This window comes from Micromonospora sp. LOL_015, assembly GCF_048060275.1.
Lineage (GTDB): Bacteria > Actinomycetota > Actinomycetes > Mycobacteriales > Micromonosporaceae > Micromonospora_E.
This window is the reverse complement of record NZ_JBHMIO010000001.1, coordinates 288,358-519,043: the sequence shown is the minus strand read 5'-3', so window position 1 is coordinate 519,043 and position 230,686 is coordinate 288,358. Positions and strand designations below refer to the sequence as shown.

Below are 230,686 nucleotides of genomic sequence, written 5' to 3'. Positions count from 1 at the left end.
CAGATCCGGCACCGCCCGCATCCAGTCGCTGACCGCGACCACCGACTGCGGTGCGTCGGCCAGCGCCGTGCGTACATGCGGAACCCGCGTCTCACCGCCCAGGTTGAGCAGGTTGTGCTCCTCGCAGGCCACCGCGTCCCGACGCAGCTCGGTCCAGGAGGTCACCGACCACACGTCGGCAGCCACCCCCCAGTCCTCGGCGAGCAGCTGCTGCGCCTTGAGCGCCCACTGCATACCGGTGCCGGAGGCGAGGATCGTCGCCCGGGGCGCTTCGCCGCCGTCGGCCCGGCTCACCTGCGGTGCCGCCGCGTACCGGTAGAGCCCCTTGAGCAGGCCCTCCACGTCGAGCCCGTCCGGCTGAGCCGGCTGCACGATCGGCTCGTTGTACACCGTCAGGTAGTAAAAGATGTTCTCCGGCGACTCTCCGTACATCCGGTGCAGGCCGTTCTCCACGATGTGGGCGATCTCGAACGCGAACGCCGGGTCGTAGGCGACCACCGCCGGGTTGCTTGCGGCGAGCAGCTGCGAATGACCGTCCTCGTGCTGCAGGCCCTCGCCGTTGAGCGTGGTCCGCCCGGCGGTGGCCCCGAGGACGAAGCCGCGGGACATCTGGTCGGCCGCCGCCCAGAACGCGTCACCGGTGCGCTGGAAGCCGAACATCGAGTAGAAGATGTACAGCGGGATCATCGGCTCGTCGTGGGTGGCGTACGACGTGCCGGCGGCGGTGAACGACGCCACCGACCCGGCCTCGTTGATCCCCTCGTGCAGGATCTGCCCGGCGGTCGACTCCTTGTACGACAGGAACAGCTCCCGGTCCACCGCGGTGTACTTCTGCCCGTGCGGTGAGTAGATCTTATGCGTCGGGAACAGCGAGTCCATGCCGAACGTCCGCGCCTCGTCCGGGATGATCGGCACCCACCGCTTGCCGAACTCGCGGTCCTTCATGATGTCCTTGAGTAGCCGGACGAAGGCCATCGTGGTGGCGACCTTCTGCTTGCCGGAGCCGCGTTTGACGTCACCGAACCGCTCACTGCCCGGCACCGCCAGCGGGCGGGCGGCGGTGCGCCGGGTCGGCACGTACCCGCCGAGGGCCTTGCGGCGCTCCTGCAGGTAGGTCATTTCCGGGGAATCGTCGGCCGGGCGCAGGTACGGCGGGAGGTACGGGTTGGCTTCCAACTGCTCGTCCGGCACGTCCAGGTAGAGCCGGTCCCGGAAGGTCTTCAGGTCGTCCAGGGTCAGCTTCTTCATCTGGTGGGTGGCGTTGCGGCCCTCGAAGTGCTCGCCGAGCGTCCAGCCCTTGATCGTCTTGGCCAGGATCACCGTCGGCTGGCCGGTGTGCTCGGTCGCTGCCTTGTACGCCGCGTACAGCTTGCGGTAGTCGTGTCCGCCGCGCTTGAGGTTCCAGATCTCGTCGTCGGACAGCCCTTCGACCATCTTGCGGGTACGCGGGTCGCGGCCGAAGAAGTGCTCCCGTACGTACGCGCCGGACTCGGCCTTGTAGGTCTGGTAGTCGCCGTCCGGCGTGGTGTTCATCAGGTTGACCAGCGCGCCGTCGGTGTCCGCGGCGAGCAGCGGATCCCACTCCCGACCCCAGACGACCTTGATCACATTCCAGCCGGCACCCCGGAAGAACGCCTCCAGCTCCTGCATCACCTTGCCGTTACCGCGCACCGGGCCGTCCAGCCGCTGCAGGTTGCAGTTGATCACGAAGGTGAGGTTGTCCAGCTCCTCGCGGGCGGCCACCCCGATCGCGCCGAGCGACTCCGGCTCGTCCATCTCACCGTCGCCGAGGAACGCCCACACATGCTGGTCGGAGGTGTCCTTGATGCCCCGGTGCTGCAGGTACCGGTTGAACCGGGCCTGGTAGATGGCGTTGATCGCGCCGAGGCCCATCGAGACGGTGGGGAACTCCCAGAAGTCCGGCATCAGTCGCGGGTGCGGGTACGACGGCAGGCCGCCGCCGAGCCCGGCGTGCGACAGCTCCTGCCGGAAGCCGTCGAGGCGCTGCTCCGACAGCCGGCCCTCGACGAAGGCGCGGGCGTACATGCCGGGAGAGGCGTGCCCCTGGAAGAAGATGTGGTCACCGCCGCCGGGGTGCTGCTTGCCACGGAAGAAGTGATTCATCCCCACCTCGTAGAGGGACGCCGCGCTGGCGTACGTGGAGATGTGGCCACCGACGCCTATCTCCGGCCGCTGCGCGCGGTGCACCAGCACCGCGGCGTTCCACCGGATGTACGCGCGGATCCGCCGCTCGATCATCTCGTCGCCGGGGAACCAGGGTTCGCGTTCCGGCGGAATCGTGTTGATGTAGTCGGTGGTGGTCAGTGGCGGCACCCCGACCTGACGCTCCCGAGCCCGTTCGAGCAGGCGCAGCATGACGTAGCGGGCGCGTTTGGCGCCGCGTTCGTCGATCACTCCGTCGAGTGACTCGACCCATTCGCTGGTTTCTTCAGGGTCGATGTCCGGAAGCTGGCTCGGCAGGCCGTCGCTGATCACCGGGCGCTTGCGTTCCGTGGCCACAGGCGTTCCCTCAGTTGTGTGTGGGATAGGTCTCTGCTGACCATCCTGCCCCCTGGAGGCCGGTTGCGTCACGTGCGGTCGCCATAGAGGCGATCTGGGACACAGGTACCAGACGGTAACTTCGACCGGCTCCGGGCAGCGCGGGTCAGCCGGCGAGGAAGGAGAACCGGACCTTGCGGTCGGCGTTGTCCCCGTTCGGGTCGACCAGACAGACCGACTGCCAGGTGCCGAGAGCGAGCCGGCCGTCGAGCACCGGCAACGTCGCGTACGGGGCGACGAACGCCGGCAGCACATGGTCCCGGCCGTGCCCGGGCGAGCCGTGCCGGTGCTGCCAGCGGTCGTCGGTGGGCAGCAGCTGGTCCAGGGCGGTGAGCAGATCGTCGTCGGAGCCAGCACCGGTCTCGATGATCGCGATGCCGGCGGTGGCGTGCGGTACGAACACGTGCAGCAGCCCGTCGCCGCGTCCGGCGACGAACCGCCCCGCCTCGGCGGTGATGTCGCGCACCACGGGCCGGGAGCCGGTCCGGATGGAGATCACGTCGGAGTCCATGCCTGCCAGTGTGGCAGCCGGGTCGGTCCGGCCGGGTGGGCACGGCAGGTGCCGCATCCACCCGACCGGCCAGCCGGCGGAATCCTCACACGGCGATGTCGCGGCGGGTGAAGCGCCAGGTGCCGACTGCGACGCAGACCGCGGCGAAGCCGGCGAGCAGCAGTACGCCGCCGACCTGCACCCCGTTCACCAGCGGATCGCCGGCGAGGTACCAGTGGAACGGGGAGACGTGGCGGGCCCACGCCAACGCGTCGACCTGGGGCAGGACGGCGTTGGCGAGGTAGCCGAGCACGGCGACCGCCGCGCCGCCGCCGAGCGCCGTCGCCCGGCTGCCGGTAGCGGCCCCCACGCCGTACGCCAGGGCGGCGAACGCGGTGCCGAACAGCACCAGATGCAGGGTCATCGCGGCCAGCGCAGCGACCCCGACGGCGGTGAACTCGGCCGGACCACGGATCGCCACCAGCGCCAGCCACAGCAGCGCCCCGGTGAGCACCAGTCCGACCACCAGCGCGGCGAACCGCTGGAGCGCGGCCCGCGCCCGGCTGACCGGGTGGGCGAGCAGCAGGTCCAGCGACCCGGCCTCCTCGTCACCGGCGATCGCCCGGGCCCCGGCGGCGATCCCGAACACTGCAACGAGCAGGGGGATGAGCAGCCCGTAGACGGCGCTGCCGAGATAGCCGGCAGGGCTGGTGACGTCGTCGAAGTTGAGTACCTCCAGCATCCCTTCCGGATACGCGGCCAGCGCATCCGCCATCTCCGGTGTCTGCATGGTCGGCCAGAACGCGGCGTACATGGTGCCGACCGCTGCGATCGACACCGCCCAGCCCAGCATGGACCGGCGGTTGTCGCGCAGCGCTTTGGTGAACGGGTTACGCAGCAACACCGTCGGTCTCCGTCCGCTCGTAGTAGGTGAAAAAGAGGTCCTCCAGGTCGGGCTCCTCGGCCAGGAAACTGACGACGGTGTGCCGGCTCGCCGCCTTGATCAGCGGATCGGCTCGCCCGTCGAGCCGGCAACTGAGCCGGTTGTCGCGCACCACGACGTCGCTGAGCCCGGGAACCATCGCGAACTCGTCGACCGGCGCCGGTGCGTCGAAGACGATCTCGATCCGGCGTACCGCTCGTTCCCGTAGGTCCTCGACCCGTTCGACGGTGATCAGCCGGCCGTCGCGGATGATGCCGACCCGGTCGGCGGTCTGCTGCACCTCGCTCATCACGTGCGATGACATGAAGACGGTCTGCCCGGCGGCCTTAGCCTCACGGACCATCGCGACGAACTCCTGCTGGAGGAAGGGGTCCAGACCGCTGGTCGGCTCGTCGAGGATGAGCAGCTCGGGGGAGTGCATGAAGGCCTGCACGACGCCGACCTTCTGCCGGTTGCCCTTGGACAACCCTTTGATCCGCCGACCGAGGTCGAGGTCGAGCCGGTCGGCCAGCTCTGCGATCCGGGCCTTCGGCACGCCGCCGCGCAGGTTACCCAGGTAGGTGAGGAGTTCGTGGCCGGTCTGCCGGCCGTCCACGATGAAGTCGCCGGCCAGGTAGCCGATCCGTCGGCGGAGCGGGACACCGTCGGCGTGCGGGTCGAGCCCCAGCACCCGCACGGTGCCGCTGGTCGGGCGGATCAGATCCAGCAGCAGCCGGATGGTGGTGGACTTGCCGGCCCCGTTGGGGCCGAGGAACCCGTACACCTCGGCGGTCTCGACCTGTAGGTCGAGACCGGTAAGGCCGCGGTTACGGCCGTAGGTCTTGATCAACTGCTCGGTACGGATGGCCGGGTCAGCCATCGGACCTCGCCTCCTTGACTCGGGTTGTCGACGCTGCGCCTCGAAGCGTTTGACGATCAACGGCTGTGACGATCAACGGTTGTTACGAACGTTCAGAACGTACTGAACCTTATGCTATCCGCCGCCCGCAAGTGACCCCCCTGGCGGCGCGGCTGCGCTGCCGTGTCCAAGCCGCGCCTGGCGGCGCGGCTGCGCTGCCGTTTGCCGGGCTGCCGCGTAGCATCGCGACCATGACCTCCCCGGCCACCAGCGGCGCTGCAGTCTGCCCCGACCCGGCCCAGTGGCGGCCCGTCCGCCGCCCGGTGGCCGCGCCTGGCGGGCGTCGGTAATGCTGTCCGACGTGACCACCCCGCAGGACCTCGACGAACGGTTCCGCACCGCGGTCGCCGCGATGGACACCGCACCGGACCGACGGGCACCCGAACAACCGGTACGCGACGGCACCCTGCTCACCGGGCAGTCCGCGCTGGCGCTGTTCGACGCCCAACTCACCAGCCGCCATCTCGACCTGGCCAAACGCTGGCTGCGCAGCTTCGGAGAAGGTTTTTACACGCTCGGCTCGTCCGGCCACGAGGGCAACGCGGCGCTGGCCGCTGCCGTCCGGGTGACCGACCCGGCGCTACTGCACTACCGGTCCGGTGGCTTCTACTGCGCCCGGCTCGCCCAGGCCGGCCTCGCCGCCGGCCACGAGCCCGGCGTCGAGCCGGGCCTTCGCTCCGACGCGGCCGACCCCGTGGCCGGCACCGACGCTTGCGCACCCGGCACCGACCCGGTCACCGACGCCGCCTGGGACGTGTTGCGCGGCGCCGTCGCCTCCGCCTCCGACCCGACCACCGGCGGCCGGGGCAAGGTGTTCGGCAACACCGCGATCAACGTCGTGCCCACCGCCGGCACCGCCGGCGGGCACCTGCCCCGGGCGGTCGGGACCGCGCTCGGCATCGACCAGATGCGCCGGATGGTGCCGACCGTCCGGCAACGTCAACCAGGGCTGGCCCGGTCAGCCGCAGTCGGCCGGCCGTACCTGGAACCCCGGCTGCCCTGGCCGGACGACGCCATCGTGGTCTGCAGCTTCGGCGACGCGGCGGTCAACCATGCCGCTGCTGCGGCGGCCTTCAACACCGCCGGCTGGGCCGACCACGCGGGGCTGTCCACGCCGGTGCTGTTCGTCTGCGAGGACAACGGACTGGGCGGCAGCGTACGGTCGCCGGACGGCTGGGTCGCCGAGACGCTGCGCTGCCGACCAGGACTGCGGTACTTCGCCGCCGACGGGTGCGACCTGGCGGCCACCTACGACGTCGCCGCCGAGGCTGCCGCCTGGGTCCGCGAGCACCGCCGGCCGGCGGTGCTGCACCTGTCGACCGTCCGGCTGATGGGGCACAGTGGCGTCGACGTCGAATCGGCGTACCGGTCGGCCGAGGAGATCGACCGCGACGTCGCCCGAGACCCGCTGGTCGGCAGCGCGCGGCTGCTGGTCGCCGCCGGCCTGGCCAGCCCCGACGAGATCATTTCCCGGTACGACGAAGTCGGCTGGCAGGTGCGCAAGGTCGCCGAGGAGGTCATCGGGGAGGCCAAGCTCGACACCGCCGGACAGGTCGTGGCCACTCTCGCCCCGCGCCGGCCGATCCGGGTCGCCCGGGTGGTCGCCGACACCGGTGCCCGCGCGGCCGGAGCGGCGGCCACCACCCGCGCCACCACCCTCGGCACCCGGCTGCCGGAGGAACGCGGGCCAATGACCCTGGCCCAGACGATCACCGCAGCGCTCGCCGACGGTTTACTGGCGTACCCGGCGATGACCGTGTTCGGTGCGGACGTCGCCGTCAAGGGCGGCGTGTACGGCGTCACCGCCGGGCTGCAGGACCGGTTCGGCGTCCACCGCGTCTTCGACACCACCGGCGACGGCACCACGATCCTCGGCATTGGACTCGGCGCCGGACTGGCCGGTCAGTTGCCGGTACCGGAGATCCAGTACCTGAGCCACCTGCACAGCGCCGAGGACCAGCTGCGCGGTGAGGCCGCCGCGCTGCAGTTCCTCTCCCGGGGCGGCTACCGCAACCCGATGGTGCTGCGGGTGCCCGGTCTGGCCTACCAGGCGAGCCTCGGCGGACATCTCTACAACGACAACTCGCTTGCGGTGCTGCGCGACATCCCCGGCCTGGTGCTGGCCGTGCCGGCCCGGGCCGACGACGCCGCCGGGCTGCTGCGGTCCTGCCTGGCCAGCGCGGCGGTCGACGGCAGTGTGTGCGTCTTCCTGGAGCCCGTCGCCCTCTACGACACCCGTGACCTGCACAGTCCGGATGACGGACTGTGGCTGGCGCCGTACACCCCGCCAGGGGAGTGGGGCGCCCGGCACATCCCGGTCGGCCGGGCCCGCAGCTACTCCGTCGGCAGCGGCGAGGACCTGACGGTGATCACCTTCGGCAACGGCGTACGGATGTCGTTGCGAGTCGCGGCCCGGCTGGCCGCCGAAGGGGCCGGCTGCCGGGTCGTCGACCTGCGCTGGCTCATGCCGCTGCCGGTAGCCGACATCATCCGCGAGGCGACGGCGACCGGCCGGGTGCTGGTGGTCGACGAGACCCGCCGCTCCGGCGGGGTCGGTGAGGGGGTGCTGGCAGCGCTGGTCGAAGCCGGGTACGTCGGAGCCGCTGCCCGGATAGCGGCATTGGACACCTACGTCCCCCTCGGCCCGGTCGCCAACCAGGTGCTGGTCGGCGAAGATGCCATCACCCAGGGTGCCCGGGCGCTGCTGGCACGGTAAATTCCGGTGAACTCGGTGCGCCACTTGCGCCGGGCGGCACAACTGTGTGAACTACCCGCTATCGGTGTCCGACGGATACCGGCAGCTCAAGACGAGGAGGCAAGTAACAGTGAGCGCGACCGCTGGTCAGGCCGCCGACGGCGTACGGAGCCTGGCGGACCGGTTCGGCATCGAGCCGGGCATGGTGGTCATGGAGATGGGTTACGACGACGACGTCGACCAGGATCTCCGCGACGCCCTGACCGACCGCTGCGGCGAGTTGGTTGACGAGGACACCGACGAGGTCGTCGACGCGGTGCTGCTGTGGTACCGCGACGGTGACGGAGACCTGTTCGAGTTGCTCGTCGACTCGCTCGGCCCGCTGGCCGACAACGGGGTGGTGTGGCTGCTGACGCCCAAGGCCGGGCGTGACGGCCACGTCGAGCCGAGTGACATCAGCGAGTCCGCGCCCAGCGCCGGACTGCAACAGACTTCCATGGTCAACGCCGGCAAGGACTGGAGTGCCGCACGGCTGGTACTGCGCCGTGGGGCCAAGGCCAAGAAGTGAGTGAAGGAGCGCACATGCCCGTCGAGGTCGGCACGCCGGCACCGGATTTCACCCTCAAGAACCAGAACAACCAGGAGGTGCGGCTGGCCGACTTCCGGGGTCGGCAGGCGGTCCTGCTGATCTTCTACCCGCTCGCGTTCACCGGCACCTGCCAGGGCGAGCTGCAGGAGGTCCGGGACAACATCGACGCCTACGTCAACGACGACGTGCAGACGCTCACCGTCAGCGTGGACTCCGTCTACACCCACAAGATCTGGGCGGAGCAGGAAGGTTTCCAGTTCCCGCTGCTCGCCGACTTCTGGCCGCACGGCGCGGTCGCCCAGGCGTACGGGGTGTTCAACGACGCCGCCGGGATCGCCAACCGGGGCACGTTCCTGATCGACAAGACCGGCGTGGTCCGCTTCGCCGAGATGAACGGGCCGGGTCAGGCCCGTGACCAGGCCGTGTGGCGCAAGGCGCTGGCCGACCTGGCCGACTGACCAGCGTCCGACCTTGCGGGACCCGCTACCGTCCGGCGGGCCCGCAGGGCGGGACGGTCCGCTCGCCGGTCACGCGGTCGAACGCCGGGAACACCGCCCCCGCGCGGGTCCGGCGGCAGCAGGGTAAACTGGCCGCCGCCGGGTCGGCGGTTCTGATAATGCCCGGGCGCGTAGCTCAGTGGGAGAGCACTCGCCTTACAAGCGAGGGGTCGCAGGTTCGAAACCTGCCGCGCCCACCCTCTGACCAGCACGCGAACAGGGCACCGGATGCCCGGTGCCCTGCGTCGTCTCCCTTCCTCGCCCGCGACGATGGTCGCTAGTGGACGCTTGTGCTCCTAAGTCGCAGAATGAGAGCGGCCGACTCAAGCTGCCTGCTGGCTTGAGCCAGTTTCGAGCGCATAGCGAACGGTCGCCAGCTACTGGCTTGAGCCAGCCGGGGGTAACGTGGAGCGTGCTGTTGACCCCCAGGAACAGGCGGGCAGTCATGGACGAGCCGACCAGCACAGACAAGCGACCGCCCAGCCGACGCATAGCCGATGACCTGCGCCTGAGCATCCAGGCGGGGGAGTTGGCACCCGGAGACAAGCTGCCATCTGAGCGGGATCTGGCCGCCCGGTACGGCACAGCACGCAACACCGCCAGGGAAGCGATCAGCATTCTGCAAGGGGAGGGCCTGGTCGTCGCGCAGCACGGGCGCGGCGTCTACGTCCGCTCCAACCCGCCCCTGATGCGCCTCGGAGCCAACCGCTACTCTCGCCAGCTCCGCAACGAAACGGGACTGTCGCCGTTCCGCATCGAGGTCACGAAACAGGGCCGCGTTCCCAGGACCGAATGCCGGTCGGTCACCCGCGACCAGCCACCGCCGGATGTCGCCGAACGCCTCGGCGTCGACGCGAACACCGCAACCGTCATCCGGCGCGAGAATTGGTACTTCGCCGATGACGAGCCGGTCCAGGTCGGCGTGACCTACATCCCCGTTGACGTCGCCGACGGGTCGCCACTGGCGACTGAGCGGACCCTCGGCGAGGGTAGCATCTACGCCAGGTTCGAAGAACTCGGTTACCAAGTCACTCGCATCCGGGAAGAGATTTCGGCCCGGATGCCGTACCACGACGAGTCGACGGAGTTGGGCATGCCGCCCGGCGTACCGGTCATCGAGGTGTTGCACACCAGCTTCGACGAGCAGCACAAGCCGTTCGAGGTCACCAGGTTCGTGATGCGCGGTGACCTGAACGGGCTGGACTACGACATGCCCGTAGAGGACTGACGGGCCGCCTGATGAGTCGAGGCAGTCTCGTTCGGCTGGCGATGCTCGCGTTGCTCTGGGGGTCAGGATTCCTCTGGATCAAGCTGGCGCTACGGGGCTTCACTCCGGTGCAGATCGTCCTTGTCCGCTTGGCCCTCGGTGCGCTGGTCCTCATCCCCGTGGCCCTGCACCGAGGGCTGCGGTTTCCGGTCGACCGGTCGACGTGGGGGCATCTGTTCGTCGCGGCGTTGGTCGCCAACGCGATCCCGTACACCCTGTTTGGGATCGGTGAGCAAACCGTTGACTCCGGTGTCGCCGGGGTCCTCAACGCCACCACGCCCCTGTGGACGGCACTGATCGCCTTCGCCGTCGGAACTGACCGCACGGCAACGTGGTCGCGGGGAGCGGGACTGACCCTCGGCTTCGTCGGCGCGATGGTCATCTTCACGCCGTGGGAGTCGGCAAGCGAATTGGCCAGTTGGGGAGGGCTGGCGATCCTGGCGGCGTCCGCCAGCTACGGGATCTCCTACGTCTACATGAGCAAGTTCCTCACCAACCGGGGAATCCCGCCGATCATGCTGTCCGCCGCGCAGCTCACTGCCGGAACGATCCTGATGATCCTGGCCCTGCCCCTCGGCAGACTGACCGTGCCAGATCTTCGCTTCGACGCGGTTGTCAGCCTGCTGATCCTGGGTGTCCTCGGCACCGGGGTCGCCTACGTGCTCAACTACCGGCTCATCACCGACGACGGCCCTACCCTGGCCTCCACGGTCACGTACCTGCTGCCGGTCGTCGCTGTGGTCCTCGGCTTCGTGGTCGTCAACGAGCAGGTGACAGCATCCATGGTCCTCGGCATGCTCCTGGTCCTGGCGGGCGTCGCGCTGGTGCAGCGCCGACCTCAACGGAGCAAGGTCTCTGATTCCCTGCCACTCGGAAGGAACCGGAATGGTCGTCGTTGACCCGGACTTCGTCCGACTGATGCGCAGACTTCGACAGGAACACGGGATGTCGTTCCGTGATCTGGCAAAGAAGGCGTACTTTTCGCGTTCGTACCTGTGTGAGGTCGAGAACGGCAAGAAACCGCCCAGCCTGCACCTCGCCAAAGCGCTGGACGCCTGCCTCAACGCCGAAGGTCAGCTCACGCGACTCGTGAACACCGGTCCCGACGACCAGGAACCCGAATCCCGGTCCCGATCCGCAGCGACCGTGGACTGCCCGGACCGCGACGTCGAAGCGTGGCGAATGCGCTCGACGTGGTCCGCGCAGGCGGGCCGAACAGCGCCCGTCAGCGCATCCCAATGGGCACAAGTCGCGACGATGCTCTACGACGTCTTCGTCCGTAGCCGACCACCGCTCATGCGCCTCGGACCAGTCCGATACGCGAACTCCTCCGTACGGCAACAGCACCTGACACCGTTCGCTGTCGAGGCAACCATGCAGGGACGCGCACCCCGTGTGGAATGCCGAGCCGTGTCACGACAGCAGCCACCAAGTGACGTAGCCGCCCTGCTCTCTCTGGACCTGGGCGACGCCGTCGTTCTTCGAGAGAACAGGTACCTTGCCGACGGCGAACCTGTCCAACTCGGCCACACCTACCTGCCGACGTGCGTAGTTGGAACGTCAACCCTCGCGACCGAGCTTGACTTAAGTTCAGGCGGGACCTTCGCTGCCCTCGAAAGACTCGGCTACCGGACAGCACGGATCAGAGAACAGGTCACCACCCGATTCCCGACCCGCGGCGAGGCAGAGACGCTGAACCTCCCGCCCGGCGTACCCGTCATCGTGCTGCTGCACGCCTCCTACGACTCCGACGGCTTCCCGTTCGAAGCGACCCGCTACATCATGCGTTCCGACGCCATGGCAGTTCAGTACGTAGCGAAGGTCGCTGCCTGACCGCCGGCGCGACAAGTCTCACATGCGTGGCTGACCTACCCGCAGTAGGCGGGGCTGCCCTCTACCCGAGTCCCGGTTGCGAGGCCGAAAGCGATGCTAACGAACAGGTTGCATATCATCGCTCCAACTCCTTCCGAGGCCGCAGCGACCACCAGCAGCGTCATGAACATCAGGGCGAGTGCCGTGGCCTTTGCGATCTTGAAAAGCTTCCCGCTACCGGTAGGCACCAGCCGTCCCAGAGGGTTCGGGAATCGAGTACAGGGCAGCCCTGCGTCCCACAGGATACGCCATCCTGTCACGGGCGGCTGCCTCCTCAAGGCGAGGCTGTGGTGATCAGCTTTGGGTACCAGATTCGAGTTTCTTCCTGTCGGCACCGCCGACGTCGGCAGGGCGGTCCGGAAGCCGGCGGGGTTGGCCGCCGTCGTGGTCGGGCTTCCGGCTGCCGCGCCAGTCCACAACCCGCACTGGCTTGCCACCGACACCGATCGCGCCGGGTCTGTACCCCGCGCTGGCTGCGTCCCGGCCACCGTCGGCACCCGCCCGGACCGTCCAAGATCAGGGCGTCTCCAGGGTGTCAGATGACAACCAAAGTTGACCATGAAGAACCGTCGACGACGGGAAGTCTGCGCAGCTCAGCGCCTTGATCAGCCTACTGATCTGGGTGGGACAGACGAGTCGACCTGGACGCCGGATGCAGCCTCAATGGGCCTGGTTCGACCGAACGCAAGTACTGCTCACAGTCATAGGGTCAAGTCCATGCCGAGTACGAACGGCGAGTCGGGTCGGTCCGGCTGCCAGCCGCGTACGAGCGCCTGGCGGATGGCTGCAGCGACCATCAAGGGGCGGACCGGCATCGCCTCGGCGTGGACCCAATTGCCGGGATGGGCGGACGCCACCCGTACGACGAGGACCGCGCACCCGGGCGGATTGATCCGTTCGACCGCGAACGTCAGCGGCGCCCATGCCAGGGCTTGGCTGTAGGTCGGCTTCCGGCGAACCGTCCAGCGGTACCGGCAACCGTCGACGATGATCGGCCGGCTCCCCCGCTTGACGGTCGCCACTGAACACCCTCCGGTCGCCGCAGCAGCGCCGCCACCGTACAGCCATTCGTACAGTCAAGGCATCCGGCCGGGGCGGGCGTGGGCCGACGGTCACGGACGGGCTGAACCGGGCGGAAGCTCCTGGCCAGCCATCCATGATCTTCTTGCGAGCTGGGGTCCGGGTTCGAAACCTGCCGCGCCCACCCATCCCGACCAGCGGCGGCGGAGCGGCCCTCTGTGCGCCGGACTGACTTGCGGCGTTGAGAGTGGCTGAATGATTGCCGGATGAGCCTGAGTGACGCCGACCCCCTGTTGGCGGCTGCCCGCTTGGTGATGACTGTCTATGGTCTCCTTCTGGTCGTACTCGGTGTCCATACCGCGGTGACGCGTCGATCGCCCCTGTCTAGGCTTCGCTTCGTTCGACCGACGGTGAGCCAACGGTCCCATCCGATCCGCAACGGTGGGTGCCAGGCGTTGATCGGCGCGGGTCTGCTCATCCAGCAGGTCCCGTTCCTTGTCCCGATGCCGCATTGGCTCGGAACCGCACTGTTCGTGGTGGCGCTGCTCGTCGTCTTCACCGCGTTGGGATGGTTCGCCCTGGTTCGGCGGTAGCGATCGTCGGATGGGTGTCGAGGCCAGGCTCCGGCCGTCTGCCGGACGCCGCCGCTGTGAAAGCGACACGTCTTCATCGTGATCCGCTTGCGCGATCAAAATCCCCTGGGGGATCGCGCTGGAACAGAAACCGGTGTCGCCCGGCGGCGGGGCTCAATAGCATCGCGGCCGTGGACGACAGACGTTGGCGCGACCCGGAGTGGCTGGACCAGGTGCGGGACTGGATCGACGGCCGGCTTGACGAGCTTGGTGTGCGGCGGACCGGTCCGGCCGTACAGCCGCATGTTTATCCATGGTCGACGGTGCTGCGCGTCCCGACGGACCGCGGCGATGTCTGGTTCAAGGCCAACGCCGATTCGCTGCGACACGAGGCCGGCGTCGTGCAGCGGATCGCCGCCCGCCGGCCCGACGCGGCGCCGCCGCTGCTGGCGACCGATACCGCCGCCGGTTGGATGCTGATGGCGGACGGGGGGGAGACGCTGCGGGTGGTGACGCAGCGCGAGCGGAGCCTGGACCGGTGGCGGGACGTCCTGCCGCGCTACGCCGGAGTGCAGCTCGACCTGGCCGACGACGTCGACGACCTGCTCGCGCTGGGGTTGCCCGACCGGCGGCTCGCCACCCTTCCGGAGGCGTACGCACGGATTGTCGACGAGGTCGGCGCGCCACGGCGTTTGCGCGACGCGGTGCCGATGGTGGCCGAGCTGTGTGCCGAGCTTGCGGAGTACGGACTGCCGGAGTTGCTGCACCCGGTCTCGACGGCGACCTCCTCCCAGGACGGATCACAGAGCGTGGCAGAGGCAGGATTGGTCGGTACGGTCGCTGCGGCCGAGTAGCAGGTCTCCGACAGTCGCGATGACCAGTCAAAGCACCGTGGAGTAGCGTGGTGTCTGTATGTCCTGATTGGCACCGGAGCCGGGGACCACGTGCGGCGACGAGGCGGCGAGCGGCGCCCGCGTCCGCGCCGCGCCGGCGGTGGCCGGCCGGGCCGTTGCGGTACGAAGGAGACACGTCGTGCAGGTGAGACTCTTTGACGATGTCTCGATCCTCCGGCGTGGCCAACCGCTCAGTGCGCCGCCGGGCAAGGCGCTCGAGCTGTTCGGCTACCTGCTGATTCATCGGAACCGGACACACGCCCGCGAATCCATCTCGGAACTGCTGTGGCCGGGGGCCGAGCCCGGCGTTGCCCGCAAGTACCTGCGCCAGGCACTGTGGCGGCTCAACACGAGCATGCAGGACCAGCCGAACGACCAGCGCCCGGCGAGCGAACTCGTCGTCATCGACCCCGGCTGGGTGCGGATCAACCCGGAGGCGTCCTGTTGGCTGGACGTGGACGCGTTCGAGGAGAGCTACGCGGCGGTCCGCGACGTGCCCGGCGAAGCGCTCTCCGACGACCAGGCGCATGCGGTCGAGCACGCGCTGGATCTCTACCGTGGAGACCTCCTCGCCACCTGGTACCACGACTGGTGTGGTTCCGAACGGGACCGGCTACGCGACACCTACCTGTCGATGCAGGAACAGCTCATGGGCTACTGCGAGGCCCGTGGTCTCTACGCCAAGGGCGTGGGCCTCGGCCAGACCGTGCTGCGCCACGACGCGGCGCGCGAGCGGACCCACCGGCAGCTGATGCGGCTGCACTACGCCGCCGGCGACCGGATCGCCGCGCTCCGGCAGTACGAGCTGTGTACGTCGGTGGTGGACCAGGAGTTCGGGGTGCGCCCGTCGGTGGACACCACGGTCCTCTACCAGCAGATCCGGGCCGACCGGGCGGCGGACATCCGACCGGGGAGCGGCCGACCGGTGCTGACTGTCGGCGTATCCACGATCGCGCCGGCCGCTTCCGGCGGCAATGATGTACCGGTCGGGGACAACCGGGACGAGGTGCTGGGATCCATGGACGGTGCGGGGTACGCCAACTCGACGGAACACCTGCTGGCCGAACTCTCCCGGCTCGACCTGGTGCTGGGTAGGCAGGTCAGGCGGGTCCGGAAGGCTCGGCCCCGGCCCGGCGGCGAGCTCTCCACCTTCTATGTCTCCGAGGCCGAAGCCGACGCGTTGCTGGACGGTGTACCCGACTGGGCGCCGCCGGGCGACGACGACCCGAGGACCGCCGCCGAGCTGGACAAGTTGTCCCACGAGATCGGCGAGCGGGTGGCACAGAGCCTGCGGGGCGGTGTGGGTCTGCGGCTGGTCACGCTGGCCGGAATGTTCGACCTCGCCCCGTTCGACGTCGAAGTGATCGTGGCCTGCCTCGCGCCCGAGATCGACCGGAGCTACGAGCGGCTGTACGGCTACCTGCACGACGATCTGACCCGCCGGCTGCCGACGGTCGATCTCGTTCTCACGATGTTGTGCGCGGACCGTCAGTCGCGGATGGCCGCGCGAGCCCGGTTCGCGCCGTCGGCACCGTTGCTCCGGCATCGGCTCGTCACGTCGACAGAGGACCCGACCGCACCGGTGCACTCACTGCTGGGTAACAACCTCCGGTTGGACCCACGGGTCGTCGGGTTCCTGCTGGAAGACGACGACCTCGCCGAGCAGCTTCAGCCGTACGCCCGGATCGTCGCGCCGACCCTGACCCTCGATGATCTGCACTTCCCGGCGGAGTTCGGGAAGACACTGGCCAGGCTGAGCGAGCACGCCGGCGACGACCTGGTGGTCTACTGCCAGGGGGACTACGGTGTCGGCCGGCGCAGCGTCGCGGCGGCGTGCGCGCGCCACTGGTACGCGCCGTTGCTGGTGGTGTCGGCCGATCTGCTGGCCGACCGCCCGTTCGACGAGTTCGCCACGCTGGTCGGCCTGGTCGAGCGGGAGGCCCGGCTGCAGGGCGCGGTGATGTGCTGGGCGGACGTCGACTCCCTGCTCGTCGAGCAGGCCCGACCGCGGTTGTCGCTGCTGCTGTCCGCCCTGGCAGCGTACCCTGCTCCGGCGTTTCTGGCCGGTGACACCTCGTGGGAGCCGGCCGACCTGCCGGCGGGCCTGACCTTCGCCCGGCTGGAGTTTCCCTCGCCCGGCTACCCCGAGCGGCTGCGCATCTGGGGCGGCGCGCTCGCCGAGGCGGACCAGGGCACGCTGGACCTGGCCGCCGTCGCCGGCAAGTTCCGGCTCACCGGTGGCCAGATCCGCGACGCCGCGGCGACCGCTCACAACCTGGCGTACGCCCGGACACCCGAGGCTCCCGGGATCACCCAGGACGACCTGTACGCGGCGTGCCGCCTGCAGTCAAACCGCAAGCTGGCCGACCTGGCGCAGCGGATCACGCCGCACTACGGCTGGTCGGACATCGTGCTGCCCGCCGACCGGATGGAACAGTTGTGGGAGATTGCCAACCAGCTCCGCTACCGGTCGCTGGTCTACGAGTCCTGGGAGTTCGAGCGCAAGCTGGCCAACGGGCGCGGCCTGGCGGTGCTGTTCGCAGGTCCGTCCGGCACCGGCAAGACGATGGCCGCCGACGTGCTGGCCCACGAACTCGGCCTGGATCTGTACCGGATCGACCTGTCGACGGTGGTGAGCAAGTACATCGGCGAGACCGAGAAGAACCTGTCCCGGATCTTCGCCGAGGCCGCCACCAGCAACGCGGTGCTTTTCTTCGACGAGGCCGACGCGATGTTCGGTAAGCGTTCCCAGGTCCGCGACGCGCACGACCGGTACGCCAACCTGGAGGTCAGCTACCTGCTGCAGCGGATGGAGCAGCACGAGGGAGTGGTGATCCTGGCGACGAACCTGCGGAAGAACCTCGACGACGCGTTCACCCGCCGGCTGCACGCCACCATCGACTTCCCGGTCCCCGATGAGGCGGACCGCCGCCGCATCTGGGCGCAGGTCTGGCCCGAGCAGGCACCGCTGGACCCGGCGGTCGATCTCGACCTGTTGGCGCGGCAGGTCGATCTGCCCGGCGGGAACATCCGCAACATCGCCCTCGCCGGCGCCTTCCTCGCCGCCGCCGACGGTGGCATGGTGACCATGGCGCATCTGCTTCACGCGACCAGACGTGAGTATCAAAAGATGGGCAAGATCCTGTCGGCGGGGGAATTCGGCGCCGACTCGGCGAGCGGGCAGGTCGCCGCTGATCGGCGCTCCTGACGAGACTGTGGAGGTTTCGACGTGCAATCGGCACAGCATGACAGCGGTGTGGCCCACCGGACCCCGGTGGTGGCATCCGGGTCCGCGCCGGCTCCGCGTCGAGCCGCCCTGCCTCGCGACACGTTGCAGCGGCGGTACGGCAATCGCGGTGCGCGGGCGATCCTTCAGACGAAACTGAACGTCGGGCCGGTGGACGACCCGTACGAGCGGGAGGCGGACCGGATCTCCGAGCTGGCGTTCGGGTCGTCCGTGCAGCGTGCCCCGGAGGCGATCCGTCGGGTGCCCGCGCCGACCGGTGGCGCGGCGAGTGCTGACCTCGCGCGGGCGGTGGACCGGGCCCGGGGCAGCGGTGGGCGGGCGGTGCCGGGCGGTGTGCGGGAGCGGATGGAGCGGGTGTCGGGGGCGGACTTCAGTGGGGTCCGGGTGCACGTCGGTGCCGAGTCGGACCGGCTGAACGATTCGCTCGGGTCGCGGGCCTTCACCGTCGGCGCCGACGTGTTCGTGCGCCGCAGCGAGTACCGGCCGGGCAGCGCGCGGGGTGATGCGCTGCTGGGGCACGAGTTGACGCACACCGTCCAGCAGGGAGCTGCCGGGCCGTGCGCCACCGGGGCGACGCCCACGGCGGGGCCGGCTGTCGCGCAGCGCAAGTTCGGGTTCGAGCTGGAGCTCCATCATGTGCCGTTGTTCAGCCGGCAGGGCGGGGTGGAGAGCACGCCCAGGGCGAACGCCACAGCGGTTGCTCGCGGCAGGCGTTTCGAGGCGCATGTCGACCATTCCGCGGGCCTGGACACCACCGTCGTGCCGGATGCGCTTCGTGGCGCCGGCCAGCCGGCTCCGATCCTTGAGCTCGTGACTGGACCGATGGATGAGTTCAAGGATTCCGAGAGCACGGTACGCGGCGTCATGAACCGGCTCGTGCAGGTGGCGACGCACATCGAGAACCGGGCGCTCACGCCGAACACGAACGTGCCGCTGGACGGTCTCCCCGGCATGACCGCAAACCCGGCCGGCGTGAACTTCGTCGGATACCCGAACGGATCCACCGCCCCGGCGGGCACACTGACGGGTGCGCACGCGCACGTGCAGGCGACCTACGGCCTGTCGATCACCCAGGTCGGCGACGAATTCGCCGACCGGAGTGCGCAGCCGACGGCCCCCGGGACGGCGCAGAGCAAGGTGAGGCATTCCAAGGTTGCCCTGGGTCTGGCCAACACCCGGGCTGGTGATATCGTTCAATGGATTCGAGACAACATCGATGAAGACTACAGCGACGCGGCGCTCGCCGAGGCGCGTGGACTGTTCGCCCTCATCATCAACTACTTGATCATCGGTAAAGTGCCCCATTGGGCCAGGTTGCACAAGAACCATGCCGGCATCTTCTTCTACAAGACGAGACTTTCCACGGTCAGAGATCAGATTGTCCATTCGCATCCCGAGCTTGAAGGGCTCTTTGGCAACGACGAGCTCGTCGACGAACTGCTGCGGCGTGCCGGGCGCGGATATGTGCAACCAGTCTTTCCAAACATGCAGGAGCCGTTGGCCGGTGTCGCCCTGGACTTGATGTGCGGCATGTGGGTCCAGGAGGTCCTCGCTGGAACGGGTGACAAAGTCTTCGACACCTCCGCCAACAGTGGTGCGAACGCTGTCGAGCTGGTCACTCCTCGCGTCGGTCGGGGTGCCAAGCGGGGGACCGGTGTGGTCGTCGAGAACCGGCGGTTCGCCCAGACCGAGGGGCACGCCTACTCGCACACTTACCAGCCCAACGAGTGGGCGGACATGGCGGTCCGGGTCCGCAACAGCCTGCGGGCCAGACAGGGGTACGCGCCGGGGGAGGTCACCAAGGCAGGAGAGATCTTCAGAGGGCTGTTCATCTCGTGACTGTGGCGGTCGGGACGGCCTGAAGTGCATGTGGTGCACATCACATTAGCGTGCGGATTGCCAGGCCAAGGCCTCTTGTCTCGTCGGCCAGGATCATCCAAGGCGGTTCGGTAGACGCCGGCGCAGACGCCCGTGGGACGCCCGTCCGGTAAACCTGTCGACCGGCGCGAAGGACGCAATTGGGGGCGGGACAGGGCTGTGTTTCATGATCTGGACGCGTCACTCGCCGCTCTCGTGCAGGGCGAGCTGGCGTTGCCCGGGATCACCGTCAGCTTCGCTACGCCGGACGACCAGTTCCCGCCCTCCGGCGTTACCCTGCCCGCGATCGCCTTCTTCCTCTACGACGTCCGGGAGAACCACGAGCTGCGGACCAACCAGTGGGAGAACACCCGGCAGGAGTCCGGGATGATCACCCGCCGGCGGGTGCCGGCCCGGGTCGACTGCTCCTATCTGGTCACCGCGTGGCCCAACGAGAGCGCGCCCAATCCGGCGCAGGACGAGCACCGATTGCTCGGCGACGTACTGCGGGTGCTGCTGCGTCACCGGGAGATTCCCGCCGACTACCTGCGGGGCGACCTGGCCGGCCAGCAGCCGCCATTGCGCGCGATGGTCACCGCCGAGAGCCAACTGCAGGGCATCGGCGAGTTCTGGCAGGCCATGGGCGGTCGGCCCAAGGCGGTTCTGCACTACAGCGTCACGCTCAGCGTCGACGTGTTCGAATCCACGCCGGTCGGGCCCGAGGTGACCGGGACGGTCGTCCGGGTCGGCCAGGGCGTGGGCCACGAGTCCTGACGAGGGGGAGTACCCACAGATGCCGCAGTATCTAGCGCCGGGCGTGTACGTCGAGGAGGTCCCCTCGGCGATCAAGCCGATCGCCGGTGTGGGAACCAGCACCGCCGGCTTCGTCGGCGTCGTCACCGACGACGTCACGATGCCGCTGCTGCCCGGTCGCGCCGGCGTGACGGCGGAAGGCGAACCCGTACCGGCGGACTTCCACGTGGTGGCGCCGGCCGGCGAGGCCCAGCTGGTCGACGGCTGGGAGACGTTCAAGAACCTCTTCGGCGACATCCAACCCGGCAACCACACCCTCGCCCACGCCGTGTACGGCTTCTTCAACAACGGTGGCGGCCGCTGCTGGATCACCCGGGTCGCCGCCGCCGACGACGACGCTGACGACGATGCCGCCACCGGATCCCCGGACAGCGACCTGATCGACGCGTTGGCGACGTTCGCTGCGATCGACGAGATCGCCCTGGTCGCGATTCCCGGCGCGGTGAGCGACGCGGTGCAGACCGCGCTGCTCGACCACTGCGAGAACCAGTACCTGCAGGACCGGTTCGCGATCCTCGACGGTCGGCAGACCACCACGTTGACCAAGGCAGCGATCCAGGGCGACGTCCGGGACAGCAGCTACGGCGCGATCTACTACCCGTGGATCGACGTGGGCGCCACCGACGCCGACGGCAACAAGGTGTACCAGCCGCCGAGCGGGCACATCGCCGGGGTGTACGCCCGGGTGGACGCCGAGCGCGGCGTGCACAAGGCACCGGCCAACGAGGTGATCCGGGGCGCGCTGGGCGTCGAGGCGCTGGTCAGCAAGCAGCAGCAGGCTGGGCTCAACCCGGACGACATCAACGTGATCCGCAAGTTCGGCGGCAACATCACGATCTGGGGTGCCCGTACCCTCGCCGGCAAGGAGCAGGCCGAGTGGCGCTACATCTCCTCCCGGCGGCTGTTCAACTTCCTGCGCGAGTCCATCGACGAGGGCACCCAGTGGGTGGTCTTCGAGCCGAACGCGCCGGAGCTGTGGTCGAAGATCCGGCGCAACGTCGGCGCCTTCCTGACCACGGTGTGGGCCTCCGGTGCGTTGCTGGGCAACACCCCGGAGCAGGCGTTCTACGTACGCTGTGACGAGACCGTCAACCCGGCCGCGGTCCGCGACGCCGGCCAGCTGGTGGTCGAGATCGGGGTGGCGATGGTGCGTCCGGCCGAGTTCGTGGTGTTCCGGATCAGCCAGTGGGCCGGCGGGGTCCAGTAGTGGACGGCCGGACGAGACCGTGACCCAGCAGCTGACACCCGGTGTGCACCGGCAGGATGTGTTCCCGCCGCCACCACCGACCCAGCTCACCGGGGTGCCCGCCTTCCTCGGTCGGGCCGCCGCCGGCCCGTACACCCCGCAGCGGCTGACCCTGTGGCCGCAGTTCGAGGCGATCTTCGGCACTGCGACCTCCGGTGACGCCCCGGAAGGTTTCCTGGCCGACGCGGTCCGCGGGTTCTTCGACAACGGCGGGACGCTGTGTCACGTGGTCCGACTGCCCAGGGCGCTGTCGTCCGTCGAGGCGGTGCAGGCGGGGCTGGCGATGTTGGACGACCTGGACGACGTCGACCTGGTCTGCGCCCCCGACATTGTCACCGCAGCACCGTGGCCGGTCGACAAGGATATCGACCCGGTCGTCAAGGCGCAGCAGGCGATGCTGCGGCACTGCCGGCAGCGCGGTGACCGGTTCGCGCTGCTCGACGGCGTCCCGGCCGTCGATCCGACGAAGGTCGCCGAGCAGTGCGCGGCGTTGACCGCGCCGGACGGTGCGTTCGGTGCGCTGTACTACCCCTGGCTTGGCGCGTCCGGTGCCGACGGACGGCTGCGTCACCTGCCCCCGTCCGGTCATGTCGCCGGCGTGTACTCCACCGCCGACCAGCGGGTCGGCGTCCACAAGGCGCCGGCCAACACCGTGGTCGAGGGCGTCGTCGACCTGCAGGTGCAGCTCACCGCGGCAGAGGTCGGCACGTTGTACGGGCAGCGGGTCAACTGTCTGCGGGCGTTGCCCGGCCGGGGCGTACGGGTCTGGGGCGCGCGTACCCTCGGTGCCGACCCCGCCTGGCGGGACGTGACCGCCCGTCGCCTGGTGAGCACGATCGGCCGGTGGATCGAACGGTTCATGACCGGTCTGGTCCACGAGCCGAACGACGTCCGGCTGTGGGTGCGGATCATGCGGGAACTCACCGCGTACCTTGACGGGCTGTTCCAGCGCGGTGCCCTGCAGGGCCGCACGCCCGCCGAGGCGTTCTACGTCAAGTGCGACCACGAGACGAACCCACCTGCGGTCATCGAGGCCGGGGTGGTAGTGACACACATCGGAGTGGCACCGACCGCGCCAGCCGAGTTCGTCACCGTCCGCGTTATCCACGGCGCGAGCGGGGTGACGGTCGGCGTGGCGTGACCGGTGCGGACAACAAGTTCGACGCGGACAACAGTCGGTGCGGACAACAAGTTCGGTGCGGACAGACAGTGAGGTGCGGTTGTGGACAGACTCGACCCCTACTTCGGGTACAACTTCGCGGTGGAGCTCGACGGCATTACCCGGGCCGGATTCCGGGAGGCTTCCGGGCTGGAGACCAGCCAGAACGCCGCCGAGTACCGGGAGGGTACGGACCGGAACCTGGCGCCACGCAAGATCCCCGGGCTGAACAGTTACGGTGACATCACGCTCAGCCGTGGCCTCACCAGCGACAGCAAGCTGTGGGAGTGGCGGCAGAAGGTGATGAAGGGCACCGTGGAACGGCACAACGTGTCGATCACCCTGCTCGACCAGCAGGGCAACCCGAAGGTGACCTGGAACCTGTTCGACTGCTGGCCCAGGTCGTGGAGCGGGCCCAGCCTCAGCGCTACCAGCGACGAGATCGCCGTGGAGCAGCTCATCCTCGCCTGTGAACGCATCGAGGTCGACCAGTGGAGCTGACCGGCGTCGCCGAGGCCCGCCGTACCGAGTTCCCGTTCACCCTGCCGCACGGGCTGGTCGCGCCGGACGGCACGGTGCACCGCGAGGGAACCATGCGGATGGCCACCGCGCTCGACGAGATCGAGCCGATCAAGGATCCCCGGGTACGGTCGAACCCGGGCTACCTGGTGATCATCCTGCTGGCCCGGGTGATCACCCGGCTGGGCGGGCTGGAGTACATCAACACCAACGTGGTCGAGAACCTCTACTCCGCCGATCTCGCCTACCTGCAGGACTTCTACCAGCGGATCAACCTCAACGGGCACGCCCGGCTGCAGGTCGACTGCCCACACTGCAGCGGATCGTTCGAAGTGGAGCCGCCCAGCCTGGGGGGATGACGCGCTACTCCCCGGACCGGCTGCACGAGGAAGTAGCGTACCTGGCCTATCACTTTCACTGGCCCTATCACGAGATCATGCAGCTGGACCACCGGGAACGGCAGCGCTGGGTCGCGGAGGTCGCGCGGATCAACGAGCGACTCAACGAACAGGGAGGGGCACGGAGATGATGTCGACCGGGATTCCGCTCGGGCTCAGCTGGGCACCTGCCGCCGTGGGCAACTGGACCGGCCTGCGGCTGCCGGACCCGTTCCAGACCTTCAACTTCGCGGTGGAGATCGAGGGCCTGCTGCTGGCCGGGTTCAACGAGGTCAGCGGCCTGGAGAGCCAGATCGAAATGGAGTCCTACCGGGAGGGCGGGGTCAACAGCTTCGTTCACCAGCTGCCCGGCGCGGCCACTCCCGCGCACCTGGTGCTGCGGCAGGGGCTGAGCCCGCTCAGCGGTCTGTGGGGCTGGTACGACAACACCACCCGGGGCGTCATCCAACGCCGCAGCGGCACGATCGTGCTGCTCGACCGCCGGCAGATCCCGGTGATGTGGTGGAACTTCCGCAACGCGTTGCCGGTGCGCTGGACCGGCCCGACGTTCAGCGCGAGTGGCGACGACGTCGGCTTCGAGTCGCTGGAGCTGGTGCACGAGGGTCTGACCAAGCCGCTGCTGGGCCAGGCCGCCGCGCTGGCGCACGGCGTGGCCGGCATGGTCGGCTGACCGGGAGCCTCGGATGAACGACGACGACACGACCTTCGACCCGGCGCTGGTCCACCGGCTGTCCCGGCCGGCCCGGCGACCCGGCCTGATCGACCTGGGCCAGGCCCGGTCCGCGCTCACCCGCCACCACACCATGCCGGCGGGTCTGCCGCTGGCCGAGGTCGCTTCGCGCTACGTCAACCTGGCCACCCAGCAGCACGCCGGGCCGACGACACCCATCGTGTACGCGCAACCGGTACCGCCACCGTCCGCCGGAAGCCCTGCCCCGGTCGGTGCTCTGCCGACCAGCCCGCCCGCCGCCCCGGCGAACGCCGGGCCACCTGCCCCGGCGCACCCCGGGCCGGTCGCGGCGGCCCGCCGCCCGGCGGCCGACCCGGCCGGCGGATCGCCGGCCGCCTCGTCCGGCCCGGTGGTGTCGGCGCGTCCGGCCCGCCCGGCCGCCGAGCTGAGCCCGGTGTGGACCGCCACCGGTCCCGGGATCGCCGGCCCGGCCGTGCCGCCGGTGACGCCCCGGCCGGGTGCCGGCCGACCGCTGACCATTCAACGCAAGGTGGCCGCACCCACCGATCAGGGTTCCGCGCCACTGCCGGCCCGCCCGGCCGAAGCGCCGGCGTCCGTTGGCCCGTCGTCCACCAGGCCGTCGTCCACCAGGCCGTCGTCCACCAGGCCGTCGTCCACCAGGCCGTCGCCCACCAGGCCGTCGCCCACCAGGCCGGCGGTGCCGACGGGTGCTCCCGGTGCCGCCGCCGGGTCGTGGACTCCCACTGCCGCGGGTCCGACGGTGGCCGGCTCCGCCGACTGGACCGGGCTGATCGGCGTCCCTGGCCGGATGGCCAGCGGATCCCACCTGACCTTCCGCACCCCACCGACGGCAGATCACGCCAGTCGGCCCGCCGCCGGTGTGCCGTCCGCCGTCGGGCAGCGCCCGCCCGCCGTACCGCCGGCCCAGGTGGTCACCGCGCGGCAGCCGGCGGCCCGACCGGCGCCGCAGCTTCCGCTGGCCGCACCGTCGGCGGCCGGCCCGCAGGTCCGGTCGGTACCCGGCGCCGTCGGCGTACCGTCGGCGGCCGGCGTGCCGTACCACCCGGCCGTCGCGGGCCCGGTGCCAGCGGCTTCCGGTGGCCCCGGGTACGGTGCGACCGGCCATGGCGGCCGTGGATTCGGCTCGCGCGACGGCGCCGGCACCCTGCCCGGCAGTTCAGGGTCCGTGCCGCCCCGGGCCGACCGGGGTGTGCCGCAGCCGCCCGTTCAGCCGGCCCCGCAGGTCGACGTCGGGCAGGTCACCGAGCAGGTACACGGCCGGATCATGCGCCGACTGTCGGTCGAGGCCGAGCGTCGGGGGGTGCGGCGGTGAGTCTCAACAAGGCGGGTCTGGCCAACGCCGCGCTCGGGTTCGGCCCGGGCGGTGGTGGGTTGCAGAAACTGACCATCGCCCACGACGGCACGGACTTCGATCGCAACGGCCCGATCGAGGCGCTGTTCAACCCGCACGAGATCATCCGGTCGCGGTCGGTCAACTGGCACGCGCACGAGAGCGCAGGCAAGGGCAGCGCCTGGACGTGGAGCGGGTTGCAGCAGGAGTTCGCGGCCATGCAGCCCGCGACGTTGTCGCTCGAGCTGTTCTTCGACACCTACGAGTCGAGGGCGGAGGCGTCCATGTGGGCCCGGGCCACCTCGCTGGTGACGCCTCCCAATCCGTTCCAGACCGGCGACGCGACCGACGTCACCGCGTTGACCAGCCGGGTGGCCCGGCTGGCCGAGTTCGACAAGGAACTGCACCGGCCACCGCTGTGCACCCTGTCCTGGGGGGCCTTCGCCGACATCTTCACCGGCGTGCTCACCCAGATCAGTGAACGGTTCACCATGTTCCTGCCCGACGGCACGCCGGTGCGGGCGACGGTTTCCTGCAGCTTCGTGGAGTCGCTCACCGACGCCCAGCTCAAGGAGCGTGAGCTGCACTCCTCCGACGTGCACAAGACGTGGGTGGTGCGGCGCAACGACACGCTGCACAGCATCGCCGCCGCCGAGTACCGGGATCCGCGGCTGTGGCGGCACATCGCCTCGGCCAACGGCATCGTCAACCCCCGTGACCTGCGTCCCGGCACGGTCCTGACCATACCGCGGCTGAGCTGAGCGGAGGGTCAGACGATGGAAACCGCCGAGTCGGGGCCGGACTTCGAGATCCGGTGTGGCGGCCGGCGCCTGCCGCCGAACGCCCACAAGGACGTGGAGTCGGTGACCGTGCTGGAGGACCTGAACGCGCTGAGCATGTTCTCCGTCACGTTGAAGAACTGGGACGCGGAGCGGCTCGCGGTCACCTGGTCGGACTCCACGCTGTTCGCGGTCGGCACCGAGGTGCGGATCTCGCTCGGGTACGTGAAGGACCTGCACCTGGTGATCACCGGGGAGATCACCAGCCTGGAGCCGTCGTTCGCGGAAGGCCGGCCGCCGACGCTGACCATCCGCGGCTACGACCTGCGACACCGGTTGGCCCGCCGGCAGCGGACCAGGACCTTCACCCGCACCAGGGACAGCACCATCGCTCGGCAGTTGGCCAAGGAAGCGGGTCTGCGCGCCGACGTACCCGACACCCGCACCGACCTCGACTACGTACTGCAGAACAACCAGACCGATCTGGAGTTCCTGCAGCGGCGGGCGGGGCTTCTCGGGTACGAGATTCACGTACGGGACAAGGTGCTGTCCTTCCGGCCGCCGCAGCACGGCCGGGTGCCGGCGGCGAAGCTGCGCGTCGGCGACGACATCTCCCAGTTCACCCCCCGGCTGCGGACCATGGGCCAGGCTGCCGAACACTCCGTACGGGGCTGGGACGTGGCCGCCAAGAAGGCCGTCGTCGCCACGTTCGGCTCCGGATCCGAGTCCACGGCGATGGGTGCTGTCACCGGACCCCGCGAGGTCGGCCGGGTCTTCGGCCGAACCAGATCGACCAGGGCGGACCTGCCGGTGCCGAACCAGGACCGTGCCGACCAGCTTGCCCGGGGACAGTTCAACGACCTGGCGTTGAGCTACATCACCGGCGAGGCCGAGTGCGGCGGGCAGCCTCGCCTGCACGCCGGCGAGGTGGTGCGGATCGAGGGAGCGGGTGAGACCTTCAGCGGTGAGTACTACGTCGTCTCCGTCGAACACTCGGTGACCGCAGCGGCCGGCTACCGGTCCAGCTTCGAAGTACGGAGGAACGCGGCGTGACGGACGTCTACCACCAGTTGGCGGGTGGCGAGCCGGCCCACCCGGACGGGCGGTACCACGGGGTGGTGATCGGCATCGTCACCAACAACAACGACCCGGACGGTCTGGCCCGGGTCAAGGTGGCGCTGCCCTGGCTGGCCGACGATGTCGAGACCGACTGGGCGCGGGTGGCCTCGCCGATGGCCGGCCCCGGCCGTGGCTGCTACTTCCTACCGGAGGTCGGCGACGAGGTGCTGGTCGCCTTCGAACACGGCAATCCGGAGGTCCCCTACGTCGTCGGTGCGTTGTGGAACGGCAAGGATGCCCCACCGGTCACCAACGCCGACGGCCGCAACGACGTACGGGTGATGGTCTCCCGCAGCAAGCACGTGATCCGGCTGATCGACACCAAGCAGGACGAGCGGATCGAGATCGTCGACGGCAGCGGCAGGAACAGCATCGTGATCAGTACGAAGGACAACCAGATCACCGTCACCGCGGACGCGGACGTGGTGATCTCCGCCGGCGGGCGGCTGCGGCTGGCCGGTGCCGGCGTCGAGATCACCTCCACGGCCGACGTCAAGGTCGAGGCGAAGTCCGCGCTCGCGGTCAAGTCCAGTGGACAGTTGGACATCAAGGGCAGTCAAGTCAACATCAACTGAATGGGGGGTGAGTTCTCATGGGGCAGTTCGCGGCGAAGCAGGGTGACCGGGTCAACGCGACCGACATCCACATCGTCATGGTGCCCGGGGCACCCGCGCCGACACCGACACCGTTGCCGCATCCCTTCACCGGGATCATCAACGGCGGGCTGAGCGCCGACGTCAAGATCATGGGTAAGCCGGCGGCGGTGGCCGGCTCCACCGCCGAGAACACCCCGGCACACGTACCCACCGCGCCCGGCACGTCGTTCCAGAAGCAGCCGTCGAACACGGCCACCCTCGAAGGCGGCAGCGCGACAGTGAAGATCAACGGAAAGCCGGCGATCAGGTCCGGTGACCTGGCCTCGACCTGCAACGATCCGAAGGACCTGCCGAGCGGCACGGTGCTGGCCACGGGCACGGTGACGATCGGGTGACCGGCACGGTGAAACACGGCTTCCTCGGCACCGGTTGGGCGTTCCCGGTCGGCCACGAGCCGGCGCAGGGCATCCGGCTCAGCGACGACGGCGCGGCACTGATCCGCCAATCGATCGGACTCATCCTCGGCACCGCACCCGGCGAGCGGGTGATGCGGCCGGAATTCGGCTGCGGCATCCACGACATCGTGTTCGACGTCAACGACATCGGCACCGCCGGTCGGGTCAGCCGGTCGGTGCGCGAGGCACTGGCCCGCTGGGAACCCCGGATCGACGTGCTGGACGTCTACGCCGCACCTGACCCCGCCGACCGGCGCCGCCTGCTCATCGAGATCAACTACCAGGTGCGCTCGACCAACAGCCGGTTCAACCTCGTCTACCCCTTCTACCTGACATGACCGGACAGCCCCCACCCATCGATCCCCGCGACCGGGCAGCGCTCGCCGCGCAGACCACCGCGCTGGTGACCCGGTACAGCGACTGGCGGCCACCCGCCGACGGGCGACCCGACGCCGGCCAGGCACTGATCGGCATCTTCGCCCGCTACGCCGAGTTGGTGGTGCAGCGGCTGAACCAGGTGCCCGAACGCGACTACCTCGCGTTCCTCAACCTGATCGGGACCCGGCCGGTGTCGCCGCGACCGGCCCGCGTACCGCTCACCTTCGCCCTGGCCCCGGGCGGCCGCACCGAAGCGGTGGTCCCGGCCGGCACCCAGGTCGCGGCCACCCCGCGCGACGGCGAGGACGACGAGGTCGTCTTCGAGACCGCGACCGACCTGGTGGTCACCCCGGCCCAGCTGCAGGCCGTGCTCGTGGACGACGCGCTGCGGGACAGTTACGCCGACCGCAGCGCCGCGGGTACCGGCCAGCGCGACGAGTCGTTCGCCGCCTTCACCGGTGACCAGCAGGTGCCGCACCGGTTCTACCTGGCCTGCGACCCGGTCCTCGTCACCGAGGGGACCAAGACCGTCGCCGTGCGGTTGACCACCACGGACGTCACGATGCTCGGCGGTTGGCCGATTTCCTGGGCGTACTGGGACGGCGCCCGGTGGCAGCCGGTCGATGCCGACACGGTGCTGACGGACACCGCGTTGGTGGTGACCCTCGCCGGCCTGCCGCCCCTGCCCGCGTACGACGTGAACGGCACCACCGCCGGATGGTTACGCGCACAGCTCGACATGCCGCTGCCCCACCCGGTCCCCGGGCTGGCCCTCGACGCCGTCGCGGCCGGTCAGCGCACCCCGCAGGTTGACGTCGCGGGGGTCTTCCCGTTCGGTGAGAGCAGCCAGGTCAGGCGGTGCTACCTCAGCGTCCCGACGGCGACGGCTCTTCCCGGTGCCGTCGTCCGACTGACCGTCACCCTCGCCCGACCGGCAACGGCCGTCCCGGACACCAGGGTGCAGGTGGTGTGGTCGTACAAGGTCGGCGACGAATGGCAGCCGCTGGGCCAGTCCAGCACGGCGCAGGTGGCGTCCGGATTCGACACTCCCGCCAGGCTGCGCGACGGTACGCAGGCGCTGACCCGCGCCGGCGACATCAGCTTCCGAATGCCGGCCGAGTGGCCGGCCGAGCTGTTCCAGGGACGGTCCGGCCACTGGCTGCGGGCCGAGATCGTCGACGACGGTGCGACGTACGCCACCCTGCCCCAGCTGGCGGCGGTGACCGTCGGCTATGACTGGGAGCTGCCCGTCATCACCGCCATCGACGTATCGATGCAGACGGAACCGGATCCGGTGGCGCTGCCGCGAGCCGTCAGCAACACCAGCCCGATCGACGTGACCAAGGACTTCCGTCCCTTCGGCGAGCAGCCCCGGTTCAACGACACCTGCTACCTGGCCTGCCCGGCGAACCTGGTCTGGCCGGGCGCGGAGCTCGTCGTCGAGGTGACGCTGACCAACGGGCCGGCCGACCCGCCGGGCCCGGACGACCCGGCCGGCCCTGCGGTGCCGCCGGTACGCACCGAGGGTCACCCACGGCTCGTCTGGGAGGCCTGGGACGGCGCGGCCTGGCGTTCGGTGACCGTCGACGATCCGGAGTACGCCTTCACCGACAGCGCCACCGTGACGCTCACCCCGCCGGTCGGCTTCGCGCCCACCGGGGTCAACGGGGTCGAGGAGTACTGGGTGCGGGTCCGGCTGATCGGTGGCGACTACGGGGCTGCGGCCCACTACACGCGCAACGACGACGGCGGCTACGAACTGGTCGACGCGACCTTCGCGCCGCCGGTCGTCACCACGTTGTCGTGGCGGTCCCGCGCTGGTCTCGCCGCCGCGGTCCCGGCACAGGCCTGCGTGACCGAGAACGACTTCCGCCTCGTCACCCACCACCGCGACGGCGACGAGCCGTGGGAGGTCACCCCGTTCGTCCCCAATCCGAGCCGCGAGCCCGCCCTCTACCTCGGCTTCGACCAGCCGTTCGGCAACCGCCCGGTCACGCTCTACCTCCAGGTCGAGCCACCGGCGCCGGAGGAGGTGGCCGCCGACCGGCTCGCCGGGGCCGACCTGACCGACCGGGCCGACCTGGTGTGGGAGTACAGCGGCGTCGACGGCTGGCGGCCATTGGCCGCGATCGACGAGACCGGGACGCTGGGCGACCGTGGCGTGGTCCGCTTCGTCGGTCCGCCGGACCTGACCGCCCGGGAACGTTTCGGTCAGCATCGGCGCTGGCTGCGCCTACGGCACCGGCGCGGCAGCTTCGCGACCCCGCCCCGGCTGCGCCGGGTCGCACCCAACACGACCTGGGCGACGCAGACGACGACCAGCACCGAGGAGATCCTCGGATCGGGCGTCGCCGAGGCCGGCCAACGGCTGACCACCGCGCAGACGCCGGTGCTGGCCGGCCAGCAGCTCGTCGTCCGCGAGCCGCAGCGGCCGTCGCCGGCAGAGGAGGCCGCGCTCGTCGCGGCCGACGGCCCAGGCGCGGTCACCGACGATGCTGAGCAGGCCTGGGTACGCTGGCACGAGGTCACGGACTTCCACCGTTCCGGGCCGGGCGACCGGCACTACACCATCGACGCCGCCACCGGTGAGATCGGATTCGGCGACGGCCAGGCGGGGCGGGTGGTGCCGCTCGGGCAGAACAACGTCCGGATCACCTACCGCACCGGCGGCGGTGAGCAGGGAAACCGTCCGGCGGGCACCGTCGTCACCCTGAAATCTGCGGTGCCCTACCTGGACTCGGTGACCAACCACGAGCCGGCTTCCGGCGGTGCCGGCTGGGAGCCGCTGGACCGGGTGCGGGCCCGGGGACCGAAGGCGCTGCGCCACCGTGACCGGGCGGTCACGGTCGACGACTTCGTGGACCTTGCGTTCGAGTCCTCGGCGGAGGTGGCCCGGGCCCAGGCGGTGCCGCCGAGCGGGTTCGACCCGTTCAACCTGTGGCTCGATCCGGGCGAGCAGCCGGGCGGTGAGCATCAGCAGGCCGACGTCGGCGGGGTCGGGGTCATCGTGGTTCCGGTCTCCACCGCCGCCCGACCGGCGCCCAGCCTGGGGTTGCTGCGCCAGGTGGATCAGCACCTGCGGGCCCGGTGCGCGCCGACCGTCGGCCTCTGGGTCGCCGGACCGGAGTGGATCGAGGTGACCGTCACCGCCACGGTGGTGGCCACCACGCCTGAGTCCGCCGGGCTGGTCCGGGCGCGGGTCGAGCAGACCCTGGACCGCTTCCTGCATCCGCTGACCGGCGGACCGGACGGCACCGGCTGGGCGTTCGGCCGCAAGCCGCACCGCTCGGACCTGTACGCGGCGGTCACCGCCGTCGACGGAGTCGACCATGTCCGCGAGCTCGCGGTGGCGCAGGTGGCCGAATCCGAAGCCCTCGGTGAGCGGCTGGCGGCGGTCCTGGACCGTTCGCTCGCGCAGGGTGCGGCAGAGCCGGTGGCCGCGGACCTGACCCGGTGGCTGGCGCGGGCGCTGGTCTACTCCGGGCGGCACCAGATCACCGTGACCCTTCCAGCGTGAGGACCGCCGTGCCGATTCCGTTGCCGAATCTCGACGACCGCGACTACGACGACCTCGTAGGCGAGGCGCGGTCGCTGATCCCGGCCCTGCTGCCGGAGTGGACCGACCACAACCCGAGCGACCCCGGCATCGTCCTGGTCGAGATGCTGGCCTGGCTGACCGAGATGCAGCTGTACCAGGTCAACCAGATCCCGCAGAGCCACACCCGCAACTTCCTGCAGCTGCTCAACGGCCCGGAGTGGACACCACCGGCCACCGGTGGGCTCGACGACGCCGTCCGGCAGACCGTGGCCGACCTGCACGAGCGCTACCGGGCCGCGACCGCCGACGACTACGAGTACCTGGTCCGTCGGACCTGGCCAACTCAGTCGCAGGCCGCCGGGCTGGCCCCGGTCCAACGGGTCCGGTGCGTCGCCGGCCGCAACCTCGCTGCCGCCGATCCAGCCGCGCCCGCCCCGGCGCACGTCAGCGTCATCGTCGTCCCTGAGCCGGGCGCGGCGACCGACACCCATCCGGTGCCCACCGACGCGCTGACCACCGAGCTGCACGACTTTCTCGAGCCGCGTCGGCTGCTGACCGTACGCCACCATGTCGTCGGCCCGCAGTACGTCGACATCGGCGTCTCGGCCGACCTGGCGCTGCGCGAGGACGCCCCGCCGGCCGACGCCCTCGCCGACGCACAGGCCCGGCTGCACCGGTTCTACGACCCGCTCACCGGCGGTGCCGCCGGCACCGGCTGGCCCTTCGGGCAGGGCATCCACCCGTCCGAGGTGTACGCCGTACTCGAGCAGTCACCGCTGCTCGACTACATCGAGAACGTTCGGCTCACCCCGGTCAACGCAAATGGTGCCGCCGCCGGAGTCGCCGCCGCCAGCGTCGACGGTGTGGCGGGCAGCATCGAGTTGGATGTGCACCAGCTGCCCCGGCTGGCCCGGCTGGCCCTGGTCGGTTACGACACGTACGGCCGCACCCACCTGCCGAGTGGGGAGGGCACGCCATGAGTCGGTACCTCGACCACCTGCCGGCGATGTTCCGGGAGGACCCGTTCGCCGGCCGTTTCCTGCTGGCCTTCGAAGCGATCCTGACCGGCCGCGACGACGTCGAGGGCCTGGAACAGACCATTGAGCGGTCCGCCGACTACATCGACCCGGTGCACACCGGTGAGGACTTCCTGCCGTGGCTGGCCGGGTGGGTGGCGCTGAGCCTACGCGCGGACTGGGACGCGGCCACCAAGCGTGGCTTCATCCGGGAGGTCGTGCCGCTGTACCGGCAGCGGGGGACCCTGGCCGGGCTGCGCCGCATGCTGGAGATCTACCTGCGGCCGTTGGCCGACCAGGTGACCCGGGAGGATGTGGTGATCCTCGACGATTACGACACTCCCGCCCACTACTTCCAGGTCCAGCTGACTCTGGGCGCCGCCGATCGCGACGAGCTGCGCAGGGTGCAGGAGACCGCGCGGGCGATCATCGACCGGGAGAAGCCGGCCCACACGTTCTATGCGCTCAAGGTCGTGGTGCCCACGATGCGGCTGGTATCCGAGGAGCTGAAGGAACGCGAGGGCGGCAAGCCGGAGCGGCTCGTCCTCAACCGCAACACGTTGCTCGGCACGCGCGACTCGACCTGAAACCGGAGGAGGTCCGATGGCGGACTACACCCAACCTGACGTCGTATCGAAGCGTGTCCGCTTCTTCGACGGGCAGTTCCTGGAGGACCAGGACTTCATCGACGAGCAGAAGTTCCACCTGGACCGCGAGCGCCGGCAGAGTCGGCTGCTGCGGCTCACCGGCGTCAGCGACGGCCTGACCCTGACCGCGGCGGACGAGCCGACCACGGTCACCGTCTCCGCCGGGATGGCGGTCGACGCCCTGGGCCGGCACCTCGTCCTGGCCGCCGGCACCGACCTGTCGCTGGGTCCGGGATTCGCCAACCAGCAGAACATCGAGGTGCATCTGGCCTACCAGGAGTCCCCGACGGACGTGGGGCAGACCGGGGACGGAGGGGTAGGCGCCCGACGCTGGGAGGAGCGGCCAAAGGTCGTGGCGGTCGCCCCGAACGGCGCGACGGCGGTCGCCCCCGCCGAGGCCCCGCCCGAGCTGGAGGGGCCGACGGTGCTGCTCGGCCGGCTCACGGTGGCCGACAACGGCGACGTCACGGTCGACCCGACCACCGCCCATCGGTCCAGCCTGTCGATGTCCGGCGGCATCGGGATCGGCACCGACGCCGTCGGCGGCGGTCTGGACGTGGGCGACTTCGACCCGCAGGACCGGCATCTGACGTTCCGGCTCGCCGCCGACGATCAGCGTCGCGGCGGGATAAGGTTCTGGGCCGGCGCGGCCAACCAGGGCTTCTCGGTGGAGTACGACGGACGGTCGGCCGCCGGGCGTGGCCTGCACGTGCGGACCCACAACTCGGATCCGGCCGGAACGACCCGGCTCTTCGTCGGCGCGGACGGCCACGTCGGCATCGGCACCACCGACCTGTCGGGTGCCGACGGCTGGGGGCGGGTGGTCGACGTGGTCGGCACGGCGACCACCAAGCTGTCGGTACGCACGGTGAAGGTGGACGGCCGGGTGATGGCGCACGACACCGGGATGTTCGGTGCGCCGGCCGGGATGATCGTGGGCACCGGGACGACGAGCCCGCTGACGCTGGTCACCAGTCAGGCCGCCCGGCTCACCATCAACCCGGCCGGCCAGGTCGGGGTCGGCATGAATGCCGTCGAGGGTCACCAGTTGGCCGTGCGGGCCGAGCACCGGCATCTGCTGTTGCGCCGCGACGCCCGCGACGTCGAGCCGGGACGCAAGCTCGTCTTCCTGGAGCTGCTACAGGCCGACGCGGCGCCGCCCACCGTGCCGCCCACGACGCTCGCCATCCGGTTCCAGCACGGTGGCCGGTACGCGTACCAGCTCGAAGTGGACCCGGACGGTTTCCATTTCAGAGCGGGCGATGGCGAGTATCGCGGTGTACATGCCGGGCAGGTGACCGCGAGGGCGGTGCGGATCGGTGACGTCGTCATCGGTGAGCGTGAGCTGAAGATCCTGAAGAAGCTGGCCGACAACGAGCTGGTCTGCAAGCTACGGAACACCTTCTACGACAGCTACATCTGGGACAGTGGCAGAAAGTATGACGGCGGCCCATACTTCCACGCCCTGACCTGGATTCCGGGGCAGCCTCCTGCTTCGCACACGAGGACCTTCTGGCAGTTCGAAATCTCCAACGAGTGACAAGCGACCTTCGACGGGACGGACGAACCTATGCGGGAACAACTGGAACAGCGGGTTGCCGAGCTGGAGGCCGAGTTGCGCGCCGGCCAGCAGATGCTCGCCGAGGTGGAGGCCAGGCGGGCCGACATCCAGCAGACCCTGCTGCGGATCACCGGTGCCATCCAGGTGCTCAACGAACTGCTGGCCGCCGAGCCACCCACCGGGCCGGCGGTCGCCGACGCCGACCGGTCAGCGGCCGACGACACCGGTCCGGCACCGACGGCGGTGCCGGACCAGTTGGTGCCCCAGTCGTTGTGATCAGCGGTGGTCGACCGGTGCGCTGGTCGGGCAGGTCCGTCCGGCCAGCCACATCCGGTGGGCGAACAGGCCCAGGTATCCGGCGAGCACCGCGCCGAGCAGGACGCCGAGCATCGCCGCGGTCGCCGAGGTTCATCACCATCATCCGAACGGTCTGCAGCAGCACTGCGACCATCGGCCACAGCCCGTTGAGGATCGCCGCGACGGTCACCTCACCCAAGCCTCGGTAGTTGAACCGGCCGGGCGGTGCGGTGTAGAACCAGGCCAGCACGACGGCGGCGGTGGCGGCCAATGGATGTAGGCCCTGGTAGATGTCCCAGGTCGCCGCCCGACGTGGCGGTCGGCGAGGTACGTTCGGCGCGACGGCCACTGTGGCTGACGAGCGGGCGGCGGCGACGTCGGTCCACGTCCCGATGCTGGAGACGGAGGTGCCGCTGGGTCGGGAGCAGTTCGAGACCGGGAGATCCACCTGCGTCAGCGTACGACGGTCAACTCGCGGTCCCTGTGCGTCGGCGCGGCGCAGTGGACCCTGATCCTGCAGGAGTCGGACCGGGCGGACATGCACTGGGTGGACGCGGGTTCGCCGAGCAACACCGGCACCGCGACGTTCGTTCGTTCCTGAGCCGACGGCGTCCGGCCTACGGCACCAGGTGGATGCGGACGCGACGGGCGGCGACTGCGGCGTCCTGCAGCACGGCGAGCCGTGGCTCGGGGCAGTCCAGCAGGTGCGGGTGGCGCACCGGCAGCAACGGTGCCAGCCGCCGGTCGGCGAGGACCGCGTCGACCATCAACCGGTCGCCGCCGCAGACCAGCGCGCGGATCGGCTCCTCAGCGTCGGCGGGACAGAATGGCAGCAGCACCCGGGCCACGATGTCGGCGGCCCGGCCGGCCGCCGCCGTCGCCTGGTTGTCGCGCCGCCGGGCGTACCGCTGCTGTGACTGCCCGCCGGCGGCGGTGCGTCCCTGCACGTAGTGGCGCTCCACCTTGGACACCGCAACATTGGTGCCGTCGACGACACCGACCGCCACCGCGCCCTTGCGGGCCAGCAGCAGGCCGATGCGCGGCGGCCGGATCAGTGCGGCGAGCAGACCGTCGACGTCGTTGATCCCGTCGACTCCGGGCGGCGGATGCAGGGTCGCCGTGTCGCCGTTGCTGGCCCCGGTCAGGGTCAGCCCGTCCTCGGTGGCGCCGTCGTGCCGGCCGTAGAAGCCGTCCAGCCAGCCCCGCAGACGCTCCGGGGAGATCTCCACCCACCGGCCACCGCCGGCCGCCGGCCGCGCGCCGCGCATCCGCTCAGCCCCCCGGTACGGCGGGGGAGCCAGCCAGCTCGCGGCCGCGTCCGATCAACTGCTCCAGCCGGGCGGTGAGCCGGTCGGCCCGGTCGGCGGCGACGATGTCGGCAAGCAGGTCGGTGTAGTCCATGGTGAGTCGACGGTACCGCCGGACGAAGTCACCTCGCTCCCCGGTGCCGCCGACCGTGTCGTGTTCGCCGCCGGCGTACCTCGTTCGCCCGCACGTACCGGCGGTCCAGGTCGATGATCTGCTGGCCGAGCGTGGCAGCGGCGGCCGACGCATCCGGTCGCGGCGCGTCGGCCAGGGTCGCGCCGTCGGCGACGTGCCGTCACCACCTCGGTGCCGACGGCGCGTCCCATGCCCGGTCCTGCGGTCCGGCTGCGGCACGCCACAGCTCGTCGGCGCGCCGGGCGTGCTGGTGCGCCCGACGTCGGGGCAGCGTCGCCGTGACATATCCGGCGGCCGTCAGCACGGCAGCCCCGACCGGCCACACCAGCCAGGACCATCCCAGGGTCGACCCACCCCGATGATCGAATCATCGGACTGCCGCCGATTCTGCCCGACCGGTGCCAGCTGCCCGGTCGCGGTGCGGCCCAGCTCGGCGGTGCCCGGTGACCGACGACACAGTCGGCCGACGGGGGAAAATGTGTCGGCGGTGTGAGTTGGGACGTTTTAGCCTGGGCCGGTGCCGCCGCTGATCCCGCACCCCGATCCGGGCAGTCCCGATATCCGGGGGCCGGTGCGCTACCTGTGGTGGCTGGTGTGTCGCCAACCGTGGCGGGTACTGCGCGGCGCGTTGCTCAGTACGGTGTGGATGGTCGGCCTGGCCGGTCGGCCGTACCTGGTGGCCCGGGCGATCGACGACGGACTGCGTCCCGGCCGGTGGGCCGTACTGGCGTGGTGGGTCGGCGCCGTCCTGGTCGCCGGGGTGCTGATCTCCGTGGTTGGTGTGCTGCGGCACCGCACGATGACCTACATCCGCGAGGACGCCACCGCCCGGTCCGCCGGGGTGCTGTCGCGGCAGCTGGCGCGCATCGGCGCGGTCCTACCGAGCCGGCTCGCCACCGGCGAGGTGGCCACCGTCGGCGGCACCGACATCACCCACACCTCGCACGTGCTCACCCTGACCGGGCCGGGCGTCGGCGCGGTGCTGGCGTACCTGGTGGTCGCGGTCCTGCTCTGGACGGTCTCGCCGGTGCTTGCTGCGGTCATCCTGATCGGCGTGCCGGTGGTCGCGGCGCTGCTCGGCCCGCTGCTGCGCCGGTTGGACCGGGCCGAGCAGACCTATCGGCGGGAACAGGGCCAGCTCACCGCCCGCGCCGGTGACATCGTCGCCGGGCTGCGGGTGCTGGCCGGGGTCGGCGGTCGGTCCCTGTTCGCCGACCGCTACGTCGAGCACTCTCAGCGGCTGCGTGGGCACGGCTACCGGGTCGCAGCGGTGAACAGCTGGATCGAGGCACTCACCGTCACCGTCCCCGGCCTGTTCCTCGCCGCCGTGGTGTGGATCTCCGCCCGGATGGCGGTCGCCGACGAGATCACCATCGGGGAGCTGGTCGCCGTCTACGGGTACGTGGCCGCGCTGACCGTCCCGGTCTGGTTCCTGCAGGAGGGCAGCTACCAGTTCATCCGGGGCCGGGTCGCGGCCCGCCGGATCGTGGCCCTGCTGCGGCTCACCCCTGACCCGGTGACGGAACTGGCGGTGCGGCGCACCGCCGCTCCACGGCAGCCGGCAGACCTGCACGACCCCGACAGTGGGTTGACCGTGCCGGCGGGACGGATGATCGGGGTGGCGGCCGACGACCCGGGCGACGGGCAGGCCCTGGCCGACCGGCTGGGCCGGTTCCGCCGGTCCGGGGTGACCTGGGGCGCGGTGCCGCTGGGCGCGGTCGCGCTCGACGAGGTGCGGGCCCGGATCCTGGTCGCTGACCACGACGCGTACCTGTTCGCCGGCACGCTGCGGCAGATCCTGCAGGGTGGGCGGGCGGACGAGCCGGACGCGGCCGGTGACCGACGGGTGCGGGCGGCGGTCCGGGTCGCGTCCGCCGACGACGTGCTGACGTCGCTGCCGGACGGCCTGGCTACCCCGATCGGCAGTCGCGCCCGTACCCTCTCCGGTGGCCAGCGCCAGCGGGTCCGGCTGGCCCGGGCGCTGCTGGTGGAGCCGGAGGTGCTGATCCTGATCGAGCCGACCTCGGCGGTCGACGCGCATACCGAGGCACGGGTCGCCGACCGGCTGCGGGTCGCGCGGGCAGACCGGACCACGGTGCTGGTAACCACGTCCCCGCTGCTGCTCGCGGTCACCGACACGGTGGCGTACCTGCGCGGCGGTCGGGTTGTCGGGATCGGCGGCCACCCGGAGCTGCTGGTCGGCGACCCGGACTACCGAGCGCTGGTCGCCCGGGGCGGCGAACTGACCGACGCGGCCGGACCGACCCTGGGGCCGACTGCGGGGCCGACTGCGGGGCCGGCCGCGGGGCCGACGCCCGGGGCGGGGCAACCGTGACCGCCTCCGGTCGGTTGCCGGTGGCCGATCCGCGTACCGTCCGGCGGGCGACCGGTGAACTACTCGGTCAGCAACGCTGGGTGGTCGCCGGCATCCTGGTGCTGCACGTCGGCGCGGCCCTGGCCGGCCTGGCCGGGCCGTGGCTGCTCGGCCGGATCGTCGACGTGGTCACCGTCGGTGCGTCGGTGGCGGCGGTCGATCGGCTGGCGGCGGCGCTGATCGGGTTCGTCCTGCTGGAAGGGCTGCTCACCCGCTTCGCCCGGTACGTCGGGCTGCGCTTCGGCGAACGGGCGGTTGCCCGGCTCCGCGAGGACTTCGTGCACCGCGTCCTCGGACTACCGGTGTCGGTGGTCGAACGAGCCGGCACCGGCGACCTCGCCACCCGCAGCTCCAGTGACGTCGCCACGGTCGGCACCATGGTCCGCGATGTGGTGCCGGTGGTGGTGATCGCCACCGCGCAGCTGGTCCTGCTGCTCGGCGCGGTGTTCTGGCTGCATCCGCTGCTGGGGCTGGCCGGCCTGATCGGCCTGCCGTCGATCGTGGCGGTGACCCGGTGGTACCTGCGTCGGGCGCGCCCGGCCTACCTGACCGAGGGCGCGGCGATGGCCGCGTTGACCGACACGTTGACCACCACCGCCGACGGTGCCCGTACGGTGGAGGCGCTGCGGCTGGGCGACGAACGGATCCGCGCCGGCCGGACCCGGATCGCCGACCTGTGGGCCGCCCGGCGGGCCACCCTCGCACTGCGTTCGGTGTACTTTCCGGTGGCCGAGGCCAGTGTCGCGTTGCCGATCGGTGCCGCGTTGCTGGTCGGCGGGCTGCTGCTGCACCGGGAGACCGTCACCCTCGGCGCGGTGGTCGCCGCCGCGCTCTACCTGCAGCAGGCCGTCGAGCCGTTGGACACCATCCTGCAGTGGATCGAACAGGCCCAGCGTGGGCTGGCGTCGTACGCCCGGGTGCTCGGCGTCGGGCAGGTGCCGCCGGAGCCGCGCGGCCGGAACGCCACGCCGACCGGCCGTGAGGTGCGGGTGACCGGTCTGACCTTCGGCTACGGCGGCGGCGTCGACGTGCTGCGCGGCATCGACCTGACGGTGGCCGCCGGGCAACGGCTGGCGATCGTCGGCCCGTCCGGGGCGGGCAAGTCCACCCTGGCCCGGCTGATCGCCGGCATCGAGGCGCCCCGCGACGGCGCGGTGCTCCTCGGCGGCTGCCCGGTCACCGAACTCGACCCGGCGCAGCGGCGCCGCCGGATCGCCCTGGTTACCCAGGAACACCACGTTTTCATCGGTACGCTGCGTGAGAACCTGCGGTTCGCCGCCCCCGAAGCGTCCGACCAGGCGTTGCGGTCCGCGTTGGTCACCGTCGGTGCCGACTGGTACGCCGACCTGTCCGCCGGCCTGGACACGTTGCTCGGCGACGGCGCGCTCGACCTGCCGGCCGCGCACGCCCAGCAGGTGGCGCTCGCCCGGCTGGTGCTCGCCGATCCGGACATCCTTATCCTGGACGAGGCGACCGCGGCACTGGACCCGACCACCGCTCGCCGGACCGAGCAGGCGTTGGCGGCGGTACTGGCCGGGCGGACCGTCATCGCCATCGCACACCGGTTGAACTCGGCCCACGACGCCGACCGGGTGGCGGTGCTGGACCAGGGTCGAATTACCGAGCAGGGCAGCCACGACGAGTTGATCGCCGCCGACGGCGCATACGCCGCCTTGTGGCGCTCCTGGCACGGCTGACCGCCCCCGGCGGTGGCGTCGGCCGTGCCAGCCGGACCACCCGTACCATCGGCGCAGGTGCGACGGCGAAGGAGTGAGTGTGCTGGTGGTGCAGGGGCTACTCGGCCCCGCCGGTCGGCTCGCCGTCTGGGCCGAGGACTCGACATTGCCGTCGGCGCCGCCCCGGCGGCCGGGGCGGCCGCCGCGCCGCCGGCCGCACCCGTTCGCCGCCGGCCACGAGACCCTGGTCGCCGCGCTGAGCCCACTGCTCGGGCCGGTGGCGGTGAAGGCGGTCACCGGCAGTACGGCGGTCCGGCTGCCGACCATCACCGGTGCTCCGGTCGAGTCACCGGAGCTGGTCCGTACCCAGTCCGACGCGCCGACCACCGGGCTGGCCCGCGACGGCGGCCGCGCCGACTGGCTGGTGTCCACCCTGGAGTTCGACGCCGACGAGGCGTTGCCGGTGCTCTGCACTCTGCACGAGGTCGATCCGGCAGCCGACATCGCGCCTGGCGACGGTCTGCCGGGCGACGATCTGCCGGGCGGGCTCGTGATCGGCGCCGGGGTGCGCCACCTGGCGCTGTTCGCCGGGTTCGCCGCCGAACTGGTCGCCCGGGGCCGGGTGCTACCCGCTGCCCGGCCCGGCGCGGCACCCGGGTCGGCCACCGCCTGCTGGCTGCCGCTGCTGACCGGTGTCGACCAACGGTGGGCCCGGTCGCTGGCGTTGGCCACCCCGGCGGCGGCGCTGGCCGCCGGGGCGTCCGGCACCGGACACCGGCGTGTCGCCGAGGCACTGGACGCGCTGACCGACGCCGCCGCCCGCGCCGCGCTGCACGGTGTACGGCTGGCCGAGGACCGTGCCCGGTCCGGGCCGTTGGCCGCCCGCGACGCCTGGCTGGCCGCGTTGACCGGGCCCCGGCGGGACTTCACCGCCCCGGTCGCGGCACTCGACGCGCTCGTCGCCGAGCTGGAGCACTGGCAGCGGGACGCGGCCGGCGGCCCGGTGCGGGCCCTGTTCCGGCTGCGCGAACCCGAACGCGACCCCGATCCCGCCATCGACGATTCCGGCACCGACGGTGACGCCACTGACGGTGCCGCCACCGTCGGCTGGCGGCTGGAGTTCGCGTTGCAGGCCACCGCCGAGCCGAGCCTGCTGGTCGACGCCGCTGCGATCTGGCGCGGCGGCCGGCAGCTTCAGCCGCTCACCCGGCACACCGCCGACCCGCAGGAGACGTTGCTGGCCGAGCTCGGCCGGGCCAGCCGCCTGTGGCCGGCGATCGACGACGCGCTGCGCACCGCCGCCCCCGACGGGATGGACCTGGACGTCGCCGCCGCCCACCGGTTCCTGCGCGACGGCGCGCCGGCCCTGCACGCCGCCGGGTTCGGCGTCCTGCTGCCGTCGTGGTGGCGGCGGCCCACCGCCCGACTCGGTGCCCGGCTGCGGGCGAGCAGCCGTACCGCCCCGGGTACCGTCGCCGTCGACCGCGACTTCGGCACGTCCGCCCTGGTCGACTACCGCTGGGAGGTCGCCCTCGGCGACCAGCCGCTGACCGAACAGGAGCTGCGGGACCTGGCCCGGGCCAAGAGCCCGCTGGTACGGCTACGCGGCGAATGGGTCGAGGTCGACCCGACCCGGCTCGCCGCCGGACTGAAACTGCTGCGCTCCGGGGGTGAGCTGGCCGTCACCGATCTGCTGCGGGTCGCTCTCGACGGCGACGGCGACGGTGTCGCGCTGCCGCTGCCGGTGCTCGGCATCGACGCCGACGGGGCGCTCGGTGACCTGCTCAGCGGAGAGGTGGAGCGCCGGCTCACCCCGGTGACCGAGCCGGCCGGTTTCCGGGGCCGGCTGCGCCCGTACCAGCAGCGGGGTCTGGCCTGGCTGCGGTTCCTGGACTCGTTGGGACTCGGCGGGGTACTCGCCGACGACATGGGACTCGGCAAGACCGTACAGCTGCTCGCCTTGCTCGCCGCCGACGAACCCGACGCCGGACCGACGCTGCTGATCTGTCCGATGTCGCTGGTCGGCAACTGGCAGCGGGAGGCTGCCCGGTTCGTGCCGGACCTGACGGTGCACGTGCACCACGGCGCCGACCGACCCCGCGGCCCGGAATTCGTCGCGGCGGTGACCGACGCCCGGCTGGTGGTCACCACCTACGCGGTGGCCGCCCGGGACGCCGCCGACCTGGCCGGCGTCGGCTGGCACCGGATCATGGTCGACGAGGCGCAGGCGATCAAGAACGCGGCGACCCGGCAGGCCGTCGCGATCCGGTCACTGCCCGCCCGGCACCGGGTCGCGATCACCGGTACGCCGGTGGAGAACCGCCTCGCCGACCTGTGGTCGATCATGGAGTTCGCGAATCCGGGCCTGCTCGGCGGCGCGGCCAGTTTCCGCCGCCGCTACGCCGAACCGGTGGAACGCCACGGCGACGCCGAGGCCGCCCAGCGGCTGCGCCGGATCACCAGCCCGTTCGTGCTGCGCCGGCTCAAGACCGACACCTCGATCATCTCCGACCTGCCGGCCAAGTTGGAGATGGAGGTGGTGTGCAACCTCACCGCCGAGCAGGCGTCGCTCTACCAGGCCGTGGTTGACGACATGATGGGGCGGATCGAGTCCAGCGACGGCGTCGAGCGTCGCGGCCTGGTGCTGGCCACCATGACCAAGCTCAAGCAGATCTGCAACCACCCGGCGCAGTTCCTGCGCGATGGCTCGCACCTGGCCGGACGCTCCGGCAAACTGGCCCGGCTCACCGGGATCCTCGACGAAGTGTTGGCGGCGGGGGAGAAGGCGCTGCTGTTCACCCAGTACGCCGAGTTCGGCGCGATGCTGCGCGGGTACCTGTCGTCGTACACCGGTCGGGAGGTGCTGTTCCTGCACGGCGGCCTGGGCAAGGCGGACCGCGACGACCTGGTGGCCCGGTTCCAGGCCGGCGGCGACGCCGACGGCGACGGGCGGGCCGGTCCGCCGCTGTTCGTTCTGTCGTTGAAGGCCGGCGGCACCGGGCTGACCCTGACCGCCGCCAACCATGTCGTGCATGTGGACCGGTGGTGGAACCCGGCGGTGGAGGACCAGGCCACCGACCGGGCGTTCCGGATCGGCCAGCGGCGGGCGGTGCAGGTCCGCAAGTTCGTTTGCGCCGGCACCGTGGAGGAGAAGATCGCGGCGATGGTGGCGGACAAGCGTGGCCTCGCCGCGACCGTGGTCGGCAGCGGTGAGCAGTGGCTGACCGAGCTGTCGACCGCGCAGCTGCGGGATCTGTTTACATTGGAGGCAGGGGCGGTGGTCGAATGAGCTCGTTCGCCGATTTCGGCCGGCCCCGGCGGGTCGACGGCGGGCTGCGGGCCCGCAGCACCCGGGGCGCGATCGGTCAGTCCTGGTGGTCGCGCCGCTTCGTCGACGTGCTGGAGTCGTTCGCGCTCGGCACCCGGCTGACCCGGGGCCGCTCCTACGCCCGAGCCGGGCAGGTGCTCGCCCTGACTGTGGCACCTGGCGTGGTGACCGCCCAGGTACAGGGTTCCCGGCCCCGGCCGTACCAGGCACGGATCGGGCTGCGGCGCTACGGCGACGCGGTGTGGCGGCGGATCGAAGGCACCCTGGCCGGTCAGGCGCTGTACAGCGCCCGGCTGCTCGCCGGTGACCTGCCGCCGGAGCTGGAGCAGGTGTTCGTCGCCGCCGGGGCACCCCTGTTCCCGGCCGGGGTCGACGAGCTGGCGATGAGCTGCAGCTGTCCCGACACGGCGGTGCCGTGCAAGCATCTGGCCGCTACCTGCTATCTGCTCGCCGAGGAGTTCGACACCGACCCGTTCCAGATCTTGCATTGGCGGGGGCGGGACCGGGCCACCCTACTGCGTCAGTTGCGGCTCGCCCGTGGCGGCGACGGGCCGTCTGCCCGTGGTGACGGCGGTGCGTCGTCCGCCGACGCTGCCCCGCCGTCCACCGACTCCAGTGCGCTGCCGGTGAGGTCCCCGGTCGGTGCCGGCCCCGCGCTGGCTGGCCTGTCCGAACCCGTCGCCACGTCGGACGCCGGATTCTGGCGTGCACCGGTGCCGCTGCCGGACCGTGAGCCGGTCCTGCCGGCCCGCGCCGACCTGCTGCTGCGCCAGCTTGGCGCGCCGTCACCGGCGATCGGCGGACCGGCCCTGGTGACGGTGCTGGGCCGGGCCTACCGGCGGTTCGCCGAACCCGCGCCGGCCGACGACTGACCCGGGCTGCCGGTGCGGCCGGCCGGCGACTGCTCCCGCCGGGCGGCCGACGGCGGACGCGGCTACCAGCGGCGGGCCCGCAGCGCGAGGAGCCCGGCGGCGGTGAGCGCCACCGTGCAGATCGACGCGGCGATCCAGCCGCCGAACAGGGCGAGCAGCGGCACCACCGCCCAGAGCAGCACACAGGCGATGATCGCCGCCCGATTCCGCCGGTTGGCGGCCTGATCGCCCAGGCGGGCGACGAAGTCCGGATCGGTCGTCCGCAGATGGCGGGCGATCTGGTCGAACCGGCGTTGATCCTCCCTGCTGAGCATGGCGTGCCTTCCCTCCGAACGTCCCGACGGCCGTGCCGTGGTGGCGAGGCCCGGTAACCCGGATCCGTACCGAACCGATGCGTACCGAACGGCCATCGGGGCATTACCCAATCGCCCGCCGCTCACGCAGCCCGGTCCTGCAGCTTGCGCCTCAACCGGCAAACAGGACGGCCGCCGGCCCGGGACCGTCAGGTCCCGGGCCGGCGGCAGCCGGGAAGATCCGCCTACCCGGGTGAGCACCCGGGCCGGTGGAGTCGCCCGCAGGTGACTGCTGGGAAGGTCACAACGCCCGGCGCAGGGTGGACGTCTGCCGGGGGACGAACACCGCGGCCGCCGGAGCGAGCGGTACGGTGCCCGGCAGCGGCCCGACCGGCGCGCTGCGGGGCTGCGGCAGCCGTGGTGGCGCGGCGGCGGCTTCCCGGGCGTCGACGATGATCCGCTGCACGGCGTACGAGTCAGGTAGCCGCCAGCCGACCTCGTCCGGATCGACCGCCCAGCGGACCGGCCCCTGTGGCAGTACCGTCGGTGGGGCGGGGATCCAGGAGCCCGGCCCGTGCTGGATGACGTCCAGGGAATCGGCCAGCTCCGGGCGCAGCGCGTCACCCGGGCGTACCAGGAACATCCACCGCCCGGTCGGGGTGACCGCGACCGGCCCGCGCAGCTGGCCCCGGCCGGGCGCCGCGGCACCGCCGCGCAGCCGCAGCGTGCACAGCGTCCGCAGGCCGAGCCGGGCCGGCACGTCGAGTACGTCGAACGCCTGTCCGGTGGTCAGCAGGACGGTATGCGGCTGCTGGCGCCACCACGAGCCGACCTGGTGGCGCTGGTCGCTGGCGTCCCGTTCCCAGTGCTGCAACGCTGGATGACAGCCTGTGGTGGGGCAGCCGGGGCGGTCGCACCGGAAGCGCCCCTGGTGCAGGTACGCCCCTGGCGTCACCGGCCAGCCGTGCCTGGCGTAGCGCAGCGCGCCGCGGCGTAGCCGCAGGCGGACGAAAGGCGGTTGGACCGTCCACCGCATGATCGAGATTCCTCCAAGACATCTGGGTGCCGGCCGGACCACTGCCGGGTCCGGCCGGTCGGATCAGGGCAGCCGGATCCGGCGTGGCCGGGGCGGGTACGCCCCCGGCGACACGCCGGAACTTTCGCCTGCCAACCCTTTGCAAGTTGCATCGAAAACTACGACCATCTGTGATGGACCTAACGCACTGCCTGTGCGATGAGCACGGTCAGTGGTCCCGGCGTCCGGGGGGATGCCGCATCGACCAGCACGTTTGCCGGCTCCTAGGTGCCCGGCACCGCGAGGGGGAACATGAGCGTGGAAGAGTTACCCATCGGTCGACGGGTCGCCTACTGGCGTGGCCGACGCAAAATGTCCCAACAGGTGTTCGCCGACCGGCTCGGCAAATCCAAGAGTTGGGTGGACAAGGTCGAACGGGGGGTGCGCCGACTGGACAAGTTCTCGGTAATCCACGAGATCGCCGACGTGCTACAGCTCGACGCGCAACTGCTGCTCGGCAAGGACCCGGAGCGGCGGCCGGAGAGCGTCACCTGCATAGACCAGGTGGAGGTGGAGGAGATTCGAGCCGCACTGGAACGCTACGACTCGATCAGTACGTTCTTCCGACCCACGAACAGCCTGCCGCCGCTCGCCGAGATGCACAAGGCGACCAACCACGCCTGGCTGACCTTCCAGCACGCCAAGTACGGGGTGCTGGCCCGGGCCCTGCCCCGGCTGCTGCGTGACGCGCAGGCCGCCGACGCCCACTACACCGGTGACGACGATGCGCAGCAGGCGGCGAGTCTGCTCGGCCAGCTCTACCAGATTGCCTCGTCCACGCTGCGCAAGCTCGGTGAGCACGATCTCGCCTGGCTGGCCGCCGACCGTTCGATCGCGGTGTCGCACCGGGCCGGCGACCGGCTGCTGACCGGGGTGGCGACCTGCCGGGTCGGCAACGCGCTCCTGGCCCTCGGCCGGTCCCGTGCAGCCCTCGAGGTAAACGTGAACATCGCCAACCGACTCGCCCCGACGGACAGCCGCAGCAGCACCCCGGAGCAGCTGTCCGTCTACGGCCTGCTGCTGCTGCAGGGTGCGATGGCCGCTGCCCGGCTCGGCGACAGCGCAACTGTCCGGGAACTGGTCAACGGTGCCGACGATGCGGCCCGGGCGCTCGGCGAGAACCGCAACCACTACTGGACCTGCTTCGGCCCGACCAACGTGCAACTGCACCGGGCTGCGGCCGCCGTGGAGCTCGGCGAGGGACGGGCGGCGGTCGAGACCCACCGGGTGGTCATGGAGGATCCGGGCTTCAGCGCCCTGCTGCCCGAACGGCGGGCGCACCACCTGCTCGACATCGCCCGCGGCTACGCCCAGTTCGGCGAGCTGGAGAAGGCCACCGAGATGCTGCTGGAGGGCGACCGGCTCGCCCCGGCGGAGATCCGTTGCCGACCGGTGGCCCATGCCGTCATGTCCGACGTGCTGCGCCGTACCCGGGGTACGCCGTCGGCGCCAGTCGCCGAACTCGCCGAACAGATGGGGGTCGGCGTGTGACCCGTCACCTCGCAACAGCCACGTACCCATCGATGGAGAGGTGAGGGTGTGACCCCGGCCGGTGCCCGGATTCTTTACGTGATCGCTTGCGGCAGCCCAGCCTCCCGCCACGTCGGGAGGCTGGTCACGCTCGCCCGACAACGCGGCTGGTCGGTCTGCGTGGTGGTGACCCCGGACGGACGCAAGTTCGTCGACCTGCCGGCGCTGGCCGCACAGACCGGTCACCCGGTCCGGGTCGACTACAAGAACCCCGGCGACCCGGACGTACTACCCCCCGCCGACGCGATGATCGTTGCACCGGCCACCGCCAACACGATCAACAAGTGGGCCGCCGGGATCACCGACACCCTCGCCCTCGGACTGGTCGTCGAAGCACAGGGCAAAGGCCTGCCGATCGTCACACTGCCGTTCACCAACACCGCGCTCGCCCGGCATCCGGCGTTCCAGGCGAGCGTCGCACGGCTGCGTGGCTGGGGGGTGCGGGTGCTGCTCGGTGACGACGTGCTGCCGTTGCGGCCGCCCGGTGAGGGGGACCAGATCATCGACCGGATCCCCTGGCACCTCACCCTCGATGCGCTCGACGAACAGTTGTCCGCCGGCACCACTGACGGCTGACCGGGACGCCGCCGGACCGACGGGGCGCGACGCCCCACAGCCGAACGGACGCCGCCGCGCCTGAACGTCCGGAGCGCGGCGGGTGGATGGGTAAGCTGGGCCGCCGTGGACACAACTGCAGCATCACCGGTACGGGTCGCCGACGTGACCGCCGCCGTCGAGCGGCGCTACCCGACGGCCTGGGCTGAGCAGTGGGACCGCGTCGGCCTGGTCCTCGGCGAACCGGATGCCCCGGTACGGCACGTGTGGTGCGTCGTCGACTGCGTACCGGAAACCGTCGCCGAGGCGGTCGACGCCGGAGCCGACATGATCATCGCCCACCATCCGCTGCTGCTGCGCGGCGTCTCCTCGGTCGCCCCCACCACGTACAAGGGGCGGATCGTCCACGACCTGATCCGGGCCGGCGTCGCGCTGTACGTCGCACACACCAACGCCGACGTGGCCCGACCCGGGGTCTCCGACGCACTCGCCGACCGGCTCGGCCTGACCAACCTGCGGCCCCTGGCGCCGGCGGCACCCGGCAGCCCGGCCGCCGCCGTCGCCGGCCAGGGCGCCGGCCGGATCGGCACGCTGCGCCAGCCGCTCACCCTCGCCGCACTCACCCGGCACGCCGCGGAGGTGCTGCCGGCCACCGCCTGGGGGGTACGGGCCGCCGGTGACCCGGGACGCCTCGTCACCACCGTGGCGGTCTGCGGCGGCGCCGGTGACTCGTACCTGGCTGCCGCGAGCGCCGCCGGAGTCGACGCCTACCTGACCGCCGACCTGCGCCACCACCCGGTCAGCGAACAGACCGCCGCTGGCGGTCCGGCGCTGCTCGACGCCGCCCACTGGGCCACCGAACGCCCCTGGCTGGACGACCTCGCCGCGTACCTCACCGGTGAGCTCGGGGTCGCCGCCACCGTCTCCGACCTCGACACCGACCCATGGACGCTGCACACAGCGTCCGCCGGCCGCTCCCGCGTGGCACCCACTGGCTCTACGCCTACGGCACCCGCCGGCCCTACGCCTACGGCGCCCGCCGGCCCTACGCCTACGGCGCCCGCCGGCCCTACGCCTACGGCGCCCGCCCGCCCTACTCCTACGGCACCCGCCCGTTCCGCGCCCGCCGCATCCACCCATGAGGAGCCCCATCCGTGAAGGCAGACCCGCAAGCCCAGCGCCGCCTGCTCGACCTGCAGGCGATCGACACCGCGCTCGCCCAACTCGCCCACCGGCGACGGACCCTGCCCGAGCACGCTGAGCTGGACGCCCTGGCGCGGGAACTGTCGGCGTTGGAGGACGAGCGGGTCCGCGCCCAGGTCGCCGTCGACGACCTGGACCGCGACATCGCCCGACTGGAACGCGACGTCGACCAGGTCCGCGCCCGCAAGGACAAGGACCAGGCCCGGCTCACCGCCGGCTCCGGCCCGGCCCGGGAGTTGGAGGCGCTGCAGCACGAACTCGCGTCACTGACCCGCCGGCAGACCGAGCTGGAGGACGCCGAACTGGAGCTGATGGAACAGCGGGAAACCGCGCAGGCCGCACTCGACCAGGTCACCGGACGCATCGACAGCACCCGGCAACGGCGTGCTGAGGTCGAGCAGACCCGGGAACGCAACCTCGCCGAGATCGCCAGCGAGGAACAGTTCAAGACCTCCGCCCGCGCCCCGCTGGCCGGCGACCTCCCAGCCGACCTGGTCGCCCTCTACGACAAGATCCGGGAAAACTCGGGTGGGCTGGCCGCCGCGCTGATGCGCGCCGGCCGCTGCGGCGGCTGCCGACTCGAACTCTCCGCCACCGAACGGGGCCGGATCAAGGCGGCCGACCCGGCCGAGGTCCTCCGCTGCGAGGACTGCCGCCGGATCATGGTGCGCACCGCCGAGTCGGGCCTGTGACGGCCGCCTTGAAGGTCGTCGTCGAAGCCGACGGGGGCGCCCGGGGCAACCCCGGGCCCGCCGGGTACGGGGCGGTGGTGCTCGACGCCGACACCGGCACGGTGCTCGCCGAACGGGGCGAGGCGCTCGGCGTCGCCACCAACAACGTCGCCGAGTACCAGGGGCTGATCGCCGGGCTGCGGGCCGCCGCTGAGATCGGCGCCACCTCGGTCGACGTACGGATGGACTCGAAGCTGGTCGTCGAGCAGATGTGCGGCCGGTGGCAGATCAAAAATCCGGGGCTGCGGCCACTCGCCGCGCAGGCCGCCACACTGGTCCGCGAGTTCGACCTGGTCAGGTTCAGCTGGATCCCCCGGGAGCAGAACAAGCGCGCCGACACCCTGGCCAACCAGGCGATGGACCAGGCCGCCGGCAAACCGGCCAAGGCCGCCAAGGCTCCGCCGGCACCTGCCGCGTCGGCTGCGTCTGCGGCCCCGCCGGCCTCCGTCGGATCGGTCGTCGAGGCCCAGCCGTCGATGTTCGCCATCGCCGGGGCCGGTGACGCCCCGGCCGCCTCCTGGGAGCCGCCGACCACCGCCACCGCCACCCGGCTCATCCTGGTCCGGCACGGCGAGACCGGGCTGAACAAGCAGAGCCGCTACTCCGGGCGCGGCGACGTACCGCTGTCCGAGCAGGGCGCGGCGCAGGCCACCGCCGCCGCCGCCCGGATCGCGGTGATCCGGGCCAAGGTCGACGTCATCGTCTGCTCGCCGCTGTCGCGCTGCGTCGACACGGCACGGTCGATCGCCGCCGAGGTCGGCGACCCACCGGTACGCGCCGAGGCCGACCTGATCGAGTGCGACTTCGGCGAATGGGAGGGCCGTACCTTCGCTGAGGTACGGGAACGCTGGCCGGCCGAGTTGACCGCCTGGCTGGCCTCCACCGAACTGTCCCCGCCCGGCGGGGAGTCGTTCGCCCAGGTCGCCGGCCGGGTCCGCCGGGTAGTGCGGGAACTGCTCACCGCGTACCGGGGAAAGACCGTGGTGGTGGTCTCGCACGTCTCCCCGCTGAAGATCATGCTGCGTGACGCGCTGGGTGCCGGGGACGCGCTGCTGCACCGGCTCTACCTCGACCCGACCGGCATCTCGGTGATCGACACCTGGCCGGACGGCGGCGTGGCGGTGCGTACCGTCAACGACACCGCCCACCTCGCCGCCATCGCCACCCCCTGACCTCGCTGGGATCGCCACCGTCTGACCCGGGCGGCCGGTGCGCCGCTAGCCTCGCAGGATGGATCTTCTCGCGTTCGCGTTGCTGGTCGGGGCCGGGCTGGCGGCCGGCACCGTCAACGCGGCGGCCGGCGGCGGCTCGTTGATCACCTTCCCGGCGTTGATCGCCGTCGGCCTGCCGCCGGTGTCGGCGAACGTCACCAACGCGATCGCGGTCTGCCCCGGCTACGTGGCCAGCACCGTCGGCAGCCGCGACGACCTGCCGCGCCGACGCGGGCTGTGGCGCCTCGTCCCGACCGCCGTCGCCGGGGCGGTCCTCGGCTGCGTCCTGCTGCTGATCACCCCGCCCCGGGCCTTCGAGCTGATCGTGCCGTTCCTGGTGATCAGCGCGGCGGCGGTGCTCGGCTTCCAGAACCAGCTGCGGCGCCTCGTCGGCGAACCCCGCGACCTGCCAGCCGGGCGCGAACAGATGTCACTGCAGGCGATGACCTTCTTCTGCGCCGCGTACGGCGGCTATTTCGGTGCCGCGCTTGGGGTGATGCTGGTCGCCGGCCTGGCCCTGGTGCTCGACGAGGCGCTCAACGGCGTCGTCGCGCTGAAGAACCTGCTGTCGGCGGCGGTCGGGGTGACCACCGCCGCCGTGTTTGCCATCTTCGGCCCGGTCGACTGGGCCGCGGCGGTGACGGTCGCCCCGGCCACCATCGTCGGCGGCTATGTCGGCGCGCGGGTGGTGCGCAAGCTGCCGCCGACCGTACTGCGCTTCGGCATCGTCGCCTTCGGCGTCGGTATCGGCGTACTGCTGCATGCCCGCGCCCTACGCTGACCCGCTGGCCGATCCTTTGACGATAATGGTCGGATGGCGCGAACGCTGGTGTATCTGGTCCGGCACGGCGAGCAGAACAGCGACGGGACCGGGCCCGACCCTGGCCTGTCAGAGCTGGGCCGGCGCCAGGCACGCCGGCTCGGTCAGCGGTTGCGTGCGGTGCCATTCGACGCCGTCCACCACGGTCCGGCAGCGCGGGCCGCGCAGACCGCCGAGGAGATCGCGGCTCTCCTGCCCGGGGTTGCGGTGCACGAGTGTCGGCTCGCCGCCGACGTGACGCCGGTCCCGGCACCCGGGCGCGCCAACCAGGCGGTGCCGCAGCGGTACGCCGACTTCCTTGACGCGGTCCCGAAGCCGGAGCGCGACCCCGGCGCTATGCACTTGCGGGCGGCCGTGGCCCACTGGGGGTGGGTCGGCGACGTCGACCGGCATGAGCTGGTGGTGACGCACAACTTCGTGATCGGGTGGGCCGTCAGGCACACGTTGGACGCGCCGTTCTGGCGGTGGCTCGGGCTGAACCAGTTCAACTGCGGCTTGACGATCGTGCAGTGGCGCAGCGACGCTCCGCCGACCCTGGTGAGCTTCAACGACATCGGCCACCTGCCGCCGGGCGAGCGGGGCCAGCCACCGGTGGAGTTGCTGACCTGAGCCGCCTGGCTGTGGGGCGTGTGTCGTGCCTTGGATCTAGAAGGACTAGGCCGGTATATCGACCATGGTTCTTCTAGATCACTGTTGGGCTGGTCGTGGTGGTCCGCCGGGCCTGCGGGCGGGCAATGATCGTGGGCTGCGTACGATTGATCCTCGGACGGACGAGTCGACCGGGCGGCCGCGTCAGCGGGGGGATACGTCCCCTGCTGCCGAGGAACGTCCGGACTCCACAGGGCAGGGTGGTTGCTAACGGCAACCCGGGGCGACCCGCGGGACAGTGCCACAGAAAACAGACCGCCGGGCGGTGAAACGCCCGGTAAGGGTGAAACGGTGGGGTAAGAGCCCACCAGCATCCCGGGTGACCGGGATGGCTCGGTAAACCCCACCCGGAGCAAGGCCAAGAGGGCCGGCGTCGCCAGACGTCGACCTGCGCAGGCGTTTGAGGGCTGCCCGCCCGAGTCTGCGGGTAGGCCGCTGGAGCCTGCCGGCGACGGTAGGCCTAGATGGATGGCCGCCACCGCTGCGCGACCCGGGCAACCGGCGCGTACGGGACAGAATCCGGCGTACAGGTCGACTCGTCCGTCCACCCCAGCTCACAGCCACGCGCGTACCGCCGGCTGCGTCAACAGGGCGGGCATCGACGTTCGCGCCAAGGTTCTATCGTCGGTGCCGTGTCCGACATCCTGCAGATCGGCTCCCTCGCCGTCCCCGTTGGTGCCCTCGTCGTCTACGCGGTCGGGTTCGTCGTCCTCTACTGGGTCATCCGCCTTGCTGTCCGGCACGCCATCCGAGACGCCGACCGGCGGCGGTCAGGTGACCGGCGGTAGCTCCGAGAGGTGGATCGGTCGGTCGGGCTGTTGCCCGAGTGGCTGGAGCTGCTTGACGCTCGACGCCGCCCCAGTTAATCTCGTTCATAGCCGAATATCTATGCGCTGTGAAATCTGTGCTTCGTTGAGGGCATCCGTCGGCCGGTGACCGGGCCGCCGTTCCGACGGTTCACGGCCGTGTGTTCAGCACTAACGGAACGGTGTGCGGCCGACCGCTTCCGGCTGACTTTCGGTGCCACAGGGCCGGGATCGCCAGCGCGTCCGAACGGCATGGGCACTGCTGACGGGTCTGCGTAGCCCGGGAACTGGGCTCATCTGAGTCGGATTCCGCTGACTTCTGGCCGCGTCCACCGCAGGAGAAATCAGGAGGCACTTCGTGAAGAACGTTGGGACCAGCGTTTTCACAACAGGACGTTCACCAGGTACAACAACCGTGCTTGGTGTGGCTGTCACCCTCGCCGCTGTCGGGGCACTCGCCGTGTCCGGCATGTCGGCTGCCGCTGTCCAGGCTGCGGCCGACGAGCCAGCGGCATCAATGTTGGCAAGTTGCGATGACCGGCTGTTCGGCTGGGCGTCAGTGTCGGCGAACGGTGTCGCCACGACGACCGGCGGCGGCAACGCCGCCCCGCAGACGGTCACATCGCTTAGCGATCTACGGCGGTACGCCAACGACTCGACCCCACGCGTCCTGCGGATCTCCGGCACGATCAGCACTGGGTCGGCGGCCGTGGAGGTCGGCAGCAACAAGACCCTGATCGGCGCAGACGCGAACGCGACGATCCGTGGCGGCATCAACATCAACGGCGGTAGCAACATCATCATCCGCAACTTGAACGTGCAGGGTGGCGGCCAGGGCAGCAGCCCGGCCGACACGATCGCCGCGCGCAACGCCCACCACCTATGGTTCGACCACCTGAACCTGTGGGACGCCAGCGACGGGTTGCTGGACCTAACCCGAGGCGTCGACTACATGACGGTGTCCTGGGTCAAGTTCTGGTACACCAACAGTTCCCACTCGCACAGGCTGGCCAGCCTGGTGGGTGGAGGCTCGAACCACGGCGACACCGACAGCGGAAAGCTGAACGCCACCTACCACCACAACTGGTTCGCTGATCTGGTTGACCAGCGTGGACCACGAATGCTGTTTGGCAAAGGCCACGTCTACAACAGCTACTACAATTCCCCCGGGAACGCGTACGCCATCGGCACCGGATCGTACGCCTCCGTTCTCGTGGAGAACAACTACTTCAAGGACATACGGGACCCGCACCGGTTCCAGGACTCGAACCCCACGTACATCACCGCGCGGGGAAACGTCTACGACAACACCAGCGGTCGGCGTCACACAGGTGCCCAGGGTAGTGGCGTCACTCCGTTCACGAACCCGCCGTACAGCTACTCGCTCGACGCCGCAAACGACGTCCCCGGCATCGTCAGTGCCTGCGCGGGCCCGAGGCTGTCCGGGACGCCGCTGCCGCCGACGACGGCGCCGCCGCCCACTACGCCACCACCGACGACCGCGCCGCCGACGACGGCGCCGCCCACCACGCCACCACCTACCACCGCGCCACCGGCCACTGGTGCCTGCAGCGCCTCCTACCAGACCGTCAGCTCGTGGCCCGGCGGCTTCCAGGGCGAGGTGGTCGTACGAGCAGGAAGCACGGCGATCAACGGCTGGACCGTCCGCTGGACCCTCGGCAGCGGGCAGAACATCAACCAGCTCTGGAACGGAAGCCTCAGCACCAGCGGCTCCAGCGTGACGGTACGCAATGTGGACTACAACGGCACACTACCGGCCGGTGGGACCGCGACCTTCGGGTTCCTCGGCTCCGGCTCACCGTCCTCGCCGTCTCTGACCTGTTCCAGCCCGTAAGGTGCCGCTGGGCCAGGTGCCTTGGCCCGAGGCCCTGGCCCAGCAGCGCTCCGCCGGTCACGGATTGTTCGTCCGCGTTGCGTCAGGAGCCGTACGGGGCAGCAGCTGATCGAGTGCCGCGCTCGCGCAAGCATGCCGGACCCGCCGTCTCGAGAACGGCAACCGGGTCTGCTGAGGTCGAGCCGATCCGGACGGATGCCAGCTTCGATCAGTGCTGGTCAGTGCGGCATGAGGTGGCGGGTGAAGAACCGTACTGTGCTGTCCAGTTCGTGTTCCGGGAGCCGGTCGGCGTGCCGGCCCGGGTTGGCGTGCAGCGTCTTCTCCGCCGAGCCGAACGCGTCGAACAGGGCCAGGCTCTGCTCCCGGGGCACCCGTTCGTCGTCCCACTGGATCAGAAACTCGACCGGCACGGTGATGCTGGCCGCAGCGTCCAGCGTGGCTGCGGCGGCTGCTCCGCCGAGGCCGAGGACCGCCGCGCGCACTCGCGGCTCGGCGGCGACGAACGGTACGCCGAGCCCGCAGCCCAGCGAGATCCCCCAGTAGCCGACCGGCCCGCCGCCGAGACGGTCGAGGACGGCCTGCCACTCCGGAACGGTCTGCTCGGCGACCAGGGCGTGGAAGTCGCCGAGCAGCGCGGCCAGGTCGCTGCCGGAGCTGGCAGCGGCCTGGATCTCGGTGGCGATGTCCTGGTAGCGCTCGTCGGTCGGGCGCTCGCCGTGGTTCGGCACGTCCACGCAGACGGCCGCGAATCCGCTGGACACGAAGCGGTGGGCACGGTGCAGGACGCCGGGAGCGGTCTTGTGCTGGCCGCCGCCGTGGCCGATGACGATCAGCGGCGGGCGGTCGGTGCCGCTGCCGGCTGAGGTCCAGAGCACAGCGGGTACGCCGTCGATGGCGAAGTGTTCTTCCTGGATGTTGTGCATGCGCGTACGCGCCTTTCGAGAGTGCCTTGTGCGGGCGCTCCCTAGACCATGCGGGGGAGGGAGTCCCGACCTGTCACAGCGTTGATCGGACTCACCTCCTCGGGCAGCAGTCATGCACGGCGCAGCGAGCGTACCGTAACCTCACCCCGCTATCGGCGCTCACCTGTCGGTCGAAGCCGTACCCGCAGGTCAGCTCACGGCCTTCTTGACGAGGGCGGCGATGGTCTCTGCGGCCTGCTCGCTGAGCTGGGCGACGGCGAAGGACGTCGGCCACAGGCCGCTGTCGTCGGCGAGGTTGGCCGCAGCGGAAGAAGCACAAGACCTTGCCCTTCCTCGCGTACGCCGGCTGGCCGTACCAGAGCTTCGGGGACAGTTCGGGGGCGTTGGTGGTGACGATGGCGTGTATGCGTTCGGCCAGTGCGCGGTCCGACGGTTCCATCTGGGCGATCTTCGACAGCACGTCGAGTTCCTCGGCGGCTGCCTTGCCACCACGACTGCGGGTTGTCTCCCTCCTGAGCTCTGCGGCGCGTTTCTTCATGGCGGTGCGCTCGCCCTCGGAGAAACCCTCCGTGTCTGCCTTGCCCGTCGTGTCGCTCCTGATCGTTGTCGGGTGTGACCGAGGGTCACGCTAGCCGTGCTGCGACGGCTGGTGCTTCTCAAATCCTGATCGGCACAGGCGGCCCGCCGCCACGAGTCCTGACTGGCAGAAGACGCCGCGAGCCGGACATTCGGGCGGTTAGCCTCCGGTGGTGAGCTCCCCGTCTGACGATTACACAGCGACATTGCCGCGAAAGCGGATGGGCTCGGCTGTGCTGCTGCGCGACCATGACGGACGAATCCTGCTTGTCGAGCCGACGTACAAGGACTACTGGGAGCTGCCAGGTGGCGTGGTGGAGGCCGACGAGTCGCCGTACGACGCGGCGGTCCGTGAGCTGGCCGAAGAACTTGGCCTGGCGGTCACTCCCGGCCGGCTGCTGGTGGTCGACTGGGTGCCGCCTCGCCCCGGCCGTACCGAAGGAGTGATGTTCGTGTACGACGGCGGCGTCCTGGAGGCGTCGCAGACCGACGCGATCCGGCTTCCGCCGCAGGAGTTGCGGAACTGGGCGTGGTCGACCCTGCCGCAGGCGCAGCAGCGGCTCTCGCCGCTGCTGGCTCGGCGGGCCGCCGCCGCGCTGGAAGCGGCGACGGACAGCGGGACTGCCTACCTTGAGGGCGGCAATCGGGTAGGGGGGCCGTAGGGCGCGCAGAGTCAGATCGGTGATCGCTCGGTGGTGTCAGGAACTGCTTGCAGTGCCAGAGCTACCCAGGTGCCGGGCGAAGAACCGGATCGAGCTCTCGATTTCGAACGACGGGACTCGGAAGTGGCTGCCAGGGTTGGCGTGCAGCGTCTTTTCTGCGGAGCCAAGTGCGTCGAAGAGCTTCAGGACGGAGTCCCGTGGATTGCCTTCGTCGTCCCACTGCAGCAGGAACTCGACCGGGATCGTGATCCGCGCTGCGATGCCGGTGAGCCACTCGCTTCCAACGAGGCCGAGGACCGCAGCCGTGATCCGAGGCTCGGCCGCGACCAGGCGGATACCCGTCTCACCGGCCTGGGACAGGCCGTAGTACCCGACGGGCTGGCTGTCGCCGACGGAGTCCAGGTTCTGCAGCGCGTCCAGCGTGGTCCGCCAGTCGGGTATGAGCTGCGCCGCCACGGTGTCGTTCAGGGCGGGCCACGCCGGGCCGAAGGGCTCGCCCGCAGCCTCCCGTTCCTCGATGAGCGCGACAAGCCGTCGGATTTCCGGGTGCTCCGGCCTGTCGCCAGTACCGGGCGCGTCGATCGCGGCGACCGCGAAGCCACCGGAGGTGACGTAGGGGAAGGCTCGGGAGACGACCTCCCAGCCCTTTTTGTGCTGGCCGCCGCCGTGCCCGATCAAGACCAGCGGACGGGGACCGGAGCCCTCGGCGGGCGTCCAGAGAACCCCGGGGATGTCTCCGACGCTGAAGAGCTGCTCGCGGATGCCGTCATCGACGGTCTCCGAGGTGATGCGCATGGCAGTGATTGCACCGGCATTCCCGCCGACGAGGCGAGCCAATTACCCGATGAGGAGGCGGTCGGCAACGACGGCGTAGGCCGGCACGCCCGCTGCCGAACCCGAGGGTGTCATCAGAGTGTGGTGACCCTGGCTGACTTACCGAACTCGCTGGGCCGCCTCGCGTGGGGCATCCGGTGGATAGAGTCGCGAGCATGAGCGTCGAGATCGAAGCCGTCCGAGTCGCCACCGACGAGGTCGTGAAAGCGTTCGGACGGCTCCTTCCACAGCTGTCCCGTTCCGCCCAGCCGCTCGACCTGACGGCGCTGGACGAGCTGGTGGCGTCGGACGCAAGTACTTTGCTCATCGCTCGCCGCGAGGGCGAGATCGTCGGCGCGCTGACCCTGGTGATGTTTCCGATCCCGACCGGTAGACGGGCGTGGATCGAGGATGTGGTGGTCGACGAGGTGGCGCGCGGTCTCGGGGTCGGCGCGGCGCTGACTCAGGAGGCCGTCAGGCTGGCTCGGGAGGCTGGCGCTCGGACCGTTGACCTGACGTCGCGCCCGTCTCGTGCTGCCGCGAACCGGCTCTACGAACGACTCGGCTTCAGTCTCCGTGACTCGCGGGTCTACCGCCTTGCACCCGGCGGTCGGTGAGGGCGGCGACGACTTCGGCCATGCTGCCGATGATGGCGTCTGATCCGCTGAGGCTGTGGTATTTGCGGGGTTTGTTGGCGTAGCCGATCGTGGGTACCCCGGCGGCCCGGGCAGCTTCGATGTCGGTGGGTGAGTCGCCGATGAGTACGCATTCCTCGGGGTGGGCGTGCAGTTCACCGATGGCGGCGAGCACCGGTGCCGGGTTCGGTTTCATGCCGGCGGGGTCGGCGTACGGGCGGCCGATGACGGGGTGGATGTAGACGTCCAGCTGTCGCGCGATCAGGTACCGGTTGACGGCGTCGGCGCTGTTGTTGGAGACGATCGCGATGCCGCGTCGGGCGCGATGGGCGGCCACGATGACTTCCTGGGCGTACGGGGTGGGTTCGGCCACGGCGACGGCGTCCAACTCGGCAGCGCGCAGGGCGTCGTCGACTTGGCGCACGATGGTTGGCCGGTCAAGGGTGGCGCTCCAGCGCAGCACGGCGAGCGGGTCGGGTTCATCGAGCAGGTTGGGCGGGACGGTGACGCCCTGGTCGACGAGCAGCCGGCGCAGGGTGGCGGCGACCTGGGGCGCGGGGTGGTTGGCGAAGACCTTGCAGACGGGTCCGTCGAAGTCGAGCAGCAGGAACCGGGCGCGGCCGATGACGGCGGCGAGTTCAGCGGTCATGAGGCGTGCTCGCGGGCGATGGCGGTCAACTTGCTGTCGAAACAGCTGGCGTGACCGCAACGCAGTCGCAACGCGGTCACTGTTCCGCTACCTCTGGTTCGCAACTTCGCCAGCGACGTGGTGAAAGACATCCACGCCGCTGGCGGTTACGCGGAGAGCTGGGACGACTTGAGCGCGGTGGTGAAGGCGGTCCAGGCGGAGGGGGCGAAGGTCAGCGCCGGGCCGGTCGGGTCCTTGCTGTCGCGGGTGGCGACGACTCCCGGCAGGTTGCGGGCGACCTCGACGCACTGGCTGTTCGAGTCGCTGCGGCTGCTCTTGATCCACACGGCGCGGGTGAGGTCCATCGCGCCCCTCCTTCTGGTCTACGCCAAGTCCTTGGCGATCGCGGCGATCAGGTCCCGGGACTTGCCTGGGCTGAGCGCCGCCGTCTGCAGGTGGGTGTAGGTAAGCGTAACCCGATTCATGTCCTCGGGACGTTCCAGATACACGTCTCCAGCTGGGCTGATCACGTACGCGACAGGGCTGTGCACGTCCTCGTCGAAGTCCAGGATCGAGAACGATCCGGTGGTGCCGGGATGATGGCCTTCGCTGAACGGCAGCACCTGCAGCATGACGTTCGGCCGGGTGCTCACTTCGGTCAGGTGGTCGAGCTGGCGGCGCATCACCGCGTCGCCACCCGTACGTCGGTGTAGCGCAGCCTCGTCCACGATGGCCCAGAACTTCAGTGGTGGGTCCTCGGTGAGGCGATCCTGTCGCGCCATTCGTAGCTCGACCCGCCGATTCACCTCGCCGAGATCGTCCGGCCAGGCAGCTTCGACGACGGCTCGGGCGTACTCCTCGGTCTGGAGCAGGCCGGGGACGATGGCCAGCTCGAAGTTGCGCACCTCGCGGGCGGCGCCTTCGAGACCGACGTACATGCTGTAGTTCATCGGGATGGTGCCGTACTTGGACCACCAGCCGCGCTGCTTGCCCTGCTTCTGCAGGTCGAAGATGGTGGTGCGGCGATCTTCGTCGGTGACACCGTAGCGGTCGAGCATGACGATCAGGTCGCCACGGCCGACGCCGACGTCACCGGCCTCGATCTTGTAGATCTTCGACTCGCTGCAGGCGAGCACCTCGGCGATGGCGATCTGGGTGATGCCGGCCGCCTCGCGGGCGGCCTTGAGCTGCCTGCCGAGCTGCCATCGGGCGATCGTGGGTCCGCTTGCTCGTGACATGTAGACCTCCTCCGGATCCTTTTCGGACCTGCCGGTAGGCAGTCTTCCCTTGATTACCGCAACTTTCAAGACCTGACTCCATCCAGTCGGCCGTCTGGAGAAAACTTACACTGAAGTCTTGTAGCCGTACGACAGAGATGTCAATCTGTCTCTGGTTGCGAGAGCCGGGCCGGCAGACCCGAAGTCGGCGTACCGCCTCGTCGCCTCGCACATCCCCGTCCACCTGGGCGCCGGCCGGCGTCGCGGCAAGGAGGCCGGCCGGCGTCCCGACCTGAAGAGGGGGTAGGTCCTCGTGGAAGTCGGTGCGTTGGTCGGCGCGGTCCTGCTGGGGTTCCTGGCCGGACTGTTCGCCTTCAAGGTGAAAGTCAGATGGTGTCCCTGGTGCGGGCGGTCGACCTGGCCCGGACCGCCGCCGCCGGAGGGAGAAGCGCTGTGACCAGGGCATCCGCGAGCTCATCCGGCCGGCACCGGCCGCCGGCGGTCAGCGTCAACGGCGAGACGTACGAGGGGGACGTCGCGCCGGTGCCACTGACCGCCGAGCAGGTCGCCCGGGTGCGGTTCCGCACCCGCTGGCGTGGCCTCGACCCACGGCACGTCGCGGCGTACGTCGCCCAGGTCGCCGTCGAGCTGCGTCGCCGCGACCAGAGTATCGCCCAACTCGTCGAAGAGTTGTCCCTGCTCAAGCAGGCGTTGCGGGACTGGCAGAACGATCAGGCCCGGCTGCCGTATGTCGGTGAACTCGACATCGACCCCGGCGCCTGAGCCGGGTGACGTGCTGGCGATCGGGGCCGCCGCCAGCGTCCAGTTCGCCGGTGACCGGGGCTTCCGCTTCCGGGTCACCGTCGTCGACAAGCGCTGGACCTACGCCGACTGGGTGTGGCTCACCGGCTACGTGCTGGGCCGCGACGGTACAGCCGTCGAACGGCGGGAGATCTTCGTGCAGCGGGACGGGCTGCGCCTACTCTGCCGGCGGCAGCGGTGAGCACCGGTCCGGGGCGACGACGCCCAGGAAGGTGTTCGGTGCCAGGCCGAGCGTGGCGAGTTGCCGCAGGTCGACCCGTCGCTCGTCGTGGCCAACCTGGTGCTGCAGGCTCGGCAACACCGTGGCGAGGTGCCGCACATGACGGCGCTGTCGGACCTGTCGGCGGCCTGAACCAGGGTCATGGCATGCCGGGTGACGACGTGGCGGGTCGGCGGCCGGGGCGCAGCGCGCGCAGCGCGTTGAGGATCACCGCGACGTCGATGCCCTCCTGAGTGAACGCGCCGGCCACCGGCGGCAGCAGGCCGAACGCGGCGACCGCCATCGCCACCACCGCCAGGCCCATGCCGACCGAGGCGCTCTGCACCGCGATCCGCCGGGACCGGTGGGCGATGTCGACTGCGTCGGCGAGCCGGTCCAGCCGGTCACCGGTGAGCACCGCGTCGGCGACCCCGGCCGCGGCGCTGGTCCCGGTGCCGCCGACCGCCACGCCAACGTCAGCGGCGGCCAACGCCGGGGCGTCGTTCACCCCGTCGCCGACCATCACCGTCACCGCGCGGGCCGACTCGTCGCGTACCCGGGCGGTCTTCTCCTGCGGCGGGCAGCGCGCCACGATGTCGTCCACCTCGACCTGCGCGGCGACCCGCTCGGCCACCTCCCGCCGGTCGCCGGTCAGCATGACCAGCCGGGTGAACCCGGCTTGCCGCAGCCGCCGCACCGTGCCGGCGGCGTCGGGCCGCACCGGGTCGCGCAGCAGGATCGCCCCGGCGGGTACGCCGTCCACGCCGACCCACACCGCCGACAGCCCGTCGGCCTCGGCCCGGTCCCGGACCCGGACCGCCCAGTCCGGCAGCGGCCCGTCCGGCTGGCCGACCCGCACCGTACGGCCGTCGACCCGGCCGTGGACGCCCCGGCCGGGATCCTCGGTCACCTCGGCCGGGGCGGTCAGCCGCAGGCCCCGGTTGTCGGCGGCCCGTACCACCGCACCGGCCAGCACGTGCGGGGAGAGCTGTTCCACCGAGGCGGCCAGCCGCAGCAGGTCGGCCGGGTCGGCCCCGTCGCCGGTGACCACGTCGGTAGTCTCCGGCCGGCCGGTGGTCAACGTCCCGGTCTTGTCGACCAGCAGGGTACGGGCGCGGCCGAGCTGCTCCAGCGCGCCGCCGTCGCGGACCAGCACGCCGCGGCGGGCCGCCCGGGACAGCCCGGCGACGATCGCGATCGGGGTGGCCAGCAGCAGCGGGCAGGGGGTGGCGACGACGAGCACGGCGACCGCCCGGACGAACTCACCGGAGACGAGCCAGCCGGCACCGGCCAGCACCAGGGTGAACGGGACGAACGCGGCGGCGTACCGGTCGGCGAGCCGTACCGTCGGCGCCTTGCCGGCACCGGCCTCGGTGGCCAGCCGGACGATCCCGGCGTACGTGCTGCCCTGCGCGGTCTCGACGGCCCGCAACCCGAACGCGACCCCGGCGTTGACCACTCCGCTGGCGACGCGCTCCCCGGCGGCCCGCTCCACCGGCCGCGACTCGCCGGTCACCACCGACTCGTCGAGGGTGGCCGGCTCCTCGACGACGCCGTCGACCGGGACCACGTCGCCGGGGCCGACAACCAGCCGGTCCCCGGCGACGACCTCACCCACGTCGACGGCGGCGACGGTGCCGTCTGCGGCCCGCCGCCGGGCGGTACGCGGTGCGTGCGCGACGAGTGCCTGCAGGTCCCGGCTGGCCCGTCGCTGCGCGTACGTCTCCAGGGTGTGCCCGCTGGCCAGCATCAGCGCCACCACCGCGCCGGCCAGGTACTCGCCGGCCAGCAGCGCGCCGACCAGGGCGAGCACGGCGATGACGTCGACGCCGATCCGTCGCCGGCGCAGCGACTGGCCCATCCAGCGCAGCGCCGGCAGCAGCGCGGCGACCGTGGCGGCCGCCCACACCCCGTCGGCGGCGGGGCCGGCACCGGCGAGCCGCAGCACGCCACCGGTCAGCACCACGGCGGTCAGCGCCGCCAGCGGTGCCCAGGTCCGCCAGCGCAGCGACCCGCCTCCGGCGGTCGGCTCGTCGTCCACCAGGCCAGTCTGCCGGTCGTGCGGCCCGGCGGTGGGCGGTACGCCGGGAACGACCACGGGTGACCGGGGTCCCGTCCGGTCACCCGCCGCCTGACCGTAGCCAGCCTTCGCTACCCGCGAACCCGCGTGGACCAGTACATCGGTCGGCATCCTCTCTGTCCGGTGTGCTGCGGTACGTGTCCAGGGTGCGGCGTCGACCGGAGGCGGGACAGTGATCACGTTCATCTCCGTACATCGGCGTACATCGACTAACATCCGCTGTGGAGCGGCTCGTCGGACGGCGGGTCGCCACAGTGGTGTCTGACCGGTGAGGGTCGTGAGATTCGCGATGGTGCACGGTGTGGACACGCGGCCGCCGGACCGGCTGGTGCGCGACGCCGCCGGGGCACGGACGGTGGACGACCTCGCCGCGCTGCTACGGGCGCTGCGGCGCCGGCACGCTCGTCGGGAGGGCCGGCGGGTGCTGTCCTACCGGGTGCTGGCCACCCGTGCCGGCTGGTCACACACGGCGGTGGCGGAGTACCTGACGGGGAAGACGCTGCCGCCGACGGACCGGTTCGACGTGTTGGTCGGTCTGCTCGGAGCCAGCCCGGTCGAGCGGGGTGTGCTGGCCAGCGCCCGGGACCGGGTCGACGAGCAGCGTCGGGCGACCGTGGCGACGACGGACCCGGCCGTCGTGCCGGCCGACCCGGTCGTCCGGCCGGTGCCCCGGCAACTGCCACCGGCGCTGGGCCACTTCAGCGGCCGCCGTGCCGAGTTGGCGCAGCTGGCCCGGCTCGCGCCGGTCACCGACCCGGCGCGGCAGATCACCCCGGCCGGTACGGTCCGGATCGTGGCGGTCGGCGGCACCGCCGGGGTCGGCAAGACGACCCTCGTCGTGCAGTGGGCGCACCAGGTCGCCGACCGGTTCCCCGATGGACAGCTCTACCTGAACCTGCGCGGTTTCGACCCGGACGCTCAGGCCGCCCTGTACCGCACCACGTTGGCCGGTCGTCGGCTGTTGATCGTGCTGGACAATGCCCGCGACAGCGCTCACGTGCGGCTGCTGCTGCCCAGCTCGCCGCAGTGCCTGGTGGTGATGACCAGCCGGAACCAGCTCACCGGGCTGGTCGCCGCGCACGGCGCCCAGCCGTTGACCCTCGACCTGCTGCACCCGTCGGATGCGGCGGAACTGCTGCGGCGGCGGGTCGGCCAGCGGCGGTGCGCCGCCGAGCCGATGGCGGTGGACGAGATCGTCGCCCGGTGCGCCGGTCTGCCGTTGGCGTTGGCGGTGGTCGCGGCGCGTGCCGTCATCGCACCGCAGATGCCGTTGGCGGCGCTCGCCACCGAGCTGCGGGTCGCCCGGCACCGCCTCGACGCGCTGGCACCGGACGACCCGCAGCTCGGGCGCCGTCTTCTCCTGGTCCTACCAGGCGCTGAGTCCGTCGGCGGCGCAGCTGTTCCGGCTGCTCGGTACTCACCCCGGTCCTACCGTGTCGGCCCCGGCGCCGACGGTGCCCGTTCCGGCTTGCCCCGGTGTCGTCGCCGAGCTGCCGACGGACAGCCAGGCGGCGCTGACCTGGTTCGCCGCCGAGCACATCGTGCTGGAAGCGGTGTTCGACGCGGCCGTCGCCGCCGGGCTGAGGTCTGAAGCGCTGCATCTCACTCAGGTGACGTACACCTATCTGGACCGACGCGGGCACTGGTCGGCGTTGACCGTCCTGCAGCGGTCCGCCTTGCAGTTGAGCCTGTCGTTGCTGCGGGAGCGGCAGGGACGTCATCGCGAGGCGTTGGCGCACGGGCGGACGGCGTACGAGTTCTACGCGGCGGCCGGTGACCGACGGGGGGAGGGCAAGGCGCTCAACGTGGTCGGCTGGCAGCACGCCCAGCTCGGCGAGTACGCCGAGACGCTGGACTGGTGCGGTCGGGCGTTGCGCCTGCTGCGGGAGTTCGGGGACGGACCCGGGCAGGCAACCACCTGGCACAGCCCGGGGTACGCGTACCAGCATCTCGGTGATCCGGACGAGTCGGCTGAACCGGCTGAATTGGTCGGTCCGGCCGGCGTGCCGGTGACGCGCGACGGGGTTGACGCGGCGTCGGGCTGGTGCAAACATCGAACCCCGATGTTTGCGCTAACATCACCTGGCTAAGGTCGATGTTTGCGCAAACATCGGTCCCTCGACTCCTCGGCCCCTCAGCAACCGAAGGTTGGGCGTGATGACCATTCCGCCGGCGCGACCCCGCTGGCTGCCGCGCCGGCGCTCGCTGGCCGGCTGGCAGTTCGTCGCGCCGTTCATGCTGGTCTTCGCGCTCGTCTTCATCGCACCGATCGGCTACGCGATCCACCTCAGCCTCTACCGACGGCAACTGATCGGCGGCAACTCCTTCGTCGGGCTGGACAACTACCAGCGGGCGCTGACCGACCCCCAGTTCTGGTCGGCGCTCGGCCGGGTGGCCGTCTTCCTCGCCGTCCAGGTGCCGATCATGCTGTTCCTCGCACTGCTGGTGGCGCTGGCCATCGACAGCGGTCGGCTGTACGGCAGGAGCTTCTTCCGGGTCGCGATCTTCCTGCCGTACGCGGTCCCGGCCGTCGTCGCCACCCTGATGTGGGGCTTCATGTACGGCACCCGGTTCGGGCTGGTCGGCAACATCAACGACACGCTCGGCGTGACGCTGCCCGACCCGCTGCGCCCCGACCTGGTGCTGCTGTCCATCGGCAACATCGTCACCTGGGAGTTCGTCGGCTACAACATGGTCATCTTCTATTCGGCGCTGCGCGTGGTGCCGACATCGCTGTACGAGGCGGCCGAGGTCGACGGTGCCGGTCAGCTGCGGGTCATCCGCGCCATCAAACTGCCGGCCATCCGGGGGGCGCTGGTCATCGCCACCATCTTCTCCATCATCGGCAGCTTCCAGCTGTTCAACGAACCGAGCATCCTGCAGCACCTGGCACCCAACGCCATCACTACCTACTTCACCCCCAACCTGTACGCGTACTCGCTGTCGTTCTCGGGGCAGCAGTACAACTACTCGGCCACCGTCGCCATCGTGATGGGCCTGGTGACCATGGCGATCGCGTACCTCGTCCAGTTGCGCGGCATCCGGGAGGACGGTCGATGACGCCCGGCCTCACTCGGGTGCGTCGGCCCGGCCGCAGTCTGACCCTGACCGCGCTGACCGGGATCGTCCTCGTCTACAGCCTCGTCCCGCTGCTCTGGCTGCTGGTCAACGCCACCAAGTCGCAGCCGGGTCTGTTCTCCTCGTTCGGGCTGTGGTTCGCCGACGACTTCGCGCTGTGGGACAACGTCGTCGAGACGTTGCGCTACGACGACGGGATCTTCCTCCGCTGGCTGGCCAACACCCTGTTGTACGTGCTCGCCGGTGCCGGCGGCGCCACCCTGCTCGCGACCCTCGGTGGGTACGGCCTGGCCAAGTTCGACTTCGTCGGCCGCCGGGCGGTCTTCGCGATCGTTATCGGCGCGGTTGCCGTGCCCGGCACCGCGCTGGCCGTGCCGACCTTTTTGATGTTCAGCCGCCTCGGCCTGACCAACACCCCGTGGGCGGTGATCATCCCGTCGCTGATCACACCGTTCGGGCTCTATCTGATGTGGGTCTTCGCCGCCGAGGCGATCCCCGACGAACTGCTGGAGGCGGCGCGGTGTGACGGGGCGAGCGAGCTGCGCACCCTGTTCCAGATCTGCCTGCCGCTGCTGGCACCCGGCATCGTCACGGTGCTGCTGTTCAGCATGGTCGCCACCTGGAACAACTACTTCCTGCCGCTGATCATGCTGAAGGACCCGGACTGGTATCCGCTGACCCTCGGCCTGGACGCCTGGAACGCCCAGGCCGCCACCGTCGGCGGCCAGCCGGTGTTCCACCTGGTCATCACCGGGTCGCTGCTGACCATCCTGCCGCTGCTGGCGGCCTTCCTGCTCCTGCAGCGCTACTGGCAGTCGGGGCTGGCCGCCGGCGGCGTCAAGGAGTGACCACCCATCACCGAAGGGACACCCCATGAACGGCACCACTGTGCGGGCGGTCGCGGTCGCCGCAGCGGCCACCCTGGCGCTGGCCGGCTGCGGCTCCGGCGACGACCCGACCGACTCCGCCGGTGACGAGCAGGTCTCCGCCGCCGACGTGCGGGCCGCTCTGGAGGCCGGCGGCGAGTTGACCGTCTGGGCCTGGGAACCGACCCTCGCCGAGGTCGTCACCGGATTCCAGGCCGCCTACCCGAACGTCACGGTGGAACTGGTCAACGCCGGCACCGGCGACGACCAGTACACCGCCCTGCAGAACGCGATCGCCGCCGGCGACGGGCTGCCCGACGTCGCCCAGATCGAGTACTACGCGCTGCCGCAGTTCGCCCTCGCCGGGTCGGTCACCGACCTCACCGACTACGGGGCCGGCGACCTGGCCGGCACCTTCACCCCCGGACCCTGGTCGTCGGTGAACACCGGCGGCGGCGTCCACGGTTTGCCGATGGACTCCGGCCCGATGGCGCTGTTCTACAACCAGGAGGTCTTCGACAAGCACGGCATCGACGTGCCGGCCACCTGGGCGGAGTACGTCGACGCCGCCCGCGAACTGCACCGGGCCGACCCGCAGGTGTACATCACCAACGACGTCGGCGACGCCGGCTTCACCACCAGCCTGATCTGGCAGTCCGGCGGCCAGCCGTTCCAGGTCGACGGCACCGAGGTGCGCATCGACTTCACCGACGACGGCTCGTCCCGGTTCGCCGACACCTGGCAGCAGCTGATCAGTGAGGACCTGCTCGCCCCGGTCAGCTCGTGGAGCGACCAGTGGTACCAGGGGCTGGCCGACGGGACCATCGCCAGCCTCGCCACCGGCGCCTGGATGCCGGCCAACCTGATCTCCGGCGTCGCCGACGGCGCGGGGAAGTGGCGGGTCGCCCCGCTGCCGCAGTGGGAGGCCGGCGGCACCGCCAGCGCCGAGAACGGCGGCAGCTCGCTGGCCGTGCCGTCGGCGGCGGCGAACAAGGCCCTCGCGTACGGGTTCATCGAGTACGCCAACGCCGGCGACGGGGTGCAGATCCGCGTCGACGGCGGCGCCTTCCCGGCCACCACCGCTCAGCTGCGGTCGCCGGAGTTCCTCGGCACCGAGTTCGCGTACTTCGGCGGGCAGCGGGCCAACGAGATCTTCGCCCAGTCGGCCGGCGGCGTCGTCGACGGCTGGTCCTACCTGCCGTTCCAGGTGTACGCCAACAGCGTGTTCAACGACACCGTCGGGCAGGCGTACGTGTCGGACACCCCGCTGACCGAGGCGCTCGACGCCTGGCGGGACACCTGCGTCAGCTACGGCACCGACCAGGGCTTCACCGTCAGCTGAAGAACCCGGCCCGGCACCGCCGCGACGGCGGTGCCGGGCCCGTGGCGCTACCACCCCGACCATCGAGGAGAAGTACGTGGCATTCGGCGTCGACTACCGCTGGCTGCGCTGGCCGGGCAACGGCGGCCCCCGGATCGGCTACGGTGCCGACTACAACCCCGAACAGTGGCCCCGGTCGGTCTGGGACGACGATGTGGCGGCCATGCGCGCCGCCGGGGTGAACATCGTCTCGCTGGCCATCTTCTCCTGGGCCCGGCTGCAGCCCGGCCCGGACGAGTTCGACTTCGCCTGGCTCGACGACATCATGGACCTGCTGCACGCCAACGGCATCGCCGTCGACCTGGCCACCGCGACCGCTTCGCCGCCGCCGTGGCTGACCGCCGCCCACCCGCAGATCCTGCCGGTCGACCGGCACGGCGCCACCGTCTGGCCGGGTGCCCGGCAACACTGGCGGCCCACCTCACCGATCTTCCGGGCGTACGCGTTGCGCCTGGTCCGGGCGATCGCCGAGCGCTACCGTGACCATCCGGCGTTGGCTGCCTGGCACGTCTCCAACGAGCTCGGCTGCCACAACGTCTACGACTTCTCCGACGACGCCGCCGCCGCGTTCCGGACCTGGCTGCGGGACCGCTACGGCGACATCGACACGCTCAACCACGCCTGGGGCACGGCGTTCTGGTCGCAGCGCTACACCGACTTCGCCCAGATCCTGCCGCCCCGACAGGCCGCCTCCTACCCGAATCCGACCCAGCAGCTGGACTTCAAACGGTTCTCCTCCGACGCGCTGCGCGCGCACCTGCGCGCCGAACGCGACATCCTGCGCGAGGTCACCCCGGGCGTGCCGGTCACCACCAACTTCATGGTGATGGGGGAGTCGTCCGGGATGAACTACGCCGACTGGGCGAGTGAGGTCGATTTCGTCGCCAATGACCACTACGTGCACCCGGGACCGCAGGCCCTCGACGAACTGTCCTTCTCGGCGAACCTGACCGGCAACCTGGCCGGCGGACGGCCCTGGTTCCTGATGGAGCACTCCACCAGTGCCGTCAACTGGCAGCCGGTCAACCTGCCCAAACGCGCCGGTGAGCTGGCCCGGGACTCGTTGACCCATGTGGCGCACGGCGCCGACGCGGTCTGCTTCTTCCAGTGGCGCCAGTCGGCGGCCGGTGCGGAGAAGTACCACTCGGCGATGCTGCCGCATGCCGGGGCCGACAGCGACCTGTTCCGCTCGGTCGCCGCGCTCGGCCGTACGCTGTCCGACCTGGCCGGTGTCGCCGGCACCGGGCGCACCCCGGCACCAGCGGCGATCCTGTTCGACTGGGAGTCGTGGTGGGCCTGCGAGCAGGACTCCCATCCGACGTCGCGGCTGCGCTACAAGCAGGAGGCGCTCGACTGGTACTCGGCGTTCCTCGCGCTCGGCATCCGGGCCGACGTGCTGCCGGTCGCCGCCGATTTTTCCGGGTACCGCCTGGTGGTCGCCCCGATCCTGCATCTGGTGCCGGCGGCGCTCGCCGGCCGGCTGCGCGGTCACGTCGCCGCCGGCGGCCACCTGGTGACCACCTACTTCTCCGGGATCGTCGACGAGCACGACCACATCTGGCTCGGCGGGTACCCGGGGGCGCTGCGGGACCTGCTCGGAATCCGGATCGAGGAGTTCGGCCCGCTGCCCGACGGCGCCGAGGTGCTGCTGGACACCGGCGCGACCGGGCAGCTGTGGACCGACCGCGTCACGGTGACCGATCCGCAGGTCGAGGTGCTGGCGGCGTACCGCACCGGCGAGTACGCCGGCCGGCCGGCGGTCACCCGCCGTACGGTCGGTGCCGGTTCAGCCGGCTACGTCTCCACCCGGCTCGGAGTGTCCGATCTGGCCGGTGTACTGGCCAGCTTCGCGACGGCGGCCGGGGTGACCAGCGACCTGCCGGAGCGGTTGCGGGGCAGGGTCGAGTTGGCCGTCCGGGGCGAGCACTGGTTCCTGATCAACCGGACCGACGAGCCGGTGTCGTTGGCCGACGTGGCGGGCGTACCGCTGGTCGGGCCGGCCGAGACGCTGCCGCCCCGGGGGGTCGCGGTACGGGCGGTGCCGACGGCGCACTGACCGGACGTGGGATCCGGTCAGCGCGCCGTCGGCACCGCTGGGTCAGCGTGCCGGCGGCGGGGCGGTACTGGACCGGACCACCAGGCGGGTCGGCACCAGGGTGGTGCCGGTCTGTGCGGTGCCGGTGCGGACCTGGTGCAGCACCGCCTCGACGCAGCGCCGGCCGACCTCGGCGAAGTCCTGATGGACGGTGGCCAGCGGCGGGATGAACGACCCGGCCTCGGCGATGTCGTCGAAGCCAACCACGCTGACGTCACGCGGCACCACCCGGCCGCGTTCGTGCATGGCCCGCAGCACCCCGAGCGCCATCTGGTCGTTGGCGACGAAGATCGCGGTGCAGTCCGGTTCGTCGGCCAGTTCGAGGCCGGCCCGGTAGCCGGCCTCGGCCGACCAGTCGCCGCGGCGCAGCGCCGGCACCTCCCGGCCGGCCTGCGACAAGGTGGTACGCCAGGCGGTCGCTCGCCGCTCTGCGGCGTACGACTCCGGCGGTCCGGCGACATGCCACACCGTACGGTGGCCGAGGTCGAGCAGGTGCCGGACGGCCTGCCGGGCACCGTCGGCCTGGTTGGTGTCGATCACCCGGTAGCGGTCACCGGCATCCGAGTCGACCACGACGAGATGCACGTCGGGAGGCAGCAGCACGGTGCTGGTGTCGAGCAGGTGCACCTCCATGATCACGATGACCGCGTCGACCGCGAGTTCGCCGAGCCGGGTGAAGGCGCCGAGCACCCGGTCCTGGGTGGGAGCGGCGACCGGGATCAGCGTGATCACGTAACCCTCGGCTGCGGCGTGGGTGGCGATCGCCTCCACGGTGTTGCTGTTGCCGGTGGTGGACAGGGTGAAGGTGATCACGCCGATGGTGCGGAACTCGCCGTACTTGAGTGCCCGGGCGGCGCTGTTGGGCCGGTAGCCGAGCTGCTGCATCGCGGCGACGACCTGCTCGCGGGTGCTGGGGATGACACCTGGGTGCCCGGTGGACACCCGGGAGACGGTCTGGGTGGAGACCCCGGCCAGCCGGGCCACGTCGGCCATCGACACCCGGCGTCGGCGACGTCCCGGCGGGTCGGCTGCAGTCGAACTCATCGGGCGTCGACACCTTCCTCTCCCGGCGTCGGCGACGCCCGGTGTCGGGGGTACGCCGGTAGCCGCGCTGACACTAGCAGTGCTCGCCGTGTTTGCGTAAACATGGCGGGATCCCGGAGTCGCCGGTGAGCCCGCCCGCCGGGATGATGGTCGGATGTTGCCCACCCCTCGCGCCCTCTTGCTCGATTTCGGCGGTGTCCTCGTCGACGCCCCCTCGATCTCACCGCAGCCGACCCACCTGGTCGACCGGCTTCGTGCGCTCGTCGGCGACGCGTTGTCCGCCGAACGGATCACCCGGTCGCTGGTCGACGGGCAACGTGAGTACGCCGCCTGGCGGGACCGGATCGGCGAGCAGGACCGCCCCCGGGAGTACGGCCACGAACAGGTCTGGCGGGAGTTCATCACACCCGGCTGGCCGGCCCCGGCCCGCGACGCGGTGCTGCGCGAGGCGACCGCGTTGAGCTACGCGTGGACCCGGCGCGCGGACTGGGCGGTACGCCCCGGCATCCGTGCGGCGTTGGACGCCGCCGCTGCCGCCGGCCTGCCGCTGGCGATCGTCAGCAACACGTTGTGCGGCGCGGCGCACCGCGACTATCTCGACTCGGTGGATCTCGGCGACCGGTTCGCTGTGCAGATCTACAGCGACGAGGCCGGGGTGCGTAAACCCAACCCTGAAGTCGCCTGGCTCGCCGCGCGGGCACTCGACGTGCCGGTGGCGGACTGCTGGTTCGTCGGGGACAGCCCGGCCCGGGACGTCCCGTGCGCCCGGCGGGCCGGAGCCGGTGCGGCGGTGCTGATGGTCTCGGCCCGCACCGGTCGGGAACGTGGCCAGCCCGGCGGGGTGCCGGACGTGACCGTCGATGACGGCCACGGGCTGCGGCGGCTGATCGAGACCGCGTTCGCGACCGGTTGACCTGGCTCTGTTTCCGCGACGGCACCCGGTCCGCTCCGCCCAGGATGGACTCGACTCGACTCGACTCGACTCGACTCGCCTTGGCTCGGGGCGTTGCCGGCCTTTCGTATCGAGCTGTCAATTGCCGGCATGGGAGCCGGCCGCAATGGCGCACGTCTATTATGGAGAAGCGGCGACATTTTGGGCGAAACGGTAGCGCTTTGCCGTTTTTCCGTGCACAGTGTTCTCATGAGCGACAGCGGACCTGGTGGCGAGTACTTCTGGTGCCTTCGTCATCAGCGCGTGGAGTCCGGGGCGGACCTGTGTGCCGCCAAGTACCGGCTCGGTCCCTACACCTCGAAGGCCGAAGCTGAGCAGGCGCTGCAGCGGGTGTCGGAACGCAACGAGGAGTGGGAGACCGAGGACGCCCGCTGGACCGGGGAGCAGGGCTAGGCCCGGTCCGGCCGTACCTGGGTCGGGGACCGGAGACTCCATTGTCTCCATAGGGGGCAAATCCATTGAAAGTCCGCAAGGAGGAGAAAGCCATGGTTGCTGGCACCAAAGCCGCGACCCGTCCCGCCGCCCGGCGGGCGTCGAGCACCGGCACCACGAAGACAGCGGCGCGCAAGACGAGTCCGGCGGCGAAGAAGACGTCCGCGCGGAAGGCATCCGCGACGGCGGCGAAGAAGCCCGCTACGAAGAAGACCAGCCCGACGGCGAGCAAGACCAGCCCGACGGCGAAGAAGGCAGCGGCCAAGAAGACCAGCCCGGCGGCGCGCAGGACGACGGCCACGGCGCGCAAGACCAGTCCAGCCAAGAAGGCGACGGCCACCGCTCGCAAGGCCAGTCCAGCGAGGAAGACCAGTCCGGCGAAGAAGACCGCGACCGCAGGCAGGAGCACGGCCACGAAAGCCACGGCGACGACGACCGCGACCAGGTCCACGCCGGCCAAGGGCACCACCGGCCGGGCCGGGAAGAAGGTCGCCGCCGCGACGAAACGCACCGCGGGCCGGGTGCAGCGGGCCACCTCACCGAGGAACGCCACCCCCGCCCAGCGGGGCACCGCCAAGAAGGCGGCGGCCACCCGCAAGACCGCGAAGAAGACCACCAAGAAGGCCGGGACCCAGACCGCCCGCAAGGCCGGCCGCTGACCCGGGGGGCATACCGGCCACCGTATCTGCACACCGTGTCCGGCCGGCCGCCGCCGTACCACCGACGCGTCACGTGGCGGCCGGCTGCTAGGAATGGTCCGTGCCCTGGGTGTCTGGTGGCCGCCGGCCACGGCGCGGTCGGTGCCTTGTACGCCCACGTCACCGCGCCGTTGCGGCGGCTGGCCGACCGGTACGAGCCCGGGCCGGTCGATGCCGTCGACGGCCGTTGACGCATGTCAGACCAGGTGACCGGCCTGGTCCGGGGTGGTCGACGTCACGGTCCGGTCCCGTGCGGCCGTCCGGTGGGTGAGGATGAGCGGATGGGATATGACGCCAGCACACTGCCCGACGTCTCCGGCCTGACGGTCGGCATCATCGGTGGCACCGGCGACCAGGGACGGGGCCTGGCGTACCGGCTCGCCCGCGCCGGCCAGCCGGTCCGCATCGGGTCCCGCGACGGCACCCGGGCTGTCGCCGCGGCCAAGGAGATCGCCGCGTTGCCCGGGGTCGCGGCCGGGGTGATCAGCGGCGACGGCAACGACGAGGTGGCCGGCGGGTCCGACCTGGTGATCATCGCGGTGCCGTGGGAGGGTCACGAGGCGACCGTCGCCGCACTGCGCGACCCGCTCGCCGGCAAGATCGTGGTCGACTGCGTGAACCCGCTCGGCTTCGACAAGCAGGGCCCGTACCCGTTGCCGGTGGCGCAGGGCAGCGCCGCGCAGCAAGCCGCGGCGCTGCTGCCCGACTCACGGGTCTGCGCCGCCTTCAACCACCTGAGCGCGCCGTTGCTGGCCGACCCGAGAATCGAGCGGATCGACCTGGACGTACTGATCTGCGCCGAGGACCGGGAGGCGGCGGGGGTCGTCGCCGCGCTCGCCGCCCGGATCCCGGACATGCGGGGGATCTACGCCGGCCGGCTGCGCAACGCTCACCAGATCGAGGCGTTCACCGCCAACCTGATCGCCATCAACCGCCGGTACAAGGCGCATTCCGGGGTACGGGTCACCGATCTGTGAGATCCGCCGGATCCCGGGCGATCGGCGGATCCGCCCCGGGACCCGGACGAATCCCGTTGCGACCGGACCGGACGGTGACGGCGGTCGGTCAGAAGGTGTGCGCGGCGGTCGGGAACCGGCCGTCACGGACGTCGTCGGCGTACCGGCGGGTCGCGTCGGCGAGCACCCCGGCGAGGTCGGCGTAGGTCTTCACGAACCGTTGGGTCGGGCCGGACCGCAAGCCGGACATGTCCTGCCAGACCAGCACCTGCGCATCGGTCTCCGGGCCGGCGCCGATGCCGACCGTCGGCACCGGCAGGTCGTGGGTGATCCGCTTGGCGACCACCCCCGGCACCATCTCCAGCACCACGGCGAACGCGCCGGCCTCGGCGACCGCGTGGGCGTCGGCGATCACCTCGTCGGCGGCGTCGCCACGGCCCTGCACCCGGTAGCCGCCGATGGTGTGCTCCCGCTGCGGAGTGAAGCCGACGTGCGCCATCACCGGGATGCCGGCCCCGGTCAGCGCGGCGATCTGGTCGGCGACCCGGCGGCCGCCCTCGAGTTTGACCGCGCCGCAGCCGCCTTCCTTCATGAACCGTACGGCGGTGCGCAGCGCCTGCGTCGGCCCCTCCTCGTAGGAGCCGAACGGCAGGTCACCGACGACCAGCGCGCCCCGGGTGGCCCGGACCACGGCCCGGACCAGCGGCAGTAGTTCGTCGACGGTGACCGGCACGGTGGTCTCGTGGCCGAACACGTTGTTCGCCGCGGAGTCACCGACCAGCAGCACCGGTATGCCGGCCTGGTCGAAGATCGCGGCGGTGTACTGGTCGTACGAGGTGAGCATGGCCCACCGTTCGCCGCGTTCCTTGGCGGCGATCAGGTCTCGGGTGCGGACCCGGCGGCTGACCGGTCCGCCGTACAGTGCGACGGCCTCGGCTGGCGTGGATCGGGACATCGTCGTCTCCTCTCACCCTCGTGGCCGCGGTCGCGGTCCCCGGGGTACGTCCCGATGGTGCCACCGGTGGCACCGGCGCGGAGAGGCTTCAGTGCAGGAATTCACACCTCACCCGGTCACCCGGGGGTCTCATCCGTCGCCGGGCTCCCGCCACCGGTTGGTGATCGGCAGCCGTCGATCACGACCGAACGCCTTGATCGATATCTTGGTGCCGGGCGCCGACTGTCGCCGCTTGTACTCCGCCAGGTCCACCATCCGCAGCACCCGGTCGACCAGTTCCGGATCGTGCCCGGCGGCGACCAGGTCGTCGCGGCCGGCATCGCCGTCGATGTAGCCGGTGAGCACCCCGTCGAGGAGCGCGTAGTCGGGCAGCGAGTCGGTGTCGAGCTGACCGGGACGCAGCTCCGCGCTCGGTGGCTTGGCGATCGAGTTCTCCGGGATCGGCGGCTCGTCGCCCCGCCGGACGGCGTCGTCGTTGCGCCACCGGGCCAGCGTCCACACCAGCGACTTCCAGACGTCCTTGATCGGGTTGAAGCCGCCGACCGAGTCGCCGTACAGGGTGGAGTAGCCAACCGCCAATTCGCTCTTGTTGCCGGTGGTCAGCACCAGATGGCCCTCCTGGTTGGACAGCGCCATCAGGATCACCCCGCGTACCCGGGCCTGCAGGTTCTCCACGGCCAGCCCGGAGAGCGAGATGTTGGCCAGGAACGGGTCCACCATCGGTTGGATCGGCTCGATCCGGTAGTCCAGGCCGGTCCGTTTGGCCAGCTCGGCGGCGTCGGCCCGGGAGTGTTCGGAGGAGAACTGACTGGGCAGCGAGACGCCGACGACCCGGTCCGGGCCGAGCGCGTCCACCGCGATCGCGGCCACCACCGCCGAGTCGATCCCGCCGGACAACCCCAGCACCACCGAGGAGAAGCCGTTCTTGCGGACGTAGTCGCGCAGCCCGAGCACCAGTGCCGACCAGATCTCCGCCTCGGTCGGCAGCGGCTCGGCGACCCCGCCGCTGACCGGCCCGCCCGTCGGGTCGGCCGGCCGGTCACCGACCACCACCCGGTCGATGCTCATCCGGTCCGGGCCGTCCGGGGTCTCCGGGGTGGCCGTCGCGTCGGCGGTCTCCGGGGTCGCGGCGGGGTCCTGCGCCGGGGCGTCCGCGGCCGGCAGCGTCAGGTCGTGCAGCAGCAGATGCTCGACGAACTGCGGCGCGCGGGCCAGCAGCGTGCCGTCCGCGGCGACGATCATCGAGTCGCCGTCGAAGACCAGTTCGTCCTGGCCGCCGACCAGGTTGACGTACGCCACGGTGGCGCCGGCCTCGGCGGCCCGCCGCTGCACCAACGGCAGCCGGGCGTCGTCCTTGTCCAACTCGTACGGCGACCCGTTGACCGTGACGACCAGGCCGACGCCGGCGCGGCGGGCGGCGGTGAACGGCCCGCCGGCCTGCCACAGGTCCTCGCAGATGGTCAACGCCACGTCGACCCCGCAGACGCGCACGACGGTCAACGCGATGCCCGGCACGAAGTAGCGGTCCTCGTCGAAGACACCGTAGTTGGGCAGGTGGTGTTTGAAGTAGGTGGCCGCCACGGTGCCGCCGTGTAACACGGCGAGGGCGTTGCGCGGGCCCCGGCCCGGGTCGGCCTCGGCGCTGATCGCGGCCGGCCCGTCGGCGTCGAGGTAGCCGACCAGCACAGGTACGTCGCCGAACCCGTCGGCGGCCAGGTCGGCGGCGAGTTGCCGGACGCCGGACCGGGCGGCGGCGACGAACGACTCCCGGAACACCAGGTCCTCCACCGGGTAACCGGTGAGCATCATCTCCGGGAACACGACCAGTTGCCCGCCGGCGTCCACCGCCGTACGGGTGAAGTCGCGGACCAGCCGGGCGTTGCCCGGTAGATCGCCAACGGTGGGGTTGACCTGGGCGAGGGCGATGCGCAGCGTCGGCATGTCGCTATCTTCCCCCAGCGCGACCCCGACCAACCCGCCGGTCGCCGACGCCTCGCTACGGGGGACCGGTCAGGTGACTGTGCGGACATGCTCCGGCGTGCCCCGGTGATCGTGGTCTAATATCCCTTTCGTGGTGGCCAATAGAAAAGCGCCGGAATGGCGTGGATTGTCGGCTGGCCCCGCCAGGTGCGCGACCGGAGCGGTCCCGTAACGTCGGTGTAACGAGGTCGGTAAAGACTGGGCAGCTCAGGTGGGAGCCGACAGCACCTGGTCCTGCGCTGGAGGGCAGCAGCGCGGAGAATGGAACCGGTCCGGGCAGACCAGTGTCACGAGGGGTAGACGTGGACCGTCAGCAGGAGTTCGTGCTCCGTACTCTGGAAGAGCGCGACATCCGTTTCGTTCGGTTGTGGTTCACCGACGTGCTCGGCACGCTCAAGAGCGTCTCGGTCGCGCCGGCTGAGCTTGAGGCGGCATTCGAAGAAGGCATCGGCTTCGATGGCTCCGCCATCGAAGGGTTCGCCCGGGTCTTCGAGTCCGACATGGTCGCCATGCCGGATCCCACGACCTTTCAGGTTTTCCCGTTCGAGGGCGGCGTCAGCGGCGAGAGCGCCCGGATGTTCTGTGACATCCTGCTGCCCGACGGTACGCCGTCCTGGGCCGATCCCCGGCACGTGCTGCGCCGGGCGTTGTCCCGGGCCGCCGACAAGGGCTTCACCTTCTACACCCATCCCGAGATCGAGTTCTTCCTGCTGGAGAACAGCCCGGCTGACGGGTCCACCCCGGTGCCGGTCGACTCCGGCGGCTACTTCGACCACACCACCCACGCGGTTGCCCGCGACTTCCGCCGCCAGGCGGTGCTCGCCCTGGAACGGATCGGCATCTCGGTCGAGTTCAGCCACCACGAGGTCGCCCCCGGCCAGCAGGAGATCGACCTGCGCTACGCCGACGCGCTGACCACCGCCGACAACATCATGACCTTCCGCCACGTGGTCAAGGAGGTCGCCCTGTCGCACGGCGTCGCGGCGACCTTCATGCCCAAGCCCTTCACCGACCAGCCGGGCAGCGGGATGCACACCCACCTGTCGCTGTTCGAGGGCGAGCGCAACGCGTTCCACGACGCCGGCGACCCGATGAAGATCTCCAAGGTCGCCAAGGCGTTCATCGCCGGACTGCTGGTGCACGCCCGCGAGTACACCGCGGTCACCAACCAGTGGGTCAACTCCTACAAGCGGCTGTTCCCGCAGGCGCTGCCGGACCGGATCACCGAGTCCCCGGCGTACGTGTGCTGGGGGCACCTGAACCGGTCCGCGCTGGTGCGGGTTCCCGCGTACGGCAAGCCGAACTCGGCCCGGGTCGAGGTCCGCTCGCTGGACTCGGCGACCAACCCGTACCTGGCCTTCGCGGTGATGCTCGGTGCCGGTCTCAAGGGCATCGAGGAGGGCTACGAGCTGCCGCCCGGCTCCGAGGACGACGTGTCGGCGCTGTCCGCCGCCGAGCGCAAGGCGATGGGGTACGAGTCGCTGCCGGAGAACCTCTCCGAGGCGATCGAGGTGATGGCCAGCTCGGAGCTGATCGCCGAGGTGCTCGGCGAGCACGTCTTCGACTTCTTCCTGCGCAACAAGCGCTCCGAGTGGGAGCAGTACCGCCGCGAGGTCACCCCGTACGAGCGTCGCCGCTACCTCGGCGCGCTCTGAGCGGGCTGGCGCCGCCACGCTATCGTCCCTCCCGACACTCGCCGCCCCCGCGGCGACTCGATCGGGAGGAACGTGCGTGCTGGAGGATCTGCTCACCGGAGCTTGGCAGAGCATCGTCTTCGGAGCGGTCGGCGTTGCTCTGATGGCGGCCGGCTTCGTGGTGGTCGACTGGCTCACCCCTGGGAAGTTGCGCGAGCTGATCTGGGTGCATCGCAACGGCAACGCGGCGTTGCTGCTCGCCGCCAACCAGCTCGGCGTCGCCGGCATCGTCTTCACCGCGATCCTGACGAGCTACCCGTCGTTCACCAAAGGGCTCGCCTCGACGATCCTCTTCGGACTGATCGGGCTCGGCATCATGGCGTTGGCCTTCGCCGTGCTCGACTGGCTGACCCCCGGCCGGCTCGGCGCGGTGATCTGCTCCGACGAGCCGCACCCCGCCGCCCGGGTCAGCGCCGCGACGCACTTCGGCGCCGCCCTGATCGTCTGCGCCTGCATCGCCTGAGCCGGCTCGTCGTCCCCGGCCGCTGCCGGCCGGCGCGAAGACGATCCTGGCGCCGGAGCAACCCCGCGAGGGGCGTTCCGGCGCCAGGACCTTTCGGGGCGGGAGCGGATCAGGCGCCGTCCGGCGACTGGTCGGCCGCCGGCCCCTCGTCCGTACCGCCCATCGGGCCGCCACGGCCCGGACCACCGCCGCGTCCGGGGCCGGCGAGCACCCTTTCCTCGTACGCCTTGAGCACCGCGTCGGCCTCGGCCCGGGTGAGCTTTCCGTCGGCGACCGCCGCGTCGAGCCGTTCCTGCAGCGCTGCCTGCCGGTCGGCCGTCCCCTCCGGCCGCTCTCCGCGTTCGGGCCGGTCACCGGTCCGCTCCTCACGGATCTTCTCCAGGGCGGCGGTGACGTCGTCGGCGGAGACGCCGAGTTCGTCGGCCAGCGCCTCAGCCAACTCGGTCATCTTCGCCGCCCGGCGCTCCTCGCCGGTCGATCCGTCGGCACTGGCACTGGCACTGGCACTGGCACTGGCGCTCGGCTCGGCGCCCTCCTGCGCGAAGGCGATGGTCGGCGCCGCGATCCCGACGCTGAGCACGCCCGCCGCGGCCAGGCCCGCGAGCGCCCGCTTCCTCGTGATCCGTCTGGACAAGTCAACCTCCGGATGTCGTTGCGGTGTGGTGCGATGACCTGACCGACGGTGCCTGGCGGTCCTCAACACAACCCATGCCGAAGCTGTCAACGGGCTGTGAGCATCCGGCCGGCTCGGGTCAGCGCACGGCGGGGGAGACCATGAGGGTGCCGGCGGCGGCGTCGACGGTGGCCGGTACGCCGAGGCCAACGGTGCGTGGGGTCTGCCCGTGCCCGAGCGGCAGCCCACCCAGCACCGGTACGCCGAGATCACCGAGCCGTTCAGTGAGCACCTCGGCGACGTCCACCCCGTGCCGGTCGGTGCAGCCGGTGAACTGGCCGAGGGCGACCCCGGCCAGGCCATCCAGCGCGCCGGCCCGGCGCAGCTGAGTGAGCAGTCGGTCCACCCGGTACGGCGGCTCACCGATCTCCTCGATCAGCAGGATCGACCCGGTCAGGTCCGGCAGGTCGGCGGTGCCCACCGAGGCCGCGAGCACGGTCAGGTTGCCGCCGAGCAGGGTGCCGTCGGCCCGACCCGGCACTAGCACCGCCGCGCCGGCCTCGTCCGGCGACCGGGCGAGCACCGTCGGCACCGGCTTCATCAGCGCCCGGCACAGCGACCCGGCGGACACCGCCGGGGTCCGCTCGTCGTCCCAGGCCGCCACCGGCCCGTGCACCGTCGCCAACCGGGCACCCCGCCACAGCGCCAGGTGCAGGGCGGTGATGTCCGAGTACCCGCAGACCACCTTCGGATCCCGGCGCACCGCCGCCATGTCCAGCAGGTCCACCACCCGCTGGGTGCCGTAGCCGCCCCGGGCGCAGACGATGCCGCGTACCGCCGGGTCGGCGAACGCCTCGGCGAGGTCGGCGGCCCGCTGCTGGTCGGTCCCAGCCAGGAAACCGTGCCGGCCCAGTGCGTGCCGGCCCAACCGGGGCCGCAGCCCCCAGCCGGCGAGCACGGCCATTCCCCGCTCGACCGGCTCCGCGGCGACCGGCCCACCCGGGGCCACGATCCGGACCTCGTCACCGGGGTGCAGCGCGAGCGGGCGCAGCGTCGCAGCGCCAGGTCGGGCCGGCTCAGCGGCTGGGGAAAGCAGCTCGCCACCTCGGCGGTCGGCCGGTCGCGGGTCGGTCACCGGCGCGAGACTACGCGAGGTTCCCGGTCCGAACGAGCAGATTTGGTTCCGGTCCGAGCGAGCAGATTTTACGAGTACGCAACCGCGAGCACGCAGGGACCACCTACGGTCACCGCCCTGGCCGATTGGATAGCCTCGACACGTGGGCAGCGCTCTGGTGATCGAGAACGACCCGACCGACGATCTGCGACGGCTGGGGGAGTGGCTCGCCGAAGCCGGCCTGCCGATCGAGGTGTGCCGCCCGTACGCCGACGACCCGGTCCCGGCCGACCTGGCCGACCGACCGGCGGTGATCGTCCTCGGCGGCCGGCCGTCCGCCGTCGGTCCGGACCCGGCCGCCAGCTGGCTGCCTGCGGTCGAAGGGCTGCTGCGCAAGGCCGTCCGCCACCGGATCCCGACCCTCGGCATCGGGCTCGGCGCGCACCTGCTCGCCACCGCGCACGCCGGCACCGTCGAACGCAGCGCCGCCGGCCCGGAGATCGGGCCCGCCCTGGTCGGCAAGCGGGACGCCGCCGCCACCGACCCGCTGTTCCGGTACGTGCCACTCGCGCCGGACGTGCTGCAGTGGCACGTCGACGAGATCACCGAGCTGCCGCACGGCGCGGTGCTGCTGGCCGCCTCCACGCACTACCCCCACCAGGCGTTCCGCCTCGGTGACCGGGCCTGGGGGCTGCAGTTCCACATCGAGTGCGACCGGGACATGGTCAGCACCTGGGCGGCCGGGTCGACCATCCTGACCGAGCTGCGCCTGCCCGCCGACGTGGTCGTCGATGCCTGCGTCGAGGTGCTCGCTGACATCGAGGAGGTCTGGCAACCGTTCGCCGTCCGGTTCGCCGCGCTCGCCCTCGGCCAGCTGCCCGACTCGGACATCCCCCGGACCCTTCCACTGCTCGGCAGTTAGGCCCCCGATGACCAGACCGACCAGTGCCACCGGCCGGCTCGCCCGATACGGCTTCGACGTCAGCGGCACGGACACCGTCCGGGCCGCCGACCTGCTCGGCCCCGACGGGCTCGGGCTGTGGCAGGTACAGGCGCAGCAGCCCGTCGACCCGCCGGCCGCCGAACTGCTGACCGCACTGTCCCGGGCCGCCGACCCCGATCTGGCGCTGCGCCAGCTGCACCGGCTCGTCGAGGCGCAGCGGCGCGGCACCGGCACCGGCGGCTTCGGCACCGGCGGGTCGCCGGTGCTCGACGCCCTGCACGCCGACCCCGGTCTGCGTCGACGGCTGATCGCCGTCCTCGGTGCCTCATCCAGTCTCGGCGACCATCTGGTCGCCAACCCGGACCAGTGGTCGGTGCTCGCCACCGAGAACGGGGTGGCCCCCACCGCCGACGGTGTCCTCGCCGTCGCCCCGACCATCGCCGACGCCGCGTCGACCGTCGAGACGGCCGCTGGTTCGACCGCCGCGCCGACCCCGCTGGTCGGCGCGGCGGCGATCACCGCGCTGCGCCAGGCGTACCGGTTGGCCCTGCTGCGTATCGCGGCGGCCGACCTGACCGGGGGACGGTGCCTGGAACAGACCATGGCGGCGTTGTCCGCGCTGGCCGACGCGACCCTGTCCGCCGCGTACGACATCGCCGTCGCCGAGCTGCCCGACGGCAGCGGCCCGCCCGGCCTCGCCGTGGTGGCGATGGGCAAGTGCGGCGGCAACGAGCTGAACTACGTCTCCGACGTGGACGTGATTTTCGTCGCCGCCGACAACGCCGACCTGACGGTCGCCACCACCGTCGCCACCCGGTTGATCCACATCTGCGGGTTGGTGGCCTGGCCGGTGGACGCCGCGCTGCGCCCGGAAGGCAACCGGGGGCCGCTGGTCCGTACCCTCGGCAGCCACCTCGCCTACTACCAGCGGTGGGCCCGAACCTGGGAGTTCCAGGCGCTGCTCAAGGCCCGGCCGGCGGCCGGCGACCGCGACCTCGCGCAGGAGTGGATCCGGCTGCTGTCGCCGCTGGTCTGGCATGCCGCCGAGCGCCCGGAGGCGGTCGAGGACGTGCGCGCCATGCGCCGCCGGATCATCGAGAACGTCCCGCCCCGCGAGCTGGAACGCGAGATCAAACGCGGCCCCGGCGGGCTGCGCGACATCGAGTTCGCCGTCCAGCTGCTGCAACTGGTGCATGGTCGGGTCGACGAGACGCTGCGGGCCCCCGGCACGCTGCCCACCCTGCGGGCCTTGGTCGCCGGCGGGTACGTCGGCCGCGCCGACGGCGAGGCGCTGCTGCGCGGCTACCGGTTCCTGCGCGGTGTCGAGCACCGGCTGCAACTGCAGGGGCTGCGCCGTACCCATACCGTGCCGGCCGACCCGGTGGCGCTGCGCTGGCTCGCCCAGGCCCTCGGCTATGCCTCGACGCCCGAAACCGACGTCGTCGAGGCATTCCGGGCCGACTGGGTCAGCCACGCCACCGAGGTACGCCGGCTGCACGCCAAGCTGCTCTACCGGCCGCTGCTCGAATCAGTCGCCCGGGTGCCGGCCGAGTCGCTGCGGATGACCCCGCAGGCCGCCCGGCGCCGGCTCGAGGTGCTGGGCTTCGCCGACCCGGCCGGGGCGCTGCGGCATCTGGAAGCGCTCACCGGCGGCGTCTCCCGGACCGCCGCCATCCAGCGCACCCTGTTGCCGGTGCTGCTGCAGGAGTTCGCCGACGCTCCCCAGCCGGACCGGGGGCTGCTGAGCTACCGGCAGGTTTCCGACAAGCTCGGCAGCACCCCCTGGTATCTGCGGCTGCTGCGCGACGAAGGCCTGGTCGCCGGCCGGCTCGCCCGTACCCTCGGGCTGTCCCGGTACGCCGCCGACCTGCTGGCCCGCGAGCCCGAGGCGCTGCGGATGCTGGCGGCCGACGCCGAGCTCACCCCGCGCGACGCGGCGGTGCTGCGCGCCGGCTTCGATGCCGCTGCGGCCCGCCACCTTGGCAGCGGTGGCGGCGAGCCGCCGGATCCGGTCCAGGCGGTCCGCGCCGTGCGGGCCCTGCGCCGCCGCGAACTGCTCCGGCTGGCCTGCGCCGACGTGCTCAACCGGGCCGGCGCGCTGGCCCCGGCCCGGGAAGCCCGGGGCCGGCTCGACGTGGCCGCCGTCGGTGCCGGGCTGTCCGCCGTGGCCGACGCCACGCTCGCCGCCGCGCTGCGGGTCGCGGTCGAGACTGTGCCGCCGCCGGATGGTCTGCGGTTCGCGATCATCGGCATGGGCCGCCTCGGCGGGTACGAGATGAGCTACTCCTCCGACGCCGACGTGCTCTTCGTCTACGACCCACCGCCCGGCCTCGCCGACGACGAGGCCAGCGCCGCCGCCCGGGCGGTCGCCGAGGAACTGCGCCGGCTGCTCGGCATGCCGGCCCCCGATCCACCGCTCGGGGTGGACGCCGACCTGCGCCCCGAAGGCCGGCAGGGGCCGCTGGTGCGCAGCCTCGCAGCGTACGCCCAGTACTACGCCCGGTGGGCGAAGGTGTGGGAGGCGCAAGCTTTGCTGCGGGCCCGGTTCGTCTGCGGCGACCCGTCGCTGGGCGAGGAGTTCGTCGCCGTCGCCGACCCGGTCCGCTACCCGGCCGGCGGGTTGGGCCGGGAGCAGGTCGTCGAGATCCGCCGGATCAAGGCCCGGGTGGAGACCGAACGACTGCCGCGCGGCGCCGACCCGGCCACTCACACCAAGCTCGGCCGGGGCGGGCTCGCCGACGTCGAATGGGCGGTGCAGTTGACCCAGCTGCGGCACGGGCACGCGGTGCCGGCGCTGCGCGACACCCGTACCCTGGTCGCGCTGGCTGCGGCCCGCGACGCCGGCCTGGTCGACGGGGCCGACGCGACCGCGCTGCACGACGGATGGGTCCTCGCCTCCCGGGTCCGCGACGCGCTGATGCTGGTCCGGGGCCGGGCCACCGACCAACTGCCCCGGCACGGTGCCGAGCTGGCCGGGGTGGTCCGGTTGCTCGGCGGTACCGACCCCGGCCAGTTCCTGGACGGCTACCTGCGGACCGCCCGCCGCTGCCGGGCCGCAGCGGAGCGGGTCCTCGGTGCCTGACCGCTGCGGCGACGCCGGAACGCGGTACCACCTCATCCGCTACGTCGGTCTGGCCGGCGCGGTCGCCCTCGCGGTCGCCGCCGGCCTGGGCGGCGCGCTGCCCGAACCACCGGCCGCCGGCTGGGCGGTCTTCACCAGCGGAACCGGCGTGCTCAGCGTGCTCGCCTGGGCCGCCGGCACCGGTGCGATGGTGTGGGCCTGGTGGTCGGCCCGGCACGGTGTGCCGTCGGTACGGTGGGCGTCGACCACCGTCGGCATCTGGGCGGTGCCGCTGCTGGTGGCGCCGCCGCTGGGCAGCCGGGACATCTACTCGTACGCCTGCCAGGGCTGGATCCTGCGCGACGGTGGCGACCCGTACTCCGGAGTGGCCGGTCAGGGCTGTCCCTGGGTCGACGCGGTCGCCCCGTTGTGGCGCGACACCCCGGCCCCGTACGGGCCACTGGTCGTCTGGCTCGCCGGGCTGGCGGTCGCGGTCGGTGCCGGTCTGACCGGCACCCTGCTGGCGCTGCGGATGACCGCCGTGGCCGGGCTGGTGCTGGTGGCGGTGGCGCTGCCCGGTCTGGCCGCCAGGTGCGGCCTGCCGGCCGGCCGGGCGCTCTGGCTGACCTTGGGCTGCCCGGTGGCGCTGATCCACCTGGTCTCGGGGGCGCACAACGACGCGTTGATGGTCGGTCTGCTGGTCGCGGCGTTATGGGTGATCGCCGCCGGATCGGCCCGTGTGACCGATCCAGGGACCGACGGCATCGGTGGTGCGTCGGTGGCGACCGTCGCCGGTGGGCTGCTGCTCGGGCTGGCCGTCGCGGTGAAGGCGACGGCCCTGGTGGTCGTACCGTTCGCGGCGGTGCTCGCGGTGGCCGGGCCGCGCCGACCGGCCGCCCTGGTACGGGCCGGGGCGCTGGTGGTGGCGGGGGCGGTCGGCGCGGTCGCGGCCACCACGGCGCTGTCCGGGCTCGGTCTGGGCTGGGTGAACGGGCTGTCCCGCAGCGGCGACTCGCGGCAGTGGACCTCGCCGCCGACCGCTGTCGGGCTGCTGATCGACTACCTGGGGCGGCTGGTCGGGGTGCGACTGGACGCGGTGGGGGCGGTCCGCGTGGTGGGCCTGGCGCTGCTCGCCGGTTTCCTCGTGTGGCTGTGGTGGCGGGTGTGGCGCGGCGGTGACCCGTTGTCCGGCTGGCGGGGCCCGGACGGTCGTGCCGTGCCGGTGGCGGACTCCGTCGGCCCACCGGCGACCTGGGACCGGGGGACCGTGGTGTTCGGGGCAGGGCTGGCGCTGGCCGCCACGGTGCTCGCCGCGCCGGTCGTCTACCCGTGGTACCTGAGCTGGCCGTTGGCGTTGCTGGCCGCCGCCGCGTACCGCACCGGGTGGTTCCTGCTGCCGGTGGCGGTCGCCGGTTTCCTGGTCCTGCCGGACGGTTCGGGGGTCGCCGCGCTCACCAAGGCGCCGGGCACGGTGGCCATGTGCGCGCTGATCGTCGTGCTGGTGGTGCGGGCGGTCCGATCCGCCCGGCACCCCGACGCGAGCTGACGGACGTCGGACGAGACCGGGGCGGGCAGCGAAACGGCGGTGGGGGCGAGCCGAGGCCCGCCCCACCGCCGTCGTCCACTGCTGGACCGGCGCGGCCGGAATCAGCAGTCGAAGTACATTGCGAACTCGTGCGGGGTCGGCCGCAGGCGGACCGGGTCGACCTCGTTGGACCGCTTCCAGTCGATCCAGGTGGAGACGAGGTCCGGCGTGAAGACCCCACCCTCAAGCAGGAAGTCGTGGTCGGCCTCCAGCGAGTCCAGCACGGCCGGCAGCGAACCCGGCACCTGCTTGACGTTGCCCCACTCCTCCGGCGGCAGGTCGTACAGGTCCTTGTCGATTGGCTCCGGCGGCTCGATCTTGGTCTTGATGCCGTCCAGACCGGCCATCAGCATGGCCGAGAAGGCCAGGTAGACGTTGGCCGACGGGTCCGGCACCCGGAACTCGACCCGCTTGGCCTTGCCGTTGCTGCCGGTAACCGGGATGCGGGTGCAGGCGGACCGGTTGCGCTGCGAGTACACCAGGTTGACCGGTGCCTCGAAGCCGGGCACCAGCCGGCGGTACGAGTTGACCGTCGGGTTGGTGAAGGCCAGCAGCGACGGCGCGTGGTGCAGCAGACCGCCGATGTACCAGCGGGCGGTGTCCGACAGGCCGGCGTAGCCGGTCTCGTCGTAGAACAGCGGCTCACCATTGAGCCACAGACTCTGGTGGGTGTGCATGCCGGAGCCGTTGTCGCCGAACAGCGGCTTCGGCATGAAGGTCGCCGTCTTGCCGCTGGCCCAGGCGGTGTTCTTCACGATGTACTTGAACAGCTGCAGCTGGTCGCCGGCGTGCAGCAGGGTGGAGAACTTGTAGTTGATTTCGGCCTGGCCGGCGGTGCCGACCTCGTGGTGCGACCGCTCCACGGTGAAGCCGGTGTCGATCAGCTTGCGGACGATCTTGTCACGCAGGTCGGCGTAGTGGTCGACCGGTGGCACCGGGAAGTAGCCGCCCTTGTAGTTGGTCTTGTACCCGCGGTTGCCGCCCTCTTCCTCGCGACCGCTGTTCCACCAGCCCTCGATCGAGTCGATGTAGTAGTAGGCCTGGTTCGCGGAGGTCTCGTGGCGGATCGAGTCGAAGATGTAGAACTCCGCCTCGGGCCCGAAGTAGGCGGTGTCGGCGATGCCGCTCGCCGCCAGGTAGGCCTCCGCCTTCTTGGCCACGTTGCGCGGGTCCCGGGAGTACGGCTCCCGGGTGAACGGGTCGTGGATGAAGAAGTTGAGCGCCAGCGTCTTCTCGATCCGGAACGGGTCGATGAAGGCGGTGGCGACATCCGGCAGCAGCAGCATGTCCGACTCGTGGATCGCCTGGAAACCACGGATCGAAGACCCGTCGAAGGCGAGGCCGGTGGTGAAAATGTCCTCGTCGACCGACTCGACCGGCAAGTTGAAGTGCTGCATCACGCCGGGCAGGTCACAGAAGCGTACGTCGACGAATTTCACGCCCTCGTCTTTGAGGTACCGCAGTAGTTCCTCGGGATTGGCGAACACACGTCCTCCTGGCACGTCGCACTGATGGCTATGCTGGTCGCGACGCTATGGCCGCAGGGTTGCCCCACCATGTCTCTAATGTTTCCGCCGTGTTACGTCCGGTGCGGAGCGTGATCCCGACCAATCGTCCCCCGCAGGATACGGCAGACGGCCCAGACTAGTCTGGCCGTTCGTGGGTATCGGGAGGGGGCAGCGTGGCGGCAAGCGCAAATGCGGCTGCGGGTGGAGCGACCGGTGGCCCGGCGGGGCAGGGTGACGAGGTGCCGAGTCTGCTACGGCGAACCGGCGCTCTGGTGATTGATTGGCTACTTTGTGTGCTAATCTCCAGCCTTTTCGCCGACCCGGCCCGCTCCGGCTGGCCACCGGTGGTGGTGCTGATCGCCGAGTACGGCTTCTTCCTGGGCCTGTTCGCCCAGACCCCGGGGATGTGGCTGGCCAGGATCCGGTGCGTCTCGGACGCCGACGGCGGCCGGATCGGCGTACCCCGGGCACTGCTGCGTGGACTGCTGCTGGCCCTGGTGATCCCGCCCCTGGTGATGGACGGGCGGCGGCGCGGCCTGCACGACCGGGCCGCCGGATCGGTCGTCGTCGCCCCCCGCTGAGCCACGACCGCACCGCCCGGCCCGCGACCCGGGTCGGACCGCAATGGCGGCGACCGCCGGTCAGCGGCCGCGGGTCTGCCGGAAGGCGCCCTTCGGCGGGCGCATGTTCTTCGGAATGGCGCCCTTGGGTATTTGCGGCCGGGCCGACAACGCGGTCAGCCGCTTGTCCAACGCGTTGACGTCCTTGCCGGTCAGGTTGCGCGGCAAGCGCATCAACGTCGTACGCATCTTGCGGATCGACAACTCGCCCTCGTCGGTGCCGATCACGTAGTCGTACAGCGGCGCACTGCCGATCACCTTCGCCAGCCGCCGCTTCTCCTGACCGAGCAGCCCCCGGACCCGCTGTGGGTTGCCCTCGGCGAGCAGGATCACCCCGGGCCGCCCGATCACCAGGTGGACCATGTCCATCTGGGTGGTCGAACTGACCGCCGGCGTCACCCGCCAGTCACCGCGCATGTTCTCCAGCAGCGAGGCCGCCGCACCCGGCTGGCCCTCGGCGACGTTCATCATCGCCGTGTTCGACCGCAGGTTCAGCACGATCAGTACGGCGAGCAGCGCCACCAGGATGCCGACCGGTAGCCACATCCACCCCAAGGCGATCACCACCGGTACGGTGATCGCCAGCGGCAGCACGACGGCGGCCACCGCCAGCGGGACGAACCACTTGTCGCGCTTGGCGGTGAACGAGAACACCATGCCGATCTGCTTCAGCCGCTGGCCGAACGACACCTTCTCCTGGGGTTTCGCCATGCGAGGGAGTCTAGTTGCCGGGGGCGAAGCCGTTCACCGGGCGGTCAGCCGGCCAGCGGCTGGGCCTCGCGCTGGCGCAGCGCCTGCCGGTAGAGCCGGCCGGCGCGGTACGACGAACGCACCAGCGGGCCGCTCATCACCCCGGAAAAGCCGATCTGCTCGGCCTCCTCGCGCAGCTCGACGAACTCCTCCGGCTTGACCCAGCGCTGCACCGGGTGATGCCGCGGCGTCGGGCGCAGATACTGGGTGATGGTGACCAGCTCGCACCCGGCGGCGTGCAGATCGCGCAGCGCCTGTGACACCTCGGAGCGCTCCTCGCCGAGGCCGAGGATCAAGTTGGACTTGGCCACCAGACCGGCCGTGCGGGCCCGGGTGAGCACCTGGAGCGAGCGCTCGTACCGGAAGGCCGGCCGGATCCGCTTGAAGATCCGGGGCACCGTCTCGACGTTGTGGGCGAGCACCTCCGGTCGGGCGGCGAACACCTCGTCGAGCTGGCCGGCGTCGCCGTTGAAATCCGGGATCAGCAACTCGACGCCGCAGCCGGGCCGCAGTGCGTGAATCTGCCGGACGGTCTCGGCGTACAGCCAGGCACCCCCGTCGGGCAGGTCGTCGCGGGCCACCCCGGTGACCGTGGCGTAGCGCAGATCCATCGCCGCGACCGACTCGCCGACCCGGCGGGGCTCGTCGGCGTCGAACTCGGCCGGTTTGCCGGTGTCGATCTGACAGAAGTCGCAGCGCCGGGTGCACTGGTCCCCACCGATGAGGAAGGTGGCCTCCCGGTCTTCCCAACACTCGTAGATGTTGGGGCAGCCGGCCTCCTGACAGACGGTGTGCAGCCCTTCCCGTTGCACCAGCCCGCGCAGCTCGGTGAACTCGGGCCCCATCCTGGCCTTGACCTTGATCCACGGGGGTTTGCGCTCGATCGGGGTCTCGGCGTTGCGGACCTCCAGGCGCAGCAGGCGTCGTCCCTCCGGAGCAATGGTCACCCTTGCCAGCCTACGCCGGCCGATGCCCGCTCGGGCGGTTGGGCGACCGTGCGGCCGCCGTTCACCGGGTGAGTTGGCTCACCCGAGGCATCGATCGGCCGGCGGACCCGAGAGCTGCCGGCTCACCCGAGCGTGGCCAGGTGCCGTTCGACGACCGGCAGCACCTCGGCGACGGTCACCGGCCGGCCGAGCTCGGCGCTCAGCGAGGTGACGCCGACGTCGCGCAGACCGCACGGCACGATCCGGTCGTACGCCGTCAGGTCCGGATCGCAGTTGATCGCGAAGCCGTGCTGGGTGACCCCGCGGGCGACCCGGATGCCGATCGCCGCCACCTTGCGGGCCGGTCCACGGTCGTCGGCCGGCACCCAGACGCCGCTGTGGTTCGGCCCGTCGAGGCGGGTGGCGGCCAGCCCGAACTCGGCGCAGACGTCGATCAGCAGCTGTTCGACCCGGCGTACGTAGGCGACCACGTCGATCGGTTCCGGCAACCGGACGATGGGGTAGCCGACCAGCTGCCCCGGGCCGTGCCAGGTGATCTTGCCGCCCCGGTCGACGTCCACCACCGGGGTGCCGTCCACCGGGCGGTCCCACGGTTCGGTGCGCTTGCCGGCCGTGTACACGCTCGGGTGCTCCAGCAGGAGCACGGTGTCCGGCTCCTCGCCGGCGACCACGGCGGCGTGCAGTCGACGCTGCTCCTGCCAGGCGATCTGGTAGTCGACGACTCCGGCTCGGACCCCGCGCGCGCGGGGAAGGGTGCTGGTCACGCCGTCCAGCCTAGTCCGTTACCGGTCGGTCGGGCCGGTCCGTGGTCCGGCTCACCAGCCGCCTTCGGGCGCCGGCCAGAGCCAGACGTCGGTGATCCGCTGCGGCGGGCCGAGCAGTTCGGTGGTCGCGGTCAGCAGGGCCTCGGCGTCGACCGGGAACTTCGCCCCGTGCACCTGGTCGGCGAGCACCACCGCCTCGGCGTCCCAGTACCGCAGGTCGGCGCGGGCGGCGGCCCGGTCGGCGTCGGTGATCGGCGGCACCACGCCGGTGCGGGCGACCTCGTGCAGCAGCCCGTCGGTGGCCCGGGGGACCGGTCCGATCCGGCCCCGGCCGTCCGGTCCGCCGGGGCCGAGGAAGAAGCCGGACGGGATGGCGAACTCGCCCTGCCGGTGCGCGAACGCGTACGCCTGCCAGCGTTGACCGTCGGGGAGCACGTCGAGGGTGAACGGCACCGGGGCGAGCACCCCGCCCCGGCTGACGTGGTCGCGCCAGGCACCGGAGGTGATGAAGTCCGGGATCGGCTCCCGTTCGATGGTGAGCAGACTGGCCGGGGTCAGCGGCAGCAGCGCCGCAGCGAACGCTGCTGCCCACCACCGGCCGTACCGCGCCTGCCCGGCCGCCCGACGGGTGAGTAGCAGGCTCAGTGTCAGCGCCAGCAGGATGCCGATGACCGGGGTGACCACCATGGCCAGCCGGGCCGGCAGCGCGGCGTTGAACACCGGTGCGCCGGCCAACGGGGCGTACGGCAGCGGGATGTCGGTGATCGTCCCGCCGATCTTCAGTCGGGGGCCGAGGGATAGCACCGCGAACAGTGCGGCGGTGACGGCGAGGGCCCGCAGCGTGGCCCGGCGGCCGGGATCGGCGGCCCGCCAGAGCAGCACCAGGCAGCCGACGGTCAACATCAGCAGCGGTACGCCGAAGAAGCTGTTCTCCTCGGTCTCGTTCGGCGCCAGCCCGGTGCCCAGCCCGGCGACACCGGCGAGCGAGCGTTCTGGGAACGCCCCGTAGGCGAGGATGTCCTCGCTGTGCACCCGGGCGTCGAAACCGGTGCCGTGGAACACCTGCGGGCCGAAGAAGTGCAACCACAACGGGTACGCCAACAGTGCGGTCGCCGCGACCGCAGTGAGCGCTAGGCCGCGCAGCAGTCGGGGGAGCGCGTCGCGGACCTCGGCGGCGCGGCTGCGGTCCAGCGCCGAGACGCCGAGGAACACGCCGCAGGCCAGGGCGGTGAAGAACAGGCCCTCGGCGGCGATCGAGAAGGCCGCCGCGACGAGCGGGCCGAGGATCAGGCCGTTGCGCACCCAGCCGCCCCGGTCCAGCGGCCGCGCCCCGGGGCGCCCACGCAGCGCGAGGACCCGCCAGACGATGATCGGCACCAGCCAGCCGGCGGTCCAGTTGAGGTGGGCGTTGGCGTGCGACACCATCGCCGGCGCGAAGCCGCAGAACAGTCCGCCGACGGCGGCCGCCAGCCGGGACGGCACGAACGGCGCGCCGTTGTCGCCGGTGGGCAGCCGGGACAGCAGCCAGTACCAGGCGAAAGCGGTGCCGGCCAGGTTGAGGGTGAGGATGACCAGGAAGGTCGCCGGTGGCCCGATCAGGAAGGTCAGCGGCGCGAACAGCACCGCGTACACGGTGATCGAGGTGTTGACCGCGAGATTCACCCCGTCGGGGGCGTTGAGCAGGTAGGTGAACAACGGGTTCTCGCCGTGGGTCAGCGCGTACGCCCCATAGCCGAGTAGCCACTCGAACAGCGCCTGGTCGCTGGAGTTGACGGTGATCGCCCGGCTGTCCGGCCCGGCCCACAGCCCGCTGGTGACCCAGCCGGCGAGGGCCACCGCGACCACCGCGACGACCAGGTCGGCGCGCCGGCGGGCCGGGCCGCCGGCCCGGCCCGGTGGACGGCCGCTGGTCACCGGCCGGTCGGTCGCGGCGCTGTCGGGCAGTGGGGACGGAGCGGTCGGCACCGGCGGAGAGTACCAATTTCGCCCGACACGCCCGTGCCGTACCTAGGCTTGACGAAGTTATTGGAAATGACTTCCAATGTACGCGTACCTGTTGAGTTGTTTGGGAGAGATCCACGGTGAAGATCTGTTTTGTCGGTAAGGGTGGCAGCGGCAAGACCACCCTGGCGGCCCTGTTCGCCCGCCACCTCGCGGCCACCCCGGTCGGCGTCGATGGTGCGCCGCCGCTGCTGGCGGTCGACGCCGACATCAACCAGCATCTCGCCGCGGCCCTCGGCGCCAGCGACGACGAGGCGGTGCTGCTGCCGGCGCTGGGCGACCACCTGGCCGACATCAAGGAGTACCTGCGCGGCGACAATTCCCGGATCAGCTCGGCCGCGGCGATGGTCAAGACCACCCCGCCCGGGCGTGGCTCGCGGCTGCTCACCGTCGCCGGGGTCAACCGGATCTACGACGCGCTGGTCCGCGAGGTGGCCGGCATTCGGCTCGCCGTGACCGGGCCGTTCGCCACCGACGATCTCGGTGTCGCCTGCTACCACTCCAAGGTCGGCGCGGTGGAACTGCTGCTCAACCACCTGGTCGACGGCGCCGGCGAGTACGTGGTCGTCGACATGACCGCCGGGGCCGACTCGTTCGCTTCCGGGCTGTTCACCCGGTTCGACACCACCTTTCTGGTTTGCGAGCCCACGGTGCGCAGCGTCGGCGTCTACCGGCAGTACGTCGGGTACGCCCGCGACTACGGCGTACGCGTGCACGTGATCGGCAACAAGATCGACGACGAGTCGGACGTGGACTTCCTGCGCGAGCACGTCGGCGCTGACCTGCTGACCTGGATCGGCCGGTCGGCCTTTGTCAAGGCGGCCGAGCGGGGTCGACACCAGCCGATCACCGCGATGGAGCCGGCGAACCGTGACGCGCTGGACACGATGCGTACGGCCGTCGATGCTTGTGGCAAGGACTGGGCCAGCTACACCCGGCAGGCGGTGGAGTTCCACCTGCGTAACGCCGCCGCCTGGGCCAACGACCGGGTCGGCGAGAACCTCGCCGACCAGGTCGACCCGGAGTTCGTACTCGGGCCAGATCTGCTGGTCCGCTGACCGTCAGCGTGAGGAGAAAGCATGTCCCTCGACGTACCCGCCGCCCTGCTGGAGCGGGCCGAAGCCGGCCGGATCGACGATGCTGAGTTCGTCGACTGCGTACGCCAGTCCCTGCCGTACGCCTGGTCGGTGGTGTCCCAGGTGGCCGCCGAGGCCCAGGGCGGCACGGCCGAGTTCGCCGACCACGCGGTGCCGCCTCCCAGCGAGGCCGAGCGTGGCCAACTGCTGCGGGCGCTGGCCAGCGACGCGATCCGGGGCGGCCTGGAGCGGCACTTCGGCGTCAAGTTCGCCTTCCAGAACTGCCACCGGGTGGCCGCCTTCAAACTCTCCGCCGTCGGCGGTGAGACCTACCAGGAGTTCATCTCCCCGGTGGCCCAGCTACGCAACCAGTCACCCGAGCTGCGTGACTGCTGATCCGACCACCGCGCCGGTGGCCGGCGACCTGAACCGGCCGGCAGTGGACCTGTTCCTGCTGGCGGCACACGGTCTGCCGGCCACCGTCGACTACGCGCGCGCCGCCGAGGCAGCCGGCCTCGGCGGCGTGTGGCTGGCCGAACACCACTTCGTCTCGTACGGGCAGTGCCCGTCGGCCACCACCCTCGCCGGCTACCTGCTCGGCGCCACCCGTCGGATCGCCGTCGGCACCGCGGCGGCCGTACTGTCCAACCGGCATCCGGTCGCGCTCGCCGAGGAGACGGTCCTGCTGGACACGGTCTCCGCCGGCCGGTTCCGGCTCGGGGTCGCCCGCGGTGGTCCCTGGGTGGATCTGGAGGTCTTCGGTACCGGCCTGGACCGGTACCGGGACGGCTTCGCCGAGTCGCTGGACCTGCTGGGGTGCTGGCTCTCCGGCGCGGCGACGGTCGGCGCCGACGGCGGGTTCTTCACGTTCCGCGACGTGCCGGTGGTGCCCCGACCGGCCCGCCCGATCCCGGTCTGGGTGGCGGCGACCTCGTCGGCGACGGTCGACCTCGCGGCCGCCCGAGGGCATCCGCTGCTGCTCGGGGTGCACGACGACGACGCGGCGAAGGCCGCCACGCTGGCCCGGTACGCCGACGTCGCCGCCGCCAACGGGCACGACCCGGCCGTCGTGCCGCACGCCTCGGTGCATCTGATCGGGCTCGCCGACTCCCGGGCCGCCGCCGAGCGTCAGCTTCGCCGGACCCTGCCACCCTGGCTGGCCACCACCCGGGAGTACGTCCGGATCGACGGCTCGTCGCCGGCCCACCGGGACCTCGACGGCTACGCCGAGCGCCTGCTGCGAATCCACCCACTGGGCAGCGCGGCCGAGTGCGCCGCGCGGCTCGCCGCCAGCGCGGCGACCGTCGGCGCCCACCGGCTGGTGCTGATGGTCGAGGGCGCCGGCCCGGCCGGCACCGGCGACCTGATCACCGCCATCGGCACCGATCTGCTTCCGGCCCTGCTCTGACCGGTCCGGAGCTCTGACCGGTCCGGAAGCCACCCGGTGCGAGGTCACGCCTGCGTCAGGGCGGCGTGCAGCGCGTCCGGCAGGTCCGGGTACCGGTAGGTGAACCCGGCCTCGGTCAGCGCCCCAGGCAACACCCGGGAGGACCGCAGCGCCTCGGTGGCGAACTCGCCCAGCGCCACGTGCAACGCGAACGCCGGGATCGGCAGCACCGCCGGTCGGTGCACCGCCGCCCCGAGCGCCTTGCCGAACGCCGCGTTGGTCACCGGCGCCGGCCCGACCACGTTGACCGGGCCGGAGATGTCATCGTGATCCAGCAGGAAGGTCACCGCCCGCAGCCAGTCCTGCATGGCGATCCACGGCACCCACTGCCGCCCGCTGCCGAGCTTGCCGCCCAGGCCGAGCCGGAACGGCAGCAGCTGCGGCTTGAGCAGACCGCCGTCGCGGTGCAACGGCAGACCGGTGCGCAGCCGGACCACCCGTACGCCGGCGTTCTCGGCCGGCCCGGTGGCCGCCTCCCAGACCCGGGCCACGTCGGCCAGGAAACCCTCACCGGCCGGGGCGTTCTCCTCGACCGGCTGGTCGCCGGTGTCGCCGTACCAGCCGACCGCTGACGAGTTCAGCAGCACCGCCGGTCGGTCCGCTGCCGCAAGCCCGGCCATCGCGGTGGCCAGCGTGGTGGTGCTGTCCACCCGGCTGGACCGGATCAACGCCTTGTAACCGTCGGTCCAACGCTTGTCGCCGACCCCGGCACCGGCCAGGTTGATCACCGCGTCGATGGCGGTGAACACCGCTGGATCGAGCTGCCCGGCCGACGGCGACCAGCTGAACTCAGCCGGCCCGCGCGCCGGTCGGCGGACCAGCTGTACGGTCTCGTGTCCGCAGCTGTGCAGGTGGTCGGTCAGTCTGGTGCCGAGGAAGCCGGACGCGCCGGCCAGCAGGATGCGCATGCGGACATCTTCGCTGATCGCGGTGGTGCCGGATGCGGACCACCGCCATCCGGTGCAGAACGGCGGTGGGTGCCGGCCGGGATCGGCCGGCACCCACCGCTGCGGCAACCGGGGTCGCTCTGTCGTGGAACGCGGTCAGGACAGGCCGAGCTCGCCTTCGAACGCGCCGGCCTCCAGCCGCTCCTTGACCGCGCCGAGGAAGCGGGCGGCGTCCGCGCCGTCGACCAGCCGGTGGTCGTAGGACAGCGCCAGGAAGACCATCGACCGGGGTGCGATGATCTCGCCGAACTCCGGATCGTCGACCACGGCGGCGCGTTTCACCACCGCTCCGGTGCCGAGGATGGCGGCCTGCGGCAACGGCACGATCGGGGTGTCGAACAGCGCCCCCCGGCTGCCGGTGTTGGTCAGCGTAAAGGTGGCACCGGACAACTCGTCGGGCCCGATCTTGTTGGTCCGGGTCCGGTCGGCCACGTCGGCGATCCGCCGCGCCAGCCCGCCGAGGTTGAGATCGCCGGCGTCGCGGATCACCGGCACCAGCAGACCCCGCTCGGTGTCCACCGCCACGCCGAGGTGCTCCCCGTCGGGGTAGGTGATCGTGCCGGCCTGCATGTCGATGGAGGCGTTGACCACCGGGTAGGTACGCAGCGCCTCCACCGCCGCCAGCGCGAAGAACGGCAGGAACGACAGTTTGACGCCGTGCTTGGCCTGGAAGTCGCCCTTGACCCGGGCCCGCAACCGGGCGATCTTGGTCACGTCGACCTCGACGACCGTGGTCAGCTGGGCCGAGCTCTGCAGCGACTCGTGCATCCGCTTGGCGATGACGGTCCGGGTCCGGCTCATCTTCTCGGTCCGGCCGCGCAGCGGGCTGGGTTGCGCCTTGGCCGCCGTCGTGGCCGGCGCCGCCGGTTTGGCCTGTTCGGCCTTGGCCTGCTCGGCGGCGGCCCGCGCCTGCTCGGCCGCGGTCAGCACGTCCTGCTTGCGGATCCGCCCGCCGACCCCGGTGCCGCGCACCGAGGCCAGGTCGACCCCCTGCTCGGCGGCGAGCTTGCGGACCAGCGGGGTGACGTAACCGCCGTCACCGTTGGCGCTGGCCGGCGGTGCCGCCGGAGCGGTCTGCGGTGCCGGCGGTGCGGCCTGCGCTGCTGCGGCAGACTCGGTGGCCGGGGCCGGGCTGGCGTACGAGGCACCCGGCTGGGCCGGCGCGGTAGCGGCCGGCTCCGGCTTGGCCGCGGACGTCGGTTGGGCGGGCTCGGCCGGCGGTGCGGCGGCGGGCTCCGGTGCGGCGGCGGGCTCCGGTGCCGCCGGAGCCGAGGCCCCGCCCGGGCTGCCGACCAGGGCCAGTTCGGCACCGACGTCGGCGGTGTCGTCCTCCGGCACCTTGATTTCCAGCAGCGTCCCCGCGACCGGCGACGGGATCTCGGTGTCGACCTTGTCGGTGGAGACCTCCAGCAGCGGTTCGTCGACCTCGACGGACTCACCGACCTGCTTGAGCCAGCGAGTGACGGTGCCTTCGGTGACGCTCTCGCCGAGGGCTGGCATCCGGACCGCGGTGGCGTCGCCACCGGTCGCGGGTGGGGAGCTGTCGGCCGCTGGCTGGGCCGGCGCTGCGGCCGGCTCCGGCTCGGCGGGCTGTTCCTGCGACGTGGTCGCGGCGGGGGCGGTCTGTCCGCTGTCGTCCTGCTGCCCACTGTCGTCCTGACCACCGGAGATGACCGCGAGTTCGCTGCCCACCTCGGCGGTCTCGTCCTCGCTCACCACGATCCGGGTGAGCACCCCGGCCGCAGGCGACGGGATCTCGGTGTCGACCTTGTCGGTGGAGACCTCCAGCAGCGGTTCGTCGACCTCGACCCGGTCGCCTTCCTGCTTCAACCAGCGGGTGACGGTGCCCTCGGTGACGCTCTCGCCGAGCCGGGGCATGGTGACCGATACCGGCATATCTACAAGACTCCTCTAGTCAGGCGTGTGCGTGCAGCGGCTTGCCGGCCAGGGCCAGGTGGGCCTCGCCCAGCGCCTCGCCCTGGGTCGGGTGGGCGTGTACGAGTGGTGCGACGTCGGCCGGGTCGGCCTCCCAGTTGTAGATCAACTGTGCCTCGCCGATCAGCTCGCCGACCCGGGCACCGACCAGGTGCAGTCCCACGACCGGGCCGTCGACGACCCGGACGAGCTTGACGAAGCCGGCGGTCTTGAGAATCTGGCTCTTGCCGTTGCCGCCGAGGTTGTAGTTGTAGGTCTTGACCTTGTCGGCCCCGTACTGCTCCTTGGCCTTCGCCTCGGTCAGCCCGACCGACGCGAGCTCAGGGTCCGAGTAGGTGACCCGGGGGATGCCGTTCTCGTCGATCACCGCAGGGTTGCGGCCGGCGATCTCCTCGGCGACGAAGATGCCCTGCTGGAAACCGCGGTGGGCCAGCTGCAGGCCAGGCACGATGTCGCCCACGGCGTAGACGTTCGGCAGGTTGGTCCGCAGCCGCTCGTCGGTCAGCACGAAGCCACGGTCCATCTTCAGACCCTGCTCTTCGTACCCGAGGTTGGCGGTCACCGGCCCGCGCCCGACGGCGACCAGCAGCAGCTCGGCCTCCAGGGTCTCGCCGCCGGCGATCGTCATCCGGACGCCGGACTCGGTACGTTCGACCTTCTCGAACGGCTTGCCGGTCTTGAACCCGATGCCGCGCTTGCGGAACGCCCGCTCCAGCGCCTTGGACGACTCCTCGTCCTCGGCGGCGACCAGCCGGGGCAGCGCCTCGACGATGGTCACGTCGACCCCGAAGGAGCGCCAGACGCTGGCGAACTCGACACCAATCACCCCGCCGCCGAGCACGATCGCCGACGACGGCACCCGGTCCAGCTCCAGCGCGTGCTCGCTGGTCAGAATCCGCTCGCCGTCGACCTCGATGCCGGGCAGGCTGCGTGAGTAGGACCCGGTGGCCAGGATCACGTTGCGGCCGGTGTACCGGGCCCCGTCGACCTCGACGGTGTCCGGGCCGACCAGCCGGCCGGTGCCCGCCACGTAGGTGATCTTCGAAGACTTGATCATGCCCTGCAGGCCCTTGTACAGCCGGCCGACCACGCCGTCCTTGTAGCTGTTCACTCCGGCCATGTCGATGCCGACCAGGTCCGCCTTGACGCCGAACTGCTCGGACTCGCGCGCGTTGTCGGCCACTTCGGCGGCGTGCAGCAGCGCCTTGGTGGGGATGCAGCCACGGTGCAGGCAGGTGCCACCGACCTTGTCCTTCTCGATCAGGGCTACCGACAAATCGAGTTGTACGGCGCGCAGGGCAGCCGCGTAGCCTCCACTACCGCCGCCGAGGATGACCAGGTCGAAGGTCCCGCCGTTCGGCTCACTCACAGTTCACTCCCAGGTCACGTCGCTGCACAGGAGGGCCGTCCCCTGCGTCGTCCCATGGAACGGGCAGACTTTCCCCGGTCATCTTGTCACTTGTAGTGTCTGAACGCTCAACGAGGTGCCCAAGGACACGTGGTCGCAACGTAGGCTTGCCCTGTCCGTCTATGCGCGCGGGCGTGGGACAGCCGGGCCGGCCCGACCGCATCAGGCCGCCCGGCCGGCACCTGCGCGGTCTTGTCAGCTGGGGGAGGGGAACGCCGGTGGCGTGGTTTCGTCGGCGCAAGCAGTCGAGCGGGGCACCGGGAGGCCGGCCGGCGAACCGGGCCGATCTCGACCATCTCGAGGAGTTCGTCCGCAGCCGCCGCGGGGTCGAGGCGTTCATCGAGCCCCGGACCACGGTTACCGAGACGACGGTGATGCTCATCGCGTACGACGGTGAGTGGACCCGTCGTCGGGTCGACGGCCCGGACACCGCCCGTCGCTTCGCGCACAAGATGGCCATCCCGATCTACGACGTGGCGCTGGTCGGTTACCCGCAGCGGATGCGGGACTTCAACGAACGGCGCAAGCGGGCCGACCGGGCCGACCGGGGCTGACGTCCCCGCGTGGGTCGGGTGCCGGCCGGCACCCGACCCACGTCGGGCTGTGACGGGTCAGCCGTTGGCCGCGATGTCCTGCACCAGGTGCACCAGCGTGCGCACCGGTACGCCGGTGCCGCCCTTGCTCCAGTAGCCGAACGGCTCGCCGGAGTGGTAGGCCGGGCCGGCGACGTCGAGGTGCGCCCAGGCGACCCCCTCGCTGACGAACTCGCGGAGGAACACCCCGCCCTGCAGCATGTGGCCGGCCCGGTCCATCGCCGAGTTCACCTGGCTGATGTCCGCCACCTCCGACTCCATGCCCTTGCGGACGTCGTCGGGCAGCGGCATCGGCCAGGCCGGCTCACCCACCGCGTCCCCGCCGGCCCGTACCCGGGCACACAGCTCGTCGCTGCCCATCACCCCGGCCATCCGCTTGCCCAGCGCGACCACCTGACCGCCGGTCAGCGTCGAGGTCTCGAGCAGGTAGTCGCAGCCGTCCGCGCAGGCCCGGGCCATCGCGTCGGCGAGCACCATCCGGCCCTCGGCGTCGGTGTTGAGCACCTCCACCCGCTTGCCGTCGAACATGGTCACCACATCGCCGGGCCGGTACGCCATACCCGACGGCATGTTCTCCGCCATCGGCAGGTACGCGGTGACCGGCACCGACGGCCGCAGCGCGGCGATCGCCAGCATCGCCGCCCCGACGGCGGCCGCGCCGGCCATGTCCGACTTCATCTCCCACATGCCCTGCGCCGGCTTGATCGACACTCCGCCGGTGTCGAAGGTGATGCCCTTGCCGACCAGCGCGACCCGTGGGGCGTCCGGGGCCGCCTCCGGCGGGGTATAGGAGAGGATCACCAGCCGGGGTGGTGCGGCCGAGCCGCCGCCCACGGCGAGGATCCCGCCGTAGCCCCCGTCGACCAGCGCCTGCTCGTCCAGCACCTGCACGGTCAGCCCGGCGGCGACCGCAGCGTCCCGTACCGAATCGGCGAACGCCGGTGGCCGCAGCTCGTTCGGCGGGGTGTTCACCCAGTCCCGGCAGGCGATCACCGCCGCGGCGACCGCCTCTGCCCGGGCCACCTCGGCCCGCACCGCGGGGTCGGCGGCGTCGGTGACGTGCAGGGCGATCGAGGCGACCGGTGCCCGTCGACCCGGCTGCGGCCGGGTCTTGTAGCCGGCGAACCGGTAGCTACCGAGCAGCGCGCCCTCGGCGACCGCGCGCAGTGCCGCCGGTCCGTCCGCGTCATCCGGGACCGGCAGCGCCACGGCGACCCGCGAGGTGCCGGCGAGCGCCCGTACCGCCGCGCCGGTGGCCCGGCGCAGCGTCTCCGGGGCGGGTGCCGCGCCGGTCGGCTCCGGACCCAGCCCGACTGCGACCAGCAGCGGCGGCCCGACCGTACCGAGCGTGGCCAGCTTGATCACTTCGCCGGCGGCTCCGGTGGCGCCGAGTAGACTAAGGGTCTCGGTCAGTCGACCCTCGAACGCGACCGCGATGCTCTCCGCCCCGGTCGCCAGCAGCAGGGCGGGCGTCGTGCCCGGCGCGCCGTCCGCCGCCTGGTCTGCGTCCGGCTGGTCCTGACTGTGTACGCCGATCACCAGCGCGTCCACGGCCAGCTCAGCGGGGTCGGTGTCGACCAGGTCCAGGGTTGTGGTGGTTGATGTCACTCGGCATCTCCGGGCAGCTGGGCCGGTCGCCTTGTGGGCGACCGGCGGGTTGGTCTCCGGCGCAACTTGCTCCGCCGGACGGGGTGGTGCCCCGCCGATGCTAGCTACCTGCGGGTCCGCCGGTAAGTTGCCTCCCATGACCGAGGTGACCATGACCGGGGACGGCGCGCCGCGCAAATCCCCACTGCACGACCGGCACGTCGCGCTCGGCGCGAAGTTCGCGGCCTTCGGCGGCTGGCAGATGCCGCTGGAGTACGCCGGCGGCGGCGTACTGCGTGAGCACGAGTCGGTGCGTGACACCGTCGGCGTGTTCGACGTGTCGCACCTCGGCAAGGCCCGGGTCACCGGACCCGGCGCGGCGGCGTTCGTCAACTCCTGTCTCAGCAACGACCTGGACCGCATCACCGCCGGCTCGGCCCAGTACACGCTCTGCTGCGACGACGCCACCGGCGGCGTCGTCGACGACATCATCGCCTACCGGTACGCCGACGACCACGTGTTCCTGGTGCCCAACGCGGCCAACACCGGCGAGGTGGTCGGCCGGCTGCGGGCGGCGGCGCCGGGCGGGGTCACGGTGACCGACGAGCACACCGGGCACGCCGTACTGGCGGTGCAGGGACCTGCCTCGGCCGGACTGCTCGCCGGGCTGGGGCTGCCGACCGGGCATCCGTACATGAGCTTCGCCGCCGGTCGGCTGGCCGGCACCGACCTGGTCGTCTGCCGGACCGGGTACACCGGCGAGCACGGCTACGAACTGGTGGTGCCGGCCGAGGCGGCGGGCCGGGTGTGGGACCTGCTGCTGGCCGCCGAGACACCGGTCGCCGCGCGGGCCTGCGGGCTGGGCGCGCGGGACACGCTGCGTACCGAGATGGGGTATGCGCTGCACGGTCAGGACCTTACGGTGGCGGTCACCCCGGTGCAGGCCCGGCTCGGTTGGGCGGTTGGCTGGCGCAAACCGGACTTCTGGGGTCGGACCGTACTGCTGGCGGAGAAGGCGGCCGGGCCGGCCCGGCTGCTGCGCGGTCTGCAGGCCGTACAGCGGGCCATCCCGCGACCCGGCATGGCGGTGCTGCTCGACGGAGCGCAGGTCGGTGCGGTGACCAGCGGTACGTTCTCGCCGACCCGCAAGACAGGCGTCGGCCTGGCTCTGCTGGACACCGCCGCAGTGCCGACCGAAGGTGTCGAGGTGCAGGTCGACGTGCGCGGCCGGCGCGCGCCGATGCGGGTGGTGACCCCGCCGTTCGTGCCGTCATCGGTGCGTTGACTGCCAGCTGCGCTGCCTGCGTCCCGGCTCAGCGCCCGGCCGGGCCGTTCACCGCCCGATCGGGCCCCGGTCGCCCTGATCGAGCACCGACTCGGTCCAACCACCCTCCACCATCCGGTCCCCGCTGATCAGCGCCCAGTCGACCACGTCCGCGGCGTGCACCTCGACCGGGCTGCCGACCCGTACGGTCGGGTCGCAGACCGCGTCGACCGTGCTGGCCGCGTGAATCCGGCCGGGATGCGGCCAGCCGGTGACGCTGGCCCACACGTACTCGTGGCCGTCCGGCGCGGTGAGACCGTACTTGACCAGCAGTTGACCCCCGAGCGTGCGGGCGAGGAACCGGGCCCGGACCTCGCCCAGCGACCGGCGGGCGGTGGTGATCGCCTGCGCCATCGCGTCGCTCTGTCGAGCGTAGTGGATCTCCGGCTGCCCGGCGCCGAAGAGCTCGCCGCAGACCTGGGTGAAATAGTCCCCGGCGTCGCTGTCGGCCACCTGCGGCGGCGGACGGAGGGTGAGGAAGGAGTCGGCCTCCGGATCGGTCGACGGGTCCAGCACGATCCGCAGGAGCGCAGAACCCGCCGAATCGTGCCGGTCCTGGTTGCCGTACGCGACGGCGATGTCGTGACCGGACACCGGCAGGTTCACCGGCAGCTGGACGAAGGCCGGCGGCTCCGGTTCAGCCAACGCCTCGGTCCAGATCCGCAGCAGCCGTCGGGCGGTCCCGGTCATGATCGCCCCCCAGGCCCGGACGAATCTCGGCGGCACCTGCTGCGCCTGCAGCTCCAGCAGCCCGAACCGACGTAGCCCTTTCGTGGTGAACCAGAGCCCGTCGTCGTCGGGGGAGTAGGGCACCAGGACCCAGTCGACCAGGCGGATCCGTCCGTCGGCGTCGGGCAGCGACCGCAACGCGCCGGCCGGGTCGAGGAACTGCAGCCCGAACAGGTCGATCAGGTCGACGCCGAGCGCGTCGGCCAGCGCCGCGCCGACCGCCCGCGCGGCCCACTCGTGCGCCGGCGGCCAACCCGGCCGGTAGCTGGCCTGCACCACCACGCAACGCTGCGCGGTGCGCAGCCGGGCCAGCTGACCGCCGGTGGCCCCGAACGCGGCCAACAGGTCCGGCGGCAGCTCCGGCAGCCGGTCGACCGGGCGGGTCTGCACGGTCATCAGCGGGCTGCCGAGCACCTGCCGGGTCAGGTCACGTACCGGCCGGGACAGCCGGTCACCGAGCCGGTCCACCGCGTCCAGCGCATCCGGTACGGCCACGTCCGGCGGTACCACCGGGACCAGGTAGGTGGCGACCAGCGACTCCGGCACCGGAACCGGCAGCAGCAGGTCGTCCGAACTCGCGGCCATCAGGTTGTCCCCCCGGGTCGTACGTGGCTGGCGAGGTGAACGCTACCGCGCACCGGACCCGTGGCGGCCGAGGTTGCCGATCGCCATGGCCCGTGGCCGGCGCACGGTCGGCGCCGCCGCTCACCGGCCACCGGGTTACCGCACGGTCACCAGGCCGAGGTAGACGGCGGTGCTGGTGAACTCGACGCCGGCACCCAGCACGTCGCCGGTGATCCCGCCGAACCGGCGTACCAGATGGCGCAGCCAGATCAGCCACAGCAGCACCGCGCCCAGCACGACCAGCGGCCCCTGCCAGGGGCGGTCGGGTACGGCGGCGACCGCCACGGCGGCGACCAGGACCGTGCCGGCCGCCACCGCCGGCCACCGCTGGGTGCCGGCCACCAGCGCGCCGAGCCCGTCCGGTCGGGCGGCCGGCACGGCCTGGCGGCAGGCCCAGGTGACCGCGAGCCGGCCTGCCGCGACTGCGGCGGCGACCGTCGCCAGGACCGCCGGCCACGACCGGCCGGCCGGTAGCGACCCGAGCGACGCCGTCTGCGCCAGCAGTACGACGACCAGGGCAACCACGCCGAACGGACCGACGTCCGGCCGGCGCATCACCGCCAGTGCGCCGTCAGCGGGCCGGTGTGAGCCGAGCGCGTCGACGGTGTCGGCCAGCCCATCCAGGTGCAGTCCCCGGGTCGACGCTGCGGCCAGGCCCGTCACGAGCGCTGCGGCGACCAGCGCGGGGGTGCCGGCGGCCGAGAGCGCGAGCAGGGCCATTGCGAGGAGCACGCCCAGCCCGAGGCCGACCACCGGGGCGACCGACATCGCCACGGCCGCCGCCGCCCGGTGCACCGCGCCGGGCCGCAGCGGAAACACGGTGAAGGTGGTGACGGCGAGCCGGACGCCGGCGGAGACGGTGTGCACCGCACCGGTGGGCCGCGCGCCGGTCACCGCACCGGGTCGGCAGCGGCCGGACCGGGGCCGGCCGGCCCCGGTCCGGCGAACGTCGGGTGCTCGTCGAGCGTGTCGGCCAGGGCGAGCGCCGAACGCAGCAGCGGCAACGCGGCCAGCGCGGTGGCGCCCTCACCCAGGTCGAGCCGCAGGTCCAGCAGCGGGGTCAGGCCGAGTACGTCCGCCGCGTGCCGCACAGTCGGCTGCCGACCATGGTCGGGCAGCAGGCACCAGTGCCGGGCCTGGCCGGCGAGATCCCGGCTGACCAGCGCGGCGGCCACCCCGACCGGACCGTCCAACAGCACCGGGATCCGGTTGGTGGTCGCACCGAGCAGCACCCCGGTGGCCACCGCGATCTCCCCGCCGGCGTACTCGGCCAGTACCTCCCGGGCACCACGGGTGCCGCGCCGAGTGCGGTGCAGCGCGTCACGTACCGCAGCGCACCGTGACATCCACGCGCCGTCGTCGACCTTTCCGCCCGCCGCCGGCACCCGGCCGAGCAGCGCCGCCGGCTCCGCGCCGGTGGTCGCCGCGACGACCGCGGCCGCTGCGGCGGCACCGCCCGCGCCGCAGGCGGCGATGACGATCGCCGCCACGCCGGCCCGGCCGGCCCGCTGCGCCACCTCCCACCCGGTCGCCAACGCGCTGTCCACCTCGTCGGGGGTCAGCGCCGATCGGTGTTCGATCGGGGCGGCGACGGGAGCGGCGACGACGTCGACGACCGCACCGGCGGTGGCGGCCAGCCGCGCCAGGGCCCCGTGGCCGGCGCGGGCCTGGTCGGCCCGGCGCGCCGAGTCCTGCGGGCTGTCGCCGGCGGCGACTCCACCTTCGTGGTCGCCGTGGATCAGCACCACCTGGACCGGGTCCCACGGTCGCGGGCTGGCCGCGTCCTGCGTACCGGCGGCGAACCCGATGACATTCTCGAGCGCACCGAACCCGGCGCCGGGCAGGTCCAGCCGGCCCAGCCGGGCGACGCCGGCGGCCCGGGTCCTCTCTGCCGGCATCGGCAGGGTCATCCCGGGGGTGATCTGCGCCGCCGTGCCGGAACCATCGGCCGCCGCCAGCTCCGGGCCGGCCTGCTCAGGCTGCTCCGGGCCGCTCGCCAGCCTGGCCTGCTCGGTCGGCTCCGGCCTGGCCTGCTCGGTTGCGGCCAGCCCGGTCGACTTCAGCTGCACCGGCTGTCCGGCCACGACCAGCACCACCGCGTCGGCCACCTCGGCCAACAGTTGGTTGGTCAGGCCGAGCGCATCCGCGAACGCCCGGCCGACCGGTGTGGACGGCACCAGCGCCAGCCCCACCTCCGGGCTGACCAGTACCAACCGGGCCGGACAGGACCGCACCGCGGCGGCGAGCTCAGCGATGGCGCCCCGGTCATCGGCCGGTTGCCGAGCCGGATCGAGCAGCGCGGCGACCCAGCCGCCCACGTCGTCGACGAGCAGCGTCTCCTCCGCACGGGCCGATGAGATCGCTTCGATCAGCCGGCCCGGATCCCCGGTGGCCTCGTCGGTGTGCCAGTCGGTCGGCCGGCGTGCCCGGTGCTCCTCGATCCGGGCGAGCCACTCGGCGTCGGACGGATCCGCCGCTCCCGTCGCCACGTAACGCACCAACGGATTCCCGGTGACCAGGGACTCGGCGTAGTCGGACTTGCCGGACCGGATCCCACCGAGCACGAGAATGGACTGCCACCCGCCAACGGACATGCCCGTACCTTACGGCGGGCGCGGCCGGCCGTGACCTGCCGGGGCGGTGCCGGCGGTGCTCCGGTGCGGTGGGATGTCACCGGTCGCGGCTAGGCTTGGGGGCATCCATCGCCGAGGGTTGAAGCGCACTGGGTTGAAGCGCACTGGAAGCTAACGGGAGCAGCGATATGCCATGGAGTTGGCGGTACGTGGACGCGGAAGGTCAGCCCGCGCAGGGGCCGACCGAGACGTTCGGCACCCAGGCCGACGCCGAGTCCTGGATCGGCCAGACCTGGCGGGAGTTGGCCGCAGCGGGCGTCGCCTCGGTCGAGCTGCTGGAAGACGGCCGCACCGAGTACCAGATGAGTCTGCTGCCGGCAGGCAAGTGAGATGCGGCCGGTGCCGTCCGACGGGCCGTCGGGTGGCCCGCTGGCCGGTCGGCCGGCGACGAGCTGGCGGCCCAGCCCGGTCTTCCTCGTCCTGGTCGCCCTGGTGGCCGGCAGCGGCGCACTCGCCTGGTCAAGTGAGCGGTACGCCCGGTTGGCCGTCTTCGTGCTGGTGGTCAGCGGCTGGCTGGTCTCGCTCTGCCTGCACGAGTACGCGCACGCGCTGGTCGCCTACCGGTTCGGTGACCGCAGCGTGGCGCACCGGGGCTACCTGACCCTGAACCCGTTCAGGTACACCCATCCGCTGCTGTCCGTCGCGCTGCCGGTGCTGGTGGTCCTGCTCGGCGGGATCGGCCTGCCCGGCGGCGCGGTCTGGGTGGACCGGCACCGCATTCCGGGCCGGGTCCGGCACACCCTGGTCAGCCTCGCCGGCCCGGCGGTCAACGTGTCCCTCGCGGTGGTGCTCGCGGTGCCGTTCCTCGTCGGCGTGGATCCGGGTGCCCGACAGGAGTTCTGGGCAGGGATCGCCCTGCTGGGCTTTCTGCAGTTGACCGCCAGTGTGCTCAACCTGCTGCCGGTCCCCGGACTGGACGGCGGCAACATGATCCAACCGTGGCTGCCGCCGGCCTGGCAGCGCGGTTACCAGGTGCTCGCGCCGTTCGGCTTCATCGGCCTGTTCGCGTTGCTGTGGGACGACCAGATCGGTGGCGCGTTCTTCCAGGCCGTGTTCCGGCTCGGCGACCTGCTCGGGCTGCCCGCCCCGCTCTACAGCTACGGTCTGGCGCTGATCCGGTTCTGGTCTTGAGGGCTGCCTGGTCCGGCGGCGGGGTACCCGTGCCGGGCCGAACGCGTCGGCCAGTGTGTCATGCCGCTGCGGTGTGCCGCAGCGGCATGACCTGGCACGGTGCCGGCTACGGCCGACTGGCCGGGCTGACGGTCCGACCCGGGTCCCGCTCGACGATCGGCTCCAGGATCTCGTCGATGGCCTTCATCACACCGCCGTCCAGCTGGACCCCGCTGGCCTTGACGTTGTCGCGCACCTGCTCGGGCCGGGTGGCACCGATGATGGCCGACGACACGTTGGGGTTCTGCAGCACCCAGGCGAGGGCCAGCTGGGCCATCGACAGGCCGGCCTGCTCGGCCAGCGGCTTGAGCTGCGCCACGGTGCTCAGCGTCTGGTCGGTCATGAACCGTGCGATGAACGTCGCACCCCCGGACTGGTCGGTGGCCCGCGAGCCGGCCGGCGGTGGCTGACCAGGCTGGTACTTGCCGGTGAGCACACCCTGACCCAGCGGCGAGAAGACGATCTGCCCGACGCCGAGTTCCTCGCTGGCCGGGATCACCTCGGCCTCGATGACCCGCCACAGCATCGAGTACTGCGGCTGGTTGGACACCAGCGGGATCTTCAGCTCACGGGCCAGAGCGTGGCCCTGACGGATCTGTGCGGCGTTCCACTCGGAGACCCCGATGTAGTGGGCCTTGCCGGAATGCACGATGTCGGCGAAAGCCTCCATCGTCTCCTCCAGCGGAGTGGCGTAGTCGAACCGGTGTGCCTGGTAGAGGTCGACGTAGTCGGTCTGCAGCCGGCGCAGCGAGCCGTTGATCGACTCCATAATGTGCTTGCGGGACAATCCCCGGTCGTTGCGTCCCTCGCCGGTCGGCCAGAAGACCTTGGTCAGGATCTCCAGCCCTTCCCGGCGTTCGCCACGCAGCGCTCGGCCGAGCACCTCCTCGGCTCGAGTGCCGGCGTACGTGTCGGCGGTGTCGAAGGTGGTGATGCCGACGTCCAGCGCGGCGCGTACGCAGGCGTTGGCTGCCTCTTCCTCCACCTGCGATCCGTGGGTGATCCAGTTTCCGTAGGAGATCTCGCTGACGAGCATGCCGGAGCGGCCTAGGTGTCGGAATTCCATGCCTCAACCCTAGTCGGCCGTCGGCCCGCCGGGGCGTTCGGCATAAGCTTGCGTACAGCGGTAAATCGATCTCGCGACGGTGCCAACGGACCGGTTGTCCGGTACGGGCACCGAGTACCGCGGCGTCACAGCAGCGGTTTGGTGTCGGCCAGCAGCCGGTCGATTTCGTCCATCACGTCCGCGCGACTGGGCAGCACCGGGTCGATCAGCGGTTCCCCGCGCCGGTCCAACGCCCCCCAGTGTCCGTCGGGGGCCGCGACCAGGAACGCCACCGGATGGATCGCCATCGCCGGATGCACCGGTGGTACGACCATCCGTCCGGACCGGTCGACCACGCCCTTGCGCCCACCCGAGTCGATGATCGCCAGACCCTCGTCGGTGAAGCCGTCGATGTAGCGGCCGTCGGTGAGCGCGGTCGGGAAGCCGCCGAACCGGGGCGGGAGCAGCATCCGGCCGGTCTTGTCGACCGCGCCCCAGCCGCCGCGCCGGACCACCGCGACGCCGCGCCGGAACGGGCGTACGTCCTCGAAGCCGGTCCCGATCACCACGGTGTTGTTCCGGTCGATGGCGATCCAGCTGCCGGTGCCGTCGGCGGTGACCCAGGCGAGGCCGTCGGAGAACGAGCCGACCCCGATGTAGCCGGCGGTTGGTGCGATCACCGTCGTCCCCGACTCGTCGATCAGCTCCCACCATTTGGCCTCCGGCCGGCGGACCCAGGCCACCCCCTCGTGGAACGGCTGGACGTCGGCGTAGCCGGGAGCGATCACCAGTTCACCGTCGACCCCCGCGTACCCCCATTGCTGGGCCTGGTCGCTGAAGGTCGGTCGCGGCGGACGGTGCAGCCGCAGAATCTCCTCCCGGTCCCGGGGGTACGGCCCCCAACCGTTCTCGGCGACCTTGGCGAACACCGCGTCCAGCGCCAGCTCGGTACGCGCGATCAGGTCCGGATCCTCGACCTTACGCAGCTCCAGCGCACGTTCGAAGTGGTTGCACGCCTCCATGTAGCGGCCCTGGTCGTAGCAGGACCGACCGGCGTGTTCATGCATCGTCGCCCGCAGCCGGTCCGGTAGTTCGGCCGAGTTGGCCTCCTCGAACAACCGGTCCGCCTCGGCGAAGTCACCCCGCCACTGCAGCACGTGCGCCAGCCGCGCCTGGGCGATCGCGACCCGGCGTAGTTCCCCGGTCGCCTCGGCGTGCGCTAGCGCCAGTTTGGCGTCGGCAAGTGCCTTGCCGAGGTCGCCGAGGATGCGGGAGACGACCGCCCGCAGGCTCAACAGCCGGGCCCGGGTGGCGTTGTCAGTCGCCGGCTCGATCTTCTCGGTGAGCCGGTCCCGGATGGCCCGGAACTCGTCGGGATTGTCCACCAGCTCACGTAGCGTCTCGTGGTGGAAACGCCAGTGGTACGCCGACAGCATCTGTTCGGGATCGCTGAGCTGAGGCTCGGTGTCGTCCGGTGCGGTCTCGGGATCCTGCACCGGGTCGGGTTCGTCGGTTGGCAGGTCCGGCTGCACGAGCGGGGCCAGCATGGTGGGTGCGCCGAGCGCCGTGGCCGAGCCGGCGGCGGTCCCGGTGACCGGTAGGACAGTGTCCGGACTGGCCGGCGGCCCGGCTGGGCCGGAGTCGGACCCGCCATCGTTGTCGTCCGGGGCGGTACCGATCGGATCGTCGGTGAGTCCGGCAGCCGGGTCAATATCGAGTTGGTCGGGCAGCGGGGACGGTTCGCCGACGCCGACGCCGACGCCGACGCCGACGCCGTCTGCGGCAGCGGCGGCAGCGGAGGTCTCCGCAGCGGGCGCTGGATCCGGCCGGACCGACGCGGCGGCTGGTGGCGCCGGGACGTCCGACTGGACCGGGGCCTCGGCCGGAACTGGGGCCTCGGCCGGAACTGGGGCCTCGGCCGGGACCGGCGCCTCCGACGGGACCGGACCGGACGGTGCGGCGGTGGGGGAGACCGGCCTCGGCGGCTCAGCCACGGGTACCGCCGGGGAGACCTGCACTGGTCGCGGCGGTGCTGGCTGGTCCGGCTGCGGCCGCACGATGTACGGCGGCGGGGCGTGCCGCGGCTCGGCCTTGGCCCGCACCACGTACTCCGGTTCGGCGGCATCCCCCCCTCGGGGGACCCGCCGGATCTGCGGGTGCTCGCCGGTCGGCGTCTGTACCCGGAACTCCGGGGGCGGCCCGGCCGGGGCGGAGACCGGAATCGGCAGTTGCTCGCCGGTCTGACCCGGAACCGGTCGGTGGATCCGGCCGCCGGGGCCGGCCCCTGCCGTGGGTATCCGACCCGGCGGTGGCGGGACCGCGCCGGAGATCGGACGACCCCGGGGCGCTGTCGGACGGGACGGGGCTACCGGATCGGCTGGTCGGGGCGGTGCCGTCTGTGCCGTCGGTGGCGGCGGTGCGGGTGCCGTCGGTGGTGGCGCATGCCAGCGCTGCGGTGCGCGACGCGGGTCGGTGCCCGGGGGCTGCTGTCCGTCCCGGCGAGGGCCGTCCGGTGGGCCTGCCAGGTGGTGCGGATCCCGCCGGGACGTCGGACCGTCCGGCCGCGCCGGCGGCCGTTGATCCCGAGGCTGCGGCCGGTCCCGGTCGAACGGCTCAGCCGGCTGCCATTGCGGCCGGTCCCGATCGGCGGGCGGACCACCACGGCGCCGCTCCGGTGGGTAGGGGCGTTCGTGGCCGACATCGTCCGGATGCCGGCGGCGTTGGTGGAACACGTCGTCGGGATGCTGCCGACGGCCGGTCCCGTCGGTGTGGGACGGCTGTTGCTGGTCGCCCTCGGCGAACCAGCCGGCGGCCCCGGCGGCTTCCGGCGTAGGTTCGTTCGGGCGTGGTGTCTCGCGGCGACCGTCCCGCCGGGCCCGGTCGGCGTCAATCTGCGGCCTGCGGGCCGGGGGCTGGTTTGTCCGGTCGCCGACAGGTGCCCGCCCGGATCCGGAACCGGCCTGGTATACGTTGGCTCGCCCACGGCTGACACCGCGGCTGGTCGGCTCCCGTCGGGCCGACCGACCCGCACCGTTGTCGCCGGGGTAGCGCTGACCCGGCAGTGGCACCCATTCGTTGGTCGGATCGGTGGCCCAGGCCGGTTCCTGCGGCCGGTGGTCCCGCGCCCGGCGCATCGCTTCCCACCGGTCGTCGTCGTCCCAGCCGACGTCGCGATGTCCGTCGGCCGAACGGTCCGGTGCGCCGTCGTCCTCCCACTGCCAGGATTGCCAACGGCGGTCGAAGTACCCCTCAGTCACGCCGGCACCTCGCCGGGGGTGTCGTTACGGGCGGCCCGCCGGGCAGGCGAGAACCGTGTCAGCGGTCCGTGTGGCTCGCTCACGGCGTGTCACCTCGTCGAATACTCGCTGAGCGACCGTGGCAACCCGATCGGGTCCCCCCGGCCCAGTGGCGGCGTGGTTGCGGATGGAGGGTAGCCGCGCGGGCTCGGTCGACGCCACCGAACCGTCCGTACTGAATCGAAACAGTGTCTTTTCCGCCCCGCCGAGGTGCTCCGGCTCTCGGGTGCCGTAGCCCGCCAAGCCCCTGCCGGGCAGGTCAGATTTTGTCGCCGAGCTCCACCCGGGGGATCGGGGTGCGCATCCGGCGGAACGTCATCGCGCGCATGATGGCGTAGAAGTACAGGCCGCCCATCCGCTGGTCCGACTTGGGGAACCGCTCCCGCACCAGTTTGCGGATCCGGCGGGAGATCAACAAAGAGTCGACGACCACCAGCACCGCCAAGGTCACCCAGAGCAGGTTCGACGCCAACTGCACCGCTGGTGGCATCGTCGGGCCGGACCCGATCAGCACGAGCAGCGCGCCACCGAAGAACCAGGTGCCGACCGTACGCCGGGAATCCACCACGTCGCGGGCGAGCCCGCGCTCCGGGGCACGGTCGCGTGGCCCGCCCTCGCGGCGAAACTCCTCCGAAATCGCCGCCCGGCGGGCCCGCCGCTGCTCGCGGGCCTCCTGCTTGGTCAGCGGCTTGGCGTTCGCCGCCGGTCGGCGGCCGGCGGCCGGCCGCTTCGGGGTGACCACACCGAGTTCCTTCTTGCTCGGCGTGTACCGGCGGGCACGGACGGACCCGGCCTCGTCCTGCGACGGGGGAACATCGTCCTCCGGCAGGTCGGCTTCCACGACATCGGCGGACTTGCGGCGAAACAGCGACGGCACGCGTGAAGGGTAGCCAACCAGGTGCGTCACCCGCACCTCGCACCCGGTAGTCGTTCGCCGGACGGCGAACGAGGGCACCGGACGCCCCGGCCCGGCCCGGCCCGCGAGAGCACGAACCGGGCACGGGTACGTCAAATCCGGGCGCGGACGCGTCGGGTCAGCGACTGGACGCGTCCGGATCAGGGGCGTTCCACGTGGGCGCCGAGGTCGGCCAGCTTGGCCTCGAAGTCCTCGTACCCGCGGTTGATCAGATCGACGCCGTACACCCGGGAAGTGCCCTCGGCGGCGAGCGCCGCGATCAGGTGGCTGAACCCGGCCCGCAGGTCCGGGATGACCAGGTCGGCGGCGTGCAGCTTGCTGGGCCCGGCGATCACCGCCGAGTGCTTGAAGTTGCGCCGGCCGAACCGGCACGGCGTACCGCCCAGGCACTCCCGGTAGACCTGAATCGTCGCGCCCATCGTGTTGAGCGCCTCGGTGTAGCCCAGCCGCTGCTCGTACACCGTCTCGTGGACGATCGACAGCCCACGGGCCTGGGTCAATGCGACGACCAGCGGCTGCTGCCAGTCGGTCATGAAGCCCGGGTGCACGTCGGTCTCCAGGGCCACCGCGCGCAGTTCGTTGCCCGGGTGCCAGAAGCGGATGCCGCCCTCCTGGCCGGCGCTGCCGACACGCGGTGGGCGGGCGTCGGTGACCTGGTACGCGCCGCCGACCGACCGGAACACGTTCAGGAAGGTCATCATGTCGGCCTGCTGCGCGCCGAGCACGTTGACGTCGCCGCCGGTGGCGAGCGCCGCCGCCGCCCAGCTGGCCGCCTCGATCCGGTCCGGGATCGGCCGGTGCGAGTAGCCGCCGAGCTGGGGAACGCCGTGGATCTCGATCACCCGGTCGGTGTGCACCTTGATGATCGCGCCCATCTTCTGCATGACGCAGATCAGGTCGACGATCTCCGGCTCGACCGCGGCGTTGCGCAGCTCGGTCACCCCGTCGGCGAGTACGGCGGTCAGCAGCACCTGCTCGGTGGCGCCTACGCTCGGGTACGGCAGCTCGAACTTGGTGCCGTGCAGACCGTTGGGCGCGGTCAGGTGCAGCCCTTGCGGGGTCTTCTCGACGACCGCGCCGAACTCGCGCAGCGCCTGCATGTGGAAGTCGATCGGCCGGGGACCGATGTGGCAACCGCCGAGGTCCGGGATGAACGCGTGGCCGAGCCGGTGCAGCAGCGGGCCGCAGAACAGGATCGGGATCCGGCTGGACCCCGCGTGCACGTTGATCTGGTCGAACGAGGCGCTTTCCACATTGGACGGATCGAGTACCAGTTCGCCGTCCTCGACGCCGTCGCTGACCTTGACCCCGTGCAGTTCGAGCAGGCCTCGGACGATCTCGACGTCGCGGATCCGCGGTACGTCGTACAACCTGCTCGGCTCGTCACCGAGCAGGGCGGCCACCATCGCCTTGGAGACGAGATTTTTGGCACCTCGGACCCGGATCTGCCCGTGCAGGGGAGTGCCGCCGTGCACGATCAGGACGTCGTCGGTCAAGGAAACCTCCAGCGCGTCGATGCTGCCGTCTTGTGGGGTGGAGCTGGCCCGGCGAGATGGGATGAACATGTCCCGGCCGGCGGTGGGTGAAACCGGACGACCCACGTACGGAGCCGGCGGTCGGTGGACCTCGGGTGACATCCGGTTACCGGCTGTCACCGGGGAGCATCGAAGATCCGCGCTGCCCGTTCGTCGCCTGAGGCAGCATAGCGCTCCGTGATGAAAGTGGGATCCCGCAGCGGCTGCGATTGGCACGAATTCGGGAACGACGGCACGTATACGTAGGACTTAGACTACGTTGAGTGATCTGGCGGTGTGGCGTCAGCTATCCGATCAGGGCAGTGCCAGCATCTGGTCCAACGCGACCCGGGCGAAATGCGCCGTACGCGCCTCGACCGTGATCTGGTTCGGAACCCGGCCGGCGGTCAGTTCCTCCAACGCCCACACCAGGTGCGGCAGGTCGATCCGGTTCATCGTCGAGCAGTAGCAGACCGTCCGGTCCAGGAACATGACCTGCTTGTCCGGGTGGGCCAGCGCCAACCGGCGGACCAGGTTCAGCTCCGTGCCGACCGCCCACGCCGATCCGGCCGGGGCGGCCTCGATGGTCCGGATGATGTACTCCGTCGAGCCGATCTGGTCGGCGGCGGTGACCACCTCGTAGCGGCACTCCGGGTGGACCAGCACGTTGACCCCGGGCACCCGCATCCGTACCTCGTCGACGCTGCTGCGGGTGAACCGACCGTGCACTGAACAGTGTCCCCGCCAGAGCACCATCTTCGCCTCGCGCAGCTGCTGCGCGGTCAGCCCACCACCGGGTTTGTGCGGGTCGTAGAGCACACAGTCGTCGGCGTCCAGCCCCATCTCCAGCACCGCCGTGTTGCGACCCAGATGCTGGTCCGGCAGGAACAGCACCCGCTGGCCGCGCTCGAACGCCCAGGTCAACGCCCGCTTGGCGTTCGACGACGTGCAGACCACCCCGCCGTTACGGCCGACGAAGCCCTTGATGTCCGCCGACGAGTTCATGTACGTCACCGGCACCGTCGAGTCGGCCGCGCCCGCGTCGGCCAGCGCCTCCCAGGCGGTCTCCACCTGGCCGAGGGCCGCCATGTCCGCCATCGAACAGCCGGCGGCCAGATCCGGCAGCACCACCCGCTGCGCGTCGCCGGTCAGGATGTCGGCGCTCTCCGCCATGAAGTGCACACCGCAGAAGACGATGAACTCGGCCGACGGCCGTGCGGCGGCCTCCCGGGCCAGCTTGAACGAGTCGCCGGTGACGTCGGCGAACCGGATGACCTCGTCGCGCTGGTAGTGGTGACCGAGCACGAAGACCCGGTCGCCGAGCGCCGCCTTGGCGGCGGTGGCCCGGGCGACCAGGTCCGGATCGCTGGGTGCCGGGAGCTCACCCGGGCAGTCGACGCCGCGCTCGCTGGCCGGGTCGCTGCCCCGGCCGAGCAGCAACAGAGCGGTCGCGGTGCTGGAAGGCTCAACCCACGTCGAAGTCACGAGATCCATGCTCGCACAGGTCCGCCCGCCTGCGACCAGCCCAAGTGTGGCCTGCCACACTGCCAGATCATGCGGGTCCTGATCTGTCCGGACAAGTTCGCCGGCACCCTGACCGCCGCCGAGGTGGCCGCCGCCGTCGCCACCGGGTGGCGGGACCGGGCACCCACCGACGAGCTGGTGCTGCGCCCGTTGTCCGACGGCGGTCCGGGGTTCGTCGAGGTGCTGGCCGAGTCGACCGCCGGCCGGCGGGTCCCGGTACCGACGGTCGACCCACTCGGCCGACCGGTACCGGGGGAGATCCTGCTGGTCGACGGCCCGGGGGCCGGGGGGACCGCGACCGCCGGACCGACCGCGTACGTGGAGAGCGCCCGGGCGTGCGGCCTGCACCTGCTCACCGAGGCCGAACGTGACCCGAAACACACCACCTCGTACGGCCTGGGACTGCTGCTGGTCGCGGCGGTCGAACACGGTGCCCGCCGGGTGGTCGTCGGGCTCGGCGGGTCGGCCACCAACGACGCCGGAGCCGGCATGCTCACCGCGCTGGGGGTCACCCCGCTCGACGCCGCCGGCTACGCCCTGCCGTACGGCGGCGCGGCCCTCGCCGGGGTCGACCGCCTCGACGGCGCACCCCGGCTGCGCGGGGTCGAGCTGGTCGCCGCGACCGACGTCGACAACCCGCTGACCGGGCTGCACGGGGCCAGCAACGTGTACGGGCCGCAGAAGGGCGCCGACCGGGCCGACGTACTGCTGCTCGACGCCGCGCTGCAGCGGTTCGCCGGCGTCCTAGTCGCGGACCTGCCCGGCTGCCCGCCGGAGCTGGCCGCGCTGCCCGGGGCCGGCGCCGCCGGAGGCATCGGCGCCGCGCTGCTCGCCCTCGGCGGGCGGTGCGAGTCGGGCATCGACCTGGTCACCGCGTTGATCGGGCTGCCCGCCGCGCTGGACGCCGCCGACCTGGTGATCACCGGTGAAGGGTCGTTCGACCACCAGTCGCTGCGCGGCAAGGTGGTCGCCGGGGTGGCCGGCGCGGCCCGGGACCGGGGACTGCCCTGCGTGGTGGTCGCCGGCCAGGTGTCCACCGGTAGGCGGGAGTCGGCCGCGGCCGGGGTCACCGAGGCGTACGCCCTGGTCGACCACTTCGGCGGCGAGACCGGCGGTGGGCTGGCGCAGGCGCTGGCCCGGCCGGCGGACGGGCTGCGTGGGATCGCCGCCCGGCTGGCCGGCCAATGGAGCCGCTGACGGCGTGCCGGCGGCCGGGGACGGCGAGTTTCCGGTGATCTTCCGCTGATGATCTTCCGGATGCTGGGATGCGCGGCGGATCACGTACGGATTGTGGCCACCCGGATTGGGAATCGTCGCCCGGCCGGTTAGCGTTACCTGATACGGACGAATTCGCACCGTCGCAGGGGAGACCTTCACGTGAGCACATCAGCGCAGTCCGAAACGGCCGAGACCGCCGCCTCGACCACCGTCGTCCTCACCGACGTGGCGGCCGAAAAGGTCAAGGCACTGCTCGACCAGGAAGGCCGCGACGACCTGCGGCTGCGGGTCGCCGTCCAGCCCGGCGGCTGCTCCGGCCTGCGGTACCAGCTGTTCTTCGACGAGCGGTCGCTCGACGGGGACATCGTCGACGACTTCGGCGGCGTCGAGGTCGTGGTGGACCGGATGAGCGCCCCGTACCTGACCGGCGCGAAGATCGACTTTGCGGACCGGATCGACGCTCAGGGTTTCACCATCGACAACCCGAACGCGCAGAACTCCTGCGCCTGCGGCGACTCCTTCCACTGATCCGACCGGTCCGTTTCGGTGCCGTCCGGGGCAGACGTCAGTCCGGCCCTGGGCGGCAGTCGGTCGGTTGTGCGCTGAACGTGCATAGCTGAGACAGGTGCGGGGTACGGTGGCCCCCGTCCCGGTAAGCTGGCCCGCGCACGATTTCCGTACCCCGACACCCGAGGGCCGACATGAAGATCGCCGTCACCGGCTCGATCGCCACCGACCATCTGATGCACTTTCCCGGCCGGTTCGCGGGTCAGCTCATCGCGGACCAGCTGGACAAGGTGTCCCTGTCGTTCCTCGTCGACGACCTGGTCGTCCGCCGGGGCGGGGTGGCGGCGAACATCGCCTTCGGGATGGCCCAGCTCGGTCTGCGTCCGGTGCTGCTCGGCGCGGTCGGCGCCGACTTCGCCGACTACCGTTCCTGGCTGGAACGCCACGGCGTCGACTGCGACTCGGTGCATGTCAGCGAGTTGGCGCACACGGCTCGCTTCGTCTGCACCACCGACGACGACCTGTGCCAGATCGCGTCGTTCTACGCCGGTGCGATGAGCGAGGCCCGCAACATCGAGTTGGCGCCGGTCGCCGCCCGGGTGGGTGGCCTCGAACTGGTGCTGGTCAGCGCCAACGACCCCGAGGCGATGCTGCGTCACTCGGCCGAGTGCCGCGACCGGGGCTACCGGTTCGCCGCCGACCCGTCCCAGCAGCTGGCCCGGATGAGCGGCGAGGACGTCCGCCAGCTCATCGACGGTGCGGAGTACCTGCTGACCAACGAGTACGAGCGGTCGCTGCTGGAGAGTAAGGTCGGCCTCACCGGCGACCAGGTGCTCAACCTGGTGACGGTACGGGTCACCACGCTCGGTGCCGACGGGGTGGAGATCACCGGCCGGGGCATCGAGCGGATCCACGTACCGGTGGCCCGTGACGTGGTCGCGGACGACCCGACCGGTGTCGGCGACGGCTTCCGTGCCGGCTTCTTCGCCGCCCTCGGCTGGGGCCTCGGCCTGGAACGCGCCGCGCAGGTCGGCTGCCTGCTCGCCGCGCTGGTGCTGGAGACCACCGGGCCGCAGGAGTACGCCGTCAAGCCGGACATCTTCCTCAAGCGGCTCGCCGACTCGTACGGCGACGCCGCCGCCGACGACGTCCGCGCCCACCTGCCGGCCTGACTCGGCCGGCCCGCTGATCTTCGGTCCTGGGCAAGCTCACGTTGATCGGGGGCCTACCGGGTCAGCTCCGCTTGTAGGTGGTTGAGGGTCTCAGCCGGCGGGAGCGCGAGCTCGCGAAGGTTGTCGGCGACCCACTGGTACGTGCGGACCCGATCGAGGTCATGTACGAATATGGCGTCGTCGAGAAGCTCCGTGTATGCCACCGGCCGGATGCCGTGACCGAACTCGAGTAGTGCGAACTGCCCAATGGCGCTGGCCTGATGCGGGCCGTCCTCGGGCCGCAGCAACTGCACGGTGACTTGTCCGCCGCGAGCCACGTTTATCAGATGCTCCAGCTGCGCCTGGCGGATCGACGGTTCGCCCACGGGTGTGCGGATGGCAGCTTCGCCGATCACGGTCTGGAAGGTCAGATCATGCCGGGCAGCCAGCCTGCTTGCCCGCACTTGCCGGAACTCGGCGAACGACTGTGCCTGATCGGGCCGGTAGAAGCGGTTTGCCGAGGTCAGTGCTTGAGCGTAGTCGCGGGACTGGAGCAGCCCGGGCACCACCATCGGCTCGAACGTGAAGAGCCGCTCGGCCATGTCGAGCAACCCTACGTACGTCCGGAGGAAGCCCGGAATCAGGTCCGCCCAGCGACTCAGCCAGGACTTGGCGTCCGCGCGTGCAGCGGCCAGTGTCACCAGTTGCTGGACGGTCGCCGCCGGGACTCCGCAGGCCTGCAGGACAACTTGAACGTCGTCTGGCGCTTGGTGGTAGCGACCGGATTCCATGTGCCCGAGCTTCGGCTTGCCGATCCCGGTCGTCGTGGCGAGCTCGCTCAGGCTGAGCTGCGCCGCTCGCCGGTGCCGACTCAGTTCCACGCCGAGCAGCCAACGTAGCGCAAGTGGATCCACCTGAGTGCCCATCACCGTCTCCCGATTCTTGTACCCAGAGAAGTCTAGCCGAGCACATCCGTAGCCGCTAACCTATACGTATCCATAAACGTTCGAGGGGGCTGCTATGGAGCTCGACGAGGTAGGACGTCAGTCGGAGATGCCTGAGCGTGTCCGGCAGATGATGACAGAGCAGGCGTCCGAGCAGGTGCCGGCGCGCTTCGCCATCTGTGCGGAGACCGAGGCCGGCGAGGACGGTGGAGTGCTCGGCTGGGGGCTGGCGTTCGACGACGAAGCCGTGGTCGTACCGACCAACGGCGGTCTGCCCAACCCGTTCAGCGGCATCAAGGCAGCGCTGCGGATGTACGGGATGGTCCACCCCGTACAGCTGGTGTGGGTCGACCCGCCCGACGGTCGCCAGCTGACCTGAACCGCGTGAGTCAGGCCGGCCGCAGCACCGCGACCAGGAAACCGGAGTCGTCGCGGTACGGGCGCAGGTCCCAGGTCGCCAGCAGCAGATCCTCGACCAGATCGGCGGCGTGCAGGTCGGCCAGGAAGTCGGTGACCGGATAGCCCCGGTCGGTGCCGAACCCGACTACGATCCGGCCACCGTCGCGCAGGTGCAGCCGCATCCGGCGCAGCACCTCCTGACGGGTGTCCGGAGCCAGGAACGTCATGACGTTGCCGGCGCTGACGATCGCGTCGAAGCCGTCGGTGATGCCCTGCGCGGGCAGGTCCAACTCGGCCAGATCGCCGACCAGCCACCGCGGGCCCGGGTGGTCCTGCCGGGCGGCGTCGATCAGCACTGGGTCCAGGTCGACGCCGACGACGTCGTGACCGGCGGCGGCCAGCGCCGCGCCGACCCGGCCTGGACCGCAGCCGGCGTCCAGCACTCGCGCCGTACGGGGCAGCATCGCGTCGACCAGCCGGGCCTCACCGTCGAGGTCGGCCCCGTCGCGGGCCAGCGACCGGAACCGGTCGACGTACCACTGTGAGTGCCCAGGGTTGGACTCCAGCAGCTTGCTCCACCCGTTCTGCGCGCTCACACCCGCCATCCTCGCACGCACCTCTTCGACCCGAGCATGACGTCCGTTACCTGTAGCGTGCGCGGGCGGCCGACCCTCTGGACACGCCGATGTGAGGCTGAGATACCTAACCTGCGCGTCGTAAGGTATCTCAGCCTCACATCGGTGGTGCTGCTGATCCACTAGCAGTTCGGCGAGAGGCTTCAGTGGGTGCGGCGGACGTCGAAGGCGGGGGAGTCGGCGACGGTCGACGCGGCGACGAACTCCTGACCGCGGATCCGGCACCAGGCCGGGATGTCCAGGGCGGCCGCCGGATCGTCGGCCAGCACCCGGACCACCGACCCGACCGGCAGCTGTGGCAGCCGCCGGGCCAGCGCGATCACCGGCAGCGGGCAGCGCTGACCGAGACAGTCGAGAGTCTCCGCCACCTCGTCGTCAGGGGGCTGCGCCACCGCGTCGTCGTCGGTCACAGGCCGACCACTCCGGCCTCGGCCCGCAGGTCGGCCACCACCTGCGGCAGCTCGGCCAGGAACCGGTTCACCTCCGCGTCGGTGGTGTCCCGGTGCAGCGACACCCGGACGTTGCCGTGCGACAGCACCCCCATCGCCTCCAGCACGTGTGACGGGCGCAGCGTGGACGACGTACACGACGAGCCGGAGGAGACGGCGAAGCCGCGCCGGTCCAGCGCGTGCAGCAGCGCCTCGCCGTCGACGTACAGGCAGGAGAAGGTGACCAGGTGCGGCAGCCGGTCGGTCGGGTCGCCGACCACCTCCACGTCCGGCACGGTCGCCGCCACCGTCGCGCGGATCCGGTCCACCAGTGCCGACAGCCGGGCGGCCTGCATGTCCGCCTCGGCGGCCGCCGCGCGCAGCGCCGCCGCCGACGCGACCACCGCCGGCAGGTTCACCGCTCCGGGCGTGCGGCCGAATTCCCGATCGTCGGTTGGGTAGGGCGACTCCCACCGGGTGCCCTTGCGGACCGCCAGCACCCCGACGCCCGGCAGCCCGCCCCACTTGTGGGCGCTGGCCGTCAGCACCGACCAGCCGTCCGGCACCGGCACCCGGCCGACCGACTGGGCGGCGTCGACGTACAGCGGCACCTCGTGCGCGGCGCACACCCGGGCCGCCTCGGCGACCGGTTGGACGGTACCCACCTCGTGGCTGGCACTGATCAGTGCGGCGAACGCCACACCCGGCCGGGCCACCGCCGCCGACCAGGCGGCCATATCGAGCCGGCCGAGCCGGTTCACCGGCACCGACACCGACTCGCCGCCGTCGGCGGTGTGCCGCTGCCCGGCGTGCAGCACCGCCGAATGCTCGATCGCCGAGTGCACCAGGGTGCGCCCGACCCGACGCCGCCCGGCGAGACCGCCGAGGACGGCGGCGTGCGCGGCGACCGTACCGCTGGGTGTGAAGGAGATCTCGTCGGTGCGAACCCGCAGCAGGTCGGCGGTGACCTCCCGGGCCGCGTCGAGGAGCTGACCGGCCCGGCGGGCCCGGGTGTACAGCTTGGCCGGGTCGGCCCAGCCGTCGGTCAACGCCGCCGACAGCGCCTCCCGGGCAACCGGGTGCAGCGGTGCGGCGGTCGCGGCGTCGAGATAGTCCACAGCCGTCGACGGTACCGGCCGTGGGCTGGCCCGCCGGTGGTCGTGGCGGGTGACAAACCAGACCCCACGCCGATGGTGACCCGTCGGGTCGAGTAATCTGCGACCGTCGGTGACGCCTTTGATCGCCGATGTCGTCACGCGTGGCCAGGTCGATCCGGCTGCCACAGGTGGCATCGGTGGCACCGCGAGGGAGGCAGGACCAGGTGGTCGCAAGCGATTCAGCAGGGCAGCCGTCGGCCGACGGCCGGCAGCCGACGCACGCATGGCGCGCGCCCGGCCGGCGACAGCTCCGGTTCCGGGCCGCTGGGCTCGGTCTCGGCGGCGCGGCACTGCTCACCCTGCTCACTGGCTGCGACGTCGGGGAGGCGTTCGGCGGCTTCGGCTGGCCGCAGGGCATCACCCCGCAGGCCCACCGGATGTACGACCTGTGGATCGCCTCGGTGATCGCGGCGCTCGCGGTCGGCGTCTTTGTCTGGGGCCTGATCTTCTGGTGCATCATCCGGTACCGCAAGCGCGGCGACCAGCTGCCGGTGCAGACCCGGTTCAACATGCCGATGGAGTTCCTCTACACCATCGCGCCGATTCTGGTCGTGTCGGTCCTGTTCTACTACACGGCCGTCGTGCAGACCGACGTCGACCGGCTCAGTGAGGACCCGGACGTCACCGTCGAGGTCGTCGCGTTCAAGTGGAACTGGCAGTTCAACTACCGCGACGGGGTCGGTGAAGACGCCAACACGGTGGCGTCGACGGTCGGTTCCTCCGACCTCATCCCGGTGCTGGTGGTCCCGTCGGAGCGGACCATCCGGTTCGAGGAGACCAGTACCGACGTCATCCACTCGTTCTGGGTGCCGGAGCTGCTGTTCAAGCGGGACGTCTTCCCGGGCAGCATCCGTAACCAGTTCGAGGTGACCGTCGAACAGAACGGTGCCTACGTCGGCCGGTGCGCCGAGCTGTGTGGCACGTACCACTCGATGATGAACTTCGAGATGCGGGTGGTCGACCCGGAGCAGTACGACCAGTTCATCGCGGCCAAGCAGGCCGGTAGCTCGACGCCGGACGCGTTGGCCGCGATCGGGGAGGAGCCGTACGCGGTGACCACCTTCCCGTTCGACACCAAGCGTGACGCGCAGAACTTCGGGAACGCGAGCGCCCAGGGCGCGGGAAGCTGAGGGCCGGTCATGAAGACCGAGTGGCGACTGTTCGGCATCGTCGCGGCGTTCCTGCTCGTCGTGTCCGGTGTCTACCCGGCGTGGACCTACGGGCAGCTCGGGCACGTCGAGTGGATCGGCACCACGGCGCTGATCCTGTCCTTCCTGCTCTGCGCGATGTGTGGCGGCTTCTTCTGGTTCGTGTCGCGTCGGATCGATCTGCGTCCCGAGGACCGGCCGGACGCTGAGATCTCCGACGGAGCGGGCGAGGTCGGCTTTTTCAGCCCGGGCAGCTACTGGCCGTTCGGGGTGGCGCTGGCCGCCACCATCGCCGGTCTCGGCCTGGTCTTCTGGCAGTGGTGGCTGCTGATCTTCGGCCTGCTCTCGGTGATCGCCACCGCAGCCGGCCTGCTGTTCGAGTACTACACCGGCACCCGGCGTACCGCCGAGCACTGAGCCGGGCCGAGCACTGAGTCGACTATCACCCGCTTCGGCTGAGCCGGCCGTCACCGATTGTTGCGGCGGCGCAGCTTCGCACCCAGCCGGCGACGGCTACCGAGGTGCCGATCCGCTCCGGCGAGGACCAGACGCAGTGGTCGACGGTGGGTCGGCGGATGACCTTGACCGCCGCGTGGGCGAAGATCACCGGTAGATCACCTCGGCGACCATGAGCAGCAGTTGCGGGTGCCGCAGCCGCCAGGCCGCAGTGCCACCCAGACACCCTGACCGACGGTCAATAGCAGCAGTCCGGGCAGCAACTCCCGGTCCGGCGGTAGCCAGCATCCATACGGTGAGCGAGGCGCTCGCCACGTACAGCACCCAGCGCAGGATCAGCGGCAGGTACGCGTAGCCTTGCGGTCGGCGACTACGCTACGTCATCGAATCTGCGGCCCGGTGGTGGTACCCGCAGCCGACTGGGCCACTTGCACCCACCGGTCCAGCAGTGCGGCGGCGGCGCCGCTGTCCACTGCCTCGGCGGCCCGGCCCAACTGTGCCCGCATCGTCTCCAGCGGCTCGTCAGCCGGCGCGGCGCCGGTCTGTACCGCCTGAGCGGTCAGCGCCGCTGCGGCGTTGACCAGCACCGCGTCCCGGACCGGACCGGTCTGGCCGGCGAGCAGCCGGCGGGTGACGTCGGCGTTGAAGGCGGCATCTCCGCCCCGGAGATCACCGGGGGCGCTGCGGGCGACCCCCAAGTCCTCGGCGGCGTCCACGACCATCGCGCGCACCACGCCGTCGGCGGCGAACCAGACCCTGGTCGGGGCGGCGGTGCTGAGCTCATCCAGCCCGTCCTCACCCCGCATCACCAGTGCAGTGTCGCCCCGGGTGGCGAACACCTCGGCCATCACCGGCGCCATCCGGGTGTCGAAACAGCCGATCGCCCCGGCCCGGGGCCGGGCCGGGTTGGTCAGCGGGCCGAGGAAGTTGAATACGGTCGGTACGCCGATCTCCCGCCGGGTCGTCCCGGTGTGCCGCATCCCCGGGTGGTACCGGGCGGCGAAGCAGAACCCGATGCCGACCTCGGCGACGCACCGGGCCACCCCCTCGGGGCCCAGGTCGAGCGGGATGCCGAAGTGCTCCAGCAGGTCGGCGGCCCCGCACGACGACGAGGCAGCCCGGTTGCCGTGCTTGACCACCCGGGCACCGGCCGCAGCCACCACGATCGCAGCCATGGTGGAGATGTTGACCGTGTGCGCCCGGTCGCCGCCGGTGCCGACGACGTCCACCGCGTCGGCGCGCAGCGCGTCCGGCAGACCGACCGGCACCGCGTTGGCGATCATCGCCTCCACCAGCCCGACCAGTTCGGCCGACGTCTCGCCCTTGGCTCGCAGCGCGACGGCGAAGCCGGCGATCTGCGCGGGTGTGGCGGAGCCTGTCATGATCTCGTCCATCGCCCAGGTGGTGTCGGCGGTGGAGAGCTGCTCGCCAGCGAGCAGCGCGTTGAGCAGATTCGGCCAGGACCGTTCACCCATGGGGCCTCTCCCAGGTGCGATGGGGGCGTGCGCGGTGCGGGGCGGTGCGGCGGAGCGTGGACGGTGCGGCCCGGTGCAGGGGTGGGTCAGGCGGCGGGCAGCTTGCCGGACCGGCCGCGCAGCATGCCGGCGATGGTCTGGCCGGTGGTCACCGGGTCGAGCGGGTGCATCAGGGTGGCGTCGACCTCGGCGAACGAGGCCAGCCAGCGGTCGGCGGCGCGGGCGATCACCACGCAGGTCGGCGGCGCGTCGGCGCGGTCGTCCTTGATCTGCCGGGCGATACCAAGCCCGCCGCCGGGGGTGGCCTCACCGTCGAGCAGCATCAGGTCGATCTCGTACTCGTCGACCAGCCGGACGCAGCCGGCGTAGTCGGACGCCTCGACGAACTCGACGGTCAGGTCGGTGGCGGGGCGGGTGCCGACGGCCAGCCGCATCCGGTCCCGTACCTGCGGGTCATCGCTGTAGAGCAGGACGGTGTGCACGCGCTCGGTCATCTTCTCGCTCGACTCCCACCTCGTAGCTGCGCGCTGATCGTACCGTCCGTCCGGGTCGCGTCCGGCGAGCGGGTCAGTCGGCGGCGGCCGCCACGCGGGCCTGTCGCGCCTCCTGGCGGTCGAGTTCCCGGTCGATGCGTCGGGCTTCCCGCTCGGACTGGCGCATCCACTGCACCACCAGCACGGCGAGCATGGTGACGCTGACGAACTCCCCGCCGGCCCACAGGACGCCGCCGGCCACCTCCTGGTCGGCCCACGGGTCGGCCCAGGTCAGTCCGAGCGACGGATACCAGTCGCCGCCGAACAGGGTGCTGCTCTGCATGACGGTGAGCCCGAGCACGGTGTGGAACGGCACGGAGAGCACCATCAGCAGCGCCCGGGCCGGGTACGGCCAGCGGCCGGGCAGCGGGTCGAGCCCGACCAGCGGCCAGAAGAACAGGCAGCCGGTCATGATGAAGTGGGCGTGGACGAACTCGTGGGCGAGGCTGCTCTCCAGGGTCAACCGGTAAAGATCAGTGAAATACAGCACAAATGGGTTGATCACGAACAGGCCGAAGGCGACCAGCGGGAAGGCGACCACCCGGGCGTACCTGCTGTGCAGGACGGCGAGCAGGCGGCGCCGCGGGTTGCCGGGCAGGGTGCGCAGCGCCAGGGTGATCGGTGCGCCCAGGGCGAGAAAGATCGGCGCGATCATCGACAGCACCATGTGCTGGACCATGTGCACTGACAGCAGAGTGGTGTCGTAGGCGCCCAGTCCGCTCACCGTGACGGCGGCGATGCCACCCAGTCCGGGGCCGAGGAACAGTACGGTGCGTGACACCGGCCACCGGTCGCCGCGCAGTCGTAGCCGGTGCACCCCGTACAGGTAGAGGCCGGCGGCCACGACGAGTGTCAGCGCCAGCCAGTTGGTCAGCTGGATCTCGGTGAACAGGGCCGAGACCGTGAACGGCGGGACGGCCATCGCAGCGACATCTGCCACATGACGAGGCTAGGCCAGCGGCCTCGGTCGACGTTATCCGGCCCACCGACGGGTCGGGTTTGCCACCCCGCCGTCCGTGGGCACTGACCGGCAGCAATAATGACCGCGTGACTGCGGCCCCAGCGATTGACAAGAGCCGGATCCACTCGCTGACCCGACCGAACATGGTCAGCGTCGGGACGATCGTGTGGCTCTCCAGCGAACTGATGTTCTTCGCGGCGCTGTTCGCGATGTACTTCTCCATCCGTGCGGCGGACTACAGCATGTGGGAGGAGCACACCCCACAGCTGAACATCCCGTACGCGACGGTCTTCACCGCGATCCTGGTGGCCTCCTCGGTCACCTGCCAGATCGGGGTGTTCGCCGCGGAGCGGGGGGACGTGCACGCGCTGCGGCGGTGGTTCACGATCACCTTCGTGATGGGCCTGATCTTCCTGCTCGGCCAGGTCAACGAGTACCGGGAGCTGGTCCACCACGGCATCAAGATCAACGGTGACGGCTACGGCTCGGTGTTCTACCTCACCACCGGCTTCCACGGGCTGCACGTGGCGGGTGGCCTGGTCGCCTTCCTGATCTACATGGTCCGGACCACGATGGGGCGGTTCACTCCAGCCCAGGCCACCTCGGCCATCGTCGTGTCGTACTACTGGCACTTCGTTGACGTGGTCTGGATCGGCCTCTACTTCATGATCTACTGGCTGCAATGATCATCAAGCGGTCACTCACCGTGATGGTGCGGCGTCGTGCCGACCAGGCAGGTCGCAAAACCGACAAGGATTCAGGTCAATGACATCTGACACCCCCGCCGACCGGCGAGCCGACCGCGGACGTGGTCTCCTCGCCCGGCTGCGCAGCGGGCGGGCCACGCCGCGAGGCCGGGGCCGCCGTCGGCTGGGCACCGCGGTCCGGTTGCTCGCCGCGCTGTTCCTGGCCGGCGGTGCGTACACCGTCTTCGCCCCTGGCCTGCAGGCGCAGGACACCCCGCAGCTGTCCCAGGCGGCCGAGGACGGCAAGGCGCTGTTCGACCAGAGCTGCATCTCCTGCCACGGGCGTAACGCCCAGGGCGTCGAGGGACGCGGCCCCAGTCTGATCGGTGTCGGATCGGCGTCGGTGGAGTTCCAGGTTGGCTCGGGCCGGATGCCGATGGCCCGACAGGAGGCCCAGGCCGAGCGCAAGCCGGTGGTCTTCACCGAGGAGGAGATCCGCCAGCTCGGCCAGTACATCCAGGAGCTGGGCGGCGGCCCGCAGCTGCCGGCCGGCGACATGCTGCGTACCGGCGGTGACATCGCCGTCGGCGGCCATCTCTACCGGATCAACTGTTCGTCCTGCCACGCCTTCAGCGGCGGCGGCGGCGCGCTGTCCTCCGGCAAGTACGCACCGAGCCTGGACCCGGCCACCGACCGGCAGCTGTACGCCGCCATGCTGACCGGTCCGCAGAACATGCCGGTCTTCGGGGACAACCAGCTCACCCCCGAGCAGAAGCGCGACATCATCGCCTTCGTGCAGGAAGGGCTGAAGACCGACGGTGACCCCGGCGGGCTGGCCAACCTCGGCCGGTACGGTCCGGTGACCGAGGGCATCGCCATCTTCCTGGTCGGCATCACCGCGCTGGTCTTCGCCAGCCTGTGGATTGCGGGGAAGTCATGAGCACCGACATCGACACCACCACCACTCAGCAGCACCGCCAGCCGGCGCAGGTGAGCCTGGACGACCCTCGGCTGACGTCGTTCGACGTGCTGCGCGAGGGCGCCCGGCGCGACGACATCGAGATCGTCCACTACGAGCCGCCATTTCCGGTACCCGGCACCAGGGCGGAACGGCGGATCAGCCGGTTCGTCGCCGGGCTGTTCCTGCTCGCCGGGCTCACCGCGACCGCGTTCCTGGTGGTGTACATCTGGTGGCCCTGGGAGTACGAGCTCGGCACCGGGATCAGCAAGTTCTACACTCCGCTGCTGGGCGTCAGCCTCGGGCTGACCTTGCTGGCCATCGGCGTCGGCATCCTTACCTGGGGCAAGAAGCTGCTGCCCCACGAGGTGGCGATCCAGGACCGGCACGACGGCCCGTCCAGCCCGGACGACCGCAAGATCACCGGCGGCACGCTCACCTACATGGTGGACGAGCTCGGGGTGAAGCGCCGTCCGCTGCTCGGGGTGTCGCTGCTGGCCGGGTTGGCTCCGGTCGCCGCGGTCGCGGCCGCACCGCTGGTCGGCGGCCTGATCCGGGATCCGCACACCGACAACCAGATGGCCACCACCGGCTGGGAGCCGGTCGAGACGGTCGGTGGCGGCACCGAGCTGGTCCGGCTGACCAGGGAGGACGGCTCGCCGATCCGGCCCGCGGACGTCAGCGTCGGTGGTCAGATGACGGTCTTCCCCGGAATTCCCGGCGGGCACACCAACCGGTACGCCGACTCGCCGACCCTGCTGATCCATCTGCGGCTGGACGACGCCCGGACCGCCCGGGAGAACAACGAGGCGGTGGGCAAGCCCGACTACATGTGGGGCAACTACATCGCGTACTCGAAGATCTGCACCCACGCGGGCTGCCCGGCGAGCCTGTACGAGCAGCAGACCAACCGGCTGCTCTGCCCCTGCCACCAGTCGCAGTTCCTGATCACCGACAACGCCAAGCCGGTCTTCGGCCCGGCCAGCCGTCGGCTGCCGCAGCTGCCCATCTCCGTCGACGACGAGGGCTTCTTCGTCGCCACCTCCGACTACACCGAGATCGTCGGACCCGACTTCTGGGAGCGGCCATGAAACGCCGTAAGTTCGACGCCCGTGCGCTGCCCGGCCAGGCCGCCGGGCAGCTCGACGACCGGTTCCAGGCAGCTACGCCGCTGCGCAAGCTGCTGAACAAAGTCTTCCCGGACCACTGGTCGTTCCTGCTCGGTGAGATCGCGCTCTTCTCGTTCGTCGTCGTCCTGCTCACCGGCGTCTACCTGACCTTCTTCTTCGACCCGTCGATGGAGGAGGTCACCTACGACGGCAGTTACGCCCCGCTGCGCGGCATCCCCATGTCGGCGGCGTACGCGTCGACGCTGGACATCTCGTTCGACGTCCGGGGCGGCCTGATCATGCGGCAGATGCACCACTGGGGGGCGCTGCTGTTCATGGCGTCGATCGTGGTGCACATGCTGCGGGTGTTCTTCACCGGCGCGTTCCGCAAGCCGCGTGAGGCCAACTGGATCATCGGCTCGCTGCTGTTCTGGGTCGGCTTCCTCGCCGGCTTCACCGGCTACTCGCTGCCCGACGACGGCCTGTCCGGCACCGGGCTGCGGATCGCGTCGGCGATCATGCTGTCCATCCCGGTGATCGGGTCCTGGGTCACCTCGTCGATCTTCGGCGGCGAGTTCCCGGGCACGATCATCATCAGCCGGTTCTACATCGCCCATGTGCTGCTGATCCCCGGGCTGCTGGTGGCGCTGATCAGCGCCCACCTCGGCCTGGTCTTCAAGCAGAAGCACACCCAGTGGCCTGGCCCGGGACGGACCAACGACAACGTGGTCGGCGAGCGGATGTTCCCCCGCTACGCAATCAAGCAGGGCGGCTTCTTCATGATCGTCTTCGGGGTGGTCGCCCTGATGGCGGGAGTCTTCCAGATCAACCCGGTGTGGCTGTTCGGCCCGTACGAGGCCGCCGTGGTCTCGGCGGCGAGCCAACCCGACTGGTACGTCATGTTCCTGGACGGCTCCACCCGGTTGATGCCAGCGTGGGAGCTGACCATCCCGATCGGTGACGGGTACGTGATCCCGCCGCTGTTCTGGCCGACCGTGGTACTGCCCGGCATCCTGGTCATGCTCTCCCTGGTGTACCCGTTCCTCGAAGCGCGGTACACGAAGGACAAAGCCAGCCACAACCTGCTGCAGCGGCCCCGGGACGTGCCGGCCCGGACCGCCGTCGGCGCGATGGCCGTCACCTTCTTCATCGTGCTGACCATCTCCGGCGGCAACGACGTGTTCGCCGACAAGTTCTTTATCAGCCTGAACGCGATGACCTGGGCCGGCCGGATCGGATTGATCCTGCTCCCGCCGTTGGCCTACTACGTCACCTACCGGATCTGTCTCGGTCTGCAGCAGCACGACCGGGAAGTGCTGGCGCACGGTGTCGAGACCGGCATCATCCGACGGCTGCCTGACGGCCGCTTCGTCGAAGTGCACCAGCCGCTGGGACCGACCGACGAGCACGGCCACGGCAAGCTGGAGTACGTCGGCTGGGTGGTGCCGAAAAAGATGAACCGGCTAGGCGCGCTCGGCCCGGCGGTCAAGGGCTTCTTCTTCCCGATCGAGAAGCCGGCACAGGTTCCGCCGCCAGCGCATGTGGCGATCGACCCGGCCGAGGAACAGCCGGCCGAACTGCGGTCGGCTGGCAAGGAGAAGCAGCCGGCCGACCGCGAGGAGATCAGCAGCGGCAGCCGCTGACCACCGCGCACCCGGAGTCGACAGAGGCGTCCGCCGAGCAGATCGGCGGGCGCCTCTGTGATCTCATACCTGCACCGGCCGCCCCCACAAGCCCTGTCGCCATGGTAGTAGCGGTATCCCTAAGAGACTGCGGTGATCCATTGGTGACGGTTTCCTCTCGACGTAGCGTCATAGTCGACAGCGATCGATCAACCGCAAGGTAGTCGCTCGGAGGAGGAGCTACGTGAAGCTGGCAAGGAAGTTGCTGACGTGGGCCATTGGCGCCACCATGGCCCTGGTAGTCGTGACGCCGTCGCCTGCGCAAGCCGCCTACTGGGACTGTCCGGCCAACGCCATGTGCATGTGGGAGCACAGCGGAGGTAACGGCCTGATGGTCTGGGCGTCGGTCAACACCGGCAACCAGCCGGACCTACGGGCATGGAGCTTCGACGACAAGATCAGCTCGGTCCGGAACACTTCCGCCCGGGGCGTCTGCCTGTATCCCGACCTCAACTACGATGGCAACTGGCACATCTTCGTCCCGCCCTACAGCGGCGGTGGCAACGTTGATCCGCTTGCGAACGATCAGATCACCTCGTTCCGCTGGGCACCGTCGACCTCACCGCCCGTCTGCTGACGGGCAGCCGACGTCAGACACCGTACGGTGACGCGGCTGGTCGCCAGGGGTCTGGGGCCCCGCCGACCAGCCGCGTCGTCATGTTTGCTGGGCGGCTCTGCCTGCGGCAGCTGTCAGTTCCCGCGGTTGGCTCAGCGCTGTCGTCGGTCAGTCCGTGTCGGCCAGCCCGATGGCGAAGGCCGCTTCCAGATCGTGCTGCGAGTAGGCGCGAAAGGCGATGTGCGACTCGGTGCTGAGTACGCCCGGAACCTTCGAGATCCGTCCGGCGATCACATCGGCGATCTGGTCGAACTCCCGCACCCGGACGATCGCGATCAGGTCCACGTGCCCGGCCACCGAGTAGACCTCGCTCACCCCGTCGAGACCGGCGAGCGCCTCGGCCACCTCCGGGATCGAGTCCGTGGCGCAGTCGATCAACACGATGGCAGTGATCACGCAGGCCCTCCGTCTCTCACCGGCGTCCGCCGCCGATGTTACTCAATAGTGAACGGTCAACCGGCGGACACTGTCAGATCGCTGCCCACCCGGATCGCGTCGGTCAGCCGTTCCCCCGCATGCACCTGCGCGCCGGGCCACACCACTGAGCGGACCAGCGTCCCCCGTACCACCGCGCCGGCACCGACGACGGAGCGGTCGACCGGGCCGGTCACCGTGGCCGACGGGTCGAGGAGGCTCCGGCCACCTGCCGCATGCAGATTGGCCGCGAGGTAGTCCGGTGGTGTCCCGGTGTCCAGGTAGGTACCCGGATAGTTGATCACCTGCAGCGCGCCGGCCGCCTCCGCGGGCCGCCAGACGGTACGGACCAGCTCGCCGGGGGCGGCCGGTAGTCCGCTGACGTAGCGCCACGGCAGCAGCGAGAAGCCGGCGAACCGGTGCCCGTCGAAGCCGCCCCGGGCGGCCGGGTCGGTGAACCGCTTGCCCAGCAGCCGGACGGTTTCGCCGTCCCAGCCGTCGAGCAGTGTCGCGATGTCCGGCCCAGGATCGAGATCTGGATGGGCTAGATAGCCGTCGACGTTGCCGACCAGCACGCCGCGACCGCCGATCCAGTCGCGTAGCCGGCCGACGCCGCCGGCGGTGCCCAACGGGTCTCCTGGCTCCACGGACAGCTGTGCCCGGTCTCCGACATGGGTCACCACCTGCCGGCCGAGGTAGCAGGCGTTGACCGCGACCGCCGCCGGCCCGGTGAAGCCGAGGGCTCCGACCCGGTCGAGTGCCCGGTCCAGCAGCGGTACGTTCCCGACCGGGCAGAGCGCCTTCGGGACGAGACCGGTCAACGGCCGCAGCCGGCGGCCTTCACCGGCGGCGAGGACCACTGCGCAGATCCGGTCCGGTCCGACCGCCGGTGCGCTCACCCCGGCTCCTGGCCCGCTGGCGGGCCGGTCTTCGCTGGTACGTCGGTCTCCGCTGGCACGACGAGCGGTCCGATGCCGTAGTGCGCCAGCAGCCGGGCGGTCGCCGGGGTCAGCCGGGGCAGGTCGTCGAGCCGGTGCCAGGCGGCTTCGTACACCTCGGCCCCGTCCACCACCAGTTGGGTTCGCGACGCTGCCACGGCGGCTTCGAAGACGACGTCCACCCAGCCCTTGGCGTGCACCACGGCGTTCGGCACCGCCGGGCGTAGCTGGTCCGGGGCCAGCCGGATGCCGGTCTCCTCGGCGAGCTCCCGGGCCGCGCCGACCACCGGCGCTTCGCGGTGTCGCAGCAGACCGGCGGGCAGCGTCCAGCCCCGGCCGGGTGGCTGGCGCAGCAGCAGCAGTCGGGCGGGTGCCGACGGATCGACTTCGGCATCGGTCACCAGCGTCACGGCGCCGACGATGTACTTCTGCACAGCGAGCCGGACCAACCGCCGACGGACCGGGTGCGGCAACCGGTAGAACACGCCGTACAACAGGGCGCGTGCGGGGGATCGGCGGATGATCATACTGTTCAGGCTAGAGGTAGCCGGTCACCGGCGCCGGGCCAGGTCAGCCCGGCTGGTCGACCAGGGCGATGAGCTGGTCGACGACGGCCTCGGGCTCGATGGTCCGGTCCACCACCGCGACCAGCAGGGTCTCCATGTCCGGGTACTTGAGGCTCTCCGCGAGCTGGCGCAGTGGTTTGTCGTTGGACAACGCCCGGTCGTGTTTGCGCAGGATCAGGCTGACGGTGGCGCGGCCGAGGCGTACCTTGTCGCTGATGCTGATGCCCGGTTCGGAGTGTTCGGCGAACCAGCGGTTGATCTGCATCTGGGCCTGCGGCGACTTGACGAAACCCAGCCACTCCTTCCGCGGCCCGGCTGACGCCGGTGCCGTCCCGGTCGGCTGGTCGTCGCTCTCGGTGAAGATCTCGACCACGTCGCCGTCGGTCAACTCGGAGGCCAGCGGTGCCAGTCGGCCGTTGATCCGTACGGCGAGACAGTGCGCGCCTTTCCGTGAATCCAGCTCGTATGCGAGGTCGACCGGCGTCGACCCGGCCGGCAGCACGATCGGCCGGCCGTCGGTGAAGACCTGGATCTGCGCGTCCACCAGGTCGCAGCGCAGCGAGTGAACGAACTGGTCGGCGTCGATGTTCTCCTGTGACCAGTCGATCGCCCTGCGTAGCCAGGCCAGCTCGTCGGCGCGGGCGGCGGCACGACTGCGGCCGGGCTTGGGGAAGTGGTACGGCGCGGCGATGCCGAACTCGGCAGAGCGGTGCATCGCGTCGGTCCGGATCAGCACCTCGAGTGGACGTTCGTCCGGGCCGATGACCGTGGTGTGCAGCGAGCGGTAGAGGTTGTTCTTCGGCGCCGCGATGAAGTCCTTGAACCTGCCCGGTACCGGTCGCCAGCGGCAGTGGATCGCGCCGAGCGCCGCGTAGCAGTCGGTGTCCGGCCCGGTGACCACGACCTCGATGCGGGGCAGGTCGAACGGTGCCGGGTGGCCACCGGCGACGGTGTCCTTCCAGATCGAGTAGCGGTGCCGGGGCCGGGCCGCGACCCGGGCAGTGACCTTCTCCCGGCGTAGCGTCACCCGCGCCTGTCCGCAGACGGTGTCCAGGTACGTCGCCCAGCCCGGTCGGTTGGCCAGGTGTTCCTCGATCTGCTGGTAGGCCTCCGGCTCCAAATGGAACAGGACGATGTCGTCGAGCTCCCGTTTGAGCTTCTGGATGCCGAGCCGATCGCAGAGCGGGACCAGCACGTCCAGGGTCGCCTTGGCGATCCGGGCCCGGGAGGCAGGGGAGCGCACACCGAGGGTCCGCATGTTGTGTAGCCGGTCGGCGAGCTTGATGACCAGCACCCGGACGTCCTTCGCCGCAGCGATGATCATCTTTCGGATGGTCTCGGCCTCGGCGGCCTTGCCGTAGAACGCCTTGTCGAACTTGGTCACCCCGTCAACCAGGTGGGCGACCTCGTCGCCGAAGTCTGCGGCCAGTGTCGGCAGGTCGTACGTGGTGTCCTCGACGGTGTCGTGCAGCAGCGCGGCCACCAGGGTGGTGGTGTCCATGCCGAGCCCGGCGCAGATCTCCGCGACGGCCAACGGGTGGGTGATGTACGGCTCGCCGCTCTTGCGGTACTGGCCGGCGTGCATGCTGTCGGCGATCTGGTAGCCGCGGCGCAGCACCGCCGGGTCCGCCGACGGGTGGATCGACCGGTGGACCCGGATCAGCTCGGCGACCGGTTCCGGCGAGCCGGGTGACCAGGACAGCCAGGCCCGCAGGCGGGCGGACAGGGGTGTCGCGGTGGGCAGGAAACGTCCGATGGCGGCGCCGGGACCGGCGTCGACGTCCACGCGGAGACACCTCCTCACCCATCGCCCGGCCGGTAGACCGCCCGGACGCACGCCACGAATCGGGCGTTGGCTGACAGGACTGCACTTGTCTAACAGACTAAGCGAGCGAGCGTAGTACGATCGGCTACTTGCGGGTGATCGATCGGTCGAGTCTTTGGTCCGCTTCGTTGACGCCGGCCGTCGTCCGGGCGGCTTCCTCGGCCTTGACCAGCAAATGGTGGAATCGGCCGGCGCCGCGCAGCGGCGAGGACCAGTCCCCGCTCACCCTGACCAGTCGGGTCTGGTCCGGCTCCAACCAGGACAAAATCCGCTCGCTCTCGGCCGCGCTCGCCCGGGGCACCGGACCGTGCCCGGCCGGCACCGTCTCGGCGGTGGCGCACAGTAGCTCGATGGCGGCCCGAGGGTGCTGCCGTGGGGGCGACACGCCAGCGGCGGCGAGCCGACCGTGCCGGACGATCGCCAGCTCCCAGCCACCGTGCCCGGCCCGTCGTGCCGCGACCAGCTCGGTGATGCGGGTCAGCGCGGTCAACCGCTGCATCCGGACGGTCGCCCGCAGGAATGCGACCAACCGGCCCCGGACCACCGCCGCCTCCTCGAACCGCTGCCCGGCGGCGAGCCGGTCGATCCGGGCGAGCAACGTGTCGACCAGTGGCTGCGGGTCGGTTTCGAGGGCCGTACGCAGCGGGGTGACGGCCAGTTCGGCGTACTGCAGCGGGTCGATCCGGTGCTCGCACGGTGCCGGACAACGACCCAGCTCGGCCAGCGCGCAGGCCGGGGTCCGGGTCCGGGTGGACAACCGGTGGGTGCACTGACGCAGCGGCAGCGCGTCGTGGATGCCGGCGGCGGCCAGCTCGGCCGCCCGGCGGGAGGCGAACGGCCCGAGCACGGTGGTGTCGGCCGGTGAGATCGCCCGGACGGTGGACAGCCGTGGATAGACCTCGTCGGTGACCTTCAACCAGACCACCCGCTCCGGGAACTTCGACCTGCGGTTGTACGGCGGCGCGTGGGCGGCGATCAGCCGCAGCTCACGTACCTCGGCCTCCAGCCGGTGGGCGCATTCGACCGCGTCGACCCGCACGGCTGCGGCCAGCATCTCGGACATCCGCGCCCGCCGCTCGGCGGCGGTGAAGTAGCTGCGTACCCGGGTCGCGACGTCGCCCGAGGTGCCGACGTACAGTGGCCGGTCGTCGGCCGCCCGGAAGATGTACACCCCGGGGGAGCGGGGCAACCCATCGGCGAGGTGCCGCTTGCGTCGCTGGACGTCGCTGACCGCCCGGCTGAATTCGACCGCGTCGCCGATGCTCGTCACCTGGTGCCCGCCGAGCCGGGCGATCAGCCCGTGCAGCACGTCCACGGTCGCCTGGGCGTCGGCCAGGGCCCGGTGGGTGGGACGCCGAGGGGTGCGGAAGTAGCCGGCGAGAGTGCCGAGCTTGCGGTTGGGCACCTCGTCGCGGGTCAGCACCCGGCGGGCGAGGGCTGCGGTGTCCAGCACCGTCGGCGCCGGCCAGGAATAGCCGTGCCGGGCGCACGCTGCCTTGAGAAAACCCACGTCGTACGGCGCGTTGTGCGCCACCAGCACCGCGCCGCCGAGAAACTCCAGCAGGCTGGGCAGCACCTGCTCGATCGGCGGCGCGGGAACGAGCATCGCCTCGGTGATGCCGGTGAGCACGGTGATGAACGGCGGCACCGGCCGGCCCGGGTTGACCAGCGTGGCGAAGACGCCGAGCTCCTCGCCGCCGCGCACCTTGACCGCGCCGATCTCGGTGATGCCGCCGCCGTCCGGCGCGCCGCCGGTGGTCTCCAGATCCAGCACGACGAAGGTGGTCTCCCGCAGCGACCGGTCCGTGCCGGTCGACAGCGACTGGTCCGGCCCGGCTGACAGCAGCGAGTCGATCGAGCCCTGGGTGTAGGCCGGTCGAGGTGCGGGGTCAGGCGGTGCCACGGCGCAGACGATAGGACGTGGGTACGACACAGCCGTCTCATGGGTGCCATCGGTAACGATCCGATCGACTCTACGAGATCATTCTTCCTGTCGGGCACGCGGCGGCCACCCGGTGGGAGACTGGGGTGCATGGCCGCACCGGATCCGACCGACGCTCGTCCCGAGGGGGCGGCGCCGACGACCGGCGCCCTGCCCCTGTCCGCCGACCAGCCGGCCGGTGGTCCACCCGCCGAGCCGGTGCTGCCGGAGCCGGTGCGGTCGCGCATCGTCGTGCTCGCCGCCGCCGCGCTGCCCGAGATCCCGACCGACGAGATGCCACCCCAGCTGCGCAAGGTCGCCAAGTTCGCGCCGAACCGGCGGGCCCGCTACGGCGGTGCGGCCATCGCGGCAGCGCTCACCAACGATCCGTCGTTGCGGCAGCGGGTGGCTGCCCGCGCGCTGACCGAGGCCGGTGAGCTGGGCACGGCGGTCAGCGAAGGGGTCTCGCCCGCGGCGGCGGACCCGGTCGAGGTCGCCGCCCTGGCGTACCTGATGCGGCCGGCGGGCTGGCGTGAGCTGGTCGACGCCGCCGGTGCGGCGGTCCGGGCCGAGGCCGACCGCGCCGCCGTCGCCGAGCTGATCCGTGATGCCGAGGCCCGCGCCAATCGGGCCGAACATGACCGCACCGTCGCCCGGGTCGAGGTGGAGAAGCTCCGCGACGAGCTGGCCCGGGTACGCGAGGAGCTGGGCCAGCTCCGCGAGGAGTCCCGGCAGCTGTCCCGCACGCTGCGTGAGGCGCAGGCGCAGCAACGGCGGGCCAACGAACTGCTCGCCACCGAACGCGGCCGCGCCGCGCGGGCCGCCGCCGACCACGACGCGGAGCTGCGGCGGCTGCGCGCCAGGCTCGCCGACGCGGAGCTGACCGCCGGCGCCGCCCGGCAGTCGGCGAAGGAGGCCCGGGCGGTCGACGACGCCCGGCTGTGGCTGCTGCTGGAGACGATCGGGCAGGCAGCCCAGGGGCTGCGGCGGGAGCTTGCCCTGGACCCGGCCGACCGGTTGCCGGCCGACTACGTCGCCGACGCGTTCACCGACCGGCCGGCGGCGGCGACGTCAACCCGGGCCCGCGACACCGACGACCCGGTTCGGCTGGACGACCTGCTCGCCCTGCCCCGGGCCCACCTCGTCGTCGACGGCTACAACGTGACCAAGCGGGGCTTCGGTGAGATGCCGCTGGAGCAGCAACGTAAGCGGTTGATCACCGGGCTCGGTGGGATCGCCGCGCAGACCGGGGACGAGGTGACCGTGGTCTTCGACGGCGCCGAGCGGATGCACGGGTTGCCGCCGGCCCCACGCGGCGTACGGGTGCTGTTCTCCCGCAAAGGGGAAACGGCCGATGAACTCATCCGTCGGCTGGTCCGGGCCGAGCCGTCCGGCCGGGTGATCGTGGTGGTCTCCTCCGACCGGGAGGTGGCCGACGGGGTCCGGCGGCACGGCGCGTACCCGATGGGCGCTGATTCGCTGCTGCGTCGACTGGCCCGGTCCTGAGCTGACACCCGGTCGCGCGGAACTGTCGTACCTGATGCCTATCGTCGATGTCACTGGCGGTGGTCGGTCGGCGATGCTGCGTCGTACGGGGGCCGGTCACCGCCGGCCACTGTCCGATCGCACCGTCACGTGAGGAGACGACCATGCTGATCGACTGTGACACCTGCGCCGTCGAGCGCGGCCCGAGTTGCCGGGGTTGCCTGGTCAGTGCCCTGATCGACAGCCCGGACGCGGTGACCAACCTGGACGCCGGCGAGCGGTACGCGATCGAGGTCTTCGCGCGCGCCGGGTTCGACGTCGAGGTGCTCGGCGGGTCGACGGCCGCGCCGCGTGGCCGCCGGCAGCGCCGGCCCCGGTCCCGAAGACAGGTCGCCTGAGCGATCGACCGGTCCACCTGACAGGATCCGGTCTGTCGCCCGAGCGCGGACCGGGACCGCGCCGGCACACCTAGGATGGTCGGGCGACCGGCCGGCGGAAGGAGCCCGATGACGCCTCGCGCATGGGCGTTGGTCACCTTCGTCGTCCTGGTGGTGGCGGTCGTCGTCGCGGCGGCAGTGCTGGTGCCGTGGCAGCGGCCGCCGGTGCCCCGCGCCGACCAGCTCGCCGCCCTGCGTGAGCTGCCCGTCGACCAGGTCGAACGGGGGCGGGCACTGCGGGCGGCGTTGCGCCCGGGTCGCTACGGCGCGATGCTGGCCGGCCTGCTCGTGGCGCTGCTGCTCGGGTTCACCCCGGTCGGTGCCCGGCTGGTGGAGGTCGCCGGCCGGCCGTTCGGCGGTCACTGGGCCGCCCAGGCGTTGCTCGGCGGGCTGCTCGTGGTGTTCCTGGCCGACCTGCTGACCCTGCCGTTCGCCGCCTGGCGGCACCGGATCCTGACCGAGCACGGGCTGGCCACGCAGGGCTGGGCCGGCTGGGGGCTGGACCTGGTCCGGTCGTACGCGGTCGGCGCGGTCATCGCGACGGTGGCCCTGCTCGGCTTCTACACCGTCGTTCGGCTTGCCCCCCGCTGGTGGTGGGCGCTGGCCGCGGCCGGTGCGGCCGCCCTGGTGGTGCTGCTGTCGTTCGTTCTGCCGGTACTGGTCGAGCCGGTCTTCAACAAGTTCACCCCGATGCCGGACGGTCCGGTGCGCACGCAGCTGCTGGAGCTGGCCGAGCGCGACGGCGTCCCGGTGCGGGACGTGCTGGTCGCCGACGCGTCCCGGCGTACCCGCGCGGTCAACGCCTACGTGTCCGGGTTCGGCCCCACCCGGCGGATCGTCGTCTACGACAACCTGCTGCTCGAGGCGCCTCCGGCGGAGCTGGCCGCCGTGGTCGCCCACGAGCTGGGCCACGCCCGCGCGCGGGACGTGCTGACCGGTACCGGGTTGGGCGCACTCGGTGCGGCCGCGGCCGTCATCGGGCTGTACCTGCTCGGCAGCTGGCGGCCGGTGCTGCGGGCGGCCGGCGTCGCCGACATCGCTGAGCCGCGGTCGATCGCCCTGCTGCTGGCCGTGGTCACGCTGGTCGGCCTGGTGGCGACACCGGCGCAGGCGCTGGTGTCGCGCCGGATCGAGGCCCGCGCCGACGAGCACGCGCTGGCGCTGCACGGTGACCCGGCGGCGTACGCGGCGGTGCACCGCCGGCTGTCCGCGATCAATCTCGCCGATCCGGACCCGCCCCGCTGGGAGTACCTCTACTCCGCCACGCACCCGTCGACCGTGGAACGGATCGCGGCGGCCCGAAGGTACGCCGACCAGGCGGGCCGATGATCCGCACCCTGCTGGTCACCAACGACTTCCCGCCGCGGCCCGGCGGCATCCAGTCGTTCGTGCACAATCTGGCGTTGCGGCAGCCCGCACAGACCATCGTGGTCTACGCGTCGAGCTACGACGGTGCCGAGCGGTTCGACGCCGAACAGCCGTTCGAGGTGATCCGTAACCCGACCGGCATGCTGCTGCCCACGCCGGCGGTGGCCCGGCAGACCGCCGCCCTGGCGCGGGCCCGGGGCTGCGACACCGTCTGGTTCGGGGCGGCCGCGCCGCTCGGCCTGCTCGCCGACGGCCTGCGCCGGCGGGTCGAGATCAGCCGGACGGTGGCCCTGACTCATGGGCACGAGGTGGGGTGGGCCGCGCTGCCCGGCGCGAGGTCGATGCTGCGTCGGATCGCCAGCGCCGCCGACGTGGTGACCTACCTGGGGGAGTACACCCGGGTCCGGCTGGACCGCGCGATCGGCGGGCTGACCGAGCTGCGTCGGCTCGCCCCGGGGGTGGACACCGATGCCTACCATCCGGGCGTCGACGGCGGCGAGGTGCGCCGCCGGCACCGGTTGTCGGACCGGCCAGTGGTGGTCTGTGTGTCCCGGCTGGTGCCGCGCAAGGGTCAGGACACGCTGATCCGGGCCTGGCCGCTGGTTCGGCGTCGGGTGCCGGGCGCCGCGTTGCTGATCGTCGGCGGCGGCCCGGACCGCCGCCGGTTGCAACGACTCGCCCGGCGCGCCGGGGTGGCCGACGACGTCACCTTCACCGGGGCAGTGCCCTGGGCGGAACTGCCGGCGCACTACGCCGCCGGGGACGTGTACGCGATGCCCTGCCGCACCCGTCGCGGCGGGCTCGACGTGGAAGGCCTGGGCATCGTTTACCTGGAAGGATCGGCGACCGGGCTGCCGGTGGTGGCCGGGGATTCCGGCGGCGCGCCGGATGCGGTCCGCGACGGCGAGACCGGGTACGTCGTGAACGGTCGAGACCCGAGCCAGCTGGCTGACCGGCTGGCGGGCCTGCTGGCCGACCGGGAGCTGGCTCGGCGGATGGGGGCCGCCGGTCGGACCTGGGTGGAGCGTGAGTGGCGGTGGGACACCCAGGCGCAGCGGATGGCGTCGCTGCTGGCCGGCTGAGCGGCCTGGCCCCGGTGGCCTGAACCCGGCGCTGACCTCGGGGCGGCCTGACCCCTCAGCGGCGTCGCCTGGCCCTGCGGTGGGCGGCTGCTTGCGGCGTCAGCCGAGTCGTTCGGTGATCCCGTCGGCTGGTCCGGGCCGGCCGAAATGCCAGCCCTGGGCGGCGTCGCAGCCGATTGCCCGGAGCCGCTCGGCCTGCCCGGCGGTCTCCACTCCTTCGGCGGTGACCGTCAGCCGCAGCGTGTGGGCCAGCGTCACCAGGGTGAGCAGGATGCTCTCGTCGGTCCGGTCGGTGCCAGCCGGGGCACGGAGCCCTTCGACGAACTTCCCGGCCAGCTTCAGCTCCTGCACCGGCAGCGAGCGAAGGTAGGACAGGTTGGAGTAGCCCGTCCCGAAGTCGTCGATGGCGATCCGTACGCCCAGGTCGGCCAGCTCTCGCAGGGTGCGGACCGGTCCGTCAGCGGTGCTCATCAGGGCGCTCTCGGTGATCTCCAGCTGCAGCCGGTCGGCTGGTAGCCGGGTGTCGGCGAGCACCTCGGTCACGTACCGCACCAAACCGGGGTCGTTGACCTGCCGGACAGCCAGGTTGACACTGACGAACGGGGCGTTCGCGCTGCGGTCCAGCCAGCGCCGGGCCTCCCGGCAGGCTTCCGCCAGCACCCACGATCCGAGCCGGACGATCAGCCCGGAGTCCTCGGCGAGGGAGATGAACCGGTCCGGCCCGAGTACCCCCATCGTCGGGTGCCGCCAGCGGACCAGCGCCTCGACGCCGAGCAGCGCGCCGCCGGCGAGCGCGACCAGCGGCTGGTAGTCCAGGTAGAACTCGCCCCGGTCGAGAGCGGCGGGCATCGCCGCCGACAGCGCGTACCGGGCCAACTGGTGGTCGTTGCGCACCGGATCGAACAGTGCCCACCGGCCCTTTCCCGCCGATTTCGCCCAGTGCAGGGTGACGTCGGCGGCCCGCATCACCTCGCTCGGAGTGGTGCCTGCGACCAGGCGTTCCACGATGCCGATGCTGGCGGTCACGGTCAGTTCGTGGCCGTCGACGACGACCGGTTCGCCGATCGCGGCGAGCGCGGCTTCGGCGACCTTGAGCACGTCGTCGGTGCAGGTGGTGTCGGCGACCAGGATGACGAACTCGTCGCCACCGATGCGGGCCACCAGGTGTTCGCCGACGCCCCGGCGCAGCCGCTCGGCGACGGAGACCAGCAGCAGGTCCCCGATGTGGTGACCGAGGGTGTCGTTGACGATCTTGAAACCGTCGAGGTCGACGAAGCAGACGCCGAGTCGGCGTCCGTCCCTGCCGGTACGCCCGGTCCTGCTGAACACGTCGTCCAGCCGCTGGGTGAACAAGCTCCGGTTGGGCAGGTCGGTGAGCGGGTCGTGGGTGGCCCGGTGCCGGTACCGGGCCTCGCTCTCGCGCAGCGCGATCTCGGCCTGCTCCCGGGCGACCAACGCCGCGCGGCGGATGGTTTCCTGCTCGTCCAGGGTGCGGTCGCGCAGCGCCCGGGTGTAGCCGGTGGCGATACCGCCGAGCAGCCGTGCCATCCGGTCCGGCAGGTCCGGGTCGTCGATGTCCAGGTCCCGCAGTAGTCGCAGGTCGAGTACCTCTATGGTGCGGCCGAGCCCTTCCGCCGAGGCGATGTGCGCGGCGACCAGGTCCGACCCGATCTGGTAGCCGACCCGAATGGTGAACGGCTCGGCGCGCAGCGCTGTGACGAGCCGTACGGTCAGGTCGCCGAGAAACGCCTCCAACTGCTCCTGGGTCAGCGGCAGGTAGCTGGTCCCGGTTACCGCCTTGGCCCAGGCCCGGGCGACGGCGGCGACGCCCGGTGGCCGGCCACCGGGCGGATCGGCGTCCGGCTCGGACTGCTCAGCCACCGAGTCGGCCTACCCCGCCCATGAAGACGGCACGCTCGGCGTCCTCGGCCGCCTCGGGCGACTCTGGGCGCCACTGCGGCACCCAGACCACGCCCGGCGGTAGCAGGTCGAACCCGTCGAAGAACCTGGTCAGCGCGGCCCGGGACCGGACGTTGAGCGGGTTGTCGGTGCGCCGGTAGATCTGGTCCGCCTCGCGGCGTTCCTCGTCGCTGCGACCGTCGTCGCTGGCCTGGGACAGGACCAGATGGCTGCCGGGCGTGAGGGCGGCGCGCAGTTCGGCCAGGATCCCGGTGGGGTCGTCGGAGTCCGGCACGAAATGCAGGACCGCGACGATCAGCACCGCGACCGGCTGGTCGAAGTCGAGTAGCTTGCGCACCTGAGGATCGTGCAGGATCCGTTCCGGGTTGCGCAGGTCCTCCTGCAGGATCGTAGTCCGGTCGTTGCCGGCGAGGATCTCCCGGCTGTGTGCGACGGCGATCGGATCGACGTCCACGTAGGCGACCTTCGATTCCGGTGCCAGCCGTTGAGCGATCTCGTGCACGTTGCCTACAGTGGGGATCCCGGAGCCGATGTCAAGGAACTGCCGGATTCCCGACTCGACGAGGAATTGCACAACGCGGCGCATGAAGGCCCGGTTCGCCTGGGCCATCAACGGGGCGTCGGGAACGGCCGTGATCATCGCCTGGGCGGCGGCCCGATCGACGGCGAAGTTGTGTGAGCCGCCGAGGTAGTAGTCGTACATCCGGGCGACGCTCGGCCGCTCGACGTCGATGCTCTCCGGTGCCCAGTGCGGCCGATCCATTTTCGCCCCTTTTGTCCCTGTCTGGCCGTTTGCTGGCTTGGCTGGTGGCGCTAGCCATTGTGCCCGCTGCGTGCCCGGGCATCCAGAGCGTCCGAACCGGGAGGTCCCGCCGCACCGAGCACAGTCGCCACGGGTCGACGTGGGCCGGCCCGCCCGCCGCCGGCACCACGCGACCAGGTCAGAACTTCGGAGCGTCCGGCGCCTCCAACAGACCGAGCCGCAGCGCCGTCATCAGCGCCTGGGCCCGGTTCGCCGCGCCGAGCTTCTCGTACAACTTGGAGATGTGCGTCTTCGCCGTCGACTCGCTGACGAACAACTGCTTGGCGATCCCGGCCACGCTCATCCCGTCGGCGAGCAGGCGCAGCACCTGGCCCTCCCGGGGGGAAAGTTGCGGTCCGGACGGCGCGAGCCGGCGTTTCATCGCCTCGGCCAGGTCAGCCGCGGTGAACGCGCTCGGCGAGGAGGCCGCGTGCCGGGCCGCCGCGACCACCTCGTCCGCCGGTGCGGTCTTCGGCACGAACGCGCTGGCCCCGGCCTCGAGCGCGCCGAACAGTTGGTCGTCGCCGGCGTACATGGTCAACACCACGATGCCCATCGTGGAGCTGGACTTGCGCAGCGCCCGGGTCGCTTCGAGGCCGCTGCCGTCCGGCAGCCGCAGGTCCATGATCACAACATCTGGTTGCAGGGCGCCCGCCTGGCGTACACCCTCGGCCGCCGTTGCGGCCTCACCGACGACCTCGAACTGGCGGTCGCGCTCGAAAGCGTGCCGCAGGCCCTTCCGGATGAGGTCGTGATCATCGACAAGTAGGACCTTGGTCCGGGTGGTCGGTGTGGGGCTGGTGGTCATGCTGTGGCTACTCCCCTTCTGGTGCTGTCACGCTATCGCGCACGCTATCGCGCCGGGGCGAGGTTCCGAGCACCACTGCCACGGTCGTTCCGCTCGGGTGCCGTGGCCTGATCTCCAACCGGCCCCGGATACGTTCCGCTCTCTCTGCCATGATTGCAAGACCGTACCGCCCGTCCGGCCGTTGGTCGGCGATCCCCTGACCGTCATCCGACACTTCTATTTGCGCGTACGGCGGGTCGATGTCGCACGTGACCCACAGATTCGCGGCACCGGCATGCTTGCGCGCATTGGTAATCGCCTCCTGTGCGATGCGCAGCAGTTCCGCCTCGGTGGCCGCCGGCAGCCGGGCCCCGGACTCGTCCAGCGACAGGTGCACCCGCAACCGGCCGGACGATCCGACGGTACGGGCGTACTCGGCAATCGCGGCTGCCAGCCCGCCGTGCCGGTCAACCTCACTGCGCAGCTCGAACAGGCTCAGCCGCAGCTCGGTGATCACCCGGGTGACCTCGCCGCGCAGCGTCCGCAGGTCCTCGGCGGTCTCGTCACTGCCCTCCGGCAGGGTGGCCAGGGCGTTGTCGATGCCGTAGCCGACCATCACCAACTCCTGGGCCACCCCGTCGTGAATCTCCCGGGCCAGCCGTTGCCGTTCCTCGTTGGTGGCCAGCGACCGGACCTCGTCGAACAGCAGCGCGGCCTCCAGCCGAAGCGCCGCCGGGCGGGTCAACGCGGTGATCCGGCCGACCACCGGCGGCGGGTAGGCGTTGGCGCTGTCCGTCTCCAAAATCACCAGACCGACCGTGCGCACCCCGGCGACCAGCGGTACCACCAGCGCCGACACGTCACCACCGGGATGCGACCGGGCCTGCGAGCGGGCCGCGGTCTGCGGCAGTTGGCTGGCCCAGGCGTCGGCGATGGCCGAATCGGCGTCCAGGGTCGTCTCCCAGTCGACCCGATCCAGACCGGCCTGGGCGAGCACCACCAGCCGCCCCCCACCGCTGCCGGAGAGCACCGCGGTGCGACCGGTCGGCGCCACCACCCGCAGCTCCTCGATTAGGTGCTCGGAGATGCTGCCGGGGTCGAGCGTGGCACCGGGCAGCTGCCGTGCGACGCTGCGCAGCTGGGTGAGTAGCCGGGTGGCCTCCGCGTACGGGGCCGGCTTGCTCTCCCCACGGGCCTGCATCACCTGCTGCAGCGTGCCGGCGGCCAGGATGCCGAGGCTGGCCAGGATCAGCCACTGCGTGCAGACCGCGACGTAGCCGAGCTGGGCCAGCTGCGGTCGGCCGTCGATCGTGGTGAACAACCCGCTGAGGGCCAGGGTGAGCGCGGTGACGCCGAGCAGCGCGGTCGCCTCACGGGTCCGCCGTTGCAGCACCGCCACCGTCAACGGCACTGACAGGTACGGCAGCATCGCCGACGCGCCCAGCCCGGCGCCGATGGAGCCGCGCAGGTTGGCGGCGGCGGCAACCTCGCTCGTGGCCAGGCCGACGATGACGACCTCGGCGAGGCGGCCGAGCATGGCGATGACCGGTTGACGGGGGACGAGCACCGCTGGGGCGCCGGCGACCGCCAGCAGCGCCACCCAGCGCAGTTCGCCGAGGTCCCGGGTGGTGATCAGGGTCAGCACCGCGACGAGCGCGAGCATGACCAGGCGCGCCACCGCGGCGAGTGGATGCGGACGGGGCGCGTCGGATGTCGGTGCGGACACGTGACGGATGGTAGTCAGCCCCCGTAGATTTCGGCGATCTCGGCTTCGTAGTTGGCGTGCACCACCGCCCGTTTCACCTTCAGCGACGGGGTCAACTCGCCGCTCGCCTCGGTGAAGTCGCGGGCCAGCACCCGGAACCGCCGGATTGATTCAGCGGCCGAGACGGCGCGGTTCGCCTCGTCCACGGCCTGCTGAAGTTCGGCCAGCAGCGTCGGATCGTCGCGCAGATCGGCGACTGTGCGACCGGCCGGGTGACCGTTGCGTTCCAGCCAGCCCGGCCAGGCGTCCTCGTCAACGGTGAGCAGCGCGGCGATGAACGGCCGTCGGTCGCCGACCACCACGCACTGGCTGACCAGCGGGTGGGCGCGCAACTGGTCCTCCAGCACGGTGGGTGCGACGTTCTTGCCGCCGGCGGTGACGATCAGCTCCTTCTTCCGACCGGTGATGGTCAGGAATCCGTCGTCGTCGAGCTGGCCGAGGTCGCCACTGCGGAACCAGCCGTCGTCGGTGAGCACCTCATCGGTCTGCTGCCGGTTGTTCCAGTACCCCCGGAACACCAGGTCGCCGCTGATCAGCACCTCGCCGTCGTCGGCGATCCGGACGCTGACGCCGGGCAACGGCCGGCCGACGGTGCCGATCCGGATCGCGTGCTGCAGGTTGACCGACACCGCCGGGGAGGTCTCGGTCAGCCCGTACCCCTCGTAGACGGTCACCCCGACGCCGCGGAAGAAGTGCGCCAACCGGGCGCCCAGCGGGGCGCCGCCGGAGATCGCGGTGCGGCACCGGCCGCCGAGCGCGGCCCGCAGCTTCCGGTAGACCAGCCGGTCGAACACCGCGTGCCGGACGCGTAGCCCGAGCCCTGGCCCGCCGGGGGTGTCCAGAGCCTCGCTGTAGGCGACGGCCACATGGTCGGCCCGGTCGAAGATGGCACCCTTGCCGCCGTCGTAGGCGCGCTGCCGGGCCGCGTTGTAGACCTTCTCGAAGACCCGGGGTACGGACAACACGAAGGACGGGCGGACGCTGGCCAGGTCGTCGACCAGGTTCTTCGGGTCGGCCGCGTGGGTCATCGTGGCCCGGGCGTGCACCGCGCCGATCTGGATCAGCCGGGCGAAGGAGTGGGCCAGGGGCAGGAACAACAGGGTCGCCGCGCCCTCGTGGAACAGGTTCGGCAGACCGGGGATCGCGTTGGCGATGTCGGCGTACATGTTCCGGTGGCTGAGCACACAGCCCTTCGGCCGTCCGGTGGTTCCACTGGTGTAGATGATCGTGGCGATGTCGTTCGAGGTCAGCTGCTGGCGGCGGTGTTGCACCTGGGCGGCGTCGACGGTCCCGCCCCGGGCCAGGATCTCGTCGAGACCGCCGGTTTCCAGCTGCCACACCTCGCGTAGCGCGGGCAACCGGTCGCGGACCGAGGCCAGGGTGATCGCGTGCCCGTTGGTCTCCAGCACGCAGGCGACCGCCCCGGAGTCGGCCAGGATCCAGCTGACCTGCTCGGCGCTGGACGTCTCGTACACCGGCACGGTCACCGCGCCGATTGACCAGATCGCGTAGTCGAGCAGCGTCCACTCGTACCGAGTCCGGCTCATCAGACCGACCCGGTCTCCGGCGTTGATTCCCGCGCCGATCAGGCCGCAGGCGACCGCCACCACCTCGTCGCGGAACTCCCGGCAGGTCACCTCCTGCAGCCCGTCCGGTCCGGGCCGGGTGAACTGGACCGCGTCCGGTGCGGTCTCGGCGTTGTCCCAGACCGGATCGGTCAGGTTGGCGGCATCACCGACCGTGACGACCGGTGGTACGGAGAACTCGCGCACCTGCACTCCTTGTGCTCGTGGGCTGAGGCGGACCGGACCGGCGGTGCACGTCCGGCTACCCGCAACCTACCGGGCGACCGATGACCTGCGCGGTCAGCCCGCTGCCGGCGGCGGCCGGACGGTTGTCGGCCACTGGCTTGATCTTGGCCCGGCACCGGGTAGCCTGCCCCACATGGCGGAGTCCTCCACCAAGTCGATTGTCGTCGCCGCGCCCGCGTTCCGGGTGACGGCGGTGATCTGCGACTTCGTGCGCTACCCCGAGTGGACCGAGGCGCTGGACCGAGTCGAGGTGCGCCAGGAGTACGAGGATGGACACGCCCGTGAGGTCCGCTTCGTGCTTGACGCCGGAGTGCTCGCAGACGACTACACGTTGATTTACGAGTACTCCGAGGACCTGTCCCGGATCGAGTGGCGGCTGGCTGAGCCGTCCCGGATGCAGCGCCGGCAGGACGGTGCGTACGACATCGAGGACAACGGGGATGGAACCACCACGGTGACCTACACGCTGGAGGTGGAGCTCTCTGTCGGGATGCTCGGGATGTTCCGCCGCAAGGCCGAAAAAATGATCATGGATGCTGCCCTGACACAGCTCAAGCACCGAGTGGAACAGTTCGGTGCGACGGAGACAGGCTAGGGGCGGGCCGACGGTGGAAACAGATCCTCGCTCCGCGCGGGCGGAAGCGGAACGGTTGGTGGCGACCGCGTTGGCGATGGCGCAGCTGGCGGCGCGCGGCCAGCGGCTCGGTGCCGGCGCCGCGGGCGGCCTCGGCCTGCTGCGTGACCTGCTGGGCGGCACCGGGCCAGTCGCCACCGGCGACCCGGCCTGCTGCGTCTGCCCGGTCTGCCGGGCCATCACGGCGCTGCGTGACCCCAGCCCGGAGCTGGCCGACCGGCTGGCCGCCGGTGCCGGGGACTTCGCCGCCGGAGTCGCCAGCCTGCTGCGTGCCCTGGCCCCCGACCGTCCGGCCGACCCCGCCGGGCAATCGGAGCGTCCGGCTGACCCCACCGCGTCCCCGGAGCCGGCGGCCGGTTCGCCGGCTGCGGATCCCGCCGGCCCGCCGCCGGACCGGCACGGTCCGCCGACCGGCCGGACGACCTCGGACGACGAGGTCTGGCGCCAGACCACCTGGACCATGGATGATTCGGACTACGCGGGTGATCGGGACGTCTGGTCGGCCGCGACGAACGCCCCCGTCGACGTCGCCGGGACAGGCGCACCACCAGCCCAGGGCCGCACCGGCGGTCCGGCGGTGACCGCTCCGGCGACACCCGGCGCGGATACCGCCGGGGCGGAGCCGGACCGGTCGGGTGCCACCTCGCCGGACCATGGCCGGCCGGGACCTGATCCGGCCTGATCCGGCACCGTCCGGCCGGACGACTGCCCCGGCGGTGGACAGCCGCCGGACCGGACCCGGTGCGGACACCGGCGCGCGAAGAGCACAGCAGAGGGGAGCGGCAGCGGTGACGCTGACCATCGGAGTCGACATCGGTGGCACCAAGGTCGCCGGCGGGGTCGTCGATCCGGACGGAAAGGTCCTGGCCCGGACTCGGCACGAAACGCCAGCCGACGACGTGGCCATGACCCGGGACGTGATCATCGAGGTGGTGCTCGAGCTGGCGGCGAACCACCCGGTCGGCGCGGTCGGTATCGGGGCTGCCGGATGGATCGACGCACGTCGTTCAACTGTGCTGTTCGCCCCGAACCTCGCCTGGCGGGACGAACCGCTGCGGGAGTACGTGAGCGCGGCGGTCGACCTGCCGGTGATCGTCGAGAACGATGCAAACGTCGCGGCCTGGGCAGAGTTTCGGCACGGCGCCGGCCGGGACGCCGCCGACTCGATGGTCATGTTCACCGTGGGCACCGGCATCGGCGGCGGCATCGTGTACGGCGGCGAACTCGTCCGCGGTGCGCACGGCATCGCCGCGGAACTCGGCCACATGCTCGCGGTCCCGGACGGACATCAGTGCGGCTGCGGCCGGCAGGGCTGTATCGAGCAGTACGCCAGCGGCAATGCCCTGGTCCGGTTCGCCCGTGCCGGCGCCCGGCAGGAACCGGACCGGGCGACCAAACTGCTCGCCCTGGCCGGCGGCGACGCCGAGGCGGTCACCGGGCCGATGGTCACCACCGCGGCCCGCTCTGGTGACCCGGTCTCCTGCGAGGCGTTCGCACAGATCGGGCGTTGGCTCGGCATCGGCTTGGCCGACCTGGCGCAGATTCTCGATCCCGAGGTGATGGTGATCGGCGGCGGCGTGGTCGACGCGGGTGAGCTGCTGCTCGGCCCCGCTCAACGGGCGTACACCGACGCGCTGGCCCAGCGGGTCCGCATCCCGGTGGCCGAGGTGCGGCCGGCCGAACTGGGCAACGCCGCCGGTGTGGTCGGTGCGGCCGACCTCGCCCGGCGGATCTGAGCCGGCCTGCCCGCCGGATTCCGGCCCCTTCACATCGTGCCGAGGAGGAGACTGTGACGGCTGACCAGACGACCGCGCCGCAGCGGCCCGGTGTGCGGCTGCGGGTGCTCACGTACAACATCCACGGCCAGCGTGACGATCGGGCCGCGCTGGCCGAGGTGGTCCGCCAGATCGCACCGGATGTGGCGATCCTGCAGGAGGCACCGCGTCGGTGGCGGTGGCGGACCAGGTCGGCCGCGCTGGCGAACGCGTTCGAGATGGTCGTCGGATCCGGTGGGCCACCGCCGTTGGGCAACCTGGTGCTGACCACGCTGCGAGTACGGGTGGGGAGCACCTGGTCGGTCCGGTTCCCGCTGACGCCCGGCCGGCACCTGCGCGGCGCGGTGTTCGCCCGCTGCGCGGTCGGCTCGGCCCGCTTCGTGGTGGTCGGATCGCATCTGTCCACTGATCCGACGGAGCGACCGGCGCAGGCCCGGCTGCTGCGCCAGGCCTGCGCCGACGTCGACGGGCCGGTGATCCTTGGCCTGGACGTCAACGACCCGCCGGCGGACCCCGACGACCTGTCGTCGCCCGGCACCGCCGCCCGGCCCGGCACCGCCGCCCGGCCCGGCACCGCCGCCCGGCTCGGCACCGCCGCCCCGCCGCCGGACGACACCGGTGCGGCGTGGCGGTTGGCCGCCGCCGGGTTCACCGACGCCGCTGCCGCCGCCGGTGCGGGCCGGGCCGGCACGTTCCCGGGCCGCGACCCGCGCCGCCGGATCGACGCAATCTTCGTCGATCCGCGCATCGAGGTGGCCGGCTGCCGGGTGGTGGACACTGCAGCGGCGCGGCGGGCGAGTGACCATCTTCCGGTCGTTGCCGATCTGGTGCTCACCGAACCGGCACCAGGACTGGACAAGCGGGGCGGCTAGCCGGCACGATTTCGCAGCCGTACGAAGGAGATTGCCGGTGTCTACTTCCGCTGACTACGACAGCCCTGCCACCGGTGACGACCGGTGGCGGGACGACCGCCCGATCTCCGAACAGGGTGAGAATGTCTGCGTCATCGGTGCCGGTGCGAGCGGGTTGTGCGCGGTCAAGAACCTGCGCGAACAGGGGTTCGGGGTCGACTGTTACGAACGGGAGACGGGCGTCGGCGGTGCCTGGAACTGGCGCCACGACCGCAGCCCGGTCTACGCCAGCACCCATCTGATCTCGTCGAAGCCGTTCAGCCAGTACCCTGACTTCCCGCTGCCGGACAGTTGGCCCGACTACCCGCACCACAGCCAGCTGCTGGCCTATCTGGAACGCTACGCCGACCATTTCGATCTGCGCCAGCACATCTGGTTCGGCACCGAGGTGGTACGGGTCGAACCGGCGCCGGGGGACCGGTGGGACGTGACGACCCGCAGCGCCGGCGGCAACGGTGCCCGACGCACCCAGCGCTACGCCGCCGTGGTCGTCGCCAACGGACACAACTGGGCACCCCGGCTGCCCGCCTACGAAGGACTGTCCGATTTCACCGGCCAGGTGATCCATGCGTCGGCCTACCACGACGCGACCCAGCTGCGCGGCCGGCGGGTACTGGTGGTGGGCGGCGGCAACACCGGCTGCGACATCGCCGTCGAGGCCGGGCAACAGGCGGCCCGCTGCTGGCACTCCACCCGTCGCGGCTACTGGTACACCCCGAAGTACCTGTTCGGCCGGCCGAGTGACCAGGTCAACGCGGGGCTGCTCGCCCGGCGTCTGCCGCGCTGGCTGCGCCAGGTAGTTTTCCACCGGCTGCTCCGGTTGGTAGTCGGAGACCAGACCCGGTTTGGGCTACCGGCTCCGGAGCACCGGGTGTTCGACGCCCATCCGGTGGTCAACAGCCAACTCGTCCTGCACATCGGGCACGGTACGGTCCGCCCGGTGCCCGACGTGGCCAGGTTCCGCCGGCACACCGTGGAGCTCGCCGACGGCACCGAGGTGGATCCCGACCTCGTCGTACTCGCCACCGGTTACCAGCCCCAGTTCGATTTTCTCGACCCGCAGGTGCTCGGCGTCGACGCGGACGGACGGCCCCGCCTGCACCTGCACGCCTTCGCCCCGGGACACCCGACGCTGTCGGTGATCGGACTGGTGCAGGCGGAGTTCGGGGTCTTCCCGCTGGTCCACTGGCAGAGCGTCATGGTCGCCCGGTGGCTGCGCGCCCGGTCGGCGGATCCGGCGGTCACCGGTGCCCTGGCCGGCCGGATCGAGGCCGGCGCGGGACGGCCCTGGCACGACGCCAAGGCGACCGTCCCGGCCCGGCGCTGGTTCGAGGTCAGCCACGTCACCTACCTGCGCGCGCTGCAGGAGACCCTGGACAGTCTGGAGGTGGCGGCCCGATGAGCCGTACCCTTGCGGCCCCCCGCATCGTCCGTACCCGGGAATGGGCCAGACCGGTCCCGGCGGTGCGCCGCGAGGTGCTGCACGCCGACGTGTCGCGCGACGAGGGCCGGCCGCCGCTGCTGTTCGTGCCCGGGTTCGGGCACGGCGCGTGGGTGTTTGCCGAGCACTGGCTGGAGCGGGCCGCCGAGCGCGGGTTCCCGGCGTACGCGGTCAGTCTGCGCGGGCACGGGGACAGCGGCGCGGCGCCGCGGGCCGACCTGCGGGCGTACGTGCACGACGTGGTGCAGGCCGCAGCCGGCCTGCCCCGGCAAGCGGTGCTGATCGGGCACGGCGCCGGGGCGTTGGTGGTCGGTCACGCATTGGCCCGCTATCCGGCGCGGGCCGCGGTGCTGGCCGCCCCCGTGCTCGGTGGCTGGCCGCTGCTCGGCGCGGCGCTGCGGCGCAATCCGTTCGGCACCCTGCCGGCCGTCTTCGGCGGGGCGTTGCGGCTGCGCGCCGGTCAACTGTTCAGCCGGGAGCTACCAGAGGCCGTCGCACTGTCCTACATGGAGCGGTTGGGGCGCGCGTCGGCCCGGGCCCAGTGGCAGCTGCTGGTCCGCCAGCGGGTCGAGCCGCCGGTCGGTGATCCACCGGTGCTGGTCCTCGGCAGCCCCGACGACCGGGTGGTGCCGGCTGCGGTGCTGGACCGCGCGGCCCGGCGGTACGGGGGCGCTCCGTTGCTGTTCCCAGGGATGGGCCACGATCTGATGCTCGACGCCCGCTGGACGGAGCCGGTCGACGCGATCCTCGACTGGCTGGACAAGGGCGCCGGCTGACCGCTGGCGATCGGCCGGTGGGATCAGGCGGTGAGTCGGGCGGCCAGGGAACCGGTGCGGTCCAGCGCGGTGAGGTAGCCGTGCACCCAGGCTCGGATGTCGTGGGTGCGCAGATACTCGCGCATGGAGCGCATCCGGTCCGCCACGTCGGTCGGTGATGCCTCCAGCGCGTGCATCAGCGTCAATTTGAGTCCGTCGAGATCGTGCGGGTTGACCAGGTACGCCTGCTGGAACTCGGCGGCGGCACCGGCGAACTCGCTGAGCAGCAGCGCACCGTCGTCGTCGACCCGGGCGGCGACGTACTCCTTGGCGACCAGGTTCATCCCGTCCCGCAGCGGGGTGACCGCCATCATGTCGGCGATCCGGTACAGTGCCGCCAGGTCGGCCCGGCTGAACGACTGGTTGAGGTAGTGGATCGCCGGTTCGCCGACCCGGCCGAACTCGCCGTTGATCCGTCCGACCTCGCGTTCCACCCGGTCGCGCAGGATGCGGTACTGCTCGACCCGTTCCCGACTGGGCACCGCGACCTGAACCATCACCGTGTCGCGGACCTTGATGTGCCCGTCGGCGATCAGTTCGCTGTACGCCTTGAGCCGTTGCTCGATGCCCTTGGTGTAGTCCATCCGGTCCACACTGAGGATGACATGCTGCGGGTCCCCGAGGTCGGACCGCAGCTGACGGGCCCGTTCCAGCACATCCGGCCGGCCGGCGAGGGACTCCATCTCGGACATGTTGATCGACACCGGGAAGGCGCCGATGCGCACCACCCGGTCGTCGATAGCGATTCGCCGGTCGGTGGCCGGCACCTTGAGCACTTTCGTCGCCAGCTGGGCGAAGTTGTGCGCGGCCTGGGCGCGTTGGAACCCCACCAGGTCGGCGCCGAGCATGCCGAGCATCAGCTCGGCCCGGCGTGGCAGCTGCATGAACAGCTCCGGCGGCGGGAACGGAACGTGCAGGAAGAACCCGATCAGCAGGTCGGGCCGCAGCGCCCGGAGCATCCCGGGCACCAACTGCAGGTGGTAGTCCTGCACCCAGACCAGCGCACCAGGCTCGGCGGCGGCCGCCGCCGCCTTGGCGAAGCGCTGGTTCACCCGCTGGTACGCCTCCCACCATCTGCGGTGGTACGCGGGTTGCTCCACCGAGTCGTGGTACAGCGGCCAGAGCGTAGCGTTGGCGAATCCCTCGTAGTGGTCTCTGATGTCCTCCTGAGACAGAGCGACGGTGTGCATCCGTACGCCGTCGATGTCGGGCAGGCTCGGTGCCGGGCCGGTGCCACCGGCCCAGCCGACCCAGGTGGCCGGGGTGTGCTGCAGGATCGGGTGCAGGGCGCTGACCAGACCACCGGGGCTGCGACGCCATTCGCACGCGCCGTCGCGCGCGACGCTGTCATCCACCGGCAGCCGGTTCGCCACCACGACGAGAGAACTCTGACGCATGAGGGGACCTCGTTTCGCTGCGGCGGTTGCCGCGCATGGCGAGTGATCACGAACTCGTGGGGGGGGGATCGGCTACGAGAATTATTCCTACTGAGAACAAGTTACGCGAGTGTTACAGAGTGACCACAGGCGTCAATGGATCCGGATTTTCGCCATCCGTTGGTCAGTTTCAGACGACCGCGCCGTCGTCCAGATCGTCATCCTCGTCGTGATCCGGCCGCAGCCGCCAGATCAGCGTGACAAAGCCACCGACCACGCCAGCGAAACCGAGCAGGATAGCCAGTCCACGATCCACCGGAAGCACCGTCGGGAAGACGAAGAGGATGAAGCCGGCGATGATCGCCAGTACCCCGAGGACCGCAGCCGACGACAACCGGGGCAGCGGAGGCGGCAGGGGAGGCGTGTAGCCCTCCTCCGGCTCGTCGGGTAACCGGGCACCGAAGGTGTCCAGCCCATCCAGAAGGGACGGCTCGTCGTCCCGCCGTCCGACGGAGATGTTGGTGTAGCCGACCGCCCACGGCAACGGGTCCGGCGTGCCGGTGGCCGTGATCTCCGGCTCGGCGCGGCCGTGAGCATCGTCGCCGGCCCGGCTGTCGCTGTCCCGGCTGTCGCCGGCCCGATCCGCCGGGCCTCGCTCGGTGGCGTCCCGGCCGATGGCGTCCCGGCCGTCGCCCTCGCCTGCCGTCCCGTCCCGGCGTGGACCGTCGGCGAGCGGATCCCGACCGGTCGACCGGCCCTCCACCGGCAGGTTCTCAACCGGCGGCAGGTTCTCGGCGGCCGGCCAGGGCGCGGCGGTGGGGTCCGCCGGAGCCGGAGCGTGATAGTTGGCGATGATGCCGGCCCAGACGGCGTCGACATCGGCGTCCCGACCGGCCGGCTGCCCCGCGCCCGCCGGAACAACCGGGTCCGACGCCGGCGACGTGGTCTGTCCGGACCCGGCCACTGGGGAACCGGAGCGGCTGCCCGGTGCGCCCGGGCCGTCCTCGGCCAACTGCGCCAGGTAGCCCCGGGCGGTGTCCAGGTGTGCCCGGTCGACGAAGAGCCGGTCCACCGGCCGGGCCGGCACGGTGGTCGTGCGGGTGACCGGATTGACGTCCGACGACGGCTGCAGGTAGGCCGCGATCCCACCGGCGGCGAGCACGTCGAGCAGGTGCTCACCGACCCGTGGGTCGACGTCGCCGGCCACGGCGTACTCGGATGCGTCGAGGCCGTTGTCCCGCCGCCCCCGACGCGCGCCACCCGCAGACACCGAATCAACTCCTCACCGGCCGCCGTCGGGCCCTGTCCGCCGGCGGACCCCCGGCCGGGGGCGTGCCGTGCCCTTGAATCGTGACACGCCGGTAGGCGGTTGTGGGAGTGCGTTGTGCGGTGCCGTGCCCGTGAACCTCGCCGCCTGCGGTCACGACGCCAGGGTCGGAGACCAGCGGTAGCCGCCCGCGTCCTGATCGCCGAGGTGCAGCAACCCGGGTGCCTTGTTGCGCAGCGCGAAGCTGCGCACCTCGGCCAGCGCCGGCGCGTCGGCATCGCGGTCGCCGACACGCCGCCACGCCGCCACGGCCAACGCCAACGCGATCATCCGGTCGGTGGTCGCGTCGATGTCGGCGAAACCGGCCGCTGCGGCAGCGTACAGCTCACCTGCCGCGCGGTTTTCGCCGTCGGCCGCCGCCACCGCTGCGGTCACCGTCCGCAGCGCGGCCTCGGCCCACGGGGTGCGATGCTGCACCCGGTCGAGCATCGCCCGGACCTGCCCTGCCGCGCCACGCCCGGCGATCGCGGCGGCGAACGCGGCGGCCGCGATCCATTCGCCGCTGGCCAGCGCGGGGACCTTCGACCAGGACTGGTCCAGCTCGTCGAGCAGCGCTGCGGCCTCCACACCCCGCCCCTGTAGCGCCCGGCACAGTGCGCCCAAGCCGAGGCTGTTCCAGTACGGCCGACGGAAGCCGCTGTCCCGGGCCGCGCGTACCGCGTCGGCGACGTCGTCGACCCCGCTCTGATCGGCCGTGGGTACCGGATCGCCGCGCAGTACCCGCAGACACGCCCGTAGGCCCCGTACCTGGATGTCCCACCGGCCGCTGGGCGTTGCGACGAAGGAGTCGGCGGCGGCGAGGAAGGCGGCGAAGTCCCCGGCGAAGTAGGCACGCATGGCTTCGCCGGAGTATCCGGTGCTCAGCCCGGAGCCGGAGGCGGCACCGGACATCAGCTCCTGGGCGCCGGACCAGTCGCCCTCTTCGCACAACGCGTACGACAGGTTCTGCAGCGCCCGGGGCAGCGCGAGCAGTTGGTGCTCGCGACACATCGCGGTGGCCGCCCGCAGCTCGTCGAGCCCGGACCGGTCCCCGGACTGGTACCGGGCCATGGCAACGGTGATCCGGGCGTTGGCCAGTGTCTCGGTCAGCCTCAACCGGTCGGCGATCTCGGCCGCCGCGCCGGCCGCCGCGACCGCCGGATCCCGTTCCAGGTTGAGCATGTGCAGCCGGCCCAGTTCGGCGTACGCGTCGGCCTTCTGATCGGTGTCCGGCAGCGCGTCGAACAGTTCCACCGCCCGGTCGAGGCAGCGCAGCGCCTCGTCCCGGTCGGTCCGCAGCCAGGCAGCCCGCCCGAGCAGGGTCCAGGCCCGGGCCGCGCACCCCTGATCGTTGACGTCGGCCAGCTGGTCGGCGAGCGTCCTCAGCCGGTCGGCGCCCCCGTCGGCGAGGAAGCCCGGGCCGTCGCGCAGAAACGCGAGCTCGGCACCGAGCAGTTCGAGCTGCAACCGCTCACCCAGCCCGTCGGTGCCGGCGGCGGTCACCAGGCGCAGCGCGCGTTCCACGTGCCCGCTCGCCACGTCCAGCGCGTGCAGGGCGTACGCCCTGCGGGCCGCACGGTGCAGGGCATCCCGGGCGGCCCCAGCGTACCCGTGGGTCTCCAGACCCAGCGTGTCCGCGATCTCGTGCGCCGCCCACCGGTGGTGGGCCAGCACCTCGGCCAGGTCGGTGTCCCGGTCGCCAGCGAGGGTGTCCAACCAGTCGGCGGTCCGGGCGTGCCGGGCAACCCGTTCGTTACGGGGCAACCGCTGGTAGCAGACGTCGCGGACCAGCACGTGGCGGAACCGGAACTCGGGTTGCTGCGCCATCGTCGAACCCGGCTGTTCGTGGACGAAGTCGCGCTGCTCCAACCGGCGCAGCGCCCGGTCGACCAGCTCCACCGGCTGGCCGAGGGCGGCGGCGACCGCGCCGGGCCAGAACTGCACCCCGACCACGGCTGCGGCGAGCAGCACCGCCCGGTCGGTGGCGTCCAGCAGATCCATCCGGTTGGCGATCACCCCGTGCACACTGTCCGGGATCGGCAGCCGATCGCTGCGGGTCAACGCCCAACCACGGCCGCTGCGCCGCAACGCCCCCTGCTCCATCAGCATTCGCACGTACTCGTGGGCGTAGAGCGGGTTGCCGTCGGCCACCTCGATCAACGGGCCGAGCAGATCGGCCGAGAACGGCGCCGCACCGAACATGTGCGCGTACAGTGCGGCCACCCCGGTGTCGCGCAGCGGCGGCAGGGTGACGGTCAGCGCGCCCGGGGTGGTGCCCGCCCAGGCCGGCTCACGGCTGGTCAGCTCGGGTCGGGCGGTGCACAGCAGCAGCAGTGGCACCTGCCAGGCGGAGGCGCCGAGCAGCTCGACGAAGCGCAGCATCGCCTCGTCGGCCCAGTGCAGGTCCTCGAAGACCAGCACGGTCGGCTGCCGGGCGGCCAGGGCGAGCAGGAAGCGCCGCCATGCCGACTCGGTCTCCTCGGCCGGCAGGTTGCGGTGCGGCAGCCCGACCAGTGGGCGCAGCGCGTCGACCAGCCGGTTCGCCTCCGGTCCGACCAGGGCCTGGACCCCGGTGGCCAACTTCTGCTCGGCGACGGTGGCCAGGTCGGTGTCGAGGATGCCGGCCTCGGCCTTGACGATGTCGGCGAGCGCGGCGAACGTGACGTTCTCCCCGAACGGCGGGCACCGCCCGATCCGCCAGGTGACCGGCTGGTCGACAAGCCGTTCGGTGTGCCGAAGCAGTTCCCGGACCAGCCGGCTCTTGCCGATGCCGGCCTGGCCGAGCACGGTGAGCACCTGGGGCCGCTGGTCGCGGATCGACCGGTACAGCGCGTTGACCAGCAGCCCCAGTTCGTGTTCGCGGTCGATCAGCGGGGTCGCGTCGGTCTGCCGGTCAGCCGGCACGGGACGCAACGGGGCCAGCGCCAGCCACACCTCGGTCGGCGACGACCGTCCGCGCAGCGTCACCGCCGGCTGCGGGTCGTAGCGGATCGCCTCCTTGGTCAGCCCGTGCGTGACACCGCACACCAGCAACCCGTCGGCCGGTGCCACCGACTGCATCCGGGACGCGGTGTTGACCACGTCGCCGGCCAGGAACGCCTGGCCACCGTCGCGGGCCGCGCCGGTGTCGACCAGCGCCTCGCCGGTGGCCACGCCGATACGGAACCGGAGTCCCTCGCCGGCGGAAGCGGTGAACTCGGTCAGGGCGCGGCGCAGGTCGAGCCCGGCCCGGACGCAGCGCAGGGCGTCGTTCTCGGTGGCCACCGGCGCACCGAACAGCGCCATCACCGCGTCGCCGATGTACTTCTCCACCACCCCGCCGTACTGGCCGACGACCCGGCGCGCGATGGAGAAGAAGTTCGTCTGCATCCGCCGGACCTGCTCGGGATCGACCCGTTCCACGTACGGCGTGAAGTTGATCAGGTCGATGAACAGGACGCTGACCCGACGTCGGTCCTCCTGACTCGGCTCGGTCGGCCGTCGGCCACCCTGCGGCTGGCCGCAGGAGGTGCAGAAGCTCGCGTCGGCCGCCAGCGGGCGGTCGCAGTGCGCGCAGACAGGGATGAGCGCCGTACCGCAGCCGCCGCAGTAGCGGTCGTCGTCGGCTGCGGTCCGGCCACACTTTTCGCACGGGGCAGCGATGCCAGCCTCCTCGCGGGAACGTCGAGTCGGGAGCCTACTGTCGCATCTGGCCACCTGCCCTGGCCAGCGGCTATGCCCGGCCGGGCGTGGCGGTGCCGGACCCGATCTGCCGGGGGGCCGGATTCGCAGGTCACGGCGGGTGCGTCAGCCCGAGTATCGCCCGTGCGGTCAACTGTCCATAACCGGGCTGTTGGCTAATGGACAGTCCACCTACTGGTGGTACCGGGATACATTCATCTGGCCAGATCAGATCGAGCAGGGGAGTCCTGACATGGTGTACGTCAAGTTGGAGAAGGACTGGACGGACTTGTCCGGGGTCAGCCACGGCGCGGGGGAGATGATCGATCTCGACGCCGGCACGCTGGCGAAGTTGCAGGAGGAGGGGGTCGTGGCCGAGGAGTGGATCGGCCCGACCGGGGAGAAGGTCGGCACCAACTGGATCGGCCCGACCAGCACCCAGCCCTGACGGCGGCAGACGTCAGGCCCGGCGGTACGCGCGCCACGCGTGTACCGCCGGTATCGACCTCATCGGTCGGCCATTCCGGCCCGGCGGCGTAGCGCGGCCACGTCGGTCACCACGATCCGCCGACCTTCGGTACGCAGCCAACCCCGGTTGCTGAACGATCCGATCGCCTGGTTGACGCTCTGCCGGGAGCCACCGGCCATCTCCGCCAGCTGGCTCTGGTTCAGCTCGATGGTGATCATCGGGGCCTGGCTCTCCCCGGCCAGCCGGACCAGCGTCTTGGCCACCCGACCGGGCAGATCGAGGAAGACGTGATCGGCGTTCTGCTCGGTGAGCCGGCGGATCAGCGCACCGAGTGAGCGCATCACCGCGTCGAGAATGCGCGGGTTGGAGTGCACCAGATCCATGAACGCGCCCCGGGACAACGCCAGCGCGGTGCAGTCCTCGATGGCCTCGGCGGACGCCGACCGGGTCGACGCGTCCAGCAGCGACACCTCGCCCAGCACGTCGGGCGGGCGGACGACGGACAACACCGCCCGTTCGCCGGTCGGCGCGGTGCGGAAGACCGCGACGGCGCCCCTTTTGAGCACGATGAGCGACTCGCCCGGGTCGTTCTCGACGAAGAGCAACTGACCCCTGCGGTAGGTGCGGGGCACGGCGGCAGCGATGACCCGTTGCCGGACCTCGGGTTCGAGCCCGGCGAACATGTCCACGCCGGTGAGCGCGTCACCCGGCTCCGGCAGGCGCATCTCCACGGTCCAACCCCTCCCCACCAAGGGCACCATCCCACCGGGGGCACCATCGTGCCCGTCCGGGGTGCATCACCCGACCCAGGCGAACATGAAATAGATACCGTTCGGAGAACGGTGTCAACATCAGATCATGGCTGCCGTGTCGCGTGGTGTACACCCCCACAATCATTTCTGTGACAGTCCTGTGCCCGACAAACCGGCAGGCTAGCGGCCAGATCCACCGGCGGGTGGGGGCCGACACGGGGCCCGGCGGATCCGGCCGTGGGGATGCGGTACCGGTCGGAGCGAGCCGGGCGACGGCGACGCTCCGGCCGGCACCCCGATGGGGGTCTATCTCCGGTATCGGCGAGGATGGCGGTAATGATCTACCGCTACTTCTACGACTGCGAGTTCATCGAGGACGGGCGCCTCGTCGACCTGGTTTCGATCGGTGTCGTCGACGAGCACGGCCGGGAGTTCTACGCGGTCTCCACGGAGTTCGACGGTGCCCGGGCTGTGCCGTGGGTGCGTCGCCACGTGCTCGACAAGCTGCCGTCACCGGCCGATCCGGCCTGGCGGCCCCGGGCGCGGATCCGCGACGAGCTGTACGCATTCCTGGTCGCGCCGCTGCGCGACGGTTCGGCTGCCGAGTTGGAGCTGTGGGCCTGGTACGCCGCGTACGACCATGTGGCGCTGGCCCAGTTGTGGGGGGCCATGCCGGCCCTGCCCCGGGAGATTCCCCGGTTCACCAAGGACCTGCGGCAGCGGTGGGACGACGCCGGTCGGCCGGATCTGCCGGCGTCGGCCGCTGACCGGCACGACGCGCTCGTCGACGCACGCCACAACCTTGCCCGCTGGCAGGTGATCAGCCGGGCCTACCGGCGGTGACCGGGCCAGCGACGGTCCGGTGATCCTCGGGGTCTGCTCGCCCGGTCGCCGGTCGGGCCGATAAAGTGCGCACTGACGGCCCGCCCCGGGCCGGCAACGATGCCGACGGTCTGACCGGACTTCGTTCCTGGGGCTCGAGTGGGTCTTCCGCACAGTTTCCTGGAGGATGAGCGGATCATGCGTATCGGCGTGCTCACCGGCGGCGGCGACTGCCCCGGCCTGAACGCAGTGATCAGGGCGGTGGTGCGCAAGGGCGTCGCCAGCTACGGTCACGAGTTCATCGGATTCCGCGACGGCTGGCGCGGACCGCTGGAGGGGCTGAGCCGGCCTCTCGGTATCGACGAGGTACGGGGCATCCTGCCCCGCGGCGGCACCATCCTCGGTTCGTCCCGGACCAACCCGTTCAAAATCGACGGCGGGGTCGAGCGGATCAAGGAGAACCTGGCGTCCCAGGGCGTGGACGCCCTGGTCGCGATCGGCGGCGAGGACACTCTCGGTGTCGCCACCAAGCTGCACGAACTCGGCGTGCAGGTGGTCGGCGTGCCGAAGACGATCGACAACGACCTCGGTGCCACCGACTACACCTTCGGCTTCGACACCGCGGTCAACATCGCGATGGAGGCCATCGACCGGCTGCACACCACTGCCGAGAGCCACCACCGCACCCTGGTGGTCGAGGTGATGGGCCGGCACGCCGGCTGGATCGCGCTGCACGCCGGACTCGCCGGTGGGGCGAACGTGATCCTGCTGCCGGAGCGCGAGTTCGACGTCGAGCAGGTCGCCACCTACGTCGAGAAGCGGTTCCAGAAGCAGTACGCCCCGATCGTGGTGGTTGCCGAGGGGGCCCACCCGATGGAGGGCCAGATGGTTCTGCAGAACAAGGAACTCGACTCCTTCGGCCACGTCCGGCTCGGCGGCATCGGCCAGTGGCTCGCCGAGCAGCTGGAGGCCAAGACGGGCAAGGAGGCCCGGACCGTCGTGCTGGGTCACATCCAGCGTGGCGGCACCCCCACCGCCTTCGACCGGGTGCTCGCCACCCGGCTCGGCCTGCACGCCATCGACGCCGCCAACGACGGCGACTGGGGCAAGATGGTCGGTATCCGGGGCACCGACATCGTCCGGGTGCCGCTGGCCGAGGCGACCCGGGAGCTCAAGACCGTCCCGCTGGAGCGCTACACCGAGGCCGAGGTCTTCTTCGGCAGCTGACCACCGGGTCCGGGCCGGGATGAGCGGCTCCCGCCAGGGCGCTGCTCCGCCCGGTCCGTCACGGTCCGGTCCGTCACGGTCCGGTCCGTCACGGTCCGGTCCGTCGCGTTTCGGTCCGTCGCGTTTCGGTCCTGGTCGGTCACCGGTCCTGGTCGGTTTGGTTCGGTTCGAGAGAGGATGACGCACGGATGCCTCCCGGCGCGCACAAGGTAGCCGTGATCGGCGCCGGCAAGATCGGCGAGCTGGTCCTCTCCGGCCTGTTGCGGGCCGGCTGGCCGGCCGATCAACTGCTGGCGACGACTCGGCGGCGGGAGCGGGCCGAGGACATCGCGGTGCGCTACGGCGTGTCGGTGGTGGACAACCACACTGCGGTGGCCGAGGCGGAGGTGCTGGCCGTGGCGGTCAAGCCGCAGGACGCCGCCACCCTGCTGGACCAGATCGGCCCCAAGGTGCCGGCGGACAAGCTGGTCGTCTCGCTCTGCGCGGGACTGCCGACCGAGTTCTTCGCCCGCCGCCTACCGGACGGCACCCCGGTGGTACGGGTGATGACCAACACCCCGGCGCTGGTGGATCAGGCGATGACCGCCATCTCCGCCGGCCGGCATGCCACCGTCGAGCATCTTGCCCTCGCCGAGGAGATGTTCCAGCCGCTCGGTGTCACGATCCGGGTGCCGGAGACCCAGCAGGACGCGGTCACCGCGTTGTCCGGCTCCGGCCCGGCCTACTTCTACCTACTGGTCGAGGCGATGATCGACGCCGGAATCCTGCTCGGGCTGCCCCGCCAGGTGGCGCACGACCTGATCGTGCAGACGGCGATCGGTTCGGCGGTGATGCTGCGGGACTCCGGCGAGCATCCGGTCAAGCTGCGTGAGGCCGTCACCTCGCCGGCCGGCACCACCATCTCGGCCATCCGTGAGCTGGAGAACCACGGGGTTCGGGCGGCGCTGCTCGCCGCCCTGGAAGCGGCCCGCGACCGCGCCCGGGAGCTGGCCGCGCAGCAGGGCTGAGGTATTCATTCACGCTCAGCCTCTTCCGCTGAACGTGTCGGCGTGGCTACCGTTTGCGACATAGGTGGTCGTAGGTAGCTCGACGGGAACGAGGTCCGCCGGCGCTGGGCGACCGCCGTACCGGCGTCGTATCGTGACTTCCCCTGCGGCGACGTCGACAGCCGGCCCTGGCTGCCCCCCTGCGGCCGGCTACCGGGCGCGTTCCGCCGACGCGCCCAGTGCCGCCGCCGGCGCACGGCGACCGGCGGCGGCCCGGGGCAGCCGTCCGGGTCAGCGGCCTCGCGTGACGGTCGGCCGCAGTCCTCCCGGTGACCGGTCGACCCACGACGGGTGGTGATGGACCATACTGGCGAACGTGTTCACCCTCGCCCAGGCCCGCCACCTGATGGCAACCCTCCGTCCACGGATCGACGAGTTGGTCCTACTCCGCGCGGACCTGGCTGAGTTGCGGGCTGATCTGGCCGCCGGATCGGACAGCCCGCACGGCGGTCTGGCCGAGGTGAAAGGGCTGGAAGCGCGGATCTACGGGATTCTTGACGAGCTGAACGAGCAGGAGATCCAGGTCAAGGGCGTCGCCCCGGTGCTACTCGACTTCCCGGGCGAGCTGGACGACCGTCCGGTCCTGTGGTGCTGGCTGGAAGGCGACGGCGAGATCCGCTGGTACCACCGCCTGGAGTGTGGGTTCTCCGGCCGCCGCCGGATCTGAGCCCGGGTTCGTCCGAGCGGTTCCCCGGTGCTGCCGGACGACGCCTGGCCGGGGTCGCGTAGCCATCGAGATATCGACATCTTGACGAACTGGTTGATGTGTGAGTAGCGTCTCATGCACTTTAAGGAAAGTTTCCTAAGCAAATGGGGGGACGCCTGATGAGAAGATCACTGCGCCGCGCCGTCTTGGCCGGGGCGCTGGCCGTGGTGACGGCTGCGGCGGCGGTGCCGGTCACTGCGGCGTTCGGCGCCGGCACCATCTCCGCCAGCTTCGCCGCCAGCTCTGACTGGGGTACCGGGCACGAGGTCCGGGTGACGGGCGCCAACGGCTCCGACGCCACCGTCGGCACTTGGCGGATCGAGTTCGACCTGCCGGCCGGCACCACCATCAGCAGCTTCTGGGACGCCGACGTGACGCGCAGCGGTAACCGGTACACCGCGGTGAAGAAGAGCTGGGCCGGTGGCCTCGCGCCGGGAGCCTCGTTCAGCTGGGGCTACATCGGCACCGGCGCATTCCGGGCACCGCAGAACTGCACCATCAACGGGGTCTCCTGTGCCGGTGGCCCGGCCCCGACCACCGCGCCGCCCCCGACGACGGCGCCGCCCACCACGCCACCGCCGACGACTCCGCCACCGCCGCCCGGTGGGCAGAAGGTGGTCGGCTACTTCACCCAGTGGGGGGTCTACGCCCGCGATTACCACGTGCGCAACATCCACACGAGCGGGTCGGCATCGAAGATGACCCACATCATGTACGCCTTCGGCAACACCGCCGGTGGGCGCTGTGCCATCGGGGACAGCTACGCCGATTACGAGAAGGCGTACACCGCCGCGGACAGCGTCGACGGGGTCGCCGACACCTGGGACCAGCCGTTGCGGGGCAACTTCAATCAGCTGCGCAAGCTCAAGGCGATGTACCCGCACCTGAAAATAGTTTGGTCGTTTGGCGGCTGGACCTGGTCCGGCGGTTTCACCCAGGCCGCGCAGAACCCGGCCGCGTTCGCCGAGTCCTGCTACAACCTGGTCGAGGACCCACGCTGGGCGGACGTGTTCGACGGTATTGACATCGACTGGGAGTACCCCAACGCCTGTGGCCTGACCTGCGACTCCAGCGGTCCTGCGGCGTTCCGGAACCTGATCTCGGCACTGCGTGACCGGTTCGGGTCGAGCGCGCTGGTGACCGCAGCGATCACCGCGGACGGCGGCAACGGCGGCAAGATCGACGCGGCCGACTACGCCGGAGCGGTCGGCGACCTGAACTGGATCATGCCGATGACGTACGACTATTTCGGCGCCTTCAACGCGCAGGGACCGACCGCCCCACACTCGCCACTGACCTCGTACCCGGGAATCCCGCAGCAGGGCTTCTGGTCGGACGCGGCGATCCAGAAGCTGAAGAGCAAGGGCATCCCGGCGAACAAGCTGCTGCTCGGCATCGGCTTCTACGGTCGGGGCTGGACCGGCGTCAGCCAGAGCGCTCCGGGTGGTACCGCCACCGGTCCGGCACCGGGCACGTACGAGCAGGGCATCGAGGACTACAAGGTGCTGAAGAACACCTGCCCGGCGACCGGCACCGTCGGCGGCACCGCGTACGCCAAGTGCGGCAACAACTGGTGGAGCTACGACACCCCGGCGACCATCGGCGGCAAGATGAACTACGCCAGGGGCCAGGGCCTCGGCGGGGCGTTCTTCTGGGAGTTGTCCGGCGACACTGGCAACGGCGAACTGGTCACCGCGATCCGCAACGGTCTCGGCTGAAGCTGAAACCACCACCCGCACGGGTGTCCGGGGGCTGCGGGTACGCCGCACCCGGACACCCGGCTCGGGTCACCTGCGGTTGGCGTACTCCTGGTAGGCCTTGACTACCTCGGTGCTCGGCCCGTCCATCCGGATCACGCCGGACTCCAGCCAGATACTGCGCTCACAGGTGTCCAGAATCGACTTGTTACTGTGGCTGACCAGGAAGACGGTTCCGGCCTCGGCCCGCAGCTCACGGACCCGTTCCTCGCTGCGCCGCTGGAACGCGGCGTCGCCGGTGGCCAGCGCCTCGTCGATCATCAGCACATCGTGGCTCTTCGCCGCGGCGATCGAGAACCGCAGTCGGGCCGCCATACCCGAGGAGTAGGTCCGCATCGGCAGCGACGCGAAATCGTCCCGTTCGTTGATGCCGGAGAACTGGACGATCCCGTCGTACTTCGCCCGCACCTCCGCCGGGCTCATTCCCATCGCCAGGCAACCGAGCACGACGTTACGCTCGCCGGTCAGGTCGTTCATCAGGGCGGCGTTCACCCCGAGCAGGGACGGCTGACCCTGGGTGTAGACCTTGCCCCGGCGCGGCGGCAGCAGGCCGGCCACCGCCCGCAGCAGGGTGGACTTGCCGGAGCCGTTGCTGCCGATCAGCCCGATCGCCTCGCCACGGTGCGCCACGAAGCTGACGCCGCGAATGGCGTGCACCTCGCGTACCGTCGGGGCCTGCTTGCGGGTCGCGATCCGCCGCAGCGCCGCGACCGGGCTGTTGCGCCCGCCGCCGCCGGTGTTGATCCGGTAGACGACGTGCAGGTCGTCGACGATCACGGTGGGCACCCGGGTGTCGGCCCCGGAAGCCGGTGCGTCCAGCAGGTCAGCCACGGCCGTACTCCTCCTCGGCACGCCAGAAGTAGATGAAGCCCACCACACCCATCAGCACGGCCCAACCGCCGGCCGCCGGCCACAGGTACCCGGGCGGGCTGCCCATCGAGTCCATCAACGCGTAGCGGACCAGGTCGATGTAGACCGCCATCGGGTTGAACTGCAGCACGGTGACCACCCAGCCGGGCAGGTCGCCGGTAAACCGGTCGATGCTGTAGAACACGCCGGATGAGTACAGCCAGGTCCGCATCACGAACGGCAGCAGTTGGGAGAGGTCACTGGTGCGCGCCGCCCAGCGGGCCACCATCATGGCCAGCCCGCCGCTGAACAGCGTCTGCAGCAGCAGCGCCGGGATCAGCAGCAGCCAGCTGAAGTCGATCCCCTCACCGGTGGCCAGCATGATGACCGCCAGCACGGTCATCGACGGGGCGAGTTGCTGCAACTGCACCAGCACCGAGGTCAAGGGCAGGCTGGCCCGGGGGAAGTGCACCGCCCGGATCAGATTCATGTTGTCGCCGATCGACCGGGCCGAGGTGGTCACCGCCTGCTGGGTGAAGGTGAAGATGAAGATCCCGGTGCAGAGGTACGCGATGTAGTTGTCGATGCCGCGGTCGGTGCCCAGCAGCAGTCCGAAGACCAGGAAGTACACCCCGGCGTTGGCCAGCGGGGTGATCACCTGCCAGATCTGGCCCAGCCGGGCGTTGGTGTACATGGCGATCAGCCGGGCGTTGGAGTACGCCCAGATGAAGTGCCGCCGCGACCACAACTGCTTGACGTAGGCACCCAGCGACGGACGGGCACCGCTCACCGCCAGGCCGTGTTGTCGGGCCAGCTCGGCGAGGGTGGGCCCGCTGTCCGGTTCCAGCGTCACGGTCGTGCCACTGGTTGGCTGCCGCATCCGATCTGTCCTTCCATCAGCCAACGCTGCCGCTCGTGCACACCCGCGCCCCTCTCCGACGGGTACCTCTCGTCCCGGACGCCGCGACGACGGTGCCGCGCGACCCGCTGGCACGGGTGGTGCCGGACCGGTGAAGCCGGTTCATGCCCGGCTCCTCACCTTTCATGTCCGATGGCACGGAACGATACCGTCGCGTCCTGACGGAAACGGTAGGGGAGGCAACGACGATACGCAACCGTATCGTCGTGCGGTTACACTGGCTCGAATGCAGGGCGACGGAAAGCGACCGCCGGCGGGCGCGGCGGTACTGCGGGAGGATGTGACGCAGGCGATCCGGGCTGCCGCGTTGCAGGAACTGGCCGCAGTCGGCTATGGCAGGATGTCGATCGAAGCAGTGGCCCGTCGGGCCGGGGTCGGCAAAACCGCTGTCTACCGGCGGTGGGGTTCGAAACTGGAGATGGTCATCGGGATCGTCTCCGAGGTCGCCCTCGGGGTGACCGCCGTGCCGGACACCGGTAGCTTGCGCGGTGACCTCGAGCTGGTGCTGACCATCGCGGCCCGGGCGTTGCGTCATCCGTTGGCCGGGCAGATCGTGCCGGACCTGCTCGCCGAGGCGGCCCGCAACCCGGCGATCGCCCAGACCCTGCAGGCAGCCCTGCGGGACAACCAGCGGGGGATCGGCAGCCTGGTGACGAACCGGGCGGTGCGGCGGGGCGAACTGCCCGCCGACACCGATCCCGACTTCGTCGTCGACCTGATGGTCGGCCCGCTCTACTGGCGGCTCGCGGTGGCCCGTACCCCGCTGCCACGCGGCTACGTCGCCCGGCTGGCCGCCTCGGTCGCCGCCGCCCTCACCGCCGGGGCGGCAGCCGACCCGGCGGGCGGCCGGGCGGCCAACCCGGCTACCGGTCGGTCAGCTCCCCCTGCCACCGGCTGATGTCGGCGGCCACCTCCCAGACCTCGCCGTGGCCGACCAGCTGCACCCGCCACGGCAGGGCCGACCCAGCGACCCGGTCAGCAGTGACCGTCGTGCCGTGCCGGGCGACCACGAACCTGGCGGCCTCGGACCCGTCGAGCGCCGGCACCGAAACCTGCACCTGCTGCCCGTCGGCGAGCTGGTACACCGCCAGGGTCACCCCGTCGGCGTACGAGTAGTCCGGTCGGTCCGCGTTCGCCCCGAGCGGCAGCACCGTGCCGGGGCGGACCAGCACCGGCACCTGGTCGAACCCGACCGTCCGGCGCACCCAGCCCGGGCCGGTGATCTCCTCCCCGGTCTGCAGGTGGGTCCAGGTGCCGGCCGGAAGGTAGAGGTCGACCTGCCCGTCGGCCCGGAACACCGGCGCCACCAGCAGGCTGTCCCCGAGCAGGTACTGCCGCTCCAGGTGGGTCACCGCCGGGTCGTCCGGGAAGTCTGCGACCAGCGGACGCATCACCGGGATCCCGTCGGAGTGGGCCAGTACCGCCTGCCCGAACAGGTACGGCATCAGCCGCGCCTTGAGCCGGGTGAAGATCCGCAGCACGTCGACCGCCTCTTCGTCGAACGTCCACGGCACCCGGTAGGTCTGGCTGCCGTGTAACCGGCTGTGTGAGGAGAGCAGCCCGAACGGGATCCAGCGCTTGAACACCTCCGGTGCCGGCCGGCCCTCGAAACCGCCGATGTCGTGGCTCCAGAAGCCGAACCCGGACATCGCCAGCGACAAGCCGCCGCGCAGGCTCTCCGCCATCGACTCGAAGGTGGATTCGCAGTCACCGCCCCAGTGCACCGGGAACTGCTGCCCGCCAGCGGTCGCCGACCGGGCGAACAGCACCGCCTCGCCCTCGCCGCGGTGCTCCCGGAGCAGGTCGAACACCGTCTGGTTGTACAGGTGCGTGTAGTAGTTGTGCATCCGTTCCGGGTCGGCGCCGTCGTGCCAGATGACGTCGGTCGGGATCCGCTCCCCGAAATCGGTCTTGAACGCGTCGACGCCCATGTCCAGCAACGCCCGCAACTTGTCGGCGTACCAGCGTCGGGCGTCCGGGTTGGTGAAGTCGACCAGACCCATCCCGGCCTGCCAGAGGTCACACTGCCAGACGTCGCCGTCGGCGGTCCGAACCAGGTAGCCCCGCGCCGCCCCCTCGGCGAACAGCGCCGACCGCTGCGCGATGTACGGGTTGATCCACACGCAGACCTTCAGGTCCCGCTTGCGTAGCCGCTCCAACATCAGCTCGGGTTCGGGAAAAACCCGCGGATCCCATTCGAAGTTCGACCAGTGGAACTCGCGCATCCAGAAACAGTCGAAGTGGAACACCGACAGCGGCAGCTCCAGCTCCGCCATGGTGTCGATGAACGAGCTGACCGTCTGCTCGTCGTAGGAGGTGGTGAACGAGGTGCTCAGCCACAGCCCGAACGACCAGGCCGGCGGCAGGGCCGGACGGCCGGTCAGGGCGGTGTACTTGCGCAGGATCTCGTGCGGCGTCGGGCCGTAGATGACCAGGTACTCCAGGCTTTGCCCGGCGACGCTGAACGACACCCGGGAGACCACCTCGGAGCCGACCTCGAACGAGACCAGCCCGGGATGGTTGACGAACACCCCGTACCCGCCGGTGGTGAGATAGAACGGGACGTTCTTGTACGCCTGCTCGCTGCTGGTGCCGCCGTCCTCCTGCCAGATGTCGACCACCTGGCCGTTGCGGACCAGCGGGCCGAACCGCTCGCCGAGTCCGTACACCGTCTCGCCGACGCCGAGGCTGAGCTGTTCCCGCATGTACGACCCGTCGTCGGTGTCCAGCGCGGCCATGCTCTTGTAGCCGCTGCCGGTGAGCACTCGGTCGGCGGCCACGAACTCCAGCCGCCAGCCGTCGCCCCGGGCGAACCGGGCGGTCAGCCCACCCGAGGTGATGCAGGCGTGCTCGGCACCGTCGGTTACCTGGACGTCGGTGTCCGGCTCGGTGGCCAGGGCGAAGTCCGGATGCCGGGGCCGCCGGCCGAGGAAGTGCCCCACCTGGACGGATATCACGTCTGGGGCGGGGGAGGTGCAGCGTACGGTGAGCAGCGGCTGGTTGAGGGTGTCGCCGCGACCGGTGATCCGCCGGGTCGGGGCGTACACGGTCAACGCCGCCGGCTCGACCTCGACGTCGTGCACCTGCGCGGGATAGAGCGGCTGTACGCCGTCACGCATCCGCCAGTATCCGTTGCTGAATTTCATCGAATCCTCTCTCGGGTCAGGTCCTACTTGACCGCGCCGGCCAGCACACCCCGGGTCAGGGTGCGCTGGAAGATGAGGAAGAACAGCACCGCCGGCACGATGCCGAGCAGCGCCGACGCGCTGGTGGTGGTGGCGTCCATCATCCGGTCTCCCTGCAGGACGCCGAGCGCCACCGGCACCGTCTGCTTGTCGTTGGAGATCAGGAAGATCAGCGGCAGGAAGAACTCGTTCCAGGTCCAGATGAAGAAGAAGGTGAACAACACCGACAGGGTGGGCCAGCTGGTCGGAACGACTACTTTCCACAGCACCCGCCACTTGCCCGCCCCGTCGATCGCCGCGGCCTCCAGCAACTGCCGCGGGAAGTCGCGAAACACCGAGGAGAGCAGGTAGGTGCCGAACGCCGCCTGGATCGCGGTGAAGATGATGATGACGGCGATCCGGCTGTTGTAGAGTCCGACCTGTTTGGACAAATAGTAGAGCGGGTAGACCAGCGCCTCCTGCGGCAGCAGGTTGGCCAGTAGGAAGAACATCAGGAACGCGATCCGACCCCGCATCCGACCGATGCCGATCGCGTACGCGTTGAGCACCGAGATCAGTACCGCGAGTACGGCGACCGTGGCGCTGATCAGGAAGCTGTTCCACAGTTTTTCGCCGAAGTCGACCCGGAACCAGAAGTCGACGATTCCGCGCAGGTAGAGCTCGCCGGGTAGCGAGAGCGGACCGTTGGCGGCGTACTCGGCCGGTGCCTTGACCGCGTTGAGCGCTACGACCAGGAACGGTGCCAGCACCAGCAGGGTGAGCACGGTCAGGCCGATCAGGACGGTCGAGGCGGTCAGCCGGCCGGGCCGGCCGCGCTGGGCGGGTGGGGTGGTGGCGACCATCTCAGCTCCCTTCCAGGCGCTCGTCGCGGGTCTGGATCCGCAGGAACAGGTAGGTCAGCACGACGATGATGGCGGTCAGGACGGTGGCGATCGCCGAGCCGTACCCGGCATCGGCCTTCTCGAAGAAGTTCTGGTAGGCGAAGTACGACGGCACCAGGGTGGCGTTGCCTGGGCCGCCCCGGGTCAGCACGAAGATCTGCCCGAAGATCTTCAGCGCGGCGATGGTCGTGGTGACGAGCACGACGTAGATCTCCGGCTTGATCTGATGCACCGCGATCCGGGTGAACCGCTGGAACCAGCCGGCGCCGTCGAGGTCGGCCGCCTCGTAGAGTTCCGGATCGACCCGTTGCAGACCGGCCATGAACATCACGACCGGGTAGCCGAGCTGGAACCAGACCATCACCGCCATGACGCTGAGCAGGGCGTACGCCGGGTCACCGAGCCAGTTCTGGGCGAGGGCACCCAGACCGACACGGTCCAGGATCGAGTTCAGCGCACCGTAGCTGGGGTGCAGGATCCAGCCCCAGACGATGCCGGTCACCGCGACCGGCAGCACCTGCGGCAGGTACAGCCCGGAGCGGAACACGCTCGCCGTCCGCGGGCCGATCCGCTTGGCCACGTAGTCGAACAGGACCGCGGCGAGAAACAGGCCGAGCAGCGTCGGCAGCACCGCCATCGCGAGGATGATGAAGCCGATGTTGCGGAACGAGATCCAGAAGTTGGTGTCGTGCAGCAACCGGTCGTAGTTGTCGAACCCGATCCACTCCGGCGTCCCGACGCCAGACCACCGGGTGAAGCTGATCCCGATGTTCATCAGCAGTGGCACGACGATCACGGCGAGGAACAGCACGACCCCGGGGAGCAGGAAGGCTACGTATCCGTAGTCCGCTTTCCGGGCGTCCGCGCCGGCGCGGGTACGGGGGTGGGGGCGGGTGAGCAACTTAGCCATGGAACCTCCCGGAGCGGACCGTGCGCCGGGGACCGGCGTCCCCGGCGCACGGTCGTCGCTCACTCGCCGATGCTGGCCAGGTTGTCGTTGTACGGCTTGGCGATCTCGTCGAGCACCTCGTCCGGCGACTTGCTGCCGTTGATCAGCTGCTGGACCCCGGCGACCAGCACGTCGTAGTAGCCCGGTGCCGGCCAGTCCGGGTAGAAGGCCAGCCCGTCGGAGTCGTTGAGCGTGTTGAAGTTCTCGATCAGCTCCTTGGCCTTCGGGTTGGTGATCGCGGCTGGGTCCGCGGCCAGCGGCACCCCGCCGGAGTCGCCGAGCAGGTTCTGGATGTCCGGCTGCATGGTGATGTCGATGAAGTCGTAGGCGAGGTCCTTGTTCTTGGCGTTGCTCGGCACCACCCAGATGTTTCCGCCGGAGCCGGGGTGCAGGTCGCTGCCGGGGAAGAGGAAGGTGCCCCACTCGAAGTCGGTGATCTCGTCGCTCATCCGGCCGTACCACCAACTGCCGGAGATCATGATCGGGAAGCTGCCCTGGGTGAAGGCGACGCCCATGTCCTCGGCCTTGATGCCGGCGGAGTCGGCGCCGATGTAGCCCTTGTCGACCCACTCGGCGAACGTGTTGGCCGCGTAGTTGAACTCCGGACCGTGGAAGTCGACCGGGTTGGCGTAGAGCTGGAAGTCGTCGACGAAGGACCGGTCGGCCTGGGTCAACGCCAACTCGTAGAGGATCTGCTGGGCGGGGTACTCGGCGCCGCCGACCGAGATCGGGGTGACGCCGTTGTCGACGAAGGTGTCCAGTACGCCTTCGAACTCGGCGAAGGTGGTGGGCACCGGCAGGTCGTACTCGGCGAACATGTCCTTGTTGTAGTAGACCATCACGAATTCGCCGTAGTTGGGGATGCCGTACCAGGTGTCGCCACCCATCACCCCGTTGCCGTCGTACCGGCAGGTGGTGGCGACGCTCGGCGAGATCATCTCGTCCCAGCCGCGTTCGGCCACCACGTCGCTGAGGTCGGTGAGCAGCCCTTGCTTTGACAGCAGACCGGCGGTGGCGTTGCCCTTGTTGTACTCCAGGATGTCCGGTCCCTGGTCGGAGTTGAGGATCATGCCGGCGTTCTGCCGGATCTGCTCGAAGCCCTTCTCCTCGTAGACCACGGTGACGCCGGGATGGCTGGCCTCGAACTGCTTGATGGCTTCGGCCCAGGCGATGCCCATGGCGCTGTTGGCGCCTTCGTAGTGCCACAGGCGCAGGGTGCTGCCGTCGCCGCTGTCGTCGGTGTCGGCACCGCAGGCCGACAGGGTCAGGGCGGTGGCGGTGAGTACGGCGGCTATCAGGGTGCGGGTGTTTGTTCGCTGTCGACGGAACATCATTTCCAGCCTCCTCGCGGGTGTGCCGCAGGGGCGGCGCGGTGCAGGCGCCGCCACGGGGACAGGGGTCGGGTGAAGGTCACGGACCGCGGTGAGGCTGCCCGCTGGCGGCGGGGTCTCGAACGCGGCTGATCGGTGGAGGGAGCCGACTTCGGTTGTCGAAACGCTTCGACGAAGCGATTCGACAAGGAAGCTACGACTGTGTCGACGGCATGTCAATCCCTCGACAGATCAGTTACTGCCAGCCCGGTCGTAGACTCAGCGCCTGGTGATGGCGGCCTGCGGCGATAGCGGGCCAGGGGCGACGGCGGCCAGCGGTACGGGAGGAACGGGATGCGGACCAGCGCGCTACGGATGCGGACCCGGGCGGTACCGGGCCGCAGCGTGGCCGTCGGCGTCGTGGCCCTGCTGACGATGACGGCCACCGGCTGCACCGGCGACCCGGAGCCGCAACCGGAGCCGACCGGGACGGACGTGCCCGTTGGTGCCGAAGAGTCCCGGCGGCTCGTGCAGGACTACCTCGACGCGATGGTCGCCAAGGACCTCGACAAAGGGCGCGCCCAGCTCTGCGCCGCGACGCAGGAGATCTTTGACGCGAGCGCCACCGGCCCCAACGGCGACTTCGCCGAGTCGTTGCTGGTGGAGCGGGCGGAGATCGTGGCTTCCCAGCCGGTCCCGGTCGGCCACGAGGTCACCACCACTGTCGCCGCTGCCGTCGGATCCACCACGCTCCGGGTCAGTCTCGTGTTCACCGTGACGCCGGCCGGCAGCGGCGACGGCGGCTGGTGCATCCACGACGAGACCGCGACGCCAGACCAGCCCGGCGACACCGGTCCGGGTGACGTCGACGTCGATGCCGCTCCGGCAGGTGCGCCGGGTACCGCCCCGGCCGGCGGGTCCGCCGCCGCGCCGCCGGACTAGGCTTTGGCCATGGGCCAAGAATGGCATCAGCTGAGCTATCCGTCGGTCGGGCACCCGAGCCTGCAGACCAGCCGTCCCGCCGCCGACTCGGCCGAGGACGAGGCGTTCGGGCTGGACCGGTGGCGCGGCCTGCCCCGGGCGCAGACGCCGCCCTGGCCGGATCCGGCCGTCGTCGACGAGGTGTGCCAGGTGCTGGGCAACGTCCCGTCGGTGGTCGCCCCGTACGAGGTCGACCAGTTGCGGGAGCGGCTGGCGCTGGTCTGTGACGGCAAGGCCTTCCTGCTGCAGGGCGGCGACTGCGCCGAGACCTTCACCGACAACACCGAGAGCCATCTGCTGGCCAACGCCCGCACCATCCTGCAGATGGCGGTGGTGCTGACGTACGGCGCGTCGCTGCCGGTGGTCAAGGTGGCCCGGGTCGCCGGTCAGTACACCAAGCCCCGCTCGTCGCCGACCGACGCGCTCGGGTTGCCCGCCTACCGCGGCGACATGATCAACTCGCTGGACACCACGGCGCAGGCCCGGGTCGCCGACCCGCAGCGGATGATCCGGGCGTACGCCAACTCCGCCGCCGCGATGAACATGCTCCGCGCCTACCTCGCCGGTGGGCTGGCTGACCTGCACGCGGTGCACGACTGGAACAAGGGGTTCGTCAAGCGGTCCCCGGCCGGCGAACGCTACGAGGCGATCGCCCGGGAGATCGACCGGGCGCTGGCGTTCATTCAGGCCTGCGGAATGACCGACGACGAGGCGTTGCGGACCGTCACCCTCTACTGCTCACACGAGGCGCTCGCGCTGGAGTACGACCGGGCGCTGACCCGGATCTCCGGTGACCGCCCCTACGGACTGTCCGGGCACTTCCTGTGGGTCGGCGAGCGGACCCGGCAGATCGACGGTGCGCACATCGACTTCATTTCCCGCATCGCCAATCCGATCGGGGTCAAGCTCGGCCCGGGCACCAGTCCCGAGCAGGCCATCGAGCTGTGCGAGAAGCTCAACCCCGACAACATTCCCGGCCGGCTCACGCTGATCAGCCGGATGGGCAACCACAAGGTCCGCGACGCGTTGCCGCCGATCGTCGAGAAGGTCACCGCCGCCGGCGCCCGGGTGGTGTGGCAGTGCGACCCGATGCACGGCAACACCCACGAGTCGTCCAACGGCTACAAGACCCGCCACTTCGACCGCATCGTCGACGAGGTGCTCGGCTACTTCGAGGTGCACCGGGGCCTACAGACCCACCCTGGCGGTCTGCACGTCGAGCTGACCGGCGAGGACGTCACCGAGTGCCTCGGCGGCGCCCAGGCGATCGAGGACATCCACCTGCCGGACCGGTACGAGACCGCCTGCGACCCACGGCTCAACACCCAGCAGTCCCTGGAGCTGGCCTTCCTGGTCGCGGAGATGCTCCGTGGCTGAGCCGGCGCCGGCCGGCAGCGCCGTCCGGCCGGTGGTCGATCTGCGGTCGGACACCGTCACCCGACCGACGCCGGGGATGCGGGCGGCGATGGCCGCGGCCGAGGTCGGCGACGACGTGTACGGCGAGGACCCGACGGTCAACGCGCTGGAATCCGAGGTCGCCGCGCTGTTCGGCCACGAGGCGGCGCTGTTCGCTCCGACCGGTTCGATGGCCAACCAGGTCGCCCTGCAGACCCTGGTGCCGCCCGGCGGCGAGTTGCTCTGCGACGCCGACGCACACGTGGTCACCTACGAGGTCGGGGCCGCGGCGGCGTACGGTGGGATCTCCTCACGGACCTGGCCGGCCGCCGGCGGTGACCCGGACCCGGACCTGGTCGCGGCGATGATCCGGCCGGCCGGGTACGGCGCGGTGCCGACCCGGGCGGTCGCCGTCGAGCAGACCCACAACCGCTCCGGCGGGCAGATCATCGGGCTGGACGTGCTGCGTGGGCTGCGGGCGGTCACCGCCGACGCCGGGGTGGCGCTGCACTGCGACGGTGCCCGGATCTGGCACGCGCACATCGCCGACAGTGTGCCGTTGGCCGACTACGGCGCGATGTTCGACACCCTGTCGGTGTGCCTGTCCAAAGGGCTCGGCGCGCCGGTCGGCTCGGTGCTGGTCGGCAGCGCCGAGCGGATCGCGGCCGCCCGCGTCCTGCGTAAACGGATGGGCGGCGGGATGCGCCAGGCCGGAGTGCTCGCCGCCGCCGGGCGGTACGCCCTGGCGCACCATGTGGACCGGCTCGCCGACGACCATGTGCGGGCGGCCCGGCTGGCGCAGGCGTTGGAGCCGTACGGTGTGGTGCGCTCGGACCAGGTGCGCAGCAACATCGTCGGTCTCGACCTGACCAAGACCCCGCTGACCGCCCCGGCGCTGGCCGAGGTGGCCCGGGCCGACGGGGTGCTGGTGTCGGTGGTCGGGCCGACCGCCGCCCGGCTGGTCACCCACCTGGACGTCGACGACGCGGCGGTGGACCGGGCGGGCGAGGTGCTCGGCGCCATTCTGCGCCGCTAGCGCACAGTCGCCGCCTCGGCCAGGCGACGCAGCGTGGCGATGTCGGCGGCATGCCCGACGTGCTTCTCGCTCGGCGTCTCCACCAGCACCGGCACGCCGGCGGTGGCTGAATGCCGCATCAACTCGGCGAACGCCGCTTCGCCGATCATGCCCGCGCCGATCGTCTCGTGCCGGTCCCGGGTGGACCCGCAACCGTCGCGGGAGTCGTTGGCGTGCACCAGCCGCAGCCGGTCCGCCCCGACGGCGTTGACCAGCGCGTTGATCGTCGCCGTCATGCCACCCGGGCTGGCCACGTCGTGCCCGGCGGCCCACGCGTGGCAGGTGTCGAAGCAGACTCCCATCCGGGGATGCCAGTCCACTGCGGCGAGGTACGGCCGCAGATGCTCCACCCGCGACGCCAGCGACCGTCCGCCGCCGGCGCTCGGCTCCACCAGCAGCATCGGCCCGTTGGCGGCGTCGGCGGCGTCCAGCAACGGCAGCAGCGCTTCGCGTACCTGACGCATCGCGGTGTCGGCGTAGCCGTCGTCGACGGAGCTGCCGGCGTGGAAGACGACCGCCTCAACGCCGATCGCCCGGCCTCGGCGCAGCGCGTGCGCCAGGGTCGCGGCGGAGCGTTCCACCGTGGCGGCGGTCGGCGAGCCGAGGTTCACCAGCAGCGAGGCGTGGATGTACGCGCGCAGCCCACGCTCGGCGCAGCCGTCGCGGAACGCCACGTCCTGCGCCGGGTCGCCGTCGGGCATCGCCCAGCCGCGCGAGTTGCCGACGTACACCTGCACCACCTCGGAGCCGGCCGCGGCGGCGTACGGCAGCGCGGCTCGGGCCAATCCGCCCGAGGTGGGCGTGTGCGAGCCGACCGGCCGGTGCCCGGCGGAACCGTCAACCGGCATCTCAGAGACAGCCGATCACGATCTCGGTGCCCGGCGGCACCTCGGACCCGTCGTTGGGGCTCTGGTAGCGGACCGTGCCGTTGGGGTTGAAGTCGACCCGGACCGGGAAGCCCAGGCCCTGCAGCTCGGCCAGCGCCTCCTGACAGGGCCGGTCGATCATCCTCGGCACGACGACCGCTGGCGGGCCCTCGCTCACCCTGAGCTTGATCTCCGTACCCTCTTCCACCCCGGCGCCGTCCGCCGGCTCCTGACCGATGACCTGGTCCTTTGGCTTGTCCGACTCCTCGGAGGCGACTAGCGGCTCGAGCTTGAGCTCCGCCAGCATCCGGCGTGCCTCGTCGACGTTGAGCCCCACCACGTTGGGCACGGTGATCGGGGCCCGGCCCTTGCTGACCGTCACCTTCACCACATCGCCGGCCTGCACCTCGGTGCCGACCGGCGGGTCGACGGCGGCCACCACACCGGCGGGCAGGTTGTCGTCGTACCGGTCAGCCGCCTGCTCCAACACCAGCTGAGCCTTCTCCAGGTCGACCCGGGCCAGGTCGAGCGTCTTGCCGACCACGTCCGGCACCTCGTAGCGCTCCGGGCCGAGGGAGAAGGTCAGGGTGATCTCGCCGCCGCGGACGATCCGGCCGTTGCTGGGCGGATCCTGGGCCAGCACCAGATCCCGGGCGACGTTCTCGTCGTGCCGGGGGTCGGCGACGCTGATCGTGAGGCCGCGCTGCGCGGCCAGCGCCTGCGCCTGCGCCTGGTCGAGGCCGACCATGCTGGGCGCGACGGTGTACCGGCCGGCCCCGAGCCACCAGCCGCCGACCCCGAGTAGCAGCAGGAACACCAGCGCCCCGGCGATCGCCGCCAGCCGGGCCCGGGGGTTCTCCACCAGCCGGTCCCGCAACCCGCCCAGGCCTGCGCCGCCGGGCTGCTCGGTGCTATTCGTCCGGCTCCGCTTGGTGCTGCGCCGCCGGCCGGGAGCCGGGTCGGCCCCGCCGCTGGCCATCACCGGTGGCCCACCGGCGGCGGCGGAGCGGACCACGGTGCTGGAGGCGGCCCGGCGGCGCGGTGCCGACCGGTCCCGTCGGTCCTTCGGCTCCGGCAGTCGGGCCCAGGACGGGCGCTCGGCCTCCGGTACCGGCGAGACCGCCATCGTGGGCTGCGCCAGTTGGCGCAGCACCGCCGTATTGGCGCTCGCGTTGCCGAGATCGTCGCGGACCACCTGGACGTCGGACAGCAGCGCTCCGGCGTCGGTGGGGCGTTCACCCGGATCCCGGCGGGTGGCCCGGACGACCAGGTCGTCGACCATCGCCGGGACACCCGGCACCGACTGCGACGGCGGTGGCACGTCCTGGTCGACGTGCTGCCAGGCGACCTCCGCCGGGCGGTCGCCGTCGTAGGGCACCCGACCGGTGAGCATCTCGAACAGCACGATGCCCGCCGAGTAGACGTCGGTACGCGGATCGGCCCGGCCCTGGGTGACGAGCTCCGGTGCCACGTACTCCACGGTGGCCATCAGTTGACCGCCGCCGGCCTCGGCGCTGGCCTGCACTGCCTGGGCCAGGCCGAAATCGGCGACCTTCACGACGCTGTCGATCAGGTTCCCGGCGCCGCCGGTCGGCGCCTCGGCGACCAGCACGTTCTCGGGTTTGACGTCACGGTGCACCAGGCCGGCCCGGTGGGCGGCACCGATCGCTGCCAGCATCTGCTCCAGGATCGCCAGCGCCTCGCCCGGGTTGAGCCGCCGTCGCTCGGCCAGCACGTCGCGCAGCGTCCGGCCCCGGACGTACTCCATCACCAGGTACGGCAGCCCGAGGTGGGTGCCCTGGTCGTAGACGGCGACCACGTTGGGGTGGGTCAGCCGGGCGATGGTCTTGGCCTCGTCGGTGAACCGGTCGAGGAACCCGGCATCGCGGCCCTGCACGTCGTTGAGCTGGGTCGGATGGATGATCTTCAGCGCGACGGTGCGCTCGAGCCGTTCGTCGGTCGCCGTGTACACGGTCGCCATGCCACCCTGCGCCACCCGGGCACGGATCCGGTACCGCCCGTCGATCAACGAGCCCAGCAGCGAGTCGGCGACCTGTGTGTCCATCGGCAGGCAGTCTATGCGGCCGCAGGGGGAGGGCAGAACTCCGATCAGGCCGGGTCCGCCGAACCGGGCCAAACCGTTACCTGCCGGCAGCGCACCGCAACCAACTGGCAACCCGCCCAGGCCCGCCGAACGGCGAACCCGTCGGGGCGCAACCGGTACGGGCTCACCTGGCGCGTCAGGACGGGGTCAGTGGTGCCGGCGGGGCCGGTGCGTGGCAGGGTGGTGACGTGACAGATCCCGCCTCGACACCAGCGCCGCCGGCCCCCGGCGGGTCCGGGCCGGTGACCGCCGGGGAGCCGGCCGGTTGGCTGACCCTGCCCGATGTCGCCGAACGCCTCGACGTGACGATCAGCAAGGTCCACCAGATGGTCCGGGACCGGGAGCTGCTCGCCGTCCGGCGCGACGGGGTCCGCCGGGTGCCGGCCGAACTGGTGGCCAACCACACCGTACGCAAACACCTGCCCGGCATCCTGACCCTGCTGCACGACGCCGGCTTCTCCGACGAGGAGATGCTGGGCTGGCTGTACCGGCCGGACGACTCGCTGCCCGGCACGCCCGCGACTGCGCTGGGTGGGGACCGCGCTCGCGAGGTGAAACGTCGGGCACAGGCCGAGGGTTTCTGACCGGCATGGGTCAGCTCAGCTACCTGGCGGTGCTGGCCGGCTGTCTGTTCGCCGCGATCTGGCTGGAGCCGGTGCTGCGGGTCAACGTGCTCCGCCGGTGGCGTCGGCTGTCCCTGACTCTGCTGGCGGTGGTGGTGGTCTTCGTCGCCTGGGACCTGGCCGCGATCGCCGCCGGACACTGGAGTTTCGACCCCGCCCAGACGACCGGGGTGCTGCTGCCAGGCCGGTTGCCACTGGACGAGCTGCTGTTCTTCATGGTCGTGCCGATCTGCACGGTGCTGGGATTCGAGGCGGTCCGCGCGGTGCGTACCCCGTCCGGCCGCCTACGCCGCCCCGACGACCGCTGGTCGGCGGGCGACGAGGCCGATGCCGGCCGGCGGCGAGTCCGGTGAGCTACACCGTCGCCGCGCTGCTCGGGGTGGTGGCCGCCGTCCTGGTCGACCTCGTGGTGCTGCGCACCCGGCTGGTGGTGCGGGCGGTCTTCTGGGCGACCTACCCGATCATCGTCGGCTTCCAGTTGCTCTCCAACGGGATCCTGACCGGCCGCCACATCGTGCGCTACGACCCGGCCGCCACCGTCGGGCTGCGGATCGCGTACGCGCCGGTCGAGGATCTGCTGTTCGGCTTCGCGATGGTGCTGTTCACCCTCTCGGTGTGGGTGTGGCTGGGGCGACGCGGCGTGCAGCGCGCCCCGGTCGCCGGCGAGGGCGACTGGCTGCTCGCCCGGCTGCGGCGGCGCCGGGCGCGCCAGTCCGCCGCCGCCCCCGGAGACGAGCATTGACCGGAAACTGACTACCCGAACACCGCGTCCGGCGTCACCGCGTACATCATCGACACCGGCATCCGCACCACGCACAGCGACTTCGGTGGCCGGGCGGTCTGGGGTGTCAACACGGTGGGCGGCAGCAACCCCGACTGCAACGGACACGGCGCCCATTCCGCCGGCACCGTCGGTGGCACCTCGTACGGGGTCGCCAAGGCGGTCCGCCTGGTCGCCGTGAAGGTGCTCGACTGCGCCGGCAGCGGCTCGTTCGCCGCGGTGACGGCCGGGGTCGACTGGGTGACCGGCAACCACACCTCTGGTCCGGCGGTGGCCAACATGAGCCTGGGCGGCCAGGGCAGCAACACCACCCTGGAGAACGCGGTACGCAACTCCATCGCCGACGGCGTGGTCTACGCGATCGCCTCCGGCAACTCCAGCTCCAACGCCTGCAACTTCGCCCCGGCCCGGGTCAGCCAGGCGATCACCGTCAACCTGACCCCTGCCCAGGTCGCGACCGCGATGTCCACCGTCGCCACCCCCAACAAGATCACCAACGCGGGAAGCGGCTCGCCGAACCGGCTGCTGTTCGTCAACACCGGCGGCGGTACGCCGGGCATGCCGGCCGTCGACAACCCGGGCGCCCAGAACACCCTGCGGGGTGTCGCGGTCAGCCTGCGGATGACCGCCTCCGGCGGTACCGCGCCGTACACCTGGTCGGCGACCGGGCTGCCGGCCGGGCTGTCCATCAACTCCTCGACCGGGCTGATCTCGGGAACGCCGACGACCGTCCGGACGTACAGCGTGACGGTGACCGCCCGCGACGCCGCCAACCGGACCGCCGCGACCGCCTCAGCTGGACGGTCGGGCAGAACCTGGACGGCACCCACGCCTGCTCGGTGCCGTCCGGGTACACCTACGATCTGGTGGTCAGCCGGCTCAACGAGTGCAGCCCGAACAACTTTGCCAACAGTTACCGGCTGAGCTGAGCCGTTCTGGGGTCGGCGGCGGTCAGCCGGTGCGGGTGGTCGCCGCCACCGCGAGCTCCCGGAGCACCTGCCCGGCCTCGGGCTCGACCGGCACCGGACCCAGCGCGGCCAACGCCCGCTCGGTCAGCTCGGTGATCCGCGCCTCGGTGACGGCCAACGCGCCACTGGCCACGATCACCTCGCGCAGCCGCTCGACCCCGTCGGCGTCGAGCACCGGGTCACCGAGCCGGTCGTCCAGCAACGCCCGGCCGGCCGGCGACGTCGTCCGGTACGCCGACGCCACCAGGAAGGTGCGTTTGCCCTCCCGTAGGTCGTCGCCGGCCGGCTTGCCGGTGAGCGCCGGGTCACCGAACACCCCGAGTACGTCGTCGCGCAGCTGGAACGCCTCCCCGAGCGGCAGCCCGTACCCGGAGTAGCCGGCGGCGACGGCGGCCGGCGCGTCGGCCAACGCCGCGCCCAGCAACAGCGGCCGCTCCACGGTGTACTTTGCCGACTTGAGCCGGGCCACCTGGGTGGCCCGGTGCACCGAGGTGTCGCCGGTGAACTGGGTGAGCACATCCAGGTACTGCCCGACGGTGACCTCGGTGCGCATCTCGTCGAAGACCGGCCGGCCCCGGCGCAGCATCCCGTCGGTCAGCCCGGCACCGTGCAGCAGCTCGTCGGACCAGACCAGGCACAGATCGCCCAGCAGCACCGCCGCCGAGGCACCGAAGCCGTCCGCCGGCCCGCGCCACCCGCTGCGCCGGTGGTGCGCGGCGAACCGTCGGTGGATCGACGGCTCGCCGCGACGGGTGTCCGAACCGTCCATCAGATCGTCGTGGATCAGGGCGCTGGCCTGCACGAACTCCAGCGCAGCCAGGGCCGCGACCACCTCAGGTGAGTCGCCGCCGCCGGCTCCCCGGTAGCCCCAGTAGCCGAACGCCGGCCGCAGCCGTTTGCCGCCGCCGAGCACGAAGTCCTCGAGCGCCGCGGCCACCGGCAGCAGCGCCTCGTCGACGTCGCCCAGCCAGCGTCGCCGGCCCTGGAGGAAGTCGGCCAACGCCCGGTCGATACGTCGACGCAGGTCGGCCCGATCGGTCGGCGCGACCGTGATGCTGTCTGCCACTCCCTGACGCTATCGGCTGGTTGATGCGCCGCCCGCAGGCCACCCGGTACAGTCGGCTGCGTGGCTCTCGGTCTACCGTCCGTACTCCCCGGCTCGCAGCCGTCGATCGGGGAGCTGATCCGCGCCGGCCAGCCGACTTTCTCGTTCGAGTTCTTTCCGCCGAAGACCCCCGCCGGCGAGCAGCTGCTCTGGCAGGCGATCCGCGAGCTGGAGCCGCTGCGGCCGTCGTTCGTGTCGATCACCTACGGCGCCGGCGGCACCACCCGGGACACCACGGTCGACGTCACCGAACGGATCGCCACCGAGACGACCCTGCTGCCCATGGCGCACCTGACCGCCGTCGACCATTCAGTCGCCGAGCTGCGCAACGTCATCGGTCGGCTGGCCGGTGCCGGCGTGCGCAATGTGCTCGCCGTGCGCGGCGACCCGCCCGGCGATCCGACCGGCGAGTGGGTTGCCCACCCGCAGGGCGTGCGCTACGCCGAGGACCTGGTCCGGCTGGTTCGTGCGTCGGGTGACTTCAGCGTCGGCGTGGCTGCCTTCCCGTACAAACACCCACGCTCGCCGGACATCGCCACCGACACCCGGTACTTCGTTCGTAAGTGCCGGGCCGGTGCGGATTTCGCGATCACCCAGATGGTCTTCGACGCCGACGACTACCTGCGGCTGCGGGACCGGGTCGCGGCGGCGGGCTGCGACACCCCGATCCTGCCCGGTGTGATGCCGGTCACCAAGCTAGCTACCATTGAGCGCTCCGAGCAGCTGTCCGGTGCCCCGTTCCCGCCGGCACTGGCCGCCCAGTTTGCCCGGGTCGCCGACGACGCCGACGCGGTCCGCCGGCTCGGCATCGACCAGGCCAATCAGCTCTGCCAGCGGCTGATCGACGAAGGTGTGCCCGGCCTGCACTTCATCACCATGAATCGCTCGACGGCCACCCGTGAGGTGTGGCTCAACGTCGCCGTTGGCGCGCGGGCGTGACCCGCCCGCCACCCGGGCCGTCCCGCAGCGGTTGAGCTGTCGTGGAGACCCGGCTCAACTGGCAGGACTACGCCGTTACCTGGGCACGGCTGCACGGCGGTTTCGACCCTCGTACCGCCACCCCGGTGGTGCGTTACTGGCTGCGCGCCGCGCACGCCGTCGCCGACCTGCTCGGCCGGGCCAAGATCGGCCCGACCACGGTCACCGTCGCCGGGGTGCTGCTCTGCCTCGGGGTGCCGGTGCTCGCCCCGCGCGGCGGTCCCGGCCTGCTCGCCGCCGGCGGCCTGGTGCTGCTGGCCGCAGTCGCCGACACCGTCGACGGTGCGTTGGCCGTGGTCACCGGCCGGACCACCCGGCTCGGCTACGTCTACGATTCGCTCGCCGACCGGGCGGGCGAGGCGTTCTGGCTGCTCGGTTTCTGGCTGGCCGGCGCCGCCGGCCCGCTGGTCGTCGCCGCCGGCACACTGTCCTGGCTGCACGAGTACCTGCGGGCCCGGGCGGCGGCAGCCGGCATGCGGGAGATCGGCGCGGTGACGGTCGGGGAGCGACCGACCCGGGTCAGCATCGCCCTGGTCGGCCTGCTGCTGGCCGGTGCCGCCGCGCTGATCGCGCCGGACCTCGCCGCCGGGGTGCTCACCCTGGCCACCGCGGTCTGGGTGCTGCTCGGCCTGTTCGGGCTCAGCCAACTGTTCACCGCGGTCCGCCGCGCCCTGGCCTGACCCGGTCCGCCGACCCGGCCGCACCGGCTTGGCTCCGCCCTCCGAGCCCGGGGCTACCGGCCGGCCGGGCCGATCCGGTCGGCGACGATCTGCGCCGACAGGGTCACCATCGGCAGCCCGCCACCGGGATGCACCGACCCGCCGACCAGAAACAGTCCGGCCGCCGGTGCCCGGTTCGCCGGCCGCAGCAGCCCGCCGGCCGTACCGTAGATCGACCCGCCCGGCGTGCCGGTCGCCGCGGCCAGGTCCGCCGGTGTGCGTACCTCGCGGAACAGCAGCCGGTCCCGTACGTCCACCCCCCGGTCGGCCAGCACCCGCAGCACCTGATCGGCGTACGCGTCGGCCAGACCCGGCCGGCGCCAGTCCACCCCGGCCAGCGACAGGTCCTGCCGGGCCGCGTTGACCAGCACGAACCACGCCTCGTGGCCGTCCGGCCGGGCCGCCGGATCGTCGGCGACCGTCACGAAGATCGTCGGATCGGTGGCCGGCCGGGCCGGCCGACCCCGCCCCGGATCACCGAACACCGCGTCGAACTCGGCGTCGTAGTCGCGCGGGAAGAACACCGTTTGGTGGGCCAGCTGCGGGGTCCGGCCGCGTACCCCGAGCAGCAGCACGAAGCCGCCGAGGCTGCGGTCGGTCAGCCGGGCCAGCCGCCGGGCGTGCGGCAGCAGCTCCCGGTAGACCCGCGACGCGTCCACGTTGGCCACCACCACGTCGGCCGGCACCGGACGGGCCTCACCGGCCACCCGTACGCCGTGCACTCGGCCGCCGGCGGCGTCGATCGCGGTGACCGTCGACCCGGTGCGCACCACCACGCCCAGGTCCAGGCAGCGGGACAGCAGCGCGTCGGCCAGCGCCCCCAGCCCGCCCCGTACATACCAGCCGCCGAAGGTCAACTCGGCGTACGGCACGGCGAGCAGCGCCGCCGGCGCCCGCCGCGGGTCCGCGCCGGTGTAGGTGGCGTAACGCTCCAGCAGGGTCCGCAGCCGCGGGTCGCGGACCTCGCGGCGCAGCACCCCGCGCAGGCTGCGGCCGGGCGCGACCGCGGCCAGGTCGCCGAGCCGGTACGCCATCCGCGCCATCGCCAGCGGCGAGCCGACCTCCCGGCGCAGCACGTCCCGCCAGGAGGAGTCCCAGATCCGCCGGGCCCGCCGCCATACCCGCTGCCAGTCGTCGGTGGCCTCGTCACCGAAGGCCACCGCGATCCGTTCGGCGAACGCCGCCGGGTCGGCGCACGAGTCGAGCCAGCACGAGTCGAGCCAGCGCGGGCCGAGCCGTTCGGCCGGCCTGACGGGCCCGGCCGGGAACCGGTGCCGCACGATCGGATCCAGCTCGACCAGATCCAGCACCTTCTCCAGCGGCTCGCCGGTGCCGTCGAACAGGTCGGCGAAGACCTGCGGCAGGGTCAGCAGACTCGGCCCGGTGTCGAAGGTGAACGCGCCGTCCGGGGTCTGCCGGGTCCAGCGGGCCAGTTTCCCGCCGACGGTGTCGGCCTGTTCGATGACGGTGACGTCGTGCCCGCCGTGGGCCAGCCGGATCGCGGCGGCCAACCCGCCGACCCCGGCGCCGATCACCACCACCCGGCTCATCGGTACTCCTCCTCGCAGCAGTATCGGTCACGGCAGGGCCACCGGGCGGCCGCGCCAGGCGAGGCGCCGCCGCTTGCGCAGATAGTAGGACCGGATCACGAGCCAGCCGAGCAGCGCGACCGAGACCGGATGTGCCAATCCGTCCGGCATCGCCCGGCCGCCGGTGGCCCGGGCGGTGAGCGCCCGCCCGGTCACCCCGAGCCCGTACCCGGCGGCACTGGCCGCGACCAGCACCGCCGCCGCTGGACCGGCGCCGGCTGCCAGCCCGGCCAGCCCGACGACGCCGAGCACCGGCGGGGCCGCGTACAACATCAACAGTCCGGCCACGACGGCGGCCGCGCCGGTCGGCGACGGCAGCGACGCCCACAGCGACTTGCTGTAGCCGGCGGACAGCTCCCGCCAGGACCCGTACATCCGGCAGGTCGCCAACGCCGAACCGTCGGCCAGGGCGATCCGCCCCCCGGCCTGCTTCACCGCACGGGCCAGCCCGATGTCCTCCAGCACCTGGTCCCGCACGGCGGCGTGCCCGCCGGCCCGCCGGTACGCGTCCCGGTCGACCAGCAGGAACTGCCCGCCGGCGGCGGCCAGCGAGGTACGCGGCGAACATTCCATCGCGCGCAGCGGCAGGAACGTCAACCAGCTCCACTGCAGCAGCGGCTGCACCAGCCGCTCGCCGACCGACCCGGCGACGATCCGCGGGTACGGGCTGAGCAGCTGTGCCGGCACCGACCGCAGGGCGCCGATGGCGGCGGCCACCGCTTCAGGGGCGAGGACCACGTCGGCGTCCACGAAGACCAGTACCCCGGCCGGTGCGGCGGGGACCGCGTCGGCGAGCTGCTGGCAGGCGTGCGGTTTGCCGAGCCAGCCGGCCGGCAGCGGCGCGCCGGTGATCAGCCGCACCCGGGGGTCGTCGCCGGCCACCTCGCCGGCCACCTCGGCGGTGCCGTCGGTCGACCCGTCGTCGAGCACCAGGATCCGCCAGTCGGTCAGCTGCCGTTGGGCGAGCAGCGCCCGCAGGCACGGCACCACCCGGTCGGCCTCGTCACGCAGTGGCAGCAGGATCGACACCGGCTCGGTCACCAGGGCCGCCGGGCCGGGCCGGCGCAGCCAGCGCAGCGTGTTGACCAGCGTCGCCGCGGTCAGCGCCAGCAGCACCGCGACGATGCCGAGCGCACCCACCGCCACCGTCCACCAGGTCATGACGCCTGCCGTGGCGGGCGTCCAGCAGGTCCGGTCGCCCGTCGCGAGCGAATCAGCGTCACCGCGAACGGCACCGCCACCAGCCCCATGCCGAGCCCACCCCAGCCGGCCGAGGCGGGCAGTCCGAGGAACACCGCGTGGGCGAGCAGACTCGACGCGTACGTCCACAGATACAGCGCGTACATCGGGGCGTCCACCGGCCCGTCGGCCCGTCGGGCGCCGACCCCGGCGGTGAGCCGCAGTAGCGTCATCATCACCGCCGCCACGGCCAGCCAGCCCAGGTAGTTGCCGACCGGGACGTCCGGCACCCCGGGCAGCGCCGGGTCGGTGTCCAGCCAGGTCCAGTGGCCCTCGGTGACCATCTGCGGGTCGAGGAAGAGATCCCAGGCGGCCAGCGCGACCGCCCCGACGGCGATCCGGGCCACCGTCGGGCGGACCAGCCGCACCGCGACCAGCCACGCCGGCCAGGCCATCCAGGTCCAGGCCAGCGGGATGACCACCGGTACGCCGAGCAGCTTCGGCCCGAGCGTGCCGGCGTAGTCGTAGCCGCCGAACGGGACCCCGGTCGCCACCCCACAGGCTTCGACCGCCAGCCCGCCGCCGGTGGTGACCAGCACCAGCGCGGCGGCGGCCGGCCCCCGGGTCAGCCACGCGTGGCCCACCGACAGGACGAAGCCGATCACCACTGTGGCGACGGTCAACCCGGCCCGGGTGCCGCCGCCGGTCAGCGGGTAGCCGATCTGGGCCAGCACCAGCAGCGCCAACAACGCCCAGGGCAGCACCCGCCGTGCGTTCATGACCGCTGCGGTGCCGGGTCCGTCGACGGCCCGGCCCCCGCAGCCGGTGCGGCCTGCGGGTGGGGCAGCGGCAGGGTACGGCCGAGGACCGCGAAGGCCCGTTCGTCGCCGGGGAAGTGAAAGTTGCGAAGTACGTCGACGTAGCCGAATCGCCGGTACAGTCGCCAGGCCCGGGACCGCTGCTCGTCGGCCTCCGGGGTGGACAGCAGGGTGGTCGCGCCGGCGGCCATCCCGAGCAGGGTACGCAGCTGGTGTGCGCCGAGCCCGTGCCCCTGTGCCTGCGGGTGCACGTGCAGCTCCACCACTTCGAAGCAGTCGGTGAGCCAGGTGCTGCGGGCGGGTTTCGGCAGCGCGCCGCGTACCTGGTCGTGCCACCACTGCCCGGCGGCCGACCGGTAGCCGTAGCCGAACCCGGCGAGCGCGCCTTCAGCGGTGAGGGTGGCGACCGCCCGGAATCCGGGGCGCCGTACGTGGGTGGCGATGTAGCCGCGGCGTACCTCCAGCAGCTCGGCGCGGTAGTTCATCGCCTCGCCGTACACGCTGACCACGTCGTCGAGCCGCCGCAGCAGGTCGTCCGGCAGCCACGGCACCAGCCTCATCGGGGTCCGCCTCTCATCCGCCGCCAGCACCGCATGTCCCATCCTCGTCCTCTCCGGCCCGGTCCTTTCCGGCCCAGCCCAGCACGGCCCGGTCGCCGGTGACATCGAGCACCTCGAACCGGGCGAAGAGCTCTTCCGCGTACCACTGTGTCACCGGGGTCCGGGTGATGGCCGCCCGGTGCTGCGGGTGACGGTACGCGAACCGGGTCAGATCCGCCGTGTCCCGCCACACGCTGACCGTGCCCTGCCAGCCGAGCGGTGCCTCGCCGACGCCGAACCGGCAGTGCAGCCCGTCGGCGTCAGCCAGGGCGGCGGCGACCGGCGGCACCGCCCGCCAGAAGGTGACCGCCTTCGCCGGCCGCAGCCGCGCCCGGGTCAACGCCAGCACCGGACGCCCGGCACCGCCCGGCCCGCCGCCCGGCTCGCCGAACGGGGCGACGCCGGACCAGCGGCCCCGGCTGTGCAACGGCCGCAGGTCGACGCGGACCCGCGCGTCGGCGACCCGCAACCACGACCGCCCGACCGGCAAGGTGTCGAACCCGGCCGCCGTCGCCGGGTCGTCCCACACCACCAACGCCGCCCACCGGGTCGGGTCGACGTCGGTGGGCCCGAATCCGGTGCCGGTTCCGGTGCCAAGCAGCTTGGCGAACCGTACGCCGTCGACGCGCCGCAGCCGGCGGGCGTCGACGGCCATCCGGGCCAGCACGCGCGGCAGCCGTCGCCGAGGGACCCGCCAGACGTGCAGCGTGACCAGCGCGGGCACCGTGGCTGCATGGTCGGCGGGGTCGTTCACGCCACCTCGGCGGCGGTGCCGGCGGTGATCCGTAGCAGTTCGGCGTAGGTGGTCGGGAAGACCGCCCGGGGTACGCCGCCGGCCGCCCAGATCTCCGGGTACTGCTCCAGGGCCACGTCGACCAGGGCGCGGACCGGCTTGGGGTGGCCCAGCGGGGCGACCCCGCCGATCGGCTGCCCGGTGTGTTCCCGGACGAACCCCGGGGTGGCCCGGCGCAGTGCGTCGACGCCGAGGTCGGCGGCGACCTTCGCGGTGTCCACCCGGTGCGCGCCCGAGGTGAGCACCAGCAGCGGCTCACCGTCCGCGTCGAAGATCAACGAATTGGCGATCTGCCCAACCTCGATGTCGAGGGCGGCGGCCGCCGCAGCGGCGGTGTGCACCGCGTCGGGCAGCAGCCGCACCCGGCAGCTGGCGCCGGAGCCGTCCCGGGCGTCGGTGGCGTTCAGCGCGTCCTGCACCGCCTGCACGTTCGGATGTGTCTGCATGACCTCTATCTTGCTCGTGACCCGGATCGTGCCGCCGCCGGATTATTTACACCCTATTTGGGAGGGTTATTCTCCTGGTAGCGGATCTAGCGCGGAGGAATGCGAGCATGACTGCCCACCAACTTCGAGTGGCCGCCTACGCGGTCTGTGCCGACCAGGGGCAGCTGCTGCTGGCCCGCTACGTCTCGCCGGGCGGCTCCCGCCGGCACTGGACACTGCCCGGCGGCAAGGTCGAACACTCCGAGGACCCGGTTGACGCGGTGGTCCGCGAGGTGGCCGAGGAGACCGGCTACCAGGTCGAGGTGGAGTCACTGCTCGGCGTCGACTCCCGTACCGTGCCCGCGCAGCGCCGGCTGCCCGGCCGCAGCGAACGGCACGACCTGGGGGTCTTCTACCGGGTACGGGTCGTCGGCGGAGCGCTGCGGCCCGAGGTCGGCGGCTCCACCGACCTGGCACAGTGGGTGCCGCTGTCGCAGGTGCCGCAGCTGACCCGGGCGGTGATCGTCGACGTCGGACTGGAGCTCGACCGCACCCGCCCGCCGAGCGGCCACGTCATCCCGGTCCCGGTACGCGGCCTGCTCCGCCACTGAACGCGGCCGTTCACCCGCCGCACCTGCCCCGCACACCGGCTCACCCGCCCCGCTCCGGCCTGCCTGTCCGCTGTGCTCCGTCTGCACGCCTGCCCGCTGCGGCACGAGCCGAACGCCAGATACCTGATCGACGCCGGAACAGGTCTCTGGTGTTCGGCTCATGCTGCCGGCCGGTGCTCCGAACCCGAAACGGTCACGCTGCGTGCGCTGTGCAGCGGCCATTACCTGACCGGGTCGGCGTTGCGACTAGCCTGGTCCGATGACGGCGGAGGGGCGGCTCATCGATCTCGACCGGTCGACCGGCGCGACGGCGCCCGGGGCACCGGCTGGCGACGCGGCGCGGCGACGCTTTCGCGGACCGGGCCGGCTGGTCGGTATGCTGCTAGCCGGGGTGGCCGTGGGCGGTCTCGGTGGCTGGCTGCTCAATGACTACCAGCACCAGCGGGCTGCCGCGGACACCGCTGGATCGGTGGTGGCGTTCGCCGGCGAGGTGTGGAGCACAGCCGACGGGCAGCTGAACGCCAAAGTGACCGTGGTCAACACCGGAACGCAGCGGATCACCGTACGGGTCCTCGACACGGAGTCTCCTGGCCTGGCAGTGGCCGACACGGGCGCGCAGGCCCGCGTGCGCCCTGGAGGAGTGGGCTCCGTCGACGTGCGGGTCACCTTCGACTGCGACACGATCATGCACCGGTTGGCGACACCACTGCCGATGCGGTTCTCGGCGACCACCGACGCCGGCCGTACCGTGGAGGTCACCTATCCGATGGCGGTCACCGGGCGCTGGCTGCAGGGCACCGGCTTGTCCTGCCGGGAGGGGCTGGTCAGCGGCGGCCGTACGGTGATCCTCCTGCCCGGCCGGTGACCGGGCTCGACGATCTCGGCGTGCGGCACTGGCGCTACAGTGCCTCCATGGCGGAGTTGACCACGCCGCGGCTGGTGCTGCGGCACTGGCGCGGGTCCGACCTGGAGCCGTGGGTGGCGATGAACGCCGACCCTCAGGTGCGGGAGTTCTTCCCGGGCCTGGCGACCCGCGAGCAGAGCGCCACCACCATGTCCCGCTGCCAGGCTGGCTTGGAGCAGCGTGGCTGGGGCTGGTGGGCGGTCGAGGTGGCGGCGACCGGCGAGTTCATCGGCATGACCGGCCTGAGCCCGGTGGAGGCCAACATGCCGTTCGGCGGGGTCGAGGTCGGCTGGCGGCTGCGCCGCGACGCATGGGGCAACGGGTACGCGACCGAAGCGGCCCGCGCCTGCCTGGCGTACGGCTTCGACACCCTCGGCCTGCCGGAGATCGTCGCGTTGACCGCCGTCGGCAACCTGCGCTCGCAGGCGGTGATGCGGCGGATCGGGATGACCCGTGACCCCGCCGGCGACTTCGACCACCCGAACGTGCCCGACGGCCCGGTGCGCCGCCACGCGCTCTTCCGGATTCAGGTCCCGCCGCGCGCATACTGATCACGATGGCCGCGCCTCGGTCGAACCGACCGGCTGCCCTTTCGAGAACTCCACAGCGTGTTGATTCGATCATTCTTTCCTGATCGGATCGGCTGGTGGATGTCGACATGTGGATCAAGGCATTCAAAGCGGCCAGGGCGGCGGCGGATGTCTCGCAGGATCAGCTTGCTCCAAAAATCAACTACAGTGCCTCCACCATCGCGGCGGTGGAGACGGGGCGGCGCCGGCCGACGATGACTTTGGCTGCGGGTGCTGACGAAGCCTTGGATACCGGCGGTCTTCTCGCCGAGATGCTGGATCTGATCAACAAGAAGCAAGCGCCGAGCTGGTTTGCGTCATGGCGCGCGATCGAGGACCGCGCGGTCAAGCTGCGGATGTACGAGCCGTTGCTGGTGCCGGGACTGCTGCAGACGGAGGAATACGCGCGTGCGGTTTTCACCGGCACCGGCCTGTACACCGCAGACGGGGTCGAGGATCAGGTGGCCATGCGGTTGGATCGCCAACGGCTGCTCGCCAGGGAGAAGCCACCGGTGTTGGTCGCCGTGGTCGACGAAGGGGCGCTGCGCCGGATCGTCGGCGACACGGTTGTACAGCGCGAGCAGCTCAACTATCTGCTTACGCTGATGAACGAGCGGCGGATCAAGCTGTACGTGGTGCCGCTCAGCGCTGGGGCGTATGCTGGCATGTCCGGTGGATTCGTCATCGGTACCCTGCCCGAGGGCGACGACGTGGTGCATGTGGACGGGGTCTTCGGGCATCCCGTGGACCATCCGAGCGGTGTGGAGCAAGTGGTGCGGATCTGGGACAGTCTGCTGACCGAGGCGCTTCCCGAGCGAACATCACGTGAGCTGATCGAAGGTCTGGTGAAGGAACTATGAGCGGTACGAGTGTGACACCACGATGGCGTACCTCGACCCGGTCCGGCAACGGCGGCAACACCTGTGTCGAGGTCGCCGACAATCTCCCTGGCCGGGTACTGGTCCGCGACAGCAAGGACGTCACCGGCCCGTTGCTCGCCTTCGGCCCGGCCGCCTGGTCGGCCTTCGTGACCGGGCTGACCGTAACCCGCTGAGCCCGTCAGGCCGTCTCCCTCAGACGGAATTAGGCCGGGACGCAGACGGTGATCGCGGCGGGGACCACCCGTACCTTCATCTTTTTGGCCTGACCCCGGGCGCCGCCGTCGAGTTCGTACGTCATCGGCTCGGCCAGCCGGATGTCGACCCGCCGGGCCCGGGTCATCCGGACGAACGGGGAGCGCTCCGAGCGCCCGACCGCCATCCGACCCAGCGTGCGCGCCCACTCGGCCGCCCCCTGCGCGGTGGTCACCCCGACCTCCAGCCAGCCGTCGTCGGGCCGGGCATCGTCGAAGGCGTGGATGCCGCCGGTGATCCGGCCGACGTTGCCGACCAGGACGCAACTGGCCGACTCGTCGAACCAGGTGGTGCCGTCGACCTTGATCCGGATCCGGGGCGTGCCGCCGCCGACGTGACGCAGTCCGGTCCAGACGTACGCGAGTTTGCCGGCCCGGTCCTTCAGGTCCCGGTCGGCGTCGCGGATCAGCCGCCCGTCGAAACCGGCCCCGGCCATCACCGCGAAATGCTCGCCGTTGACCCTGCCCAGGTCGAGCCGGCGCCGTTCGCCCTGGAAGCCGATCCGGACCGCCCCGCCGAGGTCCTCCGGTACGCCGATGTTGCCCGCCAGCAGGTTCGCCGTGCCGGCCGGGATGATCGCCACGGTGGCATCGCGGCCGGCCAGCGCGTCCAGACAGCGTTGCACCATCCCGTCGCCGCCCCACACGAAGACCAGCTCGGCGCCCCGCTCGACGGCCCGGCGGGCCTTCTTCGGTGCCTTGCGGCTCTTCGGCACCTCGTACCAGTCGATGTCCTCGGCGCCGTGCCCGGCGATCGCCGCGCGCAACTCGTCGAGGCCGCCGCCGAGGGTCTTCTTGCGGTGCGCGACGACGGCGACCCGTTTCGGTGCACTCATACCGCTGTTCCTACCCGCCGCCGCCCGCCACTACGCCAGCCGCCGGCGGCCGGCCGCCCGGCAGCTGCGGTCCGGGGGGCAGCGGCCCGTCGGGTGCCGGCGGTACGGCGGGCGGCGCGCCGGTGCCGGTCCGGGCGGTCTCGGCCAACGCCACCCCGGTTAGCACCAACGCGCCGCCGGCCAGCTGCACCAGGGTCAACGCCTCACCCGAGCCCAGCACCACCCAGGCCACCGTGGCGGCGAACACCGGCTCGACCATGCCGACGATGCCGACGCTGGTCGCCGGCAGGTGCCGCAACGCGCCGGTGATCATCAGGTACGGCACGATCGAGCCGAGGACCACCACGTAGCAGCAGAGCAACGCGACCGGCATCCCGCCCTCGGTACGGGTGAGCAGCGGCTGCCAGCCGTCCAGGCCGGCGGTGGCGGCGCGGACGATCAGCCCGGCGATCGCCGACGCGCCGAACGCCCAGGTGGTCAGGGACAGGGTGTCGCGGTCCTGGACGCCCCGCGCACCGATCAGGAAGTACGCGGCGAGCATCACGGCCGCGCCCAACCCGGCGGCCACCCCCAGCGGGTCGAGGGTCAGCCCGCCCCACACCTGCGCCACGCAGGCCAGCCCGAGCAGGCTCAGCGCCAGCCCGGCCCACAGCCGGGACCGCACCTGCTGGCGTTGCACGGCCCAGGCCCAGACCGCCACCATCAGCGGGGCGGTGTACTCGAACAGCAGCGCGATGCCGACGGGCAGCCGGGAGATGGCCACGAAGTAGAGCATCGGGACCAGGAAGAAACCGGTTAGCCCGTACGCGACGAGCAGCGGAACCTCGCGGCGGCGCAGCCGCGCCCGGCGGGCACCGGGCCGCAGCACGACGCTGAGCACCAGGAGCCCGGTGAAGGCGCCGACCGCCCGCAGCACGGTCAGTTGCGGGGCGTCCAGCCCGGCCCGCAGCACCAGCTTGGAAACGGTGCCGTTGATCGCGAACAGGGCGCTGGCCCCGACCACCATGGCCAGGCCGAGCACCGGTCGACGGGCGTACGCAGTCGTCACGGCGGTGAGGCTACCGTCGCCGCTGTCAGTGCCGTACCCGATATCGGCCCTTACCGCATGGTGGTCCGCCGGCCGGAAATCATAGTGGTCCACCGGCCGGAGGTTCGGTGGGCGGCGACGCACGGGTACGGCACCATCCGGGCCTGGCCTTCATCGAAGCTGATGGCTTGACCAAACGGTTCCGCCGACCGGTGAAGGCCCGGGTCTGCGTGGCGCGCTGACTGCGGGGCGAGGCGGGTGAGGCGGTGGCGTACGTCGGGCCGAACGGCGCAGGCAAGTCGACAACGGTGAAACTGCTCGCCGGCATCCTGGTGCCGAGCGCCGGGCAGGTCCGGGGTCCGGGCGTTCCTGCGGGACCTGCCGTGAAGGCCCGCGCCGGGAGGGCCGCCGGGCACGAGCAGTGCCTTTTCGTGTGGACGCAGGACACCGATGGGGCGTCAGGCACCGTTTGCGAGGTTCGGTGCGGCGCGGTGGGCGGGTGGCTGAGGTGCTGGGCGCGGGGGAACATCGGGCGGTCGGGTGGCGTTGGATCCTGGCGTTGGACCGAGTAGGCGAGCGGCCCGGCTGATCTGCCGGGCCTGATCCGCCTGATCCGCCTGGTCTGTCGCCCGGCGTGGGTACGGCCGGATCTGCGGCCCCGCCCGGTGCGGAATGCCGGGCACCCCCGGATGGTTGTATCCGGTGCGCCGGTGAGACCGCCCCCCCGCCTGGACCGGCGGGTGTGCGCAGGTCGGAGCGCATCATTTGAGTTCGACTTTTTTGTGCGTGTTCTGTTCTGTCCCGTTCGTGACCGGTTATCGACCCGGTGGGTCCGGTGTCCGGTTCATCCCCCTCGGAACGGAGATTCTGCTATGAACACGATCTTCCGTAAGTCTGCTCTGTCGGTTGCTGGTCTGCTGACCGCTGGTGGTGTGGTGGTGGCTCCTGCCATGGCGGCGCAGGCCGCTGGTCCGGGTGCCGCCGATGGTGGTGCGCGTGAGGTGGCGGTGGAGTACGAGGCGCAGCCGAATTTCTACTACTGCGGTCCGGCGGCGACGCGGATCGCGTTGACGGCGCAGGGTCATGCTCCGTCGCAGGACGAGGTGGCGGGCAAGCTGGGGACGACCGAGGCCGGTACCGATTCGGCTGAGGAGACGACCCGGGTGCTCAACGAGGTGATCGGTGAGGCCGAGTACGAGACGGTGTCGATCGGTGCGGCCGCGGCGAAGCCGGAGCATGTGGAGAAGCTGCGGGCGGATGTGCGGGAGGCGGTGGATGACGGCCGGGCCGTAGTGGCGAACATCATGGGTACGGCGTCGGATGTCGACGGGGTGGCGCACTCGTACGAGGGTGGGCATTACCTGACGGTGACGGGTTACCGCGATGGTGGTGACACGGTGAAGATCGCTGACCCGTACTTCGAGGGCCAGGAGTACTGGATGGACCTTGAGGTGCTGGCTGACTGGACCGCCAAGCGCGGCTACTCCGCCTGACCGGTGACATCCCTGGTGGCCGGGTTCCCTTACGGGAACCCGGCCACCAGCGTCTGTGCGGGCGTTACCGCACGGGGTACCTAACCGTTGCAGCCGGACGGACTCGCCTGGTCCGCTGCGGCGGACGAGCCAGGCTTCGGGGATGTGCGTGAACATCGCCGCCGTGGCGCCTTCCGGGTCGTGTGCGGCGACGCGTTCGTCGATCCGCCGGTGGCCCGGTTGGATGCCACCAACAGGGCACGCTCGGTCCGGCCCATGTACCGGGCCGTGTTGTCGACCTGGCTCTCCAACGCCCGGATGACGCCTCGGGCGATGTGGTACCCGGATGCCTGCATGACCGTGCCGTGGAAGGCCCGGTCATGCTCGTGGTACGTGCTCGCCTTACGCCAGGAGCTGACCGCGATCCGGTACGCCGGCCGTGCGTACCCAGGCTTCCGGGCTGTCGCAGTCGTGCACGGACCGCCACCGGTCCCGCACGCGCGGGCGTACGCCTCCGCGACCGCGTCCTCGGCGTCGGTCCGGTTGCCGAGCACCACGGACAGGTGTCCGAGCACCGTTGGGCCGACGCGGCGTAGAAGGCGTCGAACTCGTCGGCGTCACGCATCCGACGTGCTCCGCCCGTCACCTGGTCGTTCCTGCACCGGTCACCGGGTCGGCGCCGGCCCGTTGTCGGTCAACCGGAACCCGTCCGGGGGCGGCGAACCGTCGCCGTGCTCCTCCAGGATCAGCCCGGAGCGGGCCGAGGTGCGCAGGTACGCCGACCTGTTGCTGATCATGAAGGTGTCGTCGGCGCCGGTGTCGGCCGCGACGATCGCGAACCGCTGCCGGGGGTCACCGGTGTCACAGGCTGCACCCTCGATTGACAAGGATCCCCCGTCTCCCGGGTTGTGCACCCGCCAGCAGACCGGGTCACCGGCGCCGGGGCCGCCGCTGGTCCCCTGGTAGGACTCGATCAGGAACAGCCGCCCCTGCAACGGGACCACGACGAACGACTGGCGGCCCTCGTCGTCGTCGACCTCGGCCAACCGTCCGTCGTCGGTGATCGACAGCCCGGACTCGAACGCCTCGGCCCGCACGATGGTGACCTGCCGGGTGCCGGACAGCACCTGCGGCAGGCCACCCGTGGGTGCCGTCGGCTCCGGCGGCGGTGCCAGGCTGGTGGTCGGGGTCCCGGTCACCGTCGTCGGGTCCGGGTCGGACGTCGGCGTCGTGTCGCCGGCCGGTGCGGTCGTGCCGCACGCCGCCACCGCGCTGGCCAGCACGGCGATTCCCAGACCTGTGATCCATCGGCCCGTCACCACGTTCTCACCCTCATCCGTCTGTCGGTGACCCGGCGGCGACGGCTACCCGCCCGCCGCCGCCCGGGGTCCGGTCGATGTTCCCGAATCGACCGACATACCCCCAGACGTGTGGCGGCGGCGCCTGGTTTCAGCGGTGCACGTGGACTTGCGGCGACCTGGCGCACGTGTGCAGGCGTCCCCACACCAGTCCGTCAGCCGCGTGGAGTTGGCACCTGGCCAACGTCTCCGTCACCTGCCGCGGTGCCGTTCGTCGCAGCCGAATAGGCATTACGACCGCCCTGGTAGGCGCTTCGTGGCAGTACGGAGGACCGTCTGCCCGCCGGACCTCGTGCGGCTGCCGGCCTGGCCGGGGCAGGGCGGGCGGGTCGGGGCAGGCGGGCGACATCGAGAGCCCGCAATCTCATCGCGGGCTTCTCGACAAGATGCCACGACGGTACAGCGAACAGCATCGTGCCGACGATCGACAACAGAATATACGATGACATGCCGTACTCGGCCACGCCGACCAGTGCCAGAACTTGCTGTACCGGGAATGCGTAGATGTAGATTCCGTACGAGTAGTCCCGCCCACGGCCGATCCGTCCGAGCCGTCGCGGAAGCGCGACACCCAGATATATGAGCAGGTACGCGTAGGCTGGCAGCCCGACAACGACGAATCCGCCCCACAGTAGGCTGATCGCGAGCAGGACGGCCGCCAACGCAGCCAGCCGGCCGTCCATCGGTATGCGATGCATATAGCAGCGGACGGCGGCGCCCAGCACAAAAAGGAAAGTCAGATACAGCAGCCAGTCAGAGGTGAACGAGCCGATCAGCGGAAACGGGCCGACCGCCCCGACTGGAGCTGGCCGGAATGCCCATGTTGAGGCAATCGAAATGTCACGAATAATTAACGCGTAGCCGAATAACAGGATTGCCAGCAATGCCCGCGGAGCTAGGCGCAGGACCGAAGTCACGCCGAGGACAGCGATCAGGCCGTAGCACACGAGTTCGTACCGCAAGCTCCACAGTGATCCATCGAACGCGCTCGGCCCACCCATCATCTGGCCGAACGGAGTAGACGACAGCAGTCCCGATATCGGGTACTGCTCCATGGCGGTAAACCAGTTGGCCGCCAGGTAGGAAAATGGACCTTGGGGATGACTCCAGAACCCTCGCATCGTACCGTTCTCGTACAGCGCGACCAGCGGAGCCACCACAAAGGCGGTGACGAGTAGACACACCCAGAAGCCGGGAAAAATCCGAAGCACCCGATGCCAAGAATACCGCAAGACGGAGTGCTTGAGTGCACTTCCCGTGATCAGGAATCCGGAAACCACGAAGAATCCCTGGACCGACAGCGAACCGAGCTCGCTCTGCCCAGCTGAGATGCCGTAGCCAAGGCTCGCCGCGCCGTAGCCCAGCGGCCAGGCATGCGCCACGAGGACACCAAGGGCCAGGGCCAGGCGGATCAGCCCGAACGAATTGCCGTCCGGCACGTACCGGTCGGCAAGGCTCGGCAGACTGCGACACATCGCCGCATGCGCACTCAACACGGAACTCCTCAGGCCGGACCGCCTCATTGATGAAGGCCGGGGTCTCGCGCTGGTCACCGACGCCCCCGGCACCGGGGACAATCAGGTCGTCCCCTTACCGAAAGAACCCTAACGCCCGCAGACTGACGAGTAGACTCGATTCCAAGAACGACATGCCTTTCTTCGGCGAAGCCGGTTGACTAACGTGAAAGGCCGTCCGATATCAGCCGTGCCGGGAGACCTCCCGGCAGGCGCGGTCGGCCAGGCGGGTCGTCTCCGGCAGCCGGTAGTGCGGCGTCAGCTCGGGGTGGACCTGCCCCGCCCACCACGGGGTGGGCGGGGCAGGCGGGAATCAGCGGACCGCTGCCGCGGCCGTCCGCGACTCGGGCAGGTAACGAGCCGTCGTCGGGTCGTAGTACCGCAGACCGTCGTACTGCAGACCGGTCTCGACGTCCAGGTACCGGCCGCCGAGCCGCACCGGCGTGCCAGGTTGGTCGCCCAACCGGCGGCCGTCGGTGCCGACCAGCTCCGGCGGGGCGTCCGCGCCGCCGGTCACCACCGCGTGCACCGTGCCGTCGGTCAGCTGCGCGACCGGGTACGCCAGCGTCGGGTGGTACTCCCACGCCGTCGTGGTCACCTGGCCGGTGCCGTCCCGGTGGTGCTGCTCGACCAGCAGGTCACCGGACCACACGAATCCCGTCTCCTCCAGCACGGTGCCGTCCCCGTCCAGGCGCTGCTTGGCGATCCGCCGGCCGAACGCGTCGTACCGGTACCGCCAGTGGTTCCCGTCGGGAGTGGTGACCGTGGTCAGCCGGTCCAGGTGGTCCCAGGTGAGCCGCCAGTCGCCGTCGGCTTCCGACCGGATGCTGGGCCGACCGGCGGCGTCCAGCGTGTACCGGACTTCGGCCGGACCGTCGCCCTCGCGGGTCTCGTCGGCTGCGGCCTCGTCGTCCGCCGGCGGTTCGACCGACAGACCCGCGTCCCAGGACCGGCTCACCTCACGCCCGCCGTCGTAGCCGAACCTGAGCCGTTGCCCACCGGCCGCCAGTAGCAGGGGCCGGCCGGACTCGTCGTACGACCACTGCGTCACCGCCCCGGACGGTCGGGTCCGCGCGGTCACCGCACCAACCTGCTCGTCGTAGGCGCTGGACACCGTGTGCCCGTTGACCGCCTCGGCGATGACCCGGCCGAGCGCGTCACGCTCCAGTCGGATCTTCGAGTCGGCGTCGTCGGCTGCGACGATCCGGCCGGCCGGATCGTAGGTCAGCCGGGTCACTGACTCTCCGGTTCGCTGCTCGATCACCCGGCCGAGCAGGTCGTACGTGTAGTGAGTGACCTCACCGGCCGCGTTGGTGTGTTCGACCAGCTGACCGGCTGCGTCCCACGCGTACCGCTGGGTGCGACCGTCGAAGTCGGTCTCCTCGACAAGCCGGCCGTTCGGGTCGTACGAGTACCGCCAGGTCCGGCCCTGCGGGTCGGTGATGGTGGTCAGCCGCAGTTCGGTGTCGTACGCGTACTCGGTGCGGTTGTCATCGTCGATACGTGCCGTCACCAGGTCGAACGCGCCGTACTCGTAGTAGGTGTGTCGGCCGTCCCGGGCGACCGCTTCGACCAGGTTGCCTTCGGCGTCGTAGCCGAACTCCTCGACGCTGCCGTCGGGGTGTTCCCGCCAGGCCAGTTCACCCTCCAAGGTCCAGCCGAGTCGCGTGATGCCCTGACCGGTGCGGACTCCGATGGTCCGGCCCAGTTCGTCGTAGCGGTAGTGGGTCTCGCCGTCACCGGTGGTCATCGATGTGACCTGACGTATCGCGTTGCGTACGACGACCGCCGAACCGACCTGGACGGCCGTACCCCGGCCGTCGTCGGTCGGCCGGTCGAACCGCACCACTTCGCCGCTGGCGTCGACCTCCGCGAGCACCCGGCCATCGGTGTCGAACTCCCGGGTGATCGTGGACCCGTCGAAGTCCGTCCTGGCGATTTCCCGGCCGTGTTCGTCGTGACTGGTCGTGGAGCGGCTGCCATCGGGGCGGACGACAGCGGTCTGCCGTCCCTCGGTGTCGTACTCGTAGCGGGTCGTCCGGCCCAGCGGGTCGGTCCGGGTCAGCAGCCGGTACGCGTGGTCCCACTCGCTACGGGTCGTCGCGCCCAGCCCGTCGATCTCCGCGACCACCTGAAGGTGGTCGTTGAGCTCGTAGGTGTGCACCGCGCCGAGCGAGTCGGTGACGACGGTCCGGCCGTCGGAGTACTCGAACCGGTAGCGCAGGTAGCCGTTCTTGCCGTCGGTGTCGACGCAGCGGCCCGCGTCGTCGTAGGTGTAGGTGTACCACTCACCGTTGCGGTCCTCCCAGCGCACCATCCGGCCGTCGGCGTACTCGAAACGCTCGGGGTCGCCCGAGGAATTGATCACCTCGGTCAGTTGCCGGTCCTGGTCGTAGCCGTACCTGCTCGCCTCCACCAGCAGCCCGTCATGGTCCGGCAGTCGCAGCGCCGTCACCAGCCCCTCGGACGACGAGATCTCGATCGTGGCGCCGGCCGACGAATGAAGCTCGGTGACCGTGCCGTCGTCGTCACGGGCGATCGACCACCGCAGTCCGCCGTCGGTGATGTCACTGACCAGCGATTCTCCGTGGACCGCCGGGGCGAACAGCGATACCCGACCGGACACCGGGTCGGTGAGCAACCAGCCTCCGCCCACGAGCCGGCGCAGCGGCCATGCCCGCCCGATCGTCGGCAGCGCCGTCTCACCCTCACCGACCAGTGGATAGGTCAGGATAGATCCGTCGGAGGCCAGGTAGCGCACCTGCTCACCGTCGATGATGACCCGCTGGTCGATGGGTGAGGCCCAGCTCGGGCCGAACGACCGTCCCCAGCGGTAGTCGGAGCGGTACGTGCGCACCAGCGGCAGACCCGGCACCTCGGCATCAGTCTCGGTGAGAATCATGCGGCCGGTGGTGACGTCGATCGGGTCGCCCTCGCAGTCGGTCTCCTTGGTGCTCTTCGCTGTGTGGTGCGGCGAATTGTCACCGAAAGACGGTCCCGCGTAGGCGCCACCGTAATACGGGTCGCTGCTCGACGAAGTAGTCCAGGTTGCGTTTGGATGTGTGGCTGCTGGCAATCTATGGTCATATGTTACGTCACCCTGTTTGTACCTCGTTCCGTAGTTTGTTAGTTGCGAGTTGCTATCTTGTGGTTGATCTTGTTGGGTGTAGTCCTGTTGGGTGTAGTTCTGTTGGGTGTACCCCTCTTCTTGAATGGCGGCGTACGATGAGGTGGATTTTCCTCGACTCGAATGATATCCAGGGCTACCGGATCCCGAGCGCGAGCTTCGAGAGGAAGAGCTGGAGTCCTTGCTCGACCTCCTCCGTGACCACGAGTGGCGCTTCGGTGATGTTGCCATCGAATCCTGGCGCTGAGGGTGAGCAGGTTGCGAGAAGGTGTAATCCTCGGAAAATGCTTCCCAGTTTTCGCTAATAGAACGATTAGGAAAATAGCCAAGAGGTTTACTCAAGTCCGAAGCATCTGCCCATGTCCCGGTATTCTGTCGCGTTGGGGGGACGTAGATGCTTCCATCTGAGTCGAGGCGTGCCTGCGACATCCCCGCGGTGATGTCGCCGACAGACGTGTCGTTGATGGACGACTCCTCGTCTTGTTGCGCGACCTGAAGTTCCATCAGCTTTCTATTCAGGTCGCGTATCTCTGGGGATTGCCCGAACGTCGTATGGAAGTGAGTTAAGTGTGCAATCAAAGATTCAGCATTTTGATCCGCTCTGAGGATCGACCTCCTTCGCTGGTCGGCGTCAGTGCCCTCAAACAATTGGGACAGAATGTATATGTAATCGCTGTCCCGTCGTTCATTTGGGGTAACGTTGGGGATTGTGAATTGCAATCCTTTCCGGTTGTTCTCTGCCTCGCGATATCTAAATTGCTGATACAGGTCGTTCTGTTGCGCATCGAAGGATTGAGTGGTTTTTCCCTTGTAAAGCTTGGGGACAGCTTCGTATTCGCTTCTGTTGCGTATGAGATACTCGTGCCTTTTCGCTATCGTGCCTTTGCTTACGAATTCCCAGGCAACGATGCGCAAACCATCGATCCGACCCTGCTTGACAAGTTCGAATAGCGCCTCAAGCTCCACGTCGTGCAATACGCTCGGGACCATGACAGCTCGAAAGACATGAGCGTCGATTACTCCTCCGGAGACATCGACGAGTTTGTGTGAAAATGCTTCCCACATGCGCTCCAAGATCGGTGGGTAGTCGGTGTATCCGGAAGTGCCGAACATGAGATTGTCAAAGATGACTCCACCGGGGGTGGATTCGAGGATTCGCTGACCCGCACTCTTGGTGATGCGCTCGGCCACCGCGGGTCCAAGCTTGCCCCATAGTGCAAGATTTGATTTAAGTCGCCCGACTTCCTCCTCGAGTTTCTTCTCGAAATCTCGATCGTCTTGGTGCTCCACCCACCAATCCGAATTGACGGAAAAAGCATAACTTTCCGCCAACTCTTCGGCGAAGCGTTTGGCTCTGTCGTAGGCCGAGCCAAAGTACTTTTCCGATGCTGCAAAGATCTGCTGCGAAGAATAGCCGTCATCCTGCAGGGACAGTTCGTAATTGACCTGTTCCTTGAAGGCTGCGAGACGCCTTTGTAGGCGGCTGTTTCCTTGGAGCCTTTTGTACGCAGCCAGGCGGACCCGGACTTCGTCCCAGTCTTTCTGGGCTTTCCCGACTCTGGAGTTGGGGTTGATGTCTGGTGGTGGTTCGCGTCGCAAGTCCAAATATGTCGAGCCGCTTGGTGAATTCGAGTAGCTCGTGGGTGAATCAACCACTTGATCGGTGGGGTCCTCGGCTGGGAGCAGGCTGGAGTCAGGTATGCCGATCAGTTCGTTATTTGATGGAGGGCGCCCATGTCTCGGATGATGACTCGGTTCGCTGTGCGAATGGCGCTTTCTCCGGTGGGACCCGCCATCCCGGCTGGAGCTGTCCGAGCCACGCGAGCTCCGTCGACTGCTGCCGCTGCTGCTGCCGCTGCTCTTGTTCTTGCCCACGCCGCAGCCCATCAGGCCGAGCGGGTCGGCGATGGTGAGGGGGTCGTCGACGTACGCGGTCGGGTTGGGTCCGCCGGCCAGGCCGAGAGGATCCGGGCTCAGATAGCGGGCCGTCGCCGGATCGTAGTAGCGGAACCGGTTGTAGTGCAGTCCGGTCTCGACATCGTGGTACTGGCCGGGGAACCGTAGCGGGGTGCCCGCCGGGTCACCGCCACGGCCCCACAGGTCACCGCGCGACCACCAGCGCAGCTGACCGCCGGGCTCGATCAGATGGGTCGGTGTCCCGATCAGGTCGGTGACGACGGTGTTCACCCCCTGGTCGCCGCCGGTCTGGGTCACCGGTGCCGAGCCGTCGGGCCAGTAGTCCCACGAGATGGTGTCGGCGCCGTCGGTCTGCTCGACCATCAGGTCGCCCGCCCAGGCGAAGTACACCTCCTCGGCGACCGAACCGTCACCGGCGAGGCGCTGCTTCGCGACCCGCCGACCGAAACCGTCGTACCGGTAGTGCCACTGGTCCCCGCCCGGCGTGACGACCCGCACGAGCCGGTCCTCCGCGTCCCATACGAACCGCGAGGTGCCCCCGGCGTCGGTCCGGGCAATCAACCGGCCGCTGTCGTCGTAGTCGAACCGCGCGTCGTCCGACCGCAGGAGCATGCTGCCGTCGAACTCCCAGCGCCCGTCGCCCACGCCAGCGAGGCCACCGGCCACGTCGTAGTGATAGCGCTCCCGCGCCCCACCGGCGGCGGTGACCGTGCGGATCCGTCCGACCTCGTCGGCCTCGAACGAAAGGTCGTCGCCGAGGGTGTCGGTGATGCCGACCACCCGGTCGTTGCCGTCGTAGTCGAACCCGCGTACGGCGATGTCGGCGATGTGCTGCGCCGACAGCCGGCCCGCGACGTCGTACGTCTGACGGAGCGCGACCACCTCGTCGACGGTCCGGCTGACCTCCCGGCCCGCGGCGTCGTGGCCGAAGCGCACCACGTGCCCGCCGGTGACGAGCATGACCGGCAGGCCATCCGCGTCCATTGTCCACCGGCTGGCCCGACCCGACGGCGTGGTCCGGGCCACCACCTCGTCGCCTTCGTAACTGGTGCGGACGGTACGGCCGTTGATGCTCTCCGCCACCACCCGACCCTGGTCGTCCCGCTCGAACCGCACCACCGCGTCCGGGCTGGTCACCTCGGCGAGATAGCCGTCCGCGTCGTACCCCAACCGGGTGACCAGGTCGCCGACGCGGCGCTCGACCACCCGGCCGAGCAGGTCGTAGCGGTAGTGGGCGGTCTCGCCCGCCGCGTTCGTCCGGCTGGTCAGCTGCCCGGCGGCGTCGTAGGCGTAGCGCTGGGTGCGGCCGTCGTAGTCGGTCTCGGTGACGAGACGACCGGCTGCGTCGTAGGTGTACCGCCATACCCGGCCACGCGGGTTCGTCACCGCGACCAGCCGCAACTCCGTGTCGTAGCTGAACTCGGTACGGTTGCCCGCCTCGTCGATCCGCGCCGTCGGTAGATCGAACGAGCCGTACTCTATCCGCACGGAACGCCCCAGAGCATCGATAGTCTCCACCAGATTCCCTTCGCCGTCGTAATGCCATTCCTGAGTGGAACCATGTGCGGTCGCGCGCCAGGCCAGGTCACCCTCGGCCGTCCAGCCGAACTCGGTGACGGTGCCATCGGGCCGGCGTGCCAACCTGATGCGGCCGAGGCCGTCGCGGACCAGTTCGGTTCCGGGTACGAGATCGGTCGGCGGCTCGTCGTCACCGGCCGGGTGGTGGCTGCCGTCCGGGCGGATCGTCGCGGCCAGCCGCCCCTGGTCGTCGTACGTGAAGCGGGTCGTCCGCCCGAGCGGGTCGGTCCGTTCCCGCAGCCGGTACGCCGCGTCCCACCGCGACCGGGTGACGCCGCCGAGCGGATCGACTTCGGCGACGACCTGGAGCCGGTCGTTCAACGCGTACTGGTGCACGCCGCCGAGTGAGTCGGTCACGACGGTGCGACCGTCGAGGTATTCGAACGCGTACCGCAGATGCCCGCCGGCACCATCGGTGGACACGCAGCGGCCGGCGCGGTCGTAGACGTACGTGTACCACTCCCCGTTGCGGTCGTCCCACCGGACGATCCGGCCGTCCTCGTCGTAGCTGAGCCGCACCGCGTCACCGGACGAGTTCCGTACCTCGACCAGCCGGCGTCGCTCGTCGTACCCGAACGCCGGCAGCTCTACCTCGTCGTCGCCGTCGGCGGGCACGAACAGCGCCCCGGTCACCAGCTCCCCGGAGGTACGCAGCTCCACCTGGTCCCCGGTGGATGACGCCAGGAGCACCGGTGCGCCGGTGTCGTCGCGGACGACGTGCCACCGTCGACCGGCCGCCGCGACATCGGACAGCATCGCCGCACCGTCGCCCCCGGCGGGGGCGAACAGCAGCAGGGCACCGTCGGTGACGAGTGCCCAGCCACCGCCGACCAGCCGACGCAGTCGATCTGGGCGGCCGAGGACCGGCAGCACCTCGTCGCCCTCGGCCGGCAACGGATAGGTGAGGATCGAGCCGTCGGCGGCCAGGAACCAGGCGTGCCGGTCGTCGGTCACCACCCGTTGGTCCAGCGTCGAGGCCCAACTGGGCCCGAAGGAGCGGCCCCAGCGGTAATCCGAGCGGTGGGTACGGGTGAGGCGCAGGCCGGGCAGGATCATGTCGGTCTCGGTCAAGATCATTCGACCGGTCGTCACGTCGATCGGGTCACCGACGCACAGCGTCTCGGCGGTCGATTTCACGACCACCGCAGGCGGTACGTCGCGCAACGACCGTCCTCGGCCACGCTCGTACGCGGCGACCGACTCCGGCGCGCGGTCGGCCTCAGCCGGCACCGCAGCTTCGGTGCCCGCGACGGCAGGTGGCGTAGACCGAGCCTCGATCGCGGGACCGTCGACCGCGACCACCGGTGGCGATGTCTCGACCCGGTCGGCGACAGGCCCGGCAGCCGGACGTTGGGGCTGCGGGGATGGCGACTGCGACTCCGTGTGCGCTGCGGGCGCGGCCTGTTCAGCGGATCCGTGCTCGGGCGGGTCCGTGTGGGACCGCGACTGCGGTCGGTGCCCGGCCGCACGATCGGTCCGTCCTGGAACAGCAGCCGGTGGGTGCGCCGGGGGAACCGACGGGTGCGCCGAAGCAACCGAGCTGTCTACCGGCGCAGCCGGCGTGTCTGCCAGGGCTGCCTGGGTGGCTGGCCCCACCGCTGTGTCCAGCGGCGCGAGCGGCACCGGCGACGGTCGGCCCGACGTACCCAGCGCGGGTCCGGTCGTCGACGGGCTTTCTGTCCGGGCGCCGGCCGGCCCGCTCTGCGCGGCCGCCGAGGAGGATATGGCCCCCCCGGGTGACCCGCTGGTCGTGGTGGCGGTGGATGGTGCGACCGGGGCAGTGACGCCGGGCGGTGGGGCGGTACTCGATGACGTGGCGGCAGCCGGTGCCACGACGCCGCTGTCCAGTCCAGGTACGGTGCCGTCCAGTCCAGGTACGGTGCCGTCCAGTCCAGGTACGGTGCTGTCCAGTCGAGGAATGACGCCAGCGGATCCGACGGTAGGCGCAACGACCGCCGCGGCCGGAGGCGTATCGGTATGCGTAACGTCCCGACTGCCCCGGTGCGCGGAGCTCGGGCTTTCCCGGGCAGCGTCGTGCTGCGTACCGGTCGACTGCGGGCCTGCCTCCACGACGATGTCGGCGGCGGACGGCACCGGGCCCAACGGAGCAACCGGACTCAACGGTGGCGGAGAGTCCGCCACGCCATGTGCGGGCTGACCCACAGGAGTGGTGTCGAAACCCGGTAGCCCTCCCCGCCCGTCGTCGGCCGGCGCGGTGACCGCAGGTTGGCTGTCCGGCTGCCCGACGCTACCCGGTTGGTCGCCTGACGGCTGGACGACGTCGGGCGACGGGTCTACGCCGCCGATGGTTCCGCCGTTCGGCGCTACGGGCACCTGGCCCGATGCCAAGGAGTCGCCTTCCTCCGGCGCGGCGGCACCGCCGGGAACGAGCGGAGGCGCGGTGCCACTCGGAACAGTCGGGGAAGCGGGGCTGCCGGCCGGCGGATGCTGATCTCCCTGGGGCGACCCCACTCCGGCTCCGACCGGCGTCGGGGCAAGGTCATCGTCGGTCGGCTGCCCGTGACCCGTCGCGGCATCGTAGGGCGGCGGCGCCTCGTCGTACGGTGTGGGCGCGCCCCCGGGCAGTGCGCCGTCGTACGGCGGCGGCGCACTCTCGGGTGGCGGCAGTTCGGCTTGATCCGGCGGTGCGCCCTCGGGCGACGGCCCACCCTGGCCGGGCGTCGCACTGTAGAGAGGTAGCTGGGCACCTCCGGCTGGTAGATCGACCCCGTCCGACCCGCCGACGGCCGCCGGATCGGTGGAGCCGCCTGCTGATTTCTCCGAGCCGGTCTGGAGCCCCCCGCCCTTCCCGGACGGGTCTTGACCGTACTCGGAACCGCCGCCACCGCCGACGGCTTCGCCCTTCGCGCCGCTGCCGCGCTCAACCAGATTCTTGCGGTCTCCAGGGCCGGCGATGCTGTCGGCATCGGGAGTCTTCTTGTCGTCGCCACCGATCGCCTTGCCGAACTTGTACGCGTTGTGGCTGGCATACGTGCCGACGGCTGACGAGACCGCGGTGGCCAACGGGTTGAACCCGCTTGCCGCGCCGAGCATCGCCATGAAGGCGAACTCGCCCAGCGTCTCGCCTCCCGCCCCCAGACCGGCCTTCCCATGCGAGGTGTTCGCGAGTTTGGGAAAGTACCGTCCGCCGACAAGCTGGAAGCCGCTGGCGAAGGCACCGATCGTGACGCCACCGGCGGCGGAAAGGCCGAGGTCCGTCCAGTCGAAGCCGCCGCTCTTGTTGTCCTTCGCGAGGACGATGCCCTGCGCCGCGACGTTCTCGGCGCTCTCCTGGACCCCCTCCTCGACGGATTCCAGCGCGAGCCGGGCGATGAGTTGGTGTAGCCGGTTCTCCAGCTTGTCGAGCAGCTTCTCGGTAATCTGTTGGCCGATCTTGAGGTACGCCGGGACCAGCGAGGCGCCGAAGCCCGAGGCCATCGCCAGGGCGATGTCGAGGACGATCACGAACGCCGCGACGACGATCTGGACCTGCCCGTAGTCGATCTGCTGGTTGGCCTGGTCGGCGATGTTGCTCGCCACGAGCGCCCGCCGCGTTCCCTGCGGCACCGGATCGGTGATAGTGCGGTGGAACTGGGCGAACGCGTCGGCCGCCGGGCCGTCGAGCTTGCCGTGCAGTCCCGCGCCGAGGGCCTGGATCGCCGCGACGGTGCTCAGCAGGTCCCGCCCGAAGGCGTCGAGTTCGACGCTCAACGCCTTCAGCTCTGGCGGATCGCCCTTGGGGAACCTCTCGCCGACCGTGTACAGAATCGCGTCGTACGCCCACTGCCAGTTCGGATCGTTGGGGATGTTGAAGCTGACCATGAGCGCGGGTCAGATCGGAACGGCGGTGCCGTCGGGTAGGAAACTGACCAACATCGGTTGGTATCCAGGGGACGCCGGGTCGAAGTCGGCGTCATCCCGGGTCCTGACCAGGAACAGCTGGCCGTCTCCCGGGTCGACGGGTCGGTTGTCCGGTCCGGCGACGACGTGGTGGTCCACCAGCGGTTGGACCGAGTCGTAGCAGTTGAGGTCGAGCCGGGCGACGCCGTCTCCGAACGTGTTCAGCTTCTGCAGCTCGTAACCCTCGGGAACCGGGGCTTCGTCGATGAGGACCCCGTCGGTGCGGTAGGTGACATGCGAGGACAGCAGCGGCATCGCGGCGGCGGAGTCGCCCGGTGCTTCGGCTCTGATCGAGAGACTGTGTGTCGGGGTGAGTTGTGTGGCTGGGTTGTCGGTGGGGTCAGGGGTGTCTTCCAAGACTACGAAGTTCTGTGTCGGGGAGAGCCGTACCGGTGGCTTGTCAGTACCGGACGGATCAGGGTGCACCGCCGACCGAGTCGGCAGTACGGCGAACTCGGCACCGATGGCACGGCCAGCCTCGTTGGCCTCGTCCTCGGCCTGCTGGTAACCCTCACCGCTGATCCGTAGCCCCGTCGCGGCGTACTCCAGGGTTCCTCGTACCCCCAGGATGATGCCTTCGACCACATCCATCGTCTGGTCGAACTGCTTCCTGAATTCGTTGCCGATCTCGTCGTCGCCCCACGCGCCGCTGTACCGGGTCCGGAGACCATCGAGACGCCGTAGCTCGCCGTCGAACATGGCGAGATGCCCGTCGTAGGAACGGCTCACCCAGATGACGCCCTCCGGGTCCACCCACAGTGCGCCGTTGACGTCGCTCACGGCTGCTCCGGGTCGAGGCCGAGAAGTTGTCGGACGCCGCCGGTCATCCGTGGTCCCTCAGGCGGCAGGTACATGTCGACACCAGCCTCGCCTCGTACCATCTTGGCGGCGTTCATCCCGTAGGGAAGCAGCGGAGCGAGTAGGTCCGCAGCCTGTTCCATGACCAGTTCCTTGGCCTCGGCGAAGGTCTGGAGGATGGTTGCCTGTAGCTCAGCGGGTGGCATCCGCCGGTACGCGCCGGTCGGGAAGGTGATGTCGGTGAGCACCCCGTTCTGCCCGACCGTCACGGTCACCTCACGTCTCGGTGAGGTGGCCGTGGCCTTGATCTTGCTCATCCGTTCCTGGAGGTCCAGCACGCTGCTGCGCTGATGTTGGTACTCCGCGAACAACTTCTCGATGTGATCGTCGAAGCTCATGGGCCGGCTCCCTTCCCTGTGGTCCTCAGTACAGGCTCACGGAGCCAGCTTCTGGAAGCGTGATCGTGGTTCACGGGGACGAACGTGCATGGCCTTTACCCCGTCGCACGCCTCCATGCTCCACCGTCCAATCCCGACCCCGGCAGCCCAACGTGACACGACGGTGACAGCACCGTTCGAGCTAGGGGGAAGTAGGCAGAGTTCCCCGTCATTTCGGACATCCGCTGACCGCTGGGCTTGCTCGTCGTACGGGGCGGCCGGGAACACTCGGGTCGGCGATCGCCGAGCAGGGAGTTCGACGTCGTCAGACCTTCGACGTACGACGAGAGGAGTGTCGTTGTGACCATGCCCGTGGTCCAGACCACCGATCCCGGGATGCAGGCGGCGGCCACCGAGTTCGCCGCCAAGACCCAGGAGTTCACCGGCCACCTGCGCAGTGTCAACACTCAGATGACCACGCTGCAGGCGAGCTGGCGAGGCGACGCCTCGAACAGCTTCAACCAGGCGATGGACAACTGGGAGAGGTCGTTCCAGACCGTGATCAACGAGCTGATGCACATGATGGACGTCATGGGCGTCACGACCGCCGGATACCGAGCCGCGGAGGACGACGCCTCGCAGGCCGCCCGGGACTTCGGGGCCGCACTGCCCGGCATCTGACCCGCTGACCGGTCAACCACCACGCTTCTCAGGAAGGACCCGACGGTGTCCAACTACCGTTTCGACTTCAACCAGGCCGACGCAACACTGTATGACATGAATCAAATCAACGGCCGTATCGCCAGTGCGCTCGCTGAAATGGAGCGCAACGTCGAACGCAGTCTCGAGGAATGGACCGGCGACGCGCGGACGAGTTACTACGCGGCCAAGCTCCAGTGGAACCAGGCCGCGCAGGACATGAGCACCTACCTGGAGCAGGCGCGCCGGACGCTGCTGACCATCTCCGAAAACTACGGCACGACCGAGCAACGGCACACCAAGATCTGGAACGACGTCCGCGGCGGCTGAGTTTCCTGCCGGCTGCCGGGGCGGTACGTCTCCCGGCAGCCGGCTCGCCGCCGGAATGACCGACCCGTACCCAAACAATAAAGGAGATCGACGAAAATGGTCATGATGTGGGATGGAAACGGTGAGCTACTCGTGGAGTGGGATAAACCCTACAGTTCGTCCCTGGATTGGGATAAGCCCAATCGGCCAGCCGCAGATCAAATGGGAATATTCGATAAGTTCAACAGCGGGGAGGTTGACGGATTCCCGAACAAGCATCCACCTGGATGGATCGAGGCGGTCATTGACAAGGTCAACGACGACATTGCGGCGGAGAATGACGGAAAGTGCTACCCCTACCTGAGTGACACCATCGACTGGTCTACCTACAGTGCGGACGAGAAGGCTGCCTACGAATGGTACGAGAGTGAAATCCTCGATTTTGACAAGTGGGACGACCACGTCGACGAATACCACGCTACCGCCGCAAACGAGGACAATGTCTCCTGGGATGACTTCGAGGAGCCTGATTCGTACGACATAGACGGAGACATCGATGCCCCAGAGGTCAAGGCCTATACCGGGGGTGACAACAAGAATGGTCAGCTCAAGGTTAGCACCGAGGCCATCCGGCACTTCGTGCATCAGATCGACAAGATCGCCTGGGAAGGCGGCGGGATGCTGCTTGACGCCAGTAACAGATTCGACGAGCTCGACATCCGGCCCGGCAAGTTCGCCAAAGCGGAGCTGATGCGGCAGAAGCTCGCCGGTAACGGCGGCGATAACCTTGGCCTGATAGGTGACACCAAAGGTCTGCTGGTGCAGGTGCACCGGACGCTTTTTTCGCTCCGCGAGAGCCTGTTGCAGATGGCCAACTCATACGAGCGTACCGAAGAGGGTAACGAACGCACGGGCAAGGACCTCGAGGAGCGAACCGAAGAGTTCAACAAGATGACCGAGGCGCAGTTCGGTCAACACATGGGTGACACGTGGGGGTACCTCGGGGACACCGGCGACTTCGGTCAGGTCTCCACTGATGGTGCCAAGACCGGGGACACGGGCGGCGACGAGTAGGCGCGCTCCCCGATTTCAGGGGCGCGCGGTGGCGGACGGCACGATGGCGGACAGGTGTGGATAGTCGATGGCAGACGATGAAGACGACAAGGAGTGGGCGCACCACTCCGACCCCAAGGCGACGTTTCCTCCACTGACGACGGCGACTGAGCCGATCAACGACCTGGAGCTGTGGGCTCAGTCCGACCCTCCCGGCTGGCGGCGGATCAAGGCAGCGGTGAACGGGGGTTCCGCACTCGAAACTGACGCGGGAGCCGATTACGCCAGCACCCTGGTGAGGGCACAGAGTCTCGCCGACGCGGCCGGCGCTTTCCAGCAGGCGGTCAACACCCTGGAGTGGCTGGAAACCTTCATCAGCGTTCAGTCGCACGCGATCGCAGGTGAAGAGAAGGCGTGGCAGGGAACCGCAGCCGATGCCTTCCTTGCGAAGATGGACTACTACGCCAGGTTCCTCGGCAACCAGGCGGAGCGCCTGCGTGGCGGTGCTGGCATGAGCGGCTCGGCGACCCTGCCGAACCAGCTAATGAAGGACTCACACTACCTGCATTGGGCGCAGGAGCAGCTCGACTATCTGGACAAAGCGTGGGCGAAGATCGCCGCGGCCTCCGAAGACGACGTCGCCCACACGGCCGGCGGGAACGTTGCGATCAGTTCGACCCGGTTCGCCCGCCCGATGACCAACCAGATGCTGGAGGTCGCCCTGACGCTGGCAGACCAGTACGTACTGACCGTGCCGAAGGTCGTGTCGCCCAGCGGAGACGGCAGCCTCAGCCCGGACAGCATTCCCGAGCCCACCGGCCCGCCGACCCTGCCACCAACGGAACCACCCGTCGAGCCGCCGACCGAGCCGCCGACCGAACCACCGGCTGAACCGCCGACCCAACCTCCCACCCAACCTCCGACCCAGCCTCCCTCTGAGCCACCCTCTGTGCCTCCGACTCTGCCCCAGACGGAGCCACCTGCTCCACCCTCGACAGAGCCGCCGCCCGTTTCACCCTCGGTCGAGCCGCCACCGGAGGTGGCGGAACCTCCTGCAGTCGAGAGTCCACCGGTCACCGGACCCGAGGCACTTCCCGACAGTCCGGTTGGCGGATCTGTGGGCAGTGGCGGCCCGGGCGTAGCGGCCCCTGTCGTCATCGAGCCGCCGAGCGACGGGCTACCCGGGTTCGACGCCCCGGCGGTTCCCCCACCCGGTACCTCGCCGGATGCCGATCCTGGCCAGGTCGGCGGCGGCGGTTCCGGCGTGGTGCCGCCCGTCGTCCCACCGGTCGTCACTCCGGTGCCGAACACCCCCGCGCCGGGTGGCGGCAGCCAACCGCCGCACGGCGGCGCACCGCCGGCTCCCGCCCCCGGTGGTGGTGTGGATTTGCCGGAGGTTCCCGCTCCGGGGTCCGAGCCACCGGTCGTCGAGCCTCCTGCGGGTAGCCCGTCCAATCCCGGTGCACCGGCACCCGGGCCGATGCCGGGCGCACCTGGCGCGCCCGGTCCCGGCCTCGGCGGCGGGGAAGCGGCACCGGACCGCCCGGACTCCTCAGGGCTGGTCGACGGTGACCGGTCGGACTGGACCCCCGGCGAACCTGGGTCGGCGGCTCCGGACGCGCCCGGCGGAGTCAGCCCGGGCGGTGGCGGCCTCGACCAGGTCCCGGAAATCAGCCCGGTGCCCGGGAACGAACAGCCGCCAGCGGGGTCGGCTCCACCAGGATCGGCTCCACCAGGATCGGCTCCACCAGGAGCTGTGCCACCGATGATGCCCGGAGCGCCGGGTGCCCCGGGGGCGGGTGCCGGGGGTGGCTCCGGCGTGCCGGACCGTCCGGACTCGGCCGGGCTGGTCGACGGCGACCTGCAGGACTGGCAACCGCCCACCGGTACGGTCGACGTACCCGACGCACCTGCCGGGGCCAGTGCCGGGGGTGCCGGACTGGGCGACGAAGGAACACCCGCGAATTCGACGGGCTTTTCGACCCCGCCCCCGATCGCGACGCCGTCACAGTCGTCCAGACAGCCCGGCGCGGGTTTCGCTCCCGGCGCCCACTCCGGACCGGTCGGTGGGGTGCCGCCCATGCCGGGAGCACCCGGGTCACCCGGAGCACAGTCGGGCGGCAACGGCCAGCCGGACCGTCCGGACGCCACCGGACTGGTCGAGGGAGACATCGACGACTGGGCCGCTGTCGGGCCGGACCTGCCCGCCGGCCCGCAGGCCCCCGGCGGAGCGACGGCCGGCGGTGCCGGGTTGGGCACCGTACCGGTCGAACCGCCCCGCGACGAGTCAAGCGGCCCGATCGACCCGGCGGGGTCGGCCGGGACGTCCGTATCCGACGTGCCGGGACCCGTCGCCGGGCAGCGCCCCGCAGCGGTGCCGGCCCGGCAGACGGGTGCGGACCGACCGGCCGCGCCAGTCGCCTTCGGCGTACCTCCGGTGGTCAATACGGCTGAGGAACGTGAGCCGGTCGACCGCCCGGACGCCGCGGATCTGCTGCGGGAGGACGAAGTCGTCTGGGCCCGCGCCGACCTGGACCAGCGGAAGAGAACGGACGACCGGGTACCGGTCGTGCGGCCGGCGGAGGATGCAGCCGATCCGTCGCACTGGGCCGACCCGGACGGCATTTGGTGGCTACGCGGTCCGGAACCCGAGCGTGAGATGGAGGCAAGAGATGCGTGACGACGTCGAGCCGAGGCCGCTGGAATCCTGGCGACGGAGGCGAGCGGCGGCGCCGGAGCCTGAGGCCAGACCGTTGCGTTGCGGGGGACCGGACTACACCAACGCCGAACGGCTGGAGCTGATGCGCCAGCGGCAGCGGGAAATGGACGAGGCGGCGCGGCGAGAGCGGGAGCAGTCCGAGTCCCGCCAGTCCACCCGGCGCCGAGGAGTCAGCGAGAGCGACGGGGACGACGAGTACCCGTCCGAGCGCCGCGCCGACCGGTACGCGGTCGGGCTGCTTCGCCAGGACGACGCGGCATGGGGTGGTACCGGTTGCGGAACTGGGGGGCTCGGATGAGCGTCCTGAGGCAACGGCACTCCGGCCTGACATCGTCCGGCGACCGTCGCCGCCGGCATTATGGAGTGCTGGCATGAGCACCATCACTGTCAAGAGGCCACCGCGCGCGGCCGGGCCGGCGGATCCGGACGGGGAGGTGGAACTGCAGGAGCCTCCGCTGATGGCGGAGGAGGCACCGCTCGACTTCCGCTCGTTCGCCATGATCGTGCCGATGGGCCTGGGCATGGGCGCGATGATGGCCATGTTCGGCCTTTACAGCCGTGCGCCGGTCATGTACGTGATGGGCGGAGCGATGGCCGTCGGCATGCTGTTGATGGGCGTCATGCAGATCGGTCGGGCCGCTGCGGAGCGCAAGCGCCAGATGCGTGGCGAACGCCGGGACTTCCTGCGCTACATCGCCCAGCTCCGTCGGCAGGCCCGGAAGGCGGCTGAGGACCAGCGCCAGGCGGTTTTGTGGAACCATCCGCAGCCGCAGTGGCTGTGGTCGGTAGCGATGAGCAGCCGACTGTGGGAACGACGCCCCGGCCACGACGACTTCGGCCGGGTCCGGATCGGGCTCGGCCGGCAGAACGCGATGCTGCGGTTCCTACCTCCGCAGACCAAACCGATCGAGGACCTGGAACCACTATCGTCGATCTCCTTGCGACGGTTTTCCGAGGCGTACCGCACGGTGTCCGGGATCCCGACCTCGGTCGGCCTGCGAAGCTTCACCAGCGTCGAGTTCGAGGGCGAAGCGGACAAGGCGATCGATCTGGTCCGGTCGATGGTGGCGGCCCTGGCCACCCTGCACGCCCCGGACGAACTGCGGGTGGCGGTCCTCGCGCCGGAGGTGCACCGCGGGGAGTGGGACTGGATCAAGTGGCTGCCGCACAATGCCCATCCGACCGCCTTCGACGCCGCCGGGCCGGTGCGTCTGTTCGCCGCCGACCACGACGAGCTGCTCGACCTGCTCGGGCCGGAGATCACCGACCGGGGCGACCACGACCGGGAGTCCCGTCCATCGTCCACCGAGCCGTTCGTGGTGGTCGTCGCTCACCTGACCGACCTACCCGACAGCTCGCGGCTGCTCGGCGCGGGCATCCGCAACCTGGTGCTGCTCGACCTGACCGGTCAGATGCCCGGCGGGCCCAAGGTGCTACGGCTCACCCTGGAGTCGGACCGGGTCACCTTCCCCGCTGGGGAGAGCGTCGGAACCGCGCTGGTGGACGGGATGGCCGCCGCAGAATGCGAGGCGTTGGCGAGAATCATCGCGCCGAAACGGACCAGCGGCACCCTCGACGTGGTTGAGGAGCCGTTGGAAAGCGACTTCGAACTGACCACCCTGCTCGGCATCCGGGACGCCAGGACCTTCGACGTAGCGGCACTGTGGCGCACCCACGCTCCGCAGCGAAACCGCCTGACCGTGCCGATCGGGGTCACCGAGAGTGGTGAGGTGATCGAGCTGGACCTCAAGGAGTCCGCGCAGGGCGGGATGGGACCGCACGGCCTGCTGATCGGCGCGACCGGCTCCGGCAAGAGCGAGCTGCTGCGTACCCTCGTCTGCGCCTTGGCCGCCACCCACTCGTCCGAGATCCTCAACTTGGTCCTGGTCGACTTCAAGGGTGGCGCGACCTTCCTCGGCATGGAGAAACTGCCGCATACGTCGGCGGTCATCACCAACCTCGCCGACGAACTGCCGCTCGTCGACCGGATGCAGGACGCGCTCAACGGTGAGATGACCCGGCGTCAGGAACTGCTGCGCTCCAGCGGCTACGCCTCCCTGTTCGACTACGAGAAGGCTCGCGCCGCTGGTGCGCACCTCGTGCCGTTCCCCGTCCTGCTGATCGTCGTCGACGAGTTCAGTGAGCTGCTGTCCAGCAAGGGCGAGTTCATGGATCTCTTCGTCTCGATCGGTCGGCTCGGTCGGTCACTCGGCGTGCACCTGCTGCTGGCCTCGCAGCGCCTCGACGAGGGCCGGATCAACCGGGTCGAGGGGCATCTGTCGTACCGGCTGGCGCTGCGTACCTTCTCGTCGATGGAGTCGCGGTCGGTGATCGGCGTCGGCAAGGCGTACGAGCTGCCGCCCGAGCCTGGCAACGGCTACCTCAAGATCGATACCACCAACCTGGTGCGGTTCAAATCCGCCTACGTGTCCGGGCCGTACCACGGAGTTGGACGGGACAGAGCCGACGAGGCGGAAGACGAACGGCCGATGACCGCCGAAGTCGTCCCGTTCGTCACCGGTCAGGTCGATGTCCGGCACGATCCGGGTCGGGCCCGGATGACCGAGCCGGGGCACGACACCGCAACGGGAGCCGCCCAAGAAACCGAGACCGTCGAGGCCGGCTCCGGGGCCGCGACTGGTCCGAGTCTCGCCGACGTCCTGCTCGACCGGCTCGCCGGCGCCGGTCCGCCGGCCCGGCAGGTCTGGTTGCCGCCGCTGTCCGTCGCGCCCAGCCTGGACACGCTCCTACCCAGCGTCGTGCCGGATCCGCGGCGCGGGATGACGGTCGACGACCCGGGTGCCCAGGGGCGGCTGCGGGTTCCGGCCGGCATCGTCGACCGGCCCGCCGACCAGGTACGCGACCTGCTCACGATCGATCTCGGCGGCGCGGACGGGCACATCGGCATCGCCGGTGCGCCACAGAGCGGCAAGTCCGCCCTGCTGCGCAGCGTCATCCTCGCCCTGGCTTTCACCAACACCCCACACGAGGTGCAGTTCTACGGGCTCGACTTCGGCGGCGGTGGCCTCGCCTCCATCGCCGGGCTGCCGCACATCGGCTCCATCGCGTCCCGGATGGAGCGAGACCGGGTGGTCCGTACCATCGAGGAGGTCTCGCAGGTCATGGAGCGCCGGGAGTACGAGTTCGCCAAGCGCGGGCTCGACTCGGTGACCACCTACCTGGCGGCTCGCGCCCGTGGTGAGATCGACGACCCGTACGGGCATGTGTTCCTGGTCGTCGACGGCTGGTACACGATGAAGCAGGACTTCGCCGACCTGGAACCGAAGTTCCAGGAACTGGCCTCGCGTGGGCTCTCCTACGGCATCCATGTCATCGTCTCCGCCACCCGGTGGTCCGAGATGCGTACCTGGCTGCGGGACCTGCTCGGCACCCGGTTGGAGCTTCGGCTCGCTGACTCCATGGAGTCGGAGGTGGGTTCGCGTAAGGCGGCGACCGTGCCGAACCTGCCGGGGCGCGGCCTGACCAACAACGGACTGCACTTCCTCGCCGCGCTTCCCCGCATGGACGGCGTATCGAGAGCGGACGACCTCGCCGAGGCGACCAAGTCGGCGGTGGAGGAAATCGCCACCTTCTGGTCCGGCCCGCCCGTGCCGGGCGTACGGATGCTCCCCACCCAGCTTCCGGCGGAGAATCTGCCGGCACCCGAGCCGAGCTTCAGGATCTGCCTCGGACTGGACGAGCAGCGGCTCGCCCCGGTCTGGCACGACTTCCTGGTCACCCCGCACCTGTTGGTGTTCGGAGACAACGAGACCGGCAAGTCGAACATGCTCCGGCTGGTGCTACGGGCCATCCAGCAGCACTACCCGCCGTCCGGGGCGAAGGTCGTCCTCGGCGACTCGCGCCGGGATCTCGACACCGCGATCACCCCCGAGTACCAGGTCGGGTTCGGTTTCACCGGAGACAAGCTCTACGAGCTGGCCGGACAGACCACGGTGTCGATGGACCGGCGGGTACCCGGCCCGGACGTCTCCTCCGAACGGATGCGCCGCCGGGACTGGTGGGAAGGTCCGGAGCTGTTCCTGATTGTCGACGACTACGACCTGATGACCCGGTCATCGGGGCCGGGATCGGTCCTCGACCCGGTACTGCCGCTGCTGGCCCAGGGGGTCTATATCGGACTTCATTTGGTGATCGCCCGCAGTACCTCCGGCGCGATCCGAGCCATGATGGACCCGGTCCTTCGCCGCATGTGGGAGCTGGGTACACCGGCGACCCTGCTGTCCTATCCGAAGGAAGAGGGCAAGTTCCTTGGTGAGGCGGCTCCCCGTCGCCTGCCGCCCGGGCGTGCCCAGTTGGTCACCCGTCGCGGCGTGAAGCTGATCCAGACGGGCCACGTCATATGAAAGGGATGCACGGGTGACCGCGACACTCAACGTCGACCTCTGCCGGATCACCGTGATCGGCCCGGCTCGCCGAGTCGACCTGGCGATTCCGGTCACCACCACGGTGGCCGCCCTGTTGCCCCTGCTGGTCGAGCGGACCACCGACACCGGCTACCTCGTCAAGGCGGGCACCGCAGGAGGGGCATGGGTCCTGCAGCGCCTCGGACAGGCACCCTTCGAACTGACCGGTACGCCGGAGAGTCTCGACTGGTTGGAAGGAGAGGAGCTGCACCTACGGCCGGCCGAGAGTCCCCTGCCCGAGCTCGATTTCGACGACCTCGCCGACGGGGTGGCCATCGCCGTCAACCGCCGTGACGACCGATGGCAGCCCGAATACCGCCGGAACCTGTTCCTGGCGTTGGCGGCCGTCGGGATGGCCGCCACCGCCGTGGTGCTGACCAGACACGACCAGCAACTGCCGCAGGTGGTCGCGGCGGGCGTGCTCGGCGCGATGCTCACCACCGCTGCGCTGATCTGTGGCCGGCGCCTGGCCGACGGCGCGTTCTCCCTGCTCTTTGGCGCCGTCGCCGCCGGCTTCACCGCCCTGGCCGCCTCGAAGGCGGTCGACGACACGCCGGGTCATCTCGCGGTGTCCGCCGGAGCCGGTCTTGCCGCCGCAGTGGCCCTGTCGACAGTCGCCGCGCTCCTGCTCGTCGCCCAGCGGACCTTCGCCCCGTCCCTGCCGGTCCGTCCCGTCCTCGCCGCCGGGCTGGTGGGTCTGGCCACCGTACTGGTCATGCTGCTGGGCGCGGTCAGCGGCATGAGCGTGCCACGTACTGCGGCCACGGCGGTCACGATGATCTTCGCCCTGATCGTGCTGGCCCCTAGGATCGCCGTGAAGCTCGCCCGGCTGCGTGGCCCGCAGCTGCCGAAGAGCAGCGAAGACATGTCCTACGACATCGAGCCCGCCCCGCCCGGCCTGGTCCGGGGGCGTACCGGTGACGCGGACACGTACCTCGCCGTGGCGTTGATCGCTTCGGCGGTCGTCCTGCCTGTGCTGTTCCACCTCACGATGCGCCAGAACGGGTGGGCTGGCTGGACCTTCGTGCTGGTGGTCGCGAGTGCAATCCTGTTGCGCTCGCGTACCTTTTTCGGCGTCTGGCAACGGATCGCCCTCGTCGTCGCCGGTACCGTCGGCTACCTCATGGTCGTCGTGAAGCTCTCCGAGATGCTGTCGCCGGCAGGGCTCTGGGTCCTGCTCGGCTCGCTTGTCGTGCTGGTGGTGCCGCTGGTGATGGCGGCGTTGCGTCCCTGGCCTCGGCGGATGCTGCCGTTCTGGGAGTACTCGGCGACCTTCTTCGACGTCACCACCGGTGTCGCCGTACTTCCGGTCCTGGCGCAGATCCTCGGGATCTACGCCTGGGCCCGCGGACTGTTCGGGTAACCGCCGTGCAGACCCAACGCGACCACGTCCACGCCCACACCTTCATGATGGGGCGACTCAGCTCGGCCCTCGTCGAAGGGGATCCGACCAGCGCGCGCGTCCCAGGTCAACGGGCCCTGACCGGACTGGTGATCGGGGTCATTCTGGTCCTGTTGATCGGCGGTGGACTCGCCGTGTACGGCTGGATCGTGCCCGGCGGCAGCAAGGCGTACCTGCAGGCAGGCGTGATCCTGGTGGAGAAGGAGAGCGGGACGCGGTACGTCTACCGGGCCGGCGTGCTGTACCCGACGGCGAACCTGACCTCCGCCCTGCTACTGCAGGGTCCATCGGCTACGGTGAAGCTGATCTCCGGGAACTCGCTGAAGGACCTGCCGCGTGGGCCGGAGATCGGTATCCCCGACGCGCCGCAGACCGTACCCGACGCGGCCGCCCTGGCGGCTGGTCCCTGGCTCGCCTGCCTGCCCGGCTCGGTGGTGGACCAGCCTGGCTCGCGACTCGGCGTCAACCTCGACCCGCACGCCCCGGCCACACCGCTGGCCGAGCGGACCTTCGCGCTGGTACGTGACGCGAGGGGCGGGCTGTACCTGCTCGCCGACTTCTACAAGTTTCCGGTGCAGGACGACTCGGTGCTGGTCGCGCTCGGTGCCACGAACGCCCGGGTGCCGATGGCACCGACGGAGTGGCTCGACTGGCTGCCGACCGGAGTCACCCTCGGGCCGGCGAAAATCCCCGGTGCCGGGCGATCCGGCCTGCGGGTCGGCGGCCGGGCCTACCAGATAGGCACCCTCTTCCGGCAGCGTCCGGCCGCTGGCGAGGAACAGCTCTTCGTGCTCCGTACCGACGGGCTGGCCCCGATCGACCGGATGGAGTTCGTCCTCGCCACGGTCAGCGGCGGCGACACCGCGGTGGAGCTCGACGCGGCCACCGTCGCCTCGGCCCCCCGCTCCGCTGACCGGACGCTGACCGGGCGGCTGCCCGACCTGACCGGTCATCACTGGCATGACCCGGGCGACCAGGTGCTCTGCGTACGGCAACGACCGATCGGTGCGGAGGCTGTGACCAGCGAAGTCGTCCTCACCGAACGGCGCTGGGCCGCGGTCGGTGCCGACGGCGAGACCACCGTGCTGGTCGAGCCGGGGTCCGGCATGACGGTGACCCCGAACCCTCCTGCCGACGGGGGTACGGAGGTCACCCTGATTTCGGACAACGGCGTGACCCACCGGCTCGTCGGCTCGGACACGCTCGCCGCGCTCAGACTCGGTACGGCGACCGCCGTCCCGTTTCCGAGAGAGCTGCTGGCGGCCCTGCCCCAGGGGCCCGCGCTCAGCCGTACCGGCGTCCTCAGTCTGGCAAGGGGGTAGCTGTCCATGGCATCCATCAGAGACCTGTTGCGCGGCGGACGATCCGACCCCGGTGACGTGGCGCGGCACACCGTCGGCAACGCGCTCGTCCTGCACCACTGCGACGAGATCAGCGGCGAGGCACAGGATCTCGCACTTTCGGTCGTGGCGGACGCCGACAACGACGTGGTGATTCTCGACCTCGGCAGCGGAATGTCGATCAACTCGTGGGAGTCGATGGCGGGGGTGCTGCCGCGCCGCCGTCGCGGGATCCGACTGGTCACCTGCGGGCAACGGCACGATACGGCGGCGATGGCCGGGCAGTGGCTGTCCGAGCGGCTCAACCGTACGGTCATCGCACCGGACGGCGACCTCGTCCGTGGCGCGGCGGGGGCGCTGTTCATCCATTCCAAACCTGGTAGCGGCTGGGTACGCTTCCGCCCCGGTAAGCCACCGGCCTGGGATTCCAAACGCTATCCGACCCCGTCGTGGGACGCTGCCGCGACCGAGCGCCGGCCGTCCAGTTCGACGGGGGAGATCGAGCCGCTGCCCGGCGGGGTGTGGATCCACGATGTCCGCGTCCCGCAGGTCACCGACGAGCACCGCCGTCGCCTCGTCGTCGACGTGCCGTGCCAGCCGGAAACGATGACCGTGCTTCTGGGCTGCCCGGGTACCGCGCCGCTGGCACTCGACGACGTCGTCAGGTTCTGGCGCGAGCTGGACGTGGAGAGTCAACTCCGCACCCGTTTCGTCCGGTACGGCGACGTGCGGATGCCAGCCGGTGAATCGTTCGGCCAGACTCTCGCCGATCTGCTGGGCACCAACGTCGTCTGCTACTCGGGAGTCCCGATCGGTGCTCCCGGCAAGGTCGAGATCCGGACTGTACGCGCCGATGGCGTGCTCGGCTGGCCACCGTACGCTCTGGAGCTCGGCTATGTGCCTCGGGCGCATCCGAACTCACGCGCCCGCCGTCCTGTCGTGCTGAGCCACCGCGGACCGCTACCCGACGCCGAGGAGATCGGTCCCCGGGTCTACTGGTACGCGCCGGATGCCGTCGTCGAGGTGGTCGAGGCCGGGCTGTGGGTCCGCCCGGTGGACGAGCCGGGCAACGCGGAACGGATTCGAGGATCGGCGCTCGACCCCGCGAGCGCGATGATGGTGTTCGACGACACCGAGGCGGGTCAGGCGGCCCGGATGCGTGAGCTGGCCGAGGATCTGACCGCTCGGGTCGACGGGAACCTGGGCCAGGTCACCGACCTGGTGGCGGCGTCCGTGCTGGTGCCGGAGCTCCGGCCGGCCGGCCGTGCCCAGGCGGTTCTGACGTCGGCACCGGACCGGCCGGGCGATCGGCAGCCGAGCGGTGCGGAACCGACGGTGATCGCTCCCCGGCCGCACCCGATCGCGGTGACCACCGTGGTCGCGATCGCGCCGCCGCCGGCGGAAGCTGCTTCGGGTGCCGCGCCGTCGGTGGTGGAGGCCGCCCCG

Annotated in this window: 201 protein-coding genes, 1 tRNA gene, 1 other RNA gene and 4 pseudogenes (2 of these 207 running past the window's edge); 124 read left to right on the top strand and 83 right to left on the bottom strand. The window is 70.9% G+C overall.

The window, feature by feature from the left end; translation table 11 throughout:
• The 4 genes from aceE to ACFHWU_RS02240 all read right to left on the bottom strand — a co-directional run.
• Window positions 1-2,520: the 5' portion of a pyruvate dehydrogenase (acetyl-transferring), homodimeric type gene (gene aceE / locus ACFHWU_RS02255; RefSeq protein WP_416589685.1), read on the bottom strand. The gene continues 243 nt to the left of window position 1, outside the view; the window shows 2,520 of its 2,763 coding nt (coding positions 1-2,520); its start codon is at window positions 2,518-2,520; its stop codon lies off the left edge, out of view.
• A gap of 145 nt (window positions 2,521-2,665) precedes the next feature.
• A complete protein-coding gene (locus tag ACFHWU_RS02250; RefSeq protein ID WP_199757666.1) occupies window positions 2,666-3,070 on the bottom strand; it encodes a YjbQ family protein in 405 nt (134 codons plus the stop codon).
• A gap of 85 nt (window positions 3,071-3,155) precedes the next feature.
• Window positions 3,156-3,953 (bottom strand): ABC transporter permease subunit, encoded by a 798-nt coding sequence (locus ACFHWU_RS02245; protein WP_416556316.1) that lies wholly within the window; start codon window positions 3,951-3,953, stop codon window positions 3,156-3,158.
• Window positions 3,940-4,851, bottom strand: coding sequence for an ATP-binding cassette domain-containing protein (locus tag ACFHWU_RS02240; protein ID WP_416556317.1), 912 nt, complete (start codon window positions 4,849-4,851; stop codon window positions 3,940-3,942). Before ACFHWU_RS02240 ends, ACFHWU_RS02245 begins: the two co-directional genes overlap by 14 nt.
• Window positions 4,852-5,242: 391 nt before the next feature.
• Here ACFHWU_RS02240 and ACFHWU_RS02235 point away from each other — a divergent pair, with 391 nt between their 5' ends.
• From ACFHWU_RS02235 to ACFHWU_RS02205, 7 genes are all read left to right on the top strand, one after another.
• The gene (locus ACFHWU_RS02235; RefSeq protein ID WP_416589709.1) at window positions 5,243-7,606 is read left to right on the top strand and encodes a transketolase C-terminal domain-containing protein; all 2,364 of its coding nucleotides are present in this window, start codon (window positions 5,243-5,245) and stop codon (window positions 7,604-7,606) included.
• Window positions 7,607-7,715: 109 nt separating this feature from the next.
• Complete coding sequence (locus ACFHWU_RS02230) at window positions 7,716-8,153, top strand: DUF3052 domain-containing protein (protein ID WP_123602854.1); 438 nt, start codon at window positions 7,716-7,718, stop codon at window positions 8,151-8,153.
• Between the two features lie 14 nt (window positions 8,154-8,167).
• Window positions 8,168-8,632, top strand: a complete 465-nt coding sequence (locus ACFHWU_RS02225; RefSeq protein WP_416589683.1) for a peroxiredoxin — start codon at window positions 8,168-8,170, stop codon at window positions 8,630-8,632.
• A gap of 164 nt (window positions 8,633-8,796) precedes the next feature.
• Window positions 8,797-8,868: transfer RNA gene (locus ACFHWU_RS02220), tRNA-Val, on the top strand.
• A 248-nt stretch (window positions 8,869-9,116) separates the two neighbouring features.
• On the top strand, window positions 9,117-9,899 hold the full coding sequence (locus ACFHWU_RS02215) for a GntR family transcriptional regulator (protein WP_416589682.1): 783 nt from the start codon (window positions 9,117-9,119) through the stop codon (window positions 9,897-9,899).
• Between the two features lie 11 nt (window positions 9,900-9,910).
• Entirely contained in the window at window positions 9,911-10,837 is a 927-nt protein-coding gene (locus tag ACFHWU_RS02210; protein ID WP_416589681.1) for a DMT family transporter, read from the top strand.
• Complete coding sequence (locus ACFHWU_RS02205) at window positions 10,824-11,771, top strand: UTRA domain-containing protein (RefSeq protein ID WP_416589680.1); 948 nt, start codon at window positions 10,824-10,826, stop codon at window positions 11,769-11,771. The genes ACFHWU_RS02210 and ACFHWU_RS02205 overlap by 14 nt, the downstream gene beginning before the upstream one ends.
• Window positions 11,772-12,511: 740 nt before the next feature.
• On the opposite strand, the gene ACFHWU_RS02200 is transcribed toward ACFHWU_RS02205, so the two are convergent.
• Window positions 12,512-12,832: a hypothetical protein gene (locus tag ACFHWU_RS02200; RefSeq protein WP_416589679.1), complete on the bottom strand. Its 321-nt coding sequence runs from the start codon at window positions 12,830-12,832 to the stop codon at window positions 12,512-12,514.
• A 408-nt stretch (window positions 12,833-13,240) separates the two neighbouring features.
• On the opposite strand from ACFHWU_RS02200, the gene ACFHWU_RS02195 reads away from it, so the two are divergent.
• The 22 genes from ACFHWU_RS02195 (at window position 13,241) to ACFHWU_RS02090 (ending at window position 35,941) form a co-directional block, all read left to right on the top strand.
• Entirely contained in the window at window positions 13,241-13,423 is a 183-nt protein-coding gene (locus tag ACFHWU_RS02195; RefSeq protein WP_416589678.1) for a hypothetical protein, read from the top strand.
• 170 nt (window positions 13,424-13,593) lie between these two features.
• Window positions 13,594-14,256, top strand: coding sequence for a hypothetical protein (locus tag ACFHWU_RS02190; RefSeq protein ID WP_416589677.1), 663 nt, complete (start codon window positions 13,594-13,596; stop codon window positions 14,254-14,256).
• A gap of 178 nt (window positions 14,257-14,434) precedes the next feature.
• Window positions 14,435-17,503, top strand: coding sequence for an AAA family ATPase (locus ACFHWU_RS02185; protein ID WP_416589676.1), 3,069 nt, complete (start codon window positions 14,435-14,437; stop codon window positions 17,501-17,503).
• Between the two features lie 189 nt (window positions 17,504-17,692).
• On the top strand, window positions 17,693-19,381 hold the full coding sequence (locus tag ACFHWU_RS02180; RefSeq protein ID WP_416589675.1) for a DUF4157 domain-containing protein: 1,689 nt from the start codon (window positions 17,693-17,695) through the stop codon (window positions 19,379-19,381).
• Window positions 19,382-19,579: 198 nt separating this feature from the next.
• Window positions 19,580-20,173 (top strand): DUF4255 domain-containing protein, encoded by a 594-nt coding sequence (locus ACFHWU_RS02175; RefSeq protein WP_416589674.1) that lies wholly within the window; start codon window positions 19,580-19,582, stop codon window positions 20,171-20,173.
• A 19-nt stretch (window positions 20,174-20,192) separates the two neighbouring features.
• A complete protein-coding gene (locus tag ACFHWU_RS02170; protein WP_416589673.1) occupies window positions 20,193-21,419 on the top strand; it encodes a phage tail sheath family protein in 1,227 nt (408 codons plus the stop codon).
• 19 nt (window positions 21,420-21,438) lie between these two features.
• A complete protein-coding gene (locus ACFHWU_RS02165) occupies window positions 21,439-22,599 on the top strand; it encodes a phage tail sheath family protein (protein WP_416556324.1) in 1,161 nt (386 codons plus the stop codon).
• 81 nt (window positions 22,600-22,680) lie between these two features.
• Complete coding sequence (locus ACFHWU_RS02160; protein WP_416567523.1) at window positions 22,681-23,118, top strand: phage tail protein; 438 nt, start codon at window positions 22,681-22,683, stop codon at window positions 23,116-23,118.
• A complete protein-coding gene (locus ACFHWU_RS02155; RefSeq protein ID WP_199757664.1) occupies window positions 23,109-23,495 on the top strand; it encodes a hypothetical protein in 387 nt (128 codons plus the stop codon). The genes ACFHWU_RS02160 and ACFHWU_RS02155 overlap by 10 nt, the downstream gene beginning before the upstream one ends.
• Window positions 23,492-23,665 carry a DUF6760 family protein gene (locus tag ACFHWU_RS02150; RefSeq protein WP_199757663.1) on the top strand — a complete coding sequence of 58 codons (174 nt, stop codon included), beginning with the start codon at window positions 23,492-23,494 and terminating at the stop codon, window positions 23,663-23,665. Before ACFHWU_RS02155 ends, ACFHWU_RS02150 begins: the two co-directional genes overlap by 4 nt.
• Window positions 23,662-24,204 (top strand): phage tail protein, encoded by a 543-nt coding sequence (locus tag ACFHWU_RS02145; protein ID WP_416556326.1) that lies wholly within the window; start codon window positions 23,662-23,664, stop codon window positions 24,202-24,204. Before ACFHWU_RS02150 ends, ACFHWU_RS02145 begins: the two co-directional genes overlap by 4 nt.
• Window positions 24,205-24,217: 13 nt before the next feature.
• Window positions 24,218-25,558 carry a hypothetical protein gene (locus ACFHWU_RS02140; protein ID WP_416589672.1) on the top strand — a complete coding sequence of 447 codons (1,341 nt, stop codon included), beginning with the start codon at window positions 24,218-24,220 and terminating at the stop codon, window positions 25,556-25,558.
• Window positions 25,555-26,337 carry a LysM peptidoglycan-binding domain-containing protein gene (locus ACFHWU_RS02135; protein ID WP_416556328.1) on the top strand — a complete coding sequence of 261 codons (783 nt, stop codon included), beginning with the start codon at window positions 25,555-25,557 and terminating at the stop codon, window positions 26,335-26,337. The genes ACFHWU_RS02140 and ACFHWU_RS02135 overlap by 4 nt, the downstream gene beginning before the upstream one ends.
• A 15-nt stretch (window positions 26,338-26,352) precedes the next feature.
• Window positions 26,353-27,408, top strand: coding sequence for a phage late control D family protein (locus ACFHWU_RS02130; protein WP_416589671.1), 1,056 nt, complete (start codon window positions 26,353-26,355; stop codon window positions 27,406-27,408).
• Window positions 27,405-28,049: a phage baseplate assembly protein V gene (locus tag ACFHWU_RS02125; protein WP_416589670.1), complete on the top strand. Its 645-nt coding sequence runs from the start codon at window positions 27,405-27,407 to the stop codon at window positions 28,047-28,049. The genes ACFHWU_RS02130 and ACFHWU_RS02125 overlap by 4 nt, the downstream gene beginning before the upstream one ends.
• Before the next feature lie 17 nt (window positions 28,050-28,066).
• The gene (locus tag ACFHWU_RS02120) at window positions 28,067-28,465 is read left to right on the top strand and encodes a PAAR domain-containing protein (RefSeq protein ID WP_416556331.1); all 399 of its coding nucleotides are present in this window, start codon (window positions 28,067-28,069) and stop codon (window positions 28,463-28,465) included.
• A complete protein-coding gene (locus ACFHWU_RS02115) occupies window positions 28,462-28,863 on the top strand; it encodes a GPW/gp25 family protein (RefSeq protein ID WP_416556332.1) in 402 nt (133 codons plus the stop codon). The genes ACFHWU_RS02120 and ACFHWU_RS02115 overlap by 4 nt, the downstream gene beginning before the upstream one ends.
• Entirely contained in the window at window positions 28,860-32,420 is a 3,561-nt protein-coding gene (locus tag ACFHWU_RS02110) for a putative baseplate assembly protein (RefSeq protein ID WP_416589669.1), read from the top strand. The genes ACFHWU_RS02115 and ACFHWU_RS02110 overlap by 4 nt, the downstream gene beginning before the upstream one ends.
• On the top strand, window positions 32,417-33,421 hold the full coding sequence (locus tag ACFHWU_RS02105; protein ID WP_416556334.1) for a hypothetical protein: 1,005 nt from the start codon (window positions 32,417-32,419) through the stop codon (window positions 33,419-33,421). Before ACFHWU_RS02110 ends, ACFHWU_RS02105 begins: the two co-directional genes overlap by 4 nt.
• The gene (locus ACFHWU_RS02100; protein ID WP_416556335.1) at window positions 33,418-34,044 is read left to right on the top strand and encodes a phage tail protein; all 627 of its coding nucleotides are present in this window, start codon (window positions 33,418-33,420) and stop codon (window positions 34,042-34,044) included. Before ACFHWU_RS02105 ends, ACFHWU_RS02100 begins: the two co-directional genes overlap by 4 nt.
• Before the next feature lie 16 nt (window positions 34,045-34,060).
• On the top strand, window positions 34,061-35,644 hold the full coding sequence (locus ACFHWU_RS02095) for a hypothetical protein (protein WP_416589668.1): 1,584 nt from the start codon (window positions 34,061-34,063) through the stop codon (window positions 35,642-35,644).
• Between the two features lie 30 nt (window positions 35,645-35,674).
• Complete coding sequence (locus ACFHWU_RS02090; RefSeq protein WP_416556337.1) at window positions 35,675-35,941, top strand: hypothetical protein; 267 nt, start codon at window positions 35,675-35,677, stop codon at window positions 35,939-35,941.
• Between the two features lie 638 nt (window positions 35,942-36,579).
• Here the strand turns inward: ACFHWU_RS02090 and ACFHWU_RS02085 are convergent.
• The 3 genes from ACFHWU_RS02085 to ACFHWU_RS02075 form a co-directional block, all read right to left on the bottom strand.
• Complete coding sequence (locus ACFHWU_RS02085; RefSeq protein ID WP_416556338.1) at window positions 36,580-37,230, bottom strand: acVLRF1 family peptidyl-tRNA hydrolase; 651 nt, start codon at window positions 37,228-37,230, stop codon at window positions 36,580-36,582.
• A 4-nt stretch (window positions 37,231-37,234) separates the two neighbouring features.
• On the bottom strand, window positions 37,235-37,363 hold the full coding sequence (locus ACFHWU_RS02080; RefSeq protein ID WP_416556339.1) for a hypothetical protein: 129 nt from the start codon (window positions 37,361-37,363) through the stop codon (window positions 37,235-37,237).
• A gap of 199 nt (window positions 37,364-37,562) precedes the next feature.
• Window positions 37,563-37,727, bottom strand: a complete 165-nt coding sequence (locus ACFHWU_RS02075; RefSeq protein ID WP_416556340.1) for a hypothetical protein — start codon at window positions 37,725-37,727, stop codon at window positions 37,563-37,565.
• Between the two features lie 192 nt (window positions 37,728-37,919).
• Here ACFHWU_RS02075 and ACFHWU_RS02070 point away from each other — a divergent pair, with 192 nt between their 5' ends.
• The 4 genes from ACFHWU_RS02070 (at window position 37,920) to ACFHWU_RS02055 (ending at window position 45,652) form a co-directional block, all read left to right on the top strand.
• Window positions 37,920-39,737, top strand: a complete 1,818-nt coding sequence (locus ACFHWU_RS02070; RefSeq protein ID WP_416556341.1) for an ABC transporter transmembrane domain-containing protein — start codon at window positions 37,920-37,922, stop codon at window positions 39,735-39,737.
• On the top strand, window positions 39,734-41,473 hold the full coding sequence (locus tag ACFHWU_RS02065) for an ABC transporter ATP-binding protein (protein ID WP_416589667.1): 1,740 nt from the start codon (window positions 39,734-39,736) through the stop codon (window positions 41,471-41,473). Before ACFHWU_RS02070 ends, ACFHWU_RS02065 begins: the two co-directional genes overlap by 4 nt.
• Before the next feature lie 79 nt (window positions 41,474-41,552).
• Window positions 41,553-44,741 (top strand): SNF2-related protein, encoded by a 3,189-nt coding sequence (locus ACFHWU_RS02060; protein ID WP_416589666.1) that lies wholly within the window; start codon window positions 41,553-41,555, stop codon window positions 44,739-44,741.
• Window positions 44,738-45,652, top strand: coding sequence for an SWIM zinc finger family protein (locus ACFHWU_RS02055; RefSeq protein WP_416556344.1), 915 nt, complete (start codon window positions 44,738-44,740; stop codon window positions 45,650-45,652). Before ACFHWU_RS02060 ends, ACFHWU_RS02055 begins: the two co-directional genes overlap by 4 nt.
• Window positions 45,653-45,714: 62 nt before the next feature.
• Here the strand turns inward: ACFHWU_RS02055 and ACFHWU_RS02050 are convergent, their stop codons facing one another.
• Entirely contained in the window at window positions 45,715-45,966 is a 252-nt protein-coding gene (locus ACFHWU_RS02050; protein ID WP_416556345.1) for a DUF3040 domain-containing protein, read from the bottom strand.
• Window positions 45,967-46,246: 280 nt separating this feature from the next.
• A complete protein-coding gene (locus ACFHWU_RS02045; RefSeq protein ID WP_416556346.1) occupies window positions 46,247-46,981 on the bottom strand; it encodes a bifunctional DNA primase/polymerase in 735 nt (244 codons plus the stop codon).
• A gap of 297 nt (window positions 46,982-47,278) precedes the next feature.
• Between ACFHWU_RS02045 and ACFHWU_RS02040 the strand changes: the two genes are divergently transcribed.
• The 10 genes from ACFHWU_RS02040 (at window position 47,279) to ACFHWU_RS01995 (ending at window position 56,379) form a co-directional block, all read left to right on the top strand.
• On the top strand, window positions 47,279-48,511 hold the full coding sequence (locus ACFHWU_RS02040; protein WP_416589665.1) for a helix-turn-helix domain-containing protein: 1,233 nt from the start codon (window positions 47,279-47,281) through the stop codon (window positions 48,509-48,511).
• Between the two features lie 48 nt (window positions 48,512-48,559).
• Window positions 48,560-49,126: a flavoprotein gene (locus ACFHWU_RS02035; protein WP_416556348.1), complete on the top strand. Its 567-nt coding sequence runs from the start codon at window positions 48,560-48,562 to the stop codon at window positions 49,124-49,126.
• Window positions 49,127-49,231: 105 nt separating this feature from the next.
• Window positions 49,232-50,263, top strand: coding sequence for a Nif3-like dinuclear metal center hexameric protein (locus ACFHWU_RS02030; protein ID WP_416589664.1), 1,032 nt, complete (start codon window positions 49,232-49,234; stop codon window positions 50,261-50,263).
• A complete protein-coding gene (locus tag ACFHWU_RS02025; protein WP_282231635.1) occupies window positions 50,260-51,000 on the top strand; it encodes a zinc ribbon domain-containing protein in 741 nt (246 codons plus the stop codon). Before ACFHWU_RS02030 ends, ACFHWU_RS02025 begins: the two co-directional genes overlap by 4 nt.
• Window positions 50,997-52,211, top strand: a complete 1,215-nt coding sequence (locus ACFHWU_RS02020; RefSeq protein ID WP_416556350.1) for a bifunctional RNase H/acid phosphatase — start codon at window positions 50,997-50,999, stop codon at window positions 52,209-52,211. The genes ACFHWU_RS02025 and ACFHWU_RS02020 overlap by 4 nt, the downstream gene beginning before the upstream one ends.
• Window positions 52,212-52,269: 58 nt before the next feature.
• Window positions 52,270-53,031, top strand: coding sequence for a sulfite exporter TauE/SafE family protein (locus ACFHWU_RS02015; RefSeq protein ID WP_416589663.1), 762 nt, complete (start codon window positions 52,270-52,272; stop codon window positions 53,029-53,031).
• 33 nt (window positions 53,032-53,064) lie between these two features.
• Window positions 53,065-53,679: a histidine phosphatase family protein gene (locus ACFHWU_RS02010; protein ID WP_416556352.1), complete on the top strand. Its 615-nt coding sequence runs from the start codon at window positions 53,065-53,067 to the stop codon at window positions 53,677-53,679.
• A 162-nt stretch (window positions 53,680-53,841) separates the two neighbouring features.
• Window positions 53,842-54,261, top strand: an RNA gene (gene rnpB, locus ACFHWU_RS02005) — RNase P RNA component class A.
• 89 nt (window positions 54,262-54,350) lie between these two features.
• A complete protein-coding gene (locus ACFHWU_RS02000; RefSeq protein ID WP_416556353.1) occupies window positions 54,351-54,506 on the top strand; it encodes a hypothetical protein in 156 nt (51 codons plus the stop codon).
• 442 nt (window positions 54,507-54,948) lie between these two features.
• Complete coding sequence (locus ACFHWU_RS01995) at window positions 54,949-56,379, top strand: cellulose binding domain-containing protein (protein ID WP_416567531.1); 1,431 nt, start codon at window positions 54,949-54,951, stop codon at window positions 56,377-56,379.
• A gap of 218 nt (window positions 56,380-56,597) precedes the next feature.
• On the opposite strand, the gene ACFHWU_RS01990 is transcribed toward ACFHWU_RS01995, so the two are convergent.
• Both ACFHWU_RS01990 and ACFHWU_RS01985 read right to left on the bottom strand, forming a co-directional pair.
• The gene (locus ACFHWU_RS01990; RefSeq protein WP_416589662.1) at window positions 56,598-57,302 is read right to left on the bottom strand and encodes an alpha/beta hydrolase; all 705 of its coding nucleotides are present in this window, start codon (window positions 57,300-57,302) and stop codon (window positions 56,598-56,600) included.
• Between the two features lie 189 nt (window positions 57,303-57,491).
• Window positions 57,492-57,840, bottom strand: a pseudogene (locus ACFHWU_RS01985) (iron chaperone).
• Between the two features lie 211 nt (window positions 57,841-58,051).
• On the opposite strand from ACFHWU_RS01985, the gene ACFHWU_RS01980 reads away from it, so the two are divergent.
• Entirely contained in the window at window positions 58,052-58,540 is a 489-nt protein-coding gene (locus ACFHWU_RS01980) for an NUDIX domain-containing protein (RefSeq protein ID WP_416551424.1), read from the top strand.
• A 36-nt stretch (window positions 58,541-58,576) separates the two neighbouring features.
• On the opposite strand, the gene ACFHWU_RS01975 is transcribed toward ACFHWU_RS01980, so the two are convergent.
• A complete protein-coding gene (locus ACFHWU_RS01975) occupies window positions 58,577-59,377 on the bottom strand; it encodes an alpha/beta hydrolase (RefSeq protein ID WP_416551425.1) in 801 nt (266 codons plus the stop codon).
• A 152-nt stretch (window positions 59,378-59,529) separates the two neighbouring features.
• Between ACFHWU_RS01975 and ACFHWU_RS01970 the strand changes: the two genes are divergently transcribed.
• A complete protein-coding gene (locus ACFHWU_RS01970) occupies window positions 59,530-59,970 on the top strand; it encodes a GNAT family N-acetyltransferase (protein ID WP_416551426.1) in 441 nt (146 codons plus the stop codon).
• On the opposite strand, the gene ACFHWU_RS01965 is transcribed toward ACFHWU_RS01970, so the two are convergent.
• The 3 genes from ACFHWU_RS01965 to ACFHWU_RS01955 form a co-directional block, all read right to left on the bottom strand.
• Window positions 59,921-60,637, bottom strand: coding sequence for an HAD family hydrolase (locus tag ACFHWU_RS01965; RefSeq protein ID WP_416551427.1), 717 nt, complete (start codon window positions 60,635-60,637; stop codon window positions 59,921-59,923). The genes ACFHWU_RS01970 and ACFHWU_RS01965 overlap by 50 nt on opposite strands.
• Before the next feature lie 146 nt (window positions 60,638-60,783).
• Window positions 60,784-60,981, bottom strand: coding sequence for a DUF397 domain-containing protein (locus tag ACFHWU_RS01960; RefSeq protein WP_416551428.1), 198 nt, complete (start codon window positions 60,979-60,981; stop codon window positions 60,784-60,786).
• 18 nt (window positions 60,982-60,999) lie between these two features.
• Window positions 61,000-61,854, bottom strand: a complete 855-nt coding sequence (locus ACFHWU_RS01955) for a helix-turn-helix domain-containing protein (protein WP_416551429.1) — start codon at window positions 61,852-61,854, stop codon at window positions 61,000-61,002.
• 369 nt (window positions 61,855-62,223) lie between these two features.
• On the opposite strand from ACFHWU_RS01955, the gene ACFHWU_RS01950 reads away from it, so the two are divergent.
• The gene (locus ACFHWU_RS01950) at window positions 62,224-62,616 is read left to right on the top strand and encodes a DivIVA domain-containing protein (protein ID WP_416551430.1); all 393 of its coding nucleotides are present in this window, start codon (window positions 62,224-62,226) and stop codon (window positions 62,614-62,616) included.
• Window positions 62,588-62,836, top strand: coding sequence for a hypothetical protein (locus ACFHWU_RS01945; protein ID WP_416551431.1), 249 nt, complete (start codon window positions 62,588-62,590; stop codon window positions 62,834-62,836). The genes ACFHWU_RS01950 and ACFHWU_RS01945 overlap by 29 nt, the downstream gene beginning before the upstream one ends.
• A gap of 178 nt (window positions 62,837-63,014) precedes the next feature.
• Here ACFHWU_RS01945 and ACFHWU_RS01940 read toward each other — a convergent pair whose 3' ends face one another.
• Window positions 63,015-65,045 (bottom strand): heavy metal translocating P-type ATPase, encoded by a 2,031-nt coding sequence (locus tag ACFHWU_RS01940; RefSeq protein WP_416589661.1) that lies wholly within the window; start codon window positions 65,043-65,045, stop codon window positions 63,015-63,017.
• A gap of 166 nt (window positions 65,046-65,211) precedes the next feature.
• Between ACFHWU_RS01940 and ACFHWU_RS01935 the strand changes: the two genes are divergently transcribed.
• The 6 genes from ACFHWU_RS01935 (at window position 65,212) to ACFHWU_RS01910 (ending at window position 72,315) form a co-directional block, all read left to right on the top strand.
• Window positions 65,212-66,525, top strand: a complete 1,314-nt coding sequence (locus ACFHWU_RS01935; protein ID WP_416589660.1) for an NB-ARC domain-containing protein — start codon at window positions 65,212-65,214, stop codon at window positions 66,523-66,525.
• On the top strand, window positions 66,476-67,024 hold the full coding sequence (locus tag ACFHWU_RS01930; RefSeq protein WP_416589659.1) for a hypothetical protein: 549 nt from the start codon (window positions 66,476-66,478) through the stop codon (window positions 67,022-67,024). The genes ACFHWU_RS01935 and ACFHWU_RS01930 overlap by 50 nt, the downstream gene beginning before the upstream one ends.
• Window positions 67,025-67,091: 67 nt before the next feature.
• Window positions 67,092-67,994, top strand: a complete 903-nt coding sequence (locus tag ACFHWU_RS01925) for a carbohydrate ABC transporter permease (protein WP_416551436.1) — start codon at window positions 67,092-67,094, stop codon at window positions 67,992-67,994.
• Window positions 67,991-68,860 carry a carbohydrate ABC transporter permease gene (locus ACFHWU_RS01920; protein WP_416589658.1) on the top strand — a complete coding sequence of 290 codons (870 nt, stop codon included), beginning with the start codon at window positions 67,991-67,993 and terminating at the stop codon, window positions 68,858-68,860. Before ACFHWU_RS01925 ends, ACFHWU_RS01920 begins: the two co-directional genes overlap by 4 nt.
• Window positions 68,861-68,885: 25 nt before the next feature.
• Window positions 68,886-70,220: an ABC transporter substrate-binding protein gene (locus ACFHWU_RS01915; protein ID WP_416589657.1), complete on the top strand. Its 1,335-nt coding sequence runs from the start codon at window positions 68,886-68,888 to the stop codon at window positions 70,218-70,220.
• A 76-nt stretch (window positions 70,221-70,296) separates the two neighbouring features.
• On the top strand, window positions 70,297-72,315 hold the full coding sequence (locus tag ACFHWU_RS01910) for a beta-galactosidase (RefSeq protein ID WP_416589656.1): 2,019 nt from the start codon (window positions 70,297-70,299) through the stop codon (window positions 72,313-72,315).
• Between the two features lie 42 nt (window positions 72,316-72,357).
• Here the strand turns inward: ACFHWU_RS01910 and ACFHWU_RS01905 are convergent, their stop codons facing one another.
• Window positions 72,358-73,398 (bottom strand): LacI family DNA-binding transcriptional regulator, encoded by a 1,041-nt coding sequence (locus tag ACFHWU_RS01905; protein WP_416567538.1) that lies wholly within the window; start codon window positions 73,396-73,398, stop codon window positions 72,358-72,360.
• A 154-nt stretch (window positions 73,399-73,552) separates the two neighbouring features.
• Between ACFHWU_RS01905 and ACFHWU_RS01900 the strand changes: the two genes are divergently transcribed.
• The 4 genes from ACFHWU_RS01900 to npdG all read left to right on the top strand — a co-directional run bounded on the left by ACFHWU_RS01900 (window position 73,553) and on the right by npdG (window position 76,457).
• The gene (locus tag ACFHWU_RS01900; RefSeq protein WP_416551446.1) at window positions 73,553-74,311 is read left to right on the top strand and encodes an HAD family hydrolase; all 759 of its coding nucleotides are present in this window, start codon (window positions 73,553-73,555) and stop codon (window positions 74,309-74,311) included.
• Between the two features lie 228 nt (window positions 74,312-74,539).
• Entirely contained in the window at window positions 74,540-74,743 is a 204-nt protein-coding gene (locus ACFHWU_RS01895; RefSeq protein ID WP_123604862.1) for an SPOR domain-containing protein, read from the top strand.
• A gap of 92 nt (window positions 74,744-74,835) precedes the next feature.
• Window positions 74,836-75,441: a histone gene (locus tag ACFHWU_RS01890; protein ID WP_416567540.1), complete on the top strand. Its 606-nt coding sequence runs from the start codon at window positions 74,836-74,838 to the stop codon at window positions 75,439-75,441.
• 320 nt (window positions 75,442-75,761) lie between these two features.
• On the top strand, window positions 75,762-76,457 hold the full coding sequence (gene npdG / locus ACFHWU_RS01885) for an NADPH-dependent F420 reductase (RefSeq protein WP_416551451.1): 696 nt from the start codon (window positions 75,762-75,764) through the stop codon (window positions 76,455-76,457).
• Window positions 76,458-76,545: 88 nt separating this feature from the next.
• On the opposite strand, the gene panB is transcribed toward npdG, so the two are convergent.
• Together panB and ACFHWU_RS01875 are read right to left on the bottom strand one after the other, a co-directional pair.
• On the bottom strand, window positions 76,546-77,391 hold the full coding sequence (gene panB, locus ACFHWU_RS01880) for a 3-methyl-2-oxobutanoate hydroxymethyltransferase (protein ID WP_416551453.1): 846 nt from the start codon (window positions 77,389-77,391) through the stop codon (window positions 76,546-76,548).
• 129 nt (window positions 77,392-77,520) lie between these two features.
• Window positions 77,521-79,332, bottom strand: coding sequence for an NAD+ synthase (locus tag ACFHWU_RS01875; RefSeq protein ID WP_416589655.1), 1,812 nt, complete (start codon window positions 79,330-79,332; stop codon window positions 77,521-77,523).
• A 341-nt stretch (window positions 79,333-79,673) separates the two neighbouring features.
• Here ACFHWU_RS01875 and glnA (ACFHWU_RS01870) point away from each other — a divergent pair, with 341 nt between their 5' ends.
• Together glnA (ACFHWU_RS01870) and ACFHWU_RS01865 are read left to right on the top strand one after the other, a co-directional pair.
• Window positions 79,674-81,026 (top strand): type I glutamate--ammonia ligase, encoded by a 1,353-nt coding sequence (glnA, locus tag ACFHWU_RS01870; RefSeq protein ID WP_123602782.1) that lies wholly within the window; start codon window positions 79,674-79,676, stop codon window positions 81,024-81,026.
• Between the two features lie 76 nt (window positions 81,027-81,102).
• Window positions 81,103-81,528, top strand: a complete 426-nt coding sequence (locus ACFHWU_RS01865; protein WP_416551457.1) for a DUF350 domain-containing protein — start codon at window positions 81,103-81,105, stop codon at window positions 81,526-81,528.
• Window positions 81,529-81,637: 109 nt separating this feature from the next.
• On the opposite strand, the gene ACFHWU_RS01860 is transcribed toward ACFHWU_RS01865, so the two are convergent.
• Together ACFHWU_RS01860 and ACFHWU_RS01855 are read right to left on the bottom strand one after the other, a co-directional pair.
• On the bottom strand, window positions 81,638-82,162 hold the full coding sequence (locus tag ACFHWU_RS01860; protein WP_416589654.1) for a hypothetical protein: 525 nt from the start codon (window positions 82,160-82,162) through the stop codon (window positions 81,638-81,640).
• A gap of 118 nt (window positions 82,163-82,280) precedes the next feature.
• The gene (locus tag ACFHWU_RS01855) at window positions 82,281-83,192 is read right to left on the bottom strand and encodes a S66 peptidase family protein (RefSeq protein WP_416551802.1); all 912 of its coding nucleotides are present in this window, start codon (window positions 83,190-83,192) and stop codon (window positions 82,281-82,283) included.
• Window positions 83,193-83,418: 226 nt separating this feature from the next.
• On the opposite strand from ACFHWU_RS01855, the gene ACFHWU_RS01850 reads away from it, so the two are divergent.
• Genes ACFHWU_RS01850 through mptB form a run of 3 tightly spaced genes read left to right on the top strand, consistent with a single transcriptional unit; the run spans window position 83,419 to window position 88,805 of the window.
• Complete coding sequence (locus ACFHWU_RS01850) at window positions 83,419-84,177, top strand: type 1 glutamine amidotransferase (RefSeq protein WP_416551461.1); 759 nt, start codon at window positions 83,419-83,421, stop codon at window positions 84,175-84,177.
• Between the two features lie 7 nt (window positions 84,178-84,184).
• Window positions 84,185-87,280: a bifunctional [glutamine synthetase] adenylyltransferase/[glutamine synthetase]-adenylyl-L-tyrosine phosphorylase gene (locus tag ACFHWU_RS01845; RefSeq protein WP_416551463.1), complete on the top strand. Its 3,096-nt coding sequence runs from the start codon at window positions 84,185-84,187 to the stop codon at window positions 87,278-87,280.
• On the top strand, window positions 87,273-88,805 hold the full coding sequence (gene mptB / locus ACFHWU_RS01840; protein ID WP_416589653.1) for a polyprenol phosphomannose-dependent alpha 1,6 mannosyltransferase MptB: 1,533 nt from the start codon (window positions 87,273-87,275) through the stop codon (window positions 88,803-88,805). The genes ACFHWU_RS01845 and mptB overlap by 8 nt, the downstream gene beginning before the upstream one ends.
• A gap of 101 nt (window positions 88,806-88,906) precedes the next feature.
• Here the strand turns inward: mptB and glnA (ACFHWU_RS01835) are convergent, their stop codons facing one another.
• On the bottom strand, window positions 88,907-90,331 hold the full coding sequence (gene glnA, locus ACFHWU_RS01835) for a type I glutamate--ammonia ligase (RefSeq protein WP_416551467.1): 1,425 nt from the start codon (window positions 90,329-90,331) through the stop codon (window positions 88,907-88,909).
• 260 nt (window positions 90,332-90,591) lie between these two features.
• On the opposite strand from glnA (ACFHWU_RS01835), the gene ACFHWU_RS01830 reads away from it, so the two are divergent.
• Window positions 90,592-90,933, top strand: a complete 342-nt coding sequence (locus ACFHWU_RS01830) for an RDD family protein (RefSeq protein WP_416589708.1) — start codon at window positions 90,592-90,594, stop codon at window positions 90,931-90,933.
• A 60-nt stretch (window positions 90,934-90,993) separates the two neighbouring features.
• On the opposite strand, the gene ACFHWU_RS01825 is transcribed toward ACFHWU_RS01830, so the two are convergent.
• The 4 genes from ACFHWU_RS01825 to ACFHWU_RS01810 all read right to left on the bottom strand — a co-directional run bounded on the left by ACFHWU_RS01825 (window position 90,994) and on the right by ACFHWU_RS01810 (window position 95,398).
• On the bottom strand, window positions 90,994-91,683 hold the full coding sequence (locus tag ACFHWU_RS01825) for a DUF4191 domain-containing protein (RefSeq protein WP_416551469.1): 690 nt from the start codon (window positions 91,681-91,683) through the stop codon (window positions 90,994-90,996).
• A gap of 44 nt (window positions 91,684-91,727) precedes the next feature.
• On the bottom strand, window positions 91,728-92,669 hold the full coding sequence (lipA, locus tag ACFHWU_RS01820) for a lipoyl synthase (RefSeq protein WP_416551471.1): 942 nt from the start codon (window positions 92,667-92,669) through the stop codon (window positions 91,728-91,730).
• Between the two features lie 122 nt (window positions 92,670-92,791).
• Entirely contained in the window at window positions 92,792-93,433 is a 642-nt protein-coding gene (gene lipB / locus ACFHWU_RS01815; RefSeq protein ID WP_416589652.1) for a lipoyl(octanoyl) transferase LipB, read from the bottom strand.
• Between the two features lie 51 nt (window positions 93,434-93,484).
• Window positions 93,485-95,398: a DUF2079 domain-containing protein gene (locus tag ACFHWU_RS01810; RefSeq protein ID WP_416551475.1), complete on the bottom strand. Its 1,914-nt coding sequence runs from the start codon at window positions 95,396-95,398 to the stop codon at window positions 93,485-93,487.
• Between the two features lie 116 nt (window positions 95,399-95,514).
• Here ACFHWU_RS01810 and ACFHWU_RS01805 point away from each other — a divergent pair, with 116 nt between their 5' ends.
• The 3 genes from ACFHWU_RS01805 to ACFHWU_RS01795 are packed head-to-tail and all read left to right on the top strand — an operon-like array spanning window position 95,515 to window position 97,918.
• Window positions 95,515-96,492 carry an ATP-binding protein gene (locus ACFHWU_RS01805; protein ID WP_416589651.1) on the top strand — a complete coding sequence of 326 codons (978 nt, stop codon included), beginning with the start codon at window positions 95,515-95,517 and terminating at the stop codon, window positions 96,490-96,492.
• Between the two features lie 21 nt (window positions 96,493-96,513).
• Window positions 96,514-96,906: an SCO5389 family protein gene (locus ACFHWU_RS01800; RefSeq protein ID WP_416551479.1), complete on the top strand. Its 393-nt coding sequence runs from the start codon at window positions 96,514-96,516 to the stop codon at window positions 96,904-96,906.
• Window positions 96,896-97,918: an LLM class flavin-dependent oxidoreductase gene (locus ACFHWU_RS01795; RefSeq protein ID WP_416551481.1), complete on the top strand. Its 1,023-nt coding sequence runs from the start codon at window positions 96,896-96,898 to the stop codon at window positions 97,916-97,918. The genes ACFHWU_RS01800 and ACFHWU_RS01795 overlap by 11 nt, the downstream gene beginning before the upstream one ends.
• Before the next feature lie 44 nt (window positions 97,919-97,962).
• Here ACFHWU_RS01795 and ACFHWU_RS01790 read toward each other — a convergent pair whose 3' ends face one another.
• From ACFHWU_RS01790 to lpdA, 3 genes are all read right to left on the bottom strand, one after another.
• The gene (locus tag ACFHWU_RS01790) at window positions 97,963-98,865 is read right to left on the bottom strand and encodes a TIGR01777 family oxidoreductase (RefSeq protein WP_416551483.1); all 903 of its coding nucleotides are present in this window, start codon (window positions 98,863-98,865) and stop codon (window positions 97,963-97,965) included.
• 135 nt (window positions 98,866-99,000) lie between these two features.
• Window positions 99,001-100,800, bottom strand: coding sequence for a 2-oxoglutarate dehydrogenase, E2 component, dihydrolipoamide succinyltransferase (gene sucB / locus ACFHWU_RS01785; RefSeq protein WP_416589650.1), 1,800 nt, complete (start codon window positions 100,798-100,800; stop codon window positions 99,001-99,003).
• Between the two features lie 19 nt (window positions 100,801-100,819).
• Window positions 100,820-102,208, bottom strand: coding sequence for a dihydrolipoyl dehydrogenase (lpdA, locus tag ACFHWU_RS01780; RefSeq protein WP_416551487.1), 1,389 nt, complete (start codon window positions 102,206-102,208; stop codon window positions 100,820-100,822).
• 257 nt (window positions 102,209-102,465) lie between these two features.
• On the opposite strand from lpdA, the gene ACFHWU_RS01775 reads away from it, so the two are divergent.
• Complete coding sequence (locus tag ACFHWU_RS01775) at window positions 102,466-102,801, top strand: hypothetical protein (protein ID WP_278170383.1); 336 nt, start codon at window positions 102,466-102,468, stop codon at window positions 102,799-102,801.
• Between the two features lie 57 nt (window positions 102,802-102,858).
• Here ACFHWU_RS01775 and ACFHWU_RS01770 read toward each other — a convergent pair whose 3' ends face one another.
• Complete coding sequence (locus tag ACFHWU_RS01770; protein ID WP_416551490.1) at window positions 102,859-104,448, bottom strand: leucyl aminopeptidase; 1,590 nt, start codon at window positions 104,446-104,448, stop codon at window positions 102,859-102,861.
• A 136-nt stretch (window positions 104,449-104,584) separates the two neighbouring features.
• Here ACFHWU_RS01770 and gcvT point away from each other — a divergent pair, with 136 nt between their 5' ends.
• Entirely contained in the window at window positions 104,585-105,712 is a 1,128-nt protein-coding gene (gene gcvT, locus ACFHWU_RS01765) for a glycine cleavage system aminomethyltransferase GcvT (protein ID WP_416551492.1), read from the top strand.
• Window positions 105,713-105,760: 48 nt separating this feature from the next.
• On the opposite strand, the gene ACFHWU_RS01760 is transcribed toward gcvT, so the two are convergent.
• The 3 genes from ACFHWU_RS01760 to ACFHWU_RS01750 all read right to left on the bottom strand — a co-directional run bounded on the left by ACFHWU_RS01760 (window position 105,761) and on the right by ACFHWU_RS01750 (window position 109,698).
• Window positions 105,761-107,065, bottom strand: a complete 1,305-nt coding sequence (locus tag ACFHWU_RS01760; RefSeq protein ID WP_416551494.1) for a DUF2314 domain-containing protein — start codon at window positions 107,063-107,065, stop codon at window positions 105,761-105,763.
• A 135-nt stretch (window positions 107,066-107,200) separates the two neighbouring features.
• Window positions 107,201-107,998, bottom strand: a complete 798-nt coding sequence (locus tag ACFHWU_RS01755; RefSeq protein ID WP_416551496.1) for an adenosylcobinamide-GDP ribazoletransferase — start codon at window positions 107,996-107,998, stop codon at window positions 107,201-107,203.
• Entirely contained in the window at window positions 107,995-109,698 is a 1,704-nt protein-coding gene (locus ACFHWU_RS01750) for a bifunctional adenosylcobinamide kinase/adenosylcobinamide-phosphate guanylyltransferase (RefSeq protein WP_416589649.1), read from the bottom strand. Before ACFHWU_RS01750 ends, ACFHWU_RS01755 begins: the two co-directional genes overlap by 4 nt.
• A 167-nt stretch (window positions 109,699-109,865) precedes the next feature.
• Here ACFHWU_RS01750 and ACFHWU_RS01745 point away from each other — a divergent pair, with 167 nt between their 5' ends.
• Together ACFHWU_RS01745 and ACFHWU_RS01740 are read left to right on the top strand one after the other, a co-directional pair.
• Window positions 109,866-110,066, top strand: a complete 201-nt coding sequence (locus ACFHWU_RS01745) for a hypothetical protein (protein ID WP_416551500.1) — start codon at window positions 109,866-109,868, stop codon at window positions 110,064-110,066.
• Window positions 110,067-110,076: 10 nt separating this feature from the next.
• Window positions 110,077-110,868 carry a site-2 protease family protein gene (locus ACFHWU_RS01740; protein WP_416551502.1) on the top strand — a complete coding sequence of 264 codons (792 nt, stop codon included), beginning with the start codon at window positions 110,077-110,079 and terminating at the stop codon, window positions 110,866-110,868.
• Window positions 110,869-110,974: 106 nt separating this feature from the next.
• Here ACFHWU_RS01740 and ACFHWU_RS01735 read toward each other — a convergent pair whose 3' ends face one another.
• The 5 genes from ACFHWU_RS01735 to nadA form a co-directional block, all read right to left on the bottom strand.
• Complete coding sequence (locus ACFHWU_RS01735; protein WP_416551504.1) at window positions 110,975-111,973, bottom strand: aldo/keto reductase family protein; 999 nt, start codon at window positions 111,971-111,973, stop codon at window positions 110,975-110,977.
• A 125-nt stretch (window positions 111,974-112,098) separates the two neighbouring features.
• Window positions 112,099-115,209, bottom strand: a complete 3,111-nt coding sequence (locus ACFHWU_RS01730) for a WG repeat-containing protein (RefSeq protein ID WP_416589648.1) — start codon at window positions 115,207-115,209, stop codon at window positions 112,099-112,101.
• A 298-nt stretch (window positions 115,210-115,507) separates the two neighbouring features.
• Window positions 115,508-116,125: a DUF3043 domain-containing protein gene (locus ACFHWU_RS01725; protein ID WP_416551508.1), complete on the bottom strand. Its 618-nt coding sequence runs from the start codon at window positions 116,123-116,125 to the stop codon at window positions 115,508-115,510.
• Window positions 116,126-116,304: 179 nt separating this feature from the next.
• On the bottom strand, window positions 116,305-117,729 hold the full coding sequence (gene murA / locus ACFHWU_RS01720; protein WP_416551803.1) for a UDP-N-acetylglucosamine 1-carboxyvinyltransferase: 1,425 nt from the start codon (window positions 117,727-117,729) through the stop codon (window positions 116,305-116,307).
• Between the two features lie 264 nt (window positions 117,730-117,993).
• Entirely contained in the window at window positions 117,994-119,163 is a 1,170-nt protein-coding gene (nadA, locus tag ACFHWU_RS01715) for a quinolinate synthase NadA (protein WP_416589647.1), read from the bottom strand.
• A 69-nt stretch (window positions 119,164-119,232) separates the two neighbouring features.
• Between nadA and ACFHWU_RS01710 the strand changes: the two genes are divergently transcribed.
• The 3 genes from ACFHWU_RS01710 (at window position 119,233) to ACFHWU_RS01700 (ending at window position 122,099) form a co-directional block, all read left to right on the top strand.
• The gene (locus ACFHWU_RS01710) at window positions 119,233-120,399 is read left to right on the top strand and encodes a glycerate kinase (protein ID WP_416551512.1); all 1,167 of its coding nucleotides are present in this window, start codon (window positions 119,233-119,235) and stop codon (window positions 120,397-120,399) included.
• Window positions 120,400-120,579: 180 nt separating this feature from the next.
• Complete coding sequence (gene erpA, locus ACFHWU_RS01705) at window positions 120,580-120,948, top strand: iron-sulfur cluster insertion protein ErpA (protein WP_278170370.1); 369 nt, start codon at window positions 120,580-120,582, stop codon at window positions 120,946-120,948.
• Between the two features lie 173 nt (window positions 120,949-121,121).
• On the top strand, window positions 121,122-122,099 hold the full coding sequence (locus ACFHWU_RS01700) for a carbohydrate kinase family protein (protein ID WP_416551514.1): 978 nt from the start codon (window positions 121,122-121,124) through the stop codon (window positions 122,097-122,099).
• Window positions 122,100-122,152: 53 nt separating this feature from the next.
• Here the strand turns inward: ACFHWU_RS01700 and ACFHWU_RS01695 are convergent, their stop codons facing one another.
• A complete protein-coding gene (locus tag ACFHWU_RS01695) occupies window positions 122,153-123,004 on the bottom strand; it encodes a helix-turn-helix domain-containing protein (RefSeq protein ID WP_416551516.1) in 852 nt (283 codons plus the stop codon).
• A gap of 127 nt (window positions 123,005-123,131) precedes the next feature.
• On the opposite strand from ACFHWU_RS01695, the gene ACFHWU_RS01690 reads away from it, so the two are divergent.
• Window positions 123,132-123,401 carry a hypothetical protein gene (locus ACFHWU_RS01690; protein ID WP_416551517.1) on the top strand — a complete coding sequence of 90 codons (270 nt, stop codon included), beginning with the start codon at window positions 123,132-123,134 and terminating at the stop codon, window positions 123,399-123,401.
• A 10-nt stretch (window positions 123,402-123,411) separates the two neighbouring features.
• Here the strand turns inward: ACFHWU_RS01690 and ACFHWU_RS01685 are convergent, their stop codons facing one another.
• The 3 genes from ACFHWU_RS01685 to ACFHWU_RS01675 form a co-directional block, all read right to left on the bottom strand.
• On the bottom strand, window positions 123,412-124,026 hold the full coding sequence (locus tag ACFHWU_RS01685; protein ID WP_416589646.1) for a class I SAM-dependent methyltransferase: 615 nt from the start codon (window positions 124,024-124,026) through the stop codon (window positions 123,412-123,414).
• A gap of 173 nt (window positions 124,027-124,199) precedes the next feature.
• A complete protein-coding gene (locus ACFHWU_RS01680; protein WP_416589707.1) occupies window positions 124,200-124,424 on the bottom strand; it encodes a sulfurtransferase TusA family protein in 225 nt (74 codons plus the stop codon).
• Window positions 124,425-124,462: 38 nt separating this feature from the next.
• The gene (locus ACFHWU_RS01675; protein ID WP_416589645.1) at window positions 124,463-125,602 is read right to left on the bottom strand and encodes a cysteine desulfurase family protein; all 1,140 of its coding nucleotides are present in this window, start codon (window positions 125,600-125,602) and stop codon (window positions 124,463-124,465) included.
• A 329-nt stretch (window positions 125,603-125,931) separates the two neighbouring features.
• Here ACFHWU_RS01675 and coxB point away from each other — a divergent pair, with 329 nt between their 5' ends.
• Both coxB and ACFHWU_RS01665 read left to right on the top strand, forming a co-directional pair.
• Window positions 125,932-126,771 (top strand): cytochrome c oxidase subunit II, encoded by an 840-nt coding sequence (gene coxB, locus ACFHWU_RS01670; protein ID WP_416551806.1) that lies wholly within the window; start codon window positions 125,932-125,934, stop codon window positions 126,769-126,771.
• Between the two features lie 9 nt (window positions 126,772-126,780).
• Complete coding sequence (locus ACFHWU_RS01665; protein WP_416551521.1) at window positions 126,781-127,206, top strand: cytochrome c oxidase subunit 4; 426 nt, start codon at window positions 126,781-126,783, stop codon at window positions 127,204-127,206.
• Window positions 127,207-127,231: 25 nt separating this feature from the next.
• Here ACFHWU_RS01665 and ACFHWU_RS01660 read toward each other — a convergent pair whose 3' ends face one another.
• From ACFHWU_RS01660 to ACFHWU_RS01645, 4 genes are all read right to left on the bottom strand, one after another.
• Complete coding sequence (locus ACFHWU_RS01660) at window positions 127,232-127,396, bottom strand: hypothetical protein (protein ID WP_416589644.1); 165 nt, start codon at window positions 127,394-127,396, stop codon at window positions 127,232-127,234.
• Window positions 127,397-127,625: 229 nt separating this feature from the next.
• Window positions 127,626-128,720 (bottom strand): anthranilate phosphoribosyltransferase, encoded by a 1,095-nt coding sequence (gene trpD / locus ACFHWU_RS01655; protein WP_416589643.1) that lies wholly within the window; start codon window positions 128,718-128,720, stop codon window positions 127,626-127,628.
• A gap of 86 nt (window positions 128,721-128,806) precedes the next feature.
• Window positions 128,807-129,214, bottom strand: coding sequence for a hypothetical protein (locus ACFHWU_RS01650; protein WP_416551525.1), 408 nt, complete (start codon window positions 129,212-129,214; stop codon window positions 128,807-128,809).
• Between the two features lie 73 nt (window positions 129,215-129,287).
• On the bottom strand, window positions 129,288-130,193 hold the full coding sequence (locus ACFHWU_RS01645; RefSeq protein WP_416551527.1) for a cytochrome c oxidase assembly protein: 906 nt from the start codon (window positions 130,191-130,193) through the stop codon (window positions 129,288-129,290).
• A gap of 107 nt (window positions 130,194-130,300) precedes the next feature.
• Here ACFHWU_RS01645 and ACFHWU_RS01640 point away from each other — a divergent pair, with 107 nt between their 5' ends.
• The 5 genes from ACFHWU_RS01640 (at window position 130,301) to ACFHWU_RS01620 (ending at window position 135,226) form a co-directional block, all read left to right on the top strand.
• Window positions 130,301-130,900, top strand: coding sequence for a cytochrome c oxidase subunit 3 (locus ACFHWU_RS01640; protein WP_282231574.1), 600 nt, complete (start codon window positions 130,301-130,303; stop codon window positions 130,898-130,900).
• A 79-nt stretch (window positions 130,901-130,979) separates the two neighbouring features.
• Window positions 130,980-131,840, top strand: a complete 861-nt coding sequence (locus tag ACFHWU_RS01635) for a cytochrome c (RefSeq protein ID WP_416551529.1) — start codon at window positions 130,980-130,982, stop codon at window positions 131,838-131,840.
• A complete protein-coding gene (locus tag ACFHWU_RS01630) occupies window positions 131,837-132,949 on the top strand; it encodes a ubiquinol-cytochrome c reductase iron-sulfur subunit (protein WP_416589642.1) in 1,113 nt (370 codons plus the stop codon). Before ACFHWU_RS01635 ends, ACFHWU_RS01630 begins: the two co-directional genes overlap by 4 nt.
• On the top strand, window positions 132,946-134,610 hold the full coding sequence (locus tag ACFHWU_RS01625) for a cytochrome b (RefSeq protein ID WP_416551533.1): 1,665 nt from the start codon (window positions 132,946-132,948) through the stop codon (window positions 134,608-134,610). The genes ACFHWU_RS01630 and ACFHWU_RS01625 overlap by 4 nt, the downstream gene beginning before the upstream one ends.
• 223 nt (window positions 134,611-134,833) lie before the next feature.
• On the top strand, window positions 134,834-135,226 hold the full coding sequence (locus ACFHWU_RS01620) for a peptidase inhibitor family I36 protein (protein ID WP_416551535.1): 393 nt from the start codon (window positions 134,834-134,836) through the stop codon (window positions 135,224-135,226).
• Between the two features lie 147 nt (window positions 135,227-135,373).
• Here the strand turns inward: ACFHWU_RS01620 and ACFHWU_RS01615 are convergent, their stop codons facing one another.
• From ACFHWU_RS01615 to ACFHWU_RS01595, 5 genes are all read right to left on the bottom strand, one after another.
• On the bottom strand, window positions 135,374-135,661 hold the full coding sequence (locus ACFHWU_RS01615; RefSeq protein ID WP_416551537.1) for an Lrp/AsnC family transcriptional regulator: 288 nt from the start codon (window positions 135,659-135,661) through the stop codon (window positions 135,374-135,376).
• Between the two features lie 56 nt (window positions 135,662-135,717).
• Window positions 135,718-136,578 (bottom strand): nucleotidyltransferase family protein, encoded by an 861-nt coding sequence (locus tag ACFHWU_RS01610; RefSeq protein WP_416551539.1) that lies wholly within the window; start codon window positions 136,576-136,578, stop codon window positions 135,718-135,720.
• Window positions 136,575-137,144 (bottom strand): NUDIX hydrolase, encoded by a 570-nt coding sequence (locus tag ACFHWU_RS01605; RefSeq protein ID WP_416551541.1) that lies wholly within the window; start codon window positions 137,142-137,144, stop codon window positions 136,575-136,577. Before ACFHWU_RS01605 ends, ACFHWU_RS01610 begins: the two co-directional genes overlap by 4 nt.
• 43 nt (window positions 137,145-137,187) lie before the next feature.
• Complete coding sequence (locus tag ACFHWU_RS01600; RefSeq protein WP_416551543.1) at window positions 137,188-138,969, bottom strand: RelA/SpoT family protein; 1,782 nt, start codon at window positions 138,967-138,969, stop codon at window positions 137,188-137,190.
• A gap of 124 nt (window positions 138,970-139,093) precedes the next feature.
• Window positions 139,094-140,863 carry a DEDD exonuclease domain-containing protein gene (locus ACFHWU_RS01595; RefSeq protein WP_416589706.1) on the bottom strand — a complete coding sequence of 590 codons (1,770 nt, stop codon included), beginning with the start codon at window positions 140,861-140,863 and terminating at the stop codon, window positions 139,094-139,096.
• A gap of 177 nt (window positions 140,864-141,040) precedes the next feature.
• Between ACFHWU_RS01595 and ACFHWU_RS01590 the strand changes: the two genes are divergently transcribed.
• From ACFHWU_RS01590 to ACFHWU_RS01575, 4 genes are all read left to right on the top strand, one after another.
• Complete coding sequence (locus ACFHWU_RS01590; protein ID WP_416551545.1) at window positions 141,041-142,435, top strand: NYN domain-containing protein; 1,395 nt, start codon at window positions 141,041-141,043, stop codon at window positions 142,433-142,435.
• 143 nt (window positions 142,436-142,578) lie between these two features.
• Window positions 142,579-142,812 carry a hypothetical protein gene (locus ACFHWU_RS01585; RefSeq protein WP_416551547.1) on the top strand — a complete coding sequence of 78 codons (234 nt, stop codon included), beginning with the start codon at window positions 142,579-142,581 and terminating at the stop codon, window positions 142,810-142,812.
• Window positions 142,813-142,920: 108 nt separating this feature from the next.
• Entirely contained in the window at window positions 142,921-144,180 is a 1,260-nt protein-coding gene (locus ACFHWU_RS01580; protein ID WP_416551549.1) for a M48 family metallopeptidase, read from the top strand.
• Window positions 144,177-145,301: a glycosyltransferase family 4 protein gene (locus tag ACFHWU_RS01575; RefSeq protein WP_416589641.1), complete on the top strand. Its 1,125-nt coding sequence runs from the start codon at window positions 144,177-144,179 to the stop codon at window positions 145,299-145,301. Before ACFHWU_RS01580 ends, ACFHWU_RS01575 begins: the two co-directional genes overlap by 4 nt.
• Window positions 145,302-145,400: 99 nt before the next feature.
• Here ACFHWU_RS01575 and ACFHWU_RS01570 read toward each other — a convergent pair whose 3' ends face one another.
• The 5 genes from ACFHWU_RS01570 to ACFHWU_RS01550 all read right to left on the bottom strand — a co-directional run bounded on the left by ACFHWU_RS01570 (window position 145,401) and on the right by ACFHWU_RS01550 (window position 152,347).
• Window positions 145,401-147,182, bottom strand: coding sequence for a putative bifunctional diguanylate cyclase/phosphodiesterase (locus ACFHWU_RS01570; protein ID WP_416551553.1), 1,782 nt, complete (start codon window positions 147,180-147,182; stop codon window positions 145,401-145,403).
• Window positions 147,175-147,984 (bottom strand): SAM-dependent methyltransferase, encoded by an 810-nt coding sequence (locus tag ACFHWU_RS01565; protein ID WP_416551555.1) that lies wholly within the window; start codon window positions 147,982-147,984, stop codon window positions 147,175-147,177. The genes ACFHWU_RS01570 and ACFHWU_RS01565 overlap by 8 nt, the downstream gene beginning before the upstream one ends.
• 178 nt (window positions 147,985-148,162) lie before the next feature.
• Window positions 148,163-148,831 (bottom strand): response regulator transcription factor, encoded by a 669-nt coding sequence (locus tag ACFHWU_RS01560; RefSeq protein ID WP_123602728.1) that lies wholly within the window; start codon window positions 148,829-148,831, stop codon window positions 148,163-148,165.
• Between the two features lie 7 nt (window positions 148,832-148,838).
• Window positions 148,839-150,479 carry a GAF domain-containing sensor histidine kinase gene (locus ACFHWU_RS01555; protein WP_416589705.1) on the bottom strand — a complete coding sequence of 547 codons (1,641 nt, stop codon included), beginning with the start codon at window positions 150,477-150,479 and terminating at the stop codon, window positions 148,839-148,841.
• A 71-nt stretch (window positions 150,480-150,550) separates the two neighbouring features.
• A complete protein-coding gene (locus tag ACFHWU_RS01550; RefSeq protein WP_416551558.1) occupies window positions 150,551-152,347 on the bottom strand; it encodes an AMP-dependent synthetase/ligase in 1,797 nt (598 codons plus the stop codon).
• A 172-nt stretch (window positions 152,348-152,519) separates the two neighbouring features.
• Between ACFHWU_RS01550 and ACFHWU_RS01545 the strand changes: the two genes are divergently transcribed.
• The 6 genes from ACFHWU_RS01545 to ACFHWU_RS01520 all read left to right on the top strand — a co-directional run bounded on the left by ACFHWU_RS01545 (window position 152,520) and on the right by ACFHWU_RS01520 (window position 157,923).
• Window positions 152,520-152,981, top strand: a complete 462-nt coding sequence (locus tag ACFHWU_RS01545; protein WP_416551560.1) for an SRPBCC family protein — start codon at window positions 152,520-152,522, stop codon at window positions 152,979-152,981.
• A gap of 13 nt (window positions 152,982-152,994) precedes the next feature.
• Window positions 152,995-153,702 carry a hypothetical protein gene (locus ACFHWU_RS01540; RefSeq protein ID WP_416551562.1) on the top strand — a complete coding sequence of 236 codons (708 nt, stop codon included), beginning with the start codon at window positions 152,995-152,997 and terminating at the stop codon, window positions 153,700-153,702.
• A 106-nt stretch (window positions 153,703-153,808) separates the two neighbouring features.
• Complete coding sequence (locus tag ACFHWU_RS01535; protein WP_416551564.1) at window positions 153,809-154,756, top strand: ROK family glucokinase; 948 nt, start codon at window positions 153,809-153,811, stop codon at window positions 154,754-154,756.
• Between the two features lie 53 nt (window positions 154,757-154,809).
• Window positions 154,810-155,667, top strand: a complete 858-nt coding sequence (locus ACFHWU_RS01530; protein ID WP_416567553.1) for an endonuclease/exonuclease/phosphatase family protein — start codon at window positions 154,810-154,812, stop codon at window positions 155,665-155,667.
• A gap of 37 nt (window positions 155,668-155,704) precedes the next feature.
• Window positions 155,705-157,108, top strand: a complete 1,404-nt coding sequence (locus ACFHWU_RS01525) for a flavin-containing monooxygenase (protein ID WP_416551568.1) — start codon at window positions 155,705-155,707, stop codon at window positions 157,106-157,108.
• Window positions 157,105-157,923, top strand: coding sequence for an alpha/beta hydrolase (locus ACFHWU_RS01520; protein WP_416551570.1), 819 nt, complete (start codon window positions 157,105-157,107; stop codon window positions 157,921-157,923). Before ACFHWU_RS01525 ends, ACFHWU_RS01520 begins: the two co-directional genes overlap by 4 nt.
• 23 nt (window positions 157,924-157,946) lie before the next feature.
• On the opposite strand, the gene ACFHWU_RS01515 is transcribed toward ACFHWU_RS01520, so the two are convergent.
• The 3 genes from ACFHWU_RS01515 to ACFHWU_RS01505 all read right to left on the bottom strand — a co-directional run bounded on the left by ACFHWU_RS01515 (window position 157,947) and on the right by ACFHWU_RS01505 (window position 164,340).
• Window positions 157,947-159,359, bottom strand: a complete 1,413-nt coding sequence (locus ACFHWU_RS01515; RefSeq protein WP_416551572.1) for an alpha,alpha-trehalose-phosphate synthase (UDP-forming) — start codon at window positions 159,357-159,359, stop codon at window positions 157,947-157,949.
• A 169-nt stretch (window positions 159,360-159,528) separates the two neighbouring features.
• On the bottom strand, window positions 159,529-160,608 hold the full coding sequence (locus ACFHWU_RS01510) for a DUF308 domain-containing protein (RefSeq protein ID WP_416589640.1): 1,080 nt from the start codon (window positions 160,606-160,608) through the stop codon (window positions 159,529-159,531).
• A 150-nt stretch (window positions 160,609-160,758) separates the two neighbouring features.
• Window positions 160,759-164,340 carry an ATP-binding protein gene (locus tag ACFHWU_RS01505; RefSeq protein ID WP_416589639.1) on the bottom strand — a complete coding sequence of 1,194 codons (3,582 nt, stop codon included), beginning with the start codon at window positions 164,338-164,340 and terminating at the stop codon, window positions 160,759-160,761.
• Between the two features lie 217 nt (window positions 164,341-164,557).
• Between ACFHWU_RS01505 and ACFHWU_RS01500 the strand changes: the two genes are divergently transcribed.
• A complete protein-coding gene (locus ACFHWU_RS01500; protein ID WP_416551578.1) occupies window positions 164,558-164,752 on the top strand; it encodes a hypothetical protein in 195 nt (64 codons plus the stop codon).
• Between the two features lie 59 nt (window positions 164,753-164,811).
• Here the strand turns inward: ACFHWU_RS01500 and ACFHWU_RS01495 are convergent, their stop codons facing one another.
• A complete protein-coding gene (locus ACFHWU_RS01495; protein ID WP_123602718.1) occupies window positions 164,812-165,504 on the bottom strand; it encodes a Crp/Fnr family transcriptional regulator in 693 nt (230 codons plus the stop codon).
• Window positions 165,505-165,861: 357 nt separating this feature from the next.
• Between ACFHWU_RS01495 and ACFHWU_RS01490 the strand changes: the two genes are divergently transcribed.
• From ACFHWU_RS01490 to ACFHWU_RS01470, 5 genes are all read left to right on the top strand, one after another.
• On the top strand, window positions 165,862-166,368 hold the full coding sequence (locus ACFHWU_RS01490) for a polyadenylate-specific 3'-exoribonuclease AS (RefSeq protein WP_416551579.1): 507 nt from the start codon (window positions 165,862-165,864) through the stop codon (window positions 166,366-166,368).
• Between the two features lie 177 nt (window positions 166,369-166,545).
• Window positions 166,546-167,574 carry a 6-phosphofructokinase gene (locus tag ACFHWU_RS01485; RefSeq protein ID WP_278170326.1) on the top strand — a complete coding sequence of 343 codons (1,029 nt, stop codon included), beginning with the start codon at window positions 166,546-166,548 and terminating at the stop codon, window positions 167,572-167,574.
• Between the two features lie 188 nt (window positions 167,575-167,762).
• A complete protein-coding gene (gene proC, locus ACFHWU_RS01480; RefSeq protein ID WP_416551581.1) occupies window positions 167,763-168,581 on the top strand; it encodes a pyrroline-5-carboxylate reductase in 819 nt (272 codons plus the stop codon).
• Between the two features lie 355 nt (window positions 168,582-168,936).
• Window positions 168,937-169,287 (top strand): DUF2203 domain-containing protein, encoded by a 351-nt coding sequence (locus ACFHWU_RS01475; protein ID WP_123602715.1) that lies wholly within the window; start codon window positions 168,937-168,939, stop codon window positions 169,285-169,287.
• Window positions 169,288-169,445: 158 nt separating this feature from the next.
• The gene (locus ACFHWU_RS01470; RefSeq protein WP_416589638.1) at window positions 169,446-171,044 is read left to right on the top strand and encodes a glycosyl hydrolase family 18 protein; all 1,599 of its coding nucleotides are present in this window, start codon (window positions 169,446-169,448) and stop codon (window positions 171,042-171,044) included.
• 69 nt (window positions 171,045-171,113) lie between these two features.
• On the opposite strand, the gene ACFHWU_RS01465 is transcribed toward ACFHWU_RS01470, so the two are convergent.
• Both ACFHWU_RS01465 and ACFHWU_RS01460 read right to left on the bottom strand, forming a co-directional pair.
• A complete protein-coding gene (locus ACFHWU_RS01465; protein ID WP_282231549.1) occupies window positions 171,114-171,914 on the bottom strand; it encodes an ABC transporter ATP-binding protein in 801 nt (266 codons plus the stop codon).
• Window positions 171,907-172,812, bottom strand: coding sequence for an ABC transporter permease (locus ACFHWU_RS01460; RefSeq protein ID WP_278170320.1), 906 nt, complete (start codon window positions 172,810-172,812; stop codon window positions 171,907-171,909). The genes ACFHWU_RS01465 and ACFHWU_RS01460 overlap by 8 nt, the downstream gene beginning before the upstream one ends.
• Before the next feature lie 265 nt (window positions 172,813-173,077).
• Here ACFHWU_RS01460 and ACFHWU_RS01455 point away from each other — a divergent pair, with 265 nt between their 5' ends.
• Window positions 173,078-173,749: a TetR/AcrR family transcriptional regulator gene (locus tag ACFHWU_RS01455; protein WP_416567557.1), complete on the top strand. Its 672-nt coding sequence runs from the start codon at window positions 173,078-173,080 to the stop codon at window positions 173,747-173,749.
• Here ACFHWU_RS01455 and yicI read toward each other — a convergent pair.
• The 4 genes from yicI to ACFHWU_RS01435 are packed head-to-tail and all read right to left on the bottom strand — an operon-like array spanning window position 173,715 to window position 179,200.
• Complete coding sequence (gene yicI / locus ACFHWU_RS01450; RefSeq protein WP_416567558.1) at window positions 173,715-175,997, bottom strand: alpha-xylosidase; 2,283 nt, start codon at window positions 175,995-175,997, stop codon at window positions 173,715-173,717. The two genes, ACFHWU_RS01455 and yicI, sit on opposite strands and share 35 nt — an antisense overlap.
• A 23-nt stretch (window positions 175,998-176,020) precedes the next feature.
• Complete coding sequence (locus tag ACFHWU_RS01445; RefSeq protein ID WP_416551589.1) at window positions 176,021-176,878, bottom strand: carbohydrate ABC transporter permease; 858 nt, start codon at window positions 176,876-176,878, stop codon at window positions 176,021-176,023.
• A 1-nt stretch (window position 176,879) separates the two neighbouring features.
• Entirely contained in the window at window positions 176,880-177,827 is a 948-nt protein-coding gene (locus tag ACFHWU_RS01440; RefSeq protein ID WP_416551591.1) for a carbohydrate ABC transporter permease, read from the bottom strand.
• 59 nt (window positions 177,828-177,886) lie between these two features.
• On the bottom strand, window positions 177,887-179,200 hold the full coding sequence (locus ACFHWU_RS01435) for an ABC transporter substrate-binding protein (RefSeq protein WP_416551592.1): 1,314 nt from the start codon (window positions 179,198-179,200) through the stop codon (window positions 177,887-177,889).
• 330 nt (window positions 179,201-179,530) lie between these two features.
• Here ACFHWU_RS01435 and ACFHWU_RS01430 point away from each other — a divergent pair, with 330 nt between their 5' ends.
• From ACFHWU_RS01430 to ACFHWU_RS01420, 3 genes are read left to right on the top strand one after another with little or no spacing between them, the layout of a single operon-like run.
• Window positions 179,531-180,118 (top strand): hypothetical protein, encoded by a 588-nt coding sequence (locus tag ACFHWU_RS01430; RefSeq protein ID WP_416589637.1) that lies wholly within the window; start codon window positions 179,531-179,533, stop codon window positions 180,116-180,118.
• A gap of 9 nt (window positions 180,119-180,127) precedes the next feature.
• Window positions 180,128-181,534, top strand: a complete 1,407-nt coding sequence (locus ACFHWU_RS01425) for a class II 3-deoxy-7-phosphoheptulonate synthase (RefSeq protein ID WP_416551596.1) — start codon at window positions 180,128-180,130, stop codon at window positions 181,532-181,534.
• Between the two features lie 31 nt (window positions 181,535-181,565).
• Window positions 181,566-182,588 carry a threonine aldolase family protein gene (locus ACFHWU_RS01420; RefSeq protein WP_416589704.1) on the top strand — a complete coding sequence of 341 codons (1,023 nt, stop codon included), beginning with the start codon at window positions 181,566-181,568 and terminating at the stop codon, window positions 182,586-182,588.
• Here the strand turns inward: ACFHWU_RS01420 and ACFHWU_RS01415 are convergent.
• Both ACFHWU_RS01415 and pknB read right to left on the bottom strand, forming a co-directional pair.
• The gene (locus tag ACFHWU_RS01415) at window positions 182,585-183,475 is read right to left on the bottom strand and encodes a deoxyribonuclease IV (protein WP_416589636.1); all 891 of its coding nucleotides are present in this window, start codon (window positions 183,473-183,475) and stop codon (window positions 182,585-182,587) included. The two genes, ACFHWU_RS01420 and ACFHWU_RS01415, sit on opposite strands and share 4 nt — an antisense overlap.
• Before the next feature lies 1 nt (window position 183,476).
• The gene (gene pknB, locus ACFHWU_RS01410; protein ID WP_416589635.1) at window positions 183,477-185,558 is read right to left on the bottom strand and encodes a Stk1 family PASTA domain-containing Ser/Thr kinase; all 2,082 of its coding nucleotides are present in this window, start codon (window positions 185,556-185,558) and stop codon (window positions 183,477-183,479) included.
• Window positions 185,559-185,785: 227 nt separating this feature from the next.
• Here pknB and ACFHWU_RS01405 point away from each other — a divergent pair, with 227 nt between their 5' ends.
• From ACFHWU_RS01405 to ACFHWU_RS01390, 4 genes and pseudogenes are all read left to right on the top strand, one after another.
• Complete coding sequence (locus tag ACFHWU_RS01405) at window positions 185,786-186,181, top strand: Rv2175c family DNA-binding protein (protein ID WP_158632205.1); 396 nt, start codon at window positions 185,786-185,788, stop codon at window positions 186,179-186,181.
• 5 nt (window positions 186,182-186,186) lie between these two features.
• On the top strand, window positions 186,187-186,573 hold the full coding sequence (locus ACFHWU_RS01400) for a lycopene cyclase domain-containing protein (protein WP_416551601.1): 387 nt from the start codon (window positions 186,187-186,189) through the stop codon (window positions 186,571-186,573).
• Window positions 186,570-186,962 carry a lycopene cyclase domain-containing protein gene (locus tag ACFHWU_RS01395; RefSeq protein ID WP_416589634.1) on the top strand — a complete coding sequence of 131 codons (393 nt, stop codon included), beginning with the start codon at window positions 186,570-186,572 and terminating at the stop codon, window positions 186,960-186,962. The genes ACFHWU_RS01400 and ACFHWU_RS01395 overlap by 4 nt, the downstream gene beginning before the upstream one ends.
• Before the next feature lie 12 nt (window positions 186,963-186,974).
• Window positions 186,975-187,778: pseudogene (locus ACFHWU_RS01390) on the top strand (putative Ig domain-containing protein); the annotation flags it as partial.
• A gap of 174 nt (window positions 187,779-187,952) precedes the next feature.
• On the opposite strand, the gene ACFHWU_RS01385 reads toward ACFHWU_RS01390, so the two are convergent.
• The gene (locus tag ACFHWU_RS01385; RefSeq protein WP_416589633.1) at window positions 187,953-189,035 is read right to left on the bottom strand and encodes a polyprenyl synthetase family protein; all 1,083 of its coding nucleotides are present in this window, start codon (window positions 189,033-189,035) and stop codon (window positions 187,953-187,955) included.
• Window positions 189,036-189,095: 60 nt separating this feature from the next.
• Between ACFHWU_RS01385 and metF the strand changes: the two genes are divergently transcribed.
• Both metF and ACFHWU_RS01375 read left to right on the top strand, forming a co-directional pair.
• On the top strand, window positions 189,096-190,013 hold the full coding sequence (metF, locus tag ACFHWU_RS01380) for a methylenetetrahydrofolate reductase [NAD(P)H] (RefSeq protein WP_416551607.1): 918 nt from the start codon (window positions 189,096-189,098) through the stop codon (window positions 190,011-190,013).
• A gap of 41 nt (window positions 190,014-190,054) precedes the next feature.
• Entirely contained in the window at window positions 190,055-190,732 is a 678-nt protein-coding gene (locus ACFHWU_RS01375; protein WP_416551609.1) for a CDP-alcohol phosphatidyltransferase family protein, read from the top strand.
• Between the two features lie 53 nt (window positions 190,733-190,785).
• Here ACFHWU_RS01375 and ACFHWU_RS01370 read toward each other — a convergent pair whose 3' ends face one another.
• Genes ACFHWU_RS01370 through ACFHWU_RS01345 form a run of 6 tightly spaced genes read right to left on the bottom strand, consistent with a single transcriptional unit; the run spans window position 190,786 to window position 196,195 of the window.
• Window positions 190,786-192,321, bottom strand: a complete 1,536-nt coding sequence (locus ACFHWU_RS01370) for a phytoene desaturase family protein (RefSeq protein ID WP_416589632.1) — start codon at window positions 192,319-192,321, stop codon at window positions 190,786-190,788.
• Window positions 192,322-192,348: 27 nt separating this feature from the next.
• A complete protein-coding gene (locus tag ACFHWU_RS01365) occupies window positions 192,349-193,521 on the bottom strand; it encodes a glycosyltransferase (protein ID WP_416551613.1) in 1,173 nt (390 codons plus the stop codon).
• Window positions 193,518-194,318 (bottom strand): carotenoid biosynthesis protein, encoded by an 801-nt coding sequence (locus ACFHWU_RS01360; protein ID WP_416551615.1) that lies wholly within the window; start codon window positions 194,316-194,318, stop codon window positions 193,518-193,520. The genes ACFHWU_RS01365 and ACFHWU_RS01360 overlap by 4 nt, the downstream gene beginning before the upstream one ends.
• Window positions 194,315-194,917: a GNAT family N-acetyltransferase gene (locus ACFHWU_RS01355; protein ID WP_416551617.1), complete on the bottom strand. Its 603-nt coding sequence runs from the start codon at window positions 194,915-194,917 to the stop codon at window positions 194,315-194,317. The genes ACFHWU_RS01360 and ACFHWU_RS01355 overlap by 4 nt, the downstream gene beginning before the upstream one ends.
• Window positions 194,918-194,930: 13 nt before the next feature.
• Window positions 194,931-195,710, bottom strand: a complete 780-nt coding sequence (locus ACFHWU_RS01350; protein WP_416551619.1) for a monooxygenase — start codon at window positions 195,708-195,710, stop codon at window positions 194,931-194,933.
• Window positions 195,707-196,195: a YbaK/EbsC family protein gene (locus ACFHWU_RS01345; RefSeq protein WP_416551621.1), complete on the bottom strand. Its 489-nt coding sequence runs from the start codon at window positions 196,193-196,195 to the stop codon at window positions 195,707-195,709. The genes ACFHWU_RS01350 and ACFHWU_RS01345 overlap by 4 nt, the downstream gene beginning before the upstream one ends.
• 107 nt (window positions 196,196-196,302) lie before the next feature.
• Here ACFHWU_RS01345 and ACFHWU_RS01340 point away from each other — a divergent pair, with 107 nt between their 5' ends.
• The 5 genes from ACFHWU_RS01340 (at window position 196,303) to ACFHWU_RS01320 (ending at window position 199,312) form a co-directional block, all read left to right on the top strand.
• Window positions 196,303-196,785 (top strand): NUDIX domain-containing protein, encoded by a 483-nt coding sequence (locus tag ACFHWU_RS01340; protein WP_416589631.1) that lies wholly within the window; start codon window positions 196,303-196,305, stop codon window positions 196,783-196,785.
• Between the two features lie 259 nt (window positions 196,786-197,044).
• Window positions 197,045-197,650 carry a hypothetical protein gene (locus ACFHWU_RS01335; protein WP_416589630.1) on the top strand — a complete coding sequence of 202 codons (606 nt, stop codon included), beginning with the start codon at window positions 197,045-197,047 and terminating at the stop codon, window positions 197,648-197,650.
• Between the two features lie 47 nt (window positions 197,651-197,697).
• Window positions 197,698-198,240, top strand: a complete 543-nt coding sequence (locus ACFHWU_RS01330) for a GNAT family N-acetyltransferase (protein WP_416551627.1) — start codon at window positions 197,698-197,700, stop codon at window positions 198,238-198,240.
• A 95-nt stretch (window positions 198,241-198,335) separates the two neighbouring features.
• Window positions 198,336-199,118, top strand: a complete 783-nt coding sequence (locus ACFHWU_RS01325; RefSeq protein WP_416551629.1) for a helix-turn-helix domain-containing protein — start codon at window positions 198,336-198,338, stop codon at window positions 199,116-199,118.
• Window positions 199,115-199,312, top strand: coding sequence for a DUF397 domain-containing protein (locus ACFHWU_RS01320; protein ID WP_281550693.1), 198 nt, complete (start codon window positions 199,115-199,117; stop codon window positions 199,310-199,312). Before ACFHWU_RS01325 ends, ACFHWU_RS01320 begins: the two co-directional genes overlap by 4 nt.
• A 29-nt stretch (window positions 199,313-199,341) precedes the next feature.
• Here ACFHWU_RS01320 and ACFHWU_RS01315 read toward each other — a convergent pair whose 3' ends face one another.
• Both ACFHWU_RS01315 and ACFHWU_RS01310 read right to left on the bottom strand, forming a co-directional pair.
• Window positions 199,342-200,226, bottom strand: a complete 885-nt coding sequence (locus ACFHWU_RS01315) for a diacylglycerol/lipid kinase family protein (protein ID WP_416589629.1) — start codon at window positions 200,224-200,226, stop codon at window positions 199,342-199,344.
• 10 nt (window positions 200,227-200,236) lie between these two features.
• A complete protein-coding gene (locus tag ACFHWU_RS01310; protein WP_416589628.1) occupies window positions 200,237-201,274 on the bottom strand; it encodes an EamA family transporter in 1,038 nt (345 codons plus the stop codon).
• 221 nt (window positions 201,275-201,495) lie between these two features.
• On the opposite strand from ACFHWU_RS01310, the gene ACFHWU_RS01305 reads away from it, so the two are divergent.
• The gene (locus ACFHWU_RS01305; protein ID WP_416589703.1) at window positions 201,496-201,825 is read left to right on the top strand and encodes an ATP-binding cassette domain-containing protein; all 330 of its coding nucleotides are present in this window, start codon (window positions 201,496-201,498) and stop codon (window positions 201,823-201,825) included.
• Between the two features lie 300 nt (window positions 201,826-202,125).
• Window positions 202,126-202,746, top strand: coding sequence for a C39 family peptidase (locus ACFHWU_RS01300; RefSeq protein ID WP_416589627.1), 621 nt, complete (start codon window positions 202,126-202,128; stop codon window positions 202,744-202,746).
• 644 nt (window positions 202,747-203,390) lie between these two features.
• Here ACFHWU_RS01300 and ACFHWU_RS01295 read toward each other — a convergent pair.
• The 5 genes from ACFHWU_RS01295 to ACFHWU_RS01275 all read right to left on the bottom strand — a co-directional run bounded on the left by ACFHWU_RS01295 (window position 203,391) and on the right by ACFHWU_RS01275 (window position 217,315).
• Window positions 203,391-204,044: a hypothetical protein gene (locus tag ACFHWU_RS01295; RefSeq protein ID WP_416551639.1), complete on the bottom strand. Its 654-nt coding sequence runs from the start codon at window positions 204,042-204,044 to the stop codon at window positions 203,391-203,393.
• A 194-nt stretch (window positions 204,045-204,238) separates the two neighbouring features.
• Window positions 204,239-205,576, bottom strand: coding sequence for an acyltransferase family protein (locus tag ACFHWU_RS01290; RefSeq protein WP_416551641.1), 1,338 nt, complete (start codon window positions 205,574-205,576; stop codon window positions 204,239-204,241).
• Between the two features lie 334 nt (window positions 205,577-205,910).
• A complete protein-coding gene (locus tag ACFHWU_RS01285) occupies window positions 205,911-216,041 on the bottom strand; it encodes a DUF6531 domain-containing protein (protein ID WP_416589626.1) in 10,131 nt (3,376 codons plus the stop codon).
• 9 nt (window positions 216,042-216,050) lie between these two features.
• Complete coding sequence (locus tag ACFHWU_RS01280) at window positions 216,051-216,899, bottom strand: hypothetical protein (RefSeq protein ID WP_416589625.1); 849 nt, start codon at window positions 216,897-216,899, stop codon at window positions 216,051-216,053.
• Window positions 216,896-217,315, bottom strand: coding sequence for a YbaB/EbfC family nucleoid-associated protein (locus tag ACFHWU_RS01275; protein WP_416551646.1), 420 nt, complete (start codon window positions 217,313-217,315; stop codon window positions 216,896-216,898). The genes ACFHWU_RS01280 and ACFHWU_RS01275 overlap by 4 nt, the downstream gene beginning before the upstream one ends.
• 339 nt (window positions 217,316-217,654) lie before the next feature.
• On the opposite strand from ACFHWU_RS01275, the gene ACFHWU_RS01270 reads away from it, so the two are divergent.
• The 10 genes and pseudogenes from ACFHWU_RS01270 to ACFHWU_RS01225 form a co-directional block, all read left to right on the top strand.
• Window positions 217,655-217,975, top strand: a complete 321-nt coding sequence (locus ACFHWU_RS01270; protein WP_416551648.1) for a WXG100 family type VII secretion target — start codon at window positions 217,655-217,657, stop codon at window positions 217,973-217,975.
• Between the two features lie 45 nt (window positions 217,976-218,020).
• Complete coding sequence (locus ACFHWU_RS01265) at window positions 218,021-218,323, top strand: WXG100 family type VII secretion target (protein WP_416551650.1); 303 nt, start codon at window positions 218,021-218,023, stop codon at window positions 218,321-218,323.
• Between the two features lie 96 nt (window positions 218,324-218,419).
• The gene (locus ACFHWU_RS01260; RefSeq protein WP_416551652.1) at window positions 218,420-219,376 is read left to right on the top strand and encodes a hypothetical protein; all 957 of its coding nucleotides are present in this window, start codon (window positions 218,420-218,422) and stop codon (window positions 219,374-219,376) included.
• 67 nt (window positions 219,377-219,443) lie between these two features.
• Window positions 219,444-222,035 carry a hypothetical protein gene (locus tag ACFHWU_RS01255; RefSeq protein ID WP_416589624.1) on the top strand — a complete coding sequence of 864 codons (2,592 nt, stop codon included), beginning with the start codon at window positions 219,444-219,446 and terminating at the stop codon, window positions 222,033-222,035.
• Complete coding sequence (locus ACFHWU_RS01250; protein WP_416551656.1) at window positions 222,028-222,372, top strand: hypothetical protein; 345 nt, start codon at window positions 222,028-222,030, stop codon at window positions 222,370-222,372. The genes ACFHWU_RS01255 and ACFHWU_RS01250 overlap by 8 nt, the downstream gene beginning before the upstream one ends.
• A 73-nt stretch (window positions 222,373-222,445) precedes the next feature.
• Window positions 222,446-224,633: pseudogene (gene eccCa, locus ACFHWU_RS01245) on the top strand (type VII secretion protein EccCa); the annotation flags it as partial.
• 74 nt (window positions 224,634-224,707) lie between these two features.
• A pseudogene (eccCb, locus tag ACFHWU_RS01240) lies at window positions 224,708-226,438 on the top strand (type VII secretion protein EccCb); the annotation flags it as partial.
• Between the two features lie 13 nt (window positions 226,439-226,451).
• Window positions 226,452-227,861: a type VII secretion integral membrane protein EccD gene (gene eccD / locus ACFHWU_RS01235; protein ID WP_416589623.1), complete on the top strand. Its 1,410-nt coding sequence runs from the start codon at window positions 226,452-226,454 to the stop codon at window positions 227,859-227,861.
• Window positions 227,862-227,866: 5 nt separating this feature from the next.
• Complete coding sequence (gene eccB, locus ACFHWU_RS01230; RefSeq protein WP_416569097.1) at window positions 227,867-229,222, top strand: type VII secretion protein EccB; 1,356 nt, start codon at window positions 227,867-227,869, stop codon at window positions 229,220-229,222.
• A gap of 6 nt (window positions 229,223-229,228) precedes the next feature.
• Window positions 229,229-230,686 carry the 5' portion of a hypothetical protein gene (locus tag ACFHWU_RS01225; protein ID WP_416589622.1) on the top strand. It continues 1,290 nt past the right edge of the window, so the window shows 1,458 of its 2,748 coding nt (coding positions 1-1,458); its start codon is at window positions 229,229-229,231; its stop codon lies beyond the right edge, outside the window.

Coding starts and splice junctions, on each gene's coding strand:
- ACFHWU_RS01520 (WP_416551570.1), top strand. CDS start 157,105: ATGAGCCGTACCCTTGCGGCCCCCCGCATCGTCCGTACCCGGGAATGG.
- ACFHWU_RS01255 (WP_416589624.1), top strand. CDS start 219,444: ATGGCAGACGATGAAGACGACAAGGAGTGGGCGCACCACTCCGACCCC.
- ACFHWU_RS01355 (WP_416551617.1), bottom strand. CDS start 194,917: ATGAGGCTGGTGCCGTGGCTGCCGGACGACCTGCTGCGGCGGCTCGAC.
- ACFHWU_RS02045 (WP_416556346.1), bottom strand. CDS start 46,981: ATGCGGTGGACGGTCCAACCGCCTTTCGTCCGCCTGCGGCTACGCCGC.
- ACFHWU_RS01580 (WP_416551549.1), top strand. CDS start 142,921: ATGACGCCTCGCGCATGGGCGTTGGTCACCTTCGTCGTCCTGGTGGTG.
- ACFHWU_RS01425 (WP_416551596.1), top strand. CDS start 180,128: ATGGGCCAAGAATGGCATCAGCTGAGCTATCCGTCGGTCGGGCACCCG.
- ACFHWU_RS01905 (WP_416567538.1), bottom strand. CDS start 73,398: ATGAGTTCGACTGCAGCCGACCCGCCGGGACGTCGCCGACGCCGGGTG.
- ACFHWU_RS01710 (WP_416551512.1), top strand. CDS start 119,233: ATGCGGGTCCTGATCTGTCCGGACAAGTTCGCCGGCACCCTGACCGCC.
- ACFHWU_RS01875 (WP_416589655.1), bottom strand. CDS start 79,332: ATGCCGACGCTGCGCATCGCCCTCGCCCAGGTCAACCCCACCGTTGGC.
- ACFHWU_RS01545 (WP_416551560.1), top strand. CDS start 152,520: ATGGCGGAGTCCTCCACCAAGTCGATTGTCGTCGCCGCGCCCGCGTTC.
- ACFHWU_RS01260 (WP_416551652.1), top strand. CDS start 218,420: ATGGTCATGATGTGGGATGGAAACGGTGAGCTACTCGTGGAGTGGGAT.
- ACFHWU_RS01470 (WP_416589638.1), top strand. CDS start 169,446: ATGAGAAGATCACTGCGCCGCGCCGTCTTGGCCGGGGCGCTGGCCGTG.
- ACFHWU_RS01690 (WP_416551517.1), top strand. CDS start 123,132: ATGCCTGAGCGTGTCCGGCAGATGATGACAGAGCAGGCGTCCGAGCAG.
- ACFHWU_RS01440 (WP_416551591.1), bottom strand. CDS start 177,827: ATGGCTAAGTTGCTCACCCGCCCCCACCCCCGTACCCGCGCCGGCGCG.
- ACFHWU_RS02250 (WP_199757666.1), bottom strand. CDS start 3,070: ATGGACTCCGACGTGATCTCCATCCGGACCGGCTCCCGGCCCGTGGTG.
- ACFHWU_RS01625 (WP_416551533.1), top strand. CDS start 132,946: ATGAAACGCCGTAAGTTCGACGCCCGTGCGCTGCCCGGCCAGGCCGCC.
- ACFHWU_RS02050 (WP_416556345.1), bottom strand. CDS start 45,966: ATGCTCAGCAGGGAGGATCAACGCCGGTTCGACCAGATCGCCCGCCAT.
- ACFHWU_RS01920 (WP_416589658.1), top strand. CDS start 67,991: ATGACGCCCGGCCTCACTCGGGTGCGTCGGCCCGGCCGCAGTCTGACC.
- ACFHWU_RS01925 (WP_416551436.1), top strand. CDS start 67,092: ATGACCATTCCGCCGGCGCGACCCCGCTGGCTGCCGCGCCGGCGCTCG.
- ACFHWU_RS02225 (WP_416589683.1), top strand. CDS start 8,168: ATGCCCGTCGAGGTCGGCACGCCGGCACCGGATTTCACCCTCAAGAAC.
- ACFHWU_RS01430 (WP_416589637.1), top strand. CDS start 179,531: ATGCGGACCAGCGCGCTACGGATGCGGACCCGGGCGGTACCGGGCCGC.
- ACFHWU_RS01970 (WP_416551426.1), top strand. CDS start 59,530: ATGAGCGTCGAGATCGAAGCCGTCCGAGTCGCCACCGACGAGGTCGTG.
- ACFHWU_RS01315 (WP_416589629.1), bottom strand. CDS start 200,226: ATGAGTGCACCGAAACGGGTCGCCGTCGTCGCGCACCGCAAGAAGACC.
- ACFHWU_RS01650 (WP_416551525.1), bottom strand. CDS start 129,214: ATGACCGAGCGCGTGCACACCGTCCTGCTCTACAGCGATGACCCGCAG.
- ACFHWU_RS02080 (WP_416556339.1), bottom strand. CDS start 37,363: ATGGACTACACCGACCTGCTTGCCGACATCGTCGCCGCCGACCGGGCC.
- ACFHWU_RS02240 (WP_416556317.1), bottom strand. CDS start 4,851: ATGGCTGACCCGGCCATCCGTACCGAGCAGTTGATCAAGACCTACGGC.
- ACFHWU_RS01460 (WP_278170320.1), bottom strand. CDS start 172,812: ATGCGGCAGCCAACCAGTGGCACGACCGTGACGCTGGAACCGGACAGC.
- ACFHWU_RS01895 (WP_123604862.1), top strand. CDS start 74,540: ATGAGCGACAGCGGACCTGGTGGCGAGTACTTCTGGTGCCTTCGTCAT.
- ACFHWU_RS01665 (WP_416551521.1), top strand. CDS start 126,781: ATGAAGACCGAGTGGCGACTGTTCGGCATCGTCGCGGCGTTCCTGCTC.
- ACFHWU_RS01455 (WP_416567557.1), top strand. CDS start 173,078: ATGCAGGGCGACGGAAAGCGACCGCCGGCGGGCGCGGCGGTACTGCGG.
- ACFHWU_RS01275 (WP_416551646.1), bottom strand. CDS start 217,315: ATGAGCTTCGACGATCACATCGAGAAGTTGTTCGCGGAGTACCAACAT.
- panB (WP_416551453.1), bottom strand. CDS start 77,391: ATGTCCCGATCCACGCCAGCCGAGGCCGTCGCACTGTACGGCGGACCG.
- ACFHWU_RS01735 (WP_416551504.1), bottom strand. CDS start 111,973: ATGGAATTCCGACACCTAGGCCGCTCCGGCATGCTCGTCAGCGAGATC.
- ACFHWU_RS01900 (WP_416551446.1), top strand. CDS start 73,553: ATGTTGCCCACCCCTCGCGCCCTCTTGCTCGATTTCGGCGGTGTCCTC.
- ACFHWU_RS02130 (WP_416589671.1), top strand. CDS start 26,353: ATGGAAACCGCCGAGTCGGGGCCGGACTTCGAGATCCGGTGTGGCGGC.
- ACFHWU_RS02095 (WP_416589668.1), top strand. CDS start 34,061: ATGGCGGACTACACCCAACCTGACGTCGTATCGAAGCGTGTCCGCTTC.
- ACFHWU_RS01700 (WP_416551514.1), top strand. CDS start 121,122: ATGAAGATCGCCGTCACCGGCTCGATCGCCACCGACCATCTGATGCAC.
- ACFHWU_RS01760 (WP_416551494.1), bottom strand. CDS start 107,065: ATGGCCGCGAGTTCGGACGACCTGCTGCTGCCGGTTCCGGTGCCGGAG.
- ACFHWU_RS02145 (WP_416556326.1), top strand. CDS start 23,662: ATGATGTCGACCGGGATTCCGCTCGGGCTCAGCTGGGCACCTGCCGCC.
- ACFHWU_RS01370 (WP_416589632.1), bottom strand. CDS start 192,321: ATGAGCCGGGTGGTGGTGATCGGCGCCGGGGTCGGCGGGTTGGCCGCC.
- ACFHWU_RS01695 (WP_416551516.1), bottom strand. CDS start 123,004: ATGGGCACTCAGGTGGATCCACTTGCGCTACGTTGGCTGCTCGGCGTG.
- ACFHWU_RS01890 (WP_416567540.1), top strand. CDS start 74,836: ATGGTTGCTGGCACCAAAGCCGCGACCCGTCCCGCCGCCCGGCGGGCG.
- ACFHWU_RS01585 (WP_416551547.1), top strand. CDS start 142,579: ATGCTGATCGACTGTGACACCTGCGCCGTCGAGCGCGGCCCGAGTTGC.
- ACFHWU_RS01750 (WP_416589649.1), bottom strand. CDS start 109,698: ATGTCCGTTGGCGGGTGGCAGTCCATTCTCGTGCTCGGTGGGATCCGG.
- ACFHWU_RS01800 (WP_416551479.1), top strand. CDS start 96,514: ATGTCCCTCGACGTACCCGCCGCCCTGCTGGAGCGGGCCGAAGCCGGC.
- ACFHWU_RS01285 (WP_416589626.1), bottom strand. CDS start 216,041: ATGGTCAGCTTCAACATCCCCAACGATCCGAACTGGCAGTGGGCGTAC.
- ACFHWU_RS02015 (WP_416589663.1), top strand. CDS start 52,270: ATGGATCTTCTCGCGTTCGCGTTGCTGGTCGGGGCCGGGCTGGCGGCC.
- ACFHWU_RS01340 (WP_416589631.1), top strand. CDS start 196,303: ATGACTGCCCACCAACTTCGAGTGGCCGCCTACGCGGTCTGTGCCGAC.
- ACFHWU_RS01360 (WP_416551615.1), bottom strand. CDS start 194,318: ATGAACGCACGGCGGGTGCTGCCCTGGGCGTTGTTGGCGCTGCTGGTG.
- proC (WP_416551581.1), top strand. CDS start 167,763: ATGCCTCCCGGCGCGCACAAGGTAGCCGTGATCGGCGCCGGCAAGATC.
- ACFHWU_RS01605 (WP_416551541.1), bottom strand. CDS start 137,144: ATGATCATCCGCCGATCCCCCGCACGCGCCCTGTTGTACGGCGTGTTC.
- ACFHWU_RS01955 (WP_416551429.1), bottom strand. CDS start 61,854: ATGTCACGAGCAAGCGGACCCACGATCGCCCGATGGCAGCTCGGCAGG.
- ACFHWU_RS02140 (WP_416589672.1), top strand. CDS start 24,218: ATGAACGACGACGACACGACCTTCGACCCGGCGCTGGTCCACCGGCTG.
- ACFHWU_RS01745 (WP_416551500.1), top strand. CDS start 109,866: ATGCCATGGAGTTGGCGGTACGTGGACGCGGAAGGTCAGCCCGCGCAG.
- ACFHWU_RS01485 (WP_278170326.1), top strand. CDS start 166,546: ATGCGTATCGGCGTGCTCACCGGCGGCGGCGACTGCCCCGGCCTGAAC.
- ACFHWU_RS01400 (WP_416551601.1), top strand. CDS start 186,187: ATGGGTCAGCTCAGCTACCTGGCGGTGCTGGCCGGCTGTCTGTTCGCC.
- ACFHWU_RS01940 (WP_416589661.1), bottom strand. CDS start 65,045: ATGCCGACCGATGTACTGGTCCACGCGGGTTCGCGGGTAGCGAAGGCT.
- ACFHWU_RS01960 (WP_416551428.1), bottom strand. CDS start 60,981: ATGGACCTCACCCGCGCCGTGTGGATCAAGAGCAGCCGCAGCGACTCG.
- ACFHWU_RS01445 (WP_416551589.1), bottom strand. CDS start 176,878: ATGGTCGCCACCACCCCACCCGCCCAGCGCGGCCGGCCCGGCCGGCTG.
- ACFHWU_RS01845 (WP_416551463.1), top strand. CDS start 84,185: ATGACCAGACCGACCAGTGCCACCGGCCGGCTCGCCCGATACGGCTTC.
- ACFHWU_RS02170 (WP_416589673.1), top strand. CDS start 20,193: ATGCCGCAGTATCTAGCGCCGGGCGTGTACGTCGAGGAGGTCCCCTCG.
- gcvT (WP_416551492.1), top strand. CDS start 104,585: ATGACCGAGGTGACCATGACCGGGGACGGCGCGCCGCGCAAATCCCCA.
- ACFHWU_RS01950 (WP_416551430.1), top strand. CDS start 62,224: ATGGTGTCCCTGGTGCGGGCGGTCGACCTGGCCCGGACCGCCGCCGCC.
- ACFHWU_RS02210 (WP_416589681.1), top strand. CDS start 9,911: ATGAGTCGAGGCAGTCTCGTTCGGCTGGCGATGCTCGCGTTGCTCTGG.
- pknB (WP_416589635.1), bottom strand. CDS start 185,558: ATGGACACACAGGTCGCCGACTCGCTGCTGGGCTCGTTGATCGACGGG.
- ACFHWU_RS01330 (WP_416551627.1), top strand. CDS start 197,698: ATGGCGGAGTTGACCACGCCGCGGCTGGTGCTGCGGCACTGGCGCGGG.
- ACFHWU_RS01990 (WP_416589662.1), bottom strand. CDS start 57,302: ATGCACAACATCCAGGAAGAACACTTCGCCATCGACGGCGTACCCGCT.
- ACFHWU_RS02090 (WP_416556337.1), top strand. CDS start 35,675: ATGCGGGAACAACTGGAACAGCGGGTTGCCGAGCTGGAGGCCGAGTTG.
- ACFHWU_RS01365 (WP_416551613.1), bottom strand. CDS start 193,521: ATGACCTGGTGGACGGTGGCGGTGGGTGCGCTCGGCATCGTCGCGGTG.
- ACFHWU_RS01435 (WP_416551592.1), bottom strand. CDS start 179,200: ATGATGTTCCGTCGACAGCGAACAAACACCCGCACCCTGATAGCCGCC.
- ACFHWU_RS02120 (WP_416556331.1), top strand. CDS start 28,067: ATGGGGCAGTTCGCGGCGAAGCAGGGTGACCGGGTCAACGCGACCGAC.
- murA (WP_416551803.1), bottom strand. CDS start 117,729: ATGTTCATCCCATCTCGCCGGGCCAGCTCCACCCCACAAGACGGCAGC.
- ACFHWU_RS01490 (WP_416551579.1), top strand. CDS start 165,862: ATGATCTACCGCTACTTCTACGACTGCGAGTTCATCGAGGACGGGCGC.
- ACFHWU_RS01590 (WP_416551545.1), top strand. CDS start 141,041: ATGGCCGCACCGGATCCGACCGACGCTCGTCCCGAGGGGGCGGCGCCG.
- ACFHWU_RS01560 (WP_123602728.1), bottom strand. CDS start 148,831: ATGACCACCAGCCCCACACCGACCACCCGGACCAAGGTCCTACTTGTC.
- ACFHWU_RS01575 (WP_416589641.1), top strand. CDS start 144,177: ATGATCCGCACCCTGCTGGTCACCAACGACTTCCCGCCGCGGCCCGGC.
- ACFHWU_RS01500 (WP_416551578.1), top strand. CDS start 164,558: ATGGTGTACGTCAAGTTGGAGAAGGACTGGACGGACTTGTCCGGGGTC.
- ACFHWU_RS01335 (WP_416589630.1), top strand. CDS start 197,045: ATGACGGCGGAGGGGCGGCTCATCGATCTCGACCGGTCGACCGGCGCG.
- ACFHWU_RS01685 (WP_416589646.1), bottom strand. CDS start 124,026: ATGGCGGGTGTGAGCGCGCAGAACGGGTGGAGCAAGCTGCTGGAGTCC.
- npdG (WP_416551451.1), top strand. CDS start 75,762: ATGGGATATGACGCCAGCACACTGCCCGACGTCTCCGGCCTGACGGTC.
- ACFHWU_RS01825 (WP_416551469.1), bottom strand. CDS start 91,683: ATGGCGAAACCCCAGGAGAAGGTGTCGTTCGGCCAGCGGCTGAAGCAG.
- ACFHWU_RS02100 (WP_416556335.1), top strand. CDS start 33,418: ATGAGTCGGTACCTCGACCACCTGCCGGCGATGTTCCGGGAGGACCCG.
- ACFHWU_RS02205 (WP_416589680.1), top strand. CDS start 10,824: ATGGTCGTCGTTGACCCGGACTTCGTCCGACTGATGCGCAGACTTCGA.
- ACFHWU_RS02110 (WP_416589669.1), top strand. CDS start 28,860: ATGACCGGACAGCCCCCACCCATCGATCCCCGCGACCGGGCAGCGCTC.
- ACFHWU_RS01565 (WP_416551555.1), bottom strand. CDS start 147,984: ATGGATCGGCCGCACTGGGCACCGGAGAGCATCGACGTCGAGCGGCCG.
- ACFHWU_RS01300 (WP_416589627.1), top strand. CDS start 202,126: ATGAACACGATCTTCCGTAAGTCTGCTCTGTCGGTTGCTGGTCTGCTG.
- trpD (WP_416589643.1), bottom strand. CDS start 128,720: ATGGGTGAACGGTCCTGGCCGAATCTGCTCAACGCGCTGCTCGCTGGC.
- ACFHWU_RS01515 (WP_416551572.1), bottom strand. CDS start 159,359: ATGCGTCAGAGTTCTCTCGTCGTGGTGGCGAACCGGCTGCCGGTGGAT.
- ACFHWU_RS01415 (WP_416589636.1), bottom strand. CDS start 183,475: ATGCCGGTTGACGGTTCCGCCGGGCACCGGCCGGTCGGCTCGCACACG.
- ACFHWU_RS02150 (WP_199757663.1), top strand. CDS start 23,492: ATGACGCGCTACTCCCCGGACCGGCTGCACGAGGAAGTAGCGTACCTG.
- ACFHWU_RS01320 (WP_281550693.1), top strand. CDS start 199,115: ATGAGCGGTACGAGTGTGACACCACGATGGCGTACCTCGACCCGGTCC.
- ACFHWU_RS01630 (WP_416589642.1), top strand. CDS start 131,837: ATGAGCACCGACATCGACACCACCACCACTCAGCAGCACCGCCAGCCG.
- ACFHWU_RS01790 (WP_416551483.1), bottom strand. CDS start 98,865: ATGCGCATCCTGCTGGCCGGCGCGTCCGGCTTCCTCGGCACCAGACTG.
- ACFHWU_RS01965 (WP_416551427.1), bottom strand. CDS start 60,637: ATGACCGCTGAACTCGCCGCCGTCATCGGCCGCGCCCGGTTCCTGCTG.
- ACFHWU_RS01250 (WP_416551656.1), top strand. CDS start 222,028: ATGCGTGACGACGTCGAGCCGAGGCCGCTGGAATCCTGGCGACGGAGG.
- ACFHWU_RS02085 (WP_416556338.1), bottom strand. CDS start 37,230: ATGCGCGGCGCGCGGCCGGCGGCCGGCGGTGGCCGGTGGGTGGAGATC.
- ACFHWU_RS01345 (WP_416551621.1), bottom strand. CDS start 196,195: ATGCAGACACATCCGAACGTGCAGGCGGTGCAGGACGCGCTGAACGCC.
- ACFHWU_RS01635 (WP_416551529.1), top strand. CDS start 130,980: ATGACATCTGACACCCCCGCCGACCGGCGAGCCGACCGCGGACGTGGT.
- ACFHWU_RS02055 (WP_416556344.1), top strand. CDS start 44,738: ATGAGCTCGTTCGCCGATTTCGGCCGGCCCCGGCGGGTCGACGGCGGG.
- ACFHWU_RS01915 (WP_416589657.1), top strand. CDS start 68,886: ATGAACGGCACCACTGTGCGGGCGGTCGCGGTCGCCGCAGCGGCCACC.
- ACFHWU_RS02235 (WP_416589709.1), top strand. CDS start 5,243: ATGGACACCGCACCGGACCGACGGGCACCCGAACAACCGGTACGCGAC.
- ACFHWU_RS02215 (WP_416589682.1), top strand. CDS start 9,117: ATGGACGAGCCGACCAGCACAGACAAGCGACCGCCCAGCCGACGCATA.
- ACFHWU_RS02010 (WP_416556352.1), top strand. CDS start 53,065: ATGGCGCGAACGCTGGTGTATCTGGTCCGGCACGGCGAGCAGAACAGC.
- yicI (WP_416567558.1), bottom strand. CDS start 175,997: ATGAAATTCAGCAACGGATACTGGCGGATGCGTGACGGCGTACAGCCG.
- sucB (WP_416589650.1), bottom strand. CDS start 100,800: ATGCCGGTATCGGTCACCATGCCCCGGCTCGGCGAGAGCGTCACCGAG.